At 30.9% G+C, this 163803-nt stretch carries 160 protein-coding genes and 2 tRNA genes (1 of these 162 running past the window's edge); 61 read left to right on the forward strand and 101 right to left on the reverse strand.

Annotated elements, in window-relative coordinates:
* From ES045_RS11455 to ES045_RS11525, 15 genes are all read left to right on the forward strand, one after another.
* On the forward strand, positions 1-1314 hold the 3' portion of the coding sequence (locus ES045_RS11455) for an amidohydrolase (protein ID WP_147116425.1). The gene continues 402 nt to the left of window position 1, outside the view; 1314 of the gene's 1716 nt are visible here — the last part of the coding sequence; its start codon lies off the left edge, out of view; its stop codon occupies positions 1312-1314.
* A gap of 139 nt (positions 1315-1453) precedes the next feature.
* A complete protein-coding gene (locus ES045_RS11460) occupies positions 1454-2233 on the forward strand; it encodes a glucose 1-dehydrogenase (RefSeq protein WP_147116426.1) in 780 nt (259 codons plus the stop codon).
* 152 nt (positions 2234-2385) lie between these two features.
* Positions 2386-3288 (forward strand): DMT family transporter, encoded by a 903-nt coding sequence (locus ES045_RS11465; RefSeq protein ID WP_147116427.1) that lies wholly within the window; start codon positions 2386-2388, stop codon positions 3286-3288.
* Between the two features lie 290 nt (positions 3289-3578).
* The gene (locus ES045_RS11470) at positions 3579-4973 is read left to right on the forward strand and encodes a flavin-containing monooxygenase (protein WP_223267242.1); all 1395 of its coding nucleotides are present in this window, start codon (positions 3579-3581) and stop codon (positions 4971-4973) included.
* A gap of 185 nt (positions 4974-5158) precedes the next feature.
* A complete protein-coding gene (locus ES045_RS11475; protein ID WP_223267243.1) occupies positions 5159-6769 on the forward strand; it encodes an arylsulfatase in 1611 nt (536 codons plus the stop codon).
* A 140-nt stretch (positions 6770-6909) separates the two neighbouring features.
* The gene (gene cls / locus ES045_RS11480; protein ID WP_147116428.1) at positions 6910-8364 is read left to right on the forward strand and encodes a cardiolipin synthase; all 1455 of its coding nucleotides are present in this window, start codon (positions 6910-6912) and stop codon (positions 8362-8364) included.
* 146 nt (positions 8365-8510) lie between these two features.
* Positions 8511-9833: a TolC family protein gene (locus tag ES045_RS11485; RefSeq protein WP_147116429.1), complete on the forward strand. Its 1323-nt coding sequence runs from the start codon at positions 8511-8513 to the stop codon at positions 9831-9833.
* Between the two features lie 24 nt (positions 9834-9857).
* Positions 9858-10937: an HlyD family secretion protein gene (locus tag ES045_RS11490; protein WP_147116430.1), complete on the forward strand. Its 1080-nt coding sequence runs from the start codon at positions 9858-9860 to the stop codon at positions 10935-10937.
* 2 nt (positions 10938-10939) lie between these two features.
* A complete protein-coding gene (locus tag ES045_RS11495; RefSeq protein WP_147116431.1) occupies positions 10940-12553 on the forward strand; it encodes a hypothetical protein in 1614 nt (537 codons plus the stop codon).
* Positions 12554-12738: 185 nt separating this feature from the next.
* A complete protein-coding gene (gene nhaA, locus ES045_RS11500; protein ID WP_147116432.1) occupies positions 12739-14043 on the forward strand; it encodes a Na+/H+ antiporter NhaA in 1305 nt (434 codons plus the stop codon).
* 11 nt (positions 14044-14054) lie between these two features.
* A complete protein-coding gene (locus ES045_RS11505; protein ID WP_147116433.1) occupies positions 14055-14762 on the forward strand; it encodes a ZIP family metal transporter in 708 nt (235 codons plus the stop codon).
* A gap of 11 nt (positions 14763-14773) precedes the next feature.
* Positions 14774-15859: a mechanosensitive ion channel family protein gene (locus ES045_RS11510; RefSeq protein ID WP_147116434.1), complete on the forward strand. Its 1086-nt coding sequence runs from the start codon at positions 14774-14776 to the stop codon at positions 15857-15859.
* 81 nt (positions 15860-15940) lie between these two features.
* Complete coding sequence (locus ES045_RS11515; RefSeq protein WP_147116574.1) at positions 15941-16297, forward strand: hypothetical protein; 357 nt, start codon at positions 15941-15943, stop codon at positions 16295-16297.
* Positions 16298-16299: 2 nt separating this feature from the next.
* Entirely contained in the window at positions 16300-16665 is a 366-nt protein-coding gene (locus ES045_RS11520; RefSeq protein WP_147116435.1) for a YchJ family protein, read from the forward strand.
* A gap of 114 nt (positions 16666-16779) precedes the next feature.
* Positions 16780-17430, forward strand: a complete 651-nt coding sequence (locus tag ES045_RS11525) for a peptidoglycan-binding domain-containing protein (protein WP_147116436.1) — start codon at positions 16780-16782, stop codon at positions 17428-17430.
* A 32-nt stretch (positions 17431-17462) separates the two neighbouring features.
* Here ES045_RS11525 and ES045_RS11530 read toward each other — a convergent pair whose 3' ends face one another.
* The 13 genes from ES045_RS11530 to ES045_RS11590 form a co-directional block, all read right to left on the reverse strand.
* On the reverse strand, positions 17463-17993 hold the full coding sequence (locus tag ES045_RS11530) for a tetratricopeptide repeat protein (protein ID WP_147116437.1): 531 nt from the start codon (positions 17991-17993) through the stop codon (positions 17463-17465).
* Positions 17994-18839: 846 nt separating this feature from the next.
* On the reverse strand, positions 18840-20741 hold the full coding sequence (locus ES045_RS11535; RefSeq protein ID WP_147116438.1) for a T9SS type A sorting domain-containing protein: 1902 nt from the start codon (positions 20739-20741) through the stop codon (positions 18840-18842).
* A gap of 453 nt (positions 20742-21194) precedes the next feature.
* The gene (locus ES045_RS11540; protein WP_147116439.1) at positions 21195-22661 is read right to left on the reverse strand and encodes an MFS transporter; all 1467 of its coding nucleotides are present in this window, start codon (positions 22659-22661) and stop codon (positions 21195-21197) included.
* A 4-nt stretch (positions 22662-22665) separates the two neighbouring features.
* Positions 22666-24162 (reverse strand): glycoside hydrolase family 30 protein, encoded by a 1497-nt coding sequence (locus ES045_RS11545; protein WP_147116440.1) that lies wholly within the window; start codon positions 24160-24162, stop codon positions 22666-22668.
* A gap of 10 nt (positions 24163-24172) precedes the next feature.
* Positions 24173-25183 carry a glycoside hydrolase family 2 TIM barrel-domain containing protein gene (locus ES045_RS11550; RefSeq protein ID WP_147116441.1) on the reverse strand — a complete coding sequence of 337 codons (1011 nt, stop codon included), beginning with the start codon at positions 25181-25183 and terminating at the stop codon, positions 24173-24175.
* A gap of 9 nt (positions 25184-25192) precedes the next feature.
* A complete protein-coding gene (locus ES045_RS11555; protein ID WP_189663091.1) occupies positions 25193-26479 on the reverse strand; it encodes a glycosyl hydrolase family 17 protein in 1287 nt (428 codons plus the stop codon).
* Positions 26480-26500: 21 nt separating this feature from the next.
* A complete protein-coding gene (locus ES045_RS11560) occupies positions 26501-29950 on the reverse strand; it encodes a hypothetical protein (RefSeq protein ID WP_147116442.1) in 3450 nt (1149 codons plus the stop codon).
* A gap of 180 nt (positions 29951-30130) precedes the next feature.
* The gene (locus ES045_RS11565) at positions 30131-31846 is read right to left on the reverse strand and encodes a family 16 glycosylhydrolase (protein ID WP_147116443.1); all 1716 of its coding nucleotides are present in this window, start codon (positions 31844-31846) and stop codon (positions 30131-30133) included.
* Positions 31847-31898: 52 nt separating this feature from the next.
* Positions 31899-33887: a carbohydrate binding domain-containing protein gene (locus ES045_RS11570; RefSeq protein ID WP_147116444.1), complete on the reverse strand. Its 1989-nt coding sequence runs from the start codon at positions 33885-33887 to the stop codon at positions 31899-31901.
* 18 nt (positions 33888-33905) lie between these two features.
* Positions 33906-35447: a RagB/SusD family nutrient uptake outer membrane protein gene (locus tag ES045_RS11575; RefSeq protein ID WP_147116445.1), complete on the reverse strand. Its 1542-nt coding sequence runs from the start codon at positions 35445-35447 to the stop codon at positions 33906-33908.
* Positions 35448-35458: 11 nt separating this feature from the next.
* The gene (locus tag ES045_RS11580) at positions 35459-38461 is read right to left on the reverse strand and encodes a SusC/RagA family TonB-linked outer membrane protein (RefSeq protein WP_147116446.1); all 3003 of its coding nucleotides are present in this window, start codon (positions 38459-38461) and stop codon (positions 35459-35461) included.
* Positions 38462-38681: 220 nt separating this feature from the next.
* Complete coding sequence (locus ES045_RS11585) at positions 38682-41489, reverse strand: triple tyrosine motif-containing protein (RefSeq protein WP_147116447.1); 2808 nt, start codon at positions 41487-41489, stop codon at positions 38682-38684.
* Positions 41490-41852: 363 nt separating this feature from the next.
* Positions 41853-42851, reverse strand: a complete 999-nt coding sequence (locus ES045_RS11590) for a N(4)-(beta-N-acetylglucosaminyl)-L-asparaginase (RefSeq protein WP_147116448.1) — start codon at positions 42849-42851, stop codon at positions 41853-41855.
* Between the two features lie 405 nt (positions 42852-43256).
* On the opposite strand from ES045_RS11590, the gene ES045_RS11595 reads away from it, so the two are divergent.
* The 3 genes from ES045_RS11595 to ES045_RS11605 all read left to right on the forward strand — a co-directional run bounded on the left by ES045_RS11595 (position 43257) and on the right by ES045_RS11605 (position 48843).
* A complete protein-coding gene (locus tag ES045_RS11595; RefSeq protein WP_147116449.1) occupies positions 43257-45575 on the forward strand; it encodes a beta-N-acetylhexosaminidase in 2319 nt (772 codons plus the stop codon).
* A gap of 90 nt (positions 45576-45665) precedes the next feature.
* The gene (locus ES045_RS11600; protein WP_147116450.1) at positions 45666-46370 is read left to right on the forward strand and encodes a copper homeostasis protein CutC; all 705 of its coding nucleotides are present in this window, start codon (positions 45666-45668) and stop codon (positions 46368-46370) included.
* On the forward strand, positions 46363-48843 hold the full coding sequence (locus tag ES045_RS11605) for a beta-mannosidase (RefSeq protein WP_147116451.1): 2481 nt from the start codon (positions 46363-46365) through the stop codon (positions 48841-48843). Before ES045_RS11600 ends, ES045_RS11605 begins: the two co-directional genes overlap by 8 nt.
* Here the strand turns inward: ES045_RS11605 and ES045_RS11610 are convergent.
* The 4 genes from ES045_RS11610 to ES045_RS11625 all read right to left on the reverse strand — a co-directional run bounded on the left by ES045_RS11610 (position 48833) and on the right by ES045_RS11625 (position 53129).
* Positions 48833-49786, reverse strand: a complete 954-nt coding sequence (locus ES045_RS11610) for a glycosyltransferase (RefSeq protein WP_147116452.1) — start codon at positions 49784-49786, stop codon at positions 48833-48835. The genes ES045_RS11605 and ES045_RS11610 overlap by 11 nt on opposite strands.
* Before the next feature lie 75 nt (positions 49787-49861).
* Positions 49862-50656 (reverse strand): T9SS type A sorting domain-containing protein, encoded by a 795-nt coding sequence (locus ES045_RS11615; protein WP_147116453.1) that lies wholly within the window; start codon positions 50654-50656, stop codon positions 49862-49864.
* Between the two features lie 190 nt (positions 50657-50846).
* On the reverse strand, positions 50847-52499 hold the full coding sequence (recN, locus tag ES045_RS11620; RefSeq protein WP_147116454.1) for a DNA repair protein RecN: 1653 nt from the start codon (positions 52497-52499) through the stop codon (positions 50847-50849).
* A gap of 408 nt (positions 52500-52907) precedes the next feature.
* Positions 52908-53129 carry a hypothetical protein gene (locus ES045_RS11625; RefSeq protein WP_147116455.1) on the reverse strand — a complete coding sequence of 74 codons (222 nt, stop codon included), beginning with the start codon at positions 53127-53129 and terminating at the stop codon, positions 52908-52910.
* Positions 53130-53472: 343 nt separating this feature from the next.
* Here ES045_RS11625 and ES045_RS11630 point away from each other — a divergent pair, with 343 nt between their 5' ends.
* Entirely contained in the window at positions 53473-53721 is a 249-nt protein-coding gene (locus ES045_RS11630) for a helix-turn-helix domain-containing protein (protein WP_147116456.1), read from the forward strand.
* Positions 53722-53861: 140 nt separating this feature from the next.
* Here the strand turns inward: ES045_RS11630 and ES045_RS11635 are convergent, their stop codons facing one another.
* From ES045_RS11635 to ES045_RS11665, 7 genes are all read right to left on the reverse strand, one after another.
* Complete coding sequence (locus ES045_RS11635) at positions 53862-54749, reverse strand: DUF4835 family protein (RefSeq protein ID WP_147116457.1); 888 nt, start codon at positions 54747-54749, stop codon at positions 53862-53864.
* Between the two features lie 81 nt (positions 54750-54830).
* Entirely contained in the window at positions 54831-56039 is a 1209-nt protein-coding gene (coaBC, locus tag ES045_RS11640; RefSeq protein ID WP_147116458.1) for a bifunctional phosphopantothenoylcysteine decarboxylase/phosphopantothenate--cysteine ligase CoaBC, read from the reverse strand.
* Complete coding sequence (locus tag ES045_RS11645) at positions 56039-56359, reverse strand: DNA-directed RNA polymerase subunit omega (protein ID WP_100945687.1); 321 nt, start codon at positions 56357-56359, stop codon at positions 56039-56041. The genes coaBC and ES045_RS11645 overlap by 1 nt, the downstream gene beginning before the upstream one ends.
* Before the next feature lie 10 nt (positions 56360-56369).
* On the reverse strand, positions 56370-57230 hold the full coding sequence (locus ES045_RS11650) for an outer membrane protein assembly factor BamD (RefSeq protein WP_147116459.1): 861 nt from the start codon (positions 57228-57230) through the stop codon (positions 56370-56372).
* 124 nt (positions 57231-57354) lie between these two features.
* Entirely contained in the window at positions 57355-57864 is a 510-nt protein-coding gene (locus ES045_RS11655) for a ferritin (protein ID WP_147116460.1), read from the reverse strand.
* A gap of 28 nt (positions 57865-57892) precedes the next feature.
* Positions 57893-58768 (reverse strand): 4-hydroxy-tetrahydrodipicolinate synthase, encoded by an 876-nt coding sequence (dapA, locus tag ES045_RS11660; protein WP_147116461.1) that lies wholly within the window; start codon positions 58766-58768, stop codon positions 57893-57895.
* A gap of 104 nt (positions 58769-58872) precedes the next feature.
* Positions 58873-59388 (reverse strand): DUF6913 domain-containing protein, encoded by a 516-nt coding sequence (locus ES045_RS11665; RefSeq protein ID WP_147116462.1) that lies wholly within the window; start codon positions 59386-59388, stop codon positions 58873-58875.
* 324 nt (positions 59389-59712) lie between these two features.
* On the opposite strand from ES045_RS11665, the gene ES045_RS11670 reads away from it, so the two are divergent.
* Positions 59713-60144, forward strand: a complete 432-nt coding sequence (locus ES045_RS11670; protein ID WP_147116463.1) for a DoxX family protein — start codon at positions 59713-59715, stop codon at positions 60142-60144.
* Here the strand turns inward: ES045_RS11670 and ES045_RS11675 are convergent.
* The 4 genes from ES045_RS11675 to ES045_RS11690 form a co-directional block, all read right to left on the reverse strand.
* Positions 60124-61206 carry an esterase-like activity of phytase family protein gene (locus tag ES045_RS11675; RefSeq protein ID WP_147116464.1) on the reverse strand — a complete coding sequence of 361 codons (1083 nt, stop codon included), beginning with the start codon at positions 61204-61206 and terminating at the stop codon, positions 60124-60126. The genes ES045_RS11670 and ES045_RS11675 overlap by 21 nt on opposite strands.
* A gap of 167 nt (positions 61207-61373) precedes the next feature.
* A complete protein-coding gene (locus ES045_RS11680) occupies positions 61374-62054 on the reverse strand; it encodes a lysoplasmalogenase (protein ID WP_147116465.1) in 681 nt (226 codons plus the stop codon).
* 2 nt (positions 62055-62056) lie between these two features.
* Positions 62057-65713, reverse strand: coding sequence for an ABC transporter permease/M1 family aminopeptidase (locus tag ES045_RS11685; protein ID WP_147116466.1), 3657 nt, complete (start codon positions 65711-65713; stop codon positions 62057-62059).
* 67 nt (positions 65714-65780) lie between these two features.
* Entirely contained in the window at positions 65781-66668 is an 888-nt protein-coding gene (locus ES045_RS11690) for an ATP-binding cassette domain-containing protein (protein ID WP_147116467.1), read from the reverse strand.
* A gap of 149 nt (positions 66669-66817) precedes the next feature.
* On the opposite strand from ES045_RS11690, the gene ES045_RS11695 reads away from it, so the two are divergent.
* From ES045_RS11695 to ES045_RS11715, 5 genes are all read left to right on the forward strand, one after another.
* Positions 66818-67906 (forward strand): M42 family metallopeptidase, encoded by a 1089-nt coding sequence (locus ES045_RS11695; protein ID WP_147116468.1) that lies wholly within the window; start codon positions 66818-66820, stop codon positions 67904-67906.
* 94 nt (positions 67907-68000) lie between these two features.
* Positions 68001-68567 (forward strand): NUDIX hydrolase, encoded by a 567-nt coding sequence (locus ES045_RS11700; RefSeq protein ID WP_147116469.1) that lies wholly within the window; start codon positions 68001-68003, stop codon positions 68565-68567.
* A complete protein-coding gene (locus tag ES045_RS11705; RefSeq protein ID WP_147116470.1) occupies positions 68554-69330 on the forward strand; it encodes a hypothetical protein in 777 nt (258 codons plus the stop codon). The genes ES045_RS11700 and ES045_RS11705 overlap by 14 nt, the downstream gene beginning before the upstream one ends.
* Before the next feature lie 114 nt (positions 69331-69444).
* Positions 69445-71355, forward strand: coding sequence for a DUF294 nucleotidyltransferase-like domain-containing protein (locus ES045_RS11710; RefSeq protein WP_147116471.1), 1911 nt, complete (start codon positions 69445-69447; stop codon positions 71353-71355).
* A gap of 7 nt (positions 71356-71362) precedes the next feature.
* Positions 71363-72025 (forward strand): PolC-type DNA polymerase III, encoded by a 663-nt coding sequence (locus tag ES045_RS11715; RefSeq protein ID WP_147116472.1) that lies wholly within the window; start codon positions 71363-71365, stop codon positions 72023-72025.
* Between the two features lie 222 nt (positions 72026-72247).
* On the opposite strand, the gene ES045_RS16750 is transcribed toward ES045_RS11715, so the two are convergent.
* The 8 genes from ES045_RS16750 to ES045_RS11750 all read right to left on the reverse strand — a co-directional run bounded on the left by ES045_RS16750 (position 72248) and on the right by ES045_RS11750 (position 79710).
* Positions 72248-72376 carry a hypothetical protein gene (locus ES045_RS16750; RefSeq protein WP_262712865.1) on the reverse strand — a complete coding sequence of 43 codons (129 nt, stop codon included), beginning with the start codon at positions 72374-72376 and terminating at the stop codon, positions 72248-72250.
* A gap of 99 nt (positions 72377-72475) precedes the next feature.
* Positions 72476-72736: a hypothetical protein gene (locus tag ES045_RS16675; protein ID WP_223267244.1), complete on the reverse strand. Its 261-nt coding sequence runs from the start codon at positions 72734-72736 to the stop codon at positions 72476-72478.
* A 73-nt stretch (positions 72737-72809) separates the two neighbouring features.
* Positions 72810-74576 (reverse strand): ABC transporter ATP-binding protein, encoded by a 1767-nt coding sequence (locus ES045_RS11725; protein WP_147116473.1) that lies wholly within the window; start codon positions 74574-74576, stop codon positions 72810-72812.
* Positions 74577-74783: 207 nt separating this feature from the next.
* Complete coding sequence (locus ES045_RS11730; RefSeq protein WP_147116474.1) at positions 74784-75170, reverse strand: hypothetical protein; 387 nt, start codon at positions 75168-75170, stop codon at positions 74784-74786.
* A gap of 7 nt (positions 75171-75177) precedes the next feature.
* The gene (locus ES045_RS11735; protein ID WP_147116475.1) at positions 75178-75588 is read right to left on the reverse strand and encodes a GreA/GreB family elongation factor; all 411 of its coding nucleotides are present in this window, start codon (positions 75586-75588) and stop codon (positions 75178-75180) included.
* Positions 75589-75604: 16 nt separating this feature from the next.
* Positions 75605-76903 carry a Glu/Leu/Phe/Val family dehydrogenase gene (locus ES045_RS11740; RefSeq protein ID WP_147116476.1) on the reverse strand — a complete coding sequence of 433 codons (1299 nt, stop codon included), beginning with the start codon at positions 76901-76903 and terminating at the stop codon, positions 75605-75607.
* 377 nt (positions 76904-77280) lie between these two features.
* Positions 77281-78606, reverse strand: coding sequence for a sigma-54-dependent transcriptional regulator (locus tag ES045_RS11745; protein ID WP_147116477.1), 1326 nt, complete (start codon positions 78604-78606; stop codon positions 77281-77283).
* A 3-nt stretch (positions 78607-78609) separates the two neighbouring features.
* Positions 78610-79710, reverse strand: a complete 1101-nt coding sequence (locus tag ES045_RS11750) for a sensor histidine kinase (protein WP_147116478.1) — start codon at positions 79708-79710, stop codon at positions 78610-78612.
* 217 nt (positions 79711-79927) lie between these two features.
* Between ES045_RS11750 and ES045_RS11755 the strand changes: the two genes are divergently transcribed.
* Positions 79928-80710 carry a sulfite exporter TauE/SafE family protein gene (locus ES045_RS11755; RefSeq protein ID WP_147116479.1) on the forward strand — a complete coding sequence of 261 codons (783 nt, stop codon included), beginning with the start codon at positions 79928-79930 and terminating at the stop codon, positions 80708-80710.
* 131 nt (positions 80711-80841) lie between these two features.
* Complete coding sequence (locus tag ES045_RS11760) at positions 80842-81633, forward strand: TerC family protein (protein ID WP_147116480.1); 792 nt, start codon at positions 80842-80844, stop codon at positions 81631-81633.
* 58 nt (positions 81634-81691) lie between these two features.
* On the opposite strand, the gene ES045_RS11765 is transcribed toward ES045_RS11760, so the two are convergent.
* The 5 genes from ES045_RS11765 to ES045_RS11785 all read right to left on the reverse strand — a co-directional run bounded on the left by ES045_RS11765 (position 81692) and on the right by ES045_RS11785 (position 85970).
* A complete protein-coding gene (locus tag ES045_RS11765) occupies positions 81692-82063 on the reverse strand; it encodes a glyoxalase (RefSeq protein ID WP_147116481.1) in 372 nt (123 codons plus the stop codon).
* A gap of 85 nt (positions 82064-82148) precedes the next feature.
* Complete coding sequence (locus tag ES045_RS11770) at positions 82149-82628, reverse strand: hypothetical protein (RefSeq protein ID WP_147116482.1); 480 nt, start codon at positions 82626-82628, stop codon at positions 82149-82151.
* A gap of 69 nt (positions 82629-82697) precedes the next feature.
* Positions 82698-83885 (reverse strand): enoyl-ACP reductase FabV, encoded by a 1188-nt coding sequence (gene fabV / locus ES045_RS11775; RefSeq protein ID WP_147116483.1) that lies wholly within the window; start codon positions 83883-83885, stop codon positions 82698-82700.
* 121 nt (positions 83886-84006) lie between these two features.
* Positions 84007-84954: a phosphoribosylaminoimidazolesuccinocarboxamide synthase gene (locus ES045_RS11780; protein ID WP_147116484.1), complete on the reverse strand. Its 948-nt coding sequence runs from the start codon at positions 84952-84954 to the stop codon at positions 84007-84009.
* Between the two features lie 62 nt (positions 84955-85016).
* Complete coding sequence (locus ES045_RS11785; protein ID WP_147116485.1) at positions 85017-85970, reverse strand: PhoH family protein; 954 nt, start codon at positions 85968-85970, stop codon at positions 85017-85019.
* Positions 85971-86099: 129 nt separating this feature from the next.
* On the opposite strand from ES045_RS11785, the gene ES045_RS11790 reads away from it, so the two are divergent.
* The 5 genes from ES045_RS11790 to gldG all read left to right on the forward strand — a co-directional run bounded on the left by ES045_RS11790 (position 86100) and on the right by gldG (position 90274).
* Positions 86100-86939, forward strand: coding sequence for an S-adenosyl-l-methionine hydroxide adenosyltransferase family protein (locus ES045_RS11790; protein WP_147116486.1), 840 nt, complete (start codon positions 86100-86102; stop codon positions 86937-86939).
* Between the two features lie 23 nt (positions 86940-86962).
* Entirely contained in the window at positions 86963-87247 is a 285-nt protein-coding gene (locus tag ES045_RS11795; protein WP_147116487.1) for a putative quinol monooxygenase, read from the forward strand.
* Between the two features lie 35 nt (positions 87248-87282).
* A complete protein-coding gene (locus ES045_RS11800) occupies positions 87283-87819 on the forward strand; it encodes a GNAT family N-acetyltransferase (protein WP_147116488.1) in 537 nt (178 codons plus the stop codon).
* Between the two features lie 99 nt (positions 87820-87918).
* A complete protein-coding gene (gene gldF / locus ES045_RS11805; RefSeq protein ID WP_147116489.1) occupies positions 87919-88635 on the forward strand; it encodes a gliding motility-associated ABC transporter permease subunit GldF in 717 nt (238 codons plus the stop codon).
* The gene (gldG, locus tag ES045_RS11810) at positions 88628-90274 is read left to right on the forward strand and encodes a gliding motility-associated ABC transporter substrate-binding protein GldG (RefSeq protein WP_147116490.1); all 1647 of its coding nucleotides are present in this window, start codon (positions 88628-88630) and stop codon (positions 90272-90274) included. Before gldF ends, gldG begins: the two co-directional genes overlap by 8 nt.
* A 644-nt stretch (positions 90275-90918) precedes the next feature.
* On the opposite strand, the gene ES045_RS11815 is transcribed toward gldG, so the two are convergent.
* Positions 90919-91719, reverse strand: a complete 801-nt coding sequence (locus tag ES045_RS11815; protein ID WP_223267245.1) for an NAD(P)H-binding protein — start codon at positions 91717-91719, stop codon at positions 90919-90921.
* A 262-nt stretch (positions 91720-91981) separates the two neighbouring features.
* Between ES045_RS11815 and ES045_RS11820 the strand changes: the two genes are divergently transcribed.
* From ES045_RS11820 to ES045_RS11850, 7 genes are all read left to right on the forward strand, one after another.
* Positions 91982-92830, forward strand: a complete 849-nt coding sequence (locus tag ES045_RS11820) for a DUF2911 domain-containing protein (RefSeq protein WP_147116491.1) — start codon at positions 91982-91984, stop codon at positions 92828-92830.
* Positions 92831-92944: 114 nt separating this feature from the next.
* Complete coding sequence (locus ES045_RS11825; protein ID WP_147116492.1) at positions 92945-94222, forward strand: chloride channel protein; 1278 nt, start codon at positions 92945-92947, stop codon at positions 94220-94222.
* A gap of 183 nt (positions 94223-94405) precedes the next feature.
* Entirely contained in the window at positions 94406-95053 is a 648-nt protein-coding gene (locus ES045_RS11830; RefSeq protein WP_147116493.1) for an HPP family protein, read from the forward strand.
* A 339-nt stretch (positions 95054-95392) separates the two neighbouring features.
* Positions 95393-95959, forward strand: a complete 567-nt coding sequence (locus ES045_RS11835; protein ID WP_147116494.1) for an RNA polymerase sigma factor — start codon at positions 95393-95395, stop codon at positions 95957-95959.
* Positions 95949-96473, forward strand: coding sequence for a hypothetical protein (locus ES045_RS11840; RefSeq protein ID WP_147116495.1), 525 nt, complete (start codon positions 95949-95951; stop codon positions 96471-96473). Before ES045_RS11835 ends, ES045_RS11840 begins: the two co-directional genes overlap by 11 nt.
* On the forward strand, positions 96457-97536 hold the full coding sequence (locus ES045_RS11845) for a hypothetical protein (RefSeq protein WP_147116496.1): 1080 nt from the start codon (positions 96457-96459) through the stop codon (positions 97534-97536). Before ES045_RS11840 ends, ES045_RS11845 begins: the two co-directional genes overlap by 17 nt.
* Before the next feature lie 26 nt (positions 97537-97562).
* Positions 97563-98300: a head GIN domain-containing protein gene (locus ES045_RS11850; RefSeq protein WP_147116497.1), complete on the forward strand. Its 738-nt coding sequence runs from the start codon at positions 97563-97565 to the stop codon at positions 98298-98300.
* A gap of 111 nt (positions 98301-98411) precedes the next feature.
* Here ES045_RS11850 and ES045_RS11855 read toward each other — a convergent pair whose 3' ends face one another.
* Positions 98412-99587 (reverse strand): GlmU family protein, encoded by a 1176-nt coding sequence (locus tag ES045_RS11855; protein WP_147116498.1) that lies wholly within the window; start codon positions 99585-99587, stop codon positions 98412-98414.
* A gap of 204 nt (positions 99588-99791) precedes the next feature.
* On the opposite strand from ES045_RS11855, the gene ES045_RS11860 reads away from it, so the two are divergent.
* Together ES045_RS11860 and ES045_RS11865 are read left to right on the forward strand one after the other, a co-directional pair.
* Entirely contained in the window at positions 99792-100175 is a 384-nt protein-coding gene (locus tag ES045_RS11860; protein ID WP_147116499.1) for a 6-phosphogluconate dehydrogenase, read from the forward strand.
* Positions 100168-100719 carry an acyl-CoA thioesterase gene (locus tag ES045_RS11865; RefSeq protein WP_147116500.1) on the forward strand — a complete coding sequence of 184 codons (552 nt, stop codon included), beginning with the start codon at positions 100168-100170 and terminating at the stop codon, positions 100717-100719. The genes ES045_RS11860 and ES045_RS11865 overlap by 8 nt, the downstream gene beginning before the upstream one ends.
* A gap of 153 nt (positions 100720-100872) precedes the next feature.
* Here the strand turns inward: ES045_RS11865 and ES045_RS11870 are convergent, their stop codons facing one another.
* The 4 genes from ES045_RS11870 to ES045_RS11885 form a co-directional block, all read right to left on the reverse strand.
* Positions 100873-101454: a fasciclin domain-containing protein gene (locus ES045_RS11870; RefSeq protein ID WP_147116501.1), complete on the reverse strand. Its 582-nt coding sequence runs from the start codon at positions 101452-101454 to the stop codon at positions 100873-100875.
* 191 nt (positions 101455-101645) lie between these two features.
* The gene (gene carB / locus ES045_RS11875; RefSeq protein WP_147116502.1) at positions 101646-104501 is read right to left on the reverse strand and encodes a carbamoyl-phosphate synthase large subunit; all 2856 of its coding nucleotides are present in this window, start codon (positions 104499-104501) and stop codon (positions 101646-101648) included.
* Between the two features lie 107 nt (positions 104502-104608).
* Positions 104609-104770: a 50S ribosomal protein L34 gene (rpmH, locus tag ES045_RS11880; RefSeq protein ID WP_100945734.1), complete on the reverse strand. Its 162-nt coding sequence runs from the start codon at positions 104768-104770 to the stop codon at positions 104609-104611.
* A 144-nt stretch (positions 104771-104914) separates the two neighbouring features.
* On the reverse strand, positions 104915-105568 hold the full coding sequence (locus ES045_RS11885) for a hypothetical protein (RefSeq protein ID WP_147116503.1): 654 nt from the start codon (positions 105566-105568) through the stop codon (positions 104915-104917).
* Positions 105569-106235: 667 nt separating this feature from the next.
* Between ES045_RS11885 and ES045_RS11890 the strand changes: the two genes are divergently transcribed.
* Both ES045_RS11890 and yidC read left to right on the forward strand, forming a co-directional pair.
* Positions 106236-107849: a CTP synthase gene (locus ES045_RS11890; RefSeq protein ID WP_147116504.1), complete on the forward strand. Its 1614-nt coding sequence runs from the start codon at positions 106236-106238 to the stop codon at positions 107847-107849.
* Between the two features lie 232 nt (positions 107850-108081).
* Positions 108082-109959, forward strand: a complete 1878-nt coding sequence (yidC, locus tag ES045_RS11895; RefSeq protein WP_147116505.1) for a membrane protein insertase YidC — start codon at positions 108082-108084, stop codon at positions 109957-109959.
* Positions 109960-110053: 94 nt separating this feature from the next.
* On the opposite strand, the gene ES045_RS11900 is transcribed toward yidC, so the two are convergent.
* Entirely contained in the window at positions 110054-111187 is a 1134-nt protein-coding gene (locus ES045_RS11900; protein ID WP_147116506.1) for a cysteine desulfurase family protein, read from the reverse strand.
* 17 nt (positions 111188-111204) lie between these two features.
* Complete coding sequence (locus tag ES045_RS11905; RefSeq protein WP_147116507.1) at positions 111205-111762, reverse strand: Smr/MutS family protein; 558 nt, start codon at positions 111760-111762, stop codon at positions 111205-111207.
* A 54-nt stretch (positions 111763-111816) separates the two neighbouring features.
* Here ES045_RS11905 and ES045_RS11910 point away from each other — a divergent pair, with 54 nt between their 5' ends.
* Entirely contained in the window at positions 111817-112449 is a 633-nt protein-coding gene (locus ES045_RS11910; protein WP_147116508.1) for a hypothetical protein, read from the forward strand.
* Here the strand turns inward: ES045_RS11910 and ppk2 (ES045_RS11915) are convergent.
* The gene (gene ppk2 / locus ES045_RS11915) at positions 112446-113231 is read right to left on the reverse strand and encodes a polyphosphate kinase 2 (protein WP_147116509.1); all 786 of its coding nucleotides are present in this window, start codon (positions 113229-113231) and stop codon (positions 112446-112448) included. The genes ES045_RS11910 and ppk2 (ES045_RS11915) overlap by 4 nt on opposite strands.
* Before the next feature lie 4 nt (positions 113232-113235).
* Positions 113236-114093 carry a polyphosphate kinase 2 gene (gene ppk2 / locus ES045_RS11920; protein WP_147116510.1) on the reverse strand — a complete coding sequence of 286 codons (858 nt, stop codon included), beginning with the start codon at positions 114091-114093 and terminating at the stop codon, positions 113236-113238.
* Between the two features lie 94 nt (positions 114094-114187).
* On the opposite strand from ppk2 (ES045_RS11920), the gene ES045_RS11925 reads away from it, so the two are divergent.
* Positions 114188-115138 carry a lipid A deacylase LpxR family protein gene (locus ES045_RS11925; RefSeq protein ID WP_147116511.1) on the forward strand — a complete coding sequence of 317 codons (951 nt, stop codon included), beginning with the start codon at positions 114188-114190 and terminating at the stop codon, positions 115136-115138.
* A 197-nt stretch (positions 115139-115335) separates the two neighbouring features.
* Here the strand turns inward: ES045_RS11925 and ES045_RS11930 are convergent, their stop codons facing one another.
* On the reverse strand, positions 115336-116760 hold the full coding sequence (locus ES045_RS11930; protein WP_147116512.1) for an ATP-dependent RecD-like DNA helicase: 1425 nt from the start codon (positions 116758-116760) through the stop codon (positions 115336-115338).
* A gap of 106 nt (positions 116761-116866) precedes the next feature.
* On the opposite strand from ES045_RS11930, the gene ES045_RS11935 reads away from it, so the two are divergent.
* From ES045_RS11935 to ES045_RS11945, 3 genes are read left to right on the forward strand one after another with little or no spacing between them, the layout of a single operon-like run.
* Positions 116867-117586 carry a hypothetical protein gene (locus tag ES045_RS11935; RefSeq protein WP_147116513.1) on the forward strand — a complete coding sequence of 240 codons (720 nt, stop codon included), beginning with the start codon at positions 116867-116869 and terminating at the stop codon, positions 117584-117586.
* A gap of 6 nt (positions 117587-117592) precedes the next feature.
* Positions 117593-118387: a DUF3822 family protein gene (locus tag ES045_RS11940; RefSeq protein WP_147116514.1), complete on the forward strand. Its 795-nt coding sequence runs from the start codon at positions 117593-117595 to the stop codon at positions 118385-118387.
* A complete protein-coding gene (locus tag ES045_RS11945; protein WP_147116515.1) occupies positions 118384-118944 on the forward strand; it encodes an RsmD family RNA methyltransferase in 561 nt (186 codons plus the stop codon). Before ES045_RS11940 ends, ES045_RS11945 begins: the two co-directional genes overlap by 4 nt.
* 344 nt (positions 118945-119288) lie before the next feature.
* Here the strand turns inward: ES045_RS11945 and ES045_RS16680 are convergent, their stop codons facing one another.
* The 7 genes from ES045_RS16680 to ES045_RS11980 form a co-directional block, all read right to left on the reverse strand.
* The gene (locus ES045_RS16680) at positions 119289-119540 is read right to left on the reverse strand and encodes a hypothetical protein (RefSeq protein WP_223267246.1); all 252 of its coding nucleotides are present in this window, start codon (positions 119538-119540) and stop codon (positions 119289-119291) included.
* 48 nt (positions 119541-119588) lie between these two features.
* A complete protein-coding gene (locus tag ES045_RS11955) occupies positions 119589-119801 on the reverse strand; it encodes a tetratricopeptide repeat protein (protein ID WP_189663092.1) in 213 nt (70 codons plus the stop codon).
* Between the two features lie 148 nt (positions 119802-119949).
* Positions 119950-120903, reverse strand: coding sequence for an AAA family ATPase (locus tag ES045_RS11960; protein ID WP_147116517.1), 954 nt, complete (start codon positions 120901-120903; stop codon positions 119950-119952).
* Positions 120903-122285, reverse strand: coding sequence for a peptidylprolyl isomerase (locus ES045_RS11965; protein ID WP_147116518.1), 1383 nt, complete (start codon positions 122283-122285; stop codon positions 120903-120905). The genes ES045_RS11960 and ES045_RS11965 overlap by 1 nt, the downstream gene beginning before the upstream one ends.
* A complete protein-coding gene (locus ES045_RS11970; RefSeq protein WP_223267247.1) occupies positions 122251-123036 on the reverse strand; it encodes a hypothetical protein in 786 nt (261 codons plus the stop codon). Before ES045_RS11970 ends, ES045_RS11965 begins: the two co-directional genes overlap by 35 nt.
* 59 nt (positions 123037-123095) lie before the next feature.
* Positions 123096-124730, reverse strand: a complete 1635-nt coding sequence (locus ES045_RS11975) for a peptidylprolyl isomerase (RefSeq protein WP_147116520.1) — start codon at positions 124728-124730, stop codon at positions 123096-123098.
* Between the two features lie 7 nt (positions 124731-124737).
* Positions 124738-125019 (reverse strand): DUF493 family protein, encoded by a 282-nt coding sequence (locus tag ES045_RS11980; protein ID WP_147116521.1) that lies wholly within the window; start codon positions 125017-125019, stop codon positions 124738-124740.
* Positions 125020-125116: 97 nt separating this feature from the next.
* Here ES045_RS11980 and ES045_RS11985 point away from each other — a divergent pair, with 97 nt between their 5' ends.
* The 5 genes from ES045_RS11985 to ES045_RS12005 all read left to right on the forward strand — a co-directional run bounded on the left by ES045_RS11985 (position 125117) and on the right by ES045_RS12005 (position 129605).
* A complete protein-coding gene (locus ES045_RS11985) occupies positions 125117-125656 on the forward strand; it encodes an AAA family ATPase (RefSeq protein ID WP_147116522.1) in 540 nt (179 codons plus the stop codon).
* Positions 125653-127548 carry an ATP-dependent DNA helicase RecQ gene (locus ES045_RS11990; protein WP_147116523.1) on the forward strand — a complete coding sequence of 632 codons (1896 nt, stop codon included), beginning with the start codon at positions 125653-125655 and terminating at the stop codon, positions 127546-127548. The genes ES045_RS11985 and ES045_RS11990 overlap by 4 nt, the downstream gene beginning before the upstream one ends.
* A 2-nt stretch (positions 127549-127550) precedes the next feature.
* Positions 127551-128495, forward strand: coding sequence for a methionyl-tRNA formyltransferase (fmt, locus tag ES045_RS11995; RefSeq protein ID WP_189663093.1), 945 nt, complete (start codon positions 127551-127553; stop codon positions 128493-128495).
* A 190-nt stretch (positions 128496-128685) separates the two neighbouring features.
* A complete protein-coding gene (locus tag ES045_RS12000; RefSeq protein WP_147116524.1) occupies positions 128686-128958 on the forward strand; it encodes an HU family DNA-binding protein in 273 nt (90 codons plus the stop codon).
* Between the two features lie 89 nt (positions 128959-129047).
* Positions 129048-129605: a YqgE/AlgH family protein gene (locus tag ES045_RS12005; protein ID WP_147116525.1), complete on the forward strand. Its 558-nt coding sequence runs from the start codon at positions 129048-129050 to the stop codon at positions 129603-129605.
* Here the strand turns inward: ES045_RS12005 and ES045_RS12010 are convergent.
* Together ES045_RS12010 and ES045_RS12015 are read right to left on the reverse strand one after the other, a co-directional pair.
* A complete protein-coding gene (locus ES045_RS12010; protein WP_147116526.1) occupies positions 129597-130436 on the reverse strand; it encodes an aminotransferase class IV in 840 nt (279 codons plus the stop codon). The two genes, ES045_RS12005 and ES045_RS12010, sit on opposite strands and share 9 nt — an antisense overlap.
* A 100-nt stretch (positions 130437-130536) precedes the next feature.
* Complete coding sequence (locus ES045_RS12015; protein WP_147116527.1) at positions 130537-130920, reverse strand: START-like domain-containing protein; 384 nt, start codon at positions 130918-130920, stop codon at positions 130537-130539.
* Between the two features lie 109 nt (positions 130921-131029).
* Here ES045_RS12015 and ES045_RS12020 point away from each other — a divergent pair.
* Both ES045_RS12020 and ES045_RS12025 read left to right on the forward strand, forming a co-directional pair.
* A tRNA-Met gene (locus ES045_RS12020) sits at positions 131030-131103 on the forward strand.
* Positions 131104-131156: 53 nt separating this feature from the next.
* Positions 131157-132458 carry a tyrosine-type recombinase/integrase gene (locus tag ES045_RS12025; protein ID WP_147116528.1) on the forward strand — a complete coding sequence of 434 codons (1302 nt, stop codon included), beginning with the start codon at positions 131157-131159 and terminating at the stop codon, positions 132456-132458.
* A 68-nt stretch (positions 132459-132526) separates the two neighbouring features.
* Here the strand turns inward: ES045_RS12025 and ES045_RS12030 are convergent, their stop codons facing one another.
* The 30 genes from ES045_RS12030 to ES045_RS12170 form a co-directional block, all read right to left on the reverse strand.
* Positions 132527-132997: a hypothetical protein gene (locus ES045_RS12030; RefSeq protein ID WP_147116529.1), complete on the reverse strand. Its 471-nt coding sequence runs from the start codon at positions 132995-132997 to the stop codon at positions 132527-132529.
* Position 132998: 1 nt separating this feature from the next.
* A complete protein-coding gene (locus ES045_RS12035; RefSeq protein WP_147116530.1) occupies positions 132999-133517 on the reverse strand; it encodes a hypothetical protein in 519 nt (172 codons plus the stop codon).
* A 193-nt stretch (positions 133518-133710) separates the two neighbouring features.
* Positions 133711-134958, reverse strand: a complete 1248-nt coding sequence (locus tag ES045_RS12040) for a hypothetical protein (protein ID WP_147116531.1) — start codon at positions 134956-134958, stop codon at positions 133711-133713.
* 11 nt (positions 134959-134969) lie between these two features.
* A complete protein-coding gene (locus ES045_RS12045) occupies positions 134970-135422 on the reverse strand; it encodes a hypothetical protein (protein WP_147116532.1) in 453 nt (150 codons plus the stop codon).
* 68 nt (positions 135423-135490) lie between these two features.
* Positions 135491-135907, reverse strand: a complete 417-nt coding sequence (locus ES045_RS12050) for a DUF5675 family protein (RefSeq protein ID WP_147116533.1) — start codon at positions 135905-135907, stop codon at positions 135491-135493.
* A 12-nt stretch (positions 135908-135919) separates the two neighbouring features.
* Entirely contained in the window at positions 135920-136321 is a 402-nt protein-coding gene (locus ES045_RS12055; RefSeq protein ID WP_147116534.1) for a phage holin family protein, read from the reverse strand.
* 47 nt (positions 136322-136368) lie between these two features.
* Entirely contained in the window at positions 136369-136710 is a 342-nt protein-coding gene (locus tag ES045_RS12060; RefSeq protein WP_147116535.1) for a hypothetical protein, read from the reverse strand.
* 1 nt (position 136711) lies between these two features.
* A complete protein-coding gene (locus ES045_RS12065) occupies positions 136712-136903 on the reverse strand; it encodes a hypothetical protein (RefSeq protein ID WP_147116536.1) in 192 nt (63 codons plus the stop codon).
* Positions 136904-136906: 3 nt separating this feature from the next.
* Entirely contained in the window at positions 136907-137641 is a 735-nt protein-coding gene (locus ES045_RS12070; protein WP_147116537.1) for a leucine-rich repeat domain-containing protein, read from the reverse strand.
* Between the two features lie 12 nt (positions 137642-137653).
* Positions 137654-138169: a hypothetical protein gene (locus tag ES045_RS12075; protein ID WP_147116538.1), complete on the reverse strand. Its 516-nt coding sequence runs from the start codon at positions 138167-138169 to the stop codon at positions 137654-137656.
* A 23-nt stretch (positions 138170-138192) separates the two neighbouring features.
* Positions 138193-141963, reverse strand: a complete 3771-nt coding sequence (locus ES045_RS12080; protein ID WP_147116539.1) for a TerB family tellurite resistance protein — start codon at positions 141961-141963, stop codon at positions 138193-138195.
* Positions 141960-142754 (reverse strand): hypothetical protein, encoded by a 795-nt coding sequence (locus tag ES045_RS12085; RefSeq protein ID WP_147116540.1) that lies wholly within the window; start codon positions 142752-142754, stop codon positions 141960-141962. Before ES045_RS12085 ends, ES045_RS12080 begins: the two co-directional genes overlap by 4 nt.
* A complete protein-coding gene (locus tag ES045_RS12090) occupies positions 142751-143173 on the reverse strand; it encodes a hypothetical protein (protein WP_147116541.1) in 423 nt (140 codons plus the stop codon). Before ES045_RS12090 ends, ES045_RS12085 begins: the two co-directional genes overlap by 4 nt.
* Positions 143173-147114, reverse strand: a complete 3942-nt coding sequence (locus ES045_RS16435; protein WP_189663094.1) for a tape measure protein — start codon at positions 147112-147114, stop codon at positions 143173-143175. Before ES045_RS16435 ends, ES045_RS12090 begins: the two co-directional genes overlap by 1 nt.
* 323 nt (positions 147115-147437) lie before the next feature.
* Entirely contained in the window at positions 147438-147905 is a 468-nt protein-coding gene (locus ES045_RS12100; RefSeq protein ID WP_147116542.1) for a hypothetical protein, read from the reverse strand.
* On the reverse strand, positions 147902-148102 hold the full coding sequence (locus ES045_RS12105) for a hypothetical protein (RefSeq protein ID WP_147116543.1): 201 nt from the start codon (positions 148100-148102) through the stop codon (positions 147902-147904). The genes ES045_RS12100 and ES045_RS12105 overlap by 4 nt, the downstream gene beginning before the upstream one ends.
* 11 nt (positions 148103-148113) lie before the next feature.
* A complete protein-coding gene (locus ES045_RS12110; protein WP_189663095.1) occupies positions 148114-148875 on the reverse strand; it encodes a BspA family leucine-rich repeat surface protein in 762 nt (253 codons plus the stop codon).
* A 32-nt stretch (positions 148876-148907) separates the two neighbouring features.
* A complete protein-coding gene (locus ES045_RS12115) occupies positions 148908-149186 on the reverse strand; it encodes a hypothetical protein (protein ID WP_147116545.1) in 279 nt (92 codons plus the stop codon).
* 16 nt (positions 149187-149202) lie between these two features.
* On the reverse strand, positions 149203-149454 hold the full coding sequence (locus ES045_RS12120; RefSeq protein ID WP_147116546.1) for a hypothetical protein: 252 nt from the start codon (positions 149452-149454) through the stop codon (positions 149203-149205).
* Between the two features lie 68 nt (positions 149455-149522).
* Positions 149523-149975 carry a hypothetical protein gene (locus tag ES045_RS12125; protein WP_147116547.1) on the reverse strand — a complete coding sequence of 151 codons (453 nt, stop codon included), beginning with the start codon at positions 149973-149975 and terminating at the stop codon, positions 149523-149525.
* A gap of 10 nt (positions 149976-149985) precedes the next feature.
* Positions 149986-150393, reverse strand: a complete 408-nt coding sequence (locus ES045_RS12130) for a hypothetical protein (protein WP_147116548.1) — start codon at positions 150391-150393, stop codon at positions 149986-149988.
* A complete protein-coding gene (locus ES045_RS12135; protein WP_147116549.1) occupies positions 150390-150803 on the reverse strand; it encodes a hypothetical protein in 414 nt (137 codons plus the stop codon). The genes ES045_RS12130 and ES045_RS12135 overlap by 4 nt, the downstream gene beginning before the upstream one ends.
* On the reverse strand, positions 150803-151090 hold the full coding sequence (locus tag ES045_RS12140) for a hypothetical protein (RefSeq protein WP_147116550.1): 288 nt from the start codon (positions 151088-151090) through the stop codon (positions 150803-150805). The genes ES045_RS12135 and ES045_RS12140 overlap by 1 nt, the downstream gene beginning before the upstream one ends.
* Positions 151090-151398, reverse strand: coding sequence for a DUF6706 family protein (locus ES045_RS12145; protein WP_147116551.1), 309 nt, complete (start codon positions 151396-151398; stop codon positions 151090-151092). The genes ES045_RS12140 and ES045_RS12145 overlap by 1 nt, the downstream gene beginning before the upstream one ends.
* Positions 151398-152471 carry a hypothetical protein gene (locus tag ES045_RS12150; RefSeq protein WP_147116552.1) on the reverse strand — a complete coding sequence of 358 codons (1074 nt, stop codon included), beginning with the start codon at positions 152469-152471 and terminating at the stop codon, positions 151398-151400. The genes ES045_RS12145 and ES045_RS12150 overlap by 1 nt, the downstream gene beginning before the upstream one ends.
* Before the next feature lie 19 nt (positions 152472-152490).
* On the reverse strand, positions 152491-153066 hold the full coding sequence (locus tag ES045_RS12155) for a head fiber protein (protein ID WP_147116553.1): 576 nt from the start codon (positions 153064-153066) through the stop codon (positions 152491-152493).
* 4 nt (positions 153067-153070) lie between these two features.
* Positions 153071-153748, reverse strand: a complete 678-nt coding sequence (locus tag ES045_RS12160; RefSeq protein ID WP_147116554.1) for a hypothetical protein — start codon at positions 153746-153748, stop codon at positions 153071-153073.
* A gap of 469 nt (positions 153749-154217) precedes the next feature.
* Complete coding sequence (locus ES045_RS16440) at positions 154218-154373, reverse strand: hypothetical protein (protein ID WP_189663096.1); 156 nt, start codon at positions 154371-154373, stop codon at positions 154218-154220.
* Positions 154374-154423: 50 nt separating this feature from the next.
* Positions 154424-154663 carry a hypothetical protein gene (locus ES045_RS12165; RefSeq protein ID WP_147116555.1) on the reverse strand — a complete coding sequence of 80 codons (240 nt, stop codon included), beginning with the start codon at positions 154661-154663 and terminating at the stop codon, positions 154424-154426.
* Positions 154664-154670: 7 nt separating this feature from the next.
* Positions 154671-155162, reverse strand: coding sequence for a hypothetical protein (locus ES045_RS12170; RefSeq protein WP_147116556.1), 492 nt, complete (start codon positions 155160-155162; stop codon positions 154671-154673).
* A gap of 124 nt (positions 155163-155286) precedes the next feature.
* On the opposite strand from ES045_RS12170, the gene ES045_RS12175 reads away from it, so the two are divergent.
* From ES045_RS12175 to ES045_RS12195, 5 genes are read left to right on the forward strand one after another with little or no spacing between them, the layout of a single operon-like run.
* Positions 155287-155496 (forward strand): helix-turn-helix domain-containing protein, encoded by a 210-nt coding sequence (locus ES045_RS12175; RefSeq protein WP_147116557.1) that lies wholly within the window; start codon positions 155287-155289, stop codon positions 155494-155496.
* Positions 155493-155708, forward strand: coding sequence for a hypothetical protein (locus ES045_RS12180; protein WP_147116558.1), 216 nt, complete (start codon positions 155493-155495; stop codon positions 155706-155708). Before ES045_RS12175 ends, ES045_RS12180 begins: the two co-directional genes overlap by 4 nt.
* 12 nt (positions 155709-155720) lie before the next feature.
* Positions 155721-155945 carry a hypothetical protein gene (locus ES045_RS12185; RefSeq protein WP_147116559.1) on the forward strand — a complete coding sequence of 75 codons (225 nt, stop codon included), beginning with the start codon at positions 155721-155723 and terminating at the stop codon, positions 155943-155945.
* Between the two features lie 46 nt (positions 155946-155991).
* Positions 155992-156594, forward strand: a complete 603-nt coding sequence (locus ES045_RS12190; RefSeq protein ID WP_147116560.1) for a hypothetical protein — start codon at positions 155992-155994, stop codon at positions 156592-156594.
* 24 nt (positions 156595-156618) lie between these two features.
* On the forward strand, positions 156619-156861 hold the full coding sequence (locus ES045_RS12195; RefSeq protein WP_147116561.1) for a hypothetical protein: 243 nt from the start codon (positions 156619-156621) through the stop codon (positions 156859-156861).
* Between the two features lie 88 nt (positions 156862-156949).
* On the opposite strand, the gene ES045_RS12200 is transcribed toward ES045_RS12195, so the two are convergent.
* Complete coding sequence (locus ES045_RS12200) at positions 156950-157153, reverse strand: hypothetical protein (protein WP_147116562.1); 204 nt, start codon at positions 157151-157153, stop codon at positions 156950-156952.
* A 68-nt stretch (positions 157154-157221) separates the two neighbouring features.
* Between ES045_RS12200 and ES045_RS12205 the strand changes: the two genes are divergently transcribed.
* Positions 157222-157515, forward strand: coding sequence for a hypothetical protein (locus tag ES045_RS12205; protein ID WP_147116563.1), 294 nt, complete (start codon positions 157222-157224; stop codon positions 157513-157515).
* Here ES045_RS12205 and ES045_RS12210 read toward each other — a convergent pair.
* The 9 genes from ES045_RS12210 to ES045_RS12240 form a co-directional block, all read right to left on the reverse strand.
* The gene (locus ES045_RS12210) at positions 157512-158495 is read right to left on the reverse strand and encodes a hypothetical protein (RefSeq protein WP_147116564.1); all 984 of its coding nucleotides are present in this window, start codon (positions 158493-158495) and stop codon (positions 157512-157514) included. The genes ES045_RS12205 and ES045_RS12210 overlap by 4 nt on opposite strands.
* Positions 158492-159922, reverse strand: coding sequence for a phage portal protein (locus tag ES045_RS12215; RefSeq protein WP_223267248.1), 1431 nt, complete (start codon positions 159920-159922; stop codon positions 158492-158494). The genes ES045_RS12210 and ES045_RS12215 overlap by 4 nt, the downstream gene beginning before the upstream one ends.
* A gap of 12 nt (positions 159923-159934) precedes the next feature.
* Complete coding sequence (terL, locus tag ES045_RS12220) at positions 159935-161365, reverse strand: phage terminase large subunit (RefSeq protein ID WP_147116566.1); 1431 nt, start codon at positions 161363-161365, stop codon at positions 159935-159937.
* The gene (locus ES045_RS12225) at positions 161358-161741 is read right to left on the reverse strand and encodes a hypothetical protein (RefSeq protein WP_147116567.1); all 384 of its coding nucleotides are present in this window, start codon (positions 161739-161741) and stop codon (positions 161358-161360) included. The genes terL and ES045_RS12225 overlap by 8 nt, the downstream gene beginning before the upstream one ends.
* 3 nt (positions 161742-161744) lie before the next feature.
* Positions 161745-161870: a hypothetical protein gene (locus tag ES045_RS16755; protein WP_262712866.1), complete on the reverse strand. Its 126-nt coding sequence runs from the start codon at positions 161868-161870 to the stop codon at positions 161745-161747.
* Positions 161871-161964: 94 nt separating this feature from the next.
* Positions 161965-162660 carry a hypothetical protein gene (locus ES045_RS12230; RefSeq protein ID WP_147116568.1) on the reverse strand — a complete coding sequence of 232 codons (696 nt, stop codon included), beginning with the start codon at positions 162658-162660 and terminating at the stop codon, positions 161965-161967.
* Between the two features lie 93 nt (positions 162661-162753).
* On the reverse strand, positions 162754-162885 hold the full coding sequence (locus ES045_RS16760; RefSeq protein WP_262712867.1) for a hypothetical protein: 132 nt from the start codon (positions 162883-162885) through the stop codon (positions 162754-162756).
* Between the two features lie 2 nt (positions 162886-162887).
* A complete protein-coding gene (locus tag ES045_RS12235; RefSeq protein ID WP_147116569.1) occupies positions 162888-163178 on the reverse strand; it encodes a hypothetical protein in 291 nt (96 codons plus the stop codon).
* Between the two features lie 12 nt (positions 163179-163190).
* Positions 163191-163263 (reverse strand) — tRNA-OTHER (locus tag ES045_RS12240).
* Positions 163264-163803 lie beyond the last annotated feature (540 nt).

Genomic DNA, 163803 nt, shown 5'->3' on the forward strand with positions numbered 1-163803 from the left:
GATGGCGAATGGATTTTTGGTTGGGGGTATGATGACGGTCAATTAGTCGAAAACAGTCATCCAACGAGAAAAGATATTGATAAAGTTTTACCAAACAATCCAGTGTATTTACAGCATACAAGTGGTCATATGGGCGTTGCAAATACTTTAGGGTTAGCAGAATTAAAAGTTTCTTCGGAAAGTAAAAACCCTGATGGAGGAACCATCGTTCGTTTTAAAAATACGCAAGATCCAACAGGTTTGGTTCAGGAAACAGCAATGTACCCTTTTGTACGTTTAATGATGGAGAAATTAGACTCTAAACAAGCAAAATTCTTTGATACCACACAAGATTACTACGCTTCAAACGGCATTACAACTGCCCAAGATGGAATGACAAGTAGAGAATCAATCAAGTTTTTTCAAACGCAAGCAGATGCAGGTAAATTTAAAATTGATTTAGTTGCATTGGCAGGATATTCTGAATTAGAAAACAATTTAAAAGATACTTCACTTGTTTTTAAAACCTATAAAAACGGATTCAAAGTTCAAGGAACAAAAATTGTTGCAGATGGTTCTCCGCAGGGGAAAACTGCTTTTTTTAGCAAACCTTTTTTAACAGAAGTTCCTGGTTGTCATCACGATTGTAGAGGGCTGCCGAGTCTAACGCAAGAAGCCATTAATAATTTATTTGTAATAGGGTATGAAAAAGACAATCAACTTTTTATTCACTGTAATGGCGATGCAACGGTAGATATGATTATTGAAGCGCATGAAAATGCCTGTAAAATTTTAGATCAACCTTTAAATAAAGACAGAAGAACCATTATTATTCATGCTCAATTTGCAAGACCAGAACAATTAGAAACATTTAAAAAATATAATATGGAGCCTTCATTTTTTACAAATCACGCTTTCTTTTGGGGAGATATTCATGTAAAAAATTTAGGGAAAGAAAGAGCTTATTTTTTAAGTCCGATGGCAAGTGCTATCAAATTAGGTTTAAAACCAACCAATCATTCAGATGCTACAGTAACACCAATCGATCCAATTTTTACAATTTGGACAGCCGTAAATCGTGTTTCTAGATCAGGCGAAATTATTGGTGAAGCAGAAAGAATATCCCCTTATCAAGCAATTCAAGCCATTACAACAAATGCCGCTTATGAGTTATTTGACGAAGATTTAAAAGGAACTTTATCCGAAGGAAAATTAGCAGATTTTGTTATTTTAGATAAAAATCCGTTAAAAGTAGCAGCAATGGATATTAAAAACATCAAAGTTGTAGAAACGATAAAAGAAGGTAAAACGGTTTATAAAAAAGTGAATTTTTAGACGTAAGATTAACTGACGTAAACTTAAAGACGCTGTTTAATTCAACCATAAAGGTTCATTATTTTCAATAAAAACTTAAAGATTTATGTAAAACAGTCATAAATCATCACATAAAATCATCATTTAAAAAAAAAACAATATGGATACATCAAAATTTTTCGATTTAAAAGGAAAAACAGCTATTATTACAGGTGGCGCAAACGGAATAGGAAAAGCAAGTTGCGAAATACTAGCCGCTTATGGAGCTAAAGTAGTTGTTTCAGATTATAATTTAGAAGCAGCAGAAAAAACAGCCAAAGAAATTAATGATAAGGGAGGAAAAGCTATTGCAATAGATTGTAATGTTCTAGAAGATGATGCTTTGGTAAATTTAGTAGACCAAACCGTTAAAGAATTCGGTAGTATAGAAATTTTGGTAAACAATGTTGGTGGCGGTGGCGCTGGCAAAGAAAGTCCTTATGATATTGAAGTAGCACAATTTAAAAAGGTTTTTGATATGAATGTTTTTAGTATGTGGAGATTATGCCAGTTGGTTGCACCACACATGAAGAAAGCAGGTTATGGTAGTATTATTAACATGTCTTCAATGGCATCTATAAATAAAAGTCCTGCAATTAGTGCGTATGCATCTTCAAAAGCTGCCATTAATCATATGACCCGAAATTTGGCGTACGATTTTGGACCTGATAATATTAGAATGAATGCAATAGGGCCTGGTGCAACAAAAACAGCTGCTTTAAAAACTGTTTTAACTCCAGATTTAGAAAAAGCAATGTTAAAACATACACCAATTAAAAGATTAGGTGAAGCAGAAGATATTGCAGGAGCAGTATTGTATTTTGCAGCACCAATTTCTAGTTGGACGAGTGGGCAAGTTATCTTTATTAATGGAGGTGGCGAGCAAACTTTAGATATGTAGAAAAACGGCGTTTATGAATTCAATTTTTCTTATATTTGAAAGAATTAAATGTTTGCTTTAAAACTAAAAGATCTTTAGTTTTAAAGCAGGAAACACTAGAATATTTTACAAAAGCAGCTATTTTTTAATAGCTGCTTTACTACTTTTAAATTATGATGAAATTTTTAAATAACAAATGGTTTTTATTATTTGTAATCGCATTAACTTGGGGAAGCTCATTTATGTTGATAAAAAAATCTTTAGTGGCTTTTACACCATATGAAATAGGTGCAATACGCGTTGTAGGATCCGGGCTTTTATTCGCTTTTATTGGTATTCCTGCTTTATTTAAAATGTCTAGAAAAACAATTATTTGGGTTACAATTGCTGGTTTTTTCGGTAATTTTTTACCCATGTTTTTATTTCCAATAGCACAAACAGAGGTAAGTAGTTCTTTGGCTGGTATTTTAGATTCTTTAGTTCCTGTTTTTGTAATGGTCTTTGGTTTTTTACTCTTTGGAATTAAAAGTAAGAAATCACAAGTAATTGGTGCAATTATTGGTTTTTTAGGAGCTACAAGTTTAATTTATTTTTCTGAAGGAAATACAGAAGATTCTAAATTTTGGTATACAATGCTAGTTGTTTTAGCGGGTGCCTCTTACGGTGTAAATGCTGTAGTTATAAAAGAACGAATTCCGAATTTAAATGCCATAAAATTAACAGCTGCAGTGTATTCTATTTGGGCAGTTCCTGCCTTGGTTATCTTATATTTTACAGGGCTTGTTCAAAATTTTGAGATGAAACCAGCATACACAGAGCCTATCGGTTATTTAGTGTTTTTAACATTTTTTGGTACTGCCATCGCGATGTTATTATATTTTAAATTAATACAAGATACCTCTGCCGTTTTTGCAAGTACTGCAAGTTACTTATTGCCAATTGTTGCTGTTATTTGGGGTGTTTTAGATGGTGAGATATTTTCATTTTGGTATGTTTTTGGTGGCGCTTTAATTTTAATCGGAATTTATTTAATCCGTGAGAAAAAGAAAAATCCGAAATTAGTTCCTCGTGGATAAGTTATACCAGTATACAGCTGTTTTACAATCAATAAAACAGCTGTATCTATCGTATTATTCGATGTTATTATTAGTCAAATCCCTATAAAAACAGTATCTTTGTAACTTCTGGAAAAACAACCTTCATTCCATAGAAAAAGCATTTTTAATACTGCTTAAATTCAATCTAAATGGGTTTTGTGTTATTTCCTATGCTACAAAAACGTAGCTACATACTAAAATTATAAATGAACAATTGTTTGTGCTATTTTCTTTAAAATTAGCATAAGCTAAAAAAACGCATACATATTATGGATATAAGTAAAAAACGCGTAGCAATTATTGGTGCAGGACCAAGTGGATTAGCACAATTAAGAGCTTTTGAAGCTGCTAAAAAACAAGGTTTAGAAGTGCCAGAAGTTGTTTGTTTTGAAAAACAAAGCAATTGGGGTGGCATGTGGAATTTCTCATGGAGAACAGGCGTTGGTAAATATGGTGAACCTGCTCATGGAAGTATGTACAAATATTTATGGTCTAACGGCCCTAAAGAATGTTTAGAATTTTCTGATTATTCTTTTGATGAGCATTTTAAGAAGCCTATTTCTTCATACCCACCAAGGCCTGTTTTGTTTGATTATATTCAAGGGCGCATCAAAAAAAGTAACGTTAGAGATTACATTCGTTTCAACACAACTGTACGTTGGATAAATTACAATGAAGACACTAAGAAGTTTAAAATTGTTTTAGACAATTTAAAAATCGATAAAACATATTCAGAAGAATTTGATTATTTGGTCGTGGCTTCTGGTCATTTCTCTACTCCAAATATGCCTTATTTCGAAGGAATAGAAGAATTTACTGGGCAAGTAATGCATGCACATGATTTTAGAGGCGCAGATCCTTATAAAGATCAAGATTTATTAATTATTGGTAGTAGTTATTCTGCCGAAGATATTGGAGTTCAATGTCATAAACATGGCGCAAAATCGGTAACATTAAGTTACAGAAGCAAGCCTATTGGTGTAAATTGGCCAGAAGGAATTACAGAAGTACCTTTATTAAAACATTTTAAAGGAGATACTGCCTTTTTTAAAGACGGTACTTCTCAGAGATTTGACGCCGTAATTATGTGTACAGGATATCAACACAAATTCCCGTTTTTACCAGACGAATTGCGTTTAAAAACAAAGAACAACTTATATCCAGATCATTTATACAAAGGTATTTTCTTTAATGACATTCCGAATTTAATGTATTTAGGAATGCAAGATCAATACTACACCTTTAATATGTTTGATGCACAAGCTTGGGTTGCCAGAGATTTTATGATGGATCGTTATAAAATACCAACAAAAACAGAAAGACGCCTAGACATTAATAAATGGTTAATTGATAATGAAAGACTAAAATCTAGTCATGATCACGTAGACTTTCAAACAGCTTATATTAAAGACTTGTTGGCTTTGTCTAATTACCCAAACTTTAATGTAGAAAAAGTTGCAGAAATGTTTAAAGAATGGTTAAAAGATAAAGATGATAATATTTTAACATACAGAGATAAAACGTTTCAAAGTGTGGTAACGGGAACCATGGCCGAAACGCATCATACAGAATGGATGGACGAATTAGATGATAGTAAAGAGCGTTATCTATTTGAAGATCAAAAAGAAGAAGCTTTAGAAGATAAAGAAGAAGAGCTTATTTAAATTTTATTCTATTGATAAATCTTTACATTTAAACCCCACAGATTTTAAAACCTGTGAGGTTTTTTTTTATCAAATTTTATAGCTAAATTGATGTTTCTTACAGGAATAAAAGCACTCTATTTTAAACCTATATAGTAAGTAACAAGTTTGGTTGGTTATTCTTTAAAGATTTAAAATTATTCATTTTGAAAAAAATACGTTTATTTATTCTCACTTTTTTATTAGTAACATCTTGCATCACAAGTAAAAAAAATAAAGAACAAACAACCGCTACAGAAAAGCCCAATATCGTACTTATTATGTGTGATGATATGGGGTTTTCTGATTTAGGGAGTTATGGTGGCGAAATAAAAACACCAAATATTGATGTTTTGGCAACTCAAGGCATTCGTTTCAGTCAGTTTAAAAATACTGGGCGTTGTTGCCCAAGTAGAGCCGCTTTGCTTACTGGTCGAAATCAGTTTGCTGCAGAAATGGGATGGATGACTGCTGTAGATGAACATCGGGAAGCATATCGAGGTCAACTTTCTGCTACGATTCCTACAATTGCAGAAATCTTAAAAGACAACAATTATTACACCTATTTATCGGGAAAATGGCATTTAACACTTGATGATTCGTATAAGTTAGGTGCTGTTAAACCCAATGGGAGTTGGCCTTTTGAACGTGGTTTTAACGAATCATACGCAGGATTACCTGGTGGTGGAAGTTACTATAAAGTAAATGGTTTGGTAAAAAATGAAACTGTTATTAAAGATTTTCCAGCCAATTATTATTACACAGATGCCATTACAGAAAATGCGGTTGGTTTTATTAAAAAACACAATACAGAAAAACCAATGTTTTTGTATTTGGCGCATTATGCACCTCACAGACCATTGGAGGCTCCTAAAGATAGAATTGATAAATGTCGTGAAAGATACCAAGTTGGTTATGACGTTTTGAGAGCGCAACGTTATGAGAATTTAAAGAAAAAAGGATTGATCTCTACACTAGAAGGATTGCCAATTCATGAACGAGAATACCATAATAAACGTCCTTCTTGGGTTTCTTTACCTAAAAAGAAGAAAGAAGAATGGATTACTGAAATGGCAACCTATGCTGCTATGATAGAAATTATGGATGATGGTATTGGAGAAGTAATTAAAGCAACCAAAGAAAAAGGAATTTATGAAAACACCGTGTTTCTTTTTTTAAGTGATAATGGCGCTACTAAAGAAGGTGGTGATATTTCACAACTTACGGCAGATTTGAGTAATACACCCTATCGAGATTATAAAATATCTACGTATATGGGAGGCACTAGTTCTCCTTTAATTATACATTATCCTGAGAAATTTGCTAAATATAAAGGTGAAATAAGAACAGATTTAACACATATTACAGATATTCTACCGACTTGTTTAGACATTGCAGGAATTGAATACCCAACATCCTTTCATCAAAAAAAAATACCTCAATTTGAAGGGAAAAGCTTAATTACCGTATTAGAAAAAAACAAACTAGAGAAACGTGATCTTTTTTTTCAGCATGAACAAAGTTGTGCTATTATATCTGATAATTGGAAACTTGTTCGTGGAAATATTTCCGAACCTTGGGAGTTGATCAACTTGACAAAAGACTCTTTTGAACAATACAATGTTGCTGCAAATTTTCCTAAAAAAGTCTTAGAACTCGAAAAAAAGTGGAATATTTGGGCTAAAGAAAACAACGTATTGCCCATAGAAAAAAGAGCTTGGTCTGCTAGAATAAAACATTATAACGGATTAAATACTGACAAAAGTAAGATTAATTAACCCTTATAATTCTTTTATAAAAATTAATAATTTTACTAACCTATGCCCTACTTTTAATTTGTTTATTATTTTAAAACTATTATTCTTTACTTTCGATAAGACTGCTGTGTAACACCCCTGTTTTGTTATAAAACCTAATTATGAATTGGATTATTGCTTTACAAATCACCTATATACTCTTAATAATTTTAGTTATTGTAAGAGTATTATACGATACCAGAAGTAGTACAAAAGCTTTGGCGTACATACTATTTATTGTGTTTGTTCCTATTATTGGTGTCTTATTTTATTTTTATTTCGGAATTAATTATCGCAAAAGAAAACTGTATTCTAAAAAAATTGTACAAGATGCACCACTTCGAAGACTCATAAAATCAGAAATAAAAACGTATTCAGATGCTATTTCAAAATCCAATTTGGTTGATCATAAATATCAAAATTTAATTGAATTTCTTCGGAATTCAGGTAATAGCCCGCTCACCACAAATGCTGAAGTAAAATTATTAATAAATGGTGAAGAAAAATTTCCAGAATTATTAAAAGCCTTAAAAAAAGCAACTTCACATATTCATCTAGAATATTATATCTACGAAAATGATATTACAGGAAATGAAGTTGCAGCGATCTTAATAAGAAAAGCAAAAGAAGGCGTTGAAGTCCGCTTTATGTATGATGATTTTGGCAGTCATTCATTAGGAAAAAAATTCATTAAAAAATTAAATGCTGCTGGTGTTTTAACTGCACCTTTCTACAAAATAAGATGGTATGCTTTTGCGAATAGAATTAACTACAGAAACCATAGAAAAATTGTAATTATTGATGGCGATACATGTTTTATTGGTGGCATAAATATGAGTGACACTTATAGAAATGACTTAAATAAAAAAGAGCATTTGTATTGGAGAGATACACATTTAATGATCAAAGGGCAAGCCTCTTCTTACTTGCAATACTTGTTTTTATGTGACTGGAATTTTTGTAGCAATTCACCTTTAGAATATTCCGAAATATATTTCCCTATCAATTCAAAACAAGCAACCACACAAAATGAGGTTGTGCAAATTGCAGCTTCTGGGCCAGATAGCTCGCATCCTGTTATTTTCTATTCGTTATTAGAAGCAATTAGCGCTGCCAAAAAAAGCATTTATATTACGAGTCCGTATTTTATTCCTGGAGAAAGTTTAATGGACGCATTAATTATTGCCATTCAAAGTGGATTGGATGTGAAAATAATTATTCCTGGTATTTCCGACTCTAAAATGGTAGACGCAGCTGCGAGTGCTTATTACACCGAGCTATTAGAATGTGGTGCAAAAATATACAAGTATAATAAAGGGTTTGTACATGCAAAAACAATGGTTGTAGATGATGATTTGGCCATTATTGGTTCTGCAAATATGGATTTTAGAAGTTTCGATTTAAACTTTGAAGTAAATGCGATGCTTTACAGCAAAAGAATTGCAGAACAATTAAAAGAAGCCTTTAACAACGATTTAAAAGTATCTCACCAAATTAATGCCATAACTTGGTTAAATAGACCAAAATACATCCATTTATGGGAAAAATTAGTGCGTTTATTATCTCCTTTTTTATAAACAATCATAAGTATTAATAAAATTAACGTAAATTTATTAATATTTGGTTCGTTATGTTACGAACTAATTGTATTTTTAAATATTATTCAAAATAAAGGAGATAACTAATTAATATAAACCTGTATTTCTAAACAACAGAAAACGATATGAATATTTTAAACAAAACGGGTATTGTACTTTTAGCTCTATTGGGTTTAAGCAGTCAGATTGTATCTTCACAAGAGATGCCAAAACGCAGCATGACCATACAAGAGCTTGCTAAAAAGGTACAAGATAATAATATTCAATTAAAAATAGCAACAATATCTGTTGCTATCGCAGAAGCAAAAATTGAAGCAATAAAAACCAATAGACTACCAGATATAAGTGCAGACGTAAGTGCTTTTTACTTGAGTGATGTTCGTATTTATGATACTAGTTTTAAAAAATTACAAACGGTAAATTTGCCGAATTTTGGAAATCAATTCAATCTAAATGCAAATCAATTAATTTTTGCTGGCGGCAAAATAAATAAATCAATTGCACTTTCTGAACTTAGTAAAACACTCAGCGAAAACCAATTAGACAACACTGTACAAGCAGTTAAATTAAGTGCCACAGAGTTATATATAAATCTTTACAACCTTCAAAATCAAAAGAAAATTTTAGAAAGTAATAAAGATTTAGCTATCGAACGTACAAAAAACACAAGACTGTTTTACAAACAAAATATGATTACTAAAAATGAGGTTTTACGTGCCGAAGTTTTAGAAAGACAATTACAACAAAGTATTTTACAAGTTGAAAATGCGATTTTAATTACAAATAAAAATTTAACCCTTTTTGCCGGTATTGAAGAGACCGTTTTAATCATTCCTGATGTAGAGAATATTAACCATAGTATACGCAAGCAAGATGAAAACTTCTATCGCGAAATTGCGTACGAAAAAAACCCACAATTAAGTGCAAGCGATACACAAATAGCTATTGCAAACAAAAATTTAGAACTTACAAAATCAGATAGAGCACCAATATTAGCTGCCTTTGCTGGTTATAATGCAAATAGACCACAGACTTCTGGCACACCTGCAGACTTATATTCGAATACCTACCAAGCAGGGTTGAGCCTTTCGTATAATATTGAATCCATTTTTAAAAATCGAAAAAAAGAGGCAGTTGATAAAATTTTAATAGACCAAGTAACTTTAGCCAAAGAAGCTGTTAGACAACAAGTTGAAGCAGACGTAAATGCTGCTTATAAAAATTACCATCAAGCAGTTGAGCAGCGTGAAGTAAGTGTTAAAAACAAAAATGCTGCAGATGAAAATTATCGTATTAACGAGTTAAAGTACAAGAACCAGTTGGTTACGTACATAGAAATTATTGATGCAGCAAATATTAAATTACAAGCAGAATTGCAAATGCTCGATGATCAAACAAATATTATTTTAAATTACGTGAAACTTTTGCGCATAACAGGACAACTATAACAACCATTACTTAAAAAAAATAACATGGCAGCACAGGCACCAGAATCAACTTCAACAACAAAAGTTAAGAAAAAAAACAAACTGTATTTAGCTCTTTTAAATGCCTTTGTTTTTATCATAACACTACTCGTTATTTGGTATGTAATTAAAAATTACTTACATATTAATGACGATACTTACGTAAGTGATGCACAAGTAAAAGCATACATAAGTCCCATAAACTCAAGAGTACCTGGGTATATTAGTGAAATTCATTTTGAAGAACACCAAAAGGTAAAAAAGGGAGATACACTTCTTATACTTGACAAAACAGAATTTAAAATTGCAATTTCACAAGCTGAAGCAGGCTTAAGTCAGGCTAAAGCAGGAAAAGCAGCAACTATGTCTTCTGTTGTTAGGGTTGGTAGTGGAGAAAGTACCGTGCAGGCAAATATGTACGGAGTTAAAGCTCAATTAAACAACGCTAAAGCAGATTTAGCGCGTTACAAGAATTTATTAGAAAATGATGCCGTTACGCTACAACAATATCAACAAATTGAAACGCAAGTAAAAACTTTACAAGCACAATATAATGCATTAAGTAAACAGAAAAACACCGCTAAGTTATCTACAAATGAAACTGAGTCTCAATTAGCCATAAGTGATGCACAAATTAAGGCTGCAGAAGCTGGTTTAGAAAGAGCTCAGTTAAACCTTAAATACACTGCAATTACCGCTCCGGAAGATGGTGTAATGGGAAGAAGAACAATTACCGAAGGGCAATACATTCAACCAGGACAACAAATTTCTGCATTGGTACAAGAAAACACAAAGTGGGTAGAAGCTAATTTATTAGAAACTCAAATGCCATTGGTACAAATTGGCGAAGTAATTAAGTTTACTGTCGATGCGATTGGTAAAACAGAGTTTGAAGGAAAAATAATAGCTATTTCTGCAGCTACTGGTTCTCAATATTCTGCAATTCCAACAGATAATTCTGCAGGAAACTTTGTAAAAGTTCAACAGCGCATTCCTGTTAAAATAGAATTTACAAAAAATAATGATAAAAAATTACTCGAAAAAGTACGTGTAGGAATGAATGTTGTTATGACTTTAAAGGACTAAAAATGTATAATAAAGGCTTGTTTGCAGATTGGGTGCCAAAACCCTTAATGTTGGTTTTAACTCTTGTTTTTCTACTGCCTATTCTAGTGGTGAGTGGTGTTTACACAGGAAACTTAAGCTATATGGTAAGTAGTCTTGGTACACATAATGAGTGGATTGTTTTTGCAAATTATGCAGGTGTGGTTGGTATGGGAGTGAGTATGCCAATTATCTTTCGTTTTAAATTGCGTTTTCATACCAAATTTTTAATGGTTAGAACGCTTTTGTTTATGGCATTAGCTAGTTTTATGATTGGTACAACAGATAATAATTTAGTGATTGTTTCTTGTGCCTTCTTCATTGGGTATCTTAAAATGTTTGCATTGATAGAGTTTATTATGCCTACCATGTTCATGATTAGTCCCGATGGAAATCGGCCAAAATTTTACGCTATATTTTATCCTTCTGCAATTGTGTTTCCTCAACTAGCTGGCTACCTTATGGCACATTTTGGATTTTCTACATATTGGCAAAATGCAAATTTTATTATGGCAATTGTTATGTTGTTTTTAACTGCGTTAGCGGTAATTTTTATGCATAACCAACGTTACGATAAAAAAATCGACTTAAAAGGAATTGACTGGACAGGTATGTTTTTATTTACATCTGTATTTTTAGCATTGGCTTATGTGATTTCTTTTGCAAAGCAACAAAACTATTTTAGATCCGATAATATCATGCTGGCTCTCGGAATTATACTTGTTGGCGGTATTCTCTATCTCATAAATCAAAAACTTAAAGACAACCCTTTTATTCATTTTAGATTCTTTAAAAACTATAGTGTTATTCATGGAAGTTTAATGCTATTAATGTTGGGGTTTTTCTTGGCAGGTAGTTCACTACAAAGTAAGATTACAATTGGTATTTTAGGATTTGATTCTGTAATGGACAATTCATTTAACCTATGGATGATTCCAGGATTATTGATTGCTATTATTTTTAGTATGAAATGGTTGGTAAAAGATAAATCCTTAAAAATATACATTTTAACAGGTTTCTCAGCATTCATTTTTTATTACATATTTATGTATTTCCTAGTGTCACCTGGTTTAAGCTATGAACAATTAATTATGCCAAATATATTTAGAGGTTTCGGAATGGCTGTTCTATTTATAGGTGTTTGGTTGTATGCTTTAGGTAACTTAAAACCAGATGCAATGCTTGGTGCCGCCGCAGTTCTAATTATTGTGAGAACAATGATTGGACCAGGTTTATGGAGTCTTGCTTTTAATTATATAGATGGTATTTGGAATTTAGAAGCCTTTACCAATATGGCAGGAAAAATGGACAGATCTGCAATGTCGCAACAAACGGCAATGGGTTTTTACAAAAATATTAAACTCGACGCATTAATGATATCCACTAAAAGAATATACGGAATGTTGGTTTTATTAGGTGGTGCTGTTATAGTGTACGTTTCCTTCCTTAACCTAGAAGGATTAAATAAACGAGGCCTTATTTTATTACGCAAACGTTTAAAAGGACATGATACTAAAGGTTATGTGCGTGAAGTAACCTTAGATAAAGAAGAAGAACAAGAAGAAAAAATAAAAGCAGCAAGTGCTGTGGCCGTTTAATTCTATAAAAAAGCTATCAAACACATATATTTATCAGCTTAAAATCATACTTAAAACTCAACAATTTTTATATTTTGAAAACATCTATTTATTCTAATAAAAAACAACAATAATATACAGTTATAGCGTAGAAATACACTCTAAATTTTTATCTTTGAAAATCAACCTTTACATAAAGAAAACATATGATAAACAGAGTACTTCTAACACCATTACAAAAATTTGTAAAGATTGAAGGATTTAGTGGAATCCTATTATTATTAAGTACAATAATTGCCTTAATTTGGGCAAATTCTAGTTTTGGAGACAGCTATACTTATCTATGGGATTATGAAATTGGAATTACAAGTGAAACTTTCGAACTTAAAAAACCACTAATACTTTGGATTAATGATGGTCTAATGGCTATTTTCTTCTTTTTAATTGGTTTAGAAATAAAAAGAGAAGTATTAATTGGTGAGTTAAACACCATGAAAAAATTAGCATTCCCTTTATTTGGTGCAGTTGGCGGTGTAATAGTTCCTGTAGCATTGTATATGCTTTTAAATCAAAACCCAGATACTTTTAAAGGTTGGGGAATTCCTATGGCAACAGATATTGCTTTTTCTTTAGCCGTTTTAAATGCGTTAGGAAAACGAGTGCCGTTAAGTCTTAAAATATTTTTAATCGCTTTTGCAATTGTAGATGATATTGAAGCCGTTTTGGTCATTGCTATTTTTTACAGTGGCACCATTAAAATGACACTTTTATTGATTGGTTTAGGCTTATTAGGTATTCTATATCTCTTATCTTATAAGGGGTATTACTCAAAATATATTCTATTTTTTACAGGAATTATTGTTTGGTTACTTTTCTTAAAATCTGGAGTACACCCAACAGTTGCTGGAATTTTATTAGCCCTTTCTGTTCCTATTAGTCAGAATATAGAAACTTCTACATTTATAAATCGATTAGAAGGTATCTTTAAAGGTATTAAAAACGCAAATGTTTTAAAGAAACCTATTTTATCGAAACAACAAATAGAACAGATGGATGATTTAGAAGGTTGGTCTAATAAATTTCAATCTCCTTTACAACATTTAGAACATAACCTACATGGTTGGGTTGCCTATTTTATCATTCCCTTATTTGCATTGGCAAACGCGGGTATTTTAATAGATAGTTCTGTAGACATAGAAGTTCCGTTGGTTATAAATATTATACTTTGTTTAGTTTTAGGTAAAGGTTTAGGAATTCCTTCTGTTATTTTCTTAGCCAAGAAGTTAAATTTGGTTCAAATACCGTCAGACGTTAATTTTAAACAAATTATTGGTGTTTCATTTATAGCAGGTATCGGTTTTACAATGGCTATTTTTATTGCTAGTTTAGCATTTGCATCAACACCAGAATACATCACTTCAGCTAAAATAGGAATTCTTTTAGGCTCACTTATTTCTGCAATTATTGGCTACTTTATTTTAAGAGTAAGTACGAAAGAAAATGTAGTTTAACCCCCTAAATTATGTTGCAAAACTTACTGTTATTTTCTGGATTTGCCGGTATTACCGTTTTTATTGGTGGTCTTTTAGCTAATTTTTTTAATCATCATATTAAAGAAACACCTATAAAGTATGAGATTACACATACCATGATGTCCTTTGGTGCAGGAATAATATTGTCTGCTGTTGCTTTGGTTTTAATACCTAAAGGATTAGAAGATTTAGATGTTTTACCAATGGCAATATCATTTACCGCAGGAGTTTTAATCTTTCTATCTATCGATAAATATTTGGCTAAAAAAGGCGGAAAGAATGCTACATTATTGGCAATGCTAATGGATTTTATTCCAGAATCTATTGCCTTAGGCGCTACTTTTGCTGTCGAGCCAAAAATGGCCATTTTACTAGCGGTTTTTATAGGACTACAAAATTTACCAGAAGCTTTTAACTCTTATAGAGATTTGGTAGCAAGTGGTTTTACAGCACAGAAAACATTAATTATTTTTTTCATTTTAAGTTTCTTCGGCATTGGAGGTGCATTAATTGGGCATTATTTTTTAACAGATTCGCCTATTTTAACGGCACATTTAATGACATTTGCAAGTGGAGGAATTCTTTATTTATTAATAAATGATATTATTCCAGAAAGTAAGTTAAAGAATAATTACTTAACCTCATTAGGCGCCACTTTTGGATTTCTAATTGGTGTTATTGGTGAAAAATTAATTTAATGAGCATATAAATGATAGATTTTTTAGAAAAATATAAACCACTTCTTATTTACGTAGCAATTGTAATTTTAGCAGTAGTTGTTTTATATTTTATTACGCGTTTTATACATCAATGGTTATTAAAAAAAGAAGAAGCCAAATTTCCTGGAGAGAAATCTACTTCTTTAAAATTATTAAAAACAGTATTAAATACACTTTGGCTAGTTCTAGGCATTATTGCTTTGAGCTTTATTTTTGTCGAAGAAGAAAGCTATGGTGAATTAAAATCTGATTTTAAACTAGCGCTTTATCTTGGTTTTTTAGCAGTAATTACAATAATTACTGCAGCCACAACCAATCTCTGGTTTAAAAGAAGTATTCGAGAAAAAATTAAGCAAAATCAAGATCCAACGAATTTAAAGTTTTTAAGATATGTAGCCGTTTTTTCAATATGTTTTATAGGAATACTTTTTAGTTTATTAGCATTTCCATCATTAGAAGGCATTGCACAAACGGCTTTAGGAGGTGCAGGTGTCATTGTAATTATTGCAGGTGTTGCCTCTCAAGAAGCACTGTCTAATTTGATTGGCGGAATTTTTATCATCTCTTTTAAACCATTTAAAATCTATGATATAATTCAAATTACAGATAGTTTAGTAGGCACTGTTACAGATATTACGTTAAGACATACAATTATTAGAAGTTTTGATAACAAAATGATTGTTATTCCTAATTCTGTAATAAACAAAGAGCGCCTAATTAATTATAATTTAGGCGAATTAAAGAATTGTAAATTCGTAGAAATGAACATCTCTTATACTAGTGACGTTAAGCTTGCAAAACAAATAATGCAAGAAGAATGCGAGAAACATCCTTTGATTTTAGACAATCGTTCGGCAATAGAAAAATTAGATGGTAAGCCTATTGTAAAAACTGCACTAACAAAAATAAACGACTCTACAATGACCATTCGTGCTTGGGCTTGGTCTAAAAGTTTTGTAGATTCTTTTGATTTACAGTGCGATGTAAACGAAACCATAAAAGCTCGTTTTGATGCTCATGCTATTGATTTGGCATACCCTACAAGAACCATAATTATAGAAAAAGATACTGAATAGTTTTCTATACTTAACAAGAACTTTCTGTTTGTACATTTTCTAAAATAATAACAACTTTAAAAATCCGTATTGGTACACAAAATAAATATTGAAGATTTAGTTGGCAAGTTTCAAATACTTGGCAGCAACCAAGATGAAACTGAAAATTCTTATAAAGGAATTTTGGATGTATCTTTAGACGAAAATAATAGAATTGTTGCAACATGGCTCATTAATAAAAGTCAGCAACAATTTGGAACCGGTTTTTTTAAAGATAATATTTTGGTAATTAATTTTAACTATCAAGGAGATGAAAACACTATTTATAAAGGTGTTGTAATTTACAGATGTATTTCTAAGGATATTTTAGACGGATTTTGGTCTGAAAAATACGGGAATCCATTATTTTTAGGTGAAGAACGTTGTTTTAGAATTAAAGAAAACGAAGTTATAAATTAAGTATGATTTGCCCTTGTAACCCAAAAGTTTTATACAAAAATTGTTGTAAAAAAGCACACATAAATATTGAAACAGTTGTTTCTGCAGAAGCATTAATGCGTTCTAGGTATAGTGCTTTTGTTTTGGCAGACACCGCATATTTACATAAAAGTCATCATAGTACTACAAGACTTTCTAAAAAAGAATATGAAGAATTAGAAACCTGGACAAAGTCTGTAAAATGGACCCAACTAGAAATACTAAATTCCACAGAAAATACTGTTTACTTTAAAGCCTCTTTTATAGCAAACGGAATCTTAGAAGTTATAGAAGAACACTCTGTCTTTTGTAAAGAACATAATTATTGGGTTTACTTAGATGCCAAATAAGAATTCTATTTTGTTTGATATTCGGTAAAAATTTCTAATTTTCAAAATCTAAATTTTTAGATACTTTTCCCTATTTTTGTTTAAAGCGCTTACTACTCATTAAAAGATCTTTCTATGAAACAGATTATAATTATATTATTATTAATTATTGCTTTCTTTATTGGCTATGGTAAATACAACCAATACAAAAGATATACTTCTTCTGAAGTGAATTATAAGGTTGATAAAAAAATTGATTTAGAATACCACAATCAAGAATTGGTCATAAAGTATTATAAAGCTATTGAAGACTTAAATAGTTTTGTAATGCTTCAATGGACTGCAAATGATATTGATGTTAGAACACCAAAAGATGATGCTACTAAAACTAAAGATGCTGTTTATAGCTATGCTGATAAATTAGCAATTGTAAAATATTTTGAAAATAAATTAAAAAAAGCTGCTCTACTGAAAGAAAAAGGACTCTCTAACGAAGAAATTAAATTTTTAGAAGACACAGGTAGTAATTTAAAAAACCATCAAAAAAAGATAGCTTTAAATAAGATTAAGAGTTTGTTTGACGCATCTAAAACCATGAGATACGGTGAAAAGAGTCCTTTAATTTTTGAAGTTCAAAAAAAATTAACCTCACAGGGTTATTACCTAGCAAATGATGGCATTTTTAAAAAAGAAACCATGACTGCAATAAAAAGCTTTGAAGAAAAAAACGAGTTATTTGCTGATGGTTATTTAGATGTTTTAACTTTAGATGCTTTGTTTAAATAAAAAGGTGTTTATATTTTCAAAACACCTTTAAACTATTCTTTACTTTTCTTTACTTTTTTTGAAGCTTTTGCTTTCTTCTTTTTCTTTGGCATTTTTCCTTTAATTCGATCTTTTTCGATATTAATGTCTGCCATGTATTCTGAATTAAACGTGAATTCTTTTGCTAATTTTATAAAAACTAACGCTTTCTTATAATCATTTAATTGCTCGTATAAATTTGCCTTTTTTAGATATAAAACGGCCTTATCAGATCCTTTTACTGTTAAGCCAAAGTCTATAAATTCTTCTGCTTCTTTATAATCTTCATTCCATAAAAGTGTATTAATGTAGGGTGTATAAACCTCAAAAGCGTGAACATTCTCTGCTAAAGCTTGTTTAAAATAGACAATTGCCTCTTCATATTTGTACAATTTTTCTGAATACACTCTGCCCATTAAAGTTAAAGCCATCGTGTTTTTATCATCACTAGACAGCGCATAATTTAATGCCTCCATAACCTCTTCTAAGTCATAAGGATAATTCTCTAATGCTTTAAAAATATAGTTATTTGTTAATGTTCCCATATTATTTTATTTATTATTTATTGTGAGAAAAACGAAATCAACTCTTAAAAAGCACTTCCCTTTTCTTCGCAATAACACATTGCTGCTTTTTTTTAAAATCTTATTTAGGCTGATTTCTCTTGCTCTTAAATGATTTCTATTTTTTGAACTTGTTTAAAATCTGTTCTTACAAAACTCAAATGGGATTTACTCTTTGAATTTATTGATAATTTTTCCAAAGATTTTTTTAATTTCCTTTCATTTGTTCTCTACTATAATTTACGACTTTTTCTTGAAATCTCTACATCGTATTTTTTGATACATATCTTTACTTTTTTCGCAACTACAAAAGTACGCCCTTCCTATCCTTTTCTGGCGGATATTTGTATTGTTTTTTGTTTCATTTTTCTTGTTACTATAAGATAACCTAATGAGATTAGAAAACACTATTAAATCTAATATCTTTCTTCTATTTTATGTTTTAAAATGCGGTTTTATTTTAGCTTTTGATGTTTTACTAACAAAATTGTACGCGTTAGGGATTGAAACGGCATCCTTTTTGTTTTTTACAAAAAGATATAGTGAAAAGCCCGTTAAAACGCCCAAAAAATAATTTAGCCTTTTCTATCTGCGGAAATTGCAGGTCAAATCATAAAAAGAAGTCAACACTCTTTCTGTATTATTGTTAATGAAACAATTGACAAATGTATTTCGGTTTTTATACCAACATTATGAGTTTAGATAACTTTTAAAATTGTTGATAGGTTGCTATAAAAGACAAGGTGTCTTGGTATTAATAAAAAGCATAAAAAAAACGCCCAAGACATATCTTGAGCGTTTATAAATTAATATCCCCCGATATTGTTTTTATTGTTTGATAAATTTTGCGGTTCCTACGGCGTCTTCAACGGTGTATTTAATTAAATAAATACCAGCACTTAAATTAGAAACATTTATAATTTTAGATGTATCATCTACAGAAATTGTTTGTACAAGTTTTCCTAAAATGTTATAAATACTTGCTTTCTCTATTCTTTTATCCGAAGATATATTTAAGAAATTTGTTGACGGATTTGGATACAAACTTACACTTGCTAAAGTATTATTATCAACACCTGCAGTTGCTGCTGTGTATAAATAGATGTTATCTACAAAAGCAGTTCCTTGGGTACCACCTGTTGCTGAACCCAATAATAATTGAATCTGACCTAAGTTTGCTTTTCCTGTTAATCCTGTAAAATCTGCTATTGCAAAATCATGACTTACCCAAGCGCCTGCTGTTTGAGAAGTTGAGCTTTGAACTTCCATTTCAGAATCATCTGCATTAGGATATTCATCCATATTATCTGCTCCAAAATCTTGAAATTTAATTCCGAAAGCATTTGCTTCTGGCGTCCAAACATCAATATGAAGGTGCGTGTAATTAGCTAAATCTACGGTAGAAGAAAGTGTGATTGCTTGAAAATTTAAAGCTGAATATTTCTTCATATTGTCAGATTCTACTGTAAAATCTGCAACAGTACCTTCTCCCCAAGCTTGTGTATAAGAACTTGGTGCATTATTTGTATAAGTATCACTAAATAAAGAATACACATTTGCTACTGCAACTGTTGGTGTTGTTGCAGATGCTGCTGGCGCTGTTAAAACCACTGCATCATTATGAAAATAAATATTGTCGATATAAATTGTTCCCCCTGGATTTTTAGATAAAATATACTGCGCTAAATTTGTTTTTGCTGTTAAACCAGCGAAGTTTGTCAATGGAATATCATAACTAATCCATTGACCAGTTTCTGTTGAAGCGTACACAATTTCGTGTTCTGAATCATCTCCTCCTTGATATCCTTTATCTGCACCGAAATCTACAACCTTTACTTTAAAGTTATTCGCGTCTGGTGTCCAGATATCCATATGTAAAGTAGTCATTGCAGATGCATCGATTAAATTTGCTCCTAAAGTTTCTATCCCTACATAATCTAAATTAGAATATTTTTTTGTTGCATTTCCTTCAATCATTACATCTTCTAAGGTTGCACCATTACTAAAAGAAATAAAATTATTTACAGCTACATCTGTATAAGCATCACTATATAAAGAAATTACATTACCAGCCGCTTGTACTGGTGTTGGTGCTGCAACAACAGGACTCGTTGGTGCCGTAACTGGTGCTGTTAACATTTCTGCGTTAAACTTAATGTTGTCTATAAAGATGGTACTGTTTGCTGCTCTATCTGCTTGACCTTGCGTCCAATCTACAAAAACTACCATTTGATTTATATTCGTTAAATCTCCATTAGGATTTATACCAGAAAGATCCCAAGTTAAGGTTTGCCATTCATCTACAACTGTGTTCCCAACATTTTGATCTGTTATCTGAAATGAAGTTCCACTGGTATTTGTTCCCATTTTAATACCAACGGTACCAACATAGTTTTTATTTACATCGATACTTAAGGTTAGGTTGCTTGCTACACTCATGTCTAATTTCCACGTACCAAATTTAGAATCTTGCCATTTATTGTTTACACCTGCATAAAAAGCATTTCCAGGCCCTACAACTACTTTTAAAACTTTAGAAGCCGTATTATTTACACCGTCTAGATCTGGGTTGTCTACAACCTCAGCAGCAGCGGGTTCATTATCGAAAGTATACCAATTAGAAGCTGTTCCGGAAGGAGTTCCATCTTCAAAATCTAAAAGATATTCTTGTTGTTGCGCATATCCTAAAGAAGTAACCAAAAGGATAATTAGTAAAGTAATTTTTTTCATGTGTTAAATATTTAAATGTTAATTACTCAATATTAAAACTATACTTTGCTATTTCATTAAAAAAGACCACAACAAAAAACATACATCATAATAAAATAACTAAAAATTTAAATAATTCATAGAATAACTCCATAAACACAAGAAACACTAACCCTAAAAAATATGGACTAAAATCTGTATTAGCCTAAATAAATAAGTTTTGTATGGGTAATGTTTGGTTGGTTTTAACATAATATTTTTAGCCAAAAATATGTAGCGATAGCCAACTATAAAAGATACTGAAAAAGAGCCTTTTACAAAAAATAACGATCATTATGAAGTGTTTTTATTGCAATATAAAAGAGCAACTACAGAAGTAATCGCTCTTTTATTAATTTTAATTGTGCTGTAAATACCTAAACTATTACTAACCTCTATACAGGTTTAGCATTTGAAATAGCTTCACACTATATATTATCTATGAGTATTCTTTTCTCCCTTTATCTCATCTGTGGTTCCTGTGGCTCTTTTGTCTAATTCTAGTATAATTTCTCTTGCTTTTTCTTCCGTTAGATCGTAATCGCGCATCACATATATTGCTATTAATGTTCCTAGTATTGGAAATACAGAAAAGAAAATGCGCAATCCTGTAATTGCACCATCTGGTTGGGTTGCTAATTCTGGATCAAAACCCACAAAAAGCATAATTAACGCGCTTAATCCTCCTGCAATTGCAAAACCAAATTTTACCATCCACCAATAAATAGCTCCGAAAATACCTTCTCTACGTTGCCCAAAATTAAGTTCATCTAAATCACAAATATCTGCTGTCATCGACATCATTAAGGTAAATAAAGCACCAATACCAAATGAAAAGAATGGTAACGCTAATAAGATCATAAATGGTTTTCCTGGAATAAATAAAAACCATAACAAAACATAACCAATGATAGAGATACTTTGAGATACTATAAAAGCCTGCTTTTTGCCCATTTTTTTAGACATTCTTGTCACAATAGGAATGACCAAAAAAGTAGTTACCAAAGCCCCAACACAACCAAAAAGCGTTGGCCATATCCATGAACCATCTGGCCCAGTTACCCCATTAAATAAATAGTAAACAATAATAAAAAATGAAAAACCGGCAACAGTATTGAAAGCATTGTATATAAAAAAAGTGGAGATACATAGCTTTTTAAATGGTTTAATCTTGAATGCCTCTTTAAATCCTTTTAATATTTCTTTTAAACTTCCGCCAATATTTTTAAACGTTAATGGAGAGTATTCTTCTTTTAAAGTTGATTTACTTTTAATAAATATAGCAGGAACCATTGCACAAAGCATAAAAACCAAACCTACCCAAATGGCTAATGTTCTTGTTGCTGCTTCTACTGTTGGAAACCAAGTTTGATCATACATAATTACCCAAAACCATGGCGCAATTACCCAAGCCCACTGCCCTATCCATTGTGCTACAGCCATTATATTTGTGCGCTCATGGAAATCATCACTCATCTCATATCCCATAGCAACATAAGGAACACTAAAAATTGTTAATCCCAAATAGAAGACCAACGACCAAAGAAAAAAGTAGGTAAAATTATATACCAAACCATCATCTTTATACAATTGCCACATAAGAATATAAGAAATACCCATTATTATTGCGCCAATAAATACATAATGTCTTCGTCTTCCCCATTTAGACTTGGTATTGTCTGAAATAAACCCCATAATAGGATCTGTAAAAGCATCTAGAATTCTAGGTAAGAAAAATAAAATAGCATACATCCAAGTAGGAAAACCCAAGTTTTGAATTAATACCACCATAAAAATACCCAAAGCTGCAGGAAACATTTGGTTTGCTAACATACCAATTCCGAAAGCTATTTTTTGTCCAAATGGAACTTTTCCCTTTTTTAACACCCTTTTTTGTGACATATTTTTATCTTATTTTTGATGGAATAATTATGGTTTGAATAGCTTGTGCATTTATTTTTACTTTTGTTGATGTTTCATTTAAGGAAAGTATAAAACTTTTTGGTGACTTACCTTCATTAAAAATAACAACAGCAATAGATTCATCAGTATTTTTTGCAGCAGTAACCATTAATTCTTTATCAGAATGAGCAACAGAAATTATCTTTGCTTCTGGTCTAATGTATTTGCTAAAATGTGAGAGGGTATAATAAATTGGTGTAAAATAAACCTCATCTTTTTCTGGATCTACTATTACTGGCGCAACACACCAATTTTTAAACCAATTTGGGCCACCTTGTGTGTCTAAAACCATGTTCCAGTCTATCCAACCATCAACATAATTATTTAAACAGCCAATAATGTCTCTCGCATATCTAGTTACGGGCGCATATTTTGGGTGCAAATATTTGTCCTTTTCTGACGCCCAATCCCAACCCCAATCTGTTGCTTCTTTAGACCAATACCAAGCATCATCTTGCCATTTTGGTATTTCTGAATCTACACAAGCCTCTGACTGAATTAAGTATTTGTCTGGTGCTTTTTTATGAGCATATTGTAATTCATTCGGAAAATAATCATACGTACTTGCGTACCAATGAATTGCAGTTCCATCAAAATATTTTGAAGTTTCTTTGTTTTTAAATTGAGCATCTACCCACTCATTTAAATGTTCTCTATTTTGATCATATCCTAAAATCTTAACATTATGCTTATCTGCCTCCAATTTCGGGCCTAAATAATTTTGAACAAAATTTGTCATTTCATCAGGAGAAAAATGCATACTTTCCCAGTTATTTCCATTTCCTAAAGGTTCATTTTCAACAGTAAAACCCCAAATATCTATTCCCTCTTCTTTATAAGCAGTAACGTATTTAGAGAAAAACAAAGCCCAAGTATCGTAATATTTCGGAAGTAATTTACCGCCAACCCAATTGTTATTGTTCTTCATCCAGGGTGGAGCCGTCCAAGGAGACGATAAAATCTTAAAACCGTCTTTTGATACTTTCATAGCATCTTTAATCATCGGAATGATATCGTCTTTATCTTCTTCAATAGAAAAATGATTTAATACGATATCACCTTTTATGGGCGCGTATGAATACTGACTCAGTGAAAAATCACATGAATTCATATGCGTTCTTGTTAAAGAATATCTTGCCCCAGTTTCCCCGAAATAAGCTTCTAAAATAAGATCTCTATTCTTCTTACTTAGATTCTTTAAAAGAAATGCTGATGATTCTGTAAACGAACCTCCAAAACCTGTAATTGTTTGAAATTGTACGTCTGGATTTAGTACAATAGTTGATACATTTTCTCCTATTTCAAAAGCTGTAACTTGTGTTAGTTTATGTCCACTTGCAGAAGTTTCATAAACCACTACAGATAATTTTTCTTTATTATTTACACAACTCATCATTAATAAAACTAAAATAAAACACAAGCTTTGTTTGTATCTTCTCATGCGCTTTCTTTTAATTATTTTGTTCTTTTAAATACAGTTCTTTTACAACACCAAATGCTTCTTTCTTTTTTCTATCAATTGTTACGATGCCCCAAAACTCTTCGTTCGGAGCACCGTCATAAGGAACACCAGAACTATTGGGCGCCCAACCACCAATATCTTGTATTGTATTGTCTCCTGCTTTCCACCAACCATCTGTAAAAGAGAATAACGCCACACCACTAGAAATTTCTTTGTTAGAAAAAACACTTTTTACTATTTTTGAAGTTGCAACTGCTTGTGCTTTTTCATTTTTTCCTTTTTCGAAACCCGCTTTTGTAATTGTCATATAACTATCTCCGCCCGCTTCAGATAAATACATCGGTTTATTACTGATTGTTTTCCATTGAGAGAAAATTTCTTCGGGATTGTCCCATCGGTACACATTCATTCCCCATACATCTATATTCGAAGACATTTTAAGTGCTAACGCATCTGGTAATTCTCCATGAGCTGTTGTTGTGGGATGATTTTTATCCGTATTATGAATCATTTTTGCTGCGGAATTCATTGCAGCATACCAGTTCTTTATATCATTTTCAAACCATTCTGGATGATAATTATATTCGTTCCCCAACTCCCACATTAAAATGGCATTGTGATTCTTAAACTGATTTACATAATCGATAAAAGTACCGGATAAAATGTCATTTTTTCCACCTTGATTGTACCCAAAACCAATAATTACTTTCATTGAAGCTTTATCCATTGCATCTAAAACCTTTACGTCTTCAATAGGTTCATAAACTCTAATCGTATTAATTCCTGCTTCTTTCATCAAAGCTAAATCTTCTTTCAAATTGCTAAAATCTCTTGAATCACTTCCTTTAGGAACTGGGTGATAACAGATTCCTTTTATTAAATACGGATTTTTATTTATCAATATTTTTCTATCAGAAATAGATACAACATCACTCTTTAATTCTTTAATACAAGAAGTAAAAACAAAGGCAAGTAGTAAAAAAACAATGCAATTTTTCATTTTTTAGAATTATTTTTTATTTGGAGGAGACATTACCTCTTTTAGCAATATATCTATCTCTCCATTGTATGTTTTTGTAATTTTTTCACCGTCTCTAGTTAATCCATTAAAAATTCCTTTATCAACCAAACTCCAAAGTGGGTATTTAGCCTCCCCTTTCAAATTAATCAAACCAAAATGATTTTCTGAACCCAATTCATTTTCTGCATCCTTCCATTGTTCATCAAAAACTTCAAAATAAAAACAAGAAATATTTTCTTCATTTGTCCACGCTCTCATCAACTTATAATAAATAGCTTCTTTATATTCATCTGTGGCTTTAGAACCAGATGCACCATAATGTTTGTTAGATATTGATGCCCAACCAGTTTCGCCAACATGAATAGGTTTGTTGGCCCCCACACTTTTCATATATACTTTTACACTGTTGTATTGAGAAACAGCATATTCTTTAGCTCTTAACATTGTAGCAGCTATTTTAGCTACCTTAGAAAATTCTTTTTCAGTTTCTAAGTTCCCCCAAAAAACAGGGTTGTAATGTGTGTCATGCATTGGGTAAGTATGCATCGAAATAAAATCTACCGCATGAATTAATTTAGTTAATTCTTCTACATGATATTCTTCACTTCCACCACCCCAAGAAGCAAAATTATCTGAACTCGTAATCCATAAATTTTTTGGTAATTCTCCAGATTTTTTTAATTCTTGTAAATAATTCACCCATTTTAAAATAATATCTGGAGTTACATAATAACTTGTAGCCCATTTCACCATGGCTTCATTACCAACAGCAATCACTTTTACAATACTTGGGTATTTTTTTGCCAAAGAAATGGTTGTAGCTATTTCAATAGAATTTCTTTCACTTTCTTTTGTGTGAATAGGCTTTCCTGTTTCAGAATTAAAAGCATTTTTGCAATCTATCCAAGCACCTAACATTACGTACATTTCAAAATTCGCATCCTCTTTTTTAAGTTGATAAATGGCTTCTAATAAATTTGAAGCTTGTGCTAAATGAACATTATAGGTTCTTAAAATCTTAATATTCATTGCAGACATTATTCTTAAATCTTCTTTTAATTGTTGAATAGTAGGTTGAATATCCCTTGTCTTCTCTCTATAACCACCATAAGAAATGGCTAGATAATCTTTATTTCCTAAAATTTCTGAAGCAGAACGATTTCTATTCTCTTGTACTTCTTTTTTAGCCTGATCTTTGCAAGAAACCATAAAAAACAACAGCAATACACATAGATATTCTATGATGTGAAGCTGTTTACTTTTTATGGTTTTCATAATTAATTTATTTTAAATATTTTAAATTGATACTTTAATATGATTCACTTTATTCGACCTTTTAAAGAACTCATTACTTGTTGGTATATCTAACGCTAGTGTTTCAAAAATTGTAGAAGTTGCATCATTAAAAAACACTTCTACTTTGTTTGTAGCCCTTTTAGAATACACAATTGGCACTTGGCAATAGGTAAAACTTAGCTCGTCTTTTTTAATTGGAAGTATTTTTGGTTCTCCTAAAACATCTACATAATGAAAGGTTTTTGCTTCTTTTAGAAACTCTGTTTGCTTTAATAAACGCGGGTTAAATACAATCTTTCCTTCACTTACAAAAACACCTAATTCTCCAAACCTGCTTAAAATATCTTCTTTTACTTGCCCTGTCATTCCTGGTTGTTGCGCACCTTTTCCTGCCGGCGTATGAGAATATGCATCTGTTGGAAAAGCACCGTATAATCTTGGCGATTTATGTACACCAATTCCTGCGTGTATTTCATAATAATGATCTAAAAGTCTGCCAATAACCGCTTCACTTTCTCCTTTTTTCACAGCCAACAAACAGTTTTCTTGAACCGACACCAATAACTTAGAAACCATGTGCCAATAAATAGAACCTAAACCTTCATAGCCAAAGAAAGTTCCCGAACGACCTGTAAACGATTTATGATCGAAAATTTCTTCAAAAATTGCTAAAACGGCTGTCTCATCACTCTTAATTAATGCTCCGTATTTTTCTTTAGAAAGGTTTTTTAACGCTGCTTTTAAACTAGCTGCATTGTTAAAATTTCCGTTGAAGTGATAATTTCCTAAAACATCTTGCTCTATAACTTCTCTATTTCCTTCTTGTATTAAAGTTGCTAATAATATTGAATTTTCAACTTTATCTTTAGCAATATTATTCTTCTTTGTAAATCTTGGTAATTCTTTATTCGGATATAAAATATAACTGTATTGGTCTGCTCTAAAAAGTGCGCTATTCTTTAAACCATCTAGTAAAGCCAAAGCCTCTTTTGGCTCTAAATAACCAGCACTTAGCACAGCAACCTGCCCTTCTAACATTTCTGATAAGTAAGACACAGAAACCTCATTTGTACCGTTAATCGTCATTAAATTATACGCATGATACATGTTATCTGAGCGTTTGTTTGCTTTAATAGCATGTTCTAAATATGCTTTTGTAGTTGCTAAAAAATGTAACAAGGCTGTTTTTGAGATTGTTTTTTTATGAGTTGAAAATCCGTTTTTATAAATTTCGGCTCTATAAATACTTGCTGGAATTCCTAAACCGTCTAAAACCACTTTTCGTTCTTTATCTGTAAAACTTCTAGATAAAATATGCTTGTTATTCTCTAATGTTGAAACAACTTCATTAAAAAACTCTTTTAATTCTGATGAGATTTCAATTTCTGAAATGGTCGCATCTTCAACTAAATTCTCATAAAATTTAATAAATCTTCTTAAATAATATAAGGTGACCATAGAAACACCATTGCCAACTAACGCGTTGTTTGCATCATTCCATTCTGGTCTTTGTGTGTTTAGCCAAATACCGGCTTCAGGTATAAAGTTTGCTACTTTTGCCAACACGGTAACTAATAATTTTTCTATTAAATTTACTTTATAAATTCCGTTATTTTTTGCTTCCATTAAAGCTCCATCAGCTCCTAAAACTGCTCTTTTACCATCAATTTCAGCATTTAATTTGTAATCAAAATCTATGGTATCTTTCGGGTTTTTAAGAATATCTTGATACGATTTTATCTTATAAGGAACATTCGCATAGACAAAAATGTCTTCTGTAAATAATTTTGCTAATTTATTCGGATAATGCTTTTCTGCAAATTCTAAAAACTTCAACAAATAAATAATTTGATGATCTCCCCAATACCCAATATAAGACCATGGATCATTTTCTTCTATAACCTCCCAATCGAAACCATCTTTTGTAACTCTATAAGGATTGTAACCTTCAAAAGTTGTTGCGTTTAAGAATTTATGAATCATGTTTTCTATAAATTCTGGATATGAATGAGCCAAAGCTTCCCAATTCTGGAAAATATCTCGCCAATTTCCTTCGTAATCTAGCACTTTAGAACCATCTATTTCATTTTTAGTGTTGATTGAAAACTTGTTCCAAGGTCTACTCGGATCACCATGTCTTCTACTAAATTTTAATGGTAAGTATTCTAAACACAATCTTTTAAAATCTTTATCTCTGCTAGAATATGCTAATTTCTTAATATCATTTAAATTAAAAACAGTAGCTAAATCTTTTAAAATTGCTGTATTAGATTCATATACTGCTGAATTCGCTTTCGATAAATATTTTGTGAAATCTTCTTTTTCAATCGTGTAATTATCATCAAAAACACCGCCCCTCATTATATTAAAAAGTGTGTTTGAAAAATGTCTTGTATTTACTAAATTATCTTCTGTAAGTTGTATACCATCTGCAGAAGCTGTTAATTTTATTAAGTTTTTTGTTCCTAAATCAATATCGTTATTTAATAATTCTTCAATATTTTTGTTTGAAGTAATCAGATCGGATACTTCTGTTATTTGCGTAATAGACTGATTTACGTTTGCTATTTGTCTCCAGTATTTTTCTGAATTAGCCGCTAACGTAAAGTTAAAACTTGTTAAGTACGCTCCTTTTTCTGCTTTTACATCTACTTCTTCTTCTAAAGAAATACCTCTTCTAAAATTATTTATTTGCAGCGACGATAGTAAATAAGTAGCATTTTCAATCCCTAAACACCATACAATATTTGCTTTTAGAGCTTCACTAGGTGTTGCTTTATCCACAATAATAGCACTTAATGCATAAATACCTAAACCTGCATCTTTTTCTAATTCACATTTTTTATAAGCATCTGCTAAATTACTAATATTTGCCTGTAATTCAGACCCTATACCATAAGGTATAATATCTTCAAAACCATCTAAAGCTTCTATAGAAAGTACTTCTGATGAATTGTTTAAGAGCGTTGCTTTTCTAACAAAACCAAATTTATCACTAGAATTCCATTCATATTTAAAAGTAACTTCTAAATCATTATTTATTTCTTCAAATACAATCTTATTTCCATAAATATTTTTATAGATATTTCTTGTAATGCTATAAATACCTGCTTGTCTATCTGAAAAAGGTTCCCATAATTTTATTTCATTATTCTTCTGAATTCTAAAAATGGATTTACAACCGGTAGTTTCTGCCAAAGCAGTAATTTTATCGTCTGTATAGTAAGGAAATAAGGCATATTGCGCATTTATTCTTCCAGCAGTTAAACCTCCGTTACTAGAAACAAACATCCAATGGTTTGAATCTGAGACAATGGTCATAAAAAACGGACGCATCGTATGCGTGTTAGATATCTTATAAAAAGATTCATTGTCTATTTTTACGAATTCGCCATTATTAGCAACTTGAGATTTATCTAGGATGTTTTTTTCTGAGGAAACAGTATTCATTTAATTTGAAATTTAACGGGTGATATTCTTTTTCAAGAGAGAATTTGCTTCAAAAAAAAGCAAAAAATAATTCAGCAACTTTTAAAAAAGTTGAATTTATATTTAAATATATTTTAGATTGGGAGGTATTAAAAAGGTCGAATATTTAATTTACTCGACCTTTTCATAAAATATTATCGACTATTGAAAAACTTTTATATAATCAATTTCCATCATATCTTCTGTAAATGCAGGGTCAACTGTACCACCTAAAGTACCCCCCATAGCTACATTTAAGATAAAAAAGAAATCTGCGTTAAAAGGTAAGGTAGCATCATTTGGTAAAGTATGATATACTTCATTATCAATCGCAAATTTAATTTCTGCTGCAGACCATTCTACCGAATAATTATGAAATTCTGTTGTAGAAGTTGTTAATTCTTTAGATTGAGATGGACCGCCGCCACCAAAGTTACCCGGATAATGAAGTGTACTAAATACGGTATTCTTGTCATCTCCTCTTTGCTCTAAAATATCAATTTCACCAGAAGCTGGCCAACTAACTTGGCTAAAATTTGCTCCTAACATCCATAATGCAGGCCAAGTACCTTGGGATGCTGGTAATTTTGCTCTTATCTCAAACCTACCATAAGTAAACTCTCTTAATCCTTCAGATTTTAATCTGGCTGATGTATAACTAGAACCATTTGCTTTGGCTTTAATTTTTAAGCTTCCCCCTTCTACAATTACATTTTCTGCATTATTTGTATAGGTTTGAAGTTCTCCATTCCCCCAACCACCTGCACCTAAATCATAGGTCCAGTTTGCTGCATTTGGTGCACCATCTGTGTTAAAATTATCTTCCCAAACTAAATTTGTAAAAGCAGTATTTAAAGCATTGTCTGCTGGTTTTACTGATGTAAATTTCAAATACCAAACTAAATTAGGGTCTGCAGCGTCTAACGTTCTAACATGCATTTCTGTTTCTGAAATCTCTAAAATTTCGTAAGTTGTTGAACTTACATAATATCCCATAAACCCATTATTTGTAAAGTTTAAAACAGTTCCTCTAGGAGTAAAAGCTGGATCTTGTACCTGTGACCAATCTTCTGAAGTAGGAGAAAGAGACACGGTACTTTGTGCTGATGCATCAAAATCGAAGCATTCATCTCCGTTTGCACCAGAACCACCTACTACGGTTTGATGTGCTGCGTTTCCGTTAAAAAATGTTTGCCCTTTATTATCTAGTACATAGGTTAAGCTTCCGTCTGCATTTTTTGTAAAAGTCAATTCATCATCAGTAAAACAATCATTTGCCGTACCTGCTGGTGCTGCAAAAAATGCTGGAAAATAATATTGTGTAGGACTTCCATTAATTTGAATATCAAAAGCTAAAGATGGCCCCACACCTAACGCTCCAGTTTGATTTTTAGCTATATACCACGTTTTAGAAACGGGTGCAGCAACGCCTATGATATCATTTCCGTCACTGTCTTGTGTAATCGGCGCACTTGATAAAAATGATTCTGCTTCTACATCTGAAAAAGAGCTAAAAACTTCCACCTCTAAAGTTTTACTCGAAGAAACACCTCCATTACCATTGGCTTTTATAGTTATCTGGTATCTATTTACACCAACTTTAGTAAACCTTTTTGTAGTCATACCAGAAGGAGCAGTCTCTGGAATATCATTAAAATAATATACATAAGAACTTGAATTGTCTGCTGTTGTTGTAAAGTTTACAAAACCAGAACCGTCTCCGAATGGATTGTTTTCATCTGCTCCAACAATTTCTACACTTACATTAATATTTGAGGGTGCTACAATCTGGCCGAATTCGTACTCATTTTCTTGACAACCGAAAAAGGTAATTACCAATGAAAAGAATAGTGTATAAATATTTTTGAGTTTTTTCATTTTACTTTATTTTTTGAAAATTATTTTTTTTTATCTAGAAAATGTTTTGAATTTAATTACTAGATAATGAAACATCATCTATATTCACAACTCCTGTTTCTGCACCTAAATCAAAAAGAACTCTGGCGTCTGTTGCTCCAAAATTATCTGAAGATAATGAGATCGTATATGTTGTTCTTGTTGCCGTAATATTTACAGGTTTCGAATCGCTAGAAAAATCACCTCCGCTTAAACCTATTCCTGCAATGATAGATCTTTCACCCTCTGACCACGCATCAAAAGTTAACGTGTATGAGCTTCCTTGAATGATTTCTAATTTTTGACTAAGATTTACATCATACGAATTACCAGCGGCAGTAACATCTACAGAATAATAAGTATTATCTCCATTAGTTACAACTGGCGCAGGTGCATTATCATCTACACCTATAAGCCACGAATCGTTACCGTTTTCGAAATTACCATTAGTTACAATATTTCCTGTGCCTATTATTAACGATACATTATCGATATTTACCAAACCTGTTTCTGCTCCTAAATCAAAAAGAACTCTAGCATCTGCTGCTCCAAAATTAGTAGAAGATAGTATAAGGGAATATGTTGTTCTTGTTGCGGTAATATTTACAGGCTTTGAGTCGTTAGAAAAGTCGCCTCCACTTAAACCAATTCCTGCAATTATTGATCTATTTGCATCTGACCAAGCATCAAAAGTTAACGTGTATGTTTTTCCTTGAAGAATCTCTAATTTCTGACTTACATTCACATCATACGAATTACCAGCAGCAGTAACATCTGCAGAATAATACGTATTCCCTCCGTTTGTTACAACTGACACAGGAGCGTTATTATCCACTCCAACAATCCAAGAATCACTTCCATTTTCAAAATCGCCATTTATTAATAAACCATCGTCAAATGATGAAACTGTACTTGCCTTATAAAAATAAAAATTAGCGATATATACAATACCTGCAAGTCCATCAGAATCTATTAAAATCTGTGTTATTTTATTTTTATTTGCAAGATTCCCTCCATCAAAAACCGCCATATCAATCTCTATACTTTGCCAAGAACCGCCAGCAGTTGTACCTAATGAAGCAACAGCTTCTCCTGAATCTACTGTGTTTACAATTTTAATAGACAATTCATTGGTAGTTTCTGTTGGTACCCAATAATCGATATGTAATTTCTCCATAGAAGAAATATCGATACCGTTATCATAATTAGTAACCATTCCTAAGAAGTCTAAATTTGATAATTTCCATACATTATTGTTTTCAATCGTAGTCGCATCAAAACCAGTTAAAGACCAACTTGTAGGCAATTCATTTAAAGTAACATTTGTGTAAGCATCACTAAAAATAGAAATTACATCTGCAGCGTCTCTTTTAGGAGGCGTTGGTGCAGCTTTTAAAGGTGCTAATATTTCAGTAACTTCAAAATTAACCGTGTATTCTGCAGTTGCTATAGCGCCACCTTTTGCAACTACTTTTATATCATAAGTGCCTGCTTCTTTGTATTGATATTTTAAAACTTCACCAATATTTACTGTTGCTACAGGTTGCGATACATCTGCCTCACCAGAATAAAAATCGTACATAGCAGCAAAATCTGCTGTTGCTTTTATATTTAATTGCTTAGATACCGAAGCATCATTAGCTACAGTAACCATTAAGTTTTGTGGTGCCTGAAAAGAAACAACTAAAGGTTGAATAAATTCAGCTGTTTTACCTACTGAATTGTATGCAACAACTTTTACATCATAATTCCCTTCTGCATACGTATGCACTGTCTTTTTTCCTTGCTCTAATTTTACGGATGTTGCTGTTGCATCCCCATAATAAACATCAAAAGAAGTTGCGCCCTCTGCGGTTGGTGTAATCGTTACAACCCCAGTATTATCTTGCGAAATGTTATAGGTCGCTGCAATATTTGTTGGTACAGGAATGTTGTCTAAAAAATCTAGATTTTCACTTTCTGTACAAGCACTCACAAAAATTAATAGGATGATTGCTTTGTAAATCGTTTTTAAATATTTCATATCTATATATTAATATGTTTAATTTGTATAGCCTTTATTCTGAGTCCATTTTCCTTGTGAAAATTGTATTTCTTCTATCGGAATTGGAAAGAGCTCATTTTTATTCGTTGAAAATCCAGGTATTTGAGTTCCTCGGCCGGTTCTTACCAAGTCAAAAAATTGATGTCCTTCTCCTACCAACTCTACTCTTCTCTCTTGATAAATTGCATCTGTTAGAGCTGTTCCGCCAGTAGTAATTTCATTATTTGTGTTTCCAAATGCTCTTGCTCTCACTCTATTTAAATACAATCTTGCTTTTGTATCATTAGGCGTCGATTTTCTATTGTTAGCTTCCGAAGCCATTAATAAAACATCTGCGAAACGAATTGCTCTATAGTTATTAGGATTTGTTAAATTTAAATCTCCTGCTGCATTTGCACTTCTAACTCTAGGTATGTATTTTTTATTAAAAAAACCAGTATGCTCATATCCTAAAGTATATCTAGGAAAATCATCATCGTTATTTGGATCACTGTCTGCTAATAATTCTTGTTTTCTAACTTCAACAAAAGCATCTATGTCTAATATTGCAACTTCTTTTCGGTTGTCTCCTGCTTCAAACTGATCTACCATTTCTTGAGTTGGTACATTAAAACTAAAGCCATAAGTATAAGGCTCATGTTCTCCAGAAGTAAAACGTACTCCTTGAAAACCAACAGCGACATTTCCTTCACTACACTGTAAACAATCGAAACTTGCGCCTTCTACATCTGTGTATTGCACTTCGAAAACTGCCCCAACACCATTCTCTCCTGCAGCTTCGAAAATTTTATTGTAATCTGTTTCTAACATATAAGGCCCTTTTGTAATTACATCTTCTAAAACTGCTGCTGCTTCTGTAAATTTATCTTGATATAAATACACTTTACCTAACAAAGCTTCTGCAGATCCTTTTGTAGCTCGACCAACTTGCGGAGTTGTATACGATAAATTAGAAACTGCATATTTTAAATCTGCCTCTATGAATGCATATACTTCTGCTTTGGGAGATCTTGGAATTGTTTTCTCATCACCAACACCAAAACGACCTTCTGCCTTAATAGGAATTGCACCAAACCATTTTACCAATTCAAAATTGTAATATGCTCTTAAAAAACGCGCTTCACCAATGATAATTTCTTTACCAATAAAATCTGTTTTATCTTGAAACTCTATAATGTAAGCGGCTCTATTTACACCACCAAACATCAAACTCCAAAGGCTTTGTAATTCTGAATTTACAGGACTGTGAATCATGTCATCAACTTGCTGATAACCCGGAACATTTGTTGCCGTTTCACCACCACATAATGTGTTATTAGAAGCTATTTCTCCCATTAATACATTAATATATGTAGATTGTAAAGGATCATAAGCTGCTACTAATGCACTGTAATAATCTGCTTCTGAATTAAAAAAGGATTCAGAATCTTCTGCATACACCTTTGTATTGTCTAAATAATCATCTGAACAACCGTTTACAATAAATAAACTTGCAATGATGATAATACTTGTTGCTATATTTTTTGTTCTATTTTTCATTACTTGCTTTTTTAAAATTCTACGTTTAATCCTAAAATAAATTGCTTTGCAGAAGGATAGTTTCCTGAATCGATACCCGCTCCTATTGCGCCTCCGTTAATTGTTGGGTCATAACCCGAATAATCTGTTAGCGTGAATAGATTGTTAACACTTGTGTATATTCTTAACTTTGCAACACCAACTTTTTCTAAAGTACTTACATCAAAATTGTAACCAACTTGTACGTTTTGTAACCTTAAGAAAGAACCATCTTCTACAAAGAAGTCTGAAAATAATTTATTATTAGTTGCTTCATTTGTTAACCTAGGAATAGAGTTGCTTGTTCCTTCACCAGTCCATCTGCCTAAATAATAATTAGGCTTATTTGAATTTGGTAGAAAACGTTCATAATTTCTAACAATCTCTTTTCCTAATTCTGAATATAAATACATGCTAAAGTCCCATTTTTTATATTTTCCAGACACATTGAATCCCATGAAAAAATCTGCTTGAGGTTTACCAATATTTGTTCTATCGTTAAAATCGATAACCCCGTCTTTATTCATATCTTTATATCTAATATCTCCCGGCGAGGTAACAGTTGCACCCAAACCATTTTGAGAAGGATGTGCGTTTACTTCTGCTTGGTTTTGAAAAACACCATCAGTTTGCAATCCATAGAAATAACCAATTGACTGTCCTACTTCCATTCTAGAAGGCGCCAAATTACCAATGGCAAAAGAACCTCCTTCAATAAAGGCACCACCAGTTACTTCTGTAACTTTATTTTTTACATACGTTACATTGTATGCAAAATTTAAAGATGTATTTTCTGTATCTAATGCTTTATAATTGATTGCGAATTCACCACCAGTATTTTTAGAGGTTCCTGCGTTAACTGTTGGATTTCCTCCTCCAGGAGCAGATGTTCCTAAAATACCAGATACTGGAAAATTCTCTATTAATAAGTTTTTTCTACTTTCTTCAAAGTAATCTACAACGATAGAAACTTTATCATTAAATAGGTTTAAGTCTAAACCAATATCTAATTTTTCTGCAGTTTCCCATTGTGCCTGCGGATTCGGAATTCTTCCTTGCGCTGTTCCATCGACCAAAGCTCCGTCTAAGACATACGTTCCTTCTCCACTTAAAAAAGATCTATTTAAATTGTTACCAACTAAGTTTCCTAAAGTACCAAAACTTGCTCTTAATTTTAAGAAATTAATTGTTTTGCTATCTTTTAAGAAGTTTTCATCAGAAATTTTCCAACCTGTTGTTGCAGACCAAAAATAATCTGCTCTTAAATCCTTATCAAAAACCGATGCAGCATCTCTTCTTACTAATCCAGAAAATAAATATTTTCCTTTATAATCATATTGTAATCTAGAGAAGTAAGAAATTAATCTTAAATCATTAAAACCAGAATTTAAATTTCTTTGTTCGTTTTGTGGATCTGTTAAACTTAGATCTGCAAAATCATAAGAATTATTTGGCACGTTGATACCGGTTGCATAAATACCATCAAACAAATCGTTTTGAACACTTGTACCTAACGTAAAAGTAGTGTTATGATCTTTCGCAAACGTTTTTTCATAGTTTGCAAATGTTTCCCAAACAACTCTTGTAGATGTTTGTTTATATTGATATACCGAACTCTGTGTCGTGTTAAAAACTTTACTTGCTCCGTAATTTTGTATCGGCGTAAAAGAACGCCCTTTATCATTAAAAATCTTGTAACCAACTCTAGAAGTAATTGTTAAATCTTCTATTGGGGTATATGCTAATTTAAAATTCCCTTCAATACCGCTACCATTATAACTCCCAAAAGTATTTCTTAATTGACTTAAAGGATTAATTATTTCTATTCCTAAAAAATTGTTAGTATCATCTTCATCTATTGCAAATGTTGGCGCATAATTTAGCCCATTAAACAGCACTGAACCAGCAAAACCTTCTGAAGCTGTAGTAAAATAATTAGCTATTACAGAAAAGTTTAATTTTTCAGAAATATCAATTCCTAAATTTAATTTGATATTATTTCTAACAAAATTCGAATTTTCTTTTGCAATAATACCATCTTGCTCGGTTCTAGAAGCACTTATAAAGTACCTAGAATTTTCTCCACCTCCAGAAACACTTATATTGTGATTCATTAATAAAGCGTCATTAAATAATTCTTCTTGAAAATCTGACCCAAAGCCTAATTGCCCAATATTACCAAACGGTAACGATTGTCCGCTAGCTGCATACGCTTCATTTAAAACCAATGCGTACTCCGTAGCATTTAAGTAATCTAATTTACGACTGGTTTGCTGAATAGCAGCGTAGGTATCATACTTTACTGTTGGTGCTTTGTTCTTTTTACCAATTTTTGTCGTTACCAAAACAACCCCATTTGCACCTTTAATACCGTAAATGGCAGCCTGCGCATCTTTTAAAACCGTAATAGATTCTATATCGTTCGGGTTGATACTATTTAAATCACCTTCATAACCATCTACAATAGTTAGCGGTTGATTGTTGGTATTCGAACTTACACCACGTATTAAAATGTTCACTTTAGCACCAGGAGCACCAGAAGATAAATTCACAGCAACACCAGAAGTTGTTCCTTGTAATGCTGTGGTTGCATCTATTGGCTTCAGAGCCTCTAGTGTTTCTTCACCAACTAAAGACACAGAACCTGTAACATCTTTACGTTTCTGTTTTCCGTAACCAACAACTATAATTTCATCTAAAGCTTCTGTTGCAATTTCTAAGGAAACATTTAAAGTTGCATTTAAAACGGCAACCTCTTTTTGTTTATACCCCAAATATCTAAAAACTAAAATATCTCCAGCATTTACATTCATTAAGTTATAAACACCATCAAAATCTGACTCTGTTCCCTTAACAGTTCCTTTAATAACAACACTAACCCCAGGAAGTACACTTCCGGAAACAGCTTCTTTAACAACTCCTTTGACATTAATAGTTTGAGCAGTCGCACAAAAACCTATTAAAATAAAGAATAATAATGTGATTTGTTTTCTCATGAATAAAGAGTTTTAATTTTTTTATAAATTTAACCTTAAATAATTGTTAAATCAATAAAAAACACCTCAACAAAAAACATACATGATAAAAAAAAGCTGATAATTACGGTAATTTCCTATTGATATAACACTTCTTCGTTAAAGAAAAAAAAAGAAAAAAAAAGAAAAAAAAATTACTTGTTGTGGTTATGTATGGGTAGTATATACATATGATGTGCTGTTATATTTCTAAAATATAATTTGTTAAGTTCGCGTTATGATCTAAATCCATTTTTTTTCTCAATCGATACCTTTTTACTTCAACACTTCTAGGTGAGATATTTAAAAGCGGAGCGATTTCTTTAGAAGACAGATTTAGACGCAAGTAAGCACACAATCTAAGGTCATTTGGAGTTAAACTTGGGTGTTTATCTTTCACCTTATCTAAGAACTTTTTATCTGCATTGTTAAATGCTTCTTGAAACATTTTCCAATCGTCTGTATTGTTCAAGTTTTTATCAATAACCTTAACAACATTAGAAATATTCTTTTCTTTACCTTCTAAAAGCTCCTTTTTTATGGTACTTAAAAACTCATTCTTTTTAATAATACTCATTGTTGAGGTTGCTAACTCTCTATTTTTACTGGCAATATCATTTCTTAGTTTGTCATTATTCAATTTTATAATCTTCTGGGAACTTTCTAATTCTTTTAATTCCAATTCTTGTTGAGCTCTCAATAAAAGTTTCTTCTGCTTATTATTATAGTACTTTTTTGAAAGGAAATACCAAGTAAATATTAGCAATAATAAAACGAAAGTGTAAAACAAAACGGCAAGGTTAGATAAAAACCATGGTTTTTCTACTCTAAATTTAAACTCAGAAAGATTGTTGGTTAAAATTCCAGAGACTAAAGCTCTTACTCTAAAGTTATAGTTTCCAAAAGGTAAATTTTCGAATAAAATTGAATTGGATTTACTAAAATCACTCCATTTACTATTATAACCAGCAAGTTTGTATTGGTACATGATGTTAGATGTTTCATCAAATTTTGGTACGCTATAGAAAAATGCTACACTATTTTCTTTATTTCTAAAATTTGCTTCTTTATTTAAATTGATGTTTTTTGAAGGTTGATCTAATTCATAATTTAAAATTTGAGTAATATTTATTTCGAAATTTTTAGGAATACCTATTTTATTTAAATCTACAATTAGATACCCATTTATTGTTCCTAAAAGATATTTTTCATTCTCTAAATGAATAATGTTCTCAAAACCAGAAGCTCCTTTAAATAATGATTTTTTAATAGGAATGGTTTCTATAGTTGGAGTATTACTTAGTTTCCCTGGTGTTAAAAAGCGAAGTCCCTCACTTGTAAAAGACCATAGTTTATTAGCCTTTTCATCTGAAATTAGTTTTGCTGATACAAATGTGTTTTCAGAAATCAACCTGCTATAAACACTATCTAAACCAAAAGTATTTTTCTCGAAATTATATTTATAAACCCCTTTTTTAGAAGCATAAAAGACGTCTTCCTTATATTTTAAAAGACTCGAATGAATTCCTTTTTGCACAGAAGTATCTTTTTCAATTTTTACTATGGAAGAATAAGAATCGTTTATTTTTAACTTAAAAACACCTTTATATTCATGGTTTACAAATATTCTATCGTTTTCTAAAATGATAAAATATCTACTAGAGTTCTTAAATCCTTTTATTTTATTCCGTAAACGCCATGTCTTATTTTCTTTTTCTAAAACATACAAACCATCATAAGTACCTTGAATAATTAAATTCTTATCTAATTTCTTAAAACCCCAACTTCCTTGAAGATTGAAAATTAAATCTGCCTCATTATTCTTTATAATAAAAGTACCAGAATCATGACCACAAAATAAAGTACCATCAATAACTTCTAAACTCCATACTTGGCCTTGTGTTTTTTTAATAAATGTAAAACCACTCTTAGCATCGTGTTTTTTAAAAAACAAACCTTGATTGGTTCCTAAATAAAGATTTCCATTATAAATAGTCGATGTGTAAATTGTTCCTAAGAAATCTTCTTGATTTACAAATATTTTAAGAGGAGATGTAAAATTAACAAGGTTAATTCCGTTATCTAAACCAAGCCAAATATTCTTATCAAGATCTTCAAAAACAGATAATACCGTATTATTACTTAACCCAAAATTCTGATTTATCTGATAATCAATATCTCCTGTACTTGTTAAATAAATAACACCATCAGAAATTGTTCCCAAAACCATAGCATCATCACTAAGTATTTCGGCACTATATATGGTTTTATTTTCTAAGTAGCTATTAGCAGAAATTTTCCATTTCTTAAGTTTGTCATCTTCAAAAAAGTAAAATCCAGAATTCTGAGTTAAAAAAAATAGCTTATCGTCTTTATAAAAGATAGCTGTAAGCCTCTTGTTTTTTAGAACTTCGTGGTTAGAAACTAATAATGATGCTCCGTTTTCTATTTTAAACAATCCGTTTTCTAGATCTTGAAAATAAACAACATCGTTTACTTTAGATACCTTCGTAAGCACATTAGTGCCTTCTATAATTTTTAAAGAATCATTTTTTAAATTATATAAATAAATTCTTTGAAGAGATTTAAATAAAACCCAACCATCTAATTCTATAATTTCCCAAATCTGTTCATCTTCAAACATTTTAATTCCTTTCTTTTCTACAATAGAATTAAATTCTAAAAAACCAAAATCATTTTTTTCCCAAAAACCAAAATCCCTAAAAAAACCAGTAAAAATGGTATTATTAATACATTTTACCGATCGCATTATCGTTTCATTTGGCGTTGGATACAAATGCCATTTCGCACCATTATATTCTAACAAACCTTTATTGTTTGCTACATAAATATATTTATTAGTTGCCTGAGAAATAGACCAATTTTGATTTCCTCCTCTATAATCTTCAGTAGTAAAAACTTTTATTGGAGGTAATTCTTGACCGTAAAAATTCAGGGAGCTAAGTAAAATTGTAACTAATAAAGTTATTGTATGTATCTTTTTTTTCATTGGAGAATTTTGTTTGGTATTGAGATATTACAAACATATAATAATGAGTAATTTACATAATAAATAATAATAAATGTATTGTTTTTATAAATTAAATTTAAAGATGTTATGATTGCTAAAGTCTTTTTTCACTCCTCATAATATGTAAGTTTTAAAAACTTAGACATCACTGAAGTTTAAGTTCCAGACTAGGAGTAAATAAACAATTGGAATATATTTCCTAAATTAAAAAAACTAAAAACCCGAAACAATTAAGTTTCGGGTTTTTAGTTTTCATCAAACAGTACAATTTCTATTTTGTATTGTTCGAAATAATTTTAGAAAAATATTTCAAATTAATTAAATATAATCTCTTGTTTTGGTTTACGCTTTTTTAATATAAGACCCAGATTCTATATAGGTTTGCTTTCCTTTTTGATATTTGCTAATTCCAAAACCATCATGAATACAGAAACACCCATATTCTCCTTTTTTATTGATGGCTACATAACCTACCTGAAAATTATTGTAATTAGGATTCGATTTTACAATTCTCTTAACACCTTCTTCACATGCTTCTTGCGGTGTTCTACCTTGGCGCATTAATTCTACAATTAAATAACTTCCAACGGTTTTTAATACTTCTTCTCCCATTCCGGTTGCAGTGGCGCCGCCAATTTCATTGTCTATAAATAATCCTGAACCTATAATTGCAGAGTCTCCTACTCTTCCTGCCATTTTATAAGCCATTCCGCTTGTAGTACAACCACCAGAAATATCTCCATTTTTATCAATGGCTAACATTCCAATAGTATCGTGATTTTCTATATTGATAATCGGTTTGTATTCCGCTTTTACTTTCCATTTTTCCCAAGCTTTTTTAGAAGCTTCCGTCAACAAATTTTCTCTTTTAAATCCTTGCTCAACAGCAAATTGTTCAGCACCTTTTCCTGCCAATAATACATGTGGGGTTTCTTCCATTACCTTACGTGCCACAGAAATAGGGTGCGCAATGTTTTCCATACAAACTACGGCACCATAACCTCCGTTTTTGTTCATAATACAAGCATCTAGCGTTACATTACCATCTCTATCTGGCGCTCCACCGTTCCCAACTGTTGTGTTTTTTAAGTCAGCTTCCTCTGTTCTACAACCCGCTACAATCGCATCAATAGACTCGCCACCTTTTTCTAATACTTCCCACGCAGCTGTTGTTGCATTATGAAAACGCCAAGTTGCCACAACAATAGGAATTATAACTTCTCCACTTACTACTGCTTTATTTTCTTTTTTTTCTTCTGTTACACAAGATGCAATTGCTGGCACAACCGCCAAAGCCAAACTAGATACCGATGCCTTTTTTAAAAAATTTCGTCTTTTCATAATTACTTAATTCTAATTTCAGTTATAAACAACCATCTTCTTACATCGTGGTTATGATCTAAATTAATTATAGAAATTATTATTTGTTAAGATAAAATAACTTCTATGCATTTCTAATTTCCTATAAAATTATAAAACGTCATTTTTCTAACTTTATAACGCTCTATTTTTATTGATCGCTAGATTGTAAGCTCTCAAATAAATGAGTTTAAACTTTTTGCTACAAAAACAAATGTATATAATAAATTAAGTATTTATATTTTTTACTCAAAAAACATTGCTTTTAACTTTACGGAATTTAAAAAAAACAACTAAAAAGAACATTATTAAACACATTATCATCAGTTGGAAAATTATATTTTTTTAGCTAGATTAGCAAGGTAACGATAATCAATCAATTATAAAATGGGCATTTTTAGACGAACAACACAAACTTTAATATACACAACTTTAGTTTTACTGCTAACAGCATGTTTTAAGGATAATAAAACTCCGGTTACTCCTTCAATAATTCCAATTCCATCAGAACAAATTATAACAAAAGGAGTTTTTTTACTAAATAGTGATACAAAACTATCTTTTGATGAAGAATTAAAAGAGGTATCAAATCTTTTTAAAAGTTATATTGAAGGTGGTAATAAAATAAAACTAAACAGCACTTCTAAAAATACGATTCATTTTAAAATTGATGCTTCAATAACGAATATCGAGGGGTATCATTTAAAAATAACACCAGAAGAAATTTTAATTTCTGCAAAGTCACAAAAGGGTGCTTTTTATGCTTTTCAGTCATTAACACAACTGTTACCTATAGATACTGAAAACGCTAACAGAAGTGAAATTGCAATTCAGTGTTTAGAAATTAAAGATGCGCCTCAATTTAAATATCGCGGAATGCACTTAGATGTTGGCCGCCATTTTTTCTCTGTAGATTTCATTAAAAAATTCATCAATATTATGTCGATGTTAAAAATGAATACATTTCATTGGCATCTTACTGAAGACCAAGGTTGGCGAATTGAAATTAAAAAATACCCGAAACTTCAAGAGATTGCTGCTTTCAGAAATGAAACTTTAGTTGGTCATTACTCAGAGCAACCTCATAAATATGATGGTGAAAAATACGGTGGGTTTTATACACAAGAACAAATAAAAGAGGTGGTAAAATATGCTTCGGAAAGACAAATAACCATAATTCCAGAAATTGAAATGCCAGGTCATGCGCAAGCTGCAATTAGTGCTTACCCTGCATTAGGTTGCACTGGCGAACAAGTTGAAGTTGCTACAAAATGGGGTGTTTTCGATGATATTTACTGTCCGACAGAAACAACTTTTAAGTTTTTAGAAGATGTAATCGACGAAGTAATAACATTATTTCCTGGAAAATACATTCATATTGGTGGAGATGAAGCTCCAAAGACAAGATGGAAAGAATGCAATCACTGTCAGAAATTAATTAAAAAAGAAGGTTTAAAAGACGAGCATGAATTGCAGAGTTACTTTATCACTAGAATGGAGAAATACATCAATTCTAAAGGAAAGCAAATTATTGGTTGGGATGAAATTTTAGAAGGTGGTTTGGCTCCAAATGCAACAGTAATGTCTTGGCGAGGAACAAGTGGCGCTGTAGAAGCTGCAAAGCAAAAACACAATGTAATTTTAACTCCGAATACTTACTGTTATTTTGATCATTATCAAGCAACCAATGAGAATGAACCTCTTGCCATTGGGGGCTTTCTTCCATTAGAAAAAGTATATAGTTTTAACCCTATTCCAGAGGAATTAACCAAAGAAGAAAGTAAATACGTGTTGGGTGCACAAGGGAATATATGGACAGAGTACATGCAAACTTCTGACAAAGTTGAATATATGGCTTTCCCTAGAATGGTGGCTTTAAGTGAGGTTGTTTGGAGTTCTGCTGAAAACAAAAACTATGAAGATTTTAAAAAACGTTTAATTTATTTTCAAAAAACACTAGATAAGTTAGACGTAAATTATGCCAATCATTTATATGAAATTAGCGGTAATGTTACTTATAAAAATGATGAATTGTTGTATACTTTAGAGGCTTCATCTAACGATCAAAATATTAGGTTTACTACAGACGGAACGAATCCTACATTAATATCTAAAATATACACGCAGCCAATTTTAATTGAAAAAAATACCGTTATAAAAGCAGCTAGTTTTAATGAAAAAAAAATTATAAGTCATGTTTTTTCACAAACAATTAAGAGCCACAAAGCTACTGGAAAGAAGATTTCTTTAAATGTAAAACCTAATGAAGCGTATAATGCAGGAGGTATTAAAGCTTTAATTAATGGTGTTTCTGGAAGCGATGAACGTTATGGAGATAAAGAATGGTTGGGGTTTAATGGCGATGATGTTGAAATAACAATAGAGTTTGATAACCCTACCGAAATCAACTCAATTGCTACACGTTTTTACAACGGAAACGGACAATGGATTTATGCTCCTAAAGATTTTAATTTACAATTAAAGTTAGAAGACGGAAAGACAATTATATCAAAAAGTAAAATCGAAAATAGAGACTCTTTATTAGTTAATTTCAATTTAGATGTGTCTCAATTTTATCCAAAAGGGGAAAGAATAAAATCTACATCTATCAAAATTACAATTCCAAATTACGGAATAATACCAAAAGGAAAACAAGGCAGCAGTAACAAAGCTTGGACATTTATTGATGAGATTATTATAAAATAACTTTGGCAATCCTACGCACACAGGAATGAATTTTTAGAGAAAATAAATATTAATAATAAAATTCTTTCCTTCATAATAACCACATAAAGCATGAAATTAGAAATTTGCGCAAACTCATACCAATCTGTAATAAATGCTGAAATGGGACAAGCAGATAGAATTGAACTCTGTTCTGAACTTTCTGTTGGAGGAATTACACCTTCTTACGGACTCTTAAAAAAAGTTTCTGAAGAAATCACGATTCCTGTTCATGTACTAATTAGACCGAGAAGTGGCAATTTTTATTACACAGAAGATGAATTTCAATTGATGAAAAGCAACATTAAACTCTGTAAAGAACTAGGTTTTAATGGCATTGTTTCTGGTGTTTTAAATACCGATAATTCTATTGAAATGGATAGAACGAGTGAACTAATAGCACTTGCAAAACCATTGTCTTTTACCTTTCACAGAGCTTTTGATTGTGTATCAAATCCTAAAAAAGCCTTAGAAAAATTAATAGACTTAAAGGTTGATCGAATTCTAACTTCTGGCTTACAAGCAAAAGCCGAAAACGGAATTATGCTACTTAAAGAATTACAAAAAATTGCAAAAGACAGTTTAATTATACTTCCAGGAAGTGGTATTCATGTAAAAAATGCACACCTTTTTAAAGATGCCGGTTTTAAAGAAATTCACACTTCTGCTTCAAAAATTAGTAGTGAAGAAAAAAGTATTTTCTTCGGAAACAATCCGCAAACGGTATCAGATACTAAAACAATCAAAGAAATTTTAAAAGTGATTATAAATGCGTAATATTTTTTTTTACTTATCAATTCTTTTTTTATTCGGATGTAATACGTTAGAAAAAGAAGTGCCTCTAAAAATAACCTTAAATGATAATTGGCAGTTTAAAGGTATTGATACTTTAGAATGGAAAACCGCTGTTGTACCTGGAAATATTTTTACAGATTTATTAGATCACAAGATTATTGAAGATCCTTTTATAAAAAACAATGAAGAGAAGGTACAATGGGTTTCTGACAAGAGTTGGGAATACAAGACAACTTTTAAACTATCTGATGAAGTTTTAAAAAAGAAAAACATAGTACTAAACTTTAATGGTTTGGACACCTATGCTAAAATTTATATCAACGGAAAACATCAATTAAACACCGATAATGCTTTTAATAAGTATGCAATATCATTAAAAGAGATTCCAATAAATACGACAAATGAACTAAAAATTATTTTTGAAAAAACAAGTGTTTTCGAAAATTCTGCAAAATTAAACTCCAAATATAATTTACCTGAAGATAAACGAATATACACTAGAAAAGCACAGTTTCAATACGGTTGGGATTGGGGACCAAAACTAAACACTGCTGGTATTTGGAAAGGTATTTATATTAATGCTTGGGATGATTTAAAATTTGACGACATCTTTATCAAACAGAAAAAAATCACTGAGAAAAAAGCACTGTTATCTGTTGAAATTATAATTGAAAGTGCATCTGACAGGGATGTAAACCTTTTTACGAAAATTAATAGAGAAATCATATCATCAAATATTTCTTTAAAAAAAGGAAAACATACCTACAAAATCCCTATAGAAATTTCAAATCCTAAATTGTGGTGGACACATAATCTGGGAGATCCTTATTTATATCATTTCAAATTTCAGCTAATTGCTGATGGTCAAATAAAAGATGAGAAATATATCAAAAAAGGACTAAGAACCATCAAATTAGTTACAGAAAAAGACAGTATTGGAGAATCTTTTTATTTTGAATTGAACGGTAAACCTGTGTATGCAAAAGGTGCAAATTACATTCCGCAAAATAGTTTTCAAAATAAAGTAACCGATACACATTATGAAAAATTGCTAACCGATGTTGTAAAATCGAACATGAATATGTTGCGTGTTTGGGGCGGAGGAATCTATGAAACTGACCAATTTTACGATTTATGTGATGAAAAAGGAATTTTAATTTGGCAAGATTTTATGTTTGCTTGTGCAATGTATCCTGGCGACATTGAGTTTTTAAAAAATGTACAGAAAGAAGCAGAACAACAAGTAAAACGTTTAAGAAATCATGCTTCAATTGCTTTGTGGTGTGGCAATAATGAGAATTCTGAAGGATGGAAACTTTGGGGCTGGCAGAGAAATAGAAGCGAAAAAGAGAAACAAGAAATTTGGAAAGATTATTTGGTGGTTTTTGATACTATTTTACCTAATACCGTTTCTAAGTTTAGCGATACTAACTATTGGGAAACTTCCCCAAAATACGGACGAGGAAATAAAAAATACCAAACAGAAGGTGATGCGCATGATTGGTGGGTTTGGCACAATGCTGCACCTTTTGAATATTTTGAAGAAAGAGTTCCGAGGTTTATGAGCGAATTTGGATTTCAATCTTTTCCTAGTTATGAAACGTTAAAATATATCAATCAAAATAATAGTATCAATCTAAAAACGAATGCTGTAAAGTCGCATCAAAAACACGATAGAGGTTTTCAACTGATGGAAGATTACATGAAGCGTAATTATAAAATCCCTACAAATGATGAAGATTATGTGTATGTAAGTCAGTTATTACAGGCCAAAGGAGTTGTTATGGGAATTGAAGCGCACAGAAGAGCAAAACCTACCAATATGGGAACACTCTTTTGGCAATTAAATGACTGTTGGCCAGCAATTTCTTGGTCTAGCATCGATTATTTTGGTAATTGGAAAGCATTACAGTACAAAGCAAAAAATGCTTTTGAAAACGTATTAATTTCATCAATTTTAGAAAATAGTACCGTAAAAACCTTTGTTGTAAATGATACTTTCGATAATATAAATGGAGCTTTGAAATTAAAAATAGTAGATTTTTATGGGAACGAAATTTGGTCTAATTATAAAAGTATAGAAGTTCTAAAAAATAGTAGCAAAGCATATTTTAGTTTTGAGATTGATACAATTGATAAAAAAGCTACAGTTTTAATTACTGAGTTTAAGAATGAAAAGTCTTATTTCTATTTTGCAAAACCTAAGGATTTAGAATTACCAAAAGAAGAAATAAAAAAAGAAATCTCAAAAACAAAAAATGGTTTTCTAATTACTTTAAAAAGCACAGTTATGCAAAAAGACGTATTTCTGTATACGGAAGAAAAAGGGCATTTTAATGAAAATTTTTTAGATTTAGAACCAAATGAGACAAAGACAATCTTATTTGAAACTTCTGCAAAATCATTAACCGATTTAAACATTAAAACGTTGAATACAATGAATGCTACTTACTAAAAAACTGCGATTTTAAAAAACCTAATCCATATCCTAGAAACTGCGTAAAAGATGTTAAAATGCTTAAAAAAGCAACATATCCGTTTTTATTCTGAAGCAAAGAATCTATAAATATCAATAGAAAATAAAAACCAAAGAAATAAAATAATTGTGGGTAGCCAAATAAAAAAAATAAAGAACTTATACCAAACCCAATAATTAACAAACTCGGAAACCAATACGTAACCTTAGACGTTTTCGGGTATTTTTCATTCAGAATGGGTCTTGCTGTTCCAAAACCATAAGTTTGCTTAAAAAATTGCTTTATACTGCTTCTCCGTTTATGATATACAAACGCTTTTTCTATGAGTTGTGTTTCAAATCCATTTTCCCAAAGCCTAAAAGTTAAATCGATGTCTTCACCGTTTTTCATTTTAGAGAAACCTTTTGTTTTTTCAAAAGCTCTTTTAGAAAGTCCAAGATTAAAACTTCTTGGTTGAAACTTACCAACAGCTTTCTTTTTTCCACGAATTCCACCAGTGGTTATAAAAGCAGTCATTGCATAATTTATTGCCTTTTGTAAAGAAGTAAAACTCTCATGTGCTGCATCTGGTCCACCAAAAGCATCTGTAAAGTTATTTTCTAAAGCTTTTTTAACTTCAGAGACATACTGTTTCGGTACAATTACATCAGAATCTAAAATAATAAAATAGTCTCCAGAAGCTTTTTGCATTCCGAAATTTCGACTTGCTCCTGCCCCACTATTTTCCTTAAAAAAATATTTTAAGTCAAGCTGATTTTTATATTTGTCGACAATAACTTCGCTTTTTTGAGTAGAACCATCTTCAATGATTAATACTTCAAAATCATCAGAAAAATCTTGTTTTGTAAGACTTTCTAACAACTCTTCAATTTCATTTGGTCTGTTGTAAACGGGTACTATTATGGAGAATAAAAACTTCATTAAAACAAAGGTAAATAAAAAAGCACTCAATAAATTGAGTGCTTTAGATATAATTCAATATAAATTAAAGGATGCTTATTCTTTAATAATTTTATAAGTTTCTGTTTTGTTCTTAGATGCAACTTTCAAAAGGTAAACACCTTTACTAAACTTAGAGATATCTATTTGATTTTTACTTGTATTGCTTTTAAGTATTTCTTTGCCAGCAACGTTATAAAATATAATCTCATCTACTTTAGAAGTAGTGTTAAAAGATAAAATATTTTTCACAGGATTTGGAAAAAAAGAAACACTCGCTAATTCTTCTTTATCTGCACTTAATACAGCCGTTTCTTCAATTTTAATAGCATCTAGACTTAAATTTGCTCCATCTAATCCGTTGTAATTAAAACTTAACTTTAAATTATTCTTACCTGCAAATGGCGTTAAATCTAACGTAACTTTTGTCCAAATGTAATCATTAAAAGCACCTGCATCAGCCTCAGACCATAGCACTGTTGTCGTAGTTCCATCAATAATACTAACTGTGAAGTCGTAATTATTATTTGGGGCTACAGACCAGAAATAACTCATTGCAAAAGAAAACTCTAAGCTAGGTTTAACTGCAGAAGTTAAATCTATATTAGGAGATAATAACGTTTCATTTTGTTGTGCAAGTCTTTCATCATAGGTAACTTTAGCACTATTTGTTCCAGAAGCGGCGGCTTTTGCATCTAAAGACCAAGTTTCATTAGTATTTTGGGTTGCTAGAGACCAATTTACTGGTGGGAATGTTGAGCTTTCGAAGTCTTCTGTGAAAATTTGTCCTGAAACGGATAGATTGCATAAAATCATGGCAAGAACCATGGTCATTTTTAAGGGGGTTTTCATTTTTTAGGGGTTTATGAAAATTAATACATGGTGAAAATATACTTTTTATTTTATTCTACGAACAAAAAAAGTAGATAAAATACAACTCGATTATCACTATAGACATAATATAATGATTTTTAACGCTCTATAAATAGGATCAATTATCAACATTATAAGCCAATAGTAATAAAATAAGTTCTATTCTATATTAGTTCAATAACTCTTTGGCATGCGTTAGCGCAGAATCTGAGATGTCTTTTCCACTTAGCATTTCTGCAATTTCTATAATACGTTCTTCTGTAGATAATTCCTTTAAGTTAGTTGTAGTAACTCCTTTAATCTCCTCTTTGTATACTTTGTAATGATTGCTTCCTTTTGCGGCAATTTGTGGTAAATGTGTAATTGCAATTACTTGCATATTATTACTCATTTGTTGCATAATCGCTGCTATTTTATTAGAAACTTCCCCAGAAACACCGGTATCTATTTCATCGAAAATTATGGTTGGTAATTGGGTGTTTTCAGACAATACTTTCTTTACAGATAACATAATTCTAGACAATTCTCCACCAGAAGCTACTTTTTTCAGCTCACCAAAATTACCACCTTTATTTGCTGAAAACAAGAATTCTAATTCATCTTTTCCATTAACAAAATAATTTTTAGTTGGTTTTATTATTATTGAAAAACGAGCGTTCTCCATTCCTAAATCAGTTAATAAAATTTGTAACTCTTTGGTTAATTTAGGTATTGCAGTAGTTCTTGCTTTTGTTATTTTTTCTGCAACTGAATCTAACTTTTCTGAAACTGAATCTATTTCTTTTTGTTTTTTATTGATAAACTCATCAGCAGATTCTACTGCGACCACTTTATCTGAAATTTCTTCAAAAACAACGATCAATTCTTTGTTTGAATTTACAACATGTTTCTTCTGCAAATTGTATAATAATTGTAATCTATCGTTAATTTCTTCGGCTTCATTCGGATTGAAATCTACGTTTTCATTCGCATTTTCTAATTCTGCAACAATATCATCTATTTCTATTTTTACAGAAGTAACTCTTTCTGAAATTTCTTGATATTCTTTAGAAAACGAAGAAATTTTTGTCAATCTATTTTCCAAGGTATTTAATAAATTCTGAATTCCGATTTCTTCATTAACCGTGAGCTCTAACGCTTCAGATAAATTATCTTTAATAGCTTCTATATTGTTAAGCTTCTCTAATTTTTCTTCTAAAACTTCTTGCTCATCAGCAATAATTTTAGCCTCTTCTAATTCCTTAAAAAGGTGCAAATTGTACTCGTATTGCTGATTGGATTCTTTTTGTTGAGCCTCTAGTTTTGATAGTTCTTTTCTTAATTTATTTAATTGAACAAAACCTCTTTTGTAAGAGTCTATTCTAGCTGCGTTTTTAGCCAAAGCATCTAAAATTGTAAACTGAAAATTGTTATCAGACAGTTTCATCGTTTGATGTTGTGAGTGCACATCAATCAGTTTTGTTCTTAGTTCGTTTAAAACCGATAACGTAACTGGTGTGTCATTTACAAAAGCTCTCGATTTACCAGACGGAAGAATCTCTCTTCTAATAATTGTTTCTGCTTCATAGTCTAAATCTACAGAATTAAAAAAATCTTGCAAATTGTAATTAGAAATCGCAACTTTTGCCTCTACAACGCATTTTGTAGTGGTATCTTTTAATGAAGACAAATCTGCTCGATTTCCTAAAACCAAACCTAATGCACCTAACAAAATAGATTTTCCCGCCCCCGTTTCTCCAGTAATAATGGACAAACCAGAAGAAAAATCGATACTTAAATGATTGATTAATGCGTAATTATTTATAGATAATTGTGTAAGCAAATTGACTAATTTTTAGAATATAAAATTAGTGAAAATTTAGTTATTATTAAACGAACTCTTTCCAAAAATCACCACAAAGATTTAATGATTTAAAATTGGTATTATTGATCTGTTTTTTGCTTTAATTAAAATGAAAAATTCAAACCAATAGTAAATTGTCTTGGGCGTAAAGAAAATCTAGGTTCGGAAACAAAGTTTGTATTGCTCTGAATAATTGGGAAAATTTTTCATTAAAAACATTGCTAAATGTAGCTCTTACAAGTATTTTTTTTAGGAAGTTGTAATAAAAACCTGTATTAAAAAAAGTATTCTTATTACTTAAATTACTTGAAGAGAAACTTGAAAAGACTGATTCGATTTCAAGGTTAATACTTGTTTTAGATGAAGTATAAAACTCTAAGTTATGTTTCAAAAAAGAATTTGAGAGGTTACATCCATTAGATTTACTGCTCCCAAACCTTGGTAATCCTTTATATTTGAATCCGTACCAAATGCTCTTGATACAACAGAAACACATCTGCTAAAACAACCAGAAGATATAGCTAAATAATTTGAAGGACAAGCATTTGCTGTTTTTGCAACTTCTTTTGTAATGGTTATGCTGTTTTCAATCGTAGTAAAAAAAAACATAAAAAAACAGTAAATAATAATTAGATTTTTTTCGTTGTAAATTTGTGCTAAGATAAACGCGACTATCAATAGCGTAATATTTTCATTTTAAAAAGCATTTATTAATTCATATTTTAACGATATCTTTTAAGACACTCATACTTTCATAACTACCATTGCATAGATTCTGTAAACATATAAAGGATATAATACCTTGTCATTACACAAAAGTTATAAATCATTACTTTTTAGAGTCGTTGAATTCAGTGACTTTAAAAACATACTGTTTTCAGGGATTCTAAGATCTTTCTTAATCCTCTAATTTTACAAAAAAATGTTATCCCCCTAACGCATATTAATGTAAATGGAAAGTATAATTGAGAAAAAGATCAAAGCGATTACAATTAAAAGAAGGAACTTAAGAACACAAAAAAAACATTCTCAAGAATACGTTGGAGACCGGCTAGGGATTAGGCAAATTGCTTACCATAAATTAGAAAATGGTAAAACTATTCTAAAAGTTGAAATTATGTTAAAACTAGCAGTTATCTTAGGAGTAGGTGATAATTATTTTATGGAAGAATGCGTATATGTATTTATTAACGGAAAATAAATCTACCATCTATTTCATTAAATCCTATAAGGTTTTAGTGAAATATACATTTTAGAGAAATAATACATTTTTAGCTTGTAAATTAGCTCTCGATATGATTCCGTAAAAAAGTAGAATCGCTCGAACTGGCATTATATTTTCTAATCTAACTTTCTCCACTTAGCATTATTATTCGGAGAAATTTTTCGAACTATTTGTATCAAACGCTGTTTACTTTTTGTTTGCGTTTCTTCAGAATACATCCTTACAATTTCGTCTGCTTTGGCATTAAAAAATAGTCTAATTAAATAATTACCAACTGTTTTATTATAAATACTCTCTAAAGCAATTACACTATCTTCAATACGCTGCAGAGCAGAGGCTTTTGAACCTACTAAATTATCGAAACCATTTCTGTGATAATTGTACAGTGTATTTCTAAAGGCTTTCAATTTAGGAGACATCAAATTATCTATCAACAAATACCTATTTTGTTTACCCACCACATTTTGCCAAGAAGAAAGGCCGCTTTGTTGTGCTTGCAACATTACATTTTGTGCTTCTTTTAATTCCGCTTCCCCTCCAAATTTAGCAAAAGTATCTGCGTCTATTCCTAAAATTACATTTGCATAAAAAACAATGGTAGAAACTAAATTGCTATCAAAAGAATTTTTGTTGTAAATTAAAGGGTCAAATTCATTGTATTTAAAATTGAATTCATTGTCCTTTATATTTAGTATTGGCGTTGCATAACTAGAACCGTAAACGGGTCTTGTAGACTGAACTTGTAATGTTGCTGTAAAATTATTATTATTTCTAGACGTAATAATAATTGTCATTGCACAATCTACGCGCTCCTCTTGTTTTACAACTCTATTCGTCCATTTTGTTTGATTGATATACTCGTTCAAAGACCTTTGTAAAGTTGTAAAAACTTGTTTATTAGAACCTGTAACTTGATCTGAATTAACAGTAACTAAACAGTTTAATTCTTGTGATTTTAACACAGAGACTGAGAATAATAAAAAAATAATTAAGGTTTTTTGCACTTCTTTTGTTTTTATTGTCTAGTTCAGCGCAGTCGAGACCTTACTTTAAACCTCTCGACTGCGCCCAAGGAGACAAGGTTATTAAGATATCCGTTTTACTATTTCATTCATAATATCTACAGCAACCTCTTCCTTCGATTTTAGATCGAATGGCTTTTCATTCAATTCTTTATCAATAATAGTAATTTTATTTGTGTCTGTAGCAAAACCAGCACCTTTATCTTGTAAAGAATTTAAAACAATTGCATCTAAATTCTTTCTTTTTAGCTTGCCTTTTGCATTTTCTAACTCGTTATTGGTTTCTAAAGCAAAACCTACCAAAAATTGATGCTTCTTTATTTTCCCCAAAGAGGCTAAAATATCTTTTGTTGGCGTTAACAGAATATCTAACGAAGCAGCTGTCTTTTTTATTTTCTGGGAAGCAATATTTTGTGGTTTATAATCTGCTACAGCAGCAGAGAGTACAGCAATATCTACATCTTTAAAATATGTATGAGCAGCAGTGTACATTTCTTCCGCAGAAACCACATCGATTCGATGCACTAAAGAATGTTTTATTTGTTGATTGCTTGGACCAGAGATTAAATAGACTTCTGCACCTAAATTAGCAGCAGCATTTGCAATTGCAAATCCCATTTTTCCTGAAGAATGATTTCCTATAAAACGTACAGGATCTATCGCTTCATACGTTGGACCCGCCGTTATTAATACTTTTTTTCCTTTTAATGGCAATTTTGATAAAATATCATTTTCTATAAATGATACAATATCTTGGGGTTCTGCCATTCTGCCTTCACCGACTAAACCACTCGCTAGTTCACCTGAAGTTGCAGGAATTAAATTGTTTCCAAAATTTTGTAATTTTTCTAAACTTTCTTTGGTTGATGGGTGCAGATACATATCCAGATCCATTGCTGGCGCAAAATAAACAGGACATTTTGATGACAAATACGTTGCTAACAACAAATTGTCGCAGGTTCCGTTTGCCATTTTAGACAAGGTATTAGCAGTTGCTGGTGCTATGACCATGTAATCTGCCCAAAGACCTAAATCTACGTGGTTATTCCACATTTCATTTTCTGCTTCTTTTTTATAAAAAGTAGAATGAACAGGATTCTTAGAAAGTGTAGAAAGTGTAAGAGGTGTTATAAAATCTTTAGACGCAGGAGTCATAATAACTTTGACTTCTGCGCCTAATTTTATAAATAAACGAACTAAACTAGCCGTTTTATATGCTGCAATGCCAGCAGTTATTCCTAAAAGAATCTTCTTTTCTTTTAAGACAGACATTACTCTGTTTCTGGAGTTCTGAAATATACTTTACCGTTTAACCATTCTTCAACAGCCATTGCCGTTGGTTTTGGCAATCTTTCGTAAAATTTAGACACTTCAATTTGTTCTTTATTTTCAAATACTTCTTCTAAAGAATCATTATACGTTGCAAATTCATCTAACTTATCTACCAATTCTCTTTTTAAATCAGAATTAATTTGATTAGCTCTTTTTGCAATGATAGAAATTGCCTTGTAAATGTTTTCTGTTGGCGCTTCAATTTCATTCTTGTCGTAAGTAATAGTACTTAACGGTGCTTTTGTATCTTTATAATCCATCTCTAAATAATTATTTCTTTTGTAAATTTTCGAATGCTTTTTGCTTTGCAATTAAAGCATCAATTCTTGTCTTTTCGGTTTGTAATGTTGCTAACATTAAATTTGAATCTTCCATATATTCAGATTCTGGAAAACTTTTCTCTAATTTCTCATAAGCCTCAATAGCATCTTCTATTCTTTCTGGCTTTCTTCTGTCATAACTTTTTAAAACAAAATCGTGTGCTGCTTTTAGTCTAAAATACAATGCTTCTTCTTTGTATTTTGTTCCTAAATAATCTTCTAATAAATTATCAAACGCTTGTATTGCCGCTTTGTAATTTCTTAAATCGTAGCCTGCAGTTCTATAATATGTTTTCGCAATTTCAAAATACTTCTTTTCTAACTTCTCTCTTAATTCCGAGTAATATTTATTGGCTTCTTCTATTTTATCTGAAGCAGGATATGTATTTATAAAACTTTGAAAAGACTCTAAAGCTTTATTTGTATCTGTAGGATCGATGCTAAAACGAGGAGAAGCTAACTTATAACTATATGCAGATAAAAAGGCTGCTTCTTCTTTTTTAGAACTTTTAAGATAGTTTTTTGTAAAACGATCAAAATAATACCCTGCAATGCTATAATTTTTTTCGTTAAAGTTAGATTGCGCAATCATAAATGATATACGTTCCATTTGAGGTTTTCCTCTATAAGTAGGTGTAACTTTTTCGAATAAACGCAAGGCTTTACCATATTCCTGGGTTTCGTACATTTTAACAGCCATTTTATACTGCTCTTCAGAAGTACCTTTGTTTAATACTTTTTGGTATTCACCACACGAAGAGAGTAGCAAACTAAGTACCAAGAAATACGCTAAATTTTTAATTTTTTGCATCGGGCAAAATTAGTGATTAATTATGGATAAATAAAACGATTTTTCACACAGTTAATTGTGTTGTGTAATAATCATTACAAAACAACAACAAAATGTGTAAACTGTTACTAAAAGTTTGTTAATATTATACAGGTTCTTCTGCAACTGTTACTAACTGCTTAATATCATTATCAAAAAGATAGAAACCACTTTTGTCGTCGCCAATTAAACTAATTTTATCTAAAATATTTCTAGCCAACGCCTCTTCTTCAATTTGCTCTGAAACATACCATTGTAGAAAATTATGCGTTGCATAATCTTTTTCCTGTAAACAAATATCTACTAAATCGTTTATAGATTCTGAAACGGCAACTTCATGGTTAAACAATTCTTGAAACATTTCTTTAAATGACCCAAATGCAATTGGTGGCGCTGCTAATGGAGAAATTATAGCATGACCTCCTCTTTCATTTATAAATTTTACCAATTTTAACATGTGCATTCTTTCTTCATCAGAATGTGCATACATAAATTGAGAAACACCTTCAAAACCCTGTGTTTCTGCCCATGAAGCCATGGCCAAATAGGCTTGAGATGATTGTGCTTCTATTGTTACTTGTTTATTTAATGCGTCTTGAATTTTTTCTTTTAACATTGTCTATGAATTTTAAATTTTATAAAACCTAAAAGTTTGCTGCAAAATTAGCGATTTTTGTTTGAAGTTCTGCACTTGCTTTCACTAAAGGTAAACGAACTTCATTTCTACAAATTCCTAATTCCTGTAACACTGTTTTTATGCCTGCTGGATTGTTCTCTTCAAAAATATAATCTATAATAGACATCATTTTAAAATGAAGTGCATAACCTTCTTTGTTTTTCCCTTCTAATCCATAATTAATTAAAGTAGAAAATTCTTTGGGATACGCTTGTCCTATTACCGAAATAACACCAGAACCACCTGCTAAAGCTATTCCTAAAGCCAAATCATCATCTCCAGAGATAATTAAAAAACCTGCTGGCTTATTTTTTAACAATTCTAAATATTGCTGCATATTATTACCAGCTTCCTTAATTCCTACAATGTTTTTAAAATCATTTGCCAAACGAATGGTCGTTACGGCATCCATGTTTTTTGCGGTTCTACCAGGAACATTATACAAAATTATTGGTTTCTCTGTAGCTGCTGCTAATGCTTTAAAATGCTGATAAAAACCTTCTTGGGTTGGTTTACTATAATAAGGTACCACAGACAAAATACCATCAATATTACTTAAATCTGCATTTTTTATATCTTCTACAACTTGTAACGTGTTATTACCACCAATTCCTAAAACTAAAGGAACTCTACCAGCATTTGTTTTTACAATAAGAGCTATGATTTGAAGTTTTTCTTCTTTACTAATTGTTGCACTTTCTGCAGTTGTACCATTTATAACTAAATAGTTTGTACCATTTTCTATGTTGAAATTCACCAACTTTACCAGCGCATCAAAATCGACACTTAAATCTTCTTTAAAAGGGGTAATTAAAGCAACTCCTGTTCCTATAAACTTTTGCATTCTATGAATATTTAGATGTACAAAACTACACTATTAAGGTTGATTATTTTTAGGATATACGAAGGAAAAGAAAGAATACACAACTTTAATAGGAAAGTTTAATTTTATAGTTTTTTAATAATTTGAAGATATTTCTTTAACTCGGAAGTAAAGGCGGTAACATGCGCTGTTTTTTCTGATATCTCTATTTCGTACAGCTTAGCATTTACTTCTGAAAAGCCCACTTTAAATTGCGCTTTCGACTGCAAAACAGCACTTTCTAAAAAGACATCATTTGTAGAAAAATACCCAATTAGCAAATCTAAAGGTTCGTCTAAAAAGCTTTTAAAATTGGTTTGCGAAAATGCGCCCTTCCAATTAATATCTTTTTTCGTAAAATGTTTGTAAGAAAACTCATCTGCTTTATTAAAGTCACGTAAACTGTAAATTTTCACATTTCTTACTCCTAAAATAGTTTCTATTTCTTCTTGTAAGTTTATTTTTGATGTAATTTCACTGGTCGTAATAACACCTACAGTCTGTATTATTTTTGAAGACGAAGCGCTAATAGCATTCTCTTTAAATAATAACTTCTTTAGTTTTTTCTTTAAAATACGTTCTTTAAATCCTTGAAAAATCATTTCTAATTGAATTACATCTGATAAAAATAGTATTTATTTTATTACCATTTCTAATAAAACAAACTGATTTAAATACTTACCATACATTAAAAAATGATCCTGTGACACAAACAGTAATATGTGTCACAAAATAATAGAATTCACAACATCTTTTACAACTGAAAACCAACTAACTATAGCGTTTAAAAAAATGAGTTGCACTTTTTTTTCCCTATTTTCTTTAATAATCTTTTCTTAATAATTCCGAAAAACATCCTTTTGGTAAGGAATCTATTTTTGTAATTATATTATACACTGATCATCTAAAAATCTAAATCAATAAAAATGAATAGAAATTTATTATTTGCTTTGAAATTAATTGTCGCTATAATAATGCTACAAACTTTATTTTACAAATTTAAGGGAGCTGAAGAAAGTATTGACTTGTTCACCAGATTAGTTGGAGAAAATGAAGCTTTTGTAAGAATTGGAACCGGCGTTTTAGAACTTATTGCATCTATTTTATTGTTTATTCCTAAAAAAATAGGATTAGGTGCTCTTTTAACCGTTGGCTTAATGGGAAGTGTAATTCTATCTCATTTAACAATTATTGGAATAATCCACAACAATGATGGTGGTTTACTTTTTGGATCGGCTATACTTACTTTTACACTAGGTTTTATTTTACGAAAGAAAAAAATCACCTTTTATAGGCGAGAAGCTTTAACAATAAGAGTTTATATTTTGCAACAACTTTTACTCTCTAACCATTTCTAATAAAATAAACTGATTCAACTGTTTGCCATACACTTGAAAATTATCATCTGAAACTAATAACAAAGATTGATTTCCGTTTTCTAAAATAGGTCCGAAAGTAATCCCTTCAATATTATCAATAATTCCATCCGTTAATTTATCTTTTAAATCTTCAAAATTGATGAGTAAACGTTTCTTTAATGGTGCAAATTTTGAGTCTTTTAAAGAGTTTACATTCAAAATATTGGTAGTTTCTGTTGTAATTTCTGCATCAAAAACCCGAACAATATTGCCATAAGAACCATAACCACTTTGGTAGGTTCTCTCAATTATGAAAAATTTATTTTTATCGTATTCTAAAATAGCTGTTACTCCATTTAGATTCACATTCCCTTTTGCAGGTTTTGTAATATGCTCTAATTGATATGCAAATTGCTTTGTTGCTTTTTTTGTTTCGGCATCGTAATACGTAATTCTAACAGGAGATTGAGTTTTAGAAAATGTTGGTTCTTGTCCGTCATTTTTTAAAGGAGCTTCCATAATAGACCAAAAACCTTTTGTATTCATGCTTTTAGAAGATCCTTCTAAAGCACCGTTGTGTTTAATATTTTCTATATTTTGAAGGCTTTTAGGCAGTTGATATTCAGAAATAAAATTGCCGCTAAAATCTGTCGTAAAAATGATTGGCCTCCTTCCTTTAGCAATAGAACCTTCACTAGAAAAATTGATTTCTTGTTTTTCTTCATCAACAAAAATAGATTCTAGGTCTAAACTATTTTCTTTGTAATAATTGGTTGTAGTGTCGTTCAAAAAAATAACATCGTCGAAATTGATACCCGTTATTTTTCTCTGATCGATCGTAATTCTAGCTTTTAAGAATCTAGGTTTTCTTGCATCGTCTACAACAAAATAATAAAACCCATTACTATAATCTACGCCAGAAAGACCACCAATTATGGTGTTTTTAAGCAAAACAGAGTCCTTTACAACAAACTCACTAACAAATTGTAAATCAATATTTTTCTCTCTACCACAAGAGTACAAATTAATTATCAGCAACAAAAAAATAAATATTTTATACATTTATGTAATTATTTAACATTTTTTTTATTATAATTGTAATGTAGATTAGTGAAAAATCACTAATTCACAATAAACCCCTAACAGATAAATAATTTTTTTTTACTTTTTTTTGCCCTAACAAATAAACGTAATTTATATAAAAGCATTTATCCCTATACAAAAAGCAACTACACTTGTAGTTGCTTTTTTAGGCTTTGAGAATCTTTTACTACCATTGCTTTACATATTAAATATTGAGCAACAATATAGGTAACCATAATACTTATTCCGTATATTTCGCTAGCTTCATAAAACTTATTAATTGCCAGCAAACTATCTGATACTATAAAAATGAAGGCGCCTAAAAACAACCATAAATTTTCAGTGGTTTTTTGTTGCACATAATTCAATAAAGTAAGCGTACCAAAGGTGGCAATTACAAGTCCATAAATTATTACTGGAACTAACATATCCCCCAAATTAGCTCGTATTAAATAAACGATGCTTCCAAAAGCAATTACAAACGGAATTGAATATGTAATAATCTTTTTAAAGCTTATTTTCTTCAAATAGTTCGAAGAGATTTTTATGTATAAAATATGGGCTATTAAAAAAGAAACAAGTCCAAATAAGAAAAAGGCTTCTTTAAAAAGCAAAAAAGTATCTCCCCAAAAAGAGAAAAATAATGCCGAAACATACCAAAAACTAACTTTATTAACGGATAGCAAATAAATAACAACTAAAGAAATTGTTATAAATGGTTTTGTTAAAAAAGCCAATTTATCATTATATAAAAGTCCTAAAATATGCAATACAACAATCGCAAGAAAAAAAACGGACGCGGATACTACTTTGGTGTTTTTCTTCATTGTTATAATTTTCTTCTATTATCGTCAGACTTTGTGTCTATTAATTTATTGTAAGGATCTATCCCTACTTCAATAGGTTTTTCAGCTACAATTAAAGTAATCTTATTGTTTATTTGTGTGATTTTGTGTTTCTTAAAATACAGTTGCTTTTCTTTCTTCTTCCCTTCTACTTCTTCGCTAGAAAAGACACCAATATCTATATAATCTGCCAAAGGAAGCGATAAAATTGGAGCACTCATCTTCTCCGTTTTATAACTTAAAGTATCGCCTACTTTTTCACCATAAAATTTCTTTCCTTTTTCATCATTTCTATATTTAGAAACTTCAAACTCAATATCTACTTGGTAGGTACCATTTTCTAATTCGGTAGATTCTACCGCTACAATTCTATTTTTATACAGCGTAATCGTCTCAAACATATCTTTAATTACATATTGTAACGAATCTGGCGTTACTTCTCTAATATAGTTAACCATCTCGATAGAAGTTGTGTAAGGTGGCTCTTGAAATTGCACTTTTTCTACATATTTTTTCAGCGCTCCGTTTAATTTTTCTTCACCGATATAATCACTTAAAGCATATAAAACTAAAGACCCTTTTTGATAACGAATATAACCTTGTCCATCATTATACATTAACGGTTTTTCTCTTTTAGTTTCAAAAGTTCGCTGCATTAAATAACCGTCTAAAGCTTCTTTTAAAAAGGTACGCATCTTCGGTTTACCGTGTTGGTGCTCTAAAACCTTTAAAGAAACATATTCAGACATACTTTCAGAGAGCATGGTTGCCCCTAAAACATCTGCCCCAATTACCTGATGTGCCCACCATTGATGCGCAACTTCATGAACTGTTACAGCAAACGGATAATCTACACCGTCTTCATTTTCTTCATCTACGTCGGCAATAAAACCGAAACCTTCTGAAAACGGAATTGTATTAGCGAAAGCTTGTGCAAAAGTACCAGCAGTTCTTGGAAACTCGATAATTCTTAATTGTTTGTGTTGATACGGACTAAAATTCTTCGCATTATAAGCAACCGAAGCTTTCATTCCTTTCATCATTCTGTCTAGGTTATAATCATGCGGTTTGTGATAATAAATTTCTAAACTAATACCGTTCCACATTTCTTTCTTCACTTCATATCTCGCAGAATTAAATGCGTAAAAATTTAATATTTTACTATCCATTTTATAATGGAAGTACTTACGATTTCCTTCCGTCCATTCTTTTTGCAAATACCCTGGTGCAATTGCAGTTTGATCTTCGGATGTAGAAACTGTTGCTTCAAAATCAATCCAATCTGAGTCTTTAGAAATATACGTGTTCCCTAAAGCTGTGGAATCTGATGGATGCGGACGTAAATTATTGACCGATAAATTGTATTTTTCACGCGTCTTATTATCTGTCAATTCTCCTCCAGATGAATATCCTAAAGTAGGAAACATTGAAGAATTATTGATAAATGTTCCGTTTTCTCTGATGGGAGATTTCTTTTGAAACATGGTATTTTCTTCACTTTTTACATTGATTGTAAGTTGCAAAGTATCTCCTGGCTGTATCTTTTTATCAAACTTGTAAATATCAAAATTAAAAACCGTGTCTTCTAAAACGAGATTATTTGGTTTGTTAAACTCAAAAGTATTTTCCAACGAATTATGATTCAAGAAAATACTATCTATTGCTTTATCCGTTTTATTTATCAGCGTATAAATGGCACTTGCTTCATAAGATTTTTTCTTCGGAAAAATATGTACATCAGCATTTACTGCAACCACTCTAGGTTGCTTATAAGCCTCATACTTTTTATACGTTTTTTCCCATTTCACAGCATTTAATTCTGCTTGTTTAGATGCTGAGTTTTTACTGTCGGATTTTGTTTCTAAATAAATAGTAACTCCTAAGCTTAAAAAAGCGACTAAAACAACGATAAAAGTAATTTTATACGGCGTTTTAAATCGTTCTATTGCAGTATTTAATCTTTCTGCAAAAGAACTTGGCAAACCTCTTACCCACATTAAAATACTAAGAATTAGTAATAAGGTTCCACCTAAAATCCAATATAGTTTATACCATAAATATCTTGACAATGCAGAACCATATCCATTCATATCAGAATAATTATAACCAGGTCCTTCATTGTATTTAAAAATTGATAACTCTATTCCTATAAAAGATAAAAAAGGGGTACCAATGGCAATTATCAATAAAATAAAAAACCCTAAATATTGATTTTTAACCAATGTTTGAATAAAGATTGATAACAATGCCCAAACTAAATAATTCAAGAATTTTAACCCAAATAATTCTTTTAAATAATGACCGATTTCGAAATCATAATAGCCTCTGTAAATTTGAAAAAGCATACCAGCAACCATAATTACCCCTAATAAAACCAATTGCATTTTAAGCAAAGCAATTAATTTTGAGAATAACAACGTCCAATTTGGTATTGGTGTGCTATCTACTAAATGACTTATTCTTGCAGTTCTTGCTCTTTGCACTAACATACCTGCATATAAAAAAGTACATACATTTATTACAAGCAAACTAAAAACGTTACCACCACCCAACATTTGCCACGTTACAGGAAGTGTGTCTGTCCCAAAAATTTCACTAGAACTAAACAACGTTCCTAACAGCATTAAAATACCCACAATTAGAATACAAATAAATGGCAAACTTTTATAAATGTATTTAAAATCGATGTTAGATAATTTCCACATCGTTTTTAAATTCTGACTAAAAGAGTAATCTTGCGTTACTTCTGGTAACTTAATTCTTGTAATTCCGCTAAAATTAGTCTTGATTACTCTTTCTCCTTTCGCCTTTTTAAAAGAAATAGAAATGGCATTCTGACTGAATTTAAAGTACTTAAAGACCAACCCGAAAATTAAAGAAGAAATAGCCAACCATAACAACCTGTTGTATATGATTAAGTCTTTTATGGGTACTTGTAATTCATTTTGTTCAGAAACGGTCCAGTATTTAGTATAATAATCTGAAGCCGAAGACCCGAAAGGATCTAAAATTGCTAATAAACCAGCTTGTTCTGGTTCAGAAAAAATACTTGCTATTGCTCCTTGCGCAAACATTAAAATGATTACGGTAATAAAACCTGCTGCAATATTTCTAGAAAAAGTGACTACCGCAAAAACTACAGCACCAAAAAACAACACATTTGGCAAAATGTACACCAAATACGTTTGCAAATAAGTCATAATATTAAAATTACCCACAATTTCTGAATTGGTTCCCGGAAAGCGAAAACCAATCATCATACCAATAGCAATTCCCAAAACAATTGCAGACACCACTACAATACCGCTAAAAAACTTTGCGAATAAATAATTAGCCTTTGTAAACGGATACGAATATAAAATGGTGTGCATTTCACTTTTAAAATCTCTATAAATAGAAACGCCAATAATTGATGGAAATAAAAAGAAAATTAAAACCGTAAAACCGTTAAATAAACCATTTACGTTAATTGGCGAATTTACGATTCTAGAAGAACCTGTAGTTCCTGTAATACCGTCCCAGATACCAGCAGATGTTGCAGATAAAAAGAAGGCTAATAATAAAAATATTGCTGCGTATATATAAAATAAAGGTCTGTTAAACCAATATTTTAATTCTTGTTTAAATATTGTTGAAAACATTTTTTTTGATTGTTAGATGATTAGAACGTTAGATTTTTGATGGTCAAATATATTTTCTTGCCAACTTTTACACCAACTCTGGTTCATCTTGTTTTAATGCTATAAAGTACACGTCATCTAATTGCGGCACTGCTGCAAAAAAGTCCTCTGATGGTTTTTCTGCGGAATGTACTCTAATATTTAATGTGTTATCTTGGTTATAGTTTGAAGATAAAATATTGAAGCTTTTTTCATTCGCTTCCAACTCATCTCTAGAAATAATTTTTGTCCAGATGGTATTTTCTAATTCTTTTGTAGCTTGTTGTGGTGTTGAATGTTTTAATATTTTTCCACCATTTAAAATAGCCATTTCATTACACAATTCTTTTACATCTTCTACAATGTGTGTAGAAAAAATAACCGTACAATTGCTACCAACTTCGCGTAAAACGTTTAAAAAACGATGTCTTTCTGCAGGGTCTAAACCAGCAGTTGGCTCATCAACAATTATTAACTTTGGGTTGTTTAATAGCAGTTGTGCAATGCCAAAACGCTGTTTCATTCCGCCAGAATATCCTGCAACATTTTTATGCCTTACGTCATATAAATTTGTAATTTCTAAAACCTCTTTAACAATAGCTTTTCTTTCTGCTTTATTTGCAATTCCTTTTAAAGTTGCCAAATAATCTAGTAATTCTTCCGCAGACATTTTAGGATACACGCCAAAAGATTGTGGTAAATATCCCAATACTTTTCTCAAAGACATGTTGTCTTCTAAAACATTAATGGTACCAAAAGTAATTGAGCCAGAATCTGGACTTTGCAACGTTGCAATGGTTCGCATTAATGATGATTTTCCTGCGCCATTAGGCCCTAACAAACCAAACATTCCTGTACCTATTTCGATACTTAAATTATCGATTGCTTTTACGCCGTTTTTATAAGTCTTTGTTAAATTTTCAATTACTAACTTCATATGCTTGGTTTTAGTGTTTTCTCTTTCGTGATTAGTGTAAAAGTAAGGAGTTTTGTTACAATTTTTTGTGATTTTTTTAATGGAATTCCTAAATAATCGCATTATTTTTACATACATTAAAGAATAACGAACATTAAGACACATATAGAATGCCAAAAAAATCAATATTAAAGAAAGAATCACTTACATTTTTAGAGAAATACTTAAATAATGCTGCACCAACCGGTTACGAATGGGAAGGTCAGAAAATTTGGATGGACTACTTAAAACCTTATGTAGATACTTTTATTACAGACACCTATGGTTCTGCTGTAGGAGTTATAAATCCGGATGCAAAATACAAAGTTGTAATTGAAGGACATGCAGATGAAATTTCTTGGTATGTAAATTATATTTCAGATAATGGGTTAATTTACGTGATTAGAAATGGTGGTTCAGATCACCAAATTGCAACAAGTAAAATTGTAAATATTCATACTAAAAACGGAATTGTAAAAGGTGTTTTCGGATGGCCAGCAATTCACACTAGAGATAAATCAAATGAAGAAGCACCAAAACCAGACAATATTTTTATAGACACCGGTTGTGCTACAAAAAAAGAGGTTGAAGCTTTAGGTGTGCATGTTGGTTGTGTAATTACGTACCCAGATGAGTTTCATATTTTAAACGGAGACAAATTTGTTTGTAGAGCTTTAGACAACAGAATGGGTGGTTTTATGATTGCTGAAGTTGCGCGTTTATTAAAAGAAAACAAAAAAGAATTGCCTTTCGGCTTGTACATTACAAACTCTGTGCAAGAAGAAATTGGTTTGCGTGGTGCAGAAATGATTACACAAACCATAAAACCAAACGTTGCTATTGTTACAGATGTAACGCATGATACCACAACGCCAATGATTGAGGTGAAAAAATCGGGTCATTTAGAAATTGGTAAAGGTCCGGTTATTGCGTATGCTCCAGCGGTTCAACAAAAATTACGTGATTTAATTACAGAAACGGCAACAGCGAATAAGATTCCTTTTCAGCGTTCTGCACTTTCTAGAGCAACCGGTACAGATACAGATGCTTTTGCCTACAGCAATGGTGGTGTTGCTTCTGCATTAATCTCTTTACCATTAAGATACATGCACACAACTGTAGAAATGGTGCATAGAGATGATGTAGAAAATGTAATTAAAATGATTTATGAAACATTATTAAACATCAAAGGCGGAGAAACTTTTTCTTATTTTGAATAAAAAAATAAAGCGTCATTACGAGGAACAAAGTATTCTTATTTAATTCTTAAAAAGATTACTTGGTCATTCTTCCTCGTAATGACAATTATTTTCTATGGACGAACTCATCGATATTTTAACGCCCGAAGGAAAACCAACAGGAAAAACCGCTTTAAAATCGGAAGCGCATAAACATGGTTGGTTTCATGCCACAGTTCATATTTGGTTATTTACTTCAGATAAAAAAATATTGCTTCAAAAAAGAGCATTGACCAAGAAAGTGTTTCCTGGTTTGTGGGACATTTCGGTTGCCGGACATGTTGCTGCTGGTGAAGAGATTTTAGCTTCCGCAAAAAGAGAAGTTTTTGAAGAAATTGGGTTGAAACTAGAAGATAAAGACCTCATTAAAATTGGTACAAGAATTCATCAAGTTAACCATAAAAACGGAATTCAAGACAACGAACACCATCATGTTTTTGTCGCTGAATTAAAAGTACCCATTTCAGAATTAAACATTCAAATAGAAGAAGTTGCGGCAATTAAATTATTCGACTTAGACATTCTTCAAAATACAGAAAATTTCGAAAATGTTTTATTATCGAGATTTCACGAGTATTATTGCTCGGTTTACAATCAAATTACAACAATCAGTCAAAATTTACATCAAAATGAAAAAAGGTAAAGTTCTAAATTTATATGAAGATACTAATCTCAATCAAAATGCAAAAGAAAAATATTCTACGTTATTAGAGAAATTTATTGCACCATTTACAACGTATTTTGAAGAATTTGAATATCATGAAGATATTTTTGAATTTGCCATAAATTCTTGGAATCTTGGAAACATGAAGTCCATTCTAAACGAGAAAGAGTTTGAAGAAATAATTTCCACTGCAAAAGATGATGATGAGATTAATTATCCTTTATTTAAAAAGATGATTTTATATAAAGTGTCAAATTTTAAAGAATTTACTGATTTTATAGTTGATTTCGATGTTAAACTAACTGATAAAATAATGTCTATAACAGTAGCTACCGAAGAGGAAGATAATTATATGACAAAAATGCTCCTCGGGGAATTAGATACAGAACTAATAACCGATGATTTTGGAGAAAATTTTGTAAATAGATCTGCAATTTCTTTAAAACCCGCGCAGCCCTTTATAGATTGGCACAATACTATTTACCCAGACTCTAAGATTAGTGCGTCTGACTTAGATGAAGTAACAACTTATTTAATTGACAATGGCAACTCTGATGATATAGACGCCTATTTAAAAAAGGATTTTGATCGATTTTTTATGACGGAACTAGAAGGTTGGTATACCGATGAGAATGATTGGCCCAAAAAGCGTACTTATAATATGTTTAAAAAATGGTTTCAAATAGCTACTTCTACTGCCGTTTATGATTTAGAAAAAACGCCGTTAAGTAAAGGTGATTAAAAAAAATTACTTAAATTTTAGTACAAAAAAAAACGTAGACCTATATTTATCTCAATATTTTTGAGAATATGATTGCTCGGTTTACAATCAAATTCATCAACCAATAGCATAAAGATGAAAAACACAATTTCAGAACGCGTTTATGATTTTTTAAAGAACTATCCGCCTTTCAATTTATTACCTGCTACTAAAATATTGGAAATTTCTTCCGAAGTAAAAATTATATATTTAGAAAAAGGGAAAGTTCTTTTCAATCAAAATGACACCAATCACAAACATTTTTACATTGTTAGAAATGGAGGAATTAGTTTGCATAAAAATTCACAAAATAAAAGAACGCTCATAGATATTTGTGACGGTGGAGATATTTTTGGTCTAAGACCCTTGATTAGTAAAGAGAATTATTCGCTAGATGCAATTGCTAATGAAGAGTCTATCGTATACGGAATTCCTATTACTATTTTTGAAGCGGTTTCTGAAAACAACTTTAAAATTAATAAATACCTCTTAACTTCTTTTGCTTCTACCTCTTTTGATCCCTATACAAATGAGCAAAACAACAACATATTTACAGATTATATTTCAAAAGACAATTTAGAATATTCTAATTTACATTCTGTAAATTACACCAAAAAACCTTTAAAATGTACTGTAAAATCGACAATTAAAGAGGCTGCTATAAAAATGAGCGCTCAAAAAATTGGCTGTATTGTAGTTGTTGATGACAAATGTCTTCCTAAAGGAATTATTACAAATAGTGATATTAAAAACAAAATAGCAACGGGCCTTTTCTCAATTGACACTTCTGTGAAAGAAATAATGTCTTCACCGGTAATAACACAGTCTAAAAACCTGACTGTTTTAGACGCCCAATTACAAATGATTAAACACAAAGTTGGTCATTTATGTATTACTGTGGATGGCACTAGTAATTCTAAATTAATAGGTATTTTAACAAACCATGATGTACTCGCATCTTTAGGAAACAACCCAACGGTGATCTTAAAAGAGATTAAACGCGCTAAAAAAACGAAAGAAATTCGCGAAATTAGAAATAAAGTAAACCTTCTTTTAAAGTCTTATTTAGAACAAAACATACCGTTATCTCATATTTCTAAAATTATTTCTGAAATTAATGACAGCGTTACCATTAGAGTTATTGAGCTTTCTTTAAAAAAGATGGATACTCCGCCACCAGTAAAATTTTCTTGGATGGCATTGGGTAGCCAAGGGAGAAAAGAACAACTTTTATACACAGACCAAGACAATGCTTTAATTTTTGAAGACACAACCCAAGAGGACTATTTAGCAACCAAAAACTATTTTTTAAAATTAGCGGGTCATGTTACAAAATCGCTTCATAAAATAGGATACGAATATTGCTCTGCAGAAATGATGGCGAGCAACCCAGAATGGTGTATGTCTTTGTCTGAATGGAAAAATCAATTTAACGATTGGATTATTAATATTGATGAAAAAGCCATTCTATTATCTTCTATTTTCTTTGATTTTAATCATGTTTATGGTGATATTACAATGCCAAAAGAACTGACCACGAATATTTTTAAAACCCTAAATAAAAGCAGTCGTTTGTTTACTTTTTTAGGGAAAGAAGCCATTGCAAGTCCTTCTCCTTTGGGCTTTTTTAAACAGTTTTTAGTAGAAAACAACGGAGATCATAAAGATTCTTTTAATATAAAAACAAGAGCTTTAATTCCGTTAATTAACGCTGCCAGATTATTAACCTTGTCAAATAAAATTTCAGAAATTAACAATACCGCACAACGTTTTGAAAGATTAGCAGAAGTAGAACCTCAAAATAAAGAACTGTATCAATCTTGCTCCTATGCTTTTAAAGCGTTGTTAAAATTTAAAACAAAACAAGGAATATTACATAATGACTCTGGTAAATTTATACAGTTAGAGTCTTTAACTAAAGAAGAAAAGTTAAAACTAAAGAGATGTTTTAAGCCGATTAGAGAAATTCAAGAGGTACTTTCTATAAGATATAATTTAACGATATAAGAGAATTATGATATTTAATTGGTTTCGTAAAAGAGAACAGCTGCTGTTACCTAATTACTTTTTAGCGTATCAAGAAAGTATTGCCAATACAAAAAAACTCCCTATTGAAGAAACAAGGTTCGTTGTTTTTGATACAGAAACAACTGGTTTTTTAAGAAAAAAAGACAGAGTACTTTCTATTGGAGCCATCTCTTTAAAAGATAATATTATTAATGTGAATGCTTCTTTTGAAGTTTATGTAAAACAAAAAATTTTTAAAGCAGAAACAGTTCCTATCCACGGAATTTTAAAAGAAGGCAAATTTGATAAAATTACCGAATTAAATGCTTTAAAACTTTTTTTAAAATATATTGGCAATTCGGTATTAGTAGGACATCATGTAAATTTTGATGTACAAATGATGAACGAAATTTTAAAGAGAAATAAATTACCTAAACTCTTAAATAAGACGGTAGACACGGCACTTCTTTATAAAAAATCGAAACACACAATTTATCAAAATGAAGAAAAACATTATTCATTAGATAACTTGTGTGATGAATTAAATATTTCTAAAAGCGATCGTCATACCGCAAGCGGTGACGCCTATATAACGGCAATCGCTTTCTTAAAAATACTTTCGCGTTTAAATAAAAAAGGGGATCTTAAATTTAGAGATTTACTAGCTTAACTGCTAATTTTTAGGATTAAAAAAAAAAGGAATCTGCTATCTTTCCTTGACTAATTAAAAGCAAAGTGAATTCAGTTGCAAGTTTTGCTGGTTCAGTTGGCACTCCTTTTTTATCGGTTTTGTACCCAGTAATCTCAGAAGGTAAAATCAATCCATTTACGTTATTCCATTTATTATATTTAATTACATTAAATTGATCACTTGGTTCTTTAGAGTTAAATGTTACCGTATGTAATTATCATCTGGTGAAGCACCAACATTTGCATTGTAAGAGATTTCATAACCAGGATATTTTGTTCCTTTAAAAAGTAAATCAGCTATTTTTTCATAAACAATTCCGTTATCTGCCAACACAAAAGGCATTGCATAAAAATAGAAATATAGATTATGATAAAAAGAAGGATTTCCTTTAAAAGTTCCTTTTGCTACCTCATCTAACCAAACTTCTTTTCAGTTGAAACCTAGCGAATATTTTGACGTATTTATGACTGTTTTCCTAGATTTTAAATCTATAGGATGTACTTCTTCTCCTTTGTTAAGAGAAAGAACTTGTGCCTTTCTCCAAGTATTAATTCCGCCATGAGCTTCAAAGACCTTGGCTAATTCTATCGGATAATTTTCTTTTTTAACGGCATCATTTATTTCTTTTTTAGCTTCATTTTTACAAGAAAAAGTAATTACCGTCAACAATAATAAAAGTACTTTTTTCATAAATTTGGTTGTCTTAATTTTAGTGATTTATAAAGTCGTTTTTTAAAAAAATTACATCAATAAAAATTAAGCCTTAAATTTTAGATTGATACGTGTACAAATCATAGTATCTCCCTTTGGTAGCAATCAACTCATCATGCGTTCCTCTTTCGGCAATACTTCCTGCTTCTATCACTAAAATTTGATCTGCTTGTTTTATGGTACTTAACCTGTGCGCAATTACAATGGTAGTTCTATCTTTTACTAATTCCGATAAACTTTTCTGAATTAAAGACTCACTTTCGGTATCTAAACTAGAAGTTGCTTCATCTAAAATAATAATTTTTGGATCTGCTAGAATGGCCCTTGCAATTGCCAAACGCTGTCGTTGTCCGCCAGACAATTTCACCCCTCTTTCTCCAATTAAAGTATCTAAACCATCATCAAAACGATCTGTAAATTCATTTACATACGCCGCTTTTACAGCATCTTGTAATTCTTCTTCGGATGCATTTGGTCTTGGAAACATAATGTTTTGCCTAATGGTACCTTCAAATAAAAATTCGTCTTGTAAAACCACACCTAAGTGCTTACGATAGCTAGATAGTTTTACCTTAGACATGTCTTGATTATCGATTGTAATTGTACCCGATTTCGGATTCAAAAACGTGGCAGACAAACCTGCAATAGTAGATTTACCAGAACCAGAACTTCCTACCAAAGCTGTTACAGAACCCGATGAAACTTTAAAATTAATATTCTTCAAGACTTCTTTTCCTTCTTCATATTCAAAAGAAACATCATCAAAAATAATTTCTCCTTTTATCTCCTCTAAATCAATGGTTCTGTCCTCATCATCTTCTTCTGCTGTCATATTCATTAACTCTTCTGTTCTGTCTAAACCTGCCAAAGCTTCTGTTAACTGACTACCAATATTACTCATTTGTACAATTGGCGCAACCATAAATGCTAATAAAAATGTAAATTGAATAAAGTCACCAAACGTCATGCTGCCTTGTATCATATAATATCCTCCAATTCCCATAACACCTGTAGTTGCCAAACCAATTAAAAGGGTTGACGAACTGGTCATGATAGCAGTTGCAGTCATACTTTTTTTAACATTGATAAAAATATCTGCTACTCCTTTTTCAAATATTTTACTTTCTTGCTCTTCTGCATTAAAAGCCTTAATTACGCGAATACCTCCTAAAGTTTCTGTTAAACGTCCTTTAACTTCTGCATTAATTTTTCCTCTTGCTCTAAATATCGGTCGGATGTATTTGAAAGATTTCAAGGCAATAATTGCAAAAATTGATAAAGGAACAAAGGTGAAAACCGTCATCCAAACATTCATTTTTATCAGAATAACTAACGTTACAATTGCTGTAAAAGAACCACCAATTAATTGCACTAAACCAGTACCTATTAAGTTTCTAACACCTTCTACATCTGTCATAATCCTAGAAACTAAAGCCCCAGATTTTGTATTGTCGAAAAAACTAATAGGCAAAGACAACACTTTTCTTTGTACTTTAGCTCTTAATTCTGATATTAAATATTGTGCCTGAATGCTTAATACTTTTGTTAACATAAAAGAAGTAATAGCTTGTACTAAAATAGCGCCAATAACAATAAATATTAAGTTATATAATTGACTGTAATCTTTATTTGGTACAACCTCATCCATTAATACTTTACTCTGCATTGGCAAAACAAAGCCAGATAAACTACGAATAATTATAAGGACTAAACCTAAAAATACTAAGTTTCTTCTTGGCCAAATAATGGTTTTAAAAGCTTGTTTTAAAGTAACTTTAGGTTTGGTTTTATCTTTTTTTGAATCTTTAAGATGTTGCATAATTTATTTTAAGAATGTAAGTACAGACTGATTGTCAATTTACATGCCACACAAAAAAGATGACACATTAACAAAGGTAATACTATAAATAAGTCTGTCAGTTTAAAGTTTTCAAATTTATAAATACAATACGAACCGTTTTTAGCAGCAATTAAGATGAAAATTTCGCAAAAAAAAACTCCAAAATAAATTTTGGAGTTTTAGTAATTAATTTTCTATAAGAAGTCCTTTAAAGACCTTTCGTTTGATTTCTCTATAGTCTTTTAAATGATTTTGATACAAGTCTCTATTTTTCTTATGCTCATTATGATAAAATAAATCACAATCTAAATCGATACATTCTAAAAACTCACCTACTGTATTTTTATAAGTTAAGAATGTATTATTCGTATTTGTGTTTGTATCCATAAATAACAATAACTTATCTTTTAAATCTTTACCATTTATTCTATTAGATAAAATTTTAACTAAATAACCACATTCTTCTGTAATATAATTTAGATGGTCTAACCACATGTTAATTTCCTCTAAACTTCTATTTTGTAAAACCTGGCTTTCAGATTCATTATTAGATATACCATTAGATTGCTTCATAATTATTTTATTTAGTTACTTTGGCTACTTGTACCACATTTACTACTTTTAATTCTTTTAAACCTCCAGGAAAATCCCACAAAATAGCATCTTCTTTAGCATAGCCCAAAACAGCTGTTCCCATTGGCATCAATAAAGAGATCTTACTCTCTGCAATGTTACTATCTGAAGGCACAACCAACGTAAACGTTTTTTCCCAAGCACTATCTTGAGAGCTCACTGTTACAATAGAATTTAGCCTTACTACATCTTTAGGCATTTCATTTTCAGGAACAACTTTTGTTGCATTTCTTAACTCATCTTGTAGCTTTAAAATGTGGCTTTTAGCGGTTATTGATTCCGCTATTTTATTTAAATTTAAGAGCTTTTCTATTATTAAGAATTCCTTTTCTTCAATAATTAATTGATCATACTTCATTTTTATACATTTATTTCTATGGAAAAACACCTCTTTGGATGTACGTTCTCTCTAACCTTTCTATTGCTAAAACGTAAGCAGCAGACCTCATATCCATTTTTTTAGTTTCAGAAACTTTTAAAACCTTAAGAAAAACCTCTTTCATTTTTTTATGAAGTCTTTCCATTATTTCATCTAATTCCCACAATTCTCCGTTTCTATTTTGTAGCCATTCAAAATAACTACCAATAACTCCACCAGAATTACATAAAATATCAGGAATAATTGCAACACCTCTTTCTAATAGTAATTTTTCTGCTTCTACGGTTGTTGGTCCGTTTGCACCTTCTGCTATTAAAAAAGCTTTTATTTGATGTGCTTTTTCTTCCGTTATTTGGTTTCCTAAAGCTGCAGGAATACAGATATCACAATCTAAACCAAAAAAGTCTTCTTTGTCTCTATTTTCTGAATTAGGAAAACCAACAATACTTCCTTCATTATTTTTTGTGTAATCTAATAAATTTTCAACTACTAAACCTTCTTTATTTATAATTGTACCAAATACATCTTGCACTCCTACCAATTTAGCTCCTTCTTTTTCTAAAAAATGAGCAGCCCAATACCCTACATTACCAAAACCTTGAACAATAAAAGTTTTATCTTTTAAATGTACATTTTTTTGCTCTGCCCAAAATTTTATATTAAGAAAAACACCATATCCCGTAGCTCTATCTCTACCTTCTAAGCCACCAGAACCAATTGGTTTTCCAGTAACAACGTGTTGATTTTTTGATCTTTCTGATGGCTTTTTAGTAGACATATAAGTATCTGCTATCCACGCCATCGTTTGAGCGTTTGTATTTACATCTGGTGCAGGAATATCATGTTCTGGCCCAATATTATCTCCTAAAGCATACGTAAATCTCCTAGTAATACGCTCTAATTCTCCTAAAGAATATTTTTTAGGATCCATTTGAATTCCTCCTTTAGCACCACCATAAGGCAAACCTGCTAAAGCTGTTTTCCAAGTCATCCACATTGCCAATGCTTTTACAGCATCTATATCTATTGTTGGGTGGTATCTTAAACCTCCCTTATAAGGCCCAAGTGCATTGTTATGTTGTACTCTATATCCTTTAAAAATTTCTACATCTCCGTTATCCATTCTTACAGGAAAATGAATAATTAATTCATTGTTTGTTACACTTAAGATTTTTTTAATGTTAGGATTTAAGTTTACCAATTCGGCAGCATGTTCAAACTGCTCCATTACATTCTCTAACATCCCTTGTTTAGAATGTTTCTTTTGTTTTACCTCTTTTATCAATGTCGTCATAATTAAATTATTTCAATTCCTTTTTCACTTTCTGTGAAACTAAAATTTGGTGTTAAAATAGATGTTAGGTTCGTGTTTTTTAAAGTCTCTTCTTCATATTCACTACAAGACCAAATAAAATTTTTATTTGATGTTAAGTTGCAAGAACTTGCATGAAGACATGTATTACATAAACTATTACAATTGATTATCATCATTACATTTTTAATTACAAATGTATCTTTGCAATCGATATGCCAACTCTTTAAAGGAAAAGTAAAAAACACTCTAAAATACTAACATCCATATTTTTATAAGCGTATTTATTTTTACAACAAAAAAGCAGTTGAGGAAAAACTCCTCAACTGCTACTATTCTACTCGTTTTTTAAATAAGACTTATTTTAATTTTTCTCGAAGTGTTTTTCGATCTATCTGAAGAATATTTGCCGCTTTCGTTTTATTATTATTCGCAGCTTGAAGTACCTTTAGAATATAGGTTTTTTCATATTCTTTTAATGATACTAATTCTTGCGTTTTAGAAAAATCTATCTGATATTTTATATGTTCTGGTAAATGTTCTACATCTACAAGGCTATCACACATAATAATAGCTCTTTGAATCACATTTTCTAACTCTCTTATATTACCTGGCCAATGATAACTTTTAAGAATAGCTAAAGCATTTGGCGTAATTTTTAAAAATCGATCCTTATATTCTATTCCGTATTTAAATAAAAATTTAGCTACCAATAACGGAATGTCTGAAAGTCTCTCTAATAATGATGGTACCTCTATCTGCACCACTGTTAACCTGTAATACAAATCTTCTCTAAAACGTTCTTTTTTAATAAGCTCTTTTAAATCTACATTTGTTGCTGCAATTACTCTAACATCAATTTTTTCTGGCTTTTGAGAACCTACTCTCACAATTTCCTTTTCTTGCAAAACACGCAACAATCTTAATTGAGTTGATAAAGATGCGTTGCCAATTTCATCTAAAAAAATAGTACCATTATTTGCTGCCTGAAAAAAACCTTTTCTATCTTTTTCTGCTCCTGTAAAAGCCCCTTTTAAATACCCAAATAATTCAGACTCTAATAAGTTTTCTGGTATGGCGCCGCAGTTTACAACTATAAAAGGTGCTGAGGAAAACTTCCCCATATAATGTATAGAACGTGCAACCAACTCTTTTCCTGTACCACTTTCTCCATGAATAAAAACAGTTGCTTTGTTGTTTTTTAAGCGCTCTATAACTTCCGTTACTTTTTTCATTGCAGGAGACGTTCCTATTAATTCTCCGTACGGTTTTGGTGAAGTTTCCTCTAGTATTTTCTTAACTTTAATCGCTTTAGGTTTTGAATCTAAAGATTTTAAAACAGCCATTTTTAACTCTTCCTTTGTAAAAGGCTTCGTTATATAATCTGCTCCACCAGATTTCATGACAGCTAAAGCACCTTCTATAGACGGAAAGCCGGTTACTACTAATTTTGGAATTTTAGAATAATGTTCTGATGCGTATTTTATCAATTGTAAACCATCTACACTTGGCATTTGTAAATCTGTAATTAATAAATCGATAGAAGTATCTTTTAAAATTTCTAAAGCTTCTTTTACAGAAATTGCTTTGTATGTGTGATAATTTAACGACTGTAAATGTCTTTGAATCAATTCTAAAATATGAATATCATCATCTACAATTAATATGTTTTCTTTATTTAACATGTTTTAATTTTTAGGAAAACAAACAACAAAAGTAGTTCCTTTTGGTACATTTGGTTTGTGTATTATTGTCCCTTTATGACTTTTAATAATTCCGTGAACAACACTTAAACCTAAGCCAGAACCTTCGCCAACGGGTTTTGAGCTGAAAAAAGGATTGAAAATATTTTCTGAATTTATAGATTCAATTCCTTTGCCTTCGTCAGAAATTTCAATTTGAACCACATTTGGTTGCTCATCAACAATAATATTTATTTTACCATTTACAGGTGAGAAATAAATAGCATTGATCACTAAATTAAAAATTACTTGTGTCAACTGTATTTTATCTACCTTTAAGTTAATTTGATCACTTGAATATAGTACGTTTAAGTGTATATTTTTTTTCTTGAAATTAGGTTTTAGCAAACTGATAGATTCATCTATGGTAGCATTTATATTAATTGAAGCCATTTGTTGCGGCATCTCGCAAGAAAAAAACATTAATTTTTTAACAACTTCTCTAGAATAAATAGCACTATTTATCACTTTTTCAAGATCTTCTCGTCCTACTTTATCTTCTTTGTAGCGTTCTTTCAGCAATTCTGTAAACCCTAAAATATTAGCCAAAGGTGTATTTAATTCATGCGCTATACCTGCGGTAATTTCTCCCAAAATAGTAAGTCTACCGGCTCTTTCTATCTGCCTTTTAGCTATTTCTTCTTTTTCGTTTATTTCATTTCGCTCTAAAAAATCGCCAATTTCCGAAGCCACTTTCTTTAACAATAATTTCTCTTCATTTAAGAAGGTGTTTTCAGAAAACTTTTGTCTTGCATAACCAACAGTAATTGCTCCTTTTATCTTTTTAAAAGATTTTATTGCTGAAATAAGAAAGATAGCATCCTCTATTTTTTCTCCTGCAATAACAGAACAATCACCTATTTTAATTTCTACAAATGCTTCTTCTGGAAATCGAATTGCTTTCCTTACACTAACAGATATTTGTTTTAATAAAGACTTTGTGCTTTTAAAATTATCGTTCCGTATGAGAGAACTAACTTTATACAGACAGGTTAATTCTTTAATGCGTTCATTTAACTTATCTTCTATTGAAATGAAATTATCCATCTAACAAAGTTAAATAATTACAAGTTATTATCTTTAATACTTTATAATAGTTATCGTTTTAATAATGTTAAAAGATCTTAAATTTATTACGATACAGACTTAAACACCTATCATTTTTTTTTATTTTCACATTACTTTCTCACAATACATTCAATCACTCGATAATTAGTATTACAGATTGTAAGTGTATCTAAAAATAGAAAATTATATTTGCTACATGAATCTTCAGATTATTTTTGAATCCGTTTTGAATAATTGGCATATTATTTTACTTTTTTTTACAGTCGCCATTTTATACTCCTCTGTTGGTTTTGGCGGTGGTTCTAGTTATTTGGCAATTTTAGCTTTATCTGGAATTATTTTTACACAAATTAGAGCAACAGCACTTCTATGTAATATTGTTGTGGTTCTAGGAAACGTTTACCTGTTTAATAGACAACAAAAAATCGATTGGAAAAAAATAATGCCGCTTGTTTTATTAAGTATTCCGCTGGCATTTTTAGGAGGAAAAATTAAAATAAGTCAGCAATTATTTTTCATTTTATTAGGATTCACCTTATTATTTGCAGCTATTACAATGTGGCTTTCTCGAAAAATTATTGCCTCAAATAACTTAAACAACAACTCAAAACCCTTTAAAAACGGAGGTTTTGGCGGAATTATAGGCTTCATTTCTGGAATGGTTGGTATTGGAGGCGGTATTTTCCTGGCGCCATTATTACATCTTGCAAACTGGGATACCCCTAAAAAAATAGCCGTAACCGCAAGTATCTTTATTCTAGTAAACTCTATTGCTGGTTTTATTGGTCAATATTCAAACCCAGATTTTGTCATTGATTGGAACTTAACATCCGTTTTATTATTGACCGTTTTTATTGGCGGGCAAATAGGAAGTCGTATTAGTACTAACTACTATACTCCTATTCAATTAAAAAAGGCGACTGCAATTTTGATTGCATTTGTGAGTCTAAGAATTTTATATAAGTATCTTTTTATTTAGTTCTGTTTTGTAACTTATTTGTAATAGCCTAAAAGTAAACACTGCAACTTTTTATTATTTTGATAAAAAAAATATTGTGTACTAACTACAATCGAAATATCTTTGAAATTATCAATTAAAAAAAAATAAAAATGTTAGAAATTATTTTCACATTAGTAATGTTGGTCTTACTGCAAGCTGTTCTTGGTTTTGACAACTTACTTTATATTTCTTTAGAGTCTAAAAAAGCGCCAGAAGCAGATCAGAAAAAAGTTAGAAAAAACGGAATTTTAATAGCAATCATATTAAGGATTGTGCTATTATTTGTTTTAGTTTCTATCATCGATCTTTTTCAAGAGCCTTTCTCTTTTTTATCAGCAGAAATAACAGATGTTGTGAAATTTGCATTTAATGGTCATAGCATTATTGTTTTATTAGGTGGTGGTTTTATTATTTACACTGCTATTAAAGAAATTTGGCACATGATTTCTACTAAAGGAATGGAAGTTTCGGATATGGCAACAGATAGAAGCACAAAGTCTTCTAAGGCAGTTATTTTTAGTATTGTTCTAATGAATTTAGTTTTTTCCTTTGATTCAATTTTAGCAGCAATTGGACTTACAAGTGAAATAGAAAATACAACAACCGCATTTATTGTCATGGCAATTGCCATTGTAATTAGCGGATTATTAATGCTAATTATGGCTGATAAAATTTCTATTTTTTTATCAAAAAATAGAATGTATGAAGTTTTGGGCCTGTTTATCCTTTTTATTGTAGGAATAATGTTGGTCACAGAAGGTGGGCATTTGGCACACATTAAAATTTTTGGTGAAGAAATTGTGCCAATGAGTAAAACAACGTTCTATTTTGTGTTGGCCATTTTAATAATTGTAGATGTTGTACAAGGAAGATATCAAAAGAAATTAATGATAGGAAAGTAAATAAAGCTTGTTTTAAGTATAATAAAAAAGTCGTTGTATTTAATTACAACGACTTTTTTTATTCTACTTCAGAAATACTGTCTTTTATTCTTTGCGAAACAATCTGTAGAATCCTTCTATTCATTTCAGATGATTTTTCTGAATAAAACGCAAATTCATCTTCAGAAAAATGACCTATAATAAAACCTAAAGTCATGTTTTTGTAATTATTATCTGTTTTAAAGATAGAAGAAACTCTATTTCTTTTTTTCTTGTCTACTAAAATAGATAAATCAATTTTTCTCTTTTGAAGATAATTTTTAAAGGATGTTATTAATAAATGATGTTGCATTTTTACAACAGGACGAATCACTTCATTTTGGAACTTTTCTACATCTGAAGTTCCATCATTTACTAAATCTGATAAAATTGGTCGTTCTTTTTTATTCATCTTTCTAAAGTTTATTTTAAGGTGTAATTAATGTGAAGGAAGAAAAACAAACTCTTTTCTGTTTTAAGGCTATATAAATGAAACCTTAAGTATCTAACAATTCGTCTAATTCTAATTGCAAATCGTACTGTAAATCTTCGTGTAATTTTTCAATCGCTTTTTTAATCATTCTAACCTGCGTATCAAAAGTACTTTGCAATCTAGTGCTTCTATATATTGAAGGTCGAAATTCTTTCATTTTCTTACAGAAGTACAATAATAATTCTGCTTCTGTTTCTTTCTTTTTAGAATAACGAATGTGTTTTTTTATGGATGTTAATATTTTACGAGTACTCTTTCTAATGTAAAAAAAGCTCTTTGTATTAATCTCATCAAACTGAAGATCTACCTCTTCTTTTATGGTTTGAATGTAAGCTTCTTCATCATGAGATTCAAACAACAAATAGGTGAGTAATTCTTTATTTTCTTTTTTAAACCGAGCCAAATGCAAGCACAACTCTTTTAAATCTGCAGCAGATTTATGAGACAATTCATCTTTAAGTTGTTTTATGGTTACTGCTTTCAATCTTTCTTATAATTGCTAAAAAGACCTCACAAGTTTTAAAAACCTATGAGGTCTCCATGATCTTAAAAATTACTTTTCACTAGGAATTGTAACTACTTCATTTACGTCTTTATCATAATCTACACCTGGTACTTTAAAACCGAATAAGCTAAAAAACTCATTGCTATATCCTTGTAAATCTCCTATTTCTGGTAAATTTTCTGAGGTTGCTTTTTTCCAAAGTTCAGCAATTTCTGCTTGTACATCTTCACGCATTTCCCAGTCGTCTATTCTAATTCTTCCTTTTTCATCTAAAGCTAAATCGCCACCAAATAAACGTTCGCTATACAAACGTTGAATTTGTTCGATACACCCTTCATGAATTCCTTTTGCTTTCATAATTTTATACAACAAAGAAATGTATAAAGGAATTACAGGTATTGCAGAACTTGCTTGTGTTACCAATGCTTTATTTACAGAAACAAAGGCTTTTCCTCCAATCGATTTTAAATCGTCTGTAATGGTAAAAGCGGTTGCTTCTAAATGATCTTTTGCTGCACCAATTGTTCCGTTTCTGTAAACGGGTCTTGTTACATCTGGGCCAATGTAAGAATATGCAACTGTTGTAGCACCTTGAGAAAGTAAATTTTCAGCTTTTAGTGCATCCATCCACATTTTCCAATCTTCACCTCCCATTACTGTAATTGTATTTTCTACATCTTCTCCTTCAGCAGGGTTTATAGATATTTCTGATACTTTTCCTGTATGGAAATCTACTGTTTTATTGGTAAAAACTTCTCCAATTGGCTTTAAAACCGATTTGAATCTTTTTCCTGTATTTGGGTGCGTTCTTACTGGCGATGCTAAACTGTAAATTACCAAATCAATCTGGCCTAAGTCTTCTTTAATTAAGTCTACAACTTGTTGTTTTATTTCGTTTGAAAATGCATCTCCATTAATACTTTTTGCATACAAACCTTCTTTGTGCGCATGTTTTTCAAAAGCTGCTGTGTTGTAATAACCTGGTGAACCTGGTCTTCCTTCTGTTGCTGGTTTGTCAAAAAACACACCAATTGTTGCTGCATCTGAACCAAATGCACTTGTAATTCTCGATGCCAATCCGAAACCTGTAGAAGATCCTAAAACTAATACTCTTTTAGCGCCTTCTATTTTTCCTTTCGATTTTATATAGTCTATTTGATTTATTACGTTTTGCTCACAACCTGTTGGGTGCGACGTTAAACAGATAAATCCTCTTGTTCTTGGTTCTATTATCATGGTAGTTTGTTTTGTTAAAATTCGTTATTAAGAGGAAACATGACGAAGTAATCATTATATTAATACTAAAACTGATGAGACTGTCACGTTGTTCCTCCTCGCAATGACATAACTCGTTATTTTATTTTTTTAAAAACTGAAGTACATTCTTTTCAATTCTATGCATTACCTTTTCTGTGGATGCTTTTACAAAAGCTTCACCAGTAATTTGCTCGTATAATTCGATATATCTATTAGAAATTTCGATGACTTTTTCATCAGACATTTCTGGTATTTGCTGGTTGTCTTGTCCTTGAAAACCATTTTCAATTAACCATTGTCTTACAAATTCTTTAGACAATTGTTTTTGAGATTCGCCTTTATCTTGTCTTTCTTGATATCCTTCCGCGTAAAAATAACGAGAAGAATCTGGAGTGTGAATTTCATCAATCAACACAATTTTTCCTTCTTTCGTTTTCCCGAATTCGTACTTCGTGTCTACCAAAATTAATCCACGAGAAGCTGCAATCTCTGTTCCTCTTTGAAATAACTTTCGAGTATACTCTTCTAAAACAATGTAATCTTCTTCAGAAACAACTCCTGTAGATAAAATGTCTTCACGTGTTATATCTTCATCATGATCACCATTCGCTGCTTTTGTAGAGGGCGTTATTAAAGCTTCCGGAAATTTATCATTTTCCTTTAAACCTTCTGCCATTGCTACACCACATAAAACTCTTTTACCAAGTTTATACTCTCTTGCAGCATGACCAGACATGTAACCTCTAATAACCATTTCTACCTTAAAGGGTTCGCATAAATGACCAACAGCTACATTCTCATCTGGGTTTGCAAGCAACCAATTAGGAACAACATCTGCTGTTTCATTCATCATTTTTGTTGCAATCTGATTTAAGATCTGACCTTTAAACGGAATTTGACGCGGTAAAACAACGTCGAAAGCAGACAATCTATCTGTTGCAACCATTACTAAAAGTTCATCATTAATATTATAAACTTCTCTTACTTTACCTTTGTAAACAGACTTCTGATTAGGAAATTGAAAGTTCGTTTCGTTAATTGTATTCATTATTTGTTGTGTTGTTGTGAGCGCAAAAATAAACTAAAGACTAGTTATTAACAACTAAAAACCTATTCCGTTTCTATACGTTTATAAGCACCTATAATTTTTCTCACCAATTTGTGTCTTACCACATCCTTATCGTCTAAATAAACTTGCGCAATTCCATCAATATCTTTTAAAGCCAATAAAGATTCTTTTAAACCAGAAACTTGCTTTCTTGGTAAATCTATTTGACCAGGATCTCCTGTAATAATAAATTTTGCGCTTTTACCCATTCTAGTTAAAAACATCTTCATTTGATTGTGCGTTGTATTTTGTGCTTCATCTAAAATTACAAATGCATTGTCTAAAGTTCTACCGCGCATAAACGCCAAAGGTGCTATTTGAATAACGCCTTTTTCTATATAAGACTCTAATTTTTCATGCGGAACCATATCTCTTAATGCATCATATAAAGGTTGCATATAAGGATCTAATTTCTCCTTTAAATCTCCAGGAAGAAACCCTAAGTTTTCTCCAGATTCTACTGCAGGTCTGGTTAAAATAATTTTTCGAACTTCTTTCTCTTTTAAAGCTTTTACCGCCAAAGCAACCGCAGTATATGTTTTACCAGTTCCTGCAGGACCAACTGCAAACAACATATCATTCTTCCCCATTAAGGTAACCATTTTACGTTGGTTATCTGTTTGTGGTTTTATCAATTTACCACCAACACCATGCACCAAAACATCTTTAATCTTTCTAGAAGCAGTTGTTTTTTCTTCATCTCCGTTAGATGTTAAGATGCGTTCAATACTATTATCATCTAACTTATTATAACGGTTGAAGTACTTTATCAAACGTTCTAAACGAATTTCAAACTCGTCTAAAAGATCTGGTTCTCCATAAATTTTCAAATTAGAGCCACGAGCCACAATTTTAATTTTAGGAAAATATTTTTTTATCTGCTCTATGGTGCTGTTATGCGTTCCAAAAAAGTCGTTCGGGTTAATTTCTTCTAAGGCTATAATGCGTTCGTTCAAGTGTTTATTTTTTATAGGTTATTGTCTTTTTTATTTCAATTAAAAATAGCGAATTAAATTTCAAAATTGATTAGATTTGCGTAAAATAATCAACAATTTTTCCACACTTAATTAACAGCTATAAAATTAATGTCTCTAATTACTTTAACCTCAGATTTCGGAACGAAAGATCACTTTGTAGGTGCTGTAAAAGGAGCTATTTACTCTGAGCTTTCAGATGCAAAAATTGTAGATATTACGCATGAAATTTCTCCATTTAATATTACGGAAACTGCCTATATTTTAAAAAACTCTTATAAAAGTTTCCCTAAAGGAACCATACATATTGTTGGTGTGGATTCTGAATTAAGTGAAGAGAATAAACACATTGCTTTAGAATTAGATGGTCATTTTTTTGTGTGTCCAGATAACGGCATCATCTCTATGATTGCTTTAGAAATTAAACCTACAAAAATCGTAGAAATTAATATTCACGACAGAGTAGAAAGTAGTTTTCCTGTGTTAGATGTTTTTGTGCAAGTAGCTTGTTTTATTGCTAGAGGTGGAAATTTAACTGTTATTGGAAAAGAAATTGAAGAATTTAAAACAAATGTTGAAATTCAGCCAAAGGTAGATCACGAACAAAATCAAATAACGGGTGGTATTGTTTATATTGATAATTATGGCAACGTAATTACCAATATCAGTAAAAAAATGTTTCATGAAGTTGGTAAAGGAAGAAACTTTAAAATAAACGCAAGAAAGCATTCTTTCTCTAAAATATTTGCAAAATATAATGAAGTTGCTAGCAATAGCACATACAGCCATCAACAATATGAAGGCCATAAATTAGCCTTATTTAATTCTGCAGAATTTTTAGAAATAGCCATTTATAGAAGTAATTTAGACACCGTTGGTGGCGCTTCTTCTTTGCTTGGTTTAGCTTATAGAGACACCGTTACTGTTGATTTTATTAACGAACCTGAATAAAAACTTAACCTTTAAATAAAAGCATGTTTGTAAGAATTGTAAAGATGAGTTTTCATCAAGAACACATCGCAACTTTTGAATCGATTTTTGAAGAAAAAAAACAATTTATTAGAGCTTCTAAAGGTTGTAATTTATTAGAGCTGTATCAAGACAAAAATAATCCTGAAATATTTTTCACTTATTCATACTGGGAAACACCACAAGATTTAGAAAATTATAGAACCTCTAAGCTTTTTACCACTGTTTGGGCAAAAACAAAAGCTTTATTTAATGCCAAGCCAGAAGCTTGGAGCGTTGATAAAAAGTGAGTTTACAATAAAAATTAAGCAAATATTATATATAAATGGATTTCGATTTTACTACTTTTCCTGTTTTAGAAACAGAAAGATTAACCTTAAGAGCGTTAAACTTAGAGGATACAAAAGCAATCTTTGGTTTAAGAACCAACAAAGAGGTTAATGAGTTTATTGATAGAAGAACCCCTAAAAATCTTTCTGAAGCAAGAGCTTTTATTGATCTTATTACTAAGCTAGCTGCAAATAACAAAGGTGTTTTTTGGGTGCTAGAATCAAAAAACAATCATCAATTACTTGGAACTATTGGTTTGCGTAATTTTGAAGATGAGGAAGATTATGCAGAAATTGGCTATGAAATACACCCAGATTATCAAGAAAGAGGCTACATGAATGAAGCGTTTGAAGAAATCTTACAATACGGGTTTAAAGAAATGAGCTTAAAAACGATTGAAGCTTTTACACACAAAAATAATACTGCTTCTAAAGCGTTGTTAGAGAAACATGCTTTTGTTTTTCAACCAGAAAGAACAGATGAAGGTTTTGTGAATAATATTGTTTATAGATTAGCAGTAAGCGGTTCTTAAAATTAAACATATTGCGGTATTCAATTAAAAGAGTTATTAAACACATCTACTTTAAAATGCAGCGCCTATAAAACTTGAAAACCAAATAAAAAATACTCATTGATAGCCATTTTAAAAAAAGAATTCAACTCGTTTTTTGCAAGCCCGATTGCGTATTTAGTCATTGGAGTTTTCTTGTTGATTAACGGTTTGTTTTTATGGATTTTTAAAGACGATTTCAACATTTTAAATGCTGGTTTTGCAGATTTAAATCCTTTTTTCTTTTTAGCGCCTTGGGTATTTTTATTTTTGATTCCGGCCATTACCATGAAAAGTTTTGCTGATGAGTTTAACAACGGAACCATCGAACTTCTAAAGACAAAACCAATTTCTAATTGGCAGATAGTTCTAGGCAAATTTTGGGCTTCACTCCTATTAGTTCTTGTTGCTTTAATACCTACGCTAACCTATGTCTATACCGTTTATCAATTAGGAAACCCGATTGGTAATATCGATTTTGGCACTACAATTGGTTCTTACATTGGTTTATTATTTTTAGCAGCAACTTATACCGCTATTGGTTTATTTACTTCAACAATCTCTAAAAACCAGATTGTTGCTTTTATTTTAGGTGTTTTTATCACCTTCTTATTGTTCTATGGTTTTGATGCCATTGCGAATTCATTAGACAATAGTTTAACAATTAAAAAACTAGGAATCAACGCACATTTTAAAAGTATTTCTCGCGGAGTTATAGACACAAGAGATCTTATGTATTTTATAAGTGTAACCATCTTCTTTTTATTCATCACTAAAACACGTTTAGATAATGAATAAAAAAATAAAAAAAATTGCCATTTTAGTTGTTATTTTGGTGGCACTAAACTTTGTGAATCAGTCCTTTTACAAACGTTTCGATTTAACGGAAGACAAACGTTACACACTTTCTGAAACCACAAAAAACATTATTTCTAAGGTTGATAAATTTCTATTTGTAAATGTTTATTTAGAAGGCGATTTTCCTTCAGAATTTAAAAGATTACAAGTAGAAACACGGCAATATTTAGAAGAATTAGCAGCAGAAAATCCGAAGATAAAAATTAATTTCGAAAATCCAGACAATCAACGAGAAGCATTGATTAAAAAAGGAATGATGCCCAGTCAATTAACCGTTGAAGAAGATGGTAAATTATCTGAAGCAATTATTTTTCCTTGGGCAGAAATAAATTATGGTAAAAAAACAGCCATTATTTCTCTTTTACCAAATTCTATTGTTGCGTCTCAAGAAGAGCAATTACAAAAATCGATTGAGAATTTAGAATATAGCTTTTCGAATGCGATTCATTCTGTTTACCAAAAACAGCGTAAAAAAGTAGCAATACTTACCGGAAACGGAGAATTAGAAGACATTTATCAATATAGTTTTTTAAGTGAAGTTGCAAAAAAATATAGATTGGCTAAATTTACGCTAGATGCTGTTGCCAAAGATGCAGCGCAAACGTTAGATGATTTGTCTCAGTTAGATTTGGCAATTATTGCAAAACCAACAGAAAAATTTACCGAAAAAGAGAAGTTTGTTTTAGATCAGTTTATTGCAAATGGTGGTAAAACTTTGTGGATGTTAGACAATGTGCAAGCAGACCAAGATAGTTTAGGAAATACTGGTAAAATGTTGGCATATCCTAGAGATTTAAGTCTTACCGATGTATTATTTACATACGGAATTCGTATAAACACCACCTTGATAAAAGATTTATATGCAGCACAAATTCCTGTTGCAACTGGGCAAGTTGCCAACCAACCACAATTTAAAAATTTAGATTGGTTTTACCATCCTTTAGTAAACGGAAACCCGAATCATGCAATTACAAAAAATGTTTCTCCTGTAAGGTTACAGTTTGCAAATCAGATTGATACTTTAAAAAATAACATTAAAAAAACACCTTTATTAGTTAGTTCTTTATTAACTCAAAAAGTTGGAACTCCTAGAATTATAGAGCTACAATCTATTGCGGAAGAAGTTGTTGAAAAAGATTACAATAGCGGAAGTCAGTTATTTGCTGTTTTATTAGAAGGTGCATTTAATTCTGCATACAAAAACCGAGTACACCCCTTTGAAACACCACTTTTTAGAGAACAATCATCAAAAAATAAAATGATTATTATTGCGGATGGTGATGTTGGAAAAAATCAGCTACTAAAAGAACAACCCTACGATTTAGCGCGTGATAAGTGGACGAATCAGCAATTTGGAAATAAAGACTTCTTACTAAATGCGGTAGATTATTTATTAGACGATTCTGGTTTAATCAATCTAAGAAACAAGTCTTTACAAATAAAAATATTAGACAAACAAAAAGCGTTTAAAGAACGTACTTTTTGGCAGTTTTTAAATGTGATTTTGCCTTTGATTTTCTTACTTTCTTTTGGATTTGTTTTTAATTACTTGAGAAAACGGAAATATAGTAGGTCGTAACACAGAGATTCACAAAAGAAACACAGGGGTTCGCAGATTTTTTTTTGAAAAAAATAAAGATTTAAGTTTTATATTATAATATACCTAACGATGTCATTTCGAAATGAGCTTTTTCAGCGATTGAGGATTGTAACACAGAATTTCGCAAAAGAAAACACCGCGGTTTTTTCTACTAAAAATTTTAATTTTTAAATTTCACATAATAATTCCTCTAACGCATGTCATTTCGAAATGAGCCTTTTCAGCGATTGAGAAATCTCACATAAAGCTTGCAATCCTAAATAAGATTATTCGTTAAAATAATTCATCAGAATCACATTTATCACCTACTAAAATGCTCCTTCAACGAAGAAGTTCTCAATACATTTTTCGTCATACTTTAGAAAAACACTCAAACAGACAAACGTGCTGTCATTTCGAAATGAGCCTTTTCAGCGATTGAGGATTGTAACACAGAATTTCGCAGAAGAAAACACCGCGGTTTTTTCTACTAAAAATTTTAATTTTTAAATTTCACATAATAATTCCTCTAACGCATGTCATTTCGAAATGAGCTTTTTCAGCGATTGAGAAATCTCACATAAAGCTTGCACTCCTAAATAAGATTATTCGTTAAAATGACATCCGTCTGCAACACTACTATTCTAAAACTCTAACAAATCATCATGAATAAAAGTATAGTCTAAAACACGTTGAACTTTCTCTGAAGAAATTATTTTCCATTCATACACCTCATTCTCTTCAAATTCTGGCGCCTTAAAGTCGCTACTTAACTTTGCAAGTGTATAAAACTCTCTTCTTGTTGGGTGATGATTAGAACAAGCATTAAAAATTGTATTCCAACAATTCTGAGCAATTACTTCATGTATAATTTCTATGCAATCTTCTCTATGAATCATATTCACAAAACCGTTTGGTTGCGGTATTTTTCGGCCATTTTTAAACCAATTCGCAGGATGTCTATCGCCTCCAAACAAACCAGAAAAACGAATTATAGTCGTCTCAAAAAAAGTATTTTCTTTAAATAAGTTTTCAATTTCTGTCAACGGATTTTTTAAAACAGCATCTTCTTCAGTCATAACTCTATTTAACTTACCATAAACAGAGGTAGAACTTATAAAAATCACTTTTTGCACAGAAGATTCTTGAATCTGAGCAATTAGACTTTCAAAACCATCTACATCTTTAGAAGTAATGGCAATTATTAAAATGTCTGTATCTAAAAAAACATCAAATTCTTCATATTCAGAAATATTAACCAAATGCGTTTCAATACCCAAAGCCTGCAATGTTTCAACTTTTTCTTCTGAAGTTGTAGAACCTTTTACCCAAAAACCATCTTCTAACAATGATGTTGCCAATGGTTTACCTAACCAACCACAACCTAAAACACTAACATTTTTCAATTTAAAATATTTAGAAATTAACAATTTTGCTTTATTCAAGCATCTTTTTCTTTTATTAAGCTTCACTAAAACATAAATAATTATTATAACAATTAAAAAGCAACTTTGCTATTCGTTCTATTAATGTCTGTTATTGCTAACGGTTCACAGAAAATTAAAGAAAAGCTTTCTATAAATCCTGAAATTATTTTATGAAGTGATGTACAAAGATACATCCCTTTATTTTAAGATATTGTTAACATTTAGCGTTTTCTGAAATCGTAATTTTGATTTCATTAAAACATACTAACAACCAAATATCATGAAAAAAATTATATTAAGCTTATTTGTACTTGCAACTACACTTGCTACAAATGCACAAATTGAAACACCAGCACCAAGTCCGTATCAAAAAACAGAACAAAAAGTTGGTTTAACAGACATCACTTTAGAATACTCTAGACCAAGTATGAGAGGTCGAGAAATTTTTGGAAGTTTAGAAGATTTCGATAAAGTTTGGAGAACTGGAGCAAATGAAAACACAAAATTAACTTTCTCAACCGATTTTATGGTTGATGGCAAAAAATTAAAAAAAGGAACGTATGCTCTATACACAATTCCTGGTAAAAAAACATGGGACATCATTTTATATTCGGATGCTACAAACTGGGGAAATCCTGCAAAATGGGACGCGTCTAAAGTTGCTGCAAAAGTAAATGTGGAAGCACAAGATATGCCAATGGATATCGAAACTTTTACAATTACGTTTGATGATTTAACAAACAGTTCTGCTGTTATTGGTATTATGTGGGAAAACACGTATGTTGGTTTAAAGTTTGAAACACCTACAGAAGAAATGGTTTCTAAAAATATCGAAAAAATAATGAGCGGTCCTTCTGCAGACGACTATTACGCTTCTGCTAGTTATTATTTTGAAAGTGGAAATGATATTAATAAAGCACAAGTTTGGATTGATAAAGCGGTAGCAATGTCTGCTGAGGCCCCTAAATTTTGGTTTTTACGCAGACAAGCTTTAATTCATGCAAAAGCAGGAAACACTAAAAGTGCAATTACTGCTGCAAAAGCATCATTAAAATATGCCGAAATAGCTAAGAATGCTGCTTACGTAAAAATGAACAAAGCTTCTTTAAAAGAATGGGGAGCAATGTAATCTTCATTTTATTTAAAATATTAAAAATCTCAAGTGAAAGCTTGAGATTTTTTTGTTTCTACACAATTTTCATCTAATTTTGCCTTTTACTTTATACTTAAAATTGCATAACAAGTGAAACTTAAAAGGAGAAGAAAACTAGTCTCATATTCTAACATCTTAGACCAACCCATAAAATTTAATCCGTTTGTTTTTAATCGTACTTTTGTACTTTGGGCAATCGTTGGTTTAGTAGGTGGAGTAATTGCAGGTATTTATTGGATTGTCTTAGAGTTTCTAATTCATAAAATTGCGTTTTTTGATGGCTGGTTAGTAATTCCTGTAATGTCTATATGCGGTTTACTAGCAGGGTTAATAATTCATTTTATTGGAGATCCCGGAGAGATTCATTTAATTGTTGATAATATTCGTTTTAATAAAGGAAAATTAGATCCAAAGAACAATCCTTCTATGATACTTTCTTCTTTACTATGTGTTGCATCTGGAGGAAGTCTTGGTCCTGAAGCACCATTGGTTCAAGTAACAGGTTCTACAGGTACTTGGTTAGGAAAAATATTTAGATTAAAAGGAGAAGAGTTGCGCTCTTTAAGTATTGCTGGTATGGCTTCTGGTTTTACAGCGCTGTTTGGCGCTCCATTAGGAGGTAGTTTGTTTTCATTAGAAATACTGCATCATAAACACGCAGTAGCATATTACAAAGCTATAATTCCTGCATTAGTGGCTAGTTGTTTTAGTTATATTGTTTTTGCTTTAATAATGCATTTAGGCTTAGGAGCCGTTTGGGAGCTACCAACCTATGAATATTCTGGAACTTTTGATTTTGGTTTGGCTGTTTTACTAGCAATAGTTGCCACCATTGTTGGTTGGATATTTATTTATTGTACAAAATTCTTAAAATCGATTTTCGAAAAAATTAAAACAGCCATTTATATTAAGACCTTAATTGGCGGAATTGTTCTTGGTGTAATCTCTTATTACTTTCCTTTAACAAGGTATTTTGGTCACGAAGAAATTAACTCTTTATTAAATATTGAGATCTCTATAAAGGGATTATTCTTAATATTAGTTTTTAAAATTTTAGCAATTTCAGTGACAGTAACTTCAGGTTGGCGAGGTGGTTTTATAATTCCTTTATTTTTTATAGGCACAACACTTGGCTTAATTATTCATCATTTCTTCCCTTCAATAAATCTATCTTTAGCAATAATTAGCTGTATGGCAGGTATAAATGCTTGCGTAACAAGAACTCCAATGAGTACAACTATTTTATTAGCGACATTAACCGGTTTTTCATACTTTATACCCATTTTATTTGCAAGTTTAACAGGTTATTTTCTAGCTCCAAAAATGCCTTTTATTGGTTCTCAAATGGATAAAACAGAATCGCCCTAAAAAAATAAACTTAAATACCTCTAATTTTAAAAAGAAACACCGCTATTTAATTGAAATTGATCATTAAGTTGGGTCCTTTCATCATACTATTTTGTTATTCATAAATAATTTTAAAACCTTTATTTTACATACATTTTACGCTAACTTTGCCTGCTATTTGTTAACCGTAAAGAAAAAAAATAAATGGTAAAGAAGAATCTAAAAAGAAGCTACAGGATTACTAAATATGTAATTTATAAAGAAACTTTAGTTGATTTTAAAGAAAAATTCTGGTCATTTCTTGGTGCTTTTATTGGTATAGGAATTATTGCTTTTATTCAATCTTTATCTTTACCTAAAATAGAAAATATTTTCTTAATAGGTTCATTTGGTGCCTCTAGTGTTTTAATTTATGGTGCAATACAAAGCCCGTTAGCACAACCAAGAAATTTTATTGGCGGACACGTTTTGTCTGCTTTCGTAGGAGTTACTGTTTTAAAAGTTTGTCCGGATATTATTTGGATATCTGCACCTTTAGCAGTTTCTCTTGCTATCATTGTAATGCAATTTACAAAAACACTTCATCCTCCCGGAGGAGCTACTGCTTTAATACCCATTCTTGGTTCAGAAAAAATTACTTCTTTAGGTTATTATTATGTTTTTTCTCCTGTTTTAACTGGTGTTTTAATCTTACTTTTTATCGCACTTATTTTTAATAATATGACCAAAAACAGAACCTACCCTACAAATAATACTTTTACTAGAAGGTTTAAGACAAAAAAACGTCTTGCTAAAATACTTGTTAAATTAGGGGTAAAAGAAACTACAGAAGCAGGCACTTTAAAAAATTAAGTTCTCAAACTAGTTTTAGAGTATTGAAATTAAAATTACGGAAATATCATTCCATAATTTTAATTTCAATAAAACAGTTAATCAATCTTAAAAACAGATGCTAAGAAAGTGTTTCATATAAGTTGCATCTAAATGGAGAAGCATATAAACTTTATCACGGATTATTATTCTTCAAATAAACAACAAAAAAGACTTTCTACACAGTTTGAAGCTCCATTATAAGGTGTAAAAAAGCAAGAATTAATTCAATAAAAAAATCCATTTAAAAAAGTTTACTTTTATTTCCTGAAAACTGTCACAAATTAAAAACAAATTTGTCTCTAGAATAGAAATGTTTTATTGGAAATTAACCAACCACATATAACCAACCTTTTAGAAAGTTGCAAAAAGCAGGATAAGAATGCGCAGCTAGAATTGTACAAATGCTATTATAAAGCAATGTACAATGTTGCATATCGTATCTTAAAAGACGAATTTGAAGCTGAAGATCTTATGCAAGAAGCCTTTTTAACGGTTTTCACAAAAATGCAAACGTATAAGGGTGAAGTTACTTTTGGCGCGTGGTTAAAGAGAATCGTCATCAATAAAAGTCTAACACAATTAAAGAAAAATAATAAATATCAAGAAATTAAAATGGAAATAATTCCTTCCGATGAAGTGGAAGATGAAACCGTCAATTACAAAGGTTTTAAAGGAAGTACTGTTTTAAAATGTTTGCAAAGTTTAAAAGAAAATTATAGAATCGTTTTAAACTTACATTTAATTGAAGGATACGATTATGAAGAGATTTCTCAAATTTTAGAATACACTAATGAAAACGTAAGAACAACCGTTTCTAGAGCTAAAAAGAAATTAAAACAGGTTTTACTTGCAGAAAAGATACAATCACAAGTTTATGGAAGATAAATTACACCCTTTTTTTTCTAATAATGAATTCGATTTTAAAGAACCTAAAACAGGTCATTTAGAACGTTTCGAACGCAAGTTAAATGCACCAAAACAAAACCAAAAAACTTCTTGGACATGGTTAAGTATTGCTGCTTCAGTCGTTTTAATTTTCGGATTTGGGTTGGGTAGCAATCATCAAAAAAGACAAATAGATTTGGCAGATATTTCTCCTAAAATGGAAGAAGTTCAGAACTATTTTGTGTCTACTATTCATCAAGAAATTAAAACTTTAGAAAAAAACAGAAGTTTAGAAACAGAAACCATCATAGAAAATGCTTTAGAGGAATTAGAAGAATTAGAAGATAACTACAAGGTTTTTGTGAAAGAACTTACTAAAAATGGCAAACATAGAAGGGTAATTAGTGCTATGATTAAAAATTATCAAAGACGTTTAGATATTTTAGACAAAACTTTAAAACAGATAGACCAAATTAAAAAACCTAATAGAACACAAAATGAAACCTATATATAAAATCACTTTTTTATTACTGATGTTTCCATTTATGATAAATGCGCATACTGATGATAAAATACACGAGAAAACAAAAACGATAAAAAAAGAATATGCAGTAAATGCAGACGCTAAAGTTATTCTAGATAATAAATATGGCGATTTAAACATTACCACTTGGAATAAAAACCGTGTTGAAATTGAAGTATCAATTACTGTAAAAGGAGATGATTTAGACGACGTTGAAGCTAAGTTAAATTCGATAAGAATTGAATTTAATGCCAATAATTCTTTGGTTGAAGCAACAACTATTTTTGGTAAAAAAAAGAGTAATTGGTCTTGGTGGGGGAAAAGTAAAAACACCAACTATAAAATAAATTACATTGTTAAAATGCCAAAAACAAATGCTGTAGATTTAGACAATGACTATGGAAGCATTTATTTAGGAAACTTATCTGGCACAGCAACTATTAATTGCGATTATGGAAAAATTTCTGTAGGAGAATTAACTGCAACAAATAATACAATTACATTAGATTACTGCTCTTCTTCTTCTATCGCTTCTATGAAAAGTGGAAGTATAAATATTGATTATTCTAAGTTGACAATAGACAACTCAGAAGACATCAAAGTAAACGCAGATTACGCTACTTTAAAGTTTGACAAGGCTGGTGAAATTAATTATAATTTAGATTATGGTGCTATTACAGTAAACGATGTTGAACGTATTTATGGAAACTCAGATTATGTAACCTTGCGCTTTGGAACTGTTAGAAAAGAGTTCGTGATAGATACCGATTACGGTTCTCTAACTATTAAAAATTTAATAAATGGTTTTAATAAAGTAGATATTACGGGTCAATATACCACTATTAGAATTGGTGTAGAAAACGGAGCTTCTTTCAATTTTGAAATCGATTTACAGTACAGTAGCTTTAAAAGAGATAGTGATAAAGTAGAGCTTTTTAAAAGTATCGAAAAATCTACAAAAAAATATTACGAAGGTAGATACGGACAACAAAAAACAAACTCAATTTTAAATGTAAATTCACAATATGGAAGTGTTAGAATTGAAGAAAATTAAAAAAAAATCAACTTAAACCTAAAAAAATGATCACAAAAAAAACACTTTTAACAGCCTTATTACTTACACTAACTTTTTCGGTAAGTGCACAAAGCGGGTTTGGAAACAGTGAGAAAGTTAAAGGAAATGGAAATGTAGTTACAGAAAATAGAACAACAGAAAATTATCGTGGTATTATGGTCGGCGGTTCTTTTGATGTGGTTCTAATCAAAGGAAGAGAAGGTAAAATTACCATGGAAGGAGAAGAAAATATTATTCCTTTTATTGAAACTGAAATTAACGACGGAATCTTAAAAATAAACTACAAGAAGAACACAAATATTAGAACAACCAAAAAATTAATTGTTACCGTAACTTTTGAAACTATTGAAAGTGTTGCTTTAGGTGGTTCTGGTAATATTTCTTGCAAAGAAACCATAAAAGCAAATCACTTTAATGTGAGTTTAGGTGGTTCTGGTAATATTGATTTAAAAATAGATTCTGATACTGTAAACTCTAATATTGGGGGTTCTGGTAATATTGAATTACATGGAAGTACAAACAAATTAAAAGGCTCTATTGCTGGTTCTGGTAGTCTTAAAGCTTATGATTTAACAACCAAAGAAATTACGGCAATAATTGCTGGTTCTGGAAACATAAGTACAACTGTTAAAGACAAAATTAACGCAAAAATAGTAGGTTCTGGTAGTGTTTACTACAAAGGGAACCCGAAACACATAGACAGTAAATCTGTAGGTTCTGGGAGTGTTGTAGAAAAAAATTAGCACTTTTTATTCCTAAAAAGAATGCGACACTTAAAAGTTATAAAACTAAAAACCGTAAAATGAAGTTCATTTTACGGTTTTTTAATATATTATCTCTAACAGTCTATAAATTTAATAATTACGATACTGTTTTGTTGCTTCAAAAACATGATCTAGAATTTTTTGATCTACTTCTTCAAAAGGTAAACTTTTCCGTTTTAGAACAGCTGTTGCAACTTCAGACACTTTATTCATTTGAAAAGTTGTAAATCCCGATGCTCCTCCCCAACTAAAAGAAGGAATAAAGTTTCTTGGAAAACCTGTTCCAAAAACATTTACACTTACACCAATGACTGTTCCTGTGTTAAACATAGTATTAATTCCGGTTTTAGAATGATCTCCCATCATTAATCCACAAAACTGTAATCCTGTCTTTGCAAAACGTTCTGTTTCATAATCCCACAGTTTTACTTCTGCATAATTATTTTTTAAATTAGACACATTTGTATCAGCACCTAAATTACACCATTCTCCTAAAACAGAGTTCCCCAAATACCCATCATGTCCTTTACTTGTGTTTCCTAATAAAACAGAATTATTAATCTCCCCTCCTACTTTACAAGAAGGTCCTAAAGTGGTGCCTCCATAAATTTTAGTGCCCATTTTTACAACTGTACGCTCACCCATAGAAAACGGACCTCTAATTGAAGAACTTTCCATAATTAAAGCATCTTTACCAATATAAATTGGTCCTTTAGATGCATTTAAAGTAGCAAATATAATTTCTGCACCTTCTTCTATAAAGATATTTTCTTTGTGAATTACCCGTACACCTTCTGGTATCGGTTCAGAAGTTCTACCCTCTGTAATTAAATCAAAGTCTTGCTGAATAGCTGTGCCATTATGCGTAAAAATATCCCATGTGTTTTTTACCTGAATCAATTCTTCTTCAAATTCAATTTGAGAATAGGTATCAAAATTCACTTCTTCTTGGCTGTCGGTTGTAAAAAATGCAATAACATCTTCCCCTTTAAAAATTGCTTGGTTTTTAGAAAGCTTTTTTATTTGGTCAACTAAAGATTCCGTAGGACAAAAAGAAGCATTGATTAGAATGTTTTCTTCCATTTCTACCATCGGATATTTTTCTTCTAAATATTCTTGAGTAACCGTTGTTGTAGTTGCCCCTAAATGCTTCTCCCACTTCTCTCGAATAGTTAAAATTCCTATTCGAATATCTGCAACGGGTCTTGTATAAGTAAATGGTAATAATGACTGTCTTACATCACTATCAAATAAAATATAATTCATTGTGTGCTTTTTTAAAAGTGCACAAATTTACTTTAAAATGCTTATAAAAAGATTATTTACTTTAATTATTTATAAATTACAGATATTAAATCTTCCTTTTGGGTAGAACTTTAAAGACATAAATAACTTTATATAAATTGTTTAAAATGAAAAAATGCTAAATAATTAGATATCTACTTAAAATTAGATTTGTATTTTTGAAAAATGAAAAAAATTATAGGAGTTTTAATTGGTGCCACGATTATACTAACCGTTTTGTATTATCTTTTTATTTACTTTGTAACGTACAGTACTGGTGTTAGATCTGGCGAGCTCATAAAAGTTAGTAGAAAAGGTGTTCTTATAAAAACTTGGGAAGGAGAAATTAGTCAAGGAATTTCTGGGGCACAAATTTTTACATTTTCCATAGAAGAAAAAGATAAAAAAGTTATTGAAAACTTACAGAAATACCAAGGTGAATATGTAAAACTAACGTATAAAGAACGGTATGCAACTTTCTTTTGGTTAGGAGATACCAAGTATTTTGTGACCAAAGTAGTACAAGAAGATTCACCACATTTTAGAAGTAAAAACCTTACAGATGATTAAAAAATTTAAAAGTATTAAAGAATCTCAACTAACAATTACAGAGTTAATGCTGCCTTCGCATTCTAATTTTAGTGGGAAAATTCATGGCGGACATATTTTGAACCTAATGGATCAAATTGCATTTGCTTGCGCTTCGAAACATTCTAGCAACTATTGTGTTACCGCTTCTGTAAACAAAGTAGATTTTCTGAATCCGATTGATGTTGGCGAGCTTGTAACCTTAAAGGCTTCGGTAAATTACACCGGTAGAACTTCTATGGTCGTTGGTTTACGGGTAGATTCTGAAAACATTAGAACCGGAGAAACGAAACATTGTAATTCTTCTTATTTTACAATGGTATCTAAAGATGATAATGGAAAAAGTACTCCTATTCCTGGAATAATTTTAACTAATAAAGATGAGATAAGACGCTATGCTAGATCTATTACGAGACAAAATGAAGGTAGAAATAGAACGTCTAGATTTAGTAGTAAAGTATTTAAAGTTGAAGATTATATGCATCTTTTAGAAGGAAGCAACTCTATAATTGAGTTGAAAAAATAGCTTTTTATTTATTTTAACGTTGTAATAAAGTGTATTTTACTTTAAAAATAGCCGATATAAATCATCCTAAAAAACACTATTCACCTTAAACGTTTGTAAAAAAAAAGCCTTCAATTTCTTGAAGGCTTTTTAGGCTGTAAATATTAAAAATTCTTACTTAGCCATTACAACACTATCAATTGCGTGTATAATTCCGTTTGAAGCGGCAACATCTGCTATTACAACCTTAGACATGTTTCCCTTTTCATCTTTCAGCATTACGTTTGCTCCATCTAAAGAAGCAACTAACTTACCACCTTGTACAGTAGTCACCTCAAATGTACCATTATTCGCTTTTATTGCCGCTACAACTGCTGCTGCATTAAATTCTCCAGCAACAACATGGTAGGTTAAGATACTTGTTAAAGTAGCTTTGTTTTCTGGCATTAATAAAGTAGCTACAGTTCCTTCTGGTAATTTAGCAAAAGCATCGTTTGTTGGTGCGAAAACTGTAAACGGTCCATCTCCACTTAACGTTTCAACTAAACCTGCAGCTTTAACGGCTGCTACTAATGTTGAAAAATTTTCGTTTCCAACAGCAACTCCTACTATATTCGGAGTTTGTGCTACTTCTTCTACTTCAACAACTGCTACTGTTGCTTTCTCTTTTGCTTCTTCTGTTTTTGAAGCTTTACATGAACTCATTGCAAAAATTCCTACAATTGCAATAGCCATAAATACGTTTTTTGTTTTCATTATTTGATTTTATTTATTGATTCACATCAAAGATAATAGATATTCATGTGAAATACGTTATTTTTTGTTTAAAGTTTAGTTAAATTTATTAAACAAAAAAAATCACTCCTAAGTTTTTAAAATTAAACATAAAAAAAAAGCATCCAATTCTAACTTAAGAATTGGATGCTTTAATAGGTATCAAATATGTTCTATTTACTTAAATACATTTTACGTCTAGCGTATAGATCATAGAATTGATCATCTTTTAAACTGTCAATAAACAAAATACTTTCTCCAGTAGATTTCATTTCTGGTCCTAGTTTCTTGTCTACGTTAGGAAACTTATTAAAAGAGAAAACAGGTTGTTTAATTGCATATCCTTCTAACTGCGGATTGAAATTAAAATCTGTAACCTTATTATGACCTAACATTACTTTCGTTGCATAATTTACATACGGTTCTTTGTATGCTTTTGCTATAAAAGGAACAGTTCTAGAGGCTCTTGGGTTTGCTTCAATAATATAAACTACATCATCTTTTACAGCAAACTGAACATTAATTAGTCCAATCGTCTTTAATTCTCTTGCAATTGTATGTGTATGATCTTTAATTTGCTGCATCACTAAATCACCTAAATTAAATACTGGTAACATCGCATTAGAATCTCCAGAATGAATTCCACAAGGTTCTATATGTTCCATAATTCCAATGATATACACATTTCCATCAGCATCACAAATTGCGTCTGCCTCTGCCTCTATTGCACCATCTAAATAATGATCTAACAATAGTTTATTACCAGGCATTCTTCCTAATAAATCGACAACATGCTTTACCAATTCTTCTTTATTGATAACAATCTTCATTCCTTGTCCTCCTAAAACATAAGAAGGTCTTACCAAAATAGGGAAATCTAATTCGTCTGCCAACGCCAACGCTTCATCTGCAGTTTCTGCAATTCCGAATTCTGGATACGGAATGTTATTGTTTTTTAACAAAGTAGAGAAACTTCCTCTATCTTCTGCTAAATCTAAGGCTTCAAAAGAAGTTCCAATAATTTTAATTCCGTATTTGGTTAACTTTTCCGCTAACTTCAAAGCTGTTTGTCCACCTAATTGTACAATAACACCTTCTGGTTTTTCATGACGAATAATGTCATAAATATGTTCCCAAAAAACAGGCTCGAAGTATAATTTATCTGCCGTATCAAAATCTGTAGAAACCGTTTCTGGGTTACAGTTAATCATAATCGTTTCATAACCACACTCTGCAGCTGCTAAAACACCATGCACACAGCAATAATCAAACTCAATTCCCTGTCCGATTCTGTTTGGACCAGAACCTAAAACAATAATTTTCTTTTTATCGGTTACAATACTTTCGTTTGCAATGATAATTTCGCCATCTGCAGTTTCAATTTCGTTTTCAAAAGTTGAATAATAATAAGGCGTTTTCGCTTTAAATTCTGCAGCACAAGTATCTACTAATTTAAATACACGTTGTACTTTTAACTCTTCCCTTTTTGTATACACTTCACTTTCTAAACAACTTAGCATGTGTGCTATTTGTCTGTCTCCGTACCCTTTTTGCTTTGCTTCTAGCAATAAGTCTCTCTGAATTGTATCTATTTTATACTTAGAAATTTCTTTTTCAATTTGAAACAACTCTTCATATTGTTTCAAATACCACATGTCTATTTTTGTGATATCGTGAATTTGAGATAACGGAATTCCGATTGCAATTGCATCATAAATAGCAAAAACACGGTCCCAACTTGCATTGGTTAATTTCTCTATAATTTGGTTGTAATCGGTGTAGCCTTTTCCGTCTGCACCTAAACCATTTCTTTTAATCTCTAAAGATTGTGTTGCTTTGTGCAATGCTTCTTGAAACGAACGTCCAATTCCCATTACTTCACCAACAGATTTCATTTGTAACCCTAAAGTTCTGTCTGAACCTTCGAATTTATCAAAATTCCAACGCGGTATTTTTACAATTACATAATCTAAGGTTGGCTCAAATAAAGCAGATGTAGATTTTGTAATTCCGTTTTCTAATTCATCTAATGTATACCCAATTGCTAATTTAGTAGCTACTTTTGCAATAGGATATCCTGTTGCTTTAGACGCTAAAGCGGATGAACGAGAAACACGCGGATTAATTTCAATTGCAATAATATCTTCTTTTTCGTCAGGTGAAACTGCAAACTGTACGTTACATCCTCCTTCGAAGTCTCCAATAGAGCGCATCATGTGAATTGCCATGTCACGCATTTTTTGATATGTTCTGTCAGAAAGTGTCATTGCTGGTGCAACTGTAATAGAGTCTCCAGTATGAATTCCCATAGGATCCATATTTTCAATAGAACAGATAATTACAACATTATCGTTTTTATCACGCAATAATTCTAACTCATATTCTTTCCAGCCCATCATCGCTTTGTCAATCATCACCTCATGAATTGGTGATGCTTCTAAACCGTAGCTTAATAAATTATCAAAATCTTCTGCTTTGTATACAATAGAAGCTCCTGCGCCACCTAAAGTATAAGAAGATCTAATAACTAAAGGAAAGCCAAATTCTTGTGCAATTTCTTTTCCTTTTAAAAATGAAGTTGCTGTTGCTTGGGGCGCCATTGGCACACCAATCTTAATCATTAATTCTCTAAACTGCTCTCTATCTTCTGTAACATTAATAGCGTCTATATCTACACCAATTAATTTTACATCAAAATCTTTCCAAATTCCTTTCGCATCTGCTTCAATACAAAGATTTAATGCAGTTTGCCCACCCATTGTTGGTAAAACAGCATCAATTTGTGGATGTTCTTTTAAAATTTGAATAATAGACTTAGTCGTCAAAGGCAACAAATAGATATGATCTGCCATAGACGGGTCAGTCATAATTGTTGCAGGATTAGAGTTGATTAGAATTGTTTCTATACCATCTTCTCTTAAAGATCTTAAAGATTGTGAACCAGAATAATCGAATTCACATGCCTGCCCAATAACAATTGGTCCAGATCCGATAATTAAAACAGCATTGAGGTCTTTTCTTTTTGGCATTATAAGTTGTTGTGTTGTTTAGTTTTACAAAAATAGTTGGTGCTTGGGTATAAAAAAAGGTGTTACTTAAAAAAGTAACACCCTATATATTAACAATTGTTAATCATTTATTTTTTTGGTCTAAATTCTGAAGATACAGAAACTTTCTTTCTTCCTTTAGCTCTTCTTCTAGCTAAAACTTTTCTTCCATTAGGTGAAGCCATTCTTTCTCTGAAACCGTGTTTGTTTCTTCTCTTTCTTTTCGATGGCTGGTAAGTTCTTTTCGGCATTATATGTATTTTTAAATATCTTCTTGATTACTTTGTGATTGCTTCTAGAGTTTTACTTCTTTTTAAGCGTGGGCAAATATACAACTGTTTTTATTTTTAACAAACACTATTTGAAAAAAAAGTAAAAATATTTTTAATCATCAATTATTTTATCTTTTTCAACAGTTTTTTCATCGTTTTTTCACCTAAATTATAAGAGTCTGTATGGATTGAAGCTGGTTTAGGACGAATTTCTCCTGTGTACATATCTTTATTTTCTGGGGTAGAAATCTCACCTTTACAGTTCATTTCTAACAAAATACCTCCATTTTTTAAATCAATAATTTTTACAAAAGACATTGCACCAGAAACAGAGTCATAAAATCTACCTTTACTATTCTTAGGAAAATCAACATCATTCAAATCTTTTAAATATAACGTTTTTGTTAAAATCACGTAATCTAAGGTCGTATTTTCTTTTAAAAATTCAATCTCTTTAGCTGTAATATCGTAACCTGACAGAAAAGGAATAATTAATTTGCCCTCTTTATTTTTGAAATCTTTCTTTAAAGTAAGGTTATTTCCTAATTTATCTTTAAAATAGTTGATTACATATTCTAAATTACCAGAGTTATTAAAATCTGAATCACTAAAACTGGTTGGAAACAGCAAATACCGTTCATTGTTATAAACTAATCTTTTATTAAAAGTTTGATAATTGTAACTATAATTAGCGGGGTTAAAGGTTATACCTTCAGGAAAAAATACAGAACATGAAGTTAAAAATAAAAAACTAATAATTAAATATTTGTATCTCATAACTAAAAATTATAACCAATTCTTAAATGCAAATCAACAACTAATCCATCAGAATCACTAAAAATGCTATATTTTTTATTTACATAAGAAAGGTAACCAATACCTAAACGCACTTCATAATTAGAATTTGAATTAATCTTTCTTCTAATTCCTCATTTAGGAATAATCGTAAAACTATTTTTCAGCTCTTTTTAAATAAAAATTAGAAATTTTAGAAAGACTAGATCTAAAATTTGTTCTTAAGGTGAAAAAGTTTGCTGCATTATTATAAATATTTAATTTTTTAGAAGCACGTTTTTTTATATTGTAATACCACCTTGATTCTAAAGTAATTTCAGGCTTCATGAAAAATCCAACTCCTAAAACTATTTCTGCATATAAACCTAATTTTGTTCTTAATGCAAATTCTTCAGACAGTTTTATTTCATTATTTACCCAAGCTCCTACTATACCTATCTGAGCAGTAGTAATCGATTTTTCTATTTTAACCTCAGTGTTTTGAGCGTAAGATATAAAAAAGATAAATCAACATATTACAACAGCATACTTTTTCATTTTTCTTTTTTTATCAAAGATGAAACAACAAAAATAATTTTGTAAACATTTTCACCTTTTTTATTTGACATAAATTAAAGAGTTAGTACTTTTGCGCAAACCTAAGAACACCATGAGTAATACTAAATACGTTTTTGTCACAGGAGGCGTAACTTCATCCCTTGGAAAAGGAATTATTGCAGCGTCTTTAGCAAAACTATTGCAAGAAAGGGGCTTTTCTGTAACCATACAAAAATTAGACCCATATATTAATATAGATCCAGGAACTCTAAACCCTTATGAACATGGAGAGTGTTATGTGACTGATGATGGTGCAGAAACCGATTTAGATTTGGGGCATTACGAGCGTTATTTAAATATCCCAACTTCTCAAGCGAACAATGTTACTACAGGTAGAATCTATCAATCTGTAATAAATAGAGAGCGTAAAGGAGAATTTCTAGGAAAAACAGTACAAGTTATTCCTCATATTACCGATGAAATAAAACGTAGAATTCAGCTTTTAGGTGAAACGGGCGATTATGACATTGTAATTACAGAGATTGGTGGAACCGTTGGTGACATCGAATCTTTACCTTATGTAGAGTCTGTTAGACAATTATTGTGGGAAAAAGGTTCTGAAAACGCCATTGTTATTCATTTAACTTTAGTGCCTTATTTAGCTGCTGCTGGTGAGTTAAAGACGAAACCGACACAACATTCAGTAAAAATGTTGATGCAAAGTGGTGTGAGTCCAGATATTTTGGTGTGTAGAACAGAACATGAAATTTCAGACGACATCAAACGTAAATTAGCCTTATTCTGCAATGTTAAACAAGAAGATGTTATACAGTCTATAGATGCGGAAACCATTTATGATGTGCCAAATTTAATGTTAGCACAAGGTTTAGATACTGTTGTTTTAAATAAATTGAAACTTTCTTCTAAAGGAGAACCAGAATTAAAAGTTTGGAATGCTTTTTTACAGAAACATAAAAATCCGAAGCACGAGGTAGAAATTGCCTTAATTGGTAAATATATAGAATTACACGATTCGTATAAATCAATTACAGAAGCATTTATTCACGCAGGTTCTTCTAATGAAACCAAAGTAAAAGTACGTTGGGTACATTCCGAAAGTTTAACACCAAAAAATGCAGAAAAAAAATTAGAAGGTGTGAACGGAATTTTAGTTGCCCCTGGTTTTGGTGATAGAGGTATTGAAGGAAAAATTAGAGCCGTTAAGTATGCAAGAGAAAATAACATCCCTTTCTTCGGAATTTGTTTAGGAATGCAAATGGCCGTTATTGAGTTTGCTAGAAATGTTTTAGAGTTAGAAAATGCAAGCTCTACAGAAATGAATAAAAGCACAAAGCACCCTGTTATCAACTTAATGGAAAGCCAAAAAGAGGTTACAGAAAAAGGTGGAACCATGCGTTTAGGTGCTTGGGATTGTGAATTGAAAAAAGATTCTAAAATATATAAAGCTTATAAATCTGAGTTAATTAGCGAGCGTCACAGACATCGTTATGAATTTAACAACGATTATTTAGCACAAATTGAAGCTGCAGGAATGAAAGCTACAGGAATAAACCCTAAAACTGGTTTGGTAGAAGTAGTAGAAATTCCTTCTCATCCTTGGTTTGTTGGTGTACAATACCATCCAGAATATAAAAGTACGGTGTTAAAACCGCATCCTTTATTTGTAGATTTTATTAAAGCTGCTTTAAAACAATCTAAAAAATAAGGTACCATAATGTACGTTCGAGCGCAGTCGAGAACTATTAAATCTAACAAAAAAAAGTGCCAACTCTAATAAAGTTGGCAATTTAAAATTAGGAACACTATTTGAACTACTAAATATAGTAAGAATAACAGTAGTAAAATCAATTTAAATACATACAGTTTTGCTACATTTGTCGCTTTTTACTTTTAACAAGAAGTCTAAAAATGACAAATTGACATTTTAAAAAAATACAATGGAACAAAAAAAATTCGACTTAAATTCTTTTATTGGATTGATCTTATTAGGAGGTATTATTTTCTGGTGGATGAGCACACAAGAGCCAGAAATAGATGCAGCTAATGATGCCACTAAAACTGAGGTAATAGATGCTACAAAAATTACTACACAAGATAACTTTACAAACAACACACCAGTAGTAAACGATTCTTTGAAACAAATTGCCCTTAAAAATGAATTAGGTGCTTTTGCCCAAAGTGCAATGAATGCTTCTGAAGGAGTTTCTGTTTTAGAAAATGACGTTGTAAAATTAACAATTGATAATAAAGGTGGACAAATTAAAGAGGCTTTAATTAAGAATTTTAAAACCTACGATTCTCTTCCTCTATATATGATAAAAGATAATAATGCGTCTTTTAACATTAATTTTGGAACAGCAGACAATAGAATCTTAAATACTAAAGACTTATTTTTTGAACCAACAATTACAAAAAATGGAGACAACCAAGTTGTTTCTATGAAATTGAAAGTTTCTGAAACGCAGTATTTAGAGTACAGATATGAAATGAAGCCAAAAGAATACATGGTTAATTTTGCTGTTCGTTCTCAAGGCTTAAGTAATGTTATAAACACTTCGAACCCTATTAGTTTAGATTGGTCTTTAAATGGGTATAGACATGAGAAAAGTTTAAAGACAGAAAACACAATGTACACGCACTTCTACTACAAAGCAGAACAAGAAGTGGATTATATTAATGGTGGTAATTCTGAAATTTTAAATGATGTAGATTGGGTTGCTTACAAACAACACTTTTTTACTTCAAACTTATTGTCAGACAAACCTTTTAACAATGCAACAATAACTTCTACAGACCTCGTTTTAAATGAAGAAACAGATACAGTTTTCACTAAAAAGTTCGAATTAAAAACGCCTTTAGAATTGTCTAACGGAGAGTTAAATTACAATATGAAATGGTTCTACGGACCAAGTGATTATAATTTACTTAAAAAGTATGAAGGCACAGATTTAGCTGAAACAGCAGATTTAGGTTGGGGTATTTTCGGATTCTTAAACAGAACGGTTTTTTATCCTGTATTTAATTTCTTAAAAGGACTTTTATCAAACTACGGATTAATAATTATTTTAATGACTATTGTTGTTCGATTAATTATGTCTCCTTTAGTATATAAATCTTATTTATCGAGTGCAAAAATGAAGGTGATTAGACCTGAGTTAACTGCCTTGAATGAGAAATATCCCGGTAAAGAAAATGCAATGAAGCGTCAGCAAGAAACCATGGCAATTCAGCGAAAAGCAGGTGTTAATATGATGTCTGGTTGTATACCCGCTTTATTACAGATGCCAGTATTCTTTGCCTTGTTTAAGTTTTTCCCAACAAACATCGCTTTAAGACAAGAAAACTTTTTATGGGCAAACGATTTATCTTCTTATGATACCATTGCACAACTTCCTTTTACCATTCCTTTTTATGGTAATCACGTAAGTTTGTTTCCAATATTAGCTTCTGTTGCTATTTTCTTTTATATGAAAATGAACCAAAGTCAGCAAGCAAACATGCAAGCTCCAACGCAAGAAGGAATGCCAGACATGAGTAAAATGATGAAGTACATGATTTACTTCTCTCCTATTATGATGTTGTTTTTCTTTAACAACTATGCAAGTAGTTTAAGTTTATACTATTTTGTTTCTAACCTGTTAACCATTGCTATTATGTTAGTAATTAAAAACTATGTTATTGATGAAGATAAGATTCATGCACAAATAGAAGAAAACAAGAAACGTCCTGAAAAGAAAAAGAGCAAGTTTAGAGAAAAAATTGACTCTGCAATGAAACAGGCGCAAGAGCAACAAGCACAACAAAAGAAAAAGTAATTTTCTTTAAAACACAAAAAACCGAAACGTAAAAGTTTCGGTTTTTTTTGCTTTAAAATAAACAGCTTATCATAAGTTGAATATTTGTTTTTTTTTACAACAACTTTTTTAGTTTTGAAATTGTAACATCTAGTTCTTCTTTCTTAGTGAATTTAGAAAATGAAAAACGAATGGAAGTTTTATCTTCTTCTCCATTAAATAACAATTCTGTTAATACATGAGATCCCTTATTGCTTCCACTCTGGCAAGCGCTTCCGCCAGAAACAGCTATTCCAGCCAAATCTAAACTAAACAGTAGCATGTCATTTTTCACAGGGAAACGCACACTTAAAATAGTATATCCGCTATGCTCTAAGTCTTGTGAAAGACCATTAAATTGAATATTTTCTGATATTTTTTTTAATTCAGAAATAAAATAAACCTTTAAACTTTCTATATAATTTTTATCTTTTTGAAGTGTGTTATACGCAATTTCCAAAGCTTTCTCCATTCCTAAAATTGCATGTACATTTTCTGTACTAGATCTTGCTCCTTTTTCTTGATCGCCACCATGAAGCATTGGTAAAATACCAAATCCTTTTCTAAAAAAAGCAAAACCAACTCCTTTTGGTCCGTGAAATTTATGTGCACTCGCAACAATAAAATCTGCCTTTATTTTTTGTAAATCAATCGGGTAATGTCCTATTGCTTGTACTGTGTCTGAATGAAATAAAGCATTGTTTAACTTACATAAGTTAGCAACTGCAACCATTGGCAGTAAGTTTCCAATTTCATTATTAAGCATCATTAAACTTACCAACGTTTTTTCTTCGGAAGCTTTTAATAATGCTTCTAAATGAAGCAGATCAACAGTACCAAATACATCAACATTTACATATTCTACCGTAATATTGCTACTTTTTTGTAAAAAGTTACACGTATGTAAAACAGCATGATGTTCTATTTTTGATGTAATAATTCTAGTAACGCCAAGGTTTAAAACAGCATTATGTATTATTAAATTATCGGCTTCAGTGCCGCTAGAAGTAAAAATAATTTCGGCAGCAGCAACCTTAAAATGTTTTGCAATATTTTTTCGTGCAGTTTCTACAGATGATTTTGCTTTTCTACCAAATTGATGAATCGAAGAAGGATTCCCAAAATTTTCTGCCATAGAAGTTTGCACTATTTCTATAACCTCTTTATCAATTTTTGTGGTTGCAGCGTTGTCTAAATAAATAGCATTCATACAATTAAAATATTTTTTTATGATCCTATATTTTGAAACACATAGACTTCTGTGGCTCCTAGACCATATTGTTTATAAGAAGCATCATAATGTTTAACAGGATATTTGTTTAAAAGAGCTTGTAATTCAGATTTTAAAATCCCTTCTCCTACTCCGTGGATAAAAACAATTTTAGAAATTCTTTTCTGAATTGCAAATTCAACTTTTCTTTTTGCGGTATCTAATTGAAGGTTTAGCATATCATAATTATCCAATCCTTTTACAGACTTTGTAAGTTTACTTATATGTAAATCCACCTCCATTATTACCTCCTTTTTTTGTTTCTTAAAAAGGCTCTTTTTTGCTTTGGGTAATCCAATTTTATCTTTTAAGAAACCATTGTTAATGTCAGAAAACTTTGTTAATTCATGCTGTTCTGTTTCAATTTTAACCAATTCATCCTCATTAAAATTAAAAATCATTCCATCTAAAGTTTCAATAGAAATTAAATCCTTTGCAATAGCAATAACAACCCCCTTTAAAACATCGTCTAAAACAGCTACTTTGTTACCAACTTTAAAACCCTTTCTTAACATTATCTTAATTCAATTTTAAATATAAGCTTCTAACTTTACCACAAAAATAAGCATATGTCTAAAACTTCTACCATTTCTACAGAAAACTTCTTTAAACAAGCTTCAAAAAAAGTGAGATTACCGGAAGATAGAAAAAAAATACTTTTAAAAATTTCTGAAACGATTGCTAAAGAATATGTTAAAAGCAACGTTGTAAACTTAAATTTTATCTGCACACACAACTCAAGAAGAAGTCAATTAGGACAAGTTTGGGCATTTTACGCTGCACATTATTTCGATGTAAACATACATGCTTTTTCTGGCGGAACGGAAGTAACTGCCTTTTACAGAAACACAGTTAAAACATTGCAGTCTGTTAGTTTCGATTTTAATGTGGAAGATTTTTCTCATCAAAATCCAAAGTATTTAATTTCTTTTGATGGATGTAAAAAAACGATTTTAGGTTTCTCTAAAAGGTTTGATCACGAAATGAACAAAACGCCTTTTATAGCAATTACAACCTGTAATAATGCAGATAAAAACTGTCCTTTTATACCCACTGCCATCGAAAGATTTCACTTGCCTTTTGCAGATCCAAAAGTTTCAGATAATACACCAGAACAAACAGCAGCTTATTTGAACACGAATGAACAAATTGCTGCCGAAGTATTTTATATTTTTGCTGAAGTTAAAAATTTAGTCAATTAAATTTCTAAATCTTTGTCATAAGGAATGCTGTTTAAAACGTGGTTAATTACGTTAACTCTAGCTTCTGTTTTTCTATTTGCCCGTATTACCTTCCAAGGAGAAATTTTTGTGTTTGTCTTTTGAAACATCGCATTTTTATATTCTGTGTATTGTTCCCACAAAATCTGCGCTTTCTCATCTAACTTGGTCATTTTCCATTGCTTTAACGGATTGCTTTTAATATCTGCAAAACGTTTGGCTTGTTCTTTTTTTGAAATAGACATGTAAATTTTAACTAAATGGATTCCAGATTCTAAAATCATTTTTTCAAAACCATTTACCTGATTCATAAAAATATCATATTCTTCTGCCGTACAAAAACCATTTACAGGTTCTACCACAGCCCTGTTATACCAACTTCTATCAAAAAAAACAATTTCACCCGCTTTAGGAAACTGCTCTACGTATCTTTGAAAATACCACTGTGTCTGCTCATCTTCTGAAGGTTTTGGTAAAGCAACAATTCTCATGTGACGTGGATTAATACGCTCTGTTAACCTTCTTATCGCCCCCCCTTTTCCTGCAGCATCTCTTCCTTGAAAGACAATAATTATACGTTCGTTATTATTAATTGCCCAAGTTTGTAAACGAATGAGTTCTACTTGTAATTTTTTTAATTTTTTCTGATAATCTACATACCTTAAACCTCTTTCTAAACTTAAAGGAGATTTAGACAAAAGTGCTAAAAGACCTTTTTTTGTAGTTAACTTATTTAAATCTTGTGTTGTTAATTTTCTGTCCATACCATTAATCGATGTTCCTGTTAGATCTATAATAACGCATTACAACGTTGGGATCTGGTGTTAATGTAGTTTTTGCTTCTTCTTTTCCGTCATAATCAAACTGAGAGATTACGTGTCTTATTGCCTCTAATCTTGCTACTTGCTTGTCGTTGGTTTTTATCATCATCCAAGGACTGTAAGCGGTATGTGTTTTAGAAAACATTTCAGATTTATAATGGGTGTATTCATCCCAAAGTGTTTGTCCTTTTTTATCTACCGGACTAAATTTCCAACGTTTTAAAGGATTTTCTTTACGCTCTTCGAATCTTTTTAATTGCTCTTCTTTTGTAATTGATAGCCAAAATTTAATAATAATAACGCCATCTTCATACATCATGTGCTCAAATTCTGGTACTTGTACCAAAAATTCTTTGTATTGTTTTTGGGTACAAAATCCCATTACAGGCTCTACAACTGCTCTGTTATACCAGCTTCTATCAAAAAAAACAATTTCTCCAGGGTTTGGTAATTCTTTTATATAACGCTGAAAGTACCATTGTCCTTTTTCTACTTCTGTTGGTTTGTTTAAAGCCACTAACCTACTAGATCTAGGGTTTAAATGTTCCATAAACCTACGAATATTCCCTCCTTTTCCTGCGGCATCTCTACCTTCAAAGATAATGGCAACACGCTTGTTTTCTTTAGAAATCCAACGTTGTAACTTTACCAACTCTATTTGTAAAAGACGTAATTCTTCTGTGTAGATAAGCGTTTTCTGAACTTTCTTGAATAAACCGCTTTTATTTTTAATTAACTCAAGAAGATCTTTATTACTTTCTAAGTTTTCAAAATCTTCTGCAGTAAATGTATTGCTTGTACTCATGTGTTTTTTTTCGAAAAATAAAAATATTACTTTTTTTTCTAAATAAAGTTAAAAAAACATGAATTTAAGTAACTTATTTTATATTTGTTTTTCTATGAAAAAAAATCTTTTATTTTTATGCTTATGCTGCACATTTGGTGTTTTTTCTCAAGAAAAGTTTTCAAAGGAAATAAGCTTCGTTACAGAAAACGATTTATACACTTCTGCTTATGACGATCGCTATTATACCAACGGAATGTTTTTGTCTTTTAAATATTTATCGAAAGAAAAAAATGAGACTCTCGAAAAAAAAATATTTGCATGGGAAATTGCACACGAAATGTATACTCCTAATAAATCGATCACTACAGATTTAAACAATCACGACAGGCCTTTCGCAGGTTATTTATACGGTAGTTTTAGCATTGATAGAATTTATAAAAACAACCAATCTTTTAAAACAACTTTACAAGCAGGCGTTATTGGCCCAAACGCATTTTCTAAAGAATTGCAGGGGGCTATTCATAGTTTGTACGGATTTGAAGAAGCGGTTGGTTGGAAACATCAAATTAAAAATGCATTTGGCTTAAACTTTAATACTCATTTTAATAAGTTCTTAGCAAAAGATAAAACAAATCATTTTGATATTTCTTGGATTAACTCTGGAAAATTAGGAACTGTTTATACCAATATTTCTTCTGGTTTTTTAGCAAGAATTGGTTTTAAGCCGCTACAATCTTTAGCAAACTCTATTGCTTTTAACACCAACATCAACAGTAAAAACACCTCTTTTTACAGAGAAATAGAGTCTTTTATTTTTATAAAACCAACTTTAAGATATGCTGTTTATGACGCAACATTACAAGGCAGTTTTTTAAATAAAGGTAGTGAAGTTACCAGTGAATTAAATCCGCTTGTTTTTAGTGTGGCAATTGGTTTTAAATTTACTGCAAATAGATTCAACTTTGGTTATACGCTTAAGTATAATACCAATAAATCTAAAGGCCTAAAATTTAATAATGGGCATAAATATGGTTCTATTAACTTGGCGTATGTATTGAAATAATAATTAGTGGTTGAAAATTAAAAAAAATATCATTTGGCTATGAATGAAGAAAAACATCAACACCAAAACTTCTTTCTTAAAATAAAGAGTTTATCTCTTTTTACTAACTCTAACGTCATTTCTTAAAATAAAAAAAGAACACATGGGCAAGATCTCTTAGTACCCTTTTCTATATGTTATTTTTAGTTTTTGAAAATTTACTTCAGAAAAAAGTCATCTTTAAAACCAATTAAATACAGCTTTTCTTGTGCTCTTGTAATTGCAGTATACAACCATCTAAAATATTCTTTAGAAACACCATCTGGCAAATAAGGTTGTTCTATAAAAACAGTTTTCCATTGCCCTCCTTGAGATTTATGACACGTCATGGCATAAGAAAACTTCACTTGTAAAGCATTAAAATATATGTTCTTTTTAATCGCCATAAACTGCTTATACTTCGATTTTTCGTGTACGTAATCTTCCTTTACTGCTTGGTATAATTTATTGGATTCCTCGTAGGTTAAAGACGGACTCTCACTCGTTAAAGTATCTAATAATAAAACGGTCTCAAAAGGGTGCATTTCAGGATAATCTATCATTCTAATTTCTACTTCAGCAAATTTAAAACCATACAGTTCTTTGATGGAGAATATTTTTAAAACTTCACAAATATCTCCGTTTGCAATAAAACCTGCGGTAGATGATTCTGGCAACCAGAAATAATTATTCTTTACAATCATAATGTAATCTCCTGCAGAAATTTCATTTTCTTGTCCCCTTATATTATATCTTATTTGTTGATTGTATTGGTTCGCGCGTTTGTTAGAGCGCACAATAAATGCAGTGTCTTCTACACCGTCACTTTCATAGGCAGTTACAATTGCATCTTCTATATCATAACCATCTTCTAATCTTTTAATGTCTGCGAAATCTACATCAAACTGAAAATTATCGCCCTCATTTCTTAACAACAATCTTAAAGCAGTTGCATTGGCTAAAATACCAGAGTCTTCATGCTGTCTCATCACTTCATCCAACTCAATTTCCGTTACTTGCTTGTGATAATCATACGTTAAAGTATCGTGTTCTAAAGCGGGTGAAACGTCTAATTTTACTGGCGGAAGCTGCGCTGTATCCCCAATAAAGATCAATTTACAATTTACACCAGCATAAACGTAGGAAATTAAATCATCTAAAAGAGAACTAGAGTCAAACAACTGTTGATTCTGTTTTCCATCCGGAATCATAGAGGCTTCATCAACAATAAAAATAGTATTGGTGTGCTTATTGGGTTGTAAAACAAAAGCGACAGAACCATTAGATTGTTTTTTAGGAAAATATATTTTTTTATGAATGGTAAACGCCGGCTTTTTAGAATACAGTGCAATTACTTTTGCTGCTCTACCCGTTGGCGCTAACAAAACCGCTTTTTTACCAGCAGCGCCTAAAGAATTTACAAATGTACTAATGGTTGTTGTTTTTCCTGTACCTGCATATCCTTTTAAAAGAAATAAAGCATCTTTATCTTTATTGAAAATAAAATTACTTAACAACTCTAATAACTTGCGTTGCTTAATGGTAGGCTGATGGGGGAATTTCTTTAATAATTCTTTGTTAAAATCTGCGGGTATATCTATCATATATTAATTAAAGTACCAAAGATACGGTGAATTGTAAATAAAAGTTTTTATCATTAAAAAAAAATTGTAGATTTGCGATAGGACTATTAAAAAAAAACATTAAAAAATGGGATTATTAGGAATGATTTTAGCTGCAGTTTTAGGTGCAGTTCTTATAGCTATCGTTATAGTTAAATACTTACCTTTAAAATTAAGATGGATAGCTTCTATTCTTTTGTTATTCTTAGCAGTATTTTTAGGATTTAAAATATACAATGGTATAATGGAACCTATTAATTTTAACAAAAATAAAGTTAAAAGATACTCTAAAGTAGTAAGTAATCTTAAAATGATTAGAGATGCTGAAGTAAAGTTTTACGAAGCAACCGGTACTTATACAAAAGATAAAACGTTATTAATTAAGTTTGTAGATTCTGCTAAATTAGCATTAACTGTTACCAAAACTATTGTAGAAACGGTTAACAAAGGTGGTGGTATTACAGATGAAGTAGAAAGAAGAGTAATAGACACAATTGGTTACGAACCAGTTTTAAAGTACTTTAAAGGTAGAAATTACAAAAACATGTTTCAAGTTCCTGGTTTAGAAGGGATACAGTATGAAATTGAAATAGGTACTGTAGAAAAAGTACAAGGTTTAATTGTACCTACTTTTATGGCAAAAACAGCTAAGAAACCTCTTTTAGAAGGAATGAATGAATCTTTAGTGAAGCAAGAATTAGAAGTTATGGCGTCAGATCAAATTAAAGGAGAATACATTTCTGTAGGATCTTTAGACGAAGTTACCACAGCAGGAAACTGGCCACCTTCTTATGATAAAAAAGAATAGTACTCTTTGAAAACAATAAAACAAAATAGATTATCCATCCAATTTAATTTGGATGGATTTTCTTTTTCTATCTACAACACCACATCTAAAAAAGACGTGTATTTCTGCGAATATCACTTTGAGAGTTCTCAAACAACACCAGAAAAACTGTTATTTAAAATTGAAGAAATTTTTAAAACAGATACACGTTTACAAAACGATTTTGAAGCAGTTACAGTAGTTCATCAAAATAATTTATCTACACTAGTACCTACTCCTTTTTTTGATGAAAAAAAATTAAACGCTTATTTAGATTTTAATATCAAAACATTCCCTACAGATTTTATATCTTTTGATGATATAGATGTCATAGATTCTAAAAACATTTATGTTCCTTATGTGAACATAAATAATTATTTATTCCAGAATTTTGGCGAATTTGAATACAAACATCATAGTAGCGTTTTAATTGAAAAGCTTTTAAAATGCAACACTGTTAAAGAAAAAACAATGTATGTAAATGTTTCTAAAACTACGGTAGATATTGTAGTACTAGAAAATAACAAATTGGTTCTTTTAAATACTTTTTCTTACCATACTAAAGAAGATTTTATCTATTATATCTTATTTGTAGCAGAACAATTAGACTTAAATGTTCGTGAATTTCCGTTATATTTTACGGGAGAAATCACTCTTAACACAGATATTTATAAAATAGCATATAAATACATTAAAAATGTGTTCTTTTTAGAAAGTACAAATGTCATTTTTAATGATTTAAACATCCCTTTACATTCTAACTTTATACTATTAGGCTCATGAGAATTATTTCTGGAAAATTAAAATCAAGACGTTTATCTGCGCCTAAAAACTTACCCGTTAGACCAACAACAGACATGGCAAAAGAGTCTTTGTTTAACATCTTAAACAATACGTATTTTTTTGATGCCATTTCTGTAATCGATTTGTTTTCTGGTACAGGAAACATTAGTTATGAATTTGCTTCTAGAGGCACAAAAACAATTCACGCTGTTGATGCTCATGTTGGTTGTATTAAATACATAAATAGCACTGCAAAAGAGCTAGATTTAGATATTAGTACATTTAAAAGTGATGTCTATAAGTTTCTAGAAAAAACACCTTTAAAAGCGGATGTTATTTTTGCAGATCCACCTTACGACTTTGAAGAAGAACAATTTTTAAAAATTGTTGATTCTGTTTTTGACAGAGAAATTCTGAATGAAGATGGTGTTTTAATTGTAGAACACTCTAAACATACCGATTTAACTAAACACGCAAAACACACCTATGACAAACGTTATGGTGGTAATGTTTTTAGTTTTTTTGAAAATACTTCTGAAGAATCTGAAGAAGACTAAATAAAATGACAGATTTGTCTATGATTTCGTTGCGTGTTTAAGCAACTAATTTAGCAAATACAAACCGAATAGAAAATCCGCGAGGAATTATACAAGGTTGTAAAACGTTTTTATAATTCCGATTTGTATAAGTTTTCAATATTTTTCAGCAGTCGACCTAATATTTTTTCGGCTTCTTTTTGTCCGGTTGCTTTTTGTTCGGTTGTCAGTTTATTTTCTAATTCCTGAATTTCCTTAACAATCTGCCCTTATTAAAGGTCTGAAAAGACTCTTTTAAATTCGTTGAAAATCAAGAACCATTGATAACTTTTAAAATTGTTCTGTTCAACATCTGTTCCATCTCTTTACATATAGGCAAGGTTTAACCTCGAAGATGTTATGTAACCACTTTTCTGTAAAATTTCTTGGTTCAGAAGTTTCCCAAGTCGAATTGCCCATTCCAACATTTTATCAAGGTCTTTGTCGGTTCCCTTTCCTTCTTTGTAACAATTGATAACATTAAACATACAAGTTTCGTTTCCGTTTTCTACACATTTTAGAGCAAATGATAATGCTTTCTTGAAATCTTGTAGTACGCCACCTCCATAAGCCATCATCTTTGCGTACAGACCTTCATTCCAACCTTGTTCGGCTGATTTAAAATACTATTCAATCGCTTTTTCAGAATTTTGCTCAACACCAATTCCAGCTTGATAACAATAACCTAAATTATATTGAGATTCCGCATTTCCCAATTCCGCTGCTTGTTTTAGATTCGGAACTGCTTTGTCAAATTCTTGAATTTCTATAAGCTTTTTCGATTCTTCATTTAATTCCGTTGCGCTTTGTCTGAATGTGTTTAAGCAAATTAAAGTCAAAAATAAAAAGGTTAAAATTCTGTTTATCCGGCTTTTTTTAAAATGTTTTACAACCTATTATGTAAAACATAAATTCTCGATACTATATGCAATTGGCATACTGTATCGAGAATTTATTTTATAATAACGTTTGTTTAGTTTTTAATAATTACAACAAAGAATTAATAATATCTGAAACAGAAATACCTTCTGCTTCTGCTTTATAATTCTTTACAATTCTGTGAGATAAAATAGGAATTGCTACTGCCTTTACATCTTCTATGTCTGGCGAATATTTACCATTTACAGCTGCGTGTGCTTTTGCCCCTAGAATTAAGTTTTGAGACGCTCTTGGTCCTGCTCCCCAATCTAAATAGCTTTTTACCATTGCTGTTGCTTGTGCAGATTTTGGTCTTGTTTTACCAACCAAACCTACGGCATATTCAATAACATTATCTGCAACTGGTATTTTTCTAATTAATTGCTGAATTTCAACAATTTCTTTTCCAGAAAAAACAGCATTCACAGTTTGGTTCACTGTAGAAGTTGTGCTTTTAACAACCTCTACCTCTTCTTCAAAAGAAGGATATTCTAAGTTAATAGAAAACATAAACCTGTCTAATTGAGCTTCTGGCAAAGGATAGGTTCCTTCTTGCTCTATGGGATTTTGTGTTGCTAAAACAAAAAAAGGCAAGTCTAATTTATAATGATTCCCAGAAATAGTCACAGAACGCTCTTGCATGGCTTCTAACAGCGCTGCTTGTGTTTTTGGTGGCGTTCTATTTATTTCATCAGCTAGAATGATATTAGAGAAAATAGGTCCTTTTATAAATTTAAACTGTCTATTCTCATCTAAAATTTCACTTCCTAAAATATCCGACGGCATTAAATCTGGTGTAAACTGAATCCTTTTAAAATTCAATCCTAACACATCTGAAACGGTATTTACCAATAATGTTTTTGCCAAACCAGGAACTCCTATCAATAAAGAATGCCCTCCACAAAAAACAGATAATAAAGTAAAATTAACGGCTTCTTTCTGACCAATAATTACTTTTCCTATCTCCGCTTTTAGTACTTCAAATTTGTTTACTAAATTATTTACCGCTTTAACGTCTGACATTATTTACTTGTTACTTTTTTCCAATTTTTTTCAAAAGAACATTTTTTATAGTCTTCACCTAATTTAATATAAGTGTCTTTAATTTTATCTTTAGACCATTTTTCTATTGTTTCCTCTTTCTTCTTATTTAATGCAAGTGCTTGAACTTTTACATAATCTTCAACTAAATCTGCAGTATGAGTATCTGTTCTTTCTTTCATTAAAATGAATTTATACATTTTCTCTCCGCCTCTTGCTTCATCATAAAAAACGTCTGTAAATTCACCTTGTTTTAGATCATTAACTCTAGCATACATTGCAGGATCCATTCTTGTTAAATCGAATTTAGTTTCGCCTGTATAACTGTTTATAATAACGCCTCCGTTGTTTTTAGAATCTTTATCATCTGAATACTTTTTTACAGCTTCTTCAAAAGTGAGTTTTCCTTCTTCGATATCTCTTTTAATTTCTACTACTTTTAACTGTGTTTCTTTCAACCTAGCTTCCGGAATTTCTGGTTGCAATAAAATATGAGAAACGGTTCTTGTATTTCCTTTAATCTCGTGCAGTTGAATAATATGGTATCCAAAAAGAGTTTTAAAAGGTTTAGAAATTTCACCTTTTTCTAAAGAGAAAGAAACTTCTTTAAATTCCTTTATCAAACTAGATTCTTTGGTTACTTGCATTATACCTCCGTTTTGAGTAACTCCCGGATCTTTAGAATTAATAATAGCTTTCATTCTAAAACTTGCTCCGTCTAGAATTTCTTGTCTAATCTCTGTTAATTGCGCTATAACTTTATTATTTTCTGCCAAAGTTGGTTCAGAATTTATTACAATTTGAGCCAATTCTATTTCTGCAGTAAATTCTGGTAATTCACCTTTATCTTTTAAGCCGTTAAAATAGAGACGAACCTCTTCTGGTGTCACATCTACTTTTTCCGTAATTTTAGATTGTTCTTTTTCTACTAAAATATTTTCTTTCTGAACGTTGTACAATTCACTTTTTAAATCATCTAAGTCATTAAAACCATACGTGGCAATTGCTTTCTCTAAAGAACCATATTCTTGCGTAAAAAACTGAATACTTCTATCTACTTTACTGTCAATCTCTGCATCTAAAACAGTTACACTATCTACCACTGCATGATGAGAAAGTAACTTCTGTTTCATTAATTCTTCTAACATTTCACAATCTGAAATGGTAATTTTCCCTTCACTTCTTTGCACTACTTCTTGCTTAAACTTCGCAATATCAGAATCTAAAACGATGTTTTTTCCAATGACAACTGCGACTCCATCAATCTTAATTTTCTGGGCGTTTAACTGCAATGTTGTTGCTGAAAAAATTACAGCAATTAAAAGGAATTTAGTATATTTTAAAATTATTGTTTTTTGTGGCATCTTTTACTATTATTTTTTCAATCTCTCTTATTAACTCGATTTTACGTTTGTGTAAAATCATTTCTTTTATTGTTGGTTTAATATAGCTTAATGGCGCTATATCGTTTCTATTTAAAACGTCTTTTATAGCCACCAAATATAAACCTAATGAATCTTGTTTTTGAATGATTTTTGATTTTTTTAACAGATTTTCTTTAGAAAAAGGAAGATTTAACAAAATATTGTCCAATTCTATCCAAATAGAGTCATTTAACTGATATATTTTAAAACTTAGCTGCTGTCTTTCTAGGGCTTCTGCATCTTCAATTTTATCAGATTCAAATAATTTTATAATTTCTTTTTTCTCATTTATAGTATTGTCAAAATACAAATACTTAGATTTTACTAAAACTTCATTTAATTTAAAATTTTCGTTATTTGTCAAATAATAGGCTTCAATTTCGGCTTCAGAAATTAACGTATCTAATTGTTGTTTGATCAACTCTTCTTTATAATTATTTATAAGAAGGCTTTCTTTGTAATCTTGTACAAGATTATTTATGTTTTCTAAAGATTCTGATGTATTATTATTTGCAGCTGCTTTTAATAATAACTTCTTTACAGCCCAATCTTGAATAAAACTTTTTATCAATATTAAGCTATCTTCTCTAGCAAGATTTCTAGGTAAAACATCTTTTAAATCCTTTTTAAATAGTTTATCTGTATTTACAATCGCTACAATTTCAGACGTGTGAACTTCCTTTTCTTTCACTATAAAATAGTCGCAAGAAGTTAGTAAAAATACACAAAAACAGACCGTTATAAACCTCATTATTTATTTTCGTAAAATTTAATTAAATTATTTAGTTGTTTTTTACTCACTTTAATTTTACTTTTCTTCCTTAAGTTGGCAATCCAATTTTTCTCTAAAAAGTTCTGGTAATCATTCATTACTTCTCCTTTTATATTTTTTAATTCTTTAGAAGTATATGTCTCTTTATTCTCTAAAAAAAACGTCTTTAAACCTAACGTATCTTTAGAAGATTTGTTCCATATTTTTTGCTGCATTAACTCAAACAACAACAAGCCGTCTTCATATTCTTTTAAAATATGCGCATATTCTGGTTCTGTATAAACTAAATTTTCCTTGTAATAGCTTAGAATTTCTTCATTCTTAAACATCTCAAACAAAACGTAAACAGGTTTATGTCTTCTATTTCTTATGTATTTAACAAACGTTTCTTGCGAAATATTCTTATCATTAATACTTATCATCGTATTTTGAAGAGAATCTCTAGGTATTGCTCTAATATTTTTTCTATTTAAAATATTTTTAGCCGCTTCATTTTCTACTATTGTATAGTTGGCTTTTAATTTATTTATCACAGTTGTTTCAGACATTTGCATTCTAGAACTTCTCTTAATTCTAGTTCTCAATTCTTTTTCCATTTCTGCAAATGGTTTTGTAGCGTGTGTTTTTAAAAGCTTTACAATATGCCATCCAAAACGCGTTTTAAACGGTTTCGAATAATCACCTTCCTTTTCTATAGCATAAGCAGCATCTTCAAATGGCTTTACCATTTTTCCTATGCTAAATTTATCTAGCTTTCCTCCGCTTGCTTTAGAACCTTTATCATCTGAATATTCATTTGCTAATTTCTCAAAAGATTTTTTTTGTTGAAGTTTGCGGTACACTTCATCAATTTTAGTTTTACCTACATTAGTTGTGTCTTTAATTAATATATGTGCTGTTTCTAAGTCTCCTTTAGTTACTCTAAAAGCATCTACTTTAAGAATATGATACCCAAACTGACTTCTAAATGGCATCGAAATTTCGCCAACTTTAGTTGTGTACGCTGCATCTTCAAAAGAAGAAACCATTTTAAAAGCATTAAAGTATCCTAAATTACCATCGTTTCCTTTTCTACCTGTTTTAAGATCATCTTGTGCAGATCTATCTTCAGATGTTTCTGTTGCTAATTTTTCAAAAGTTTCACCATTAATAATTCTATTTCTAATTGTTAAAATTTTATTGTAGGCAACTAAGGTGTCTTTTGGTGTTGCATCTTTAGAGGTTCTAATTAAAATATGTTTCGCTTTTACTTCATTTTTGGTTCTGTAGTACATCTCTTTTACCAAATCTGAAATAAAAGTAGTGTCTTGTAAATAAGGTGCAGAAAGTTGATTCTTATAAGAAGCTATTTCTCTTTTATAAGACGGTAACGTATCTAATTTTAATTGATATGCCTCTTTTACCTTTAAGACGTAATTAATGTAAAGCGTTAAGTTTTTAGCAACATCTTTTGCTTCTTCAGTATCTATTACATCTAAATTTTTTTCATAAACACGCTTAAAATCAGCTACTGTTTTTTTCTCTTTATCTATGGTTACCAACGTTTTTTCTTTTTGCGAAAATCCGTTTATCCAAAATAATAGCATACAAATAATTAAAACTCCCTTTTTCATAAACTACTTATAATGATATGATTCCTTTTATTTTTTCTGCTTTTCTATAATACGCTATCACCTCATCCGAAGTTTTTAATTTTAATATTATTGAAACACTTACAAACTTACCTGTTTTAGATTTCTTTGTGTTAATTACTGCACCTGTATTATCAAAAATATTTTCTACCTCTATAACTTGATTTTCTGTAGTTGGCACAATAAATTTATACAAATATTCGGCAGGAAAATCTGTGGTAGCATCTAACTGAACTTTTAATTTCTCGTAAAAATCGTCTTTATTACTCATACTAATTGTTAATTATTTTCTAAACTATTTGCAAAAGGCAAGACACAAAACTACATTAAAAATTAGTTTTATAAAGGGAATGATTTATTTTTGTAAAATGCAGCAAAAAATTGTTCTTATTGGAGGCCCCGGAACTGGGAAAACAACTATTATAAATGAGCTTATAAAAAGAGACTTCTATTGTATGCCAGAAGTTTCTAGAGAAGTGATACTAAAAGCTAAAAAAGAAGGTATTGAACAACTTTTCTTAACAGAACCTTTATTATTTAGCAAAATGCTTTTAGAAGGCAGAGAAGCACAATACAACAATGCTATTAGCTTAAAAGAAAAAATTGTTTTTTTTGACAGAGGAATTCCAGATGTGCATGCCTACATGAATTATTTTGAAACTACCTATCCTGCTTATTTTGTAGAGAAAAGCAATGCTTATAAATACTCTAAAATTTTTCATTTTTCTCCTTGGGAAGAAATTCACACCACAGATAATGAGCGTTATGAATCTTTCGAAGAATCTGTAAAGATTGATGCTTTTCTTATAAAAGCATATTCTGAATTAGGCTACAATTTAATTTCGGTTCCTTTTGGTTCTGTTGAAGAACGGACTAATTTTATTCTTAATTCGCTTTCTGGCGAATGACTACTTCTCCAGAAAAAATATTAGAACAATATTGGGGTTTTACTTCCTTTAGAACACCTCAAAAAGAAATTATTACTTGCGTCTTAGAAAATAGAGATGCGATTGCATTATTGCCAACTGGTGGCGGAAAATCTATCTGTTTTCAAGTTCCTGCATTGGTAAAAGAAGGGGTTTGTATTGTTATTTCTCCATTAATTGCGTTGATGCAAGATCAAGTAGAAAACCTTAAAAGAAGAGATATTAAGGCAGTTACAATTCCGTCTGGTAGTAGTCAAGATGAAATTGTAACCCTTTTTGATAAAATTAAATTCGGCCGTGTTAAGTTCTTATACCTTTCTCCAGAAAGACTGCAGTCTTCTTTAATTCAACAAAAATTAAAAGAATTAAATGTAAATTTAGTAGCCATTGATGAAGCACATTGTATCTCTGAATGGGGACATGATTTTAGACCTTCGTACAGAAATATTAACGTTTTAAAAGAAATTTTACCCGAAGTAAATTTTATTGCTTTAACAGCTACCGCAAATAAAAAAGTACTTGCAGACATCTCAAACAATCTGCAACTTACCAACCACATCACATTTAAAAAATCTTTTTACAGAGAGAATCTAGCCTATCAAATTTTTAAAATTGAAGACAAATTAGATCGGTTACTTCAAATTTTTACAAAAACAAAAGTACCGGCTATTATTTATGTAAATTCAAGAAAAAAAACAGAAGAAATTGCCAATTTTTTAAAAGCGAATCAGTTTAAAAGCACGTTTTACCATGCGGGATTAACTGTTGTAGAAAAACAAACTGCCTTTAAAGATTGGATGACAGAAAAGAAACCAATAATTGTTGCAACCAATGCGTTTGGTATGGGAATAGACAAACCTAACGTTGGTTTGGTAATTCATTATAATTTACCAACCAGCATCGAAAACTACGTGCAAGAGACTGGTAGAGCCGGTAGAAATGAGAAGAAATCTTTCGGAGTTTTACTTTACAATGAACATGATATCTTTTTACATAAGAAACAGACAGAAAATTCAATTCCATCAATTTTAGAGGTTAAAGAAGTTCATAAAAAATTATACCAACATTTTAGAATTGCAAACGGAGAACTTTTAGAAGAAACTTTCTCTTTTAATTTCTTTGAATTTTGCAAAAAATATAATTTCCCTGTTTTAAAAACGGATGTAATTCTTAAATTATTAGTTAATTACGGCATTTTAGAATTAAATAATAGCTTCAATAAAAAATCGACTTTAAAAGTAATTGGAACACATTATACTGTTTTAAACTTCTCTAGAAGCAATACTGCTTTTAAAAATTTTATAAATGTACTTTTAAGAACGTATGGTGGTCTTTTTGAAGATGAAATAAAAATAAATGAATTTTTTCTCGCTAAAAAAGCAAGCATCACTTCCACACAAGTCATCAAAAATTTAGAAATATTAGAAGCTCAGAATTTAGTTGAATACAACCAAGCGAATGGCAATATCTCATTAAACTTCTTATTGCCTAGAGAAGATGATAAAACAATTAACCGTTTTTCTAAAGAAATAAAACAATTCTTATTTTTAAAGAAAGAAAAAGCAATCAATTTTATAAATTTTGTAACCGATAATACAGTTTGTAGAAGTGTACAATTACTTGCTTATTTCGATGAAAAAGCAACATCACCCTGTGGCATTTGCGATGTTTGTATTGGCAACAAAAAAAGGGATACTAAAAACCTTTCATCAGAAATACTTGCACTTTTAAAAGAAAAAGAGCAACTTTCATCCAAAGAAATTAGCCGTCTTTTAAATACTTTTGAAAAAGACATTTTAATACATTTGCAGACATTGTTATCGGAAGATAAAATAACAATTAATAATCAGAATAAATTTCAACTAAAAATATAAGTATGAGAGATTTGCGCATTGTTTTTATGGGGACCCCAGATTTTGCTGTAGCCATTTTAAAACGTTTGGTAGAAAACAACTATACAATTGCTGGGGTAATTACTGCACCAGACAAACCTGCAGGAAGAGGAAGAAAGCTAAATGAATCTGCAGTAAAAAAATATGCAAAATCTCAAGATCTTACCATTCTTCAACCAACCAATTTAAAAAATGATGCTTTTTTACAAGAATTAAAAGCTTTAAACGCCAATTTACAAATTGTAGTTGCGTTTAGAATGTTGCCAAAAGTAGTTTGGCAAATGCCCCAATTTGGTACGTTTAACTTACACGCATCTTTATTACCAGCATACAGAGGTGCTGCTCCCATACATTGGGCTATAATTAATGGAGAAACAAAAACAGGTGTTACTAGTTTCTTTATTGATGATAAAATTGATACTGGTGAAATTATCTTACAAGAAGAAATTGCGGTACTTACTAATGAAACCGTAGGTAGTTTACATGACAAATTAATGCATTTAGGTGCAGCCTTAGTTTCTAAAACGGTAGACTATATAAGTAAGGGAGAAGTTAAAACGACAAAGCAGCCAGATTTAGAAGAAAAATCTGCGCCAAAACTGAATCCTGAAAATACGAGAATTGATTGGTCGGATTCTTTAAACAATATCTATAATAAGATTCGTGGTTTAAATCCTTTTCCTGCAGCTTGGACAATGATTAATAATAATGACGAAGAAGTTTCTGCCAAAATTTACGCCATCAGAAAAGAAAGAGAGGCCCATAATTTTTCTATCGGAAAAATAATTGCGACCAAAAAAGAGTTGAAAGTAGCTGTTGATAAAGGGTACCTTATAATAGACGAAATTAAACTTTCTGGAAAGAAAAAAATGGATGCAAAAAGTTTGCTAAATGGCTATTCTTTTTCGTCAGATGCTAAAATGTTCTAAAGCCTTTATTAATGCGGTTTGTAGGGTTTTTTGATTTTCAATGCTTGGTTTATTAACAATTGGCATACTTTTATTAACAAAAAGGCACTTTTTTGCCCTTCAAATTTGCGTAAACCCACAATCCGTCTATATTTGTTAAGCTATTAAGCGAAAAATACAATTATTAAATAATTTTTAAAATCAATTTATTATGAACAAATCAGATTTAATCGATGCAATGGCTGCTGACGCAGGAATTTCTAAAGTAGCAGCTAAAGCAGCTTTAGAGTCTTTTACAGGTAACGTAACTTCTTCTTTGAAAAAAGGTGATAAAGTTGCATTAGTTGGTTTCGGAACTTTCTCTGTATCTAATAGAGCTGCAAGAACTGGTAGAAATCCTCAAACTGGAAAAGCTATTGAAATTGCTGCTAAAAATGTAGCTAAATTTAAAGCTGGAGCTGGATTAAGCGATGCTGTAAACTAAGAATCACAGTTTTAAATTATATAAAAACTCTCTTTTTTTAGGGAGTTTTTTTATTTAAAAATTTTCTTATATTTATTACAAAAAAATGAATGTCTAAATTACAACCTAAAAAAGGTAGATTACTCGTTGCAGAACCTTCTATTTTAAATGATAATTCATTTAACAGAGCTATCGTTTTGCTAACAGAACACACAGATAATAATTCTGTAGGATTTATTTTAAATAAACCTTTAGAATATAGTATTAACGATTTATTGCCAGACATAGATTGTTCTTTTAACATTTATCAAGGTGGCCCAGTAGAACAAGATAATTTATACTTTGTTCATAGAATACCACAGCTGTTAGACGACAGTGTAGAAGTTGCAAATGGCGTGTTTTGGGGCGGTGATTTTAAACAGCTTAAGAAACTATTAAATGAAGGAGTTTTAGAGGAGTCTGATATTCGGTTTTTCTTAGGATATTCTGGTTGGGACAAAGATCAACTTACAGAAGAACTCAAAGAGAACTCCTGGTTTGTTGCTGAAAATGATTTTGACAATATTTTTTCTAATGATGAAGAAAGCTTATGGAAAAATAAATTACTTCAAAAAGGTGGCAATTATAAACTTTGGGCAAATGCACCAAATGATTTTAATTTAAACTAAATTTCCTGCAATCTGCAAAACTTTTAAACTAGCGTGTAACTTACTTGCTAATTCTGTAGTAAAAGACTTCTTTTTATATTTAGTAACCGGCTGAATGCCTACAATTGCATTTGTAATAAAAACTTCATCTGCTTTTTGAATTTCAAAAGGAGAAATAGCCGTTTCCTCAATAGTAAAATCTTTATTTTTAGTTAGCATTTCTATCACCTTACTTCTTACAATGCCTTTAATACAACCTTCTGTTAGTGCTGGTGTTTTAACTACATTATCTTTAACTATAAAGATATTTCCATTGGCAACCTCTACAACCCCTTTGCGCTCATTTAGTAAAACACAATTGTCTAAGTCGTTTTCGTTGGCATAAATACTAGCCAAAGTATTTAGCATTCTATTATTTGTTTTTACGGTTGATAACAAACCAGAATAATTATAAAAGTCTTTAAACACATCTATTTCATAGGTTGTTTTCGTTTGATAATTAACTGCTGATGCTTCCAATAGGTAATTAATTTCATTGGTTTTAGGCGTGTACAAGCCTCCATCTTTTCTAAAAACATTTAAACGAACTCTAAAAGAAGAAGCTTCTTCTAAGACAGCAACTGATTTTAAAATTTCTTTTTCTAAAAACTCTAGCGTAAACTCCATAGGAATTTTCATACGAAGCATTCTCATAGAAGCCATTAATCTAAAATAATGATCTTCCCAAAAAATCACTTTTTTATTTACTACTTTAATTGTTTCAAAAATACCGTCTCCGTATTTAAAACCTCTATTATCTGTAGTTAATTGTACGTTTTCTTTAAATAATAATTCACCGTTAAAATTAATCATTGCTTTATTTTTAAGAGTTGTAAAAATAACATATTTCAATAGATTTTAGACATAAAAAAACCAGCAATTCTGCTGGTTTTAATTCTCTATAAAAATTGGTTTAAGCACCAATAGTATGTCTTAATTCTTCAATTTGGTTTTCCCAAAGTTGCTTAGATTCTTCTACCTCATCTTCGTCATCTGCAAAATCTGTAACAATTAAAGATACATCTTTAGTTAATGCATCTACTTGAATTTTAATTTCAAAAAAACTTTCATCGTCTTCGCTTTCTAACCACTTCCAACGCATTCTTTCTCCTGCTTTTTTTGTAATTAATTCTGCTAATTCTTCTGAGTCTTCCCAAACAAAACTAAATATTTTGCCTCTAGAGTTTACCTTATCGGCAAACCATTCTTGCAAATTTGATGGTGAAGAGATGTATTGGTACAGCATATTTGGCGATGCGTGAATAGGGATTTCTAGTTCGAATTTTACTTTTTCCATTGATTCTTTTGTTAGGTGAACAATATAGGTATTAATTCTATTTAAAAAAAATTTAAAACACTTGTTGCTAATCTATAAAAAGTGATTATATTTGCAGCCGCTAACAGATGGCGAGGTAGCTCAGTTGGTTAGAGCGCAGGATTCATAACCCTGAGGTCACGGGTTCAAATCCCGTTCTCGCTACAAATTAATACTTTATAAATCAACGGTTTAGGATACTTCTAAATCGTTTTTTTATGCAAAATAATCAAAAGTACACTAAAAAGTACACTTTTTTAAAGTCTAATTTAATGGCTAAAAAATATGCAATAGGGTTTTATACAGGCGGCGTAAACGTTGAAAATTGGGAAAACTTAACAGAAATAGAGCAAGAAAAAGCAATTTCTAAGAGTTGGTATCTTCGTTGGTCGTTTAGAAATCCTGAAAATGGAATCTTAGAAAGACAAAAAAACTACAAAGGCGGCGTTAATTATTTAAAAACAAAAGATGATCGTTTAAAGTTTTTAAAAGAATCAAAGAAATCATTAACGGAATTACTAAATGAAGGATATTCTCCTTTTGATAGCAAAGACGAAATTATCTTATATGATTCAGAAATTAAAAAAACTTTCTCAGTTAAAGAATCATTTGATTTAGCTTTAGAGCAAATAAAACAAACGGTTGCAACCGTAACTTATAAAGACTATAAAAAAACAGCAAACGGTTTCTTAAAATTCCTAGGTGACGAAAATCAAAAAAAAGAAATAAAACTAATTACAAAAAGAATTGTAATTAAGTACTTAAATGAGATTCTTACAAAAACTTCTGCAAGAACTAGGAATAATTATAAATCTGATTTATCAGCTTTGTTTTCTGTAATGGAAAAAAAACTACTACTAATTGATTATAATTTTATCAAAACAATTGAAAAAGAAAGAACCCAAGAAAAAAGAAACAGAACTTTAACAAATAAGCAATTAAAACAAGTCACGGACTTTTTAAGAGAAAATGACCCACTACTATTATTTGTTGTAAAATTTGTTGCTTATAATTTTCTAAGACCTGTTGAAGTTTGCCGACTTAAAATTAAAGACCTGAATATAGAAGATTCACTCTTGTATTTTCAAGCAAAAAACAAACCTTTAAAAACAAAACGTATTCCTTCTATTCTGCTAAATGATTTAAAAAAAATGAATTTAGAAAAGTATGACAAAAACTTCTATCTAATAACACCTTCTGGATTCCCGGGCAATTGGGAGGTTTCAGATTTGCAAAGAAGAACCACCATCACAAAGCGTTTTACAAGGCTAAAAGTAAAAATGAAAGAAGCTGGTATTATTTTAGAAAAAGGAGATAATATTTACAGTTTTCGCCATTCTTACATCACAAATTTATTTAGATATCTAAGAACCAAAGAAAATTTAACGTTTAATGAAGCGATAAAAGAGTTAATGCCAATAACAGGGCACGATTCAGAAAGTGGTCTAATCAACTACATTCATCAGATTGATGCAGATATTCCAAAAGATTGGAGCAAAAAAATAGAAATAGTTATTTAATTTTTGTATATTCATACTTTCTTTTTCATAGCAATTTTACACCACCTCTCTAAAGAAGTGGTGTTTTTTTAGTTTAAATTAAAGTTTTCTTTGCTTGAAAACAATTCTGTAATGTATTTCTTCATTTCATTAATAGAAGGATGCAGTAACAAGCTTTCGTCTTGCCATTCATCATCATAACTTTCGATTAAAATAAAGCGCATTGGCGTTTCTTGTTTTACATGCACCAAATAGCAAGGATCTTGCCTGTGCAATACATACATTTCATCGTTATTTTTATCTATTGAAACTAAGAATTTAGAAATAGTATCTACCGGATGATTTTCGTTTATAAGATTAATTGCTGCTGCTAAAATGGTGTAATTCTTTAAGTTTGGCGCATATTTTAAACCAAACATTCTACTAATATTAGATTGTGTAAATCCTGTTATTTCTGCCAATGCTGTTTGCCATCCGTTGCCAAATTTAGCAATTGCCTTTTCTCTTAAATTAGAAACGAGCAACTTCCATTGCTCGTTTTGTTCTTGTTGGTTTGGCATATTATTTATTAATTAAGGCTATTGCATAGCTGTGAGTATCGTGATAGAATGATAATGAGTGTTTTTTAATAGTCTCCGAGTAGTTTCCTTGGTATGAAATTACCACTTCTCCCTCCTCCATTTCTTCTATTTCTTCCCAAATTTCTTTTTTAGCTTCTAAAATTAATGATATAGCATCAAAACTAGCTGTATCTTCTAACAGTGGAGTTACTTCATTTTCGATAAATTCGGCTTCGTCCATTTTAGGAAATTCAGCATAATCATCTCCATAGTCTTCAGATGAATTTTCAAAAGACTTATACATCGAACCTTTATTTTCCCACAAAGACCAGCCGTCTCTTTGGTGTATTTGTATAATTTCTAAATTGTGGGTGGTTGCAAATTCTTCTACTTCTTTAAAGCTGTTAAAGTCGTCCACCATTATACAATTATATAAACCAGAAGGATATCCGTTAGACCCTGTAGTAATTTCTGATACTTTTAAATTGTTTTCGTTTGCTAATTCTCTTAAATCTTTCATAATAATTGTGCCGATTTTAATGACCTGCTCGAGTCTTTTAATTTTATATGCCTTATTGCATACACCAAAGATACACTTTTTTATCTAATTATATCACTTTTGATATAGTTAAATACATTAATCTACGAAACACTTTACGAAAACTATTTCACACCTAAAAATCAGATAATTTAAAATATATGGTTGTGAGGTGTTATCTTGTAGCGTTTAGGTGCTTTGGTTTCCCTTTTCCGTTATCCCAAAATATAGAATAACCAGCATTTGTTGTATATCCTAAACTTTCACTATAATAATTTCCTGTAAAAAATGATTGCAAATACATTCTTCGATGATCTATGCTATCATCAGAAACAATTTTAAAATTATCTCTTTGTTTAGCAGATAGCGTTTCTATAATGCTATGTAAATGACCTTCGCAAATAAGGTTGTAAACTCCCTGAATACCGTAATTTAAAATAATATCCGAAGAACTTCTCTTACTGATACCTAAATGACCGTGTAAATTAATGTGGTTAATTCCGTTTACTTTATGAGTTATAACCATAGAATTAAATTCAACTTCAAAACCTTTTAATTTTAAACCCCAGGCAATTAATTCTGCTGCACCTCCTTTTACATCTTCTTTGTTATTGCTTGTTAATCTGTCGTGATTTCCTGCTACTATTTTAATACTTCCTAAATTATCAATTTTAACGAGTGCTTTTTCTAACAATTCACAACATAACATAATAGAATTAGAACCTATTTTATTTTTGTCTAAACTCATCCACGAATTTATATGACTTAAACCCGTGAAGCTTTCAATTAAATCACCATTAATATGCACGTGTGCCTTACTAAAACCTAATTGATTAACATCTTCTACACTCTCTAAAAGTCCGTCTAAAAGAACGTCAGAATCATAATCAGGTGTTTTAATAAGGTTTCGTATGTGCGCTCCAAAATGCAGGTCACTCCATTTTATAACACCTTCAATATTTCTTTTAGATTTTTTTCTTTTATACGTGTAAGATTGTTTTATTTCTGAATTAAGAATTATTCTAATATCTTCAATATTAAATTCATCTTCGTTTAACTGCTCTTTAAAAACTATGTTATAAGAAGGCTCTTTGTAGTGGTATGGTAAAAATTTATAAGAGCTAACATTTTCAAAAGGCTGATTATATTTTTTGCAAAAATCTTCTATCCCTAGAATTGTTTTTGTTTCTTTACAATAGGCAGATAAAAAAAACTTTTCTTCCTTATAATCATTAGGCTTTGTTATGCTGCTATTTTTTACAACGCTTTCAATTATGCCTTTGTGTTTTACTTTGGTAATTTGCAACCATTGATTAGAATCTAAAGAGTAAGTAGCAGTAACTCTATCTTTAGAGTGTTTTTTAAGTTCAAAACCTAATAAATTTGCTTCTTCATCGGTTAATCTTCTTCTTTTTTTCGCCATAATTTAAAGTATTATCTTTTGAATTTAAAAACCAAATAACCAATTAAAGCAAACCCCACAACAAATGCAATCGCAATTGCAATACCTTTAAAATTATTGGTATCTGAAATAGCTTCTCCTTTTTCATTAATAGTAGAATTATCTTCCAATTTTTCTTCTGAATCTTCTTTATCTGCTATTTTATTGGTGGTTTTTGCTTCGTTCTTTTTTTTAATATTCAGTTTTTCTACGTTTTCATATTTCTTTTTGTTTCCCTTTTCATCGGTAACTGTAATTGGTTTTTTTGGATCCGCAACAAATAAAGTAAGCTCACTTGTATCTAATTGCAGTTGCTCATTTTCTACAATATTGGTAATGCTATTTTTCTTTGAACTAATAATATCTAATTTATTGTTTTTGACTTCCTTAGTAGATTTGCAGCCAACTAAAAGAAATAGTAGTAAAATGTAAATTATGTTTTTCATATTGAATGTTTTTCTAAGAATTAAAGCGAAAATTAGCAAGGTAAATGTGATGATGTAGTCTAACTTCTTCACCTGATATCATTAATATAAATAACCCACTCGTCTGGAGCAACATTTAACAAATTGCCCATCGTTTTAGTGCTATTCGTAACATCTAAGTAACCATCGTTATTAATATCAATTAATTCCTCACCAAACAATAAACAACCTCTTATGTTTGTATGGTAGTTTCCTTTGTGAATGAGAATGTATTCGCGCCCCTTTACATCCATTAATATAAAATGATCTCCGAACTTTGGCGAGTTTCTTTTTTTTACCGCATATCTGCCAGAGCAAATAGAACTAATACCTGTTTTATTTCCATTGTCTGCTAATTCTAACACAGCGCATTGCATTAACTTCTTAACACCATCATATAAAGTAAACCAGCCCAATGTTTGTTTGTCTTGGTAAAGAATGCGATTTAAAACTCCTTTTATTTTCATTTTTTCTGAATATTAAATTTCTTTGTGTTTGTCTACGTTTTCTAATATCTTATCTGCTAAAGGACCAGAAATAAAGCCTAGTAAATGAAGGTTCTTTATGATGCTTATAATTTGAAATAATAAAATAGGTACAATTACGGCTTCACTTAAAAATGAAGCGAACGGAAACCCCTTTTCTATAATTAAAACAGTAGCCAACAAAAGCCAAAAAATAACCAATGTTTTTACGGCTTTAAAAGCTTTGTTTGTTTCAAATTTTGCTTCTTTTAAAGCTTTTAGCATCGCTAATGAAGCATCTAATACAACAACGCAAAATATTGCTGCAAACTGCCATTTTTCGGTTAAAAATAAATCTATAACTTCAGAAAAAATAGCACCGAAAGAAAAAGCCGTAATGAGTATTTTTGTTTTCATATTAAAAAAAAAAGTTTTTGGTGGTTTATAACCATTAATTCGAAAATTTAAGGCATCGAAGAAAAAATAATGACCAACAAAAAAAAGCACTGCAAATAGGAAGGCGAAACCGTGTATTTTACATCTAATTTTTCTACTGTTCCTAATCCTGTGCTGTCTCTTTTTTCTTTAGATTTAGCCGCTAATAATGCCGTTATGTATGGCAGAAAAATTAAAGGGATAAACCAATAATTTACTGTTAAAAACAGCTTTAAAGTTGCTAAGATTAAGATAGCTGTGGCAGAACCAAGAAACGCCCACCACTTGTTTCCCCAATAATAATGCGCTAATTTGTCTGGTGCTGGTGTGTTTTCGGTTTGGTACTTTATAATTCGTTCTTGTAGGTTCATTTTAAATAGTTTCTTTAATTTCAATTAAACCAAGCTTTTTAATTTTGTATTGAATATCAGATTCTGTATCAGCTTCAAAACAATTATGAATCGTAGAAGCTGTACTTCCTGATTGAAATTTATCATTTAAAATAATGATTAAATCATTTTTCCAAATTAAACGAAATTCTTTTGTTAAATTTTTAATTGCCATTTTTTAAGATGTTTGAATAATTACAGTTATACCCGCATTTACTAGGTCTATATAATCTTGATTTGATGCGCCATTTGTGGGTACTGCGTTGCCTTGTATAAAAAGGTTAGTTAATTTACCTGATGGAATTAACGAAACGCATTTCGATAAAACAGAATCTACAGCACTAGTAATAAGTGAGTTACGATGAACATATAAAGTTATTAAATTAGTTAAATTAGACACATTGATGTCTGTTAATTGATTGTCGGCTAAGCTTATATAAGTTAAATTAGTTAAATTAGACACATTGATGTCTGTTAATTGATTGTCAGCCATACGTAAATCAGTTAAATTAGTTAAATTAGACACGTTTCCGATGTCAGTTAATTCATTGTCACTTATATTTAAATAAGTTAAATTAGTTAAATTAGACACGTTTCCGATGTCTGTTAATTGATTGTTATATAAACGCAAATCAGTTAAATTAGTTAAATTAGATACATTGATTTCTGTTAATTTATTACTATTTAGACGTAAAGAATTTAAACTAGTTAAATAACCCAAACCGTTTAAGACACTTAAACCTTGATTACTAAAATCAAGACTGGTAACCGAAGTAATTTCGCTAAATGTTTTTAAATCTGCTAAATTTGTTTTTGCTAAAATTTCAGGAGAAAAAAGATTTAATATCTTCTCTTCTTGTTCTGCTTGTAAAATATCATACTTTACATCTATAATTTGTTGTTCTGTTGCCATAATTATTATTTGTTAAATTGCTAAAATTGCTAGTAGTTTTGCTGTGGTTGTATTTGTGGCGTTAACTTGCTCTGCTGCTAATGCTCTGTTTCTTTCTTCACTAATACCCGTTGCGTTTGCTTCAATTAAGGGATTAAATTTATCAAAAGACAACTTCATAGATGCAGCTTTTAAATTATTATCCTTATCAAAAGTTGTGTTTTCAAAAGGAACATTCACATCGCTTTCAATAATTGTGTAAACAGGTGTAGTATCTATATCTTTTACAGAGATTGAAGTTATTTTGTTTGTAAGAGAAACAACTATTCCACCAAAATTAGAATAAGTTCCCGAAACTTCACAAGGATAAATTCCGTTTTCTGTTGGTGTGGGTGTGCTTAGATTTATTGAATTTTTAATTCCATTAGACAATCCGCTAATTGCATTCTTGTTAGCGACTACATCACTATTTAAACTTACCGCTTCTTGAAATCCTTCAATAGAAGATGGTGTTTTGTTATTTGTTAAATTTATTTTAAATTCTGCCATAATTGTTTTTTTTGTTTGTTTTTCTAAAAAATAAAAAGAAATGTGTTAGATGTTTTTCCATCAACAATGTTGTGACATATAATACTGTACCATTTGTCATATTGTTTACTTGAAGAATGCAAAACATCATCATTTCCTATAAAAGGCTCTCCATTACTTCCTACCATTGCTTTATTAACTAAAGTTGTTGAGCAATCAAAGTACATTCCATTAGATACTATCGATCCTGCGTAATTTTTAGAAGTATATGTTTTTCCGTGTTCATCAGGTTTTACTAAAGTTCCTGAATTTGTTGCCGATACGTATTCGTAATAATTTACACCTACTTTGTTTTTAGTGACTTCTTTCGTTACGTAATCTTGTTGTAAACCAAAATCAGATAATGACAATGGTAAAGTTCCTATATCTTGTAAGGTTCTTGTAACCCAACTCTCTGCTGTAAATTGAGAATATTCCATTCCATTTTCTCCCATAAACCAAATAATATCGCCTGATTTATTTCTGTAAACGAACTGAACAGAACCGTTAACTTCAAATAGTTCTAGTTGTTTTATTCCTGCTGAATTAAAAACCTCAAAAGGAATCCCAGAATTTGCATTTACATTAACTTTATTTTGATTGTTATCACTAATTATAGAGTTAGCTATTAACAATTCTGTTGACATATATTTAGATATTACTGCAACTGCATTTATTAACTCGGTATTTATTAAACCACCTGAAATTAATGTTTCTCCTAAAGATGCCTTTGTTTCCATTTCCTGAAAACTAGCGTATCCCATGCCTTCGGCAATAGAGTCCTGCGAGTTATTAATCACTGAAATATCTTGTGCGTCTGCGTAATATTTAGCATCAATCAAAGCCTGTGTTAATGCATCAATTCTTGCTTGTTCTTCTGCTGTTACAATTCCGTCTGCATGTGCTTCTGCATTGGTTTGCGCTAAATTTGCTTCGGATTGTGCAACCGCAATCAAGCTAGTTTCCATATCCGTTACAATTCCATCTGCGTAAGCTTCTTGTTGTGTTTTTAATAAATTATCTTGTGCATCTGCATAATCTTTAGCTTCATCTCTTCTAGCTGTTGCATCTGCAATTGCTCTTTCCTCTTCTGCCGTTACAATTCCGTCTGCATACGCTTCTTGCTGTGTTTTTAATAGCGAATTTTGTGCTTTAGTATATGATTCAGCGGCTAATTCAGCGGCTTTTTTAGATGTCGCTATATTTATTTCAATGTCTTCTGGTGAAATATCCCAATCTGTAGAAATTTCCCCCAACTCTAATTGTGGTAAAGTGCAATCTACTTCGATATTATCTGCTTCATTCTGTACTTTTACAAAAACGCTTTCATAATCTGAAATTATAAAATCTGCAGTGATATGTAATCTTTTGGTTTTACTCTCTAATAAATCAACATCTTTATGTTTAATTAAAAAAGTATCTCCGTTCTCTTTTAAACCAATTAGAAAAATATAACCTGAAAAATTAGCAGGAGCAGTAGCATCAACCGATATCGAAAAAGTCCTTTCTTCATTAAAATAACGCTCTCTTTTATCTTCCGACAAAGAATAGTAAGCTTTTGTTTGACTGCTATTTAATATGATGTTTTTACCACCAATATTTAAAGTGCTAACTGTATTTTGTCTTGTTTGCTCTAGTGCAGGAGAATCATTTGTAAATGTTACGCTTGCATTAATTCTAATTTCTTCTTCTAATAATTCAATTACTTGCGCACCATTTCCACTTGTTAGTTTGTCTACCTTTATCTGTCCTGGTAATATTTCTGTAAACCCAAACATTTTAGCAAAACTTCTACCTCCGTTATACTCTGTGTTTAAAACACCTGTTAACAAATGATAATGTCCTAAAACTTCTTCTAAACCTATTGCCGTTTCAGATAAAGTAAAAACACCGCTATTTGTTGTTTTAGATGTTTTAGCATACACGTAATAACTTTTATCTGTTTCTGCTAAGAAAGTAGATTCATAGTTTTCAATATCCCATGTTTTGTAATTAGGATTCGGCGTTACTGCATCAATTCCTAATGTTAAATGTTGAAGTGTTTCCCCTTCAATTTTAAAAACTTTTGTAGACTCATTGAAAGAGAATATCAAAGGTGTTTCACTAAAAGCGGCGTTAACAAATCTAAATTGTAAAGATTTATCCCCAACCAATAAAGCCATTGTTTCAACAGTTATTGGACTTATAGATTCTTCAAAATTTAATTGCGCTGCTTGTAGTAGTTTTAATGTTTCTTTCGAATCTCTAAAATATCTTTTTGTAAAATCTAAAGAACGTTTGTAAATAGAATCCACCACAACTTCACTCTCTTTTATTTTATCTAAATCACTCGAAATTCCGCCACCCTGAATACTGTTTGATAATTCTATATCAGGTGAATAAGGATTATTTAAATAGTCTTTTACAGATGAAATTCTAATGTCAATTCCTGTTGGTTGAAATTTTGTGTCTGAAAAAGAAACAAAGCCACCTATTTTTATTTTACTACCAATATTAATCCAATCACTTTTAGACCAAATGCCATCTAAAACACCTTTAAAAGTAAATTTGCTTTCTTCGTTTTCGTAAAAGTATTTTACTGCTTCTTTCAGCATGTCCCAACTCGCACCTGTTTGGCTTGCATTGTCAGAAATATAAGCGTCTGGCATCATCATTCCAAAAACAGAATACGTATCTCCAATTTCAGGAATAAAAACATCATTTGGCATCGTAAAACCATCTTCTTCTTTCGGGACTAAAACAAACTTTCTCTCTGAATGTACATAGCCATTTACTACATTGTCGTCTTGAACAATATCAAATTCTCTACCTGCTAGTTTTCCGCTTTCAAAATAAATAGTAATTTTCTCACCATTCATTCTTAAAGTAGAAAAGTCTAAGTTTTCAGGAATAGAATTGTCTTTAAAATCATAGAAATTATTTTCCTCATCAACCACTACAACTTCCGAAATAGTACCTAATCTCTGTGGATAAAGATGCGAACAATCTAAACTTTCCTCTATTCTATTTAGGAGTAAAGCTCCTTTCTTTTGGATGCTTAGACCGTCCGCACTTGTTTTATAAATAGTACCTTCGTAGGTGTATTCTTGGTTTTTTGGCAATAACAATTCTCTGCTGCCATATTTTGAGTAATCTATATTTCTTTCACCACCTTGGCAATACAACACATTAAAACCTGCGTTTTGCCCATCATTACTTCTTCCTACTCCACTAACAAATCCATTGCCTTTTCCATAGCTTAATGCTAAAGGATTTTCTTTGTTATACTCAACTTTATTTAGGTTAATAATCTTACCTATTATTTCAAATTCTGTGCTAAATTCACTCGCAATCATTTGCAAGGCATCATAGCAATCTGTATGGTTGTAAGAAATTAGTTTTTCGTTGCCTTCAATATAATTACCAACACTCCATCCTGTGTCGTTTTTATTTAAAGTGTCAACCAATAACTTCACGTGTTCTTGCGGCTTTGCTGTATAAGGAAATTTTAAACGACCTTCTGTATCTTTTGCTTTTACATTAGATAATTTATCTTCATCACTTCCTAAAACCAAACTGTATTCGAAATTAGTGCTGTTAATTTCTCTTAAAGTTTGCGGCGTGTTTAAAGTGTATGTTTGCCCTTCGTAATTAATATATGAACCCAAAGAAAACTCGATGTATTCAGGTAACGAAAATTTAAGAGTAACATTATTATTACCCATTATTGCACGCAAACGATAACTACTATCATTTGGCGTTATATCTTTATATCCGTTTGACCAATTAATTCTCATATTGTCACTATATTTAATGAAAATTTGCACCATACTTTTCCCTCTGAAACAACTAAATCTGATATTTTAGAACTCTCATAATAAAAATTGTATGTTTTGCCATTAGCAACTAAAACCCTTGCATTTGGCTGTATTAAATTATATAAAAAAGCATTGTACCCTTTCAAAAAGTTAGCAGTACTTTGATTCATAAATAAATTTAATATTGCTTTATTTTCTTGTTTCTTAGAAATCTGTTCTGCTACTTTTACACCACTTGTGTAATTGCTTTTAATTTCTAATTTATCCTTTGTATTTAAGGCTCCCTCTAAACCATCTTTTGAGCCTTGTAATGGAACTATTCCATAAGTAGAGATATCTACATTATCTACAGTATAGTTATAACTAGAGGCTGTTAAGTTTGGCACTGAATACACGTAGTCTTTTAAAGGTGCATCATTTTCTAATTTCAATTTAATAAAACACTTACCTTGTATTTTCTCAATGTCCGAGATCCCCGAAAACCTTAATTTAAAAGAAGTGTTTAATTTTGAAAAATGATATACTCTGTACGTTTTAGCAAGTAAAAAAGTGATAAATAAATCTATCTTAGTTTCGTCTATTAATAGATTTAGATCGATACCTTTAGAATCTAATTTAGGACTTGACAAATCAACTTCTAATCCATCGTGTTCTGCCCAATCATTAGAAACAGGTTTTTTTATTTTTGGATACTGTAAAACAGCCTCCAACCCGCCTTGTAATAAGGTAGCTAAATATACTGTTGCTATGTTTACATTATCAATTATCATTTTACGATTGCGTTGTTACTTGTTGTAATTGTTAAATTTTCTTTTTCTCCTGATACAAAAACTACAGCGTAATTATCTGCAATTATCTGCGCTTTTGCTCCGTGCATTAAAATAACGTTGTACGCTTTTTCAGTATCATTATATTTTAAAATAGCATTGGTATTTCCTGCAACCAAAACAGTTTCTTTATTTTTAATCTCTATAGAACCTTCATTTACATAAATTCCTTTTTCCCTTAAAAATTCTTTGTCTGCTCTTTCAAAATCGTTCAAACTAGGGAAACCACTTTCTACACAAAATTCAATTCCTTTAGGTGAAAAAAGCAATGCAACAACTTCATCTAAACTTTCCTTTCCTGTGAATAATCCGCAAGTGTCAAGTTTTAAGTATTCTTTATGTATTTCGTTTACTACTGCCATTATCTTCTAACTTTTATTCCTTTATCGTTAATTTCTTCAATTCCAGATTTTACCGAATAGATATCGTTTTCTATTTTTTCTAACCTGCTTAAACTTGCTGTATTTGTTTCAATTCCTGCTAAGTGTTTCAACTGCATCGAACTGTTTAATTGAAGTGTTTTAATGCTTTCAGAAATCATAAAAGTATGAGTTTGCATCGCTGCAAATCGTCCGTTTAATTCATCTGCACTATCTTGGCTCATTTTAGAGAAACCACTTTCAGAAGCTTTTCTTACTGCAACTTCATCGACAACGTAGTCGTCTAAGGTTTCGCTTAAACCATTCATTTTATTAGCAATCGTAGCCTCTAAACTATCTAAAACATTTTTTTCAGCAACCGTTAAAATACCATCTTCCATCGCTTTCGCTAAATAGTTTGAAAAAGCTTCAACTTCACCACTCATTCTACTTTTTACCAATTCAGAAATAGCAGACTTTACCATGTTTCTAACAACATCTTTCATTGCCGCTGCCTTATCTTCGCCAGCAGACCAAGCGGCTACATAGGCATCTGAAAATTCAGATATTGCTTGCTGTACACTTTTACCATTTATGGCTTCAATCTGTTTACTTTCGCTTTCTTCTAAGGTTTCTTCAATATCAGAAATAGCATTTTCCCATGCTTTTATCTTATTTTTATCAGGTTTTTTCTTTCCTTGTTCTGCTATAATTTGAGCTTTAATGATGTCTTTTTGTTGTTTTAAAACCTTATCATTTTCTCTAATTAATTCAGCAGCACTAGAAGAATAAGCCTTATCAATCGATTTGCTTAGTTTGGCATAAGTTTTTTCTAAGCCTTCTAACTGATTTTGAAGTTTTTGTATTTCTGCTTCTTTCTTTTCATCGTTTCTTCTTGAAAAAACCTTTGCGATACTAGAAACTAAACCAATAGTTGCTCCAATAGCTGCACCAACGGGACCAAATGCTGCTCCTGCTTTTGCGCCTTCCATTGTTTCTGATGCAACACTCACAACATCACCTAAAGCTGCTCCTATTTCTTTTAACGCTTGACTGTCAAAAGAATCTCCTAAACTACTAATTGAATCTCCTAAGAAATCAACTGCATCTATAACTGCACCTACATCCGACTGAATTTCTCCAAAAGTCTTTTTAAATTCTTGCTCTGTTTGACCACCTTCAAATAATTCATCTAAATTATCCCCCATTCTACTGAAAATAGATTCAGTTTCTGAAATTGCTTTCTTTAGATTTTCTATTTGTTCTCTAATGGCTTTTAATTTCTCTACATTACCATCTGTTTTCGGTACGTCTTCATATAATTTTTCGGCTTCATCTATTAATTTTTTCATTTCTGAAATATTTAATTTACTTGTATCACCAAATAACTTGCCTATTATATTTTTATTAGAAAGTTTGTCAAACTCAAAAAGCACTTTTTCTATTCTTTCTTTTTCAGCTTTTAATTCTTCGCTATAATAAGTCTTACTTCCTTTTTCAGTTCCTAAAAACTCAATGTCTTTTATTTTTTGATTAGATTCTTCTATTAAAGATTGACGTTCTTTTTCGTGTGTTTTATATTGTTCTAATTGTTCTTTTAGAAAATTATCTGTAGCTTTTACGTTAATTTCTCCTTGTTGTATAATCGTTTTGTCCCATACGTCTGAAAATTCAGATATTTTAGCATCCCAATCAATAGTACTATTTGGGTTTTCTTTTGCATCTTCTTTTGCATCATCTTCTAAGCCTGAAATTGCATCTGCTTTTTGACGGTTTAGTAACACTAATTTACGCTCGTTTTCTAACCTTAAAATCTCTATCGATTTTTCAGAACCTTCTTTATCAATTTCAATCTGCCTTAAAGAACTCTTATACTTTTCATCTTCAAGTTTTCTATTGTTTTCTAATGCAACTTTTGCGGAATCGTAATTACTTTCCTTCTCTTTTATTGCCTTTGGTTTTTTACCTGAATTCGCTTCTAACTCATCTTTTAAACCGTCTAATTCTTTGTTATAATCGGATAGCGTTACTTTTTGAGCATCACTAAGTCCAGTTGCTTTAAATTTACTTTCAAGATTGTTTATTTCTATTTTCTTTGCAGCAATATCTTTTAAAACATCAGATTCAGAACGTAAAGATTCTGTTTCGTCTTTGCTTAATTTTATTTTCTCAATGGCTATATTATTATTTTTGATATTCTCTTTTATAGAATCTCTAATAATTTTATTAATCCCTATTTCATTTTCTTTTACTTCACCTAAACCGTCTAATTGTTTTTGGTATTCCTTATTTTCGTTATTCTTTTGCTCAATTTTTTCAATCTTGCTCAAAGAATCAAATTTAAGTTGCTCTTGTTTTGACAACTTATCTTCGTAAAGTTTTATTTTATTTTCTAGCTTCTCCTTATAATCATCTAGCTCTACATCTCCTGCCCCTAATAAATTAGCAATTCCTGCGCTAAAGTTTCCGCTAGAAAATTGAGAAGACCTTATAGCTGAATTAATTTTACTTACATTTTCAGGGTTTTTATCTACGTTTGCTAACTCCTCTCTTAAAGAGTTTAATTTGTCCTGGTCGGATAATTTATTTTTAACCTCTAATTCTTCATTAAACTTTTTCAAAGCATCTTTTAAATCTACATACTTTGCTTTTTCAATGTCTAAATTATCAAAATATTTAGGGTATAATTTTTGTAAATTACCCAAAGCTTCTTGTTTATCTAAGCGTGTTTTTGTTTCATCGTTTAAAACTCCTATATTTTCTTTTATAGCGCCTCTTTCTTCTTCTGCAAGATCAATTCGTTCTTGCATTTTATCGTTAAAATTACCTTGTGCTCTTTCTGCTAAAGTTTGTGCTGTTGCAAATTGATACATTACATACACCAATGTAGCTAATGCCGCAGCAGCCAATACATACGGATTCTTTAAAGTTGTTAGGTTTAATGCTTTTTGTGCTTTCTCGCTTAATACCAAAGCGTAATAATGTGCTACTTCCGCTGCTGTCATTCCAACGGTAGAAGCTGTAACAATTCCTTGAACTGCTGACGTAACAATTAAAGCGGCTCTATACGCTCCGAACGCAACAACCAACCCACCAATTTGCCTTCCTACTTCTTCGTAGTTTTCAACTAAATAGTTCGCTCCATCAATTGCTCCATTTATAATACCTTCATTTGATGTTCCGATATTGTTATACATTACATCAATCGCATCATTTAAGTTGGATATACGTCCTGTAATAGTAGAACTCTGTTTTTCCATTAAGTTCTCAAAAGAACCTCCTGCACTTGTCATGGTTCTAAACGCTTCTTCAACATCTTTAAATCCAATACGACCTGCAGAAACCATAGTAGAAATATCTGTTTCTGATTTATTTAAGTTTTTGGACAATTCAGCGATTAACGGAACACCAGCCATATTAAAATCTCTTAACTCTCTTCCTGTTAATTTAGCGGCTGTTTTTACTTGTCCGTAGTTAAGAATTAGACGATTTATAGGCACATTTAAACCTGCGGAAACATCTCCTAATGCCTTTAGCGTAGGTATAATCTTTTCCTGCTCTACTCTATACGCTAATAACTGCTTTGTTCCTCCTGCTACTTCTGTTAATTTAAAAGGTGTTTTAGCAGCGAAATCTACAACCTCACTCATTAATTGGTCGGACTTCTCTTTGTTTCCTAGCATTGTTTCAAAAGCAACACTTAGTTGTTGAAACTCACCTCTAATAGATACTATTTGTTGTGCAAATTGCGTTGCTTGTCTAATTGAAAAATAAGCGGCTGCACCTTTCATTAAACCATTCATAACACTTTGTGTCTTTGAACCTTCTAACTTTGCGCTGTTGCTCATTCCAACAAACTCCTTTTTCATAAGAAGCATATCTCGCTTCAATTGATTGATGTCAATTGAAGCTTGAAAACTTAAGGAACCGTTGTTGTTATTCATTTAATTTTATGCAAAAAAAAAGAGGTACAACGATTTCTCGGTGTACCTCTTTTTAGGTTTAATTTTCTCTATTATAATGCTAATTTACAACATTTTAATAAATTAAACCCTTGTTTTTATTTATATTTAACCGAACAACTCCTTATTTATTCTTTCGGCATTTTTGGGGTCATCTGCATTTATGACCTCATTGTCTTTTTCGTCTTTATCTTTTGGATTGTAAGAAGGGATTACGCTACTATACAGAGATATGTTTGCGTAACTAATATCATACAGTGCTTCTTTAAATGTTACCGATGGATATTGTTTTACAAAACCACCAATTATTGACCAGCTGCTGTCGTTTTTATCACTTTCTTGGTCGTCTTCGTTAGATTTACTTCTTTGAGGAAAGTGATAAGCATAAAAAAATCTTGCACCTGCATTAACGATATAATACGCACGTACTCTTTAACATATTTAGAAATTTCATAATGCATTATTTCATTTGTTAATTTCTCTAATTTATCAATCCTAAAAAAGCGATATATAAAATTTGTTTTTTCAATTTCTTTCGCACCTAATATCATAATCGCAAAAGACCTTGCAATAGCTCTACCATTTTCTACATTCTTAAAAACTTCACCTATAACATTATCTTGGTTTAATTTTTCTGATGGCAAATTCGCCAATTGTTCCGACACTAAAATTAACGTTGCTGTAGATGGCGGCTCTACTTTGTAGGTTGTTCCGTTAATTTCTACTTCTTCTTTTCGTTGAAGTATTGCGCTTGCTGTTTTTTGTTCAATCATTTTAAATAATTTTTATCTTCATATTTAACACCGTAAAAATTTAATCTTTCAATCCACTTTTTTTTACTTATAAAAGTTTCTAATTTATCAGCTGTTTTTAAGCACCTATTAGGTTTAACACTTCCGTGATGCCTAGCTTTATTATCTTCATCTATACAAATGTAATACGTTTCTACTTTTGGTTTTTTTATTTCCATTTTATTTAATTTTAAATCGACCCACCGTCAGCAATTGTCCATGAATAAACACTAATTAATCTATCCCTAGCTGCTGATGCTAATGAATTTGGAGTAAATTTTGAACCACCGAAATCAACAGATAAACCTGTATTCGGTGCTTGAGCTTCCCAACTTATAAGTGTCTTGTCGTAATCTTCCGTAGACATACCTGGGGAAGAGCCCAGTAAATTAGAAAGATTTGTAGCACTACCAATATCCCATTTATCTAAGCCCGTTATAACCATATCGTCCGCTTTAAAAAACAATGCGTTAAAGTTTTCTGTATTAGATACATTCCATTTAGAAACATTTAATTGTTTTATACTTGTGCATAAGTAAAAGCTGTAAGAAATATTGCTTGATATTAAGTAAGGGGAGTCTATTGCTGTAATGCTTATCTTAGTGCAGCGACTAAAAGATAAATATTCATTCATTTCAAATACACCCCAATTACTTATATTTGTTATTTTTTGAATATCTCCATCGTTATTAAATTTCCAACCTCTTAATTGACCACTTATCTTAACAGAGTAACTCCCCGAAGAAGGGAATGTGTGCGTTACCTCTGATTGGTTATATGACGTTATAGTATCTTTAGCGCTCCCATCACCCCAATCTACAATAGCTGTAGAACCGTTAAATGAACTAACTAAAGGTAATCTGAATTGATTGTCATTAGAAGTCCCTGCATTGTCTGTTTTAACTTCGAAATTAAAACTTTTAGACAACGCTCTTCCCGTGGCTTTAAACATATTTCTGTTTAATCCAAGTCCTAAGCCTATCATTAATTTTTAGTGTGATAAACTAGTAGCTTGCCACTTGCTACTACTATATTTTTAAATAAGCCTAACCTAGCTTTGCCTTCTAGTAATTGATAGCTTGTTTTAGACCGTATTCCAAGCTCACATTCATTGTCAAAGGAAAATACAGTATCTTCTTCTGCTTCTAAATATACATATCTATCTGTAGGTACTACTACATCTCCGTTAACTATTTCGTTAAAACCATACCCACCAAATGCTGTTTGGTTTGAAATACTATCAAAACTTATTAATTTACTCATATTTTTTATTTTTTATTTAAGAAAAATTTAATCTTGAAAAATTTCTAAAAGTTTCTACATTAAATGAAGTTCCTTGCTCATTTACCGCTTCGGATAGATTCATATTGAAGTCATTTTTTTGAAAAACAGACTTTAAACATATCACTCCCTTATCTAATGACATAGAATCGTAATACATTGAGCTAGAAGGTTGTTCAAATATAATAAGACCACTAACTGTGTCTGTTACAATTATGGCATCTGCTGTTTTAGTGAATTTTTTACTCATTTTTTTGTTTTTAGTTTAAAAAAAAGCCACAACTATAGTAGATGTGGCTTTTTAAAATGTGATTTACATTATGATGCCGTAAAAGGCTTCACTAAATTACCTGTTGTTGGCTTTAAAGCTTCAAACATATACTTCCATTTACCACCGTTTTCAGAATCCCATGTGTCTTCAATCGAAACCGATGCTTTTTCGATTAAATACCCTGTTAAAGTAGCATCCTCTGGACTTAATCTAATTGCATAGTTTTTTGTAATTACACCATCCGAATCTACAATTGGTTTATCTTCTCCTTTTTTAGCGAACAATTCACATTCAAGAACGTACTTACTTTTGTCTGTTTTGATGTCAATAGTTCCACCTCCTTCTTCCTTTGCTTCTCTACGAGTTCCTTTTTCAGGAGTTAATTTTGTAGAGTTTTCTACAGGAGTGTCTAATTCAATCCACGTAGGAGTTGTAGGGATTTCACCGTCTACTAATTCTACTATTTCTAATTTTGGTTTACCCCAACTTAATACTGCCATAATTTTTATTTTAAATTGTTAATCTTTTGTATTTTAATTTTACATTCACAAAGTGTTGATGTATATCATCTTCTTCGAATGTGTTAATTGTTTGTCCTAAAGTAAATTTGTATTCAGATTTTACCGTCCAATTTTCTGTTAACTGCAACATAAACGCTTCTAATTCGTTACATCTTGCAATATTCTTAACAGAATTAGAATTACCAATGTCAATATCAGGAACATAAATATTAATATTTAATGCACCTGTTTGCATTTGGTCATCAAGTCCTGTCATAAACGAAATAATAGCGTCTTCTTTATCTGAATTAATTGGTCTTGTACCTCTTAAATAGAAAGTTCCATTTATTTCTTCATTTATTAAATCTTTCCAAAGATTATAAATCTCATACTCTATTTGTCCGCCTGTTTTTTTCATTCTGTAAACCCTACTTTTTTCAACATTCTAGGAACTAGTCTTTCGGCTAATAATTCTGCCGAAGTAAGAACATTGTAATTTTTAGCTTCAACGGATGCAGCGTAATTCATACCAGCAACTACCACCAAAACAACCCCTTTATTGTACTTCGGAGTCAATTCTTCTAATAGTTTTTGACTTTTAGGTGCTATCTTCGATTTTCCTTGAACTTTACCGTTATATAAAACTACATAACCAATAGAAGCTCTTAAGTTTCCCGTTCTATCAATATAACTACCATTGTTTCTGCCTTCTGAAACACACTTATCACCTACGTATAAAAAAGACTGAATCATCTTGCCTACAAGACTATCTACCTTTCCTTTTAATAAATCTTCAACACTAAAATTTACTTTAATTGCCGATTTCATTATACGATTACTTTTACACGTTGTACTAAATCTAAAAATTCAGTTGTTTTTACTTCAAACTCCCCTATTACTTGGTTTCGGTTATTGGTTAATAAAATTCTTTTAGCATCAAAATCTTGCATTTCAAAGTAAACGGTATAAGAATATATTTCTTTACTTTTTATGTCGTTTAAAATGTTACAAGGTATTTTATCCCCCAAACTTTCTCCAGCTGGTACAGGCAACCCGTCAACCAAACCTCCGTTTGTTGATGTTTTAATCTGTATGTATCCGCTATCAAAAATCATTATCGAAATCTTACTTTAGGTTTTAACACCAATTCATTTTTTAAACCTAATCTTTTACATTCATTTGAATAGAACGCTTCAATATCTGCTTTCGATGCTCTTGAAATTGAAACACCACCTTCTGAAATAGAAGAAGGGCGTAACAATAAACTAGGTATTTTTAAAATGAACAATGCATAGAGTTGTTTTTGACCCTCTGAATCAACTTCACTTTCAATGTCTGAGATATTAAAATCAACAAAATCTGCTTCCGAAAGCAATATACCTACGGAAGCGAATTTTTGTTTTATGTAATTTCTCTTAGTCATTATACTAATAAAGAAGTGTCTATAATTGCAATCTTGTTAGGGTTTTTTAAGTTCGGAATCCATTCAGCTCCAAATTCAATAAAACGTCCTTCCTCTGTTCTTTGTGTAGAAATAAAGTGACCACCCTCTAAATTAGAATAAGACTTAGACGGAATAGGATCTGTGATTTCATACGGTGTATGAAACATCATTTTACCTAAATTATCACTTGGCAATAATGCGATTCTATCATCAGCAAAAGTATTAATACTTGTACCGTCTTCTTTAACCACATATTCTTCTACAATTCTAATAGTCGGTAAACCGATTCCTACTAATAATTGATTTGCCATTACATCTGTAATTAAACCACCTGCTACTGCAATTTCAGAACTACCTAAAATCATTTTGTATGCATTGGTAAAAGAAGACGTATTTACAATTCTACTATTAAAAGTCTTACGGTTCATTTCCATTACTGCAAACGTTCCAACGGTTGAGCGTAACTCCTCCACTTTTTCTTTTATGTAGTCTATAATTGTGTCTTTATTTCCTACTGCTGGCTTGTAATGAATTACAGGCAATTCCATATCAATCATTTCAATACCTTGTGCATTGTCACCTATTTTTACAGTTGCTTTTCCTGTACTTCTTAATTGACCAACTACGTAATCCATACGCTTGTGAGGTGCTAAAGTTACTTGTCTAATATCATCTGCTAAATAGTTGATGATTTCATTCATAACTGCTCCTTGTCCGTTTCCTGCTCCGTTAAACTTACTGATTAACTCATTTAAGGTATCTAATCTGTCGTTGTCTAATTGGTAAGCATTCCCCATAAATGCAACTTCACCAACCCCAGAGCCTAACGTTTTACGTTCTCTAATTGGTTTACCTGAGTTTCTGTCTATAACAGAACCCATCGTTACACCTGTAATGGTTCCTAAATAAGTTTTGAATAATCTACTTTTAGTTTGTTCAAACTGTAAGTATTTCTTCCAATAAATAATGTCTTTTTCGGTTTGATTAACTCTATCGATAATCGCCGAAATTATACCTGCATCGTTAAATAATGCGTTCAATGTTAAAATCATTTCTTTGTATTTTTTTTAGTTAAACAAACATAAATCTCGCACCCAAAGACGTTTTATCTTTATCAGATATCGCCAAGTACAATTTATCTTCTTGAATTTCAAAAGCTTGCCCTACTAAGGTTACTGTTGCGCCTGCTTCAACTTTTACTCTTGCATAGTTTAAGAAACCTGCAACGTTCTTCTGTGTTGTTCCACCTGCTGCTGTAGCTTCAAATAACACATCTCCTTCTTTTACTCCTGTAATTGTAGCAGCTAACGTTAATTCGTCATAAGCTTCATTCGATTTATCAATAGCAGAAATAGTTCCCCCTTTTGAGCCTGTTCCAATGTGCTGCCCAACGCTTACTAAAGAGCCTTTCGATATTTTTAAAGCTGTTGCTGAAATGTCTGCATACGCTTTTACCGATTTCACTACTTTTACTGTGTTTGTTGCTTTGTCTAAAGCTAACGGTGCTAAATGCGGTATGAACGTACCATTTTGTACGTCATTGTCAACAAGGTTTGAACCCCCCGCTAACCTGTAAATTGTCTTTTGATTACACAATTCACGCTCCACATCAAAACCTTTTAAATCATATTTGATTCCTGCTGGCATAATTTTAATTTTTAGTTTCTAATTTGTTATTTTCTACAATCTCTTTAGTACCCTGTGAAATCATACTTGCCAACGCTTCGCTTTCTTTTTCTAAGTTTGGCGTTCCTCCTTCTGGTGGCGTTGTATTTACAAAACCTGAGTTAGTGAGTTCTTGTTGGTGTGTTTCATGTCCTGCTGCAACTGCTTCTACAAACTCATTTAATTGGTTCTGGTCTTTAAACTCTCTACCTATCAGGTTGACTTTATAATAACTTTCAGGTACTTTTTTATCACTCATTTGAGCAATAAAATTATCTGTTAAACTTTGAGAAACTCTTGAAGATTGAAAGCCTGTAATAGTCTGCTGCATACTTTCCATTTTCTCTAATACGGATTTCATATACTCTGGCACCTCTACATTTGGTTTTGGCTCTTCTACTTTCTCTAGTTCGGCTAACCTCGCTTTTAATTGTTCTGCTTCGGTTTTGTTCTTGTCACTTTCTTGTTTAAAAGTGTTTACTCTACCATCTGCGAACGACTGAAACGATTTTAGCATTGTTTCCGCACCTGTTACTACATTTGCGATGTCTTCCTCTTTTGTTACAAACGTGCCTAATTGTGCTGCCACACCCTCAAGAACATCTTTATTAAACCCTAAATTCGAATACTTAGTTTTTAATGCTTCAAAGATTTTTGTTTTCATTCTTTTGTTATTATTTATTAATATTTGATTAAAAAAAAAAGGAGTGAATACCCTGCGCTAACAGTTCATTCACTCCTTTATGAGTTATTTCTTGTATAAAAAAAAAGAGTATACAAACAGTAATTAAACTATTTATATACTCCTATATGAGTTATTCTCTAAATTTGTACTATCGCTCTATCGTAACGTCCATAGAACATTTTCTACATCTTGTTACAATTACCTGACTTTTTAATAATATTGGTTTTATCTCGCAAATGAAGCCAAAGCATTTTGGGCATTTAACCCTTGTTTTGTCTTCGTAATCAATAATAAACTTCAACTCTTTATTCAAAAATTCTACATCGTTTAAAATACAATGTAAATATACTGTTTTATTTTTGATAATTGACTAAAAAATGTTAAAGTTTTTGTTTAGTTAATGTATTGTTAACTATTAAGGATTAAGTAGTTGGTTTATTTATTTGTTTTAATACTTTTCTTCTATCAATACTAAAACCCTGTTAAAAAATGCTCTTTGTTCATCCGTATCAGTATTTCCATATTCATCAGCCCATTGCCTTTTAATAGATTCCTTTCCTTTTAACCATTTTTCCCAATATATTAAAGTTTCTTCCTCGCTCATAATTTTTAGATTATTTATCCATACTATTTTATCCGTTACGTTGTAAGTAATTATTTTGCTACTTTTTTATCTATAAAGCTGCAAACATCACATTTAACAACGCATTTTTCTTTTTGGCTTCCTTCATCTTGTTCCCCACAAAAAAGCTCCTTACAACACTGCGTATAATTAATAGCTTTTTCAATTACTTGTTTAATACGGTTCTCCCTTTCTTGTCCTATGTATAAATCACCTCCGTGCCATTCACTGTATATTTCGTCTATTTCTAAAAATAATTGCTCTTTTGTCATTACTTATTTATTTTAAGTTTATGTTTTTATGCAAATGATTAAAAGCTTTCGCAAATGTTTTAAATTGCTCTTTGTCGGTTACTTGCTTAATGTATTTGTGTGAAACTATTTCTTTCTTTTTGTCATAGTGTATGCGTGCTTTATCTACTCCATTTACAAACAGTGTGTTTGGGTGTTTTCTCCATTGAATTAAAACACCGCTTTCAATCATTTCAAGTATAACCGTAGGAAAATACTCTTTTTCAGATTCAACATCTAAAATCTTGCCTTTCTCATTTTCAATAGCATTTTTTGTTTTCTCAATACTTTCCTGCAATGTTCTTAAAGAATCGTTTTGCTTTTCCCATTTGTTTAATGTTGCTTGTCCGTTTCTCTTATCGTTTAACGGTTGTCCGTTTGCTTGTTTTACAGTCTTAAAATGGTTCTGCAATTTTTCATCAAATGCAGTACTCTTCTTTATTAAAGAGTTTTCTAATATTTCTAGCCTTTTTGTTTTCATAGTTAAATTTATTAATTCTTTAGACTACAAATATACATTAAATAAATTAGATAAACCTTATTTTATTAATGTAAAGTTGATTTTATATATAAAAAAACACTATCTTTGTTAAAAGTTAAAATATATGACAGATATTAGCTCTATGAAAAGAGTACACACGAACATTGACTTATTAATGGATAAGCAAGAGATTAAAACCGATAAAGAATTTGCGGTAATTTTAGGATGGACACCTTCTGCATTTTCTCAAAGAGTAAACGGTAAACTTTCAATAGGAACATTAGAAACTATTGCAGATTATTTTGGAATAACGGTAAAGGAATTATTGAGATGAAGAACATAAAAAAAGTATTAATTGTATGTTGTTATATGGAAATAGGAACTACGACTTTAACTGATAACATTGCTGAATCAAAACTATCTGAACCAATAACTTACAGGATTAAAGCACAACCATTATTAGAAGATTACAATCCAACAATAATAGAATTAGAGCAATTACCACAAAAAATAAAGCATAGAAAAAAAAGAAAGTTTCACCATTAAATAATTGTTAAGATGACAAAAAAAGAACTGCTAGCAAAATACAGACCTTATCCAACCTATACGGCAATTGCAAAAGAAGCGTTTGAATTAGGTTTAAAAATAGGTGAAGAAACCAATCAAACGGATAAAGCTAAAAAAGATGCTATTGAGTTAATGAAAGTTAAAGCAGAATTAAAACACCTTTGGGAAACTTTAGAAGACCCGGAGAAGTGTGTTGAGTTGATTTGTGGAATGTAAGGAAGTTAAATAACTAAAGTAATAATTATATAACATTTTAAAAGAGATGGTAAAAAAATATACATTAAAACAACTATCAACTTCGATAAATATAGATGAAAGCCTACTTTCTAAAGACCAAGTTAATTTAAGGCTTAATGCTAGAAAGAAGCCAATTGAAGAAGAAAAATTATGTAAAACCTGCGGATTGATAAAAGACGTTAAAGATGATTTTAGAGTTAGACTGATTAAAAACAGTTACTACAGAGTTAATGCAACTTGTAGGGATTGTACGGCTAGAAAAAGAGGTGTTAAAGAAATTGGAAAATTAAAATTCGGAAAAGTTTTATTAGATAAAGGGTTAAGAAAATGCACAACTTGCCAAGATATTAAGCCATTAAATGAGTTTGGAAATAGTGAAAAATTATCTGGTAGTAAACAATTTTCTTGCCTAGATTGCAATAGAATAGACAAAGATAGAACTAAAAAAAGTGGTTTTAAATATATAACTAGCATTACTAAAAAAATAGGTTCTTATTGGAAAGTTGATGTTTGGCATAATAATAAACATAATTTTGTTGGTGTTTTTGAATTTAATGAAAAAGGTTTAAATAGTGCTGTGCAAGTGCGGGATAACTATTTAAAATCATTGAAAAAAAATATTATATAATTATAGGTAAAAATGCAATGACTTATGAGTAGAAGATACAGTAATACAAACGAATGGGAATTAGCAATTAAGCAAAGTAAGGCTTTAGAAATTGAAGATTATGAAACTTGCAAAGAAATAAAAGAAGAGATAGATTTTAGGATTAAAAATAAGACTATTAATAAATCCTTAATGCACGGTTTTAGATTTTGGAATCCAATAACAAATGAATTTGAAGGTGAACCAAATTACGGAAATGTAAATGGTTTGTTTGATTCTACAACCTAACTATTAACCCAAAGAAAACACCAAGTAAGCAATTCAGCAACTACAACAATAGCAACTAAAATAACAACTTCTTTTAAGATAGATTTTTTCATAAATCATTACTTAAATCAACCAAATCACCAACATTATATTTGTCCACCATTTCAAACAAATGTTTTTCGTGCAAATCTAAATTAAAATCTAACCATTGATTCCGGAAGTAAAAAGTACGTCCTTCTCTTTTGTAGATTTCGAGGTTTTTGTATAATTCCTCTTTAGGTGGTAAATTCAAATGATAAATTGGCTTTGGCATAACAACAAAGTTAAGTAAAAAAAAACAAGAAAATTAAACCATTATTTTAACAACTAAATTTATTGATTATGAAAATTAAAACACTATTAATAGTACTAATGACTTCTGTATTTCTAATGTCTTGTGATAGCTCTTCTGTAAGTAGCTGTAAAAGAGAATACAAAAGTTACCTTAAAAAAACACTGAAAGACCCATCTTCTTTAATAGTTTATAGTGAGCGAATAACAAGGGATGACAAATACCATGCGATTATAAAAGTTGATTACGGAGCAAAAAACAGTTACGGTGCGTATACTCGTAAAACCTCTGTTTTTCAATATGTTGGTTATTCTTTTCTTGTTGATGGTGAAATTATAGATTAATTCAAGTAAATAGGATTATCCTTTATAAAATACGGAACTGATTTAGCATTCGCTATTTTGGTTCTGTTTTCTTTTATCCATTTTGTAAACTTTGGATTTATATCCGTTGATCCTGCTTTTTTATCATTGAAAAAATCATCTTCGCTTTGCATTATTGGCACTAAATAACACCTGCAATTAGGATGGTTTCCAGACCAAACAAAGTTCTTCGGATAACTCCCTTTCATCATCTCGCAAATATCACAAGGAAAAGGGTTGTTACTACGTTTAATCTCATAACCAACAACAAACTTCATTTTAGACCATCTATCAATATCAGATAAACGGTAAGCCATATTAATTTCTGTACGTGCTAATCTTTGAGCATTTTTAAAAGAACTTCTATAAACTCCTTGCCCAGGTTTGTAGGCTTTTGCATTTTTAGATAATTGTAAAAGTCCGTTATTATCTTTATATCTTCTAAAAAGCTTGTCAGGTTCGTTTAAGTACTTCTTTATTTCTGTGGCTAATTGATTGGCTGGCTTTCCTGTTTTGATTGCCGTATCAATTGCCATTTCTAATTCCGTTCTTAATTGCATTGTGTTCTTCCAGACCTTATCGCTTAATTTTCTGTTTTTACGATTTCTAAACGCTTTTAATCCTTCTGCATTTCTTGTTGCAATTGGGTTGTATTTTTGCTTGTATCTTTTATTCGCTTTCTTCTCAAAAACATCATTCTTTGTTTGTGATAGTTCCCAATGATTAGCAACGTTTTTATCTATAATTGTTTCTACAGAAAAGGCGTGTTTTCTTAAAATACTATCAACTCTTTTTTGCAATGCAGGAAAAGAACTAAATTTAAACACATCTTTTGTTAAAACAATTGAAGCGGCAAATAAGCCTATTTCATTAACTATCTTATCGTACAGATACAATAACGCTAAAACGTCTTTTTCTGCTCTTAAATTATGTTTAATATTCCATTCGTTAAATGGTATCATATTCCTGTTGGTTCAAATAATGATTTGTTTTGTGCTTCTTCAATTTCTTTTAATTCCTCCTCGAACTTGTCGGTTAATCCAGCTAAAACAATACCTGTCTTTAAGGAAGCAACACCACCACTTACTGCGGTTACTGCATCTTGTATTTTCTCTGTTTGGTTGTCAATTGAATAAGGAACGATTTCTGTATCTATCATAATGCTTTCAGAAACTGTTTTCATTTTTGGGTATAAAGTACCAATTGCAGAAACTAAGAAATTAACACGTCTTTGTAAAAATTCTTCGACTACTTCTGCGTGATTGCTAACTGCCATATGTGTTCCCATAAACATAAATTCAAAGCTCTTACCACTTGGTGCATTCGACATTCCTTGTAGTTTTTCAAAACTAATTAAAGGCGTGTTTGTTAAATGGTAGGCTTTTTCCGTTAAGTTGTCAAATTCTAACTTCGCCATATCTGGTGACTGGTCCCACGTTAAGTAAGAAACCTGACCACCATCTGCAAGCTCTATAATTTCCGATGTTGTACCTCTGTTCTGAATACCTTCCAAATCACCAACCGAAACTAATTTCGGATAAAAATTATAATCTAAACAGTCTGCAAAATTAGAAAGTAATACCTCTAATCTATTTCTAATTGTTTTAATTTTATAGGCATACGGCTTTTCTCGATACATATACATTACAGGCATTTTACCAAATCCGTGAGCAAAAGTTTTTTCTATTTTATTTTCTATGTAAATAGTGACGTTTTTATCGTCTATTGTCATCAACTTAACTACATCATTACCTTTTGCATCTTTTACTTTGTATTCTCTTGAAAAGGCTATCAAATCACCAAAACCATCAAAGTAAGGAAATAATTTATCGTTTCTAAAAGGAGACCATATTGTAGATTTTAGTTTTCTTTTAGGTTGTGCGCTTAGATTTAAGAATTTTAACACACGCAACCACCAACCACTGTCTTCTACGGTATACCAATATTCTGCAACCTCGCATTCAGATAGCCACGAACGGACTATCTTTTTATTAGAATACTTAAGTTTATTCCTTTTGTAGATGTTTTTTACAATCTCTAAAAACGTTTGTTCTTGTTCGTCTTCTGTGTCGCATTTTAAAGTCGGTTCTTTTCCAACGGTAAAGGCTGTATGAATGTTCACAATATCCTGCTCTAATGGTAGCGCAATTCTATTAACGTCTTCATCTTTATATCTTGCAGGAAACTTAACAGAACCATCAACATTTAAAACAGCTTCTGTAACTAAAACTTTTCTTTTCTTTCGAATTTCAGTATTAAACACATCGTGCTTTTCAAAATCCCAATCTTTTAAATTGTCTTGCGTATCAGGTTCGTTAGTTGAGCGTTTCTTTAATTCTTTAACACGCTCACTAATATCTGTAATTTGGTTAATTTCTTCTATTGTCATAATTATATTGGTTTAATAAAAAACACCTGTTTTGTTTTGTTTTGTTCTTGAAATCTTTAATGTATTATTAATTGCCATCACTAAGCAATCTACTTGCCCATCTTGTGAACTGTTAGGAAACGTTATCATTTGACTAATAAACTGCTCATTCCAAACACCTCTAATAAGTTTAACTCTTCTAGCTTCACAAATAGGCGTTATATCATTTACTCTGGCTTCTTTGTCTTTAAAAGGCGGCGTATCTTCTTTTACGTTTAAAGTTGTATTTCTCTTTAATGTTTGAACTAAAGATTTACCACTTGCTTTCGGTTCTACATAAATCATCGACTTATGAGAATAACCGTGCAAAGAACTAAATGAAATCGTATGCTTTACCAATTCTGGAAATTCTAAATAATAACCGTTTGCATATCTAATTAATAGATCGTTATTAAATACGGCAAATTGTAAGTATCCGCTTTCATCATTGTTTTCTGTTGCTGAATATGCAGAATCAATCGCCGTGTGCCAAACTAAGTTGTTGAATCTTTCCATCCAATCAATAACTTCAAACCAATTCCTTTTTAAAACACCCCCTTCTGGTGGTGCTGATTTTTGGGAATATTGATTAGCATATCCGTAACTTCCTAAATCTCTCTTTGCTTCTGCTAAAACTTTTTCACTTAATCTATTTACATCTAATAAACCGTTAACGTATTTTTCTTTTAATTCCTTCGGCTTTACTTCTTCGGATATTTCCGCAGGTAAACAAATATGACGTACACTTTCTGACTTCTTAGATAGTAAATAACCTGTCACATCTTCTTCGTGCAACCTTTGCATTATTGTTAATGTTGGCGTATTTTCTTTGTCTACTTTTCTTGAAGATAATGTTTTTGTGTGTTCGTTTGCTGTAAATCTATCTGCTTTTGATGAAGATTGTGCAGGATTTAATGGATCATCACTAATTACTAAGTGTGCGTGTTTACCTGTAATTGTAGATCCTGTTGAAGTAGTATATCTCGCTCCACCATTTTCATTCTCATAGTTTGATTTCGCCGACTTATCCTTTCTTAATTTTACTTTTGGAAACAAGCGTTTGAATTTATCTGAAAATATAATGTCTCTTGACTTTGTCGATTGTTCAATACTCAAATCCATAGAATAAGAATTTGTAATAACTCTTATTGTATCGTCTAAAACCCACAACCAAACAGGAAACATAATTGTACAAATAGTACTCTTGGTTGTTCCGGGTGGAATATTAATAATTAAATCATATTCCTTTGGTTTTCTCTCAACTATATTTTTAGATATTCTCTGTAATTCATCGCATAAATATTCAATATGCCAATTGTAAACGGGTTCTTCTTTTATTATAACACCCCAAAAAGTCTTTACAAAAGAAAAAAACGATTTCTCGCAAAAATCCCGTTGAACTGAATCAAATAAAAAACTATCCATTTTTAGACTTTAACGATAATTCAAATAACAACTTCTTCTCTTCTTCCGAATAACTTGACAAGTCAATCTTGTTTTCGTTCTTGTTAATGGTTTCTATTTTGTCTGATTGCCCTAACTTCTGTTTACCTAAAAATATCATCATTGAAGTATTGCCTTCTGTAGCAGCTTCAAATTGTGCTTTTCTTAATACAATATTACCTAATTCTCCCTTTTGTCGTTTATAGTCAGTGAAACTCATTTTAAATTCCTCCTGTACTCTGTCATAAAAAGTGTTAGGATGCATGCCTAAATAAGATGCAATTTCAGTTCCCTCGCAAAATATAGCGAGCAACTTATCTACCTGTTTCCAGTCTATTGTTATCTTAGGTCTTGCCATTTATTAAACGAATCCTTTAACTGCATTTGTACCGAAATCTAAAGAAGGCAAGGTTCTCCCTGCTGCTTTCGTTTTCCTTGCGAGGTTTATAAACTTATACTTTCCACTTCCGCTATCTCCTTTTGCCATTTTGATTTAATTTTAATTAATAAAAAAAGAGGTTACAAGCCTTTTTATGACTCGTAACCTCTTTGTAGGTTTATTTATTTATATGTTGTTTACACTATTTTGTTATCGTTTCCCAAAGAGCCTTTGACCCTCCTTTTTGTTTCTTTTGATTAATCGTGTGAAACTTTTCTTTAATACTATCCATGTATTCTAAATTGAAATCATATAGACTTTCGTTTGGCTCAATCATAAATTGTTCAATGTTATCTGAACTCCTTAAATTTGCGCTTCCGTGAATTACTAATTTTTCATTTAAATGTGTTTCTATTAACGTTATTTTTGTATGCGTTCTGCATACCGATAACTGAAAGCAATCATCTATATTCAACTTGTCAAACATATATTTTACCAAATTATGTCTTTCGTGTGAATAGAAATAATCTGAAATAATCATATTCAATTTACCAATATAACCATTTGTAATTAAATTATGTAAACTATCTACGTTTTCTTGACTTAATGATAAAGTTGATATTGTTAGAACTTCTGCTTTTCTTTTATTCTCTACCAATAAAGCTTCTATGAAATCACCGAAAATAAAGTTACCAGATATAATGCAAAAATTCCTTGCTTCAATATCAACATCATTTGCCAACTGCTTAGCGTTCTTGTATTTTACTTGATATTCTTTTCTTGAGTTATGTAGCTTTGGTTTATGCACTATATTTTCATCAAATATATTTTTATCCATTCCGAGATCTAAGTCGAAATCTTCCAAATTAAAATCAAAGTTTAAATCAAGTTCGTTCATAATAACAAATATACGATTTTTTAAACTATTACACTAAAATAAAGTGCTGATTATTCGGCGTTTAGTCAACTTTACATACCGTATGGATAACCATTATCTATGCGTTATACCTTCAACACTTATACTCTCTTTGCTTCCTAAATAATTATTAGCACTTACAAAGTGTGTTCTGTACATTGGCTGCCCTATTATATCGGTTCCTATTTGGTAGGTTACTGTTAGCATAGCTATTTATTTTTAGCGTCTTCAAATCTCAACCCTCTTGCGTATGATTGATAGTTTATGTTTTCTTCTTCATTCTCTAAACTGTCTTCTAACCATTCTATAATTAACCCTTTTGGCTGCTCTGAAAAGATGTCAAAACATATATCTGATATATTAAAATATAAAACATCTCCAAAACTAGCCATCCCTGTAACATCATCACAAACAAAGTATTGAAAATAAACATCATGCTTCTTTTCAAATGCTTTAATTATTTTATATACCGATTTTTCTAAATCTTTCTTTAGCTTCATAGTTTAAAATTGTGGAGAAGGCTGGACTCGAACCAGCGACCAATGTCAATCAAATGACGGTTCTTACCAACTGAACTACTTCCCCTATAAATTATTTGTTTTTAACGTACAGAAATACACCCTTGAAGAAAGGTGTTTTTTAATTAATCTAATACGTTAGTGTGTGTAGCACTTGTAACTTAATACCCTCAAATATACGACTTTAAAACTTAAATAAATCAATAAACATTTATTATTTCATCAACTTTTATTAATATATGATCGCTCGTTAATCTGTTATAGCTAACATTTTGCCCGTAAATACCATAACTATTTCTAGCTTCATTATAACTTAGTTTTTTAAACGGATATGTACGTTTGTTTTTAAAATGTGGTAATTGCCATAGTTCACGTTTATCATCGCAAACTATGTGGGGGTAAAATTTAAACCTTGCTTTTATGTATATTTTTAAAGTGCTGTTAAACATATAGTTGTATAGTTTGGTTTGTGTTAATACTAGTTGGCAGTAATATTAGGCGACATCGAAATTCGAGAAAGTTTGTCCTTTTAACTCGATACAGTCAACTTTAGTTTTCTTAAAAGCAACGCTATGATTTTTAGAAACATAGCTTATTATAATGTCTA

Origin of the sequence: Polaribacter sp. IC073, from assembly GCF_007997075.1 — a bacterium.
In the GTDB taxonomy this organism is placed as follows: domain Bacteria; phylum Bacteroidota; class Bacteroidia; order Flavobacteriales; family Flavobacteriaceae; genus Polaribacter.

What these genes read in the sequence shown, in the direction of transcription:
- ES045_RS12210 (WP_147116564.1), bottom strand. Translation starts at nt 158,495, where the DNA reads ATGATACCATTTAACGAATGGAATATTAAACATAATTTAAGAGCAGAA.
- ES045_RS11730 (WP_147116474.1), bottom strand. Translation starts at nt 75,170, where the DNA reads ATGAAGCAATCTAATGGTATATCTAATAATGAATCTGAAAGCCAGGTT.
- ES045_RS11725 (WP_147116473.1), bottom strand. Translation starts at nt 74,576, where the DNA reads ATGCAACATCTTAAAGATTCAAAAAAAGATAAAACCAAACCTAAAGTT.
- ES045_RS12070 (WP_147116537.1), bottom strand. Translation starts at nt 137,641, where the DNA reads ATGGCAACAGAACAACAAATTATAGATGTAAAGTATGATATTTTACAA.
- ES045_RS16680 (WP_223267246.1), bottom strand. Translation starts at nt 119,540, where the DNA reads ATGATGGCTTATGGAGGTGGCGTACTACAAGATTTCAAGAAAGCATTA.
- ES045_RS11590 (WP_147116448.1), bottom strand. Translation starts at nt 42,851, where the DNA reads ATGAAAAGACGAAATTTTTTAAAAAAGGCATCGGTATCTAGTTTGGCT.
- ES045_RS12000 (WP_147116524.1), top strand. Translation starts at nt 128,686, where the DNA reads ATGAACAAATCAGATTTAATCGATGCAATGGCTGCTGACGCAGGAATT.
- ES045_RS11670 (WP_147116463.1), top strand. Translation starts at nt 59,713, where the DNA reads ATGAATAGAAATTTATTATTTGCTTTGAAATTAATTGTCGCTATAATA.
- ES045_RS12150 (WP_147116552.1), bottom strand. Translation starts at nt 152,471, where the DNA reads ATGATTTTAACATTGAACGCATTATTTAACGATGCAGGTATAATTTCG.
- ES045_RS11575 (WP_147116445.1), bottom strand. Translation starts at nt 35,447, where the DNA reads ATGAAAAATAGAACAAAAAATATAGCAACAAGTATTATCATCATTGCA.
- ES045_RS11470 (WP_223267242.1), top strand. Translation starts at nt 3,579, where the DNA reads ATGGATATAAGTAAAAAACGCGTAGCAATTATTGGTGCAGGACCAAGT.
- ES045_RS11735 (WP_147116475.1), bottom strand. Translation starts at nt 75,588, where the DNA reads ATGAAGTATGATCAATTAATTATTGAAGAAAAGGAATTCTTAATAATA.
- ES045_RS12055 (WP_147116534.1), bottom strand. Translation starts at nt 136,321, where the DNA reads ATGAAAACAAAAATACTCATTACGGCTTTTTCTTTCGGTGCTATTTTT.
- ES045_RS12075 (WP_147116538.1), bottom strand. Translation starts at nt 138,169, where the DNA reads ATGGCAGAATTTAAAATAAATTTAACAAATAACAAAACACCATCTTCT.
- ES045_RS11745 (WP_147116477.1), bottom strand. Translation starts at nt 78,606, where the DNA reads ATGTTAAATAAAGAAAACATATTAATTGTAGATGATGATATTCATATT.
- ES045_RS12205 (WP_147116563.1), top strand. Translation starts at nt 157,222, where the DNA reads ATGAAAATTAAAACACTATTAATAGTACTAATGACTTCTGTATTTCTA.
- ES045_RS11685 (WP_147116466.1), bottom strand. Translation starts at nt 65,713, where the DNA reads ATGTTTTCAACAATATTTAAACAAGAATTAAAATATTGGTTTAACAGA.
- fabV (WP_147116483.1), bottom strand. Translation starts at nt 83,885, where the DNA reads ATGATAATAGAACCAAGAACAAGAGGATTTATCTGTTTAACGTCGCAC.
- ES045_RS11965 (WP_147116518.1), bottom strand. Translation starts at nt 122,285, where the DNA reads ATGCCACAAAAAACAATAATTTTAAAATATACTAAATTCCTTTTAATT.
- nhaA (WP_147116432.1), top strand. Translation starts at nt 12,739, where the DNA reads ATGATAAACAGAGTACTTCTAACACCATTACAAAAATTTGTAAAGATT.
- ES045_RS12035 (WP_147116530.1), bottom strand. Translation starts at nt 133,517, where the DNA reads ATGAAAGATTTAAGAGAATTAGCAAACGAAAACAATTTAAAAGTATCA.
- ES045_RS12145 (WP_147116551.1), bottom strand. Translation starts at nt 151,398, where the DNA reads ATGACTAAGAGAAATTACATAAAACAAAAATTCGCTTCCGTAGGTATA.
- ES045_RS12065 (WP_147116536.1), bottom strand. Translation starts at nt 136,903, where the DNA reads ATGGCAATTAAAAATTTAACAAAAGAATTTCGTTTAATTTGGAAAAAT.
- ES045_RS12015 (WP_147116527.1), bottom strand. Translation starts at nt 130,920, where the DNA reads ATGGAAAAAGTAAAATTCGAACTAGAAATCCCTATTCACGCATCGCCA.
- ES045_RS11520 (WP_147116435.1), top strand. Translation starts at nt 16,300, where the DNA reads ATGATTTGCCCTTGTAACCCAAAAGTTTTATACAAAAATTGTTGTAAA.
- ES045_RS11905 (WP_147116507.1), bottom strand. Translation starts at nt 111,762, where the DNA reads ATGTTAAGAAAGGGTTTTAAAGTTGGTAACAAAGTAGCTGTTTTAGAC.
- ES045_RS12005 (WP_147116525.1), top strand. Translation starts at nt 129,048, where the DNA reads ATGTCTAAATTACAACCTAAAAAAGGTAGATTACTCGTTGCAGAACCT.
- ES045_RS11885 (WP_147116503.1), bottom strand. Translation starts at nt 105,568, where the DNA reads ATGAGATACAAATATTTAATTATTAGTTTTTTATTTTTAACTTCATGT.
- ES045_RS11910 (WP_147116508.1), top strand. Translation starts at nt 111,817, where the DNA reads ATGTCTAAAACTTCTACCATTTCTACAGAAAACTTCTTTAAACAAGCT.
- ES045_RS11930 (WP_147116512.1), bottom strand. Translation starts at nt 116,760, where the DNA reads ATGATAGATATACCCGCAGATTTTAACAAAGAATTATTAAAGAAATTC.
- ES045_RS11460 (WP_147116426.1), top strand. Translation starts at nt 1,454, where the DNA reads ATGGATACATCAAAATTTTTCGATTTAAAAGGAAAAACAGCTATTATT.
- ES045_RS12125 (WP_147116547.1), bottom strand. Translation starts at nt 149,975, where the DNA reads ATGGCAGTATTAAGTTGGGGTAAACCAAAATTAGAAATAGTAGAATTA.
- ES045_RS11615 (WP_147116453.1), bottom strand. Translation starts at nt 50,656, where the DNA reads ATGAAAACCCCCTTAAAAATGACCATGGTTCTTGCCATGATTTTATGC.
- ES045_RS12130 (WP_147116548.1), bottom strand. Translation starts at nt 150,393, where the DNA reads ATGAAAAAAACAGGCGGACAAATAGAGTATGAGATTTATAATCTTTGG.
- ES045_RS12050 (WP_147116533.1), bottom strand. Translation starts at nt 135,907, where the DNA reads ATGAAAATAAAAGGAGTTTTAAATCGCATTCTTTACCAAGACAAACAA.
- ES045_RS12190 (WP_147116560.1), top strand. Translation starts at nt 155,992, where the DNA reads ATGGTAAAAAAATATACATTAAAACAACTATCAACTTCGATAAATATA.
- ES045_RS11650 (WP_147116459.1), bottom strand. Translation starts at nt 57,230, where the DNA reads ATGCAAAAAATTAAAAATTTAGCGTATTTCTTGGTACTTAGTTTGCTA.
- ES045_RS11900 (WP_147116506.1), bottom strand. Translation starts at nt 111,187, where the DNA reads ATGAATGCTATTTATTTAGACAACGCTGCAACCACAAAAATTGATAAA.
- ES045_RS11610 (WP_147116452.1), bottom strand. Translation starts at nt 49,786, where the DNA reads ATGAAGTTTTTATTCTCCATAATAGTACCCGTTTACAACAGACCAAAT.
- ES045_RS11985 (WP_147116522.1), top strand. Translation starts at nt 125,117, where the DNA reads ATGCAGCAAAAAATTGTTCTTATTGGAGGCCCCGGAACTGGGAAAACA.
- ES045_RS12110 (WP_189663095.1), bottom strand. Translation starts at nt 148,875, where the DNA reads ATGTTTAAAGCCACGGGAAGAGCGTTGTCTAAAAGTTTTAATTTCGAA.
- ES045_RS11870 (WP_147116501.1), bottom strand. Translation starts at nt 101,454, where the DNA reads ATGAAAACAAAAAACGTATTTATGGCTATTGCAATTGTAGGAATTTTT.
- ES045_RS12225 (WP_147116567.1), bottom strand. Translation starts at nt 161,741, where the DNA reads ATGGCAAGACCTAAGATAACAATAGACTGGAAACAGGTAGATAAGTTG.
- ES045_RS12085 (WP_147116540.1), bottom strand. Translation starts at nt 142,754, where the DNA reads ATGATAATTGATAATGTAAACATAGCAACAGTATATTTAGCTACCTTA.
- ES045_RS12060 (WP_147116535.1), bottom strand. Translation starts at nt 136,710, where the DNA reads ATGAACCTACAAGAACGAATTATAAAGTACCAAACCGAAAACACACCA.
- ES045_RS11780 (WP_147116484.1), bottom strand. Translation starts at nt 84,954, where the DNA reads ATGAATACAATTAACGAAACGAACTTTCAATTTCCTAATCAGAAGTCT.
- ES045_RS16675 (WP_223267244.1), bottom strand. Translation starts at nt 72,736, where the DNA reads ATGAAAAAAGTACTTTTATTATTGTTGACGGTAATTACTTTTTCTTGT.
- ES045_RS11680 (WP_147116465.1), bottom strand. Translation starts at nt 62,054, where the DNA reads ATGAAGAAAAACACCAAAGTAGTATCCGCGTCCGTTTTTTTTCTTGCG.
- ppk2 (WP_147116509.1), bottom strand. Translation starts at nt 113,231, where the DNA reads ATGGACAGAAAATTAACAACACAAGATTTAAATAAGTTAACTACAAAA.
- ES045_RS11990 (WP_147116523.1), top strand. Translation starts at nt 125,653, where the DNA reads ATGACTACTTCTCCAGAAAAAATATTAGAACAATATTGGGGTTTTACT.
- ES045_RS11975 (WP_147116520.1), bottom strand. Translation starts at nt 124,730, where the DNA reads ATGAAAAAGGGAGTTTTAATTATTTGTATGCTATTATTTTGGATAAAC.
- ES045_RS11600 (WP_147116450.1), top strand. Translation starts at nt 45,666, where the DNA reads ATGAAATTAGAAATTTGCGCAAACTCATACCAATCTGTAATAAATGCT.
- ES045_RS11795 (WP_147116487.1), top strand. Translation starts at nt 86,963, where the DNA reads ATGTTTGTAAGAATTGTAAAGATGAGTTTTCATCAAGAACACATCGCA.
- ES045_RS16755 (WP_262712866.1), bottom strand. Translation starts at nt 161,870, where the DNA reads ATGGCAAAAGGAGATAGCGGAAGTGGAAAGTATAAGTTTATAAACCTC.
- ES045_RS11960 (WP_147116517.1), bottom strand. Translation starts at nt 120,903, where the DNA reads ATGTCAGACGTTAAAGCGGTAAATAATTTAGTAAACAAATTTGAAGTA.
- ES045_RS12080 (WP_147116539.1), bottom strand. Translation starts at nt 141,963, where the DNA reads ATGAGAATTAATTGGTCAAACGGATATAAAGATATAACGCCAAATGAT.
- ES045_RS16435 (WP_189663094.1), bottom strand. Translation starts at nt 147,114, where the DNA reads ATGAATAACAACAACGGTTCCTTAAGTTTTCAAGCTTCAATTGACATC.
- ES045_RS11830 (WP_147116493.1), top strand. Translation starts at nt 94,406, where the DNA reads ATGGTAAAGAAGAATCTAAAAAGAAGCTACAGGATTACTAAATATGTA.
- ES045_RS11605 (WP_147116451.1), top strand. Translation starts at nt 46,363, where the DNA reads ATGCGTAATATTTTTTTTTACTTATCAATTCTTTTTTTATTCGGATGT.
- ES045_RS12115 (WP_147116545.1), bottom strand. Translation starts at nt 149,186, where the DNA reads ATGAGTAAATTAATAAGTTTTGATAGTATTTCAAACCAAACAGCATTT.
- ES045_RS11765 (WP_147116481.1), bottom strand. Translation starts at nt 82,063, where the DNA reads ATGAATAAAAAAGAACGACCAATTTTATCAGATTTAGTAAATGATGGA.
- ES045_RS11580 (WP_147116446.1), bottom strand. Translation starts at nt 38,461, where the DNA reads ATGAGAAAACAAATCACATTATTATTCTTTATTTTAATAGGTTTTTGT.
- ES045_RS11535 (WP_147116438.1), bottom strand. Translation starts at nt 20,741, where the DNA reads ATGAAAAAAATTACTTTACTAATTATCCTTTTGGTTACTTCTTTAGGA.
- ES045_RS11945 (WP_147116515.1), top strand. Translation starts at nt 118,384, where the DNA reads ATGAGAATTATTTCTGGAAAATTAAAATCAAGACGTTTATCTGCGCCT.
- ES045_RS11465 (WP_147116427.1), top strand. Translation starts at nt 2,386, where the DNA reads ATGATGAAATTTTTAAATAACAAATGGTTTTTATTATTTGTAATCGCA.
- ES045_RS12180 (WP_147116558.1), top strand. Translation starts at nt 155,493, where the DNA reads ATGAAGAACATAAAAAAAGTATTAATTGTATGTTGTTATATGGAAATA.
- ES045_RS11585 (WP_147116447.1), bottom strand. Translation starts at nt 41,489, where the DNA reads ATGAAAAAAAAGATACATACAATAACTTTATTAGTTACAATTTTACTT.
- ES045_RS11675 (WP_147116464.1), bottom strand. Translation starts at nt 61,206, where the DNA reads ATGTATAAAATATTTATTTTTTTGTTGCTGATAATTAATTTGTACTCT.
- ES045_RS12100 (WP_147116542.1), bottom strand. Translation starts at nt 147,905, where the DNA reads ATGATTGAACAAAAAACAGCAAGCGCAATACTTCAACGAAAAGAAGAA.
- ES045_RS11630 (WP_147116456.1), top strand. Translation starts at nt 53,473, where the DNA reads ATGGAAAGTATAATTGAGAAAAAGATCAAAGCGATTACAATTAAAAGA.
- ES045_RS16440 (WP_189663096.1), bottom strand. Translation starts at nt 154,373, where the DNA reads ATGAGCGAGGAAGAAACTTTAATATATTGGGAAAAATGGTTAAAAGGA.
- ES045_RS11530 (WP_147116437.1), bottom strand. Translation starts at nt 17,993, where the DNA reads ATGGGAACATTAACAAATAACTATATTTTTAAAGCATTAGAGAATTAT.
- ES045_RS11705 (WP_147116470.1), top strand. Translation starts at nt 68,554, where the DNA reads ATGAAAAAAGGTAAAGTTCTAAATTTATATGAAGATACTAATCTCAAT.
- ES045_RS12025 (WP_147116528.1), top strand. Translation starts at nt 131,157, where the DNA reads ATGCAAAATAATCAAAAGTACACTAAAAAGTACACTTTTTTAAAGTCT.
- ES045_RS11560 (WP_147116442.1), bottom strand. Translation starts at nt 29,950, where the DNA reads ATGAATACTGTTTCCTCAGAAAAAAACATCCTAGATAAATCTCAAGTT.
- ES045_RS11855 (WP_147116498.1), bottom strand. Translation starts at nt 99,587, where the DNA reads ATGAATTATATTTTATTTGATAGTGATGTAAGACAGTCATTATTACCA.
- ES045_RS12105 (WP_147116543.1), bottom strand. Translation starts at nt 148,102, where the DNA reads ATGGAAATAAAAAAACCAAAAGTAGAAACGTATTACATTTGTATAGAT.
- ES045_RS12010 (WP_147116526.1), bottom strand. Translation starts at nt 130,436, where the DNA reads ATGATTAATTTTAACGGTGAATTATTATTTAAAGAAAACGTACAATTA.
- ES045_RS12030 (WP_147116529.1), bottom strand. Translation starts at nt 132,997, where the DNA reads ATGCCAAACCAACAAGAACAAAACGAGCAATGGAAGTTGCTCGTTTCT.
- ES045_RS11490 (WP_147116430.1), top strand. Translation starts at nt 9,858, where the DNA reads ATGGCAGCACAGGCACCAGAATCAACTTCAACAACAAAAGTTAAGAAA.
- gldG (WP_147116490.1), top strand. Translation starts at nt 88,628, where the DNA reads ATGAATAAAAAAATAAAAAAAATTGCCATTTTAGTTGTTATTTTGGTG.
- ES045_RS11565 (WP_147116443.1), bottom strand. Translation starts at nt 31,846, where the DNA reads ATGAAAAAACTCAAAAATATTTATACACTATTCTTTTCATTGGTAATT.
- ES045_RS11935 (WP_147116513.1), top strand. Translation starts at nt 116,867, where the DNA reads ATGGGATTATTAGGAATGATTTTAGCTGCAGTTTTAGGTGCAGTTCTT.
- ES045_RS11645 (WP_100945687.1), bottom strand. Translation starts at nt 56,359, where the DNA reads ATGGATTATAAAGATACAAAAGCACCGTTAAGTACTATTACTTACGAC.
- ES045_RS11850 (WP_147116497.1), top strand. Translation starts at nt 97,563, where the DNA reads ATGATCACAAAAAAAACACTTTTAACAGCCTTATTACTTACACTAACT.
- ES045_RS11755 (WP_147116479.1), top strand. Translation starts at nt 79,928, where the DNA reads ATGAATCTTCAGATTATTTTTGAATCCGTTTTGAATAATTGGCATATT.
- ES045_RS11715 (WP_147116472.1), top strand. Translation starts at nt 71,363, where the DNA reads ATGATATTTAATTGGTTTCGTAAAAGAGAACAGCTGCTGTTACCTAAT.
- ES045_RS11925 (WP_147116511.1), top strand. Translation starts at nt 114,188, where the DNA reads ATGAAAAAAAATCTTTTATTTTTATGCTTATGCTGCACATTTGGTGTT.
- cls (WP_147116428.1), top strand. Translation starts at nt 6,910, where the DNA reads ATGAATTGGATTATTGCTTTACAAATCACCTATATACTCTTAATAATT.
- ES045_RS12200 (WP_147116562.1), bottom strand. Translation starts at nt 157,153, where the DNA reads ATGCCAAAGCCAATTTATCATTTGAATTTACCACCTAAAGAGGAATTA.
- ES045_RS12175 (WP_147116557.1), top strand. Translation starts at nt 155,287, where the DNA reads ATGACAGATATTAGCTCTATGAAAAGAGTACACACGAACATTGACTTA.
- yidC (WP_147116505.1), top strand. Translation starts at nt 108,082, where the DNA reads ATGGAACAAAAAAAATTCGACTTAAATTCTTTTATTGGATTGATCTTA.
- ppk2 (WP_147116510.1), bottom strand. Translation starts at nt 114,093, where the DNA reads ATGAGTACAAGCAATACATTTACTGCAGAAGATTTTGAAAACTTAGAA.
- coaBC (WP_147116458.1), bottom strand. Translation starts at nt 56,039, where the DNA reads ATGTCTGTCTTAAAAGAAAAGAAGATTCTTTTAGGAATAACTGCTGGC.
- ES045_RS11820 (WP_147116491.1), top strand. Translation starts at nt 91,982, where the DNA reads ATGAAAAAAATTATATTAAGCTTATTTGTACTTGCAACTACACTTGCT.
- ES045_RS11625 (WP_147116455.1), bottom strand. Translation starts at nt 53,129, where the DNA reads ATGTTTTTTTTTACTACGATTGAAAACAGCATAACCATTACAAAAGAA.
- ES045_RS12235 (WP_147116569.1), bottom strand. Translation starts at nt 163,178, where the DNA reads ATGAAGCTAAAGAAAGATTTAGAAAAATCGGTATATAAAATAATTAAA.
- ES045_RS12195 (WP_147116561.1), top strand. Translation starts at nt 156,619, where the DNA reads ATGAGTAGAAGATACAGTAATACAAACGAATGGGAATTAGCAATTAAG.
- ES045_RS12045 (WP_147116532.1), bottom strand. Translation starts at nt 135,422, where the DNA reads ATGAAAAACATAATTTACATTTTACTACTATTTCTTTTAGTTGGCTGC.
- ES045_RS12230 (WP_147116568.1), bottom strand. Translation starts at nt 162,660, where the DNA reads ATGAACGAACTTGATTTAAACTTTGATTTTAATTTGGAAGATTTCGAC.
- ES045_RS12185 (WP_147116559.1), top strand. Translation starts at nt 155,721, where the DNA reads ATGACAAAAAAAGAACTGCTAGCAAAATACAGACCTTATCCAACCTAT.
- carB (WP_147116502.1), bottom strand. Translation starts at nt 104,501, where the DNA reads ATGCCAAAAAGAAAAGACCTCAATGCTGTTTTAATTATCGGATCTGGA.
- ES045_RS12135 (WP_147116549.1), bottom strand. Translation starts at nt 150,803, where the DNA reads ATGAAATCGGCAATTAAAGTAAATTTTAGTGTTGAAGATTTATTAAAA.
- ES045_RS12170 (WP_147116556.1), bottom strand. Translation starts at nt 155,162, where the DNA reads ATGAAAACAAAAAGGCTAGAAATATTAGAAAACTCTTTAATAAAGAAG.
- ES045_RS11800 (WP_147116488.1), top strand. Translation starts at nt 87,283, where the DNA reads ATGGATTTCGATTTTACTACTTTTCCTGTTTTAGAAACAGAAAGATTA.
- ES045_RS11505 (WP_147116433.1), top strand. Translation starts at nt 14,055, where the DNA reads ATGTTGCAAAACTTACTGTTATTTTCTGGATTTGCCGGTATTACCGTT.
- ES045_RS11665 (WP_147116462.1), bottom strand. Translation starts at nt 59,388, where the DNA reads ATGATTTTTCAAGGATTTAAAGAACGTATTTTAAAGAAAAAACTAAAG.
- ES045_RS11545 (WP_147116440.1), bottom strand. Translation starts at nt 24,162, where the DNA reads ATGAGAAGATACAAACAAAGCTTGTGTTTTATTTTAGTTTTATTAATG.
- ES045_RS11750 (WP_147116478.1), bottom strand. Translation starts at nt 79,710, where the DNA reads ATGGATAATTTCATTTCAATAGAAGATAAGTTAAATGAACGCATTAAA.
- ES045_RS11695 (WP_147116468.1), top strand. Translation starts at nt 66,818, where the DNA reads ATGCCAAAAAAATCAATATTAAAGAAAGAATCACTTACATTTTTAGAG.
- ES045_RS11700 (WP_147116469.1), top strand. Translation starts at nt 68,001, where the DNA reads ATGGACGAACTCATCGATATTTTAACGCCCGAAGGAAAACCAACAGGA.
- ES045_RS12160 (WP_147116554.1), bottom strand. Translation starts at nt 153,748, where the DNA reads ATGAAAACAAAAATCTTTGAAGCATTAAAAACTAAGTATTCGAATTTA.
- ES045_RS11740 (WP_147116476.1), bottom strand. Translation starts at nt 76,903, where the DNA reads ATGACGACATTGATAAAAGAGGTAAAACAAAAGAAACATTCTAAACAA.
- ES045_RS12140 (WP_147116550.1), bottom strand. Translation starts at nt 151,090, where the DNA reads ATGATTTTTGATAGCGGATACATACAGATTAAAACATCAACAAACGGA.
- ES045_RS12040 (WP_147116531.1), bottom strand. Translation starts at nt 134,958, where the DNA reads ATGGCGAAAAAAAGAAGAAGATTAACCGATGAAGAAGCAAATTTATTA.
- ES045_RS11790 (WP_147116486.1), top strand. Translation starts at nt 86,100, where the DNA reads ATGTCTCTAATTACTTTAACCTCAGATTTCGGAACGAAAGATCACTTT.
- ES045_RS12165 (WP_147116555.1), bottom strand. Translation starts at nt 154,663, where the DNA reads ATGACAAAAGAGCAATTATTTTTAGAAATAGACGAAATATACAGTGAA.
- ES045_RS11690 (WP_147116467.1), bottom strand. Translation starts at nt 66,668, where the DNA reads ATGAAGTTAGTAATTGAAAATTTAACAAAGACTTATAAAAACGGCGTA.
- ES045_RS11980 (WP_147116521.1), bottom strand. Translation starts at nt 125,019, where the DNA reads ATGAGTAATAAAGACGATTTTTACGAGAAATTAAAAGTTCAGTTAGAT.
- ES045_RS11550 (WP_147116441.1), bottom strand. Translation starts at nt 25,183, where the DNA reads ATGAAAAATTGCATTGTTTTTTTACTACTTGCCTTTGTTTTTACTTCT.
- ES045_RS16760 (WP_262712867.1), bottom strand. Translation starts at nt 162,885, where the DNA reads ATGCTAACAGTAACCTACCAAATAGGAACCGATATAATAGGGCAGCCA.
- ES045_RS11525 (WP_147116436.1), top strand. Translation starts at nt 16,780, where the DNA reads ATGAAACAGATTATAATTATATTATTATTAATTATTGCTTTCTTTATT.
- ES045_RS12155 (WP_147116553.1), bottom strand. Translation starts at nt 153,066, where the DNA reads ATGCCAGCAGGAATCAAATATGATTTAAAAGGTTTTGATGTGGAGCGT.
- ES045_RS11655 (WP_147116460.1), bottom strand. Translation starts at nt 57,864, where the DNA reads ATGTTAAAAGAAAAAATTCAAGACGCATTAAATAAACAAGTAACAATA.
- ES045_RS11760 (WP_147116480.1), top strand. Translation starts at nt 80,842, where the DNA reads ATGTTAGAAATTATTTTCACATTAGTAATGTTGGTCTTACTGCAAGCT.
- ES045_RS11540 (WP_147116439.1), bottom strand. Translation starts at nt 22,661, where the DNA reads ATGTCACAAAAAAGGGTGTTAAAAAAGGGAAAAGTTCCATTTGGACAA.
- ES045_RS11570 (WP_147116444.1), bottom strand. Translation starts at nt 33,887, where the DNA reads ATGAAATATTTAAAAACGATTTACAAAGCAATCATCCTATTAATTTTT.
- ES045_RS12120 (WP_147116546.1), bottom strand. Translation starts at nt 149,454, where the DNA reads ATGAGTAAAAAATTCACTAAAACAGCAGATGCCATAATTGTAACAGAC.
- ES045_RS11485 (WP_147116429.1), top strand. Translation starts at nt 8,511, where the DNA reads ATGAATATTTTAAACAAAACGGGTATTGTACTTTTAGCTCTATTGGGT.
- ES045_RS11840 (WP_147116495.1), top strand. Translation starts at nt 95,949, where the DNA reads ATGGAAGATAAATTACACCCTTTTTTTTCTAATAATGAATTCGATTTT.
- ES045_RS11595 (WP_147116449.1), top strand. Translation starts at nt 43,257, where the DNA reads ATGGGCATTTTTAGACGAACAACACAAACTTTAATATACACAACTTTA.
- ES045_RS11860 (WP_147116499.1), top strand. Translation starts at nt 99,792, where the DNA reads ATGAAAAAAATTATAGGAGTTTTAATTGGTGCCACGATTATACTAACC.
- ES045_RS11510 (WP_147116434.1), top strand. Translation starts at nt 14,774, where the DNA reads ATGATAGATTTTTTAGAAAAATATAAACCACTTCTTATTTACGTAGCA.
- fmt (WP_189663093.1), top strand. Translation starts at nt 127,551, where the DNA reads ATGAGAGATTTGCGCATTGTTTTTATGGGGACCCCAGATTTTGCTGTA.
- ES045_RS11495 (WP_147116431.1), top strand. Translation starts at nt 10,940, where the DNA reads ATGTATAATAAAGGCTTGTTTGCAGATTGGGTGCCAAAACCCTTAATG.
- terL (WP_147116566.1), bottom strand. Translation starts at nt 161,365, where the DNA reads ATGGATAGTTTTTTATTTGATTCAGTTCAACGGGATTTTTGCGAGAAA.
- ES045_RS11845 (WP_147116496.1), top strand. Translation starts at nt 96,457, where the DNA reads ATGAAACCTATATATAAAATCACTTTTTTATTACTGATGTTTCCATTT.
- ES045_RS11555 (WP_189663091.1), bottom strand. Translation starts at nt 26,479, where the DNA reads ATGAAAACCATAAAAAGTAAACAGCTTCACATCATAGAATATCTATGT.
- ES045_RS12090 (WP_147116541.1), bottom strand. Translation starts at nt 143,173, where the DNA reads ATGGCAGTAGTAAACGAAATACATAAAGAATACTTAAAACTTGACACT.
- ES045_RS11865 (WP_147116500.1), top strand. Translation starts at nt 100,168, where the DNA reads ATGATTAAAAAATTTAAAAGTATTAAAGAATCTCAACTAACAATTACA.
- dapA (WP_147116461.1), bottom strand. Translation starts at nt 58,768, where the DNA reads ATGCAAAAGTTTATAGGAACAGGAGTTGCTTTAATTACCCCTTTTAAA.
- ES045_RS11890 (WP_147116504.1), top strand. Translation starts at nt 106,236, where the DNA reads ATGAGTAATACTAAATACGTTTTTGTCACAGGAGGCGTAACTTCATCC.
- ES045_RS11710 (WP_147116471.1), top strand. Translation starts at nt 69,445, where the DNA reads ATGAAAAACACAATTTCAGAACGCGTTTATGATTTTTTAAAGAACTAT.
- ES045_RS12215 (WP_223267248.1), bottom strand. Translation starts at nt 159,922, where the DNA reads ATGACAATAGAAGAAATTAACCAAATTACAGATATTAGTGAGCGTGTT.
- rpmH (WP_100945734.1), bottom strand. Translation starts at nt 104,770, where the DNA reads ATGCCGAAAAGAACTTACCAGCCATCGAAAAGAAAGAGAAGAAACAAA.